The 230,686-nt window shown below is 62.3% G+C and carries 189 protein-coding genes, 5 pseudogenes and 1 riboswitch; of the genes and pseudogenes, 84 read left to right on the forward strand and 110 right to left on the reverse strand.

Annotated elements, in window-relative coordinates; all coding sequences use genetic code 11:
• Window positions 1-362: 362 nt before the first annotated feature.
• Both TZ03_RS31940 and TZ03_RS31945 read left to right on the forward strand, forming a co-directional pair.
• A pseudogene (locus tag TZ03_RS31940) lies at window positions 363-1,430 on the forward strand (HAMP domain-containing protein); the annotation flags it as partial.
• A 102-nt stretch (window positions 1,431-1,532) separates the two neighbouring features.
• The gene (locus TZ03_RS31945) at window positions 1,533-2,288 is read left to right on the forward strand and encodes a methyl-accepting chemotaxis protein (protein ID WP_370290277.1); all 756 of its coding nucleotides are present in this window, start codon (window positions 1,533-1,535) and stop codon (window positions 2,286-2,288) included.
• Between the two features lie 83 nt (window positions 2,289-2,371).
• Here TZ03_RS31945 and TZ03_RS10195 read toward each other — a convergent pair whose 3' ends face one another.
• Window positions 2,372-4,282 (reverse strand): S8 family serine peptidase, encoded by a 1,911-nt coding sequence (locus TZ03_RS10195; protein WP_236692798.1) that lies wholly within the window; start codon window positions 4,280-4,282, stop codon window positions 2,372-2,374.
• Between the two features lie 182 nt (window positions 4,283-4,464).
• Here TZ03_RS10195 and TZ03_RS10200 point away from each other — a divergent pair, with 182 nt between their 5' ends.
• The 4 genes from TZ03_RS10200 to TZ03_RS10215 all read left to right on the forward strand — a co-directional run bounded on the left by TZ03_RS10200 (window position 4,465) and on the right by TZ03_RS10215 (window position 7,825).
• Window positions 4,465-5,481 (forward strand): ABC transporter substrate-binding protein, encoded by a 1,017-nt coding sequence (locus tag TZ03_RS10200; protein WP_051097477.1) that lies wholly within the window; start codon window positions 4,465-4,467, stop codon window positions 5,479-5,481.
• The gene (locus TZ03_RS10205) at window positions 5,478-6,326 is read left to right on the forward strand and encodes an ABC transporter permease (RefSeq protein WP_051097478.1); all 849 of its coding nucleotides are present in this window, start codon (window positions 5,478-5,480) and stop codon (window positions 6,324-6,326) included. Before TZ03_RS10200 ends, TZ03_RS10205 begins: the two co-directional genes overlap by 4 nt.
• 157 nt (window positions 6,327-6,483) lie before the next feature.
• Window positions 6,484-7,347 carry a LysR family transcriptional regulator gene (locus TZ03_RS10210; RefSeq protein ID WP_051097479.1) on the forward strand — a complete coding sequence of 288 codons (864 nt, stop codon included), beginning with the start codon at window positions 6,484-6,486 and terminating at the stop codon, window positions 7,345-7,347.
• Between the two features lie 97 nt (window positions 7,348-7,444).
• A complete protein-coding gene (locus TZ03_RS10215; protein WP_051097480.1) occupies window positions 7,445-7,825 on the forward strand; it encodes a hypothetical protein in 381 nt (126 codons plus the stop codon).
• Between the two features lie 4 nt (window positions 7,826-7,829).
• Here TZ03_RS10215 and TZ03_RS28610 read toward each other — a convergent pair whose 3' ends face one another.
• Window positions 7,830-8,063: a hypothetical protein gene (locus tag TZ03_RS28610; RefSeq protein WP_082056595.1), complete on the reverse strand. Its 234-nt coding sequence runs from the start codon at window positions 8,061-8,063 to the stop codon at window positions 7,830-7,832.
• A 278-nt stretch (window positions 8,064-8,341) separates the two neighbouring features.
• Here TZ03_RS28610 and TZ03_RS10220 point away from each other — a divergent pair, with 278 nt between their 5' ends.
• Window positions 8,342-9,568, forward strand: a complete 1,227-nt coding sequence (locus tag TZ03_RS10220) for an MFS transporter (RefSeq protein ID WP_051097481.1) — start codon at window positions 8,342-8,344, stop codon at window positions 9,566-9,568.
• A gap of 266 nt (window positions 9,569-9,834) precedes the next feature.
• Here TZ03_RS10220 and TZ03_RS28620 read toward each other — a convergent pair whose 3' ends face one another.
• Window positions 9,835-10,170, reverse strand: a complete 336-nt coding sequence (locus TZ03_RS28620; protein ID WP_236692799.1) for a cysteine hydrolase family protein — start codon at window positions 10,168-10,170, stop codon at window positions 9,835-9,837.
• A gap of 225 nt (window positions 10,171-10,395) precedes the next feature.
• Here TZ03_RS28620 and TZ03_RS10230 point away from each other — a divergent pair, with 225 nt between their 5' ends.
• Window positions 10,396-11,406 (forward strand): L,D-transpeptidase, encoded by a 1,011-nt coding sequence (locus TZ03_RS10230; protein ID WP_051097483.1) that lies wholly within the window; start codon window positions 10,396-10,398, stop codon window positions 11,404-11,406.
• A gap of 187 nt (window positions 11,407-11,593) precedes the next feature.
• Window positions 11,594-12,310, forward strand: coding sequence for a murein L,D-transpeptidase catalytic domain family protein (locus tag TZ03_RS10235; protein WP_051097484.1), 717 nt, complete (start codon window positions 11,594-11,596; stop codon window positions 12,308-12,310).
• Between the two features lie 24 nt (window positions 12,311-12,334).
• On the opposite strand, the gene TZ03_RS10240 is transcribed toward TZ03_RS10235, so the two are convergent.
• From TZ03_RS10240 to TZ03_RS10250, 3 genes are read right to left on the reverse strand one after another with little or no spacing between them, the layout of a single operon-like run.
• Complete coding sequence (locus TZ03_RS10240; protein ID WP_201775717.1) at window positions 12,335-13,396, reverse strand: LysR family transcriptional regulator; 1,062 nt, start codon at window positions 13,394-13,396, stop codon at window positions 12,335-12,337.
• Window positions 13,397-13,418: 22 nt separating this feature from the next.
• Window positions 13,419-14,786, reverse strand: coding sequence for an FAD-dependent oxidoreductase (locus tag TZ03_RS10245; RefSeq protein ID WP_051097485.1), 1,368 nt, complete (start codon window positions 14,784-14,786; stop codon window positions 13,419-13,421).
• A gap of 36 nt (window positions 14,787-14,822) precedes the next feature.
• Entirely contained in the window at window positions 14,823-15,878 is a 1,056-nt protein-coding gene (locus tag TZ03_RS10250; RefSeq protein ID WP_051097486.1) for a Rieske 2Fe-2S domain-containing protein, read from the reverse strand.
• 384 nt (window positions 15,879-16,262) lie between these two features.
• Between TZ03_RS10250 and TZ03_RS10255 the strand changes: the two genes are divergently transcribed.
• The 3 genes and pseudogenes from TZ03_RS10255 to TZ03_RS30000 all read left to right on the forward strand — a co-directional run bounded on the left by TZ03_RS10255 (window position 16,263) and on the right by TZ03_RS30000 (window position 17,732).
• Window positions 16,263-16,727, forward strand: coding sequence for a bifunctional diaminohydroxyphosphoribosylaminopyrimidine deaminase/5-amino-6-(5-phosphoribosylamino)uracil reductase RibD (locus TZ03_RS10255; protein WP_051097487.1), 465 nt, complete (start codon window positions 16,263-16,265; stop codon window positions 16,725-16,727).
• A 109-nt stretch (window positions 16,728-16,836) separates the two neighbouring features.
• Window positions 16,837-17,033: pseudogene (locus TZ03_RS31950) on the forward strand (hypothetical protein); the annotation flags it as partial.
• A gap of 279 nt (window positions 17,034-17,312) precedes the next feature.
• The gene (locus tag TZ03_RS30000) at window positions 17,313-17,732 is read left to right on the forward strand and encodes a hypothetical protein (protein ID WP_152645409.1); all 420 of its coding nucleotides are present in this window, start codon (window positions 17,313-17,315) and stop codon (window positions 17,730-17,732) included.
• Window positions 17,733-17,869: 137 nt separating this feature from the next.
• On the opposite strand, the gene TZ03_RS10265 is transcribed toward TZ03_RS30000, so the two are convergent.
• From TZ03_RS10265 to TZ03_RS10295, 8 genes are all read right to left on the reverse strand, one after another.
• Window positions 17,870-18,409, reverse strand: a complete 540-nt coding sequence (locus tag TZ03_RS10265; RefSeq protein WP_051097489.1) for a hypothetical protein — start codon at window positions 18,407-18,409, stop codon at window positions 17,870-17,872.
• Window positions 18,410-18,745: 336 nt separating this feature from the next.
• Window positions 18,746-19,465 carry a DUF533 domain-containing protein gene (locus TZ03_RS10270; protein WP_051097490.1) on the reverse strand — a complete coding sequence of 240 codons (720 nt, stop codon included), beginning with the start codon at window positions 19,463-19,465 and terminating at the stop codon, window positions 18,746-18,748.
• Between the two features lie 379 nt (window positions 19,466-19,844).
• The gene (locus TZ03_RS10275) at window positions 19,845-20,978 is read right to left on the reverse strand and encodes an aminotransferase class V-fold PLP-dependent enzyme (RefSeq protein ID WP_051097491.1); all 1,134 of its coding nucleotides are present in this window, start codon (window positions 20,976-20,978) and stop codon (window positions 19,845-19,847) included.
• Between the two features lie 228 nt (window positions 20,979-21,206).
• Entirely contained in the window at window positions 21,207-22,367 is a 1,161-nt protein-coding gene (locus TZ03_RS10280; RefSeq protein ID WP_414860305.1) for a methyl-accepting chemotaxis protein, read from the reverse strand.
• A 61-nt stretch (window positions 22,368-22,428) separates the two neighbouring features.
• On the reverse strand, window positions 22,429-22,830 hold the full coding sequence (locus TZ03_RS31955; RefSeq protein WP_414860306.1) for a Tar ligand binding domain-containing protein: 402 nt from the start codon (window positions 22,828-22,830) through the stop codon (window positions 22,429-22,431).
• Between the two features lie 351 nt (window positions 22,831-23,181).
• Window positions 23,182-23,886, reverse strand: a complete 705-nt coding sequence (locus TZ03_RS10285; protein ID WP_051097492.1) for an SDR family oxidoreductase — start codon at window positions 23,884-23,886, stop codon at window positions 23,182-23,184.
• A gap of 89 nt (window positions 23,887-23,975) precedes the next feature.
• Window positions 23,976-24,881, reverse strand: coding sequence for a LysR substrate-binding domain-containing protein (locus TZ03_RS10290; RefSeq protein WP_051097493.1), 906 nt, complete (start codon window positions 24,879-24,881; stop codon window positions 23,976-23,978).
• Window positions 24,882-24,925: 44 nt separating this feature from the next.
• Complete coding sequence (locus TZ03_RS10295; protein ID WP_051097494.1) at window positions 24,926-25,822, reverse strand: alpha/beta fold hydrolase; 897 nt, start codon at window positions 25,820-25,822, stop codon at window positions 24,926-24,928.
• Window positions 25,823-26,049: 227 nt separating this feature from the next.
• Here TZ03_RS10295 and TZ03_RS10300 point away from each other — a divergent pair, with 227 nt between their 5' ends.
• On the forward strand, window positions 26,050-27,291 hold the full coding sequence (locus TZ03_RS10300; RefSeq protein ID WP_051097495.1) for a DUF1835 domain-containing protein: 1,242 nt from the start codon (window positions 26,050-26,052) through the stop codon (window positions 27,289-27,291).
• Window positions 27,292-27,554: 263 nt separating this feature from the next.
• On the opposite strand, the gene TZ03_RS10305 is transcribed toward TZ03_RS10300, so the two are convergent.
• A complete protein-coding gene (locus TZ03_RS10305) occupies window positions 27,555-29,066 on the reverse strand; it encodes a PLP-dependent aminotransferase family protein (protein ID WP_051097496.1) in 1,512 nt (503 codons plus the stop codon).
• Between TZ03_RS10305 and TZ03_RS10310 the strand changes: the two genes are divergently transcribed.
• Both TZ03_RS10310 and ppnN read left to right on the forward strand, forming a co-directional pair.
• On the forward strand, window positions 29,067-30,833 hold the full coding sequence (locus TZ03_RS10310; RefSeq protein ID WP_051097497.1) for an NAD(P)H dependent flavin oxidoreductase family protein: 1,767 nt from the start codon (window positions 29,067-29,069) through the stop codon (window positions 30,831-30,833).
• Window positions 30,834-30,954: 121 nt separating this feature from the next.
• The gene (gene ppnN / locus TZ03_RS10315; protein ID WP_051097498.1) at window positions 30,955-32,328 is read left to right on the forward strand and encodes a nucleotide 5'-monophosphate nucleosidase PpnN; all 1,374 of its coding nucleotides are present in this window, start codon (window positions 30,955-30,957) and stop codon (window positions 32,326-32,328) included.
• Here ppnN and TZ03_RS31735 read toward each other — a convergent pair.
• Window positions 32,310-32,435, reverse strand: a complete 126-nt coding sequence (locus TZ03_RS31735; RefSeq protein WP_269082546.1) for a hypothetical protein — start codon at window positions 32,433-32,435, stop codon at window positions 32,310-32,312. The two genes, ppnN and TZ03_RS31735, sit on opposite strands and share 19 nt — an antisense overlap.
• A 608-nt stretch (window positions 32,436-33,043) precedes the next feature.
• A complete protein-coding gene (locus TZ03_RS10320; protein WP_051097499.1) occupies window positions 33,044-33,748 on the reverse strand; it encodes an NUDIX domain-containing protein in 705 nt (234 codons plus the stop codon).
• A 138-nt stretch (window positions 33,749-33,886) separates the two neighbouring features.
• Here TZ03_RS10320 and TZ03_RS10325 point away from each other — a divergent pair, with 138 nt between their 5' ends.
• Together TZ03_RS10325 and pncB are read left to right on the forward strand one after the other, a co-directional pair.
• A complete protein-coding gene (locus tag TZ03_RS10325) occupies window positions 33,887-34,537 on the forward strand; it encodes an isochorismatase family protein (protein ID WP_051097500.1) in 651 nt (216 codons plus the stop codon).
• Window positions 34,534-35,733: a nicotinate phosphoribosyltransferase gene (gene pncB, locus TZ03_RS10330; protein WP_051097501.1), complete on the forward strand. Its 1,200-nt coding sequence runs from the start codon at window positions 34,534-34,536 to the stop codon at window positions 35,731-35,733. Before TZ03_RS10325 ends, pncB begins: the two co-directional genes overlap by 4 nt.
• Window positions 35,734-35,897: 164 nt before the next feature.
• Here pncB and TZ03_RS10335 read toward each other — a convergent pair whose 3' ends face one another.
• On the reverse strand, window positions 35,898-36,785 hold the full coding sequence (locus TZ03_RS10335) for a LysR family transcriptional regulator (RefSeq protein WP_051097502.1): 888 nt from the start codon (window positions 36,783-36,785) through the stop codon (window positions 35,898-35,900).
• Window positions 36,786-36,896: 111 nt separating this feature from the next.
• Between TZ03_RS10335 and TZ03_RS10340 the strand changes: the two genes are divergently transcribed.
• Window positions 36,897-37,958: a YeiH family protein gene (locus TZ03_RS10340; protein ID WP_051097503.1), complete on the forward strand. Its 1,062-nt coding sequence runs from the start codon at window positions 36,897-36,899 to the stop codon at window positions 37,956-37,958.
• A gap of 33 nt (window positions 37,959-37,991) precedes the next feature.
• Here the strand turns inward: TZ03_RS10340 and TZ03_RS10345 are convergent, their stop codons facing one another.
• From TZ03_RS10345 to bcsE, 14 genes are all read right to left on the reverse strand, one after another.
• Entirely contained in the window at window positions 37,992-38,504 is a 513-nt protein-coding gene (locus TZ03_RS10345; RefSeq protein ID WP_051097504.1) for an AmiS/UreI family transporter, read from the reverse strand.
• A 12-nt stretch (window positions 38,505-38,516) separates the two neighbouring features.
• The gene (locus tag TZ03_RS10350) at window positions 38,517-39,101 is read right to left on the reverse strand and encodes an ANTAR domain-containing response regulator (protein ID WP_051097505.1); all 585 of its coding nucleotides are present in this window, start codon (window positions 39,099-39,101) and stop codon (window positions 38,517-38,519) included.
• Window positions 39,098-40,255, reverse strand: coding sequence for a transporter substrate-binding domain-containing protein (locus TZ03_RS10355; protein WP_051097506.1), 1,158 nt, complete (start codon window positions 40,253-40,255; stop codon window positions 39,098-39,100). The genes TZ03_RS10350 and TZ03_RS10355 overlap by 4 nt, the downstream gene beginning before the upstream one ends.
• A gap of 21 nt (window positions 40,256-40,276) precedes the next feature.
• Entirely contained in the window at window positions 40,277-41,398 is a 1,122-nt protein-coding gene (locus TZ03_RS10360; RefSeq protein ID WP_051097507.1) for an AAA family ATPase, read from the reverse strand.
• Window positions 41,399-41,452: 54 nt separating this feature from the next.
• Entirely contained in the window at window positions 41,453-42,496 is a 1,044-nt protein-coding gene (locus TZ03_RS10365; protein ID WP_051097508.1) for an aliphatic amidase, read from the reverse strand.
• Between the two features lie 405 nt (window positions 42,497-42,901).
• Window positions 42,902-46,411: a cellulose synthase complex outer membrane protein BcsC gene (bcsC, locus tag TZ03_RS10370; protein WP_051097509.1), complete on the reverse strand. Its 3,510-nt coding sequence runs from the start codon at window positions 46,409-46,411 to the stop codon at window positions 42,902-42,904.
• Window positions 46,399-47,514: a cellulose synthase complex periplasmic endoglucanase BcsZ gene (bcsZ, locus tag TZ03_RS10375; protein ID WP_051097510.1), complete on the reverse strand. Its 1,116-nt coding sequence runs from the start codon at window positions 47,512-47,514 to the stop codon at window positions 46,399-46,401. The genes bcsC and bcsZ overlap by 13 nt, the downstream gene beginning before the upstream one ends.
• On the reverse strand, window positions 47,514-49,793 hold the full coding sequence (bcsB, locus tag TZ03_RS10380) for a cellulose biosynthesis cyclic di-GMP-binding regulatory protein BcsB (protein WP_082056596.1): 2,280 nt from the start codon (window positions 49,791-49,793) through the stop codon (window positions 47,514-47,516). Before bcsB ends, bcsZ begins: the two co-directional genes overlap by 1 nt.
• Window positions 49,790-52,399, reverse strand: coding sequence for a UDP-forming cellulose synthase catalytic subunit (bcsA, locus tag TZ03_RS10385; RefSeq protein ID WP_152645411.1), 2,610 nt, complete (start codon window positions 52,397-52,399; stop codon window positions 49,790-49,792). Before bcsA ends, bcsB begins: the two co-directional genes overlap by 4 nt.
• Window positions 52,396-53,094, reverse strand: coding sequence for a cellulose biosynthesis protein BcsQ (gene bcsQ, locus TZ03_RS10390; protein ID WP_051097513.1), 699 nt, complete (start codon window positions 53,092-53,094; stop codon window positions 52,396-52,398). Before bcsQ ends, bcsA begins: the two co-directional genes overlap by 4 nt.
• Window positions 53,091-53,309, reverse strand: a complete 219-nt coding sequence (bcsR, locus tag TZ03_RS10395; RefSeq protein WP_051097514.1) for a cellulose biosynthesis protein BcsR — start codon at window positions 53,307-53,309, stop codon at window positions 53,091-53,093. Before bcsR ends, bcsQ begins: the two co-directional genes overlap by 4 nt.
• Window positions 53,306-54,925 carry a cellulose biosynthesis protein BcsG gene (gene bcsG / locus TZ03_RS10400; RefSeq protein WP_051097515.1) on the reverse strand — a complete coding sequence of 540 codons (1,620 nt, stop codon included), beginning with the start codon at window positions 54,923-54,925 and terminating at the stop codon, window positions 53,306-53,308. The genes bcsR and bcsG overlap by 4 nt, the downstream gene beginning before the upstream one ends.
• Window positions 54,918-55,103: a cellulose biosynthesis protein BcsF gene (bcsF, locus tag TZ03_RS10405; RefSeq protein ID WP_051097516.1), complete on the reverse strand. Its 186-nt coding sequence runs from the start codon at window positions 55,101-55,103 to the stop codon at window positions 54,918-54,920. Before bcsF ends, bcsG begins: the two co-directional genes overlap by 8 nt.
• Window positions 55,100-56,590, reverse strand: coding sequence for a cellulose biosynthesis protein BcsE (gene bcsE, locus TZ03_RS10410; RefSeq protein ID WP_051097517.1), 1,491 nt, complete (start codon window positions 56,588-56,590; stop codon window positions 55,100-55,102). Before bcsE ends, bcsF begins: the two co-directional genes overlap by 4 nt.
• A 299-nt stretch (window positions 56,591-56,889) precedes the next feature.
• Between bcsE and TZ03_RS10415 the strand changes: the two genes are divergently transcribed.
• Window positions 56,890-58,743, forward strand: a complete 1,854-nt coding sequence (locus TZ03_RS10415) for an ABC transporter ATP-binding protein (protein WP_051097518.1) — start codon at window positions 56,890-56,892, stop codon at window positions 58,741-58,743.
• Window positions 58,744-59,002: 259 nt separating this feature from the next.
• On the opposite strand, the gene TZ03_RS10420 is transcribed toward TZ03_RS10415, so the two are convergent.
• Window positions 59,003-59,773: an IclR family transcriptional regulator gene (locus TZ03_RS10420; RefSeq protein WP_051097519.1), complete on the reverse strand. Its 771-nt coding sequence runs from the start codon at window positions 59,771-59,773 to the stop codon at window positions 59,003-59,005.
• Window positions 59,774-59,928: 155 nt separating this feature from the next.
• Between TZ03_RS10420 and TZ03_RS10425 the strand changes: the two genes are divergently transcribed.
• The 5 genes from TZ03_RS10425 to TZ03_RS10445 all read left to right on the forward strand — a co-directional run bounded on the left by TZ03_RS10425 (window position 59,929) and on the right by TZ03_RS10445 (window position 65,987).
• A complete protein-coding gene (locus tag TZ03_RS10425) occupies window positions 59,929-60,738 on the forward strand; it encodes a shikimate dehydrogenase family protein (RefSeq protein WP_051097520.1) in 810 nt (269 codons plus the stop codon).
• Between the two features lie 4 nt (window positions 60,739-60,742).
• A complete protein-coding gene (locus tag TZ03_RS10430; protein ID WP_051097521.1) occupies window positions 60,743-62,476 on the forward strand; it encodes an FAD-dependent oxidoreductase in 1,734 nt (577 codons plus the stop codon).
• Window positions 62,461-62,781, forward strand: a complete 321-nt coding sequence (locus TZ03_RS10435) for an NIPSNAP family protein (protein WP_051097522.1) — start codon at window positions 62,461-62,463, stop codon at window positions 62,779-62,781. The genes TZ03_RS10430 and TZ03_RS10435 overlap by 16 nt, the downstream gene beginning before the upstream one ends.
• A 41-nt stretch (window positions 62,782-62,822) precedes the next feature.
• Window positions 62,823-64,532, forward strand: a complete 1,710-nt coding sequence (locus TZ03_RS10440) for an FAD-dependent oxidoreductase (protein ID WP_051097523.1) — start codon at window positions 62,823-62,825, stop codon at window positions 64,530-64,532.
• Window positions 64,533-64,661: 129 nt separating this feature from the next.
• A complete protein-coding gene (locus tag TZ03_RS10445; RefSeq protein ID WP_051097524.1) occupies window positions 64,662-65,987 on the forward strand; it encodes an MFS transporter in 1,326 nt (441 codons plus the stop codon).
• Window positions 65,988-66,303: 316 nt separating this feature from the next.
• On the opposite strand, the gene TZ03_RS10450 is transcribed toward TZ03_RS10445, so the two are convergent.
• The 3 genes from TZ03_RS10450 to TZ03_RS10460 form a co-directional block, all read right to left on the reverse strand.
• Complete coding sequence (locus tag TZ03_RS10450; RefSeq protein WP_051097525.1) at window positions 66,304-67,119, reverse strand: sugar phosphate isomerase/epimerase family protein; 816 nt, start codon at window positions 67,117-67,119, stop codon at window positions 66,304-66,306.
• A 30-nt stretch (window positions 67,120-67,149) separates the two neighbouring features.
• Window positions 67,150-68,202 carry a Gfo/Idh/MocA family protein gene (locus TZ03_RS10455; protein ID WP_082056597.1) on the reverse strand — a complete coding sequence of 351 codons (1,053 nt, stop codon included), beginning with the start codon at window positions 68,200-68,202 and terminating at the stop codon, window positions 67,150-67,152.
• Window positions 68,203-68,342: 140 nt separating this feature from the next.
• Window positions 68,343-69,119, reverse strand: coding sequence for an IclR family transcriptional regulator (locus TZ03_RS10460; RefSeq protein WP_051097526.1), 777 nt, complete (start codon window positions 69,117-69,119; stop codon window positions 68,343-68,345).
• A gap of 196 nt (window positions 69,120-69,315) precedes the next feature.
• On the opposite strand from TZ03_RS10460, the gene TZ03_RS10465 reads away from it, so the two are divergent.
• A complete protein-coding gene (locus TZ03_RS10465) occupies window positions 69,316-71,028 on the forward strand; it encodes an FAD-dependent oxidoreductase (RefSeq protein WP_051097527.1) in 1,713 nt (570 codons plus the stop codon).
• A gap of 289 nt (window positions 71,029-71,317) precedes the next feature.
• Here the strand turns inward: TZ03_RS10465 and TZ03_RS10470 are convergent, their stop codons facing one another.
• From TZ03_RS10470 to TZ03_RS10485, 4 genes are all read right to left on the reverse strand, one after another.
• Complete coding sequence (locus TZ03_RS10470) at window positions 71,318-74,224, reverse strand: HD domain-containing phosphohydrolase (RefSeq protein WP_051097528.1); 2,907 nt, start codon at window positions 74,222-74,224, stop codon at window positions 71,318-71,320.
• Between the two features lie 287 nt (window positions 74,225-74,511).
• On the reverse strand, window positions 74,512-76,005 hold the full coding sequence (locus TZ03_RS10475; protein WP_051097529.1) for an aldehyde dehydrogenase: 1,494 nt from the start codon (window positions 76,003-76,005) through the stop codon (window positions 74,512-74,514).
• Window positions 76,006-76,191: 186 nt separating this feature from the next.
• Window positions 76,192-77,574 carry an aspartate aminotransferase family protein gene (locus tag TZ03_RS10480; protein WP_051097530.1) on the reverse strand — a complete coding sequence of 461 codons (1,383 nt, stop codon included), beginning with the start codon at window positions 77,572-77,574 and terminating at the stop codon, window positions 76,192-76,194.
• A gap of 42 nt (window positions 77,575-77,616) precedes the next feature.
• Complete coding sequence (locus tag TZ03_RS10485) at window positions 77,617-78,459, reverse strand: helix-turn-helix domain-containing protein (RefSeq protein WP_051097531.1); 843 nt, start codon at window positions 78,457-78,459, stop codon at window positions 77,617-77,619.
• 282 nt (window positions 78,460-78,741) lie between these two features.
• Here TZ03_RS10485 and TZ03_RS10490 point away from each other — a divergent pair, with 282 nt between their 5' ends.
• Together TZ03_RS10490 and TZ03_RS10495 are read left to right on the forward strand one after the other, a co-directional pair.
• Window positions 78,742-80,124 carry an APC family permease gene (locus tag TZ03_RS10490; RefSeq protein WP_051097532.1) on the forward strand — a complete coding sequence of 461 codons (1,383 nt, stop codon included), beginning with the start codon at window positions 78,742-78,744 and terminating at the stop codon, window positions 80,122-80,124.
• Window positions 80,125-80,291: 167 nt separating this feature from the next.
• Complete coding sequence (locus TZ03_RS10495; RefSeq protein ID WP_051097533.1) at window positions 80,292-81,650, forward strand: 8-oxoguanine deaminase; 1,359 nt, start codon at window positions 80,292-80,294, stop codon at window positions 81,648-81,650.
• A gap of 224 nt (window positions 81,651-81,874) precedes the next feature.
• Here TZ03_RS10495 and TZ03_RS10500 read toward each other — a convergent pair whose 3' ends face one another.
• A complete protein-coding gene (locus TZ03_RS10500; RefSeq protein WP_051097534.1) occupies window positions 81,875-82,606 on the reverse strand; it encodes an SDR family oxidoreductase in 732 nt (243 codons plus the stop codon).
• 122 nt (window positions 82,607-82,728) lie between these two features.
• Here TZ03_RS10500 and TZ03_RS10505 point away from each other — a divergent pair, with 122 nt between their 5' ends.
• Complete coding sequence (locus tag TZ03_RS10505) at window positions 82,729-83,502, forward strand: LysR family transcriptional regulator (protein WP_051097535.1); 774 nt, start codon at window positions 82,729-82,731, stop codon at window positions 83,500-83,502.
• Between the two features lie 149 nt (window positions 83,503-83,651).
• Here TZ03_RS10505 and TZ03_RS10510 read toward each other — a convergent pair whose 3' ends face one another.
• A complete protein-coding gene (locus TZ03_RS10510; RefSeq protein WP_051097536.1) occupies window positions 83,652-84,143 on the reverse strand; it encodes a GNAT family N-acetyltransferase in 492 nt (163 codons plus the stop codon).
• 75 nt (window positions 84,144-84,218) lie between these two features.
• A complete protein-coding gene (locus tag TZ03_RS10515) occupies window positions 84,219-85,454 on the reverse strand; it encodes an aromatic ring-hydroxylating oxygenase subunit alpha (protein ID WP_051097537.1) in 1,236 nt (411 codons plus the stop codon).
• A 366-nt stretch (window positions 85,455-85,820) separates the two neighbouring features.
• On the opposite strand from TZ03_RS10515, the gene TZ03_RS10520 reads away from it, so the two are divergent.
• On the forward strand, window positions 85,821-86,834 hold the full coding sequence (locus tag TZ03_RS10520) for a GlxA family transcriptional regulator (RefSeq protein WP_051097538.1): 1,014 nt from the start codon (window positions 85,821-85,823) through the stop codon (window positions 86,832-86,834).
• Between the two features lie 165 nt (window positions 86,835-86,999).
• Window positions 87,000-87,350: a hypothetical protein gene (locus TZ03_RS10525; protein WP_051097539.1), complete on the forward strand. Its 351-nt coding sequence runs from the start codon at window positions 87,000-87,002 to the stop codon at window positions 87,348-87,350.
• 128 nt (window positions 87,351-87,478) lie between these two features.
• On the opposite strand, the gene TZ03_RS28630 is transcribed toward TZ03_RS10525, so the two are convergent.
• The 3 genes from TZ03_RS28630 to TZ03_RS10535 all read right to left on the reverse strand — a co-directional run bounded on the left by TZ03_RS28630 (window position 87,479) and on the right by TZ03_RS10535 (window position 89,007).
• Complete coding sequence (locus TZ03_RS28630) at window positions 87,479-87,637, reverse strand: DUF2986 domain-containing protein (protein WP_082056598.1); 159 nt, start codon at window positions 87,635-87,637, stop codon at window positions 87,479-87,481.
• Between the two features lie 126 nt (window positions 87,638-87,763).
• Window positions 87,764-88,669, reverse strand: coding sequence for a LysR family transcriptional regulator (locus tag TZ03_RS10530; protein WP_051097540.1), 906 nt, complete (start codon window positions 88,667-88,669; stop codon window positions 87,764-87,766).
• Between the two features lie 152 nt (window positions 88,670-88,821).
• Window positions 88,822-89,007 (reverse strand): hypothetical protein, encoded by a 186-nt coding sequence (locus TZ03_RS10535; RefSeq protein ID WP_051097541.1) that lies wholly within the window; start codon window positions 89,005-89,007, stop codon window positions 88,822-88,824.
• A gap of 207 nt (window positions 89,008-89,214) precedes the next feature.
• Here TZ03_RS10535 and TZ03_RS10540 point away from each other — a divergent pair, with 207 nt between their 5' ends.
• Window positions 89,215-89,784: a hypothetical protein gene (locus TZ03_RS10540; protein ID WP_051097542.1), complete on the forward strand. Its 570-nt coding sequence runs from the start codon at window positions 89,215-89,217 to the stop codon at window positions 89,782-89,784.
• Window positions 89,785-89,912: 128 nt separating this feature from the next.
• On the opposite strand, the gene TZ03_RS10545 is transcribed toward TZ03_RS10540, so the two are convergent.
• The 4 genes from TZ03_RS10545 to TZ03_RS10560 form a co-directional block, all read right to left on the reverse strand.
• Window positions 89,913-91,592 carry an MFS transporter gene (locus TZ03_RS10545; protein WP_051097543.1) on the reverse strand — a complete coding sequence of 560 codons (1,680 nt, stop codon included), beginning with the start codon at window positions 91,590-91,592 and terminating at the stop codon, window positions 89,913-89,915.
• A 429-nt stretch (window positions 91,593-92,021) separates the two neighbouring features.
• Window positions 92,022-92,801: an alpha/beta fold hydrolase gene (locus tag TZ03_RS10550; protein ID WP_051097544.1), complete on the reverse strand. Its 780-nt coding sequence runs from the start codon at window positions 92,799-92,801 to the stop codon at window positions 92,022-92,024.
• Complete coding sequence (locus tag TZ03_RS10555) at window positions 92,798-93,223, reverse strand: VOC family protein (RefSeq protein ID WP_051097545.1); 426 nt, start codon at window positions 93,221-93,223, stop codon at window positions 92,798-92,800. The genes TZ03_RS10550 and TZ03_RS10555 overlap by 4 nt, the downstream gene beginning before the upstream one ends.
• Window positions 93,224-93,298: 75 nt before the next feature.
• Window positions 93,299-94,225, reverse strand: coding sequence for an alpha/beta fold hydrolase (locus TZ03_RS10560; protein ID WP_051097546.1), 927 nt, complete (start codon window positions 94,223-94,225; stop codon window positions 93,299-93,301).
• A 183-nt stretch (window positions 94,226-94,408) separates the two neighbouring features.
• Here TZ03_RS10560 and TZ03_RS10565 point away from each other — a divergent pair, with 183 nt between their 5' ends.
• Entirely contained in the window at window positions 94,409-99,295 is a 4,887-nt protein-coding gene (locus TZ03_RS10565) for an NEL-type E3 ubiquitin ligase domain-containing protein (protein WP_321163305.1), read from the forward strand.
• 7 nt (window positions 99,296-99,302) lie between these two features.
• Here the strand turns inward: TZ03_RS10565 and TZ03_RS10570 are convergent, their stop codons facing one another.
• Complete coding sequence (locus TZ03_RS10570; protein ID WP_051097548.1) at window positions 99,303-101,819, reverse strand: UvrD-helicase domain-containing protein; 2,517 nt, start codon at window positions 101,817-101,819, stop codon at window positions 99,303-99,305.
• Window positions 101,820-101,994: 175 nt separating this feature from the next.
• Here TZ03_RS10570 and TZ03_RS10575 point away from each other — a divergent pair, with 175 nt between their 5' ends.
• Window positions 101,995-102,693 carry a pirin family protein gene (locus tag TZ03_RS10575; protein WP_051097549.1) on the forward strand — a complete coding sequence of 233 codons (699 nt, stop codon included), beginning with the start codon at window positions 101,995-101,997 and terminating at the stop codon, window positions 102,691-102,693.
• Between the two features lie 170 nt (window positions 102,694-102,863).
• On the opposite strand, the gene TZ03_RS10580 is transcribed toward TZ03_RS10575, so the two are convergent.
• From TZ03_RS10580 to TZ03_RS10610, 7 genes are all read right to left on the reverse strand, one after another.
• Window positions 102,864-103,763, reverse strand: coding sequence for a transporter (locus tag TZ03_RS10580; protein WP_051097550.1), 900 nt, complete (start codon window positions 103,761-103,763; stop codon window positions 102,864-102,866).
• A 76-nt stretch (window positions 103,764-103,839) separates the two neighbouring features.
• Window positions 103,840-104,901 (reverse strand): NADH:ubiquinone reductase (Na(+)-transporting) subunit F, encoded by a 1,062-nt coding sequence (locus TZ03_RS10585; RefSeq protein WP_051097551.1) that lies wholly within the window; start codon window positions 104,899-104,901, stop codon window positions 103,840-103,842.
• Between the two features lie 11 nt (window positions 104,902-104,912).
• A complete protein-coding gene (locus TZ03_RS10590; RefSeq protein ID WP_051097552.1) occupies window positions 104,913-105,272 on the reverse strand; it encodes a phenol hydroxylase subunit P4 in 360 nt (119 codons plus the stop codon).
• 64 nt (window positions 105,273-105,336) lie between these two features.
• Entirely contained in the window at window positions 105,337-106,851 is a 1,515-nt protein-coding gene (locus TZ03_RS10595; protein ID WP_051097553.1) for an aromatic/alkene/methane monooxygenase hydroxylase/oxygenase subunit alpha, read from the reverse strand.
• Window positions 106,852-106,882: 31 nt separating this feature from the next.
• The gene (locus TZ03_RS10600; RefSeq protein WP_051097554.1) at window positions 106,883-107,152 is read right to left on the reverse strand and encodes an MmoB/DmpM family protein; all 270 of its coding nucleotides are present in this window, start codon (window positions 107,150-107,152) and stop codon (window positions 106,883-106,885) included.
• Entirely contained in the window at window positions 107,149-108,144 is a 996-nt protein-coding gene (locus tag TZ03_RS10605) for an aromatic/alkene monooxygenase hydroxylase subunit beta (RefSeq protein ID WP_051097555.1), read from the reverse strand. The genes TZ03_RS10600 and TZ03_RS10605 overlap by 4 nt, the downstream gene beginning before the upstream one ends.
• Before the next feature lie 55 nt (window positions 108,145-108,199).
• Window positions 108,200-108,457: a phenol hydroxylase subunit gene (locus tag TZ03_RS10610; RefSeq protein WP_051097556.1), complete on the reverse strand. Its 258-nt coding sequence runs from the start codon at window positions 108,455-108,457 to the stop codon at window positions 108,200-108,202.
• Window positions 108,458-108,830: 373 nt separating this feature from the next.
• Between TZ03_RS10610 and TZ03_RS10615 the strand changes: the two genes are divergently transcribed.
• Window positions 108,831-110,519 (forward strand): sigma-54-dependent Fis family transcriptional regulator, encoded by a 1,689-nt coding sequence (locus TZ03_RS10615; RefSeq protein ID WP_051097557.1) that lies wholly within the window; start codon window positions 108,831-108,833, stop codon window positions 110,517-110,519.
• A 167-nt stretch (window positions 110,520-110,686) separates the two neighbouring features.
• Complete coding sequence (gene catA / locus TZ03_RS10620; RefSeq protein ID WP_051097558.1) at window positions 110,687-111,586, forward strand: catechol 1,2-dioxygenase; 900 nt, start codon at window positions 110,687-110,689, stop codon at window positions 111,584-111,586.
• A 167-nt stretch (window positions 111,587-111,753) separates the two neighbouring features.
• On the opposite strand, the gene TZ03_RS10625 is transcribed toward catA, so the two are convergent.
• Window positions 111,754-112,239 carry an isochorismatase family cysteine hydrolase gene (locus TZ03_RS10625; protein WP_051097559.1) on the reverse strand — a complete coding sequence of 162 codons (486 nt, stop codon included), beginning with the start codon at window positions 112,237-112,239 and terminating at the stop codon, window positions 111,754-111,756.
• A 142-nt stretch (window positions 112,240-112,381) separates the two neighbouring features.
• On the opposite strand from TZ03_RS10625, the gene TZ03_RS10630 reads away from it, so the two are divergent.
• From TZ03_RS10630 to TZ03_RS10650, 5 genes are all read left to right on the forward strand, one after another.
• Window positions 112,382-112,900, forward strand: a complete 519-nt coding sequence (locus tag TZ03_RS10630) for a sigma-70 family RNA polymerase sigma factor (RefSeq protein WP_051097560.1) — start codon at window positions 112,382-112,384, stop codon at window positions 112,898-112,900.
• Entirely contained in the window at window positions 112,897-113,868 is a 972-nt protein-coding gene (locus TZ03_RS10635; RefSeq protein ID WP_236692800.1) for a FecR family protein, read from the forward strand. The genes TZ03_RS10630 and TZ03_RS10635 overlap by 4 nt, the downstream gene beginning before the upstream one ends.
• Before the next feature lie 170 nt (window positions 113,869-114,038).
• Window positions 114,039-116,429: a TonB-dependent siderophore receptor gene (locus TZ03_RS10640; RefSeq protein ID WP_051097561.1), complete on the forward strand. Its 2,391-nt coding sequence runs from the start codon at window positions 114,039-114,041 to the stop codon at window positions 116,427-116,429.
• Window positions 116,430-116,874: 445 nt separating this feature from the next.
• Complete coding sequence (locus TZ03_RS10645) at window positions 116,875-117,738, forward strand: sensor domain-containing diguanylate cyclase (RefSeq protein ID WP_051097562.1); 864 nt, start codon at window positions 116,875-116,877, stop codon at window positions 117,736-117,738.
• A 5-nt stretch (window positions 117,739-117,743) separates the two neighbouring features.
• The gene (locus TZ03_RS10650) at window positions 117,744-118,412 is read left to right on the forward strand and encodes a class I SAM-dependent methyltransferase (protein ID WP_051097563.1); all 669 of its coding nucleotides are present in this window, start codon (window positions 117,744-117,746) and stop codon (window positions 118,410-118,412) included.
• A gap of 122 nt (window positions 118,413-118,534) precedes the next feature.
• Here the strand turns inward: TZ03_RS10650 and quiC are convergent, their stop codons facing one another.
• Window positions 118,535-120,442 (reverse strand): 3-dehydroshikimate dehydratase QuiC, encoded by a 1,908-nt coding sequence (gene quiC / locus TZ03_RS10655; protein WP_051097564.1) that lies wholly within the window; start codon window positions 120,440-120,442, stop codon window positions 118,535-118,537.
• A gap of 288 nt (window positions 120,443-120,730) precedes the next feature.
• On the opposite strand from quiC, the gene TZ03_RS10660 reads away from it, so the two are divergent.
• Complete coding sequence (locus TZ03_RS10660; RefSeq protein WP_051097565.1) at window positions 120,731-122,104, forward strand: MFS transporter; 1,374 nt, start codon at window positions 120,731-120,733, stop codon at window positions 122,102-122,104.
• A 205-nt stretch (window positions 122,105-122,309) separates the two neighbouring features.
• On the opposite strand, the gene TZ03_RS10665 is transcribed toward TZ03_RS10660, so the two are convergent.
• From TZ03_RS10665 to TZ03_RS10685, 5 genes are all read right to left on the reverse strand, one after another.
• Complete coding sequence (locus tag TZ03_RS10665) at window positions 122,310-123,722, reverse strand: DOPA decarboxylase (protein WP_051097566.1); 1,413 nt, start codon at window positions 123,720-123,722, stop codon at window positions 122,310-122,312.
• 202 nt (window positions 123,723-123,924) lie between these two features.
• Window positions 123,925-124,869, reverse strand: coding sequence for a LysR family transcriptional regulator (locus tag TZ03_RS10670; RefSeq protein WP_051097567.1), 945 nt, complete (start codon window positions 124,867-124,869; stop codon window positions 123,925-123,927).
• Between the two features lie 138 nt (window positions 124,870-125,007).
• Window positions 125,008-125,718 (reverse strand): YebC/PmpR family DNA-binding transcriptional regulator, encoded by a 711-nt coding sequence (locus TZ03_RS10675; protein WP_051097568.1) that lies wholly within the window; start codon window positions 125,716-125,718, stop codon window positions 125,008-125,010.
• Between the two features lie 97 nt (window positions 125,719-125,815).
• Complete coding sequence (locus TZ03_RS10680; RefSeq protein ID WP_051097569.1) at window positions 125,816-127,207, reverse strand: FAD-dependent oxidoreductase; 1,392 nt, start codon at window positions 127,205-127,207, stop codon at window positions 125,816-125,818.
• A 15-nt stretch (window positions 127,208-127,222) separates the two neighbouring features.
• Window positions 127,223-128,539, reverse strand: a complete 1,317-nt coding sequence (locus TZ03_RS10685; RefSeq protein WP_051097570.1) for an MFS transporter — start codon at window positions 128,537-128,539, stop codon at window positions 127,223-127,225.
• Between the two features lie 243 nt (window positions 128,540-128,782).
• On the opposite strand from TZ03_RS10685, the gene TZ03_RS10690 reads away from it, so the two are divergent.
• Both TZ03_RS10690 and TZ03_RS10695 read left to right on the forward strand, forming a co-directional pair.
• The gene (locus TZ03_RS10690; RefSeq protein ID WP_051097571.1) at window positions 128,783-129,652 is read left to right on the forward strand and encodes a LysR substrate-binding domain-containing protein; all 870 of its coding nucleotides are present in this window, start codon (window positions 128,783-128,785) and stop codon (window positions 129,650-129,652) included.
• A gap of 158 nt (window positions 129,653-129,810) precedes the next feature.
• Window positions 129,811-130,182 carry a DUF2784 domain-containing protein gene (locus tag TZ03_RS10695; RefSeq protein WP_051097572.1) on the forward strand — a complete coding sequence of 124 codons (372 nt, stop codon included), beginning with the start codon at window positions 129,811-129,813 and terminating at the stop codon, window positions 130,180-130,182.
• On the opposite strand, the gene tam is transcribed toward TZ03_RS10695, so the two are convergent.
• Window positions 130,172-130,948, reverse strand: coding sequence for a trans-aconitate 2-methyltransferase (tam, locus tag TZ03_RS10700; RefSeq protein WP_051097573.1), 777 nt, complete (start codon window positions 130,946-130,948; stop codon window positions 130,172-130,174). The genes TZ03_RS10695 and tam overlap by 11 nt on opposite strands.
• Window positions 130,949-131,137: 189 nt before the next feature.
• On the opposite strand from tam, the gene TZ03_RS10705 reads away from it, so the two are divergent.
• Window positions 131,138-131,317: a hypothetical protein gene (locus tag TZ03_RS10705; RefSeq protein ID WP_051097574.1), complete on the forward strand. Its 180-nt coding sequence runs from the start codon at window positions 131,138-131,140 to the stop codon at window positions 131,315-131,317.
• A 3-nt stretch (window positions 131,318-131,320) separates the two neighbouring features.
• Here the strand turns inward: TZ03_RS10705 and TZ03_RS10710 are convergent, their stop codons facing one another.
• On the reverse strand, window positions 131,321-132,730 hold the full coding sequence (locus tag TZ03_RS10710; RefSeq protein WP_051097575.1) for an amino acid permease: 1,410 nt from the start codon (window positions 132,728-132,730) through the stop codon (window positions 131,321-131,323).
• 326 nt (window positions 132,731-133,056) lie between these two features.
• On the opposite strand from TZ03_RS10710, the gene TZ03_RS10715 reads away from it, so the two are divergent.
• Window positions 133,057-134,496, forward strand: coding sequence for a PLP-dependent aminotransferase family protein (locus TZ03_RS10715; RefSeq protein WP_051097576.1), 1,440 nt, complete (start codon window positions 133,057-133,059; stop codon window positions 134,494-134,496).
• Between the two features lie 85 nt (window positions 134,497-134,581).
• Here TZ03_RS10715 and TZ03_RS10720 read toward each other — a convergent pair whose 3' ends face one another.
• From TZ03_RS10720 to TZ03_RS10730, 3 genes are read right to left on the reverse strand one after another with little or no spacing between them, the layout of a single operon-like run.
• On the reverse strand, window positions 134,582-135,604 hold the full coding sequence (locus TZ03_RS10720; RefSeq protein WP_051097577.1) for a histone deacetylase family protein: 1,023 nt from the start codon (window positions 135,602-135,604) through the stop codon (window positions 134,582-134,584).
• Window positions 135,604-136,845 (reverse strand): Zn-dependent hydrolase, encoded by a 1,242-nt coding sequence (locus TZ03_RS10725; protein ID WP_051097578.1) that lies wholly within the window; start codon window positions 136,843-136,845, stop codon window positions 135,604-135,606. The genes TZ03_RS10720 and TZ03_RS10725 overlap by 1 nt, the downstream gene beginning before the upstream one ends.
• Before the next feature lie 30 nt (window positions 136,846-136,875).
• Window positions 136,876-138,180: an MFS transporter gene (locus TZ03_RS10730; RefSeq protein ID WP_051097579.1), complete on the reverse strand. Its 1,305-nt coding sequence runs from the start codon at window positions 138,178-138,180 to the stop codon at window positions 136,876-136,878.
• A gap of 290 nt (window positions 138,181-138,470) precedes the next feature.
• Between TZ03_RS10730 and TZ03_RS10735 the strand changes: the two genes are divergently transcribed.
• Both TZ03_RS10735 and TZ03_RS10740 read left to right on the forward strand, forming a co-directional pair.
• Window positions 138,471-139,391 (forward strand): LysR family transcriptional regulator, encoded by a 921-nt coding sequence (locus TZ03_RS10735; RefSeq protein ID WP_051097580.1) that lies wholly within the window; start codon window positions 138,471-138,473, stop codon window positions 139,389-139,391.
• Between the two features lie 132 nt (window positions 139,392-139,523).
• A complete protein-coding gene (locus TZ03_RS10740) occupies window positions 139,524-140,066 on the forward strand; it encodes a WYL domain-containing protein (RefSeq protein ID WP_051097581.1) in 543 nt (180 codons plus the stop codon).
• A 189-nt stretch (window positions 140,067-140,255) separates the two neighbouring features.
• On the opposite strand, the gene TZ03_RS10745 is transcribed toward TZ03_RS10740, so the two are convergent.
• Complete coding sequence (locus TZ03_RS10745; RefSeq protein WP_051097582.1) at window positions 140,256-140,978, reverse strand: hypothetical protein; 723 nt, start codon at window positions 140,976-140,978, stop codon at window positions 140,256-140,258.
• A gap of 79 nt (window positions 140,979-141,057) precedes the next feature.
• Window positions 141,058-141,156, reverse strand: a pseudogene (locus TZ03_RS30030) (DUF3077 domain-containing protein); the annotation flags it as partial.
• A gap of 74 nt (window positions 141,157-141,230) precedes the next feature.
• On the opposite strand from TZ03_RS30030, the gene TZ03_RS10750 reads away from it, so the two are divergent.
• From TZ03_RS10750 to TZ03_RS10760, 3 genes are all read left to right on the forward strand, one after another.
• Window positions 141,231-141,737: a sigma-70 family RNA polymerase sigma factor gene (locus TZ03_RS10750; RefSeq protein WP_051097583.1), complete on the forward strand. Its 507-nt coding sequence runs from the start codon at window positions 141,231-141,233 to the stop codon at window positions 141,735-141,737.
• On the forward strand, window positions 141,734-142,699 hold the full coding sequence (locus TZ03_RS10755) for a FecR domain-containing protein (protein ID WP_051097584.1): 966 nt from the start codon (window positions 141,734-141,736) through the stop codon (window positions 142,697-142,699). The genes TZ03_RS10750 and TZ03_RS10755 overlap by 4 nt, the downstream gene beginning before the upstream one ends.
• Before the next feature lie 94 nt (window positions 142,700-142,793).
• On the forward strand, window positions 142,794-145,280 hold the full coding sequence (locus tag TZ03_RS10760; RefSeq protein ID WP_051097585.1) for a TonB-dependent siderophore receptor: 2,487 nt from the start codon (window positions 142,794-142,796) through the stop codon (window positions 145,278-145,280).
• Between the two features lie 216 nt (window positions 145,281-145,496).
• On the opposite strand, the gene TZ03_RS10765 is transcribed toward TZ03_RS10760, so the two are convergent.
• The gene (locus TZ03_RS10765; protein ID WP_051097586.1) at window positions 145,497-146,672 is read right to left on the reverse strand and encodes an MFS transporter; all 1,176 of its coding nucleotides are present in this window, start codon (window positions 146,670-146,672) and stop codon (window positions 145,497-145,499) included.
• Between the two features lie 94 nt (window positions 146,673-146,766).
• On the opposite strand from TZ03_RS10765, the gene TZ03_RS10770 reads away from it, so the two are divergent.
• Window positions 146,767-147,678: a LysR substrate-binding domain-containing protein gene (locus TZ03_RS10770; protein ID WP_051097587.1), complete on the forward strand. Its 912-nt coding sequence runs from the start codon at window positions 146,767-146,769 to the stop codon at window positions 147,676-147,678.
• A gap of 336 nt (window positions 147,679-148,014) precedes the next feature.
• Here the strand turns inward: TZ03_RS10770 and TZ03_RS10775 are convergent, their stop codons facing one another.
• Window positions 148,015-148,893, reverse strand: a complete 879-nt coding sequence (locus TZ03_RS10775; protein WP_051097588.1) for a WYL domain-containing protein — start codon at window positions 148,891-148,893, stop codon at window positions 148,015-148,017.
• Between the two features lie 363 nt (window positions 148,894-149,256).
• Between TZ03_RS10775 and TZ03_RS10780 the strand changes: the two genes are divergently transcribed.
• On the forward strand, window positions 149,257-149,502 hold the full coding sequence (locus tag TZ03_RS10780) for a hypothetical protein (protein WP_051097589.1): 246 nt from the start codon (window positions 149,257-149,259) through the stop codon (window positions 149,500-149,502).
• A 59-nt stretch (window positions 149,503-149,561) separates the two neighbouring features.
• Entirely contained in the window at window positions 149,562-150,542 is a 981-nt protein-coding gene (locus TZ03_RS10785; protein WP_051097590.1) for a 5'-nucleotidase, read from the forward strand.
• A gap of 1 nt (window position 150,543) precedes the next feature.
• Here TZ03_RS10785 and TZ03_RS10790 read toward each other — a convergent pair whose 3' ends face one another.
• Entirely contained in the window at window positions 150,544-151,443 is a 900-nt protein-coding gene (locus TZ03_RS10790; protein WP_051097591.1) for a LysR family transcriptional regulator, read from the reverse strand.
• 95 nt (window positions 151,444-151,538) lie between these two features.
• On the opposite strand from TZ03_RS10790, the gene TZ03_RS10795 reads away from it, so the two are divergent.
• From TZ03_RS10795 to TZ03_RS10820, 6 genes are read left to right on the forward strand one after another with little or no spacing between them, the layout of a single operon-like run.
• On the forward strand, window positions 151,539-152,981 hold the full coding sequence (locus tag TZ03_RS10795) for an aldehyde dehydrogenase family protein (RefSeq protein WP_051097592.1): 1,443 nt from the start codon (window positions 151,539-151,541) through the stop codon (window positions 152,979-152,981).
• Window positions 152,982-152,994: 13 nt separating this feature from the next.
• Window positions 152,995-153,981 carry a dipeptidase gene (locus TZ03_RS10800; RefSeq protein WP_051097593.1) on the forward strand — a complete coding sequence of 329 codons (987 nt, stop codon included), beginning with the start codon at window positions 152,995-152,997 and terminating at the stop codon, window positions 153,979-153,981.
• 55 nt (window positions 153,982-154,036) lie between these two features.
• Window positions 154,037-155,587: a BCCT family transporter gene (locus tag TZ03_RS10805; RefSeq protein WP_051097594.1), complete on the forward strand. Its 1,551-nt coding sequence runs from the start codon at window positions 154,037-154,039 to the stop codon at window positions 155,585-155,587.
• Between the two features lie 26 nt (window positions 155,588-155,613).
• Window positions 155,614-157,308 (forward strand): hypothetical protein, encoded by a 1,695-nt coding sequence (locus tag TZ03_RS10810; RefSeq protein ID WP_051097595.1) that lies wholly within the window; start codon window positions 155,614-155,616, stop codon window positions 157,306-157,308.
• A 2-nt stretch (window positions 157,309-157,310) separates the two neighbouring features.
• Complete coding sequence (locus TZ03_RS10815) at window positions 157,311-158,006, forward strand: DUF3726 domain-containing protein (RefSeq protein ID WP_051097596.1); 696 nt, start codon at window positions 157,311-157,313, stop codon at window positions 158,004-158,006.
• Window positions 158,007-158,038: 32 nt separating this feature from the next.
• Window positions 158,039-158,422 (forward strand): RidA family protein, encoded by a 384-nt coding sequence (locus tag TZ03_RS10820; RefSeq protein ID WP_051097597.1) that lies wholly within the window; start codon window positions 158,039-158,041, stop codon window positions 158,420-158,422.
• Window positions 158,423-158,591: 169 nt separating this feature from the next.
• Here the strand turns inward: TZ03_RS10820 and TZ03_RS10825 are convergent, their stop codons facing one another.
• The 13 genes from TZ03_RS10825 to TZ03_RS28640 form a co-directional block, all read right to left on the reverse strand.
• The gene (locus TZ03_RS10825) at window positions 158,592-159,611 is read right to left on the reverse strand and encodes a FecCD family ABC transporter permease (RefSeq protein WP_051097598.1); all 1,020 of its coding nucleotides are present in this window, start codon (window positions 159,609-159,611) and stop codon (window positions 158,592-158,594) included.
• A complete protein-coding gene (locus TZ03_RS10830) occupies window positions 159,608-160,573 on the reverse strand; it encodes an ABC transporter substrate-binding protein (protein ID WP_051097599.1) in 966 nt (321 codons plus the stop codon). Before TZ03_RS10830 ends, TZ03_RS10825 begins: the two co-directional genes overlap by 4 nt.
• Window positions 160,570-161,355, reverse strand: coding sequence for an ABC transporter ATP-binding protein (locus TZ03_RS10835; protein WP_051097600.1), 786 nt, complete (start codon window positions 161,353-161,355; stop codon window positions 160,570-160,572). Before TZ03_RS10835 ends, TZ03_RS10830 begins: the two co-directional genes overlap by 4 nt.
• A 48-nt stretch (window positions 161,356-161,403) precedes the next feature.
• Window positions 161,404-163,542, reverse strand: coding sequence for a TonB-dependent receptor (locus tag TZ03_RS10840; protein WP_082056599.1), 2,139 nt, complete (start codon window positions 163,540-163,542; stop codon window positions 161,404-161,406).
• A gap of 107 nt (window positions 163,543-163,649) precedes the next feature.
• A riboswitch (cobalamin riboswitch) is annotated at window positions 163,650-163,857 on the reverse strand.
• Between the two features lie 72 nt (window positions 163,858-163,929).
• The gene (locus TZ03_RS10845; protein ID WP_051097601.1) at window positions 163,930-164,781 is read right to left on the reverse strand and encodes a metal ABC transporter permease; all 852 of its coding nucleotides are present in this window, start codon (window positions 164,779-164,781) and stop codon (window positions 163,930-163,932) included.
• Window positions 164,778-165,638 (reverse strand): metal ABC transporter permease, encoded by an 861-nt coding sequence (locus TZ03_RS10850; protein WP_051097602.1) that lies wholly within the window; start codon window positions 165,636-165,638, stop codon window positions 164,778-164,780. The genes TZ03_RS10845 and TZ03_RS10850 overlap by 4 nt, the downstream gene beginning before the upstream one ends.
• On the reverse strand, window positions 165,631-166,509 hold the full coding sequence (locus tag TZ03_RS10855; RefSeq protein WP_051097603.1) for a manganese/iron ABC transporter ATP-binding protein: 879 nt from the start codon (window positions 166,507-166,509) through the stop codon (window positions 165,631-165,633). Before TZ03_RS10855 ends, TZ03_RS10850 begins: the two co-directional genes overlap by 8 nt.
• Before the next feature lie 35 nt (window positions 166,510-166,544).
• Entirely contained in the window at window positions 166,545-167,468 is a 924-nt protein-coding gene (locus TZ03_RS10860) for a metal ABC transporter substrate-binding protein (protein WP_051097604.1), read from the reverse strand.
• Window positions 167,469-167,645: 177 nt separating this feature from the next.
• Window positions 167,646-168,146: a flavin reductase family protein gene (locus TZ03_RS10865; RefSeq protein WP_051097605.1), complete on the reverse strand. Its 501-nt coding sequence runs from the start codon at window positions 168,144-168,146 to the stop codon at window positions 167,646-167,648.
• 321 nt (window positions 168,147-168,467) lie between these two features.
• Window positions 168,468-169,496 carry a methionine synthase gene (locus TZ03_RS10870; protein ID WP_051097606.1) on the reverse strand — a complete coding sequence of 343 codons (1,029 nt, stop codon included), beginning with the start codon at window positions 169,494-169,496 and terminating at the stop codon, window positions 168,468-168,470.
• Between the two features lie 27 nt (window positions 169,497-169,523).
• Window positions 169,524-170,507, reverse strand: coding sequence for a DUF1852 domain-containing protein (locus tag TZ03_RS10875; RefSeq protein WP_051097607.1), 984 nt, complete (start codon window positions 170,505-170,507; stop codon window positions 169,524-169,526).
• 328 nt (window positions 170,508-170,835) lie between these two features.
• The gene (locus tag TZ03_RS10880) at window positions 170,836-171,342 is read right to left on the reverse strand and encodes a DUF3015 domain-containing protein (RefSeq protein ID WP_051097608.1); all 507 of its coding nucleotides are present in this window, start codon (window positions 171,340-171,342) and stop codon (window positions 170,836-170,838) included.
• 593 nt (window positions 171,343-171,935) lie between these two features.
• The gene (locus tag TZ03_RS28640; protein WP_177328453.1) at window positions 171,936-172,085 is read right to left on the reverse strand and encodes a hypothetical protein; all 150 of its coding nucleotides are present in this window, start codon (window positions 172,083-172,085) and stop codon (window positions 171,936-171,938) included.
• A gap of 930 nt (window positions 172,086-173,015) precedes the next feature.
• Between TZ03_RS28640 and TZ03_RS10890 the strand changes: the two genes are divergently transcribed.
• The 4 genes from TZ03_RS10890 (at window position 173,016) to TZ03_RS10905 (ending at window position 177,285) form a co-directional block, all read left to right on the forward strand.
• Entirely contained in the window at window positions 173,016-173,252 is a 237-nt protein-coding gene (locus TZ03_RS10890) for a hypothetical protein (RefSeq protein WP_051097610.1), read from the forward strand.
• Window positions 173,253-173,400: 148 nt separating this feature from the next.
• Complete coding sequence (locus TZ03_RS28645; RefSeq protein WP_082056603.1) at window positions 173,401-173,925, forward strand: RNA polymerase sigma factor; 525 nt, start codon at window positions 173,401-173,403, stop codon at window positions 173,923-173,925.
• Complete coding sequence (locus tag TZ03_RS10900; RefSeq protein ID WP_051097612.1) at window positions 173,922-174,758, forward strand: FecR family protein; 837 nt, start codon at window positions 173,922-173,924, stop codon at window positions 174,756-174,758. Before TZ03_RS28645 ends, TZ03_RS10900 begins: the two co-directional genes overlap by 4 nt.
• A 76-nt stretch (window positions 174,759-174,834) precedes the next feature.
• Entirely contained in the window at window positions 174,835-177,285 is a 2,451-nt protein-coding gene (locus TZ03_RS10905; RefSeq protein ID WP_051097613.1) for a TonB-dependent siderophore receptor, read from the forward strand.
• A 260-nt stretch (window positions 177,286-177,545) separates the two neighbouring features.
• Here the strand turns inward: TZ03_RS10905 and TZ03_RS10910 are convergent, their stop codons facing one another.
• The 4 genes from TZ03_RS10910 to TZ03_RS10925 all read right to left on the reverse strand — a co-directional run bounded on the left by TZ03_RS10910 (window position 177,546) and on the right by TZ03_RS10925 (window position 183,131).
• Complete coding sequence (locus tag TZ03_RS10910) at window positions 177,546-179,972, reverse strand: TonB-dependent receptor (RefSeq protein ID WP_152645415.1); 2,427 nt, start codon at window positions 179,970-179,972, stop codon at window positions 177,546-177,548.
• A 138-nt stretch (window positions 179,973-180,110) separates the two neighbouring features.
• On the reverse strand, window positions 180,111-181,043 hold the full coding sequence (locus TZ03_RS10915; RefSeq protein ID WP_051097615.1) for a FecR domain-containing protein: 933 nt from the start codon (window positions 181,041-181,043) through the stop codon (window positions 180,111-180,113).
• A complete protein-coding gene (locus TZ03_RS10920; protein ID WP_051097616.1) occupies window positions 181,040-181,567 on the reverse strand; it encodes a sigma-70 family RNA polymerase sigma factor in 528 nt (175 codons plus the stop codon). Before TZ03_RS10920 ends, TZ03_RS10915 begins: the two co-directional genes overlap by 4 nt.
• Before the next feature lie 181 nt (window positions 181,568-181,748).
• Window positions 181,749-183,131, reverse strand: a complete 1,383-nt coding sequence (locus tag TZ03_RS10925) for an NAD(P)/FAD-dependent oxidoreductase (RefSeq protein ID WP_051097617.1) — start codon at window positions 183,129-183,131, stop codon at window positions 181,749-181,751.
• A gap of 487 nt (window positions 183,132-183,618) precedes the next feature.
• Between TZ03_RS10925 and TZ03_RS10930 the strand changes: the two genes are divergently transcribed.
• Window positions 183,619-184,224, forward strand: coding sequence for a helix-turn-helix domain-containing protein (locus tag TZ03_RS10930; RefSeq protein WP_053388424.1), 606 nt, complete (start codon window positions 183,619-183,621; stop codon window positions 184,222-184,224).
• Between the two features lie 289 nt (window positions 184,225-184,513).
• Here the strand turns inward: TZ03_RS10930 and TZ03_RS10935 are convergent, their stop codons facing one another.
• On the reverse strand, window positions 184,514-185,335 hold the full coding sequence (locus TZ03_RS10935; RefSeq protein WP_051097618.1) for an oxidoreductase: 822 nt from the start codon (window positions 185,333-185,335) through the stop codon (window positions 184,514-184,516).
• Window positions 185,336-185,964: 629 nt separating this feature from the next.
• Here TZ03_RS10935 and TZ03_RS10945 point away from each other — a divergent pair.
• The 11 genes from TZ03_RS10945 to TZ03_RS10995 all read left to right on the forward strand — a co-directional run bounded on the left by TZ03_RS10945 (window position 185,965) and on the right by TZ03_RS10995 (window position 198,407).
• Window positions 185,965-186,597: a helix-turn-helix domain-containing protein gene (locus tag TZ03_RS10945; RefSeq protein ID WP_201775719.1), complete on the forward strand. Its 633-nt coding sequence runs from the start codon at window positions 185,965-185,967 to the stop codon at window positions 186,595-186,597.
• Window positions 186,598-186,817: 220 nt separating this feature from the next.
• Window positions 186,818-188,203 carry an NAD(P)/FAD-dependent oxidoreductase gene (locus tag TZ03_RS10950; protein WP_177328454.1) on the forward strand — a complete coding sequence of 462 codons (1,386 nt, stop codon included), beginning with the start codon at window positions 186,818-186,820 and terminating at the stop codon, window positions 188,201-188,203.
• 22 nt (window positions 188,204-188,225) lie between these two features.
• Entirely contained in the window at window positions 188,226-189,101 is an 876-nt protein-coding gene (locus tag TZ03_RS10955; protein ID WP_053388425.1) for a dihydrodipicolinate synthase family protein, read from the forward strand.
• 51 nt (window positions 189,102-189,152) lie between these two features.
• Entirely contained in the window at window positions 189,153-190,004 is an 852-nt protein-coding gene (locus TZ03_RS10960; RefSeq protein WP_051097622.1) for a glycine betaine ABC transporter substrate-binding protein, read from the forward strand.
• 72 nt (window positions 190,005-190,076) lie between these two features.
• On the forward strand, window positions 190,077-191,153 hold the full coding sequence (locus tag TZ03_RS10965; RefSeq protein WP_051097623.1) for a quaternary amine ABC transporter ATP-binding protein: 1,077 nt from the start codon (window positions 190,077-190,079) through the stop codon (window positions 191,151-191,153).
• 44 nt (window positions 191,154-191,197) lie between these two features.
• Window positions 191,198-192,046 (forward strand): ABC transporter permease, encoded by an 849-nt coding sequence (locus TZ03_RS10970; RefSeq protein WP_051097624.1) that lies wholly within the window; start codon window positions 191,198-191,200, stop codon window positions 192,044-192,046.
• A complete protein-coding gene (locus tag TZ03_RS10975) occupies window positions 192,033-192,872 on the forward strand; it encodes an ABC transporter permease (RefSeq protein WP_051097625.1) in 840 nt (279 codons plus the stop codon). The genes TZ03_RS10970 and TZ03_RS10975 overlap by 14 nt, the downstream gene beginning before the upstream one ends.
• A gap of 53 nt (window positions 192,873-192,925) precedes the next feature.
• Window positions 192,926-194,401 carry an aldehyde dehydrogenase family protein gene (locus TZ03_RS10980; RefSeq protein WP_051097626.1) on the forward strand — a complete coding sequence of 492 codons (1,476 nt, stop codon included), beginning with the start codon at window positions 192,926-192,928 and terminating at the stop codon, window positions 194,399-194,401.
• Window positions 194,402-194,489: 88 nt separating this feature from the next.
• Window positions 194,490-195,017 carry an NAD(P)H-dependent oxidoreductase gene (locus TZ03_RS10985; RefSeq protein ID WP_051097627.1) on the forward strand — a complete coding sequence of 176 codons (528 nt, stop codon included), beginning with the start codon at window positions 194,490-194,492 and terminating at the stop codon, window positions 195,015-195,017.
• Between the two features lie 243 nt (window positions 195,018-195,260).
• A complete protein-coding gene (locus TZ03_RS10990) occupies window positions 195,261-196,643 on the forward strand; it encodes an MFS transporter (protein WP_051097628.1) in 1,383 nt (460 codons plus the stop codon).
• Between the two features lie 318 nt (window positions 196,644-196,961).
• Window positions 196,962-198,407 carry a PucR family transcriptional regulator gene (locus TZ03_RS10995; protein ID WP_051097629.1) on the forward strand — a complete coding sequence of 482 codons (1,446 nt, stop codon included), beginning with the start codon at window positions 196,962-196,964 and terminating at the stop codon, window positions 198,405-198,407.
• A 63-nt stretch (window positions 198,408-198,470) separates the two neighbouring features.
• On the opposite strand, the gene TZ03_RS11000 is transcribed toward TZ03_RS10995, so the two are convergent.
• From TZ03_RS11000 to TZ03_RS11015, 4 genes are read right to left on the reverse strand one after another with little or no spacing between them, the layout of a single operon-like run.
• Window positions 198,471-199,982, reverse strand: a complete 1,512-nt coding sequence (locus TZ03_RS11000; RefSeq protein WP_051097630.1) for a CoA-acylating methylmalonate-semialdehyde dehydrogenase — start codon at window positions 199,980-199,982, stop codon at window positions 198,471-198,473.
• A 56-nt stretch (window positions 199,983-200,038) separates the two neighbouring features.
• Window positions 200,039-200,389, reverse strand: coding sequence for a cupin domain-containing protein (locus TZ03_RS11005; protein WP_051097631.1), 351 nt, complete (start codon window positions 200,387-200,389; stop codon window positions 200,039-200,041).
• A gap of 12 nt (window positions 200,390-200,401) precedes the next feature.
• Window positions 200,402-201,784 carry an NAD(P)/FAD-dependent oxidoreductase gene (locus tag TZ03_RS11010; protein ID WP_051097632.1) on the reverse strand — a complete coding sequence of 461 codons (1,383 nt, stop codon included), beginning with the start codon at window positions 201,782-201,784 and terminating at the stop codon, window positions 200,402-200,404.
• Between the two features lie 55 nt (window positions 201,785-201,839).
• Window positions 201,840-203,243: an amino acid permease gene (locus TZ03_RS11015; RefSeq protein ID WP_051097633.1), complete on the reverse strand. Its 1,404-nt coding sequence runs from the start codon at window positions 203,241-203,243 to the stop codon at window positions 201,840-201,842.
• 520 nt (window positions 203,244-203,763) lie between these two features.
• Here TZ03_RS11015 and TZ03_RS31960 point away from each other — a divergent pair.
• A pseudogene (locus TZ03_RS31960) lies at window positions 203,764-203,862 on the forward strand (hypothetical protein); the annotation flags it as partial.
• A gap of 57 nt (window positions 203,863-203,919) precedes the next feature.
• Here TZ03_RS31960 and TZ03_RS11020 read toward each other — a convergent pair.
• The 9 genes from TZ03_RS11020 to TZ03_RS11060 all read right to left on the reverse strand — a co-directional run bounded on the left by TZ03_RS11020 (window position 203,920) and on the right by TZ03_RS11060 (window position 217,744).
• Window positions 203,920-205,416, reverse strand: a complete 1,497-nt coding sequence (locus TZ03_RS11020; protein ID WP_051097634.1) for a PucR family transcriptional regulator — start codon at window positions 205,414-205,416, stop codon at window positions 203,920-203,922.
• A 60-nt stretch (window positions 205,417-205,476) separates the two neighbouring features.
• The gene (locus TZ03_RS11025; RefSeq protein WP_051097635.1) at window positions 205,477-206,709 is read right to left on the reverse strand and encodes an aromatic amino acid transport family protein; all 1,233 of its coding nucleotides are present in this window, start codon (window positions 206,707-206,709) and stop codon (window positions 205,477-205,479) included.
• Window positions 206,710-206,757: 48 nt separating this feature from the next.
• A complete protein-coding gene (locus TZ03_RS11030; RefSeq protein ID WP_051097636.1) occupies window positions 206,758-207,093 on the reverse strand; it encodes a cupin domain-containing protein in 336 nt (111 codons plus the stop codon).
• Between the two features lie 10 nt (window positions 207,094-207,103).
• Complete coding sequence (locus tag TZ03_RS11035) at window positions 207,104-208,510, reverse strand: NAD(P)/FAD-dependent oxidoreductase (RefSeq protein WP_051097637.1); 1,407 nt, start codon at window positions 208,508-208,510, stop codon at window positions 207,104-207,106.
• A 224-nt stretch (window positions 208,511-208,734) separates the two neighbouring features.
• Entirely contained in the window at window positions 208,735-210,402 is a 1,668-nt protein-coding gene (locus TZ03_RS11040) for an ABC transporter ATP-binding protein/permease (protein ID WP_051097638.1), read from the reverse strand.
• Complete coding sequence (locus tag TZ03_RS11045; RefSeq protein WP_051097639.1) at window positions 210,399-213,182, reverse strand: M16 family metallopeptidase; 2,784 nt, start codon at window positions 213,180-213,182, stop codon at window positions 210,399-210,401. The genes TZ03_RS11040 and TZ03_RS11045 overlap by 4 nt, the downstream gene beginning before the upstream one ends.
• 27 nt (window positions 213,183-213,209) lie before the next feature.
• Window positions 213,210-216,038 carry a TonB-dependent receptor gene (locus TZ03_RS11050; RefSeq protein WP_053388426.1) on the reverse strand — a complete coding sequence of 943 codons (2,829 nt, stop codon included), beginning with the start codon at window positions 216,036-216,038 and terminating at the stop codon, window positions 213,210-213,212.
• Between the two features lie 163 nt (window positions 216,039-216,201).
• A complete protein-coding gene (locus TZ03_RS11055) occupies window positions 216,202-217,155 on the reverse strand; it encodes a FecR family protein (RefSeq protein WP_051097640.1) in 954 nt (317 codons plus the stop codon).
• An 88-nt stretch (window positions 217,156-217,243) separates the two neighbouring features.
• Window positions 217,244-217,744 carry a sigma-70 family RNA polymerase sigma factor gene (locus tag TZ03_RS11060; protein ID WP_082056604.1) on the reverse strand — a complete coding sequence of 167 codons (501 nt, stop codon included), beginning with the start codon at window positions 217,742-217,744 and terminating at the stop codon, window positions 217,244-217,246.
• 212 nt (window positions 217,745-217,956) lie between these two features.
• On the opposite strand from TZ03_RS11060, the gene TZ03_RS11065 reads away from it, so the two are divergent.
• Both TZ03_RS11065 and TZ03_RS11070 read left to right on the forward strand, forming a co-directional pair.
• Window positions 217,957-219,234, forward strand: a complete 1,278-nt coding sequence (locus TZ03_RS11065) for a bifunctional O-acetylhomoserine aminocarboxypropyltransferase/cysteine synthase (protein ID WP_051097642.1) — start codon at window positions 217,957-217,959, stop codon at window positions 219,232-219,234.
• A 64-nt stretch (window positions 219,235-219,298) separates the two neighbouring features.
• A complete protein-coding gene (locus TZ03_RS11070; RefSeq protein ID WP_051097643.1) occupies window positions 219,299-220,063 on the forward strand; it encodes a hypothetical protein in 765 nt (254 codons plus the stop codon).
• A 288-nt stretch (window positions 220,064-220,351) separates the two neighbouring features.
• Here the strand turns inward: TZ03_RS11070 and TZ03_RS11075 are convergent, their stop codons facing one another.
• Both TZ03_RS11075 and TZ03_RS30055 read right to left on the reverse strand, forming a co-directional pair.
• On the reverse strand, window positions 220,352-221,545 hold the full coding sequence (locus TZ03_RS11075) for an ATP-binding protein (protein ID WP_051097644.1): 1,194 nt from the start codon (window positions 221,543-221,545) through the stop codon (window positions 220,352-220,354).
• An 81-nt stretch (window positions 221,546-221,626) separates the two neighbouring features.
• Window positions 221,627-221,710, reverse strand: a pseudogene (locus TZ03_RS30055) (phosphohydrolase); the annotation flags it as partial.
• Window positions 221,711-221,919: 209 nt separating this feature from the next.
• Between TZ03_RS30055 and TZ03_RS11080 the strand changes: the two are divergent.
• The 3 genes from TZ03_RS11080 (at window position 221,920) to TZ03_RS11090 (ending at window position 225,218) form a co-directional block, all read left to right on the forward strand.
• The gene (locus TZ03_RS11080) at window positions 221,920-223,620 is read left to right on the forward strand and encodes an FAD-dependent monooxygenase (RefSeq protein WP_051097645.1); all 1,701 of its coding nucleotides are present in this window, start codon (window positions 221,920-221,922) and stop codon (window positions 223,618-223,620) included.
• A gap of 11 nt (window positions 223,621-223,631) precedes the next feature.
• Window positions 223,632-223,814, forward strand: a complete 183-nt coding sequence (locus TZ03_RS11085; protein WP_051097646.1) for a hypothetical protein — start codon at window positions 223,632-223,634, stop codon at window positions 223,812-223,814.
• A gap of 63 nt (window positions 223,815-223,877) precedes the next feature.
• The gene (locus TZ03_RS11090; RefSeq protein WP_051097647.1) at window positions 223,878-225,218 is read left to right on the forward strand and encodes an MFS transporter; all 1,341 of its coding nucleotides are present in this window, start codon (window positions 223,878-223,880) and stop codon (window positions 225,216-225,218) included.
• 516 nt (window positions 225,219-225,734) lie between these two features.
• On the opposite strand, the gene TZ03_RS11095 is transcribed toward TZ03_RS11090, so the two are convergent.
• Both TZ03_RS11095 and TZ03_RS11100 read right to left on the reverse strand, forming a co-directional pair.
• Window positions 225,735-227,126 (reverse strand): amino acid permease, encoded by a 1,392-nt coding sequence (locus tag TZ03_RS11095; RefSeq protein ID WP_051097648.1) that lies wholly within the window; start codon window positions 227,124-227,126, stop codon window positions 225,735-225,737.
• An 80-nt stretch (window positions 227,127-227,206) separates the two neighbouring features.
• On the reverse strand, window positions 227,207-228,031 hold the full coding sequence (locus TZ03_RS11100; RefSeq protein WP_051097649.1) for a phytanoyl-CoA dioxygenase family protein: 825 nt from the start codon (window positions 228,029-228,031) through the stop codon (window positions 227,207-227,209).
• Between the two features lie 138 nt (window positions 228,032-228,169).
• On the opposite strand from TZ03_RS11100, the gene TZ03_RS11105 reads away from it, so the two are divergent.
• From TZ03_RS11105 to TZ03_RS11115, 3 genes are all read left to right on the forward strand, one after another.
• Complete coding sequence (locus tag TZ03_RS11105; protein ID WP_051097650.1) at window positions 228,170-229,078, forward strand: LysR family transcriptional regulator; 909 nt, start codon at window positions 228,170-228,172, stop codon at window positions 229,076-229,078.
• Between the two features lie 176 nt (window positions 229,079-229,254).
• Window positions 229,255-230,082 carry a helix-turn-helix transcriptional regulator gene (locus TZ03_RS11110; RefSeq protein WP_053388427.1) on the forward strand — a complete coding sequence of 276 codons (828 nt, stop codon included), beginning with the start codon at window positions 229,255-229,257 and terminating at the stop codon, window positions 230,080-230,082.
• A 201-nt stretch (window positions 230,083-230,283) separates the two neighbouring features.
• On the forward strand, window positions 230,284-230,463 hold the full coding sequence (locus tag TZ03_RS11115) for a hypothetical protein (RefSeq protein ID WP_051097651.1): 180 nt from the start codon (window positions 230,284-230,286) through the stop codon (window positions 230,461-230,463).
• Window positions 230,464-230,686: the final 223 nt, after the last annotated feature.

Raw genomic sequence — 230,686 nt, forward strand, 5'->3', positions numbered from 1 at the left:
AATGTGGGAGCTGGCTTGCCGGCGATGCGCCGCGCGGGCGGCGCTCGGTCTCACAGGCGACACACATCTCCAGCCAGGCACCTACCAGACACAGCGCAAGAAAAGCCATAACCCTTACTGCCCAAAAAAAGGGATCCGCCCCAATGCCTTTGCGACAACTTTCCATCCAATGGAAGATCACCCTGCTCGCCGGTCTCTGCCTGGCCGGCATCGTCACCCTGCTCGTCGGCCTGTCGCTGTACCGCATGGAGCACAGCTCTGACCTGGTCAAGGCCAACAGCATGCAGATGCTGACCGAGGCGGCGCAGTCACGCATCGAGTCGCAAGGCGAGGTACAAGCGCTGAACATCCGCCGCCAGTTCATGGACGCCTACCAGTACGGCGCAGGCTTTGCCCGCCAGGTGCTGTTCCTGCGTGAACAGGCAGAAAAGCGCTTTCTCGATGCCTACGATCTGCGCGAGGACCTGACCCGCCAGGTACGCACCGCACTGCAGGCCAACCCCGACCTGCTCGGCCTGTCGCTGGTGTTCGAGCCCAACGCCCTGGACAACAAGGACAGCCTGTTTGCCGACAAGGCGGAATTGGGCAGCAACGAAACCGGACGCTTTGCCCTGTACTGGTCGCAACCGCGCGCCGGCCAGCTGACCGCCATGGCCCTGCCCGAGCACGACATGGCCAACACCGAGATCGGCCCCAGCGGCCAGCCGACCAACACCTGGTGGATGTGCCCGCGTACCACCGGCAAGGTGTGCGTGGTGGAGCCCTACTTCTACGACATCGATGGCCAACAGGTGCTGATGACTAGCATCGTCTTCCCGCTGGCAGTCGACGGCAAGATCATCGCCACCCTGTCCATCGACATCAACCTCAACAGCCTGCAGACCCTGAGCCAGGAGGCCAGCCGCAGCCTGTACGAAGGCCGCACCACGGTCGGCATCCTCAGCCCGGTCGGCCTGCTGGCCGGCTATAGCGCCGATGCCAGCAAGCTGGCCACGCGCTTCGATCAGGTCGACCCGGCCAAGGGCGCCGAGCTGGTGCGCAAGCTGGCCGATGGCAAGCTGACCATCGTGCATGACCAGCAGCGCCTGAAGGTGCTGGCGGCGTTCCCGCCAATCCCCGACGCCCAACCCTGGGGCGTCCTGCTGGACGTGCCGGAAAACGCCCTGACCGGGCCGGCCGAAGCGCTGAAGCAGGAACTTGACGCGCTGAACACCAGCGGCACCCTGCTGGAGCTGGGCCTGGGCTTGGCTGCGGCGATTGCCGGCCTGCTGCTGATATGGCTGATGGCCCGCGGTGTTACCCGGCCGATCCTCGGCGTAGCGGCCATGCTCAGGGACATCGCCAGCGGCGAGGGTGACCTGACCCGCCGCCTGGCCTACCAGAAGCAGGACGAACTGGGCGAGCTGGCCGGCTGGTTCAACCGTTTCCTGGACAAGCTGCAGCCGACCATCGCCGAGGTCAAACGCTCGGTGCAGGCCGCCCGTGGCACCGCCGACCAGTCTTCGGCAATTGCCACTGAAACCAGCGCCGGCATGGAGCAGCAGTATCGCCAGGTCGACCAGGTGGCCACCGCCTCGCATGAAATGAGCGCTACCGCCCAGGACGTCGCCCGTAGCGCCGCACAGGCCGCGCAGGCCGCCCGCGACGCCGACCAGGCCACCCGCGAAGGCCTGGCAGTGATCGATCGCACCACTCACAGCATCGATGCCCTGGCCGCCGACATGAGCAATGCCATGGCCGAGGTCGAGGGCCTGGCGCAGAACAGCGAGAAGATCGGTTCGGTGCTGGAGGTGATCCGCTCGATCGCCGAGCAGACCAACCTGCTGGCACTCAACGCCGCCATCGAGGCGGCCCGCGCCGGTGAGGCCGGCCGTGGCTTTGCCGTGGTCGCCGACGAAGTGCGCAACCTGGCCCAGCGCACCCAGGAGTCGGTGGAAGAAACCCGCCAGGTGATCGAAGCCTTGCAGAACGGCACCCGCGAAGTGGTCGGCGCCATGGACAACAGCCACCGTCAGGCCCAGGGCGGCGTGCAACAGGTAGGCCAGGCCGTCACTGCGCTGCAGCGTATCGGCCAGGCGGTGACGGTGATCACCGACATGAACCTGCAGATCGCCTCGGCTGCCGAGGAGCAAAGCGCGGTGGCCGAGGAAATCAACAGCAACGTCGCAACCATCCGCGATGTCACCGAATCGCTGTCGGGGCAGGCCAACGAGTCGGCACGGGTCAGCCAGTCGTTGAACAGCCTGGCCAATCAGCAGCAGGCACTGATGGACCAGTTCCGCGTCTGAAGATCGGGGCCGCCATGCGGCCCCTTCCCTTTCCCCCAACAGGTTCATCGAACTCACTTGGTGTCATGATCGGAAACGGGCGATTACTGGCGAAAAAAACGCCCACCACCCAGAATGCGGTCCAGTAAATTCAGTGCACCCTCGACATTGGGCCTGGCGCCCATAGGCAGGGTTTCCCGGAACGGCAGCGTGGCGTCCTGATACCCCGACGCCATGACCAGCAGGTGCATCTGGTCACTGTTGAGATAGACATGATGCTGCTCCATGGCATAAGACTGGATCAGGCTTAGTGCACCACCGACGATCGGCGTAGCAGAAGAGGTCCCGTTGTAGAAGTCGGTATAGTCCCTGTTGGTACCAGGCCTTACCTGCAGGTCCTTGTCCTTGATCGCCCCCGTCGTCACCACCGAGTCACCCCAGGCATTGAGCATTCGGTACGGGTAGCCATAGTTGGAGAACACGGCAGGCTTGCCATCCCACGAGTCGCATGCCCCCACCACGATAGCCCCGGCGTCGCCATGGTTGTCGAAGTACTGCCAGCTCCCCATATCGAGCCCGTAACCTTGGACGGCGCCAACTTTGTGGTTGCTTTCACGGTGGCCGTTGCCCGCGGCGCACACCACCACCGCCCCTCGTGCCACAAGCGCATCCATTACATCCCACCATGACGGCGCATGCAGCGTGGGCAGGCGGGTACCGGGTACGCTCGGGTCTGCGATTTCCCGGTTGAACACAACCACATCCCCCGGGATTACCCGGCGCAGCAATGCGCTCTGTGTCGCCGCGCCTGCCCGGTTGTGATAGAGGTACAACTCCGCGGCGTGACAGATACCGGTCACACCAAAGCCATTGGCAGTAGCGACCATCACTCCTGACGACAGCGTGCCATGCAGCGGGTCGTCATTGCTGCCAGGCACGACCACACGGATCAGGGGGCTGTCGCGCAGGTCTTCATGGTCTGGATACAGCCCGCCATCGGTGAGGTGCACACGCACCCCCTGGCCTTTCACGTCCTTTTCCCAGGCTTTGCGGATGTTGAGGCCTTTGTGCGCGGGCCCTGGTTCATCCAGATAGGTTTGCAGCACTTCAAAATCCGGGGTGCGTTGAGCGTTGTCGTTTGCCCGTTGACCCAGATAGACGACACCACCGGTGAACAGCGTGGCCACGACGGCGGCAGCACCGGCAGCCAGCAGGTTGGGATCATCCTCGCTGGGGGGCTGGAAGTGGACCCCTTCGACATAATCCAGGGCAGCAAGGGTCTTGGCCAGTTCGATGAAGGTGTCGTTGAACATGCTGGCGGGTTGCTCGATCCGCCAGTACGGCGCAAGCACTTCCGGGCGATTGTCACCGGGGTCCTGAAGGTTTGGGTCGACAAATGGGTGCAGCGTGATGACATTGGCGATTACCGGCCATAGCGCTACCAGCCTGGAAGCCGAAGCGGGCAGCATGTCGGCGGCCAAGCGTTCGCGCCCACCTGGGCCGAACTTCACGATCAAGGGCCCTATTGGCGGACGGTCGTTAATTTCGGGGGAGCCTTGCAGCACGCCGTCATGGAGTGCGAAAGCAGCCGGCACCTTGCCCGCCGTGCGTGCCGGCTCGGCTTCACGCTTGCGTCGGCCTGCAGATTGGTCCACTGGCACCTTGTCCAGGATCGAGCGGGTCGACTCGCCCGGCTGGATCGTGAATACCAGGGGCGGGAACACTTGGTTACCGCCTCCGGCGCTGGCCAGCCACGTGACGGTCGGTGTTATCGAAAAGCTGCCAGAGGTGCCCTGGACCTGGAAGGTGATAGGGCAGCCGTAATCATCGAGATTCCGGCTATCGGCCTGGGACCTGACAATGCGGGAGTCCAGTTGCTGGCGGTGCCCGCCATCGGTCTGATGCAACGTATAGGTAATGCTCTTGACCTTGCCCAAGTCGATGCCCGTTACCCGTACGAACAAAAAACCATCGAAACGATAGTTGCGGTAATGCACAAAATTCAGATCAGCCATCATAGTTTTCCAAGATTCACGGATAAGAAATGGGAGGCAGGTCGCAACACAGCCACCCAGCGCATGGTCATGACTCAGCGGGCATGGATGCAGAGAGCAGCCATTCCCTGCGCTGACCAAAGCTCGCCCCTCGGTGGACTACACTTGCCCGGACCCGAATGACAGGCGACCCTGAGGCCCCGATGAAGAAAATTCCAACGCTGCTGGCCGGCCTGCTGCTCGCCGTGGGCCTGGCCAATACCGATAGTGCCGCCTCGGCAGAGCGCAGCGCGCCAATCCACTTTGGTGCCATCGGCTGGGAAAGCGGCGCGCTGACCACCGAGATCCTGCGGCTGATCGTGGAACGCGGCTACGGCTACCCCACCGACACCCTGCCCGGCAGCACGGTCAGCATGGAGGTGGCGCTGGCACGCAACGACCTGCAGGTGATCGCCGAGGAATGGGCCGGGCGCAGCCCTGCATGGGTCAAGGCCGAACAAGCGGGCCAGGTATATGCCTTGGGTGATACGGTGAAAAACGCCGAAGAAGGCTGGTGGGTGCCGGCCTATGTGGTCGAGGGGGACGCGGCTCGCCAGATCAAACCCATGGCGCCGGACCTGCGCAGCGTCGAAGACCTCAAGCGCTACCCGCAAGTATTCCGTGACCCCGAGGCTCCAGATAAAGGCCGCTTTCTGAACAGCCCCAGCGGCTGGACATCAGAAACGGTCAACAGCCAGAAACTCAAGGCCTATGGCCTGGATGACCTGTACACCAACTTCCGCAGCGGGTCGGGGGCGGCGATGGACGCCGAAATCGGCTCGGCCATCCGCCGCGGCCAACCCGTGTTGTTCTACTATTGGAACCCGACGCCATTGATGGGCCGCTACAAGCTCATACGCCTGCAAGAGCCGCCGTTCGACGCCGAGGCCTGGGCCACCCTGACAGATGCCAGCAACCCCGAGCCAAAGGGCAGTCGCTCACTGCCGGCGAAATTGTCGATTGGTGTCTCCAAGGCCTTCCGTGACGACTACCCGGACCTGGTGGCAGTGTTCGAGCAGGTTGACCTGCCCATCGATCGGCTCAACAAGGCGCTGGCCGAGATGAGCGAAAAACGCACGCCCCCCCGCGATGCCGCCCTCACCTTCCTGCGTGACAACCGCGAGGTGTGGAAAGCCTGGCTGCCCGCGGACGTTGCCGCCAAGGTCGAGGGCAGCCTGTGAGCAGCGGCTTCCCCCAAGCCCTGCAATTGTCCTTTGCCGATAGTGTCAACCGGCTGGTCGACTGGCTGGTACTGAATTACGGCGATCACTTGCGCAGCGTCTCCGACCAGTTGCTGCAATTGCTGGTCGGCCTGGAAAACCTGCTGCGCCTGCTGCCCTGGTGGCTGCTGTTACTGCTGGTCGGCCTGCTCGCCTGGCATGCCAGCCGCAGCCTGCTGCGCAGTGCGGTACTGGTGGCACTGCTGGCCCTGATCGGCATGCTCGGGCTGTGGGACAAGCTGCTGCAGACCTTGGCACTGGTGCTGGTCAGTACCGGCCTGTGCGTGCTGGTGGGTGTGCCGCTCGGTATCCTGCTGGCCTCTCGGCCGCTGGCAAAGCGGTTGCTGTTGCCAGTGCTGGATGTGATGCAGACCCTGCCGGCATTCGTTTACCTGATCCCAGTGCTGATGCTGTTCGGCCTGGGCAAAGTACCGGCAGTGTTCGCCACGCTGATCTACGCCCTGCCGCCACTGGTGCGGCTGACCGAACTGGGCCTGAGCCAGATCGACCCTTCCCTGCTGCAGGCCGCGCATGGCCTGGGCGCCAGCCGCTGGCAACGTTTGCGGCGCATCGCCCTGCCCCTGGCACTGCCGAGCATCATGGCCGGGCTCAACCAGTCGGTGATGATGGCCCTGTCGATGGTGGTGGTGGCATCGATGATTGGCGCCCGCGGGCTGGGCGAGGATGTGCTGGCGGGGATCCAGACCCTGAATGTCGGCCAAGGGGTCGAGGCCGGGCTGGCGATCGTCGCCCTGGCCATGGTGATCGACCGGATCAGCCAGGCCTATGGCCGTAGCGGGCGTTGAGCGGTACCCCCTGTTCCGGCCCTATCGCCGGCAAGCCGGCTCCCACAGGTACTGCACAGGTGGTGGGCATTGTGCTGACCATGTGGGAGCCGGCTTGCCGGCGATAGGGCCGGGCCTGACAATGCAGCACTGACAGCCCAGCCCCCGGACCGCCCGCATGTCCCTCAAAGCCCTGCGCACCCTGGTGACCATTGCCCGCCACGGCACCTTCGCCCGTGCCGCCGACCTGCTCAGCCTCACCCCTTCGGCGGTGAGCCTGCACATCAAGACCCTCGAAGACGAGCTACAGGTGACGTTGTTCGACCGCAGCCGCAGGCAGGTGGTGCTGACCGAAGCCGGCCAATTAGCGGTGGCCCGCGCCGAAACTATCCTGGGTGCCTATGACGAACTGGCCGATGCCCTGGCCAGCGGCCCTAGCCTGCGCGGTCGCCTGCGCCTGGGGGCGATCCACACGGTGCTGGCGCGCCGCTTGCCCAAGGCACTGGTGTGGATCAAGACCCACCATCCGCAACTGCACATCAGCGTGGCTTCGGGCATGTCGGCGGAACTGGCACGGCGTGTGGAAGACGGTGAGCTCGACGCGGCGATCACCACCGAGCCGGTCAGCCCGTACCCACAGAGCCTGGACTTCACCCCGTTGTTCGAAGACCGCTTCTGGGCCATCGCCAGCCCCGATCTGGCTGGGCAAAGCGTGCCACAGTTGCTGGCCAGCCAGCCCTTCCTGCGCTTCGACAAGCGCGCCTGGGCCGGGCGGCAAATCGAGCAAGAACTGCGTCGGCAGCATTTGCAGGTGAGCGAGCAGATGGAGCTGGACAGCCAGGAGGCCTTGGCGCGCATGGCGGTAATGGGCCTGGGTGTGGCGATCATCCCCATGGCTGACGACGACCTGCAACGCTTGCCACCCGCCACCTGCCTGCCATTTGGCGAACCGCAACTGACCCGGCGGGTGGTATTGCTGGAGCATGAAAAAAGCCAACGGCGGCATCTGAGTGCGGTGCTGAAAACAGCGCTTGAGGCTTGATTGTGCCTAGGCCAAAGGCGCCGCTCGTCCATTCATTGGCACTCTGGCTACCTGCATGCATTCAACCGGTCAGGCAAACCAAGCAGGAGTAGATACCATGCCACGCGGTGACAAGGACAAATACACAGACAAACAAAAGCGCAAGGCCGAGCACATCGAAGAGAGTTACGAGGAAAAAGGCGTGTCGAAAGACGAAGCGCAAGCGCGCGCCTGGGCCACCGTCAACAAGCAATCCGGTGGTGGCGAGAAAAAAAGCGGCTCAGGTAGCAAGACATCTTCCAGGGAGAAGAAAACTGCGCGTTCGGACTCGGCCAAGCGTGCGGCGAAATCACGCCAGGGCCATTCACGCACCTCAGGTTCGTCGCTGGAAACCCAAACCAAGGAAAGCCTGTTGAAAGAAGCACGCAGCAAGGACATCAAGGGGCGCTCCACCATGACCAAGGCTCAATTGGTGGAAGCGCTGCGTAAACACGGTTGATGCTTCAGCCATTCCCGGCGATATCGGTTTCATCGGCATTTCGGCACCGGTTGCGGCATGCGCATTCGTATTCAGCTTCAGCCCGTGTCGGAAAATTCAGGCTCAAGCGGATTTTTTCTTGTGTGTCGTAGAGGTCGTAGCCCTCCCCCAGTGCGACGGGAAAGCCAAGACGTCGAGGGTAAGTCTCTTTCCTGAGCGGCACAGCAGGAACCACAGCAAAGCGCGTCTGCATGATCATCCCTCTTCGGCAGTTCTTAAGTATTAGTACCACTATGTGAAAGCATCAAGATGATTCATGCAAAACAGCAGCGGCGATGCGTTGCGCCATGGGCCCGACCGATGCATGTCCAAGTTCCCTCTCGCGCATAGAAGCAGGGCGTCTTATTGATTGCACTGATGATTACTATCGAAAGGCCCGCCTGTCGGGCTGCCAAACCCAACGCCTATAATCGCCTCCCATCTCCCCCCGCTCCCCTTGCCTGCTTCAGGCAACATCCCACCTTGGAACCCAACCCCATGCCAAGCGCCAGCCAGGCCCCTCGCGGCCTCCCCGAACATAATCAACGAAGCGTCAGCCAGCAGTGGCTGGCGATTCTCTCGGTCGCCGTGGGTGCCTTCGCCCTGGTGACCAGCGAGTTCCTGCCGGTGGGCGTACTCAACGATGTGGCCAGCGACCTCGGCATCAGTGCCGGCCACGCCGGCCTGATGGTAACCCTGCCCGGCATCATGGCCGCCCTCGCCGCCCCGTTGCTGTCTGTGGGCATTGGCGCCCTGGACCGTCGCTACCTGCTGATCGGCCTGACGCTGATCATGATCATCGCCAACGCGGTCGTGGCCTACGCCAGCGACTTCAGCCTGCTGCTGTTCGGCCGTGTACTGCTGGGCATCAGTATCGGTGGCTTCTGGGCTACAGCCATCGCCCTCAGCGGCCGCCTGGCGCCCAAGGGCGTGGGCGTAGCCCAAGCCACCTCGATCATCATGGTCGGTGTGACGCTGGCCACCGTACTGGGTGTACCTGTAGGCACCTGGCTGAGTGGCCTGATGGGCTGGCGCATGACGTTCCTGGTAACCGCGCTGCTGGGGGTACCGGTGCTACTGGCGCAGATGCTCTTGCTACCACAGTTGAAGCCGGACAAGGCCATTCGCATCAGTGACCTGCCGGCCCTTTTCATCAACCCACAAGCGCGGGTTGGCTTGATCGCCGTCTTGCTGATTGGCCTGGCGCACTTTGCCGCATACACCTATGTCGCGCCCTTCTTCAAACAAAGCTCCGGCTTCGATGGGCCAACGATTGGCTCATTGCTGCTGCTCTATGGCGTTGCCGGGGTAATGGGGAACATTTTCGCGGGTTTCGCCGCCAACCGCAGCGTGCGTCATACCCTGTTGCTGGTGGCACTGATGATCGGCGTCAGCACCGCCCTGTTCCCCCATTTCGCCACCGGCATGACCGGCGCCGCGATGCTGATCGCGCTGTGGGGCTTCGCCTTCGGCGCCTTCCCGGCCTGCGCCAGTATCTGGATGTTCGTGGTCGCGCCCAGGGACGTCGAACGCGGCATGCCGCTGTTCGTCGCCATGTTCCAGGTGATCATTGCGCTGGGCTCGTTCTTCGGAGGGCGGATCGTCGACCAACTGGGCAGCGCGGTGCTGTTGAGCCTGGCCACGGCCCTGGTGGGCTGCGGTTTCGTCACGGTGCTGGTGCTGGGGCGTAACGTCAGCAATAGCCTGGCAGCCCAACCCTCCTGACAACCACCCGCTCGCCAATGGCCGCTATCGACCCGTAGCCGCCACTGAAAATAACTGGTTTCGTGAGCGCGATGCGCACTCTGTGGGAGCGGGCGTGCCCGCGAACACCGGCGCAGCCGGTGCCAGGCTCCGCGTTGGATTCTTCGCGGGCACGCCCGCTCCCACAAAGATTGCTGTTCGGCTCACCGGCAGCAAAGGGTCAAAAGCGGACCTCCATGGCCAGCAGCCGTCAGGTCTTAATGGGGTTGGCTGGCAAGGTCGCTCTCCTAACCATCAAGCCGTAGTAGCAACCTGCCGGAAATTCCCCACGTTGCTGAGCGGGTCAACATGCCAACCACCACCAGGCGAGTGATGCCACGACCTTTCAATGTCTGGGCAAAACGAGTGCCATGGAATGCGCTATAGCGTTGCTTGTCGATCACGACGTCACCGGCCTTTGGGGCCAAAGCGTCGATGACCTCGATAGCGGCAGTGTCCGCGCGGTAGGTAATTGGCCTGTCTTGGTTGTCGACCGGCTCACCGATTGCCAGATCACGGCCTTGGGCATCATTGACGTGTCGGGTGTCGCGGCCGTTTGACGCCACGCGCGTACATTTGCTCAATGACGAATGTTCCACTTAAGCTGGCCACAGGGTAATGCCTGTCAGTTAAGGGTATGGGGCTGCTGCGCAGCCCATCGCAGGCAAGCCAGCTCCCACAGGGCCACTCAGATCTGAAGAATTGCGCGGCCCTGTGGGAGCTGGCTTGCCTACGATGGGCCGCAAAGCGGCCCCAAAATGCTTAGCTGACTGGCATTAGGCCACAGGGCTCTATTAAGGATGGATTCGATGATGCATGTACCGCTCGGACTGGGTCTGTTACTTGCCGCCGCTCTGGTCGAAGCGGCTCCGCTGCAGGTGCCCACCCCGGCTGAACTCAGGAGCCAGCTCGAGAGTCTCAAGCCTGGCCAGTTTCTCTGGTACCCGCAGGTCTCGCCGGTGGGGCCCGTGACCGTAGTGGTCAGCCTCACCGAGCAACGTGCCTACGTCTATCGCAATGGCATCGCCATCGGCGTCAGTACCGTGAGTAGCGGCAAGGCCGGTCGGGAAACCCCCACCGGGGTATTCAGCATTCTGCAGAAGAAGGTCGAGCATAAATCCAGCCTCTACAACAGCGCTCCGATGCCCTACATGGAGCGGCTGACGTGGGACGGCATTGCCCTGCACGCAGGCCATCTACCGGGGTACCCCGCTTCGCATGGTTGCGTGCGCCTGCCGTTGGCATTCGCCAAGAAGCTGTATGAAATCACCGGTTTCAGCTCGACCACCGTCATCGTTTCCGATACCCACAGTGCACCGGTGGAGGTCTACCACCCCGGCGTGCTGGCGCCTACGGTCAGCGAAGGCAAAGCCCAAGGCCCGCTGGTATTGAATAACCAACAGTTCTGGAACGATCCAGACCCGACGGCGGGGCCACTGTCTATCCTGATCAGCCGCTCCGACCGGCGCGCCTATGTGTTTCGCGGTGGCCAGTTGATCGGCTCGGCGCCAGCACTGTCGATTGAAAGCGGTCAACATCGTAGTGGAATGGCGGTGTATTCCCTGCTGCAAAAGCCATCCGACTTGGCCCTCGATGCCGCGCTACCATTACGCTGGTCGGTGGTTGGTCTCAGCAACCCGGAATACGGGGATACGCCCTATGAACAATTGGGGCAATTGACCATGAACCCGGAATTCCGCCGTCATTTACGCGCGGCGATGGACATCGGCACGATGCTGGTGATAACCGATTGGGCGTCCACGCGGGATACTCGCAGCGAAGGAAAACTCACGGTGATCAGCACCGAAGGCAGTGAATAACTTAAACCATTGATCAAGAAATGATCGGCAATCCCGTAAAAATCAAGCAAAGTAGTGGCCTTTGGCTTCAGTCCAGCTGATTTTTCGCTTCAAAGCATGCCATGACGCAAGCGAGGAAAGCCGTCCAGATCAATGCCGAACGGCCAGCCTGCTTTCGATCGCAGACAGGTTTTTAACAGGATAATCCATGTCGATGTTCGAACCATTGGGGGGAGCCATGCGGCTCTCAGTGGCCAGTATTGGCCTGTTTTTCCTCAGCGCCTGGCACACCGCCTATGCGCAACCCCTGCCTAGCGCCGCCGAGCTGCAGCAATTGGCGCCCAGCGCCAGCCTTTCGACCTTGGCCCTGGCACTCACCGCCTACACGTGCGCCAGCCACAGCGACGCGGACAAGTTGCTGACGGTGATCGATTACTCCAAGGCCTCGCGTGACAAACGTCTGTGGGTGTTCGATTTGCGCGCCAGGAAGCTGCTGTTCGAGGAGTGGGTTGCCCATGGCAAGAACAGCGGTGCCGATTTGCCGACAACGTTCTCCAACGCCCCGAACAGCTACCAATCCTCCATCGGCCTGTATGAGACCGGCCAGACCTATAGCGGCAAGCACGGCCGTTCGCTGCGCCTGCAGGGGCTGGAGCCGGGGTTCAATGACAACAGCATGTCGCGGGCGATTGTCATGCATGCCGCCGCGTATGCCGACCCCAAGGTGGTTCCCGGCCTCGGTCGCTTGGGTCGCAGCCAGGGGTGTCCTGCCGTTCGGCCGGCAATTGCCGGCAAGCTGATCGATACGCTGCAACGCGGTAGCTATGTGTTCGCCTATTACCCGCAACAAGACTGGTTGAAAAAATCGCGCTTCCTTAACGCCCAGAGCTGCCCGCTGGCTAATCAAACGTTCGCCAGCAAGTAAGTCCTGCAATCAGGGCATAGCAATTCATTGCTGGGGGGTGGGTTCATGGTGGGGAGAAGCAATGGTCTTGGCCGCAGCCAGTACCAAGCTGCGTAGCCACTTCGATGCCTGTGACCGATGTTTGCGTGCATGCCACAGTTGGTAATACCGCAACGGCTGCAGCGGTACCGGAAAAGGCTCGATACGTAGCGGCAACAGTTCGGTGTAATGCTTGGCAAAGGATCGCGTGGTGGTGAACAGCAGATTTGACTTGACCAGCGCATAAGGTGCGAGACAGAAGTAAGGCAAGGTCGTGGTAACGCGCCTTACCAGGCTGCTTCTTGCCAGTTCGGTGCCGATCGTGCCTTGACCGGACGCATTGTGGGTCATGACATCAAGATGATCTGCGAGTGTATAGGCTTCGGCAGTCAGCTCTCCTGGCCCAATGGGATGCCCTTCACGCATCAGGCACACCAGGTCATCGTCACACAGCGGTTGCAGATGGAGATGATCGGCAGGTGCTCTCCAGTTACCTATCACCAGGTCCAGGTAACCCTCTTCCAGGCCGCGTGAATATCCGCCCTCGGCTTGAGGGTGCTTCAGTTCCAGTGTGGCGAAAGGTGCCTGCGCATGAAACCGCTCGATAATGGCTGGCACAAAGAAAACGCTTAGATAATCGGGTGTGCCGATACGAAATGTCTGTCTGGTCGTTGCCGGATCGAAAGAGTCGACTGGGTGCAGAACCTGTTCGATAGCGGCCAATGCCTGCGAAACAGGGTCAATCAATTCTTCGCCGTGAGTCGTCAGCACCATGTGGCTGCCGCTGCGCACGAGCAATGGGTCGCCAGTGATCTCACGCAGACGTCGCAAGGCGACACTGATGGCCGGCTGAGTTTGCCCAAGCAGTTCGGCGGTACGCGAAACGCTGCATTCCGTAAGCAAGGTATGGAGCGTCCGGATCAACTGGACATCGCAGCTTGGTATGGACTTGGACACGGCAGCCTCGAATGTCATGGAGCCATCCGCATGATGGTCCTTCGTCTCGATGTGGCATGGGGGGAGCACGCTATATAGTTGATCATATAGCGAGCCCCAGAGTGCGTCCATGCGAGCACATCCGTGCGGCCGGTTACCTCCAGTCCGGCAGGGCTTTCAGAAGTTCGGTCTTTTCCTGAGTTACCGCGCCCATCAGTACGAAGCCTTGCATCTGGTTTTGCTGATCGCGGTAGACGGACCGCACATTCGCGATGCCTTTGTCACACCGGCCTACCAACTCGGTCGACCACAAACCTTGATCGTCCATTGGCGAGGCGACGACCGTGGGCAACACGCTGGTTTTGATGGTCACCGGCATGGCGGGATAAGCGACTGCAGTGGGCTCGCCAGTGAGTGTCCGGGCCAACGCGCGCGCCTGTAGCATGATCGGCATCACATAAGGCAATACCAGGTCATGGACCTGAGCACAGTCACCCAAGGCATAGACATTGCTGACGCTTGCTCGCAGATACGCATCTGTTACGACGCCACTGGAAACCGCAATGCCTGCTGCACGAGCCAGCTCGACCCGTGGCATCAAGCCAATGGCGCAAAGCACATAGTCCACTTCCAGTTCATGACCATCGGCCAGCTGCAGCCACAGGCCTGTGTGACTACGCCGAACCGCCGTGGGGGCGTTACCGAGTTCCAGGTGCACGCCAATGGATCGAAGCGCATTCGCCATTTCTTCCGCGGCCTCTGAAGGCAACAGGCGACTCAGCAAGGACGTCGCGCGGTCGACAATGCTCACCTCGTGGCCAGCATGCCGTAGATCATTGGCGAACTCACAACCGATCAGTCCTCCACCGAGGATGGCGATTCGGCTGTTCATGCCGATCTGCTGACGAAGGTTGCGGTAGTCCTCCAGGTCATTCACGGTGATGATTGCATCCACCCCATCGCCGTCCAGGGTCGGGCGCCTTGCATCAGCGCCCAACGCCAGCACCAATGCGCTATAGCGCTGTGGATAGCCGTCGACGTAGACCTGCTGCGCTTCGACATCGATTCGCTCGATAGAGGTGTACGTACTGATTTGCGCTTGTAGTTGCGCCGCCATTTCCCCGGCGTTGGACGTCACGAGCTGATCCGGCAGACGCCCGCTCTGAAAAGCGTTGGACAGCGCCGGCTTGGAGTAGAACTCACCGCCATCACGGGTCACGATCATGATCGGGATGGCCCTGTCCAGCTTGCGTAGCTCACGCGCCACGGTATACCCGGCCAGCCCTGAGCCGAGGATGATCACTGGGTCCGGCTCTGCAAGTGGCTGCATCGCCACCTGGCTTGCCTCGGCACCTGTCGGGAGCCGGATCATCGCAAAATCGGCTTTGCCGACGCCGCAATCAGGGCAATACCAACTTTCCGGCACATCCTCCCAGCGGGTTCCCGCCGGGATATCGTGCTCAGGCATGCCCACGGCTTCGTCATAGATGAAGCCGCACACCACACATTCCCACTTATACATGATCGATACTCCTTCAATCGGGTTATGGCCAGGTCTTCAACTGATGAAGGCTCGACCCAGACCCAGCGCGCTCAGGGCACGACGATAGGCGGTGGAGGAGCGATCGGCAGGAATATGGATTTCCAGCGAAAGGTCCAGCGGCAAGTCCTCCGGACGACACAACTCGACGATGTCCCGGTCCTCTTCGAATACCTGTTGATTGAAGGCATACACGTCCTCCAACGGCATCTCCTTGTCGAAGTTGCGCGTGATGGCGCAGAACATGCGGGTCTTGCGAGCCGAGATCGGGCTGGCGGCGTTCAGAATCACCAGCCGGTGTTCAGGGCTAGGGAAATTGACCGTCAAACGGGCGGTGAACGGCGCGAATACATCGAAGGTCCGGGACCAGAGAAAATCGCTCGGGGCACGATGCTGCATCTGCTTGGGGAAGTTACTGACGCTGCTGACGTACTCGGCGTGTATTCCGTAGGGCGTGAGTTCGGCCTTGTAGGTCGGCACCACGGGGTTGTCGCGCTGGGCGAAAGCTTCATGGTGAATCCAGGCGAAGTGGGCGACATCGATGAAGCCTTCCACCTGGCGACCGGCGGAGGCGGCAATGTCGATGGAGGGCGGCAGGATGCGCTGGAAATCGTCGTCGTACCAGGAAGGCATCTCGGCAAACGGCGCGTTGGTGCCCGCCATCAACACCCAGATCAGGCCAAAATCTTCGCGTGTCGAGTACATCTGGATGCGGTGGCGTTCGGTCAGGTTGGCGTTCGGCTCCGAAGGAATGCGAGTACAGCGTCCATCAGTGCCGAAGTGCAGGCCGTGATAAGGGCAGATGATGTTTTCGCCGCGCACCCAGCCTTTGCTCAGCGGTGCGCCGCGATGGCTACAGATATCGCGGGCGGCATTCACTTTGCCACCAGCACGGTAGAGCACGAGCGGTTCATCCAGCAGCGTTGCGGCGTAGGGTTTGTCGGTGACGTCCGTAGAAAAAGCCACGGGGTGCCAATGCCGGCAGAGGATCTCTCGGTCATGTGCAGTAAATGTGCTGTTTCGGGTGATCGGATTCCAGGTAACGTCCTGGCAGGCTATGGCGGTAGTGGACATTTCGGTTCTCCTTATTATGGAAATGTCACCCGGTGATGCGTGCCCGCGAATTGCCAAGCTGCTTGCCAACCAGGCGGGCACCGGATGCCAAACCCATGCTAGAGAGCCGAACCGGCCCCGCCTATGTTGGCAAGTACATGTTGTTTATATGGAATGAACTATGTAGGTGGCCCGCACTGCCACCTGGACGCAGCGCTATGGACTTCACGCCAAGGGGCCGCTTTCGACCGAGGCGATGTGAAAACACCTGCGATTGTCTGATCTTCTGAAGTACCGACGCCGCTAACATCGCAGTCCAGCTGCTTTTCCGCCCGTAAACGGCTATTTGAGCCGCTGCCGCGGCCCGGTATTCTCACAGCTTGATTTCAAGCCAAGGATTCAGGTATGCCGTTTGCTATCACCCACAGCGAGTTTGATGACAGGGATAAGGTCTTCATGAGCCAGGCACTGGCCCAAGGCAGGCGGGCACTGCCGACGTGCCTGCCAAACCCTCCAGTGGGCTGTGTCATCGTCCGTGAAGGGAGCGTGGTAGCCAGCGGATTCACGCAAGCGCCTGGAGAGCATCACGCAGAGGCGATGGCCCTTTCACTGCTGGAACATGGTCTTGATGACCTGACGGCGTACGTGACTCTCGAACCTTGTTCATTCGCAGGCCGAACACCTTCATGTGCGTTGGCCTTGGTGAGCGCGAGAATTTCACGAGTACATGTTGCAATGCTCGATCCCGACCCACGAAACGCTGGAGCAGGTATCGAAATTCTCCGCCAGGCCGGGATCGAGGTAACGGTTGGCCTGCTTGGGGATGAGGCTCGGCGCGACCTGCAATACTATCTCTTGGAGAGCCTTTGAATGTCCGCTACGGGCCGAGGTTGTGTGGAAACCTCCCGACCGATGCACGATGCAACTGCTGAAAAAACAACCTGGAAATCGCGTTCCTACGTGAACTGAACAAACATTTGGCAGACGGTTGATGGAGGTCGTTCATACCAAAGCTGCCCGTTCGGGTTCTAGCTCATTGCGTGTACCGTCCTCAATTACCGCGGAGGGCTTCGACGCACGCTGGGTTACTTGGAAATCCATGATGAACTTCACGGGACTGAACTTACTATCGTCATGGAAATACAGCTAAGTACCAACCCGACTCATTCATCCTAGGCGATTATCTGCACAAGCATCTGCTCAAATCAAAGGCTCTACTCGCCAAAAAGCCGGCGCCAAAAACCATTTTAAATCTTCATCACAAGCCTTTAAATAGGAGCCAGTCGTAATGCAGCCTGCCCAGCTCAATAATTTTTCGTTATAGACGTAACTCTCTTTTGATAGAAGCATCCTCGTTCATATAGCTAGAATTCGGTTTCGAGGTAAAAATTTGCCTCGGGAGGCCCTCAGGGGCGATGAAACAACCGACCGAAGAACACTTGAAGGAGTCTAACAATGACAAACTTAACCATCGTACCCATGCAGTGGATGAATGCGCAGGATCTCCACGATTGTGAGCCGCTTAATGAAGCAGACTTCGCCTGCATGAATGACATTCGTGCGATTCTCGAAAAACATGGAAAACTTGATCGCTTCGCGCTTCATCTCATCCATAAGCATTTTGATATTGCAGAAGATGAAGTGTTGGTCGAGTACAGCGAGGCCAGCAGTCGCGAGCAGTTTTTCCGGGTTGAGAAGTCCAACAGCGAAACTGCTCGACATGCCATTCCAACGACTTGGACACTTGAGCACATTCAGCCAATGGCGCGATGCGTCTGCGCCTATCGGCAAGGTTCCGGCCACCTCGGTCGCCATGAGACAGGCATCCACGCCGACGGTGTTCTTGAACCGGTGATCGCAGAGAGCGCGACTTGACTCATTGCGCAAGCGGACGCGCAGCAGCAAGAACCCATAACGCTGCGCGCCGCAAAGCTCGAACGTAATGCAATGAAAAAATGACACCCAAGCATTTGCGTCGGCGACGTCTCATTTTTTGACCGAAAGGCACCCGGTTAGTTATCGTCGACGTAATCCTTTACGGTCTTTCCCGTTGACAATCTTTTCTGAGCTAACGTGCTGACTTCACTCAGGCGTGCTACCGGGCCAATAACTTCGTATACCATTGACGTAAAAAGCCTTCTGTACTTTTCACAGAGTTCAGAATCTATAGGGTCCTGATTGCACGCAGCATAGGCACCTATCAAGAACTCTAGCGTCAGATTTCTATAGCCCCTATAGGCCAAAGGCTTGCCAGCCCCAAAGCCATCCCCTTCAATAATGTTTGGAAACAAAAATCGCCCTTGCTCGATTGCAGCTGAAAGCAAACAAAGATCATGCTGCTTGTCGCGACGGTCAACGTAAACTCCATAGGTACCTAGGCGTACCAATAGCACCACGACTTCATTATGCCACGCCAATAAGTCCTTGATAAATGTTTCTTTCAGTTGATAACGGGCCTGCCGTCTATCCTTGATCAAAAAGTACGCTGTTCCGCTTGCCAGAATTAAAGACAAGATGGAAACGGTCGCCGTAATAATGTCCATGAGATCCATGATTGCCCGCCCTGCGCCCTTTGGGCTATTTCTTGTGGTTCATTTTAGATGAGAAAAATCATCTGCGACCGTCCGTTTCAGGTCCAGGCTATGTGAAAACACCGCGACCTTGGCTAACTTCCGTCGAGGACCTTTTTAACTGAGGTAGTTTGCAGCACTTGTGGCGGGCACCTACCGGCCCCAAATCGCTTAACTGCCTGGCATTAGCCAAATGGAAGCTCTTTTAGGTTTTGGCATCGACTGACGTGCACCCCATCAGAGATGAGAGTGCATGCGGTCTCCGGGGTCTTGCCTGCAGGCTCCAGTTTGATGGAGAGCTCAAGCATCTCAGCCTGGTCAGACGGCTCCCTTGGCCTGCTGCTCCAAGTGCACCTGCAATGTCGGATCGATTTGCAGGGCGCCGGCCAGTTCGTCAAGATAGGCCCGCTCTGCGTCCTGCTGGTCATCCACCAGCATCACGCTGGCCAGGTACATTTCCGCAGCCATGGCCGGGTCTTGGGCCGACTGAGCCACCTCGGCAGCATCAAGTGGCTTGCTGACTTCCTCATCCAGCCATTGCTGTAGTTGCGGGTCGCTGGCTTGACGTTTGATCTCAGCGTAGATCAACTGTTCTTCTTGCTTGTCGATGCGACCGTCAGCCTTGGCTGCCGCAATCAGCGCGCGCAAGATTGCATGGCTGTGATCCTCGGCCGCGGGGCCGGACAATTGATCGACCGTATGCAGCGCCTGTTGCGGGGCTGCCGCCTGGCTGCGCTGCCAGCTTTGATAGGCCTGGAACGCCATCATGCCCAACGCTGCCAGGGCTGCGTAATTGGTGCCACCAGTGGCGCGCCCCTGAGTAAAGCCGCCAGCACTGCCACCACCGCCACCTAACAGGCCGCCCAGTAAACCACCAAGGCCATTACCGCCACCTGTACTACCGCCGCCAAGCAGACCGCCCAGCAAGCCGCCCAAACCGCCCAGGCCGTCTTGCGACGACATACCGCCGCTCCTTTGTTGCGCTTGCGAGGCCTGCCCGGCCCGCAGCAACTGTTCGAGTAGATCACTGGTATTCATGGCATCGCCCTCGGTCGGTAGCCGTTGCCCAGACAAGCAACGATAGCCCCCTCAAGGCGATCCGCCATGACCGTCTGACCGACGGGAAACCCTGGACAGAATCAAGGTATCTCAGCCGTTTGGGCCGGTAGCTTTCGACCCAGGCTGTGTGAAAACCTCACCTGCTTTTTTCAAATCGTGTTCCTACGCGAATTCTGAAAAAGCTTGGCTACTCAACTAACCCAGAATTCACGTAGGAACGCGATTTTCAGGTTGTTTTTTGATCAGTTGCATCGGTCGGGAGGTTTTCACACCGCCTCGCTCGGAAGCGGCCGCTCGTGCCTGACCACTATCGACTGATCGCGGACAGCCGCAGCCGTGCAACAGTCCAGAGGACGGCTCAGTTCACCATCACCTCGTCCAGTGCCTGTTCAAGGGTGCTGACAGTACGCTCGATATTGTGCAGTTTCTCGAGCCCGAACAAACCGATGCGGAAGGTCTGGAAGTCGGCCGGCTCATCACATTGCAACGGCACGCCGGCGGCTATCTGCAGGCCGTGCTCGGCAAATTTCCTACCGTTCTTGATGTCGGCATCATCGGTATAGCTCACCACTACGCCCGGGGCCTGAAACCCCGCTGCGGCCACGCTTTTGATGCCCTTGCCGGTCAACATGGCGCGCACCTGATCGCCCAGTGTCTGCTGTTCGTCGCGAACCTTGTCGAAACCGTAGGCTTGCATCTCGTTCATCACATCGTTGAAGCGCGCGAGCGCATCACTGGGCATGGTCGCATGGTAGGCATGTCCGCCCTGTTCGTAGGCCTGCATGATCTGAAGCCACTTTTTCAGGTCGCAGGCAAAGCTGCTGCTCTGCGTATGCTCAATGCGCTCGAGGGCCAAGGCGCTGAGCATCACCAGGGCGCAGCAAGGGGAGGCGCTCCAGCCTTTCTGCGGTGCGCTGATCAGCAGGTCGACCGCGCACTTGTGCATGTCCACCCAAACCGTGCCTGAGGCAATGCAATCCAGCACGAACAGGCCACCCACCGCATGCACGGCGTCGCCGACGGCGCGCAGGTATTCGTCGGGCAGGATAATCCCGGATGAGGTTTCAACGTGGGGGGCGAACACAATCTTCGGCTTGTTCGCCGCAATGGCCGCCAGCACTTCGTCCAGAGGCGGGGGCGCGTAGGCTGCCTGGCGACCCGTTTCGACCGGTCGGGCTTTCAGCACCGTGGTGGCCGCCGGGATGTTGCCCATCTCCAGGATCTGGCTCCAGCGATAACTGAACCAGCCGTTGCGGATCACCAGGCATTGCTGGCCGGTGGCGAATTGTCGCGCAACCGCTTCCATGCCGAATGTACCGCTGCCCGGCACGACCGCTACGGCTTGGGCGTTGTAGACCTGTTTCAGGGTCCTGGAAATGTTCCTCATCACGCCCTGAAATGTCTGCGACATGTGATTGAGCGAGCGGTCGGTGTAGACCACCGAGTACTCGACCAGTCCCTGAGGATCGATACTGGGATATAGCTTTGACATGCGGTGACTCCTTTGGCAGAGATATCGTTGGTATGAACCCTGTCTCAAGTCTCTGAGCGCCGCCGCGCGGACTTGGCGTTCAACTTAGCAGATTCAAGTCGTCATGCAGTGTGCGATGCTGATCGCCACTAGCCCAGGTAAAGACCTGCTGTGGGGTGGTAGCAGCTAAAGGCATGGACCGTCTATATAGGGCCGTTAGCTGCCCTCCAGGGCAATCATTTGCAAAACCTAAACCCTGAACCGCCCCACCAATGCCGTCATCTCCCCTACCAGCCCCGACAACGCTTTGCTCGCCTCACTGGTCTGCTGCGCCCCCGCCGCCGAACAAGTCGACAGCTCGCGGATGTTCAGCAGGTTGCGGTCCACCTCCCGCGCCACTTGGGCCTGCTCTTCGGCTGCACTGGCTATCACCAGGTTGCGCTCGTTGATCTCGCCGATCGCGCTGTAGATGCCTTCCAGCACTTGCCCCGAGGCCAAGGTCACGTCCAGTGTCGACTGGGCCCTGCTGGTGCTGGCCTGCATCGACGCCACCGCCGCTTCGGTACCGGTCTGCACGCGCCCGATCATCTGCTCGATTTCCTGGGTCGATTGCTGTGTGCGGTAGGCAAGCGTACGCACCTCGTCGGCCACCACCGCGAACCCACGCCCGGCTTCGCCAGCACGGGCGGCCTCGATGGCGGCATTGAGCGCCAGCAGGTTGGTTTGTTCGGATACCGAGCGGATCACCTCCAGCACTTTGCCGATGTCGCGCACCTGCCCAACCAGCTGCTGCAGGTGTGCGCTACTGGTTTGAATCTCACGGGTCATGGCCTCGGTACCGTCAATGTTTTCGCTGACTTGCTGACGGCTTTGCGCTGCCAGCTGGTTGGATTCACTGGTGGTCTGCGATGTAGTGATGGCATTGCGCGCAACCTCTTCCACCGCCGTGGTCATTTCGGTGACGGCAGTGGCGGCCTGCTCCAGCTCCTGGCCTTGCTGGCGCAGGTTGTTGGCGCTTTCCTCGGTGACCGCGTTCAGCGCCGTGGCAGCTTCGCCCAGCTGCCTGGCACAACTGCTGATTTGCCCCAAGGTGTCGCGCTGGCTCTGCTGCATACGCTGCAGTTCATGGAACAGTTGGCCGATCTCGTTAGTGCCCTGCCCTTGCACCGGTACACTCAGATCGCCGCCAGCAATACGTTGGAAATGCCGACCGGCTTCGCGCAGCGGGTGCAACACGCGCTGCGCGATGAAGGCCCAGCACAGCGCCGCCAGCAACAGCGTCAGGCCCAGCAGCCCCAGGCTCAGCATTTGCGCATGGGCCAGGCGACGGTCGGATTCAAGCATGATCTGTTGGCCGCGCTCGCTCAATGCACCAACCAGTTGCTGACGCAATGCCTGCAGCCGGCCCATGGCGTTGCCGGCATCGGTATTGACCTTGAAATACTGCTCGAGCGAGCGTTGACGGGTTGCCTCACGCTGCCCGGCTACCGCCCTGGTACTCGCCGAAGGTGGCTTGCAGCTCAGTTGCCAGCGCGTGGAGTGCCGGTTCGCGGGCGTTTTCGACGAACTCGTCAACCAGCGTCTGGCTCTTGTCGTTCAGCTCGACCGACAGCGCCATGCGCTTGTTGGCACTCTGCTCGTGGCCGCCCAACTGTTCGATGAAGCCTGAAGACACGTTGGCGCTGGCGCGAATGGCCATCAGCAAGGCATTGTTCAAGCGGTCCGATTGGTGCGCGGTCTGGTCCAGTTCGGTGATCTGCTGGTCACTGCCCATCGCTGCCCACCAGGCACTGGCGGTGGAAAAGAGCAGGGTCAGGCTGAACAACGACAGCACCCAGAACATTCCGGTGCGGATCTTCAGGTTGGCAAGCATGCGGGCAGTCTCCTTGTTGGCACCTTCAGGTCGATGATTCGACGGCGGGTGTGCTGCTATCGGAGGTGCTGGCGCAGGCTTGAGGCGCAGGGATGCAGTTATGGGCGGTAACCGAACAAATGTTGCCGGCGAAAACAGAGTCCAAGACTGCCCCCCAGAGACCGCGCATTTTTTGAGGTCTGCGCTGTACCTGTGGGAGCAACTGTCTTGTATTGCCTGGGCGGGCCTCATCGCCGGCAAGCCAGCTCCCACAGGTACTGCGCAGGGCTTGAGGCCTATGCGGTCGAGGTGGGAGCTGGCTTGCCGGCGATGGGCTGCATAGCAGCCCCCTTGACGCTAACTGACGGTCAATCAGACGCTACGCGTCAGCCCCCCGTCGACCTTGATGTTCTGCCCGGTGATGTAGGCGGCGCCCTCGCTAGCCAGGAAAGCAATGGTGGCGGCGATTTCCTCGCTGGTGCCATAGCGCTTGAGCGGTACGCTGTCGCGACGCTGTTCGGTGGCCGGCAAGCTGTCGATCCAGCCTGGGAGCACATTGTTGATCCGCACGTTGTCAGCCGCATAGGTGTCGGCGAAAATCTTGCTGAACGCCGCCAGGCCGGAGCGGAACACCGCCGAAGTGGGGAACATCTCGTTGGGTTCGAACGCCCAGGCCGTGGAAATGTTGATGATCACCCCACCCTTTTGCCGTTGCATGATCGGCGTCACCAGGCGTGTTGGGCGGATGACATTGAGCAGGTAAGTGTCCATCCCCTTGTGCCAGTCTTCGTCGCTGATCTCCAGGATCGGAGCGCGCGGGCCATGGCCGGCGCTGTTGACCAGCACATCGACGCGCCCCCACTGCTCGAGCACGGCATCCACCAGACGCTGCAAGTCCTCGACCGACTGGTTGCTGCCGGTCACACCGATGCCGCCCAGTTCCTTGGCCAGCGCTTCGCCCTTGCCCGAAGACGAGAGGATAGCGACCTTGAAGCCGTCGGCGGCCAGGCGCCGTGCCGCCGCTGCGCCCATGCCGCTGCCACCGGCGGTGATGATTGCTACCTTTTCTACCGACATGCTACCTCCATTGAAGATCAAGCCAGGTGTTTGCAAGTTCATTCACACTAGCAGCCACGTTGGCCTGGAGGGAGGCAGCCGGGCTTCGCTTATCCAGTAGATTTTCTTTCGTCAGCTTGAGCCTTCAACCACGCCGTGACAGTTTGCAAGGTGGCAGGCGACTGCCCCTTGCGCGGCCACACCAGGTAGAACGCTTTGTCCAGCCGCAGTTGCTGGGGAAACACCTGCACCAGCCGACCTGCAGCGATGTCGTCGCTGACGAAGGCATGGCTGGCGAGGGTGATGCCCTGCCCGCCAATGGTGGCGTCGATTGCCAGCGAAGTCTGGTTGAAGCGCACGGTCCTGGCCGTGGGTGCCGAGTGGCCAGGGAACACCGTTGCGCAGAACTGCGGCCAGAAGTTGTGGGCATCGTGCAGTGCTACATAACGCTGCAGGGTCGCAAAGCCATCTGGCCAGCCCACTTCTGCCAACAACGCCGGGCTCGCCACTGCGACGACCTGTTGCTCCATCAGCAGTTCGACGTTCAGCCCGGCGCCGAACGGCGGCTGGCCATAACGCACGGCAAGATCGACGCCATCGGTATGAAAATGCGAAAGCCGGTCAGTGGCCAGCACCCGCAGGTCGATGTCGGGGTTGCACTCGGCAAAGTGCCCCAGCTTGGGGATCAGCCATTTCGAGGCGAAGGTTGGCGTCACGCTGACGGTGAGGTGAGATGGCGCCGGGCGTAGCAACCGGGTGGCTTCGTCGATCATCGCCAAGGCGCTGCGCACACTGCTGCTGTAGGCGTGCCCGGCGTCGGTCAGGCCAAGGCCACGCGGCAAGCGCTCGAACAGGCGAACCTGCAGGCCGGCTTCCAGCCCGCGAACCTGCTGGGCAACGGCCGCCTGGGTCACGCCGAGCTCCTCGGCCGCCAGGCGGAAGTTCAAGTGACGCGCCACCACTTCGAACACGCGCAGTGCATTGAGTGAGGGCAATCCGGGGAAACCTGCAGGCATGGCGATGATTTTTCTATTGGCTGATCAGCAGCATCGCGTCGAGGCTAACCTCCTTGGCCCAGGAAGTCGATGACAGTGCTGGCAAATGCCTGCGGCTGATCCAGCATGATGAAATGGAAGCTGCCATCGACGCGCTTGAAGCTGATGTCTGGCGTGGTGATATAGGCGTTACGGAAGGTCGCATCGACGCTGGACGCGGGGATACCGTACAGGGCGTCATAGGCATAAACCACCTGCACCGGCGCCTGAATGCGGGCGAGTTCCGGGCGCAGGTCGGTTGTCATCAGCTCATAGGTGGCATCGGTCACGGTCTTGCGGTCCGACCGGGCCGCCGCGTCGATCAGCGCAGGCCGGGCCGCTTCGGTTTTGGCCAACCGGGCAATGGCCGCGCGCTGCATCGCTTCGGCCTGCGCCAGCGGTGCTGTCATCGTCGCATCGCGCAATGCCGCAGCGTGCGGCGCGGCCGATTCGGCAGTGGCTGCGGGGTCAATCAACAAGGTGTAGAACGGCAGCGCGTCAACGACCATCAGCCGCCCTACCCGCTCGGGATGACGCGCACCGAGCATCAGCGCCACCTCGCCACCCAGGGAATGCCCAATGATCACCGGCGCTTCGATGTGCTGTTCGCGAATATAGTCCGCGATCGCCTCGGCCACCGGGGCGGCTACTCGCCCATCCGCCGTTGGTACGGCAGGCGAGTCGGCAAAGCCTGCGACCTGTACCAAATGCAGGCGGTAGTGCTGCCGCAGTTGCTCGGCGAGCCCCGCCCATACCTTGCGCGACGAGGCCAGCCCGGGAATCAGGATGATGTCCGAGCCTGCGCCCTCGACCTTCACCGAAATACGCTGGTTGACCACAGACGCCGGCTGGCTTGCTGCCGCCAATGCCGAGGTCAACGACAAGATGGCCCCGATTGCCGCGAGAAGGATTGGTACACGCATGACGGTCATTCCTTTGACTTCAACTGAGAAAAGTTCGCCACTATAAAGGTGCTCGGCGGCACATGGGAAAACTATCGTTTGCCACCCGCGGCTTTGCACCGTTAAAGTCAGCCCCAGGGCGCTGGCTGCGCCTGCGGTCCGCGCAAAGGGGTTGCCCACGCCGTGCGTCATCACCTGCTCATACCAGCTCCCGGCTTGTCGGCGGACCGAGCCCATAAGGAGTTGGCATGCCCGCCATCAATGCTTCCCGCCACCACGGCCTGCTCGACCTGCCCGCCTTGCGCAAACGCGCCAAGCGCTTGCTGACCGCCCTGAAAAACCACCAGGCCGACGACGCCCGTGAGCAGTTACGCCTGCTCGGCCTGCCCGGCCCCGAATACCGGCTTGCCGATACCCAATGGCTGGTCGCCCGTGAGGCCGGCTTTGCCAGTTGGCCCAAGCTCAAGGCCCATGCCGATGCGGTAGCCTTCGCGGCACGCCACCCCGGCTTCGCCGCCGATGACGAGGCTGCCGTGCAGCATTGGCGCTGCGGCAATGATATTGCCCACAGCCTGCGCACGGCCGGTTTTACCGGTGCCTTCCAGATGTTCGACGACCCCATGGTCATGGGCCCCGTACCCGCACTGCCCGAGGAACAGTATTGGCAGGTTCGTAGCGCCTACGTGCAACAGGCGTTCAACCTGAGCACCCAGGACATCGAGCAACGCCAGACGGCACAACGCGCCGCACTGGCCGGGTTGAGCGGCGACAGCAAGATCGTGCTGTGGTGCGAAGGCGACGCTTACGACCAGTTGTTCCTGATCCGCGTGCTCGCCAGCCTGCCCAGCCTGCCGCGCCGACTGGAGCTGATCGAAATCACCCAGGTGCCTGGTGTCGAGCGCTTCATCGGCATCGGGCAACTGGCCCCCGACCTGCTAGCCTGGTTGTGGCCGCGGCGGCGCGCCTTAGGTGAAGATGCGCTGGTTTTGGCCCGGCAGGCATGGGCCGCCTACACCGCAGCTGATCCACAGGCCTGGGCTACTCTGGCGAGCCGTCAGCATGCGGCCTTGCCGTTGCTGGGCCGGGCACTGGCGCGGCAACTACAGGAGCTGCCAGGGGCAAAAGACGGTTTGAGCCTCACGCAGCGCCTGCTGCTGCGCGTGCTGGCGGCGCGCGGCGAACTACCGGCCGGGCGCGTGTTCGCCCAGCTGATGATGCATGATGAACCCCTGCCCTACTTGGGCGACATGATGTTCCACGTCTTGTTGCAACCGTTGATCCATGCACCGCATCCGCTGCTGCTGGAAGGCCCGGCAGAGGCCTGGGCGCAACGGCCGCTACGGCTGACAGCGCTTGCCGAGCGGATTCTTACAGGGCAGGCACATTGGCTCGATCAGCGCCCTGCACAACGCTGGGTAGGCGGAGTGCTTGTGGATGCCACCGATAGGCCTTGGGTGGTCAGCGAGGATGGCGAAGTGTGGCGCCGTTAAAGCTTGGCCTATCTCTCGCAGGAAAAACTCTAAGCAATTGATTTTGGATGACACCGGCTTTGCCGGTGTTCCCGGGCATGCCTTGATGCCAGTCAGTTAAGATTTCTGCAGACTTTACTGGGGCTGCTCTGCAGCCCTTCGCGGGCACGCCCGCTCCCACAGGGACCGCGTATTTCCAAAGCTCAGCGCCAAACCTGTGGGAGCGGGCGTGCCCGCGAAGGGCCGCAAAGCGGCCCCAAATTGCTTAAGGGCTCGGTAATCCCCTACAGGGATTGCACCATACCTGCTGTCGCGATTGCCTGCGCCGCCTCGGCCAGGCGCTGGGTAGCTAGCCGGATTTCATCCAGATCCAGCGAGGCAAAGCCCAGGCGCAAGGCATTCTCGACCTGGCCAAACGGCGAAAACTGCCGGCCACTGCGCACCACCAGGCCCAACTCCAAGGCTTTGCCGACCAATTGGTCCACATCGATCGACTGATCGAACCTCACCCACAGCGCCAGCCCGCCTTCCGGCACCTGCACGGTCATCTGCTCGCCAAAAGCATCGCGCAGGCAGGCCAGCAAGCTTTCCCGGCGCCGGCGGTACTCCCGGTTAACCCGACGCAAGTGCTTCTTCAGTTCGCCATCATTGATCAGGTCCGCCAGCATCCGCTGCATCACCGCATCGCCCTGCCCCAGGGTCAGCGCCGCCCTTCGTGCGAGGAGCGCCGTCACCTCCACCGGTGCCACGATATAGCTGCAACGGAACGTACTGCCCAAGGCCTTGGACAGCGAGCCGATATAGATCACATGCCGCTGCTGTCGGTCGCTGGCCAGAGGCAGATAAGGGCGCCCGGCAAAGTGGTATTCATGATCGTAGTCTTCCTCGATCACGCAAAAGTCGTGCTGCCGCGCCAGTTCCAGCAGCCGCTGTCGGCGCCCGGCAGGCAAGCTGACTGTGGTCGGGAACTGGTGATGGGGTGTGATGTACAGCATCCGCACCTCATGCAGCCGGCACAGGGCATCGAGCTGATCGACCCGGCAGCCCTCATCGTCCAGGTCCACGGTGACCAGCCGAGCACCCAGTTGGCGGAAAATCTCCCAAGCGGGGGGATAGCTCAGGCGCTCGACCAGCACGACGTCACCGGGCTTGAGCAACACGCTGGCCACCAGGTACAGCGACATCTGCACACCTTGGGTCAGGCAGATATGTTCGGCGCCAACGCTCAGGCTGCGATTGTGCCGCAGCATGTCGGCCAGGGCGGCGCGCAGGTAGCGGCTGCTGCATTCGCTACCATGGCGCACGCTGTTACTGGCGAAGCTGCTGCGCAAGGCATTGCGGTAATAACGGTGCAGAACGGCCTGTGGCAGCAGGCGGTGGTCACAGGCGCCATTGTCGAAGAACAACGCACCTGGCTGCCCCTGCTGCGCTGCAGCCTGTTCGTTCGCCGTGAAGTAGGCAACGGCCGGTTCTTCTCGCAGTTCCAGGGCAAAGGGCTGCGCGGCATCGGGCTTGGTCAGTGTGCCAGCCGCCAACTGCTGGCTGACAAAGGTGCCCCGGCGTTGCACGCTTTGCAGCCAGCCTTTGGTTTCGGCTTCCTCGTAGGCGAGGATCACCGTCTTGCGATTGACGTTGAGCAGTTGCGCCATTTCTCGCGTGCCGGGCAGCGGTGCGCCGGGACGCAGGCGGCCCTCGGTGATCGCGGCCACCAGCCCCTCGACGATCTGCCTGTACGACGCCTGCGCCTGAGCCCCGTCGAGCTTGAGCAGCGGCTGCCATTTGCGAAGCTGGACCATGTGAATTACTCGAAACTGGAGGTTCTACTGGTCCTGGACTATAGCAACAATCAAACCTCCATTTGCCCCGAGGTGTTCATGCACAGCCACCACGTCATTGAATTGTCGCCCTCGGGCAAAACCTTCGAAGCCACGCAAGAACTGCTGCTCGATGCCATGCTCGCCAGCGGCCTGCCGGTGCCCTTCTCCTGTCGCCGCGGCGCCTGCGGATCATGCAAGGTCAGGGTGGTGTCGGGGCAATATCGGGACAAGCAGCGGGCTGCAGACACGCCCGCGCCCTCCTATCCCCTGGCCGCCGACGAGATGCTGCTGTGCCAGAGCCATGCCTGCAGCGACATGCGCCTGGAGATTCCCGGCTGGTCGCTGGACGCTCCAGCGCTGAAAACCAGCGCGCAAGTGGTCAGCAAACGCGCCCTGAGCACCGATATCATCGAGCTGGTGCTGCTGCCCGCGCAGCCGCTCGAAGTACGGGCGGGCCAGTACGTACGCTTTCGCCTGAACAACGGCGACAGTCGCTGTTTCTCCATCGCCAATCTGCCCGCCCAGGACCAGGGGCAATTGGTTTTTCATATCCGCAGGGTCAGCGGCGGCCTGTTTACCGAACACCTGCTGCCAATGTTGCAAACCGGCGATGCACTGCAGCTCGAAGGGCCGGTGGGCGCCTGCACCTGGCAACACGATGACCAACGCCCCTTGGTGCTGTTCGCCACCGGCACAGGTTACGCCGGCATCAAACCCTTGCTACTGACGGCCCTGGCCCGCGCTGCAGAGGTGACGCTGTACTGGGGCGGTTCCTCAGCGGCGGACTTCTATGATCGGGAGTTTCTCGACCAGGCCAGCCATGCACATCCGCACTTTCGCTGGCACCCGATATTCTCGCCCCAGGCGCGCGTGCAGCAAGTGGCACTGACCCAGGCGCATCGCTGGGCAGATACCCAGGTCTATGCCTGCGGCAATGCCGCGATGATCAGCCAGGCTCGTGAACAGTGCCTTGCTGCAGGCGTGCAAGCCCACCGTTTCGTCGCGGAGGCTTTCGTAGCCAGCGGTGCTGTGGCAGCCGAAGCTGGGTTACCCAGCGCATTACACCCGGAGCTGGAAAAAGTCGGCCCACGCTACTCGCTGGACGGCATGCTCGCTGCCCGTGAACAATCGGTACGGGCCGTGGCCGCGATCGCCAGCCAACTGCAGGTCGGCATGACCACTGCCCAGGCACTGGAGATGGCTGCGCAAACCTTGCAGGCGATGGGCGCGTCACACACCTGGCACCCGACCTACATCCGCTTTGGCGACGACACCGTGTGCACGCCTCGCCAAGGTATTGATTTGCAACGTGTATTACGTACCACGGACATCGTTGTGGTCGATGTCGGCCCGGTATGGGATGGCTATGAAGGCGACTACGGCGACACCTTCGTGTTTGGCGAGCACCCTCTGCATCAGGCCTGCGTCAAGGCACTGCATGAAGTGTTCGACGAGACTCGCCAGGCCTGGGGCCGCGGGCTGAGCGGACGCGAACTGTATGACGTAGCCGAACGCAGCGCCCAGGCGAAAGGCTGGCAGCTGGAGCGCAACCTGGCAGGGCATCGCATCGCCGACTTCCCCCATGTTCTGTATGGGCAGGACAAACTGGCCGAAGTGGAAATCGTACCGAGCGAGGTAGTCTGGGTGCTGGAGATACAGTTGTGCCACCCCACCGAGCCAGTTGGGGCGTTTTTCGAAGACATCCTGATCGCTGAAGCCAAGCCGATTGCGACCGCGGCGGCGTGATCCGCGGTCCATGTAGGCGCCACTGTCTCGAGGCTTTTTCAGCGCCCCTCTCGTTGCCGCCCGCATTTCTCGGTATGGTGTTGTCAAAGAAGGATGTTTTACCCGCACAGGAAAGACTTAGATGCCTCAACGCCATGTCATCAATGCATCCGTCAGCCCCAAAGGCAGCCTGGAGACGCTGTCACAACGTGAAGTGCAGCAACTGAGTGAAGTCGGTACCGGTAGCCTGTACACCCTGTTCCGCCAGTGCGCCCTGGCCATCCTCAACACCGGCGCCCATGTCGACAATGCCAAGACCATCCTCGAGGCCTACCAGGACTTCGAGGTGCGCATCCACCAACAAGACCGCGGCGTGCGCCTGGAGCTGCTGAATGCCCCCGCCGACGCCTTCGTCGATGGCGAGATGATCGCCAGCACCCGTGAAATGCTGTTCAGCGCCCTGCGCGACATCGTCTACACCGAAAGCGAGCTGGCCAGCCAGCGCATCGACCTGGAAAGCTCCCAGGGCATCACCGACTATGTTTTCCACCTGCTGCGCAACGCCCGCACCCTGCGCCCGGGCGTGGAGCCGAAGATGGTGGTGTGCTGGGGCGGCCACTCGATCAGCACCGAGGAATACCAGTACACCAAGAAGGTTGGTCACGAGCTGGGCCTGCGCAAGCTGGACGTCTGCACCGGCTGCGGCCCGGGCGTGATGAAGGGCCCGATGAAGGGCGCCACCATCGCCCATGCCAAGCAGCGCATGCATGGCAGCCGCTACCTGGGCCTGACCGAGCCGGGCATCATCGCCGCCGAAGCGCCCAACCCGATCGTCAACGAGCTGGTGATCCTGCCGGACATCGAGAAGCGCCTGGAAGCCTTCGTGCGTGTCGGCCACGGCATCATCATCTTCCCCGGGGGGGCCGGTACGGCCGAGGAGTTCCTCTACCTGCTGGGCATCCTCATGCACCCGGACAACCAGGACCTGCCGTTCCCGGTGGTGCTCACCGGCCCGCGCAGTGCCGAGCCCTACCTGCAACAGTTGCACGCCTTTGTCGGTGCCACCCTGGGTGAGGCGGCGCACCGCTTGTACGAAATCATCATCGACGACCCGGCGGAAGTCGCCCGGCACATGGTCGAAGGGCTCAAGGCGGTCAAGCAGTTCCGCCGCGAGCGCAACGATGCCTTCCACTTCAACTGGCTGCTGAAGATCGAGGAGAGCTTCCAGCGCCCATTCGACCCAACGCACCAGGCCATGGCCGACCTGGACCTACGCCGCGACCTGCCGGCCCATGAACTGGCCGCCAACCTGCGCCGGGCGTTTTCCGGCATTGTCGCGGGCAACGTCAAGGACAAGGGCATCCGCCTGATCGAAGAGCACGGGCCATATCAGATCCGTGGCGACAGTGCCGTGCTGGACCCGCTGGGCCGGCTGTTGCAGGCGTTCGTCGACCAGCACCGGATGAAATTGCCCGGCGGCGCGGCATATGTACCGTGCTACCAGGTGACGACCTGATAGCTTTTGATCTTGATCTTGATCTTGATCTTGATCTTGATCTTGATCTTGATCTTCGCGACTTCAGGAGGCCGAACGCAGGCCTTGCGGAGGGAGGTGACGGGCATGGATGCCCGTCAAGCGCTGAGGCCCCATGGATGGGGCCTGCAGCGCGTACTCCCGGGAGCAAGGCCGGAGTGAGGGAACCCCGGAGCGCAGCGCAGGGGCCGGATGATGGGAGCAGCGTTTTTTGGTTACTTTTTGTCGCGTTTGACAAAAAGTGACTCGCCGTAAGGCGAAAAGGTGAGTTAGCGTCGCCATCGCAAATGGACTATGCGCGAGATCGAAACCAGCACTTTGCCGCCTTTCGCCTTTCGCCTTCAGACATGGGCATCAACAACGAGGTCAACATTCATTGGCGATGGTGGCGCCAAGTCACCTTTCCGCCCTTCCGGCGGGTTACTTTGGTCTTGGCCAAAGTAACCAAAGCCGCCCGCTCCCATCATCCGGCCCCTACGCTGCGCTCCGGGGTCCCCTCGCTACGGGCATGCTCCCGGGAGTACGCGCTGCAGGCCCCATCCATGGGGCCTCAGCGCTTGACGGGCATCCATGCCCGTCACCTCCCTCCGCATGCCCTCCGCTCGGCCTCCTGAAGTCGCAATCTGCAGCGCCTGAACTATCGCGCGCTTAGAAGCAAAAGCCGAAGCAAGAGCACGGGCACGGGCACGACAGAAAACTACGCACCTTCAGGCAATAGACTGCGATCGAACATGAACACTCGCTCGCCCTGAGGGGTGTACTGATACAACTGCTGTGGCCTACCCAGCTTAGGCTGGTTCTTTTCTCCGGTGTCCCTCACCCACCCCAGCTCACGCAAGCGTTCCAGCCGTTTGCGCACCGACGTGCTGTTCACCCCCTGTCCCAGGCACGCCTGTAGCGCCCCGAGCGCATCCAGCACGGTGAATTTCTCCGCCAACAGGTACAGCGGCAGACTGCTGTATACCGTCTTTGCCGCCAGCCGCTCACGGGCGCGCTCCACCAGCAGGTTATGGTCGAACGGCAACAGCACCTTGCGCCCCAGCACGCTGTCCAAGTCGAAAAACGCCAACTGTTCGTCCTCCACCGCCTGTCCTGGCCCGAGCAAGGCCATGTAGTAAGTACTGAGCGACCAACCGCGCGGGTCGCGGAAGGCGTTGCCCTCGGTGCCCACCTGCTCCATGTAGCGAGGGACAATCTGCGCTTTCTCGCGCAAGGCGCGCTCGGCAGCACCTTCCAGGCTGGTATCGGGGATGCGGCCATTGACGATCACGCCGGGCAAAGCCCACTGGCCGACATGCGGCTCACGCTCACGGCGGTGCAACAACACCTGAAGATGCTGGGCATCAGGGGCCAGGCGCAGGGCGACGATATCGACACTGGCCAGGACTTCGACTGTACTCACCGGGCAACTCCTTTTTCAGTCAGCCAATAATCCACCAGAGCATCTAAGTAAGGCAACCACTAATCCAGCATCAAATGACACTTGACACACTTAATTTACCAAGTGAATTATATAGTCATTCCAGCAAGGAGAACCGCCATGAAGATCGCCAGTTTCGATGTCGACGCGCAGAACGGCTTCACCAATAACGCTCCGCAAGAGCTGCCCGTCCCCGAAGGCGACGAAATCGCGGTTGACCTGAATACCATGGCTCTACGCGCAGACTTGCGCCTGGGCAGCAAGGACGCCCACCCGGCCAACGCCGCCTGGGTAGTTGCCGACCCCGCGCACATGCTGCAACCCCTGCAACTGGCCAACGCCGACCTGACCTGGGTCAGCCACTGCGTCCCCGGCACCCCGGGCTTCGAGCTGCTACCCGGCCTACCCGCCCCGATCGACTACGACTATTTCGTCTGGAAAGGCGTCGAACCCGACCTGCACCCCTACGGCGCCTGTTACCACGACCTGGCCGAGCGGCGCTCCACCGGCGTGATCGAGTACCTCAAGGTGCAGCAGGTAGACACAGTGATCGTCGGCGGCCTGGCCCTGGACTACTGCGTCAAGACCACCGCCCGCCAATTGCGCCAGGCTGGTTTCCAGGTGCTGCTGTACCTGCCGGCCTGCCGCGCCCTCACTCAGGCAGGCGCCATCGAGGCGTGTGGTGCCTTGGCCGCCGAGGGCGTGATCCTCTGCGGCGACGAGGCCGCGCTTGACCACCAGCTTGCCTTGATCAAGGAAGACCGCCCATGAACGACAGCGTTTTCGGCCCACGCATCATCCAGAACCTGCTGGATACAGACTTCTACAAGATCACCATGATGCAGGCGGTGCTGCACAACTATCCCAACGCCGAAGTGGAATGGGAGTTTCGTTGCCGTAACGGCGAGAACCTCGCGCCCTACCTGGCGGAAATCCGTTACCAGATCGAGCAACTGGCCGACATCAGCGTCACCCACGACCAGTTGGCCTACCTGGAAAAGATCCCGTTCATCAAGCCGGACTTCATCCGCTTTCTCAGCCTGTTCCGCTTCAATCTGCGCTATGTGCAGGTAGGCCTGGACGATGCCGGGCAACTGGCAATCCGCGTGCACGGGCCATGGTTGCACGTGATCCTCTACGAAATCCCGCTGCTGGCGATCATCAGTGAGGTGCGCAACCGCTACCGCTACCGCGAGGTGGTGATCGAGCAGGTCGGCGAACGCCTGTACCAGAAGCTCGACTGGCTGAAGGCCGAGGCCAGTGCCGATGAGTTGGCCGGCTTTCAGCTGGCGGACTTTGGTACGCGGCGGCGCTTCTCCTATCGAGTTCAGGAAGAGGTTGTGCACATACTCAAGCACGACTTCCCGGGGCGCTTCGTCGGCACCAGCAATGTGCACCTGGCCCGCGAATACCAACTCAAGCCACTCGGCACCATGGCCCACGAATGGTTCATGGCCCACCAGCAGCTCGGCCCACGTCTGGTCGATAGCCAAGCCGCCGCGCTGGAATGCTGGGTGCGGGAGTATCGGGGGCTGCTGGGCATAGCCCTGACCGACTGCATCACCATGGACGCGTTTCTGGGCGATTTCGACTTGTACTTTGCCAAGCTGTTCGATGGCCTGCGGCACGACTCGGGCGACCCGCTGGCCTGGGCGGAAAAGGCTATCGCCCACTACGAGCGGCTGGGGCTCGACCCGAAAAGCAAGACCCTGATCTTTTCCGACGGGCTGGACGTCGCCAAGGCGCTGGGGCTGTACCGGGCGTTGCATGAGCGGATCAATGTGAGCTTTGGCATTGGTACCCGGCTGACCTGCGATATCCCAGGGGTGGAGCCGATGAACATCGTGATCAAGATGACCGCGTGCAATGGGGCGCCAGTGGCGAAGATCTCCGATAGCCCAGGCAAGACGCAATGCCGGGATGAGAACTTCGTTGCTTACCTGAAGCATGTCTTTCAGTTGAATTGATGTTGCCTGTACTGGCCCCTTCGCGGGTAAACCCGCTCCCACAGAGATATCATTGCCCTTGAAACCTGTACACATTCACCCAGCTCTTGCAGGCCAACACACAATGCCCTTGAACCTGTGCTGTACCTGTGGGAGCGGGTTCACCCGCGAAGGCGCCAGTACATTCACCCCATCTCTTGCAGGCCCACACACAACTCGAGAAACCGAGCCGCCGCCCGCGACGGTGTGGCCGCATGCGGCATCAGTATGGAAAACCGCCTGACCAAAGGTTCCGGGGCAACTTGCAACCGGTGCAACACCCCATCCTCATGCCGGATCGACATCGCCGACACAAAACCAATCCCCATCCCGGCCCGCACCGCCTCCTTCACCCCTTCCACTCCAGCGATCTCCAGCGCCACGCGCATCGCCACACCGCTACGGGCAAACGCCCGCTCGACGATCTGCCGCACGCCCGAGCCGCTCTCGCGCAGTACCAACGGGTAGGCCCCCAGCGATGCCAGTGTCTGCTGATCACTATCAGCCAAGGGGTGCCCACGCGACACGATGGCCACAATCTCGTCCTCGCGCCACGCCGTCACTCCCGTGCCCAATGGCAGTTCCTGCCCGGGCGGGCCTTCGATCAGGGCAATATCGACAGCGTCCAACGCGGCGACGATCTCCGCCGTGTTGCCATGTGAGGTGGTTACCAGCACGTCGGGATAGCGCCCGTGAAAATCGGCAATCAAGTAAGGCAGCAGGTAGCTGGCCGGCGTGGTGCTGGCGCCGATGCGCAAGGTACCACGCTCCAACCCGCGCATGGCCTCGCGCAGCGCCTGGGCCTGGCGGAAGGTTTCGCGCAGGCGCTCGGCATGGGCCAGCAACTGCTCGCCCGCCGCCGTCAGCCGCACACCACGGCCAGCGCGTTGATACAGAGGCTCGCCAAAGGCCTCTTGCAACAGTTTGAGCTGGCCGGACACCGCCGGCTGCGACAGGTGCAGGGCCTGCGCCGCATGGCTGATGTTGCCGTGCTCGGCGACGGTGGCGAAAGTTATCAGCTGTTCCGGGGTCATGATTAAAAAATATCAGCTAAACGGATATTTGCCATCCTAAATTACGATTTTTTATAAGCTTATAACCAGATTAGCTTAGGCCTTGTCGAAACACCTTTCCGGAGGACTCACATGGCCACGGTTCCGTCCAACCCTGCTTTTGCGCCCACCCTGTCCACCCGCGGGCGGCTCAATGGCATCCTGTTCGTTGCGCTGTTCGCGCTTGCGGTGACCCAGCTGGCCGCCTTGCCGGTCATTGCCAACCTGGGCATCAGCCCGCTGATCGTCGGTATTGTCGCGGGTGCGCTGTACGGTAATGCGCTACGCGACGGGGTGCCGGCGAGCTGGGCGGCTGGCATCAACTTTTCCGCCCGCGGCCTGCTGCGCATTGCCGTGGCCTTGTTTGGCCTGCGCGTAAGCCTGCAGGAAATCGCCGAAGTCGGCTGGTCTGGGCTCATCGTGTCGGTGCTGGTGGTGTCCAGCACGCTACTGATCGGCCTGTGGTGTGGCACGAAGCTGTTCAAGCTTGACCGTGATACCGCCTTGCTGACAGCCGCCGGCAGCGCCATCTGCGGCGCCGCCGCGGTGCTGGCCTTCGAATCGGCACTGCGCAGCGCCCCGCACAAAAGTGCCATGGCCGTCGGTAGCGTGGTGCTGTTCGGCACGCTGTCGATGTTCCTCTACCCGCTGGCGATCAACGCCGGCTGGTTGCAACTGGACACCTTGGGTGCCGGGTTGTTCCTCGGCGGCACCATTCACGAGGTAGCCCAGGTGGTGGGCGCGGCAAGTAACGTCAGCCCCGATGCCACGCATGTCGCCACCATCGTCAAGATGACCCGAGTGATGCTGCTGGTGCCGGTGCTATTGGTGGTGGGCCTGTGGATCAGCCGCTCGCGCCAGCCGGGCCAGGCGCAGGGCAACGGGCGTATCGCCATGCCCTGGTTCGCCTTCGGCTTCCTCGCGCTGGTGCTGGTGAATTCGTTGCAGGTGCTGCCCGGCAGCGTGACACAGGCGCTCAACAGCTTCGACACCTTTGCCCTGACCATGGCCATGACCGCGCTGGGCATGGAGACACGCTTCAGCCAGATTCGCCAGGCCGGGCCGCGGGCACTGGCCACCGGGGCGATTCTCAACCTGTGGCTGGTGGGGGGTGGCCTGGCCATTACCCTTGGCGTGCAAAAGCTGCTGGGATGACTTGAGGGCTAGGCGCCTGCTTCGCGCAGGGCCTCAGCCCATCTGCTGCCACAAGATCAGCAACCCTGGCACCCAGGCCGTGAATATCGCGCACGCCATGGTCATCACCGCCACCAGCCGCTGGATCTTCCTGGCCAGCGCCAGCAACAGGAAAAAGCTGAACCACAGCACCGTCCACGCCGCCCAGTTCAGTACATCCCACACCTTCATCAGGCCCTCGGCGCCGGGGATGGAGCTGACCGTCACCACCAGCGCCGTCACGCTGACAAACAGGCAGAACCAGCCCAGCCCGCGGCCATCGACCTGCAGCAGTTGGTTGGCCGCCACCCACAGGTAGGTGAAGGCGAACAGAATGGTCAAGGCCCCGGCCTTGACGCTCTCGGCCGTAGCCACCACGAAGATCAGGTACACCGCGACCAACAGGCTGAGCAAGCCGACAAATAAATTGATCACCGCCACTTCCCGGTCGGTGATACGCCCCATCAGCCAGATGCTGTTGATGAACAACACCGCACCGACGTACAGCAGAACCAGTCCGTACAACATGGCAACCTCTTCTCATTGGTATTGTTTTAGGGTTTTTCTCGCCATTTCCAGCATCGACACCCGCTGCTTCATCGCCTCTTTCGACAGGTAGGCATGCGCTTCGGGCTCCGCCCAGCCTTGGGCCGCCATCAGCAGCACCTTGGCCTTGTTGATGTCGGCCTGGTGCTCCAGGCGCTCCTGCAGTTGGGCGTGCTTCAGCATCAACCTGGCGTAGGCCTCACTGTTGCTTCTGGCGCATACCAGCGCCGGCAGCACCTTGTGGCTATCCAGCGGCAGCACCATCACGCCATGGCAGCCCAGCTCCAGTATCTGCGACAGGATGGTCGGGCTTTCGTACTCCACCAGCGCGATGGCGGTCAGGCGTACCCCGCCCTGGGCCAGCAGTTTGCCCAGTTCGGCATGGTGGCGCCCCTCGAACACGCCGCAGAAGACAAGGTCGGTTGGCGTGTCGAACGCCTTGGGTGGTGGCCAATGCTGCTTCACCGAACAACCGATACGCATGAGCTGCAACACCAAGGCATCGGTGATTTCACTGGGCGGGCAAACGATGCCCACATTCAGCTCACGCAGCGTGCTCAGGATGTTCGAGGTGCTCATGAGGGCCCTCCTCCGTCCATGCACGCGCTCCAGTCATCCAGATTGTGCACCACCACATAAGGGTCGGGACGGATGGCTGTCGGCGATTGCCATTTGATGCAGATCTGCCCGTGCGCATCGATCTCGCCGATGCGCGCGAACAGATGCGAATGGTTGTTCTGCTGCTCCACATGCACCCTGCCCTGAGGGCTGTCCAGGCTCATGCGGTATAAGTGACTGCGGATTACCTCCACCTCCAGGCTGCCGGTGGCATTCACCGCCTGGCACAGCATGCGCATCTGGCTATAGGCCGCCTCTGCCCAGGCGGTGATGCGCACGTCTGCGGGGAAGAACGCCCGGCACTGGCTGACGAACGCGCTGCTCTCGGCTGACTCGACGCTGGTGAAGTACGGCGCCACCACAATGTTGCCGCGGGCCACCTCGCTGCCCATTTCGGCAATTTCCGCCTCGCTGGTGGTCAGGCTGGCGATAGGCGGCCGCGCGCCGTTGCCATAGCGCTGCGCCAAGGCCTGGTAGAAACTTGCCGTGCCGGTGCCGACCACGGTCGAGAACACCACATCCGGGGCTGAGCGGACCACCCGCTCGACCACTTGGGCCAAGTCGTCAGCCGAGGGATACAGCGGGATGTAGGCTTCTTCCACCACCTCGCCACCATGCTGCTTGTACAGGTGGCGCATGACATGATTGCTTTCCCGCGGGTAGATGTAGTCCGAGCCAACGAAGGCGACCCTGGCGCCGTAATGGCGTGTCAGGTAGGCCGCCAGCGGCGCGCTGTTCTGGTTGGGTGCAGGCCCACCGTAGATGATGTTCGGCGAGTATTCGAAGCCCTCGTAGGGCGTGGGGTAGAACAGCAAGCCGTCCGCACGCTCCACCACCGGCATCACGGCTTTACGGGTATGCGACATGTAGCAACCGAGCATCAACCTGACGCCGTGGTTACGCACATAGTCGTCGCACAAGTTGCGATAGCGGTCCGGGTCGCCCCCGGGGTCTCCGAGCAGCGTCAGCACCGGCTGCCCCAGCACGCCACCCTCGCGGTTCACCTGCTCTACCGCCAGCAGCGCGCCACAGCGTTGCGAGCGCTCGATGGCCGCGGTAACGCCGGTTTCGGCGAACAGCAAACCCACCTTCAATTGCCTGTCTTGTCTACTCATCACACCGTCCCATGACAACGATCATGTAGGCATCGAAAAACGAATGCGCCCGCGCTCGAGGTGGCCGGCCACCGTGATGCAGGCCACCTCGGCCTGGCACGGGATGCGGTTGCCGAGCAGGTACTCCGCCAGCGGTACTTCCAGTTCATGGCGAATGAAGCGCTTGAGCGCACGTGCGCCGAATTCCTCATCGTGCCCTTCGCTGGCCAGCTTGCCGACCACCGCCGCATCCAGCGCCAGGCGGCAGTGGTGCTTGGCCAAGCGCCGGTTCAGACGCGACACCTCCAGTTCGACGATGCGCTCGCTCACCTGCTGTTCGATGGCATTGAACACGACGGTGCTGTCGATGCGGTTGACGAACTCGGCAGAAAAACGCTTCACCAGGCGCCGCCGCACCCGGCCCAGCAACTGCTCGCGGCGCCCTGGCGGCTGACCGAGCAAACGTCGCAGCGAGGCCAGCGGGCCCAGCCGGTGCTGGCGTATGTCGTCCGCAGCCAGGTTGCTGGTCATGAACACCAGGGTGTTGCGGAAATTGAAGCTCTTTTCCCCGGACGCCAGGCGCAACAGGCCATTGTCGAACACATTGAGCAGTGCCTGGGTCGCCTCCTTACTGGCCTTTTCCAGTTCATCAAACAACACGATCCCCGGGCGCCCCTGGCTGCCGTCGAGCAGAGTCTGGTCGAACAGCGTCCGGCCTTCCTTGGCGCCAGCATAGCCCGGTGGTGCGCCGGTCAGGGCGGCAGCGTAATGTTCCTGGGCCAGCGTGTTCATGTCGACGCGGCAGAAGGCATCGGCATCGCCGTGCAGGGCGCGGGCCAGGGCGCGCACGATCTCTGTCTTGCCGACCCCGGTCGGGCCGAGGAACAAGGCAGTGAACAGCGGCCGGCGCGGATCGAGGATGTCCGCCCGCACCACCGTGAGCACATCTTCGATGGCCTGCAGGGCTTCGTCCTGGCCCAGCACTTCGTTGCGCAGCACCTGCATGACAGCGGGCACATCGAAGCGGAACCGGGACTGCAGCGTGTCGTCGCTGCGCAGATGCGTTTCGACGATCGCCCGGGTGTGGCAGTTTTCTGCATTCAGTGCGGTGCTGGAGGACATGTCGCGGCGCGTCTGCTCCAGCAGATCATTCAAGAACGGCATGGTCTTCCCCTCACTCGTGAAACAGCGTGCCCGCGGGCACGCTGCGCAAGCCCCTCAACGGGCTTCCTTTTCCTGGGCTTCGTAGGGAAGATTGCCGACCGGGCACTGCGCCACGCCCGAGGTGCGCCGGGTGAGGGCCTCGACGTTCTCGCGCGCTTTTTCGGCGTCCAGTACCCAGGTGCGGTAGAACTCGAACGGGCATTCGGCGACGCCCCGGTCACCGTCCCCGGACAAGTGCATGCCGCTGTAGCCACGGTGCAGAATCTTGTACAGGTGATTTTGCGACTGATCGTTCTGGCGCGCATCGCGAATCTGCGAGATGGACAACTGGGCATACTGGATGCCCATTTCCTCTTCACCACACTCGCCCAGGGTGCGGCCATCGAAACCAATGATCGCCGAGTGTCCGAAGTAGGAATACACACCATCGAAGCCGGCGGCGTTGGCTACCGCCACGTAGCAGTTGTTGGCCCAGGCCATGGCCTTGGCCATCAGTACCTGCTGGTCCTTGGCCGGGTACATGTAACCCTGGCAACGCACGATCAGCTCGGCACCTTTCATGGCACAATCGCGCCAGATTTCCGGGTAGTTGCCGTCATCGCAGATGATCATGCTGATCTTCAGGCCCTTGGGGCCGTCGGCGACGTAGGTCTGGCCGCCCGGGTACCAGCCCTCGATCGGGCACCAGGGGATGATCTTGCGATACTTCTGTACGATCTCGCCGTTGTTGTCGATCAGCACCAGGGTGTTGTAGGGCGACTTGCGCGGGTGTTCTTCATGACGCTCGCCGGTCAGAGAGAACACGCCCCAGACATTGGCCTTGCGGCAGGCCTGGGCAAAAACCTCAGTTTCCACCCCGGGCACCGCCACGGCGGTCTCCATCATTTCCGCCGGGTCGTACATGATGCCCTGCAGGCTGTACTCCGGGAAAATCACCAGGTCCATGCCCGGCAGCCCCTGCTTCATGCCGACGATGATGTCGGCGATCTTGCGGGCGTTGTCGAGCACTTCATCGCGGGTATGCAGGCGCGGCATCTTGTAGTTGACGACGGCAACGCCGACGGTGTCGTTGCTGCTGGAAATATCACCATGACGCATGTTGAACACCTCTTGTTGTTATTTTTCAGGGACGACAAAAAGCCCTCTCCGCATGCGGAGAGAGCTCATTTGCTCTTTGGGGTTCGGGGTGGAGGCAGCGGCATCGCCATTGATGCGCGGCTCCTGACAACGAACGGTATATGCCGGGTATGGCGCCTTGTCAACCCGCGCTCAGCGGTTGTTGCTTTTCAAGCGCCGAGTGAGGCCCACATGTGCACAGACTTTACTGGGGCTGCTCTGCAGCCCTTCGCGGGCAAGCCCGCTCCCACAAGGACCGCACATTTCCAAAGCTCAGCGCCAAACCGGTGGGAGCGGGCGTGCCCGCGAAGGGCCGCAAAGCGGCCCCAGATTGCTTAACTGACTGGCATTAAGGTTTACCCGCGAATACCGGCGTAGCCGGTGCCGTCAACGCCACTCGCTGTAGGGTTCCAGCGGCGTAACCGGCAGCGCCAGGTTGCCTCGCCAAGGTTCGAACAGGTAGCGCAGGTAGAGCATGCCGTGGCTAGGCGCATAGTCATCGCTGTGCTGCCAGTCGAACCCACCGCCCAGCACCCAATGGTCGCTCAAACGCCGTTCGAACAGGCCACGCACGCGGTAGCCCAGCCCGCTGCTGTCGCTGGCGTCGTTCATGGCATCGATGTTCGAATCCACGCCATACTGCGCCAGCACCTTGCGCTTGATATGCGCGTCCGGGTACAGGCGGCTGCGGCCGCTATGGGCCTGCGACCAGCTGACCGCCCCCTCCAGCAACAACGACCAGTCGTAGTTGCGCCAGGCATAACTGACCGGCACGCCAACCGACGTGTAGCGCTGCGGGCTGTAATAGCCCCCCTGCCCCAGGCTGTAGCCGCCCAAGTCCTTGGCGTGGCGCCAGTGCATCAACGTCAGGCCAACGCGCACACGCTCGTCGGCTTTTTCCACCACGCGCCGGTAGTATCCGGCCATGGCGCGGGTGCGCTGGTTGTCGGCAACGTTCTCGCCATACAGCCAATGGTGCCCCAGGCTCGCCCAGACACCGTCGTCGCCCCCTTGGTCCCAGCTCAGGCCCAGCGTGGCACCATTGGCCGTGACCCCGCCCCAGCGCACCCCCGTCGGGCGGTCACGTGCCCCGGCAAAGGACAGCAGCGAATTGCTCATCGGCCGGCGGGAAGCGGTCAGCGACCAGCCAACCTGCCCGAAGTCGCCGTTGACCGTTGCTCCACCCAACCAGTTGTCGATCAGGTAACCCTGGGTAGTGCCCAGGTCGAACGCCCAGCGACTGCCCTGCCAGCCCAACGCCAGCACACTGCCGTCAGCGGTTTGTGAACCACCCTCGCAGGCATTCCCGTCATCAGTCCCGCCCACGAACTGGCAACTGCCGAAATCCGCAGTGTAGCGCCCCTGATCGTTCTGCTTGAACGACCCCGCATCCATGCCAATGCGCTCCACCCGCGCAAACGCGGTGCCGTCCTGCCAAGGGGTATCGATATGCAGCAAGGTCGACTGGGTGCTCAGTTCGGACGTGCCCGGTGTACCGTCGTCCTCGCGCCAGCCGTAGTCATGCATCAGGGTCACCTGGGTATTGCGCTGGCGGTACAGTGCATCGACATCGCTGCGCAGGCTGCGCGCCAGCCAGTCGTCGGCGTCCCGCGCTCGGCTGGCCAGCGTCAGCGCACGGTTGTCCCGTGGCGATACGGCGGCACGGTCGAGCAATTGCGCATCGGCCATCGCCGCGGCGTAGAGGTGCAGCGCCTGTTGCGGGTCAGCCTGCGCCACCAGGCGGGCGGCGTCGCGGCGCAACAACGGATCGGGACGAGCCTGCTGCGCGGCAATCCGGTCGAGCAGTCTGGCCGCCTGGTCGTGTTCGCCCAAGGCGACCCAGACAGCCGCCATGCGCCGCTGGGCGTTGCTGTCATCAGCGGCCAATTGTGGCACCTGCACGGCCAGCATGTGCCGGGCCTGCGCCAGGTTGCCTTCAGCCACCGCGCTTTCGATCACACCAAGGCGCGCTGTGGCTCGCCCGGGCTGTACGGCAAGCACGCGCTGGTAGTAGCCGCGCGCCTTGTCATGCTCATCGCGCGCCGCCGCCCAATCGGCCAACAGCATCAGGTCGTCCGGGCCACCATCGCCACGCGCCAGGCTGGCCTCGAGCAGCGCTGTCGCTTCGGCGCTGCGGCCTTGCGCCTGCAGTTGCTGCGCCGAGGCCAGGGTCATGCGCCGCCGAATTCGCTGCTGCAGCGCGTGCATGTCAGCGCTCCAAGCCCCCTGGGGCACCGCGCCCATGCTGTCCAAGGCCAAGGCATCCCGGTCGCTGGACTCCAGGAACAGGCCGTGGGCATAGCGGGTCGCCGGGTCGTCCGGCTGATGCTGCACCAGCTTGGCGAATGCCGCATCGGCCTCGGCTGTGCGCCCCAGGTGGCGCAGGCTGTTGGCCAGCTGATAGACCAACCAGGGTTCATCGGGGGCCAAGGCATAGGCCTGGCCCAGCGCCTGGCTGGCCGCCACCCAGTCTTCGCGCTGCTGGGCCTCGTCACCTTGTTGGCGCAGGCGCGCCAGTTCCAGGCTGCGGCGCAGGCTGGCGAACTGCACTTGCTGCCGGGCTGGCAGGCTGTCCAGGTACCCCCGCGCCTTGTCGGGCGATTGCACCTGGTACACACGCATCAGACCACGCACGGCACTTTCGTTATCCGGTGCCATGCGCCGCACCTGTAAGAATTGCCGCTCGGCGGCAGCCGTGTCACCCTCGGCCAGCGACACATCCGCCAGGCCCAGCACGGCGTATTCGTCCTGCGGGCGCTGCTGACGTGCCTGCAAGTACAGTGCGCGCGCACCGCGCAGGTCTTTCGCTTGCAATGCCCGCTCGCCTTTGTTGAGCAGGCTCCAGTACTGGCTGGAGGACTCCAGGTCCTTCCACTGGCTGATCCAGTAGGTGTCCTGCTCTTTGGCACTGGCCGCCCGGAACGCCGCATTGGCGCCCTCGTAGCGGCTCTGGCGCATCAGGGCATAGCCCAGGGCTCCGTGCAGGCTAGCGTCATCCGGGTAGTGGCGCAGCGCCCTACGCAACTGTACTTCGGCTTCGGCGTTGCGGCCCTTGTCGAGCAATGCCTTGCCCCGCTGGCCGGCCTGCCAGGACGGGTCGGCCAGCAGTTTGCGCTGCTGTTGCAGGGTCTCGCTGGCCTGCGCCAGAAGTGGGGAGGCCGGGTAGCGCTGGAGGAAGGCTTGCCAGGCCGCCGCGCTGGCGGCGCTAACCGTTTGCCCGGACAGGTAGTCGAACTCACGCTGGGCGGCGGCATCTCGTGCGCCAGGATCGCGCGCCAGTTGATCGAGCAAGGCCAGCGCCTCGCGGTCACGATTTTCGGCGAACAGCCAACCGGCCAGGGTCTGGCGCAGCCCGGCACTGCCCGGGTACTGCCGGTCCAACTGCTGCAACTGTCGGATCGCTTCAGGGCGTTGGCCTGGCAGGTTGCCGCGCACGCGCCAGTAGTCCAGGGCCAGCTCAAGGCTGGGCGGCTCACCTGCGAACAACTGCTCATACGCCGCCAGCGCCTCTTCACTGCGCCCGGTAACGGCTAACAACCGTGCCTGCTGCAAGCGCCGCGCGGCCTCTGGCTGCTGCAGTTCGAGCAGGCGCCTGGCCTGGCGTGCCTGACGGCTGGCAGGCGCCAGGGCACTGATCCTTGCCTGCAACTGCTCAGCCTCGGCGTTGTTCTTGTCACGCAAGGCCAGGCTCAAGGCCGCCAGCAGCACATCCAGGTTGCGCGGTTCCAGCAATTGCAGCCGGCCCAGCGCATCGCGCACCAGGTCGTCACGGTGCAATGCCTCGCCCCGGCGCACCTGGTCCAACAGCCATTGGCGCTGTTCATCGGCATCCCTGGGTTGCGCCACAGCCTGGCAAACCACCGTCGCCAGCATCAGCGCGCCTATCATTCGCTGCATGGCGCGCTCCAGGCTGGCAACAGGCGACCGTGCGAGTCAAACCGGTAGCGGTGTTCATCCCAGCCCTGGCCAAACAACGCCAGCACCTGGCTGTAATATGCCTTGGCCTCGACTGGTTGCTCGTGCAGCCGCTGACGCTGGGCCGCCAGGCCAGCAACGTGCTCGGGCGAAGCCGCCAGCAATGGCAGCAAGGCTGCGGAGAAACCCAGCGGCCCATGGCCACTGGCAATGCTGCTGTGCGCATCCACGCGCTCTGGCGGTAGCCCTTGACGCGTGGTCAATGCGGCCATCGGCGCATAGTGGGCAACCAGCTGGTTACGCTGTGCTGCGTCCTTGGCCAGCATGCCGACCCACAGGTACACCCGAATGGCGTCGTAGTCGCCGGCACTGCCCTGTTGCGGGTCCGTCGCCAGTTCACCAGCAGGCGTCCACAGCAGCCAGTCCGGAGCAAACCCTTTTGGCGACGAAGCCAGCCATAAACGCCGCGCGTTATCGGCCAGCTCGCCCCACAACGGGTCCACCAGACTGAAGCGGTCGAACAGCTGCAGCGGCAGGTAGCTGGGGTTCAAGCGGGTGCCGCGCGCATCCTCGAAGCCGTGGTCACCCGGCAGCAGCATCACGCCCAGGCCCGGCAGCTTGCGCACGGTCTGCGCGGCGATGCGCCACAGCAGGCGCTGGCCCAGTTGCGTGTAAGCCGGCGCATTCCACAGCCGCCCCGCCTCCAGCAGACTGTAGGCAATCCACAGGTCGGCGTCGCTGGCGTTGTTGGGGTCCAGCACCTGCCACTGGTTCTGGTCATTACGGCCCCACAGCCAGGCTGGCAGATGCCGGGCCAGGTCGCCCTCGGCAAGGTTGTTGCTGGTCCAGCGCAGCAACTGCGCGAAGGCCTGCCGATCATTGCCCACCAGGGCGAAGAACAGTGCATAGCTCTGCCCTTCCGAGGTAGTGATCAGGCGCTCGTCGCTCGGGTCGATGACCCGACCGTCCACGCTAACCAGTTCGGCCTTGAAACGGTCCCAGGCAGCCCACGGGCAAGCCGGCACGGCACTCGCGAAAACAGGCAGGCCCAAGGCGGCCAACCCCACCAGCAACTGACGCATCATCACCCTGCCTCACCCAGGCGGCGCCGGCCAGCCCAACGCAGTGCCCGCCACAGCAAGAAGGCGAACAACACCACGCAAATGGCTGCGAGCGCCGCCAACAACACCGGGTGCTCGGACAAGTGGAACCACAGCAGCAGCCACCACGGCAGCGCGCCAACAAAATAGTGCTCGCCGACGAACTGGCTGCTCACACCACTGCTGCGCACCAGCGTTACCGAGCCAGCCACGGCATCGAGCTTGCCCACATCGCCAAGCACGTCGCGCAGCAAGCTGTAGTCACTGTCGCTGTTGGCCAACAGGGCAACGACACTGCGCTGCTCGTGAAAGGGCGACTTCAGCCCGGTGATCGCCGCGATCGGCGCCTGCGCGCTGACCGCCACACGGCTACTCGCGGCCACCGGCGCGTTATCGAAGCGCTGGCTACCCGGCAACCCTGCGCTACGGCCTTGCAGCAGCCAGTCACGCTGGGCGCTGAGCAGCAGGCCAAGGTTAGGCGCATCGCGCAGGGCTTCGGGCAGGCTGCCGAGCAGCAGCAGGTCAGCATCTACCGCAGCGGCCTGTTGCCAGTCATCGACCAGCTTCAGGCCAAGCGCCGGGTAACCGATTTGCCCAGCCAGCCCAGCGATAGCATCGAGCAAGGTGCCAACCTGCATTGCCGTGGGTTTGGCCGGCATGATCACCAGCGTTTCGGAAAGGTCTGCCATGCGGCTGAACGGGAAGCCGCTGCGGGCGAATGCGCGCAGGTCGGGCATGGCGATGTAATGGTGGTAACCGGACAGGTCGATGGTCGAGTTTTCGTCGATCGCCGCACGCACGTCCACCGGCAGCGACGTCTGGCAGCGGTCGCGCTGGGCACTGCCCAGGGTGCTGGCAAAGCTGAAATCGAAACGCAGACGGTTGCGGTCGCCGATCTTCAACGCCGGCACCAGCGACTTCTCGGCCGATGCGCTGCCGTCACTGGACAACAGCGCCAGGCGCATTTCTTCGAGCGTGCCGCCACGCCGGTCATTGCCCACCAGCGGCATGCTGGTGATGTACTGGTCATTGACGCTGATGCTCAAGCGCGATTCGTCGGTCACTGCCGGTGCCGTGTAGCGATACAACGTGCGCAGCGCAATGCCCTGGTTGCGCCAGACGAACAAGTCGGGCGGCAGGTTCAGCTCCAGCGTCACCGGTCGCGGTTGCAGGCCAGTAACCTGCAGTTGCTCGGGGTAATCGAGCAACTCGGCGAAGCGTACCGGCCGGTCGGTACGCGTCCAGTTCGGTGCATCGTAGGGCTGGCGCGGTTGCAACGCGGTCATCTGCTCAACCTTCACCCGCGCACCGCGGAACAGGTTGTTGCCAACCGCCAGTGCCAAGGCCGCCTTGACCAGGTCGTCGTCGTTACGGCCCAGCACCAGCAGCACTTTGCTGAAACGGTCGTCCGGGTGGTCGATCATCTGCAGCACCGGGCCGTCGACCAACGGAAACTGCTGTAGGTCGGCGAGGAATGCCGGGCGGCGGTCGTTGCTGGCAAACACGATGCTCGGTGTGGGTTGCTCACCACGCTCCGGCAGGCTGTTGTACAGCACCGGGAAGGTTGCCTTGCGCCAACCGGCCTGGCTGCCGAAGTAAGACGCCAGAATCGCGGCTGCACGCTGCTCACCCAGGCTCGGCACGCCGCTGAACACCACTGGCAGCGCTACCTTGCCGGTGTCGCGCGCGTCGAAGAACGGCAGCGGGAAATATGCCAGGTCGTTGTCCAGTGCCAGCGCCTGCTCGTGCAACTGCACCTGGCTCTTGCGGTTCAGGTTCAGCCACAGGCCACTGTGCGCCGGGTCTTCGCAGATGTCGGTGTAATGCCCGACGAACTCCAGGCGTACCCGGTTGAAGTCACTGAGCAGTTTCGGCTCCAGTGGCAGTTGGCGGCGTACGCGCTGGCCAAGCTGTTCCTTCTCCACCGCCACCACGCCCATCAACTCGTCATTGAGGTAGACGCGCAGATGCGACAGGTTCGGCAACAGCGCTGGCGAAGGCGTGTAGTCCAACTGCAAGGTGGCATCGGTGGCGAGGCGGTCGCGACGCAGGCCGAATTCGATATGCTCGCTGTTGCGCACCCCCAGCAGCAGGCTGTCGGACGTATGCCCAAGCTGCTCGAAGGTTTTCGCAACCGGCCAGTTCGGTACCGTGGGTACGGCTGGCTCGGCAAGCGGGGCTACAGCGGCGGCAGCGCTCTGCGACAAGGCGGCGAACAGCGCCAGCGCCAGGCCCCAGGTACGCGCGGGATAACCAGTCATCATGCGTCTCGATCAACAAGGTTCAGGGAAGGAATAGGCCGCGGTGTGCGGGGGCGGTAGCTGGCCAACCAGAGCGCCAGCCTGCGCAGTGGGCGCCACCACGCCCGCAGCCATGGCGGCATGTGCTCGACCAGGCGCAGGTAACCGACACCGCCCAGTTTCAGCACATCGACCAGGCTGCGCAGCGGGCGGTCGACTGCATGTTGCTCGTGCCAGCCAAGCCAGGCATCGGCACGGGCAAAGGTGCAATGAACCAGGTCGATGCGCTGTTGCTGGCTAAGGTCGTGGAACACCAGGCCCACGTGTTGCCCGACGGTACGGGTGACACACGCTTGGAAGGCGAACTCACGCTGGCCACGGCTGAGCAGCAGACGCACCCGCTCCCCCGCTTCGAGCGCAAGGCCCGGGTGCAACTGCAGGCCGACACCACCATCGGAATAATCGACCAGCGTGCAGGGGTAGGCGTGACCGCTGGCCAGCACCAGCCCCGCCGACAAGCGCATCTGCACCCGGTGGGCGCGGCGCACCTGGCGCACCTCGGCAGCCACGGCAACAGCGGCGCCGATGATCAGCAGGTTGTAGATCACCCACAGCGAGCTGACGATCACCGTGCCGATTTCGGCCGCCGGGCCGGCGAACAGGCGCCAAACGGCAAAGCCCAATCCAGCCACGTTGAGTGCCGCAAGCCACAGGTAAGGCTGGGCGATACGCCAGTCGAACTGCTCCTGCTCCATCAGGCCGCCCTTGGCGGTGACGTTGAACTTGCCCTTCTTCGGCGCGAACAGCGCGACCGTGGTGGGGCGTGCGATGTACCAGGCCAACACGGTCTCGTAGACCTCGCCCCAGAAGGTCTGCCGGTACTTGCCCTGCATGCGCGAGTTGGTGAGGCTGGCGTGGATCATGTGCGGCAGCACGTAGAGCAGGATCATCAACGCGGGCGCATAGATGATGTAGGCATGCAGCAACAGGAACGCCAGCGGCGCGGTCAGGAACACCAGCCGCGGCAGGCCGGCCAGGAAGTGCAACATCGCGTTGGCATAACACACCCGCTGGAACAGGCTCAGCCCGCGGCCGAACAGCGGGTTGTCGGTACGGAAGATCTGCACCATGCCCCGAGCCCAGCGAATACGCTGGCCAATGTGCGCCGACAGGCTCTCGGTGGCCAAGCCGGCCGCCTGCGGGATGCTCAGGTAGGCCGAAGACCAGCCCTGGCGGTGCATACGCAAGGCGGTATGGGCATCTTCGGTCACGGTTTCGACGGCAAAGCCGCCGATGCTTTCCAACGCTGTACGGCGCAGCACGGCACACGAACCACAGAAGAAGGCGGCATTCCACATGTCGTTGCCGTCCTGGATCAGGCCGTAGAACAGCTCCCCTTCATTGGGGCGACGGCGGAACGAGCCCAGGTTGCGCTCGAACGGGTCGGGCGAGAAGAAATGGTGCGGCGTCTGCACCAGCGCAAGCTTCGGGTCCTTGAGGAACCAGCCCACCGTCAGTTGCAGGAAGGAGCGCACCGGCACGTGGTCGCAGTCGAAAATGGCGATCAGTTCGCTGTCGGTCTTGCCCAGCGCATGGTTGAGGTTGCCGGCCTTGGCGTGCTTGCTGTCCGGGCGCACGATGTAGCCCACCCCCACTTCGTCGGCGAACGCGCGAAACGCTTCGCGCCGGCCATCATCGAGGATATAGATGCGCAGGCACTCGCGTGGCCAGTCCAGGCCTAGGGCAGCCAGCACCGTTGTGCGCACCACCGACAAGTCTTCGTTGTAGGTGGGGATCATCAGGTCGACCGTCGGCCAGTGCCGCGGATTTGCTGGCAGGTTCGCCGGCTTGCGCTGCAACGGCCAGCTGGTCTGGATGTAACCCAGGATCAGCACGAACCACGAATAGGTCTCGGCTGCCAGCAGGATCACCCCACACACCAGGTCGGTGCTGTCGTTCCAGTTCAGGGTCGCTGTATAGCGCCACCACAGGTAGCGGCAAGAAATGATGGTCGACAGCACGATCAGCATCAATGTCGGGAAGCGGCCGGGCATGTGCCGTACCAGCATGGCAATGCCCAGCAGCAGGCAGATGAACACCAACTGCGCCAGATAGCCGAACGGTTCGGTCACGCACAGCACGGCCAGGCCAATGGCGCACAGCGTCAGCACGCTATAGAACACCCGCCGGGCGAACACGCTCAAGCCGCGCAGGCGTGTCGAGGCTGCATGCTTGAAAGCACTGGCGCGGTAGCGTGCGGGTACCTGCTGCAGGCTGTCGATCAGCAGGCTGCGGTAGTGGCGTACAAGCTGCCGCACGCCGCGCAGTTGCGCACGCACTGCACCCAATGCGTGCCGGGCGGGCCCCGGCTGGCGTGGCACCGGTTGGCGGCGCAGCAGCAACCACAGGCTCTGGATCAACAGACGCAGCGGGTCGCCCAAGCTCGGGCGCTTGCCCGCCAGTTGCGGGTACAGGCGCTGACGCTCGGCCAACAGGGCTTGCCAGGCGGGCGACTCCAGGCGCAAGAACAGGAAAACCAACCACACGCCCAGGGTAAATAGCCATGCGACCGGCAACCGCGCGCCGCGCGCGGTGAACCAGGCATAGGCCGACTGCGGCTTCAACATCACGGCTGGCGCCTCGTCAGGCAGCGCACCGCCAGGCTCTGCACGTCCCGACAGGCCAGGCTCTGCGGTGCGTGATGGCCGAGCGGTGCCTTGCATGCCAGGGCCTCGAGGAAGGCCTCGTCGCGGTGCACCACCTGAATGGGCAGACGATCACGGAACAGGTCGCGCCACACCATCAACAGGTCACTCTGCAAGCGGCTGGCCGGGTCGTAACGATTGACCAGCAGCAGGTCGTAGTGCTCGATCGGCCGGCGACCGAGCAGCAGGTGGCTGGCCATTTCAGCCTCGGCCACCAGTATCCGCACATCGGTTTCGATACTACGGCCCACGGCATCGGCCGGCGGCTGCGGCAGGTCGAACAGCACCCAGTCGAAGTGCTCGGCCAGTTCAACCTGGCGAGCGCCCCAAGCGTCTGCATCGGCCAGCGGGCCAGCTGGCGCATCGCCGAACGGCAGCAGGCACAGACCATCGAGCACCTGGTACACGGCATCGGTGAACGGCCGCCCTTCCCGCTCGGCAAGCGCCCAACCTTCGCGCGTGTCGAGTGGCAGATTGAAGTGCAGCCCCAGCAGGTTGTGTGGGCACAGGTCGATCAGCAGTACCCGCTCGCCCACCCCCTGCAGCGCATAGCCCAGCGCGGCCAGCAGGGCGCTGCGCCCCAGGCCACCGCGCACCCCGTGCAATGCCAGGCTGGTCATGGCGACACCACCTCGCGCCGTGGTGCAGCTGTATACAGCGCGCCCGCGGTGCTGGCCCGGCAGCTTTCACCCAGCAACGGCCAGCGCTGCAAGGCCTGCTGAACCCCCACCAGCATGGAGATGTCCTGGTAGGTCAGGTCCGGCATGTCCAGGTGCTGGCGCAGTTGGGCGATATCGTCGCTACGCTCGGAGGGGTCCGCTTTGCCAGTGTTCATGGGCGCTCCTTGGGGATGGGCTGCCAGTCGGGCTGGCCTTGCAGGCGCATGTAGGCACGCCCTTGGTAATTCACAACTTGCGCACCGGCGGTTTCCGCAACCTGTTCGGTGGTCGGCAGGTCGATCAGCAGGCTGGGCACATCGAGCACCTGCTGCTGGCCCAGGCCGGCGTACACGCGCGAGATAAGCTCGGACAAGGCCAGGTAGCTGGTGGGTGCCGAGACGCGCAGCGGCTCACTGCGGGCAGGCTGCCCCATGCCGATGAACTTGAGGCCTACCGGTACATGGGTAATCGATGGCGTGGGGATTTCACGCATGCCCGACAGCTGCATGCGGTCGCCATGCAGCGCGGCGCCATGCTCTGGGACGATTGCCACGACCACACGGCGGCCACTGCGCTCCAGTTCATCGAAGAAGCTGCCAAGCTCGCCAAACAGGCGGTTGGCGCGGGTGGCGTAATCAGCCACGCGGGTGCCACCATCTGCGGTCACGATGCGGTTGCCGTCATGCAGGCTGATGCTGTTGTAGAACAGCGACACATGCTCGGCCGGGGCACCTTTGCGCTGCCCCCACCAGCGCCGCAACACCTCCAGGTCGCTGGCAATCGGCGAGCCGTCGAAGCCGACCAGTGCCCGCGGGAAGTCGGTATTGCGCAAGCCGGGCTGCGGCATGTGCTGCTGGGTAATGTCACCGATGAAGTTGTCGAACCGGCCGCTGTGGTTGAGCAAGGTATTGCTCTGGAAGCCGAGCCTGGCCAGGTTCTGGAACAACAGGCACTGCTCCGGGGCGCTCTGGTACAGGCCCGCGTGGGACGACTGGCCACAGCTGGCACGCAGCACGCGGATGGCGGCCGGCCCGCTGTAGGAAGTGGCCGAGTTGAACTGGTCGAAGATCACGTCCAGGCGCGAGAACAGCGGGTTTTCACGCAGCCCGACGGCCGACAGATCGTCCCAGGCCAGCGAACAGATGTTGATCACCAGCAGGTCGAACGGCTGCTCATCGGCCTTCATGGCCGGGAACGCCGTCACCCGGTCACGCTCACTGGCGAAAAACCGCTCGAGCCAGTTGTCGAGCGTAGCGTTGTCGGCAACCGCAGCGGCCTGCACTGGCTCTGCCAGGCTGCCAACAGCGGCGCTGGACGCCTGGCCCGCGCCAGCCCCCAGCGACGGCAGGCCACCGACGGCCAGCCAGGCCAGCCCCAGCAGGCTCAAGGTACTCAGGCGCAGCCAATGGCGCAGGTACAGGTAGCCCACCAGCAACAGCGCCAACGCGCCCAACAGGTTCCAGTTGATGAAGCGCCCAAGCAGCTCGACCAGGTAGTCCCACGAGAAATCGAGCACCCCCGGCTGCGCCAGCAAGCGGCTGAAGGGTGGCAACCAGGTATCCTGGTAGAACAACGCGATGCCTATCGGCACTGCCGCCAACTGCCGCGCAATGCGCAGCCACTTGCCCGGCAACGGAATCAGCAGAAACGCGGCGAACAACAGGTTCGGCAGTGCCTGGAAGTCGAGCATGCCAAGGGCGACCAGCAGGAACTTAGCCAGGAAATAGAGGTTCCACCCTCCCAGTCCAGGCCATCGGGCCGGTACCGGGAGGGTGGTGGTTGCATTAGTCATTACGGGGTTCCTGGCGTGCAGCGCGGCGGCGTACGCCCAGTGGTTTCAGGTAACGGGGTGAAAGGCGACGGCGCAACCAGGCGCGCATCGCAGCGCGCAAACGCAGCACCAGCAGCGCCAGCCCCAAGGTGACCAGCGCGGTGATGGCAATCACTTGCAGCAGTTGCACGAAGTTCATGCTGCGCCCCGCTTGCCAAGGGCGACCCGACGCGGTGCCAAGGCCGGCCGCGGCTGTGTCGGCAGTTGCGCCGCAGCGTCGAACATGGGTGGCCGTGGCAGGCTGTCTTCGAGGAAGGCCGAGGTGGCCAGGCTGTCGACGCCGGTAAGCACCTCCTGGCTGATGAACAGCTCTTTCCACGACAACTGGAAGATGTGGTCGAGTGCCTGTTCGACGCCTTCGGCACGGCATGCGAACAGGAACAGGAACAGCACGTCGCCAACCACACAGGCTATGTCGCCGTCACGGCGGAACACCGTGCGCGAGCATGCCTGCAACGGCGTCAGGCCAGGGGCCGCGCGCAAAACCAGCAACTGGTGGACGATTTCGCCGTTGCGCACACCGTGCCACATGGTCTGCACCGCTTCGGCGAACGCGCGGGGCGCCACCATCCCGCAAATGGCCAGCGGCCGCAGGCGCGCGAGCAAGGCATCGAAGTCGCTTGGCAGATGGCGCCGCCAGACGTAACCCTGGATGCTCTCGACCATGGTCAAAAAGCGCGACAGGCTGGCACCGAACGGCACGATCTGGCTAGCGCCGCAGGCCAGCAACAGTTGTTCATCCTGGTAGCGCAGGGTAGGCGCCATCTCGCGTACCACCAGCTTCAGGGCATTGCCACGCAACTGGCGCAAGCGGTGCAGCTGGCGCGCCAGGCTATCCAGGCGCTGCCCACCGTCCATGGCAAAGACCACCGTGGCGGAAACCGCCAGGCTGGCTTTGGCACCCAGTTCATCGAGGCTTTCGCAGACCTGCCAATGCTCGGAGAAGGCTGGCGCCCCCTCCAGTACCGGGCGCTGGGCCAGGTACAACAACTCATCGCCACCGGTGTGGGAGTGCAGCTGCGGCGCCCCGGCAACGGCAAAGCCCGCATCGAGCCGTGCCAGTTCCACATCCCGTGTACCGATTTTGCCGAGCTGGTTGCTCCAGAAATGCTGCAGGTAGCGTACCCCGCCCTTGCCGCGATACAGCTGCGCCAGCCCGTCGATGCCTTGGTTGAAAGCGCGCAGGCGTTCCACCAGCCCGGTGCTCTGCCCGCTGCTGATGACCAGCAGTAGCGCAGCCTCGGCCAACAACACCGGGCGCATCGCATTGCACCAACGCTCGACGTTGCCGCCCGCCCAGACGTCAGCAGGTGCGAGCAGCACCAGCACACGCCCGGGAACATCGATACGGGGCAGATCATCGATCAGATGCAGGGTGGCTTTTGGGTTGGTTTCGTACAGCGCCAGTTCAGTCGGACCTTGCGCCGCATCGAGCATCCCCAGCACCTCAGCGCTTGCTGGCGCGTCGGCGATCAGGGCTGCGCGAACGTGGTCTGGCATACCTCCGACTACCTGGCGGCATAGCAAGGTGGCGTCTTCTGCGGTGTCACAGGCCAACCAATACAGTCCCTGTACATGAAACTGGCTACTCTCGGCGCCTAAGCCGGAAATAGCCAATAACGGCATTCCATTCGTCAAAACACTGGCTCTGAATTAAAAATTGAAACGGCTTGAAAGATGAATGTGGCACATGGGCGCTTGAGATTTCATGATCAATGTCAAAAAAACGACAAACAACATGCAGAACACACAATAGCGTCAATTATACAGCACGCAGGCAAAATAATGTCAACTTGATATGTAATGAATTGCAAACGCCCGCCATCGGGTGTTGGCTTGCTGAGAAAAGCCCATGCCCCCAGGCGAATGCCTGGATGTGCTGTATGGTTACCCGGTAAGCAAAAACTGACTTTCCGGAGACGAAGATGCTTCGTGTTTTTGAACGCTGGCTCGACCCATTCCCACCTGACGAAGCGCCACCCCCGCCTGTCGGCCTGCTGCGTTTCATGTGGGCCTGTACCCGCGGCGCCCGCGGCTACATTCTCGCGCTTGCGCTGCTCAGTGCCGCTGTCTCGGTCTACGAGGCCTGGCTATTTTCATTTCTGGGGCAGGTCGTGGACTTGCTCTCGGCCTGGCAGGCAGGTGACGCTGCAGGCACCTCGGAAAGCCAAGTGCTGTGGAGCATTGGCATCGTGCTGCTGACCAGCATCGGCTTGGTAGCGCTGCGCACCATGGTGCAGCACCAGGTACTGGCGATCAATTTGCCGCTGAGACTGCGTTGGGACTTCCACCGTCTGATGCTGCGGCAGAGCCTGTCGTTCTTTTCCGATGAGTTCTCCGGCCGGGTCACCACCAAGGTGATGCAGACGGCGCTGGCGGTGCGCGAAGTGCTGTTCACGGTCATCGAAATCCTGCCTGGGATCGGCGTGTACTTCATCGCCATCATCGCCCTGGCCGGCGGCTTCGCCCTGAAATTGATGCTGCCGTTCATTGCCTGGGTCGCACTGTTTGGGCTGGCCATGCTGTATTTCGTGCCGCGCCTGGGCAAGGTCGGGCAGGAACAGGCCCATGCGCGCTCATCCATGACCGGGCGGGTTTCAGACGCCTACACCAACATCACCACGGTGAAGCTGTTCTCGCATTCCAAACGCGAAGCGCATTTCGCCCGCGCGGCCATGGAGGATTTCAAGCAGACGGGCTTTCGCCAGATGCGCCTGGTCAGCCAGTTCGAGATCGTCAACCAGGCGCTGGTGGTGGGCTTGATCATTGGCGCAGGCGGCTATGCCCTGTGGCTTTGGCATCAGGGCCAGGTCGGCACTGGGGCCGTGGCGGCGATCACCGCCATGGCTTTGCGTATCAACGGCATGTCGCATTGGATCATGTGGCAGATGACCTCGCTGTTCGAAAACATCGGCACCGTGCAAGACGGCATGGCCACCCTCACCCGCGCCCCCAAGGTCCTGGATGCAGCGGACGCCGCTGAGCTGGTACCCCGCGGTGGCGCGGTGACTTTCGACAATGTCAGCTTCAACTACAACGGCGAGCGCCAGGTCCTTAACGACCTGAGCCTGCACATCCACCCGGGCGAGAAGGTCGGGCTGGTGGGCCGCTCCGGCGCCGGCAAGTCCACCTTGATCAACTTGCTGCTGCGCTTTTACGACGTGGACAGTGGCGAAATCCGCATCGACGGGCAGAACGTCGCCAAGGTCACGCAAGACAGCCTGCGCAGCGCCATCGGCATGGTCACCCAGGACACCTCGCTGTTGCACCGCTCAATCCGCGACAACATTGCCTATGGCCGCCCCGACGCGACCGAGGCGCAGATCCACGCTGCCGCCCGCGATGCCCAGGCCGATGGTTTCATCAGCCAGCTCAGCGACCGGCACGGCCATAGCGGTTACGACACCCTGGTGGGTGAACGTGGCATCAAGCTGTCTGGCGGCCAGCGCCAGCGCATCGCCATTGCCCGGGTAATGCTGAAGAATGCGCCGATCCTGCTGCTTGACGAAGCCACCAGTGCGCTGGACTCGGAAGTAGAAGTGGCCATCCAGGAAAGCCTGGACGAAATGATGCAGGGCAAGACCGTCATCGCCATCGCCCACCGGTTGTCCACGATCGCGGCCATGGACCGACTGATCGTAATGGATGAAGGGCGCATCATCGAACAAGGTACCCACGCGGCACTGCTGGCGAAAAACGGCACTTATGCACGGCTTTGGCAGCACCAGAGTGGCGGGTTCCTGGGTGAAGACCAGGGTGTGGTCGAGGCGGTGGAATAGGCCTGTATTGCGTAAGCTCTGAATGCTTGCGCAATCCCTTGCAGAAGCGGCCTTGCCGGGGCGCCGGACCGGTCGGAAAGGGCTGCAAAGCAGCCCCGGCAATCTATGCATCTGCGCTGAAATCCTGGGGCTGCTTCGCAGCCCATCGCAGGCAAGCCAGCTCCCACAGGTACCGAGCAGAATTCAGGAATTGTGCGGTCCCTGTGGGAGCGGGCTTGCCCGCGAAGAAGGCCACACGCTGCCGGGGGATATGGCAGTTTCAATCCAACACCGGCCGCAACAGCACCTGCGCCTCATACAGTGCCGGCAAATAGCGCAAGCGAATTTCATCAACGCTCAACCGCGAAGCATGGGTGGTGATGGTCAGCGTCGCCTTCAACCGCCCGGCACGATCCAGCAACGGCACACCCAGCACCCGCATGCCGATTTCATATTCCTGATCAACAATACAAAACCCCTGCTCCTTCACCCGCTGCAACTGCGCCTCCAACTGGGCCCGGTCAGTCTGCGTATAAGGCGTCAACGCACGCAGCGGATTGCGCGCAAAGTACTCATCCCGCTTCAGCTCATCCAGCCAGGCCAACCAGACCCGCCCACCAGCCGTGCAATACATCGGCACCCGCGAGCCCGGCCTGATCGACAACGAAGCCACATGGCTATAGCGGCTGCGCACCAGGTGGATGATCTCGTCACCATCTCGAGTGCCCACCGATACGTGCTCCTGGGTCTGCCGAGCCACCTGCTCGACGATCGGACGCAGCATGCGCGGCAGTTGCGCCGAGTCGACATACGCCTGACCGAGGCGCAAAGCCTTGGGCGTCAGCCAGTACTCGCGGTTGTCCGTCTCGGCAAATCCTTCGTGCACCAAGGTCAGCAGAAAGCGCCGCGCGGCACTGGGGGTAAGGCCAGACAGCCTGGCTGCCTGCGGCACGCTCAGACGCGGCTGCTCGGCGCTGAACAGCTGCATCAGCGCCAGGCCTTTCTGCAAACCGGCGATCAAGTCACGGGGATGGATGGCGGGTGTGTTCATGCATTCGGCTCACAACCTGGGAGAAAAAACCACCGATTAATGCGATAACCGGAACATTGCTGCGATTATCGCACTAAACGGCCGATCAGCGCATTGTTGCCCACGCCCCTCTGCCTCACCCTTGCCTCCATAACAACGCCAATAAGGAGGTCAGCATGATTCGTGGTTCCACTGAACTGGTCGCCATCGTCGGTTCGCCCATCGCCCAGGTGAAATCCCCGGAAAACTTCAACACCTGGTTCGCCAACAATAACTGCAATCTCGCCATGCTGCCCATCGACCTGAATGAGGCAGCGCTGGACAGCTTTGCCGGCGCCCTGCGCGGCTGGCAGAACCTGCGCGGTTGCGTGGTCACCGTGCCGTACAAGCAGGCCCTGGCCCAGCGCCTGGACAGCCTCAGCGAGCGCGCCGCGGCCCTGGGCTCGGTCAACGTGATTCGCCGCCAGCGCGACGGGCGCTTGCTGGGCGACAATGTAGACGGCGCCGGCTTCCTCGGCGCTGCACGCAAGCATGGCTTCGAACCGGCGGGCAAGCGAGCACTGGTAATCGGTTGCGGTGGTGTCGGCAGTGCTATCGCCTATGCGCTGGGCGAAGCCGGTATCGCCAGCATTACCCTCAGCGACCCCAGCACAGCGCGCATGGGCGCTGTGGGCGAACTGCTCGGCAATGCCTTTGCCGGGCTGGAGATCAACACACAATTCAATGGGCTGGAAGACTTCGACCTGGTGGCCAACGCCTCCCCGGTCGGCATGGGTACCAGCGCAGAACTGCCACTGTCCGCTGCCCTGTTGGCCACCTTGCAGCCCGACACCCTGGTCGCCGACGTGGTCACTTCGCCGGAAATCACTCCGCTGTTGAACCGGGCGCGGCAGGTCGGCTGCGCGATCCAGACCGGCCCGGAAATGGCCTTCGCCCAACTCGGCCACCTTGGCGCCTTCATGGGCGTCACGCCGCTGGAGATCTGAGACCATGGCGACTGTCGAACACACACAGCACAGCTTTGACCTGGTGGTACTTGGCAGCGGTGCCGGTGGCTTTGCCGCCGCTGCCACGGCCGCTTGCCAAGGGCTGAAGGTACTGGTGGTGGAGAAGGCCGCGCACTTTGGCGGCACCTCGGCGATTTCCGGCGGTGCGGTGTGGCTGTACGGCACCGACCAGGCCCGCGCCGCCGGCGCCAAGGACTCCCCCGAGGCCATGCGCACCTACCTCAAGCATGTCATCGGCGACGGCTACGACCCCGCCCTGGTAGACGCCTTCATCGAGCATGGTCACCAGGCCCTGCGCTGGCTGGAGCAGAACACCGAACTGCGCTATGCCCTGCGCCCGCACTCGCCGGACTACTACCCGGACGCGCCCGGCGCCACCCAATTTGGCCGGGCACTGGAAATGCTCGAATACGACGGCAAGCAGCTTGGCCCGCGTTTCAAGGACCTGCAGATGCCACCGCCCGGCATGCTGCTGTTCGGCGGCATGATGGTCAACCGCGTGGATATCCAGCATTTTCTCAGCATTCGCCAATCGCCCCGGTCGCTGTGGCATTGCCTGAAACTGATGGCGCGCTACGCACGGGACCGCCTGCGGCACCCGCGTGGCACCCGGCTTACCACCGGCAATGCATTGATCGCGCGCCTGGCCAGCAGCGCCTTCGCCCACGGTACACAGCTGTGGTTGCGCAGCGAAGCCGTGGAGCTGATCGTCGAGCGCGGCGTGGTCACCGGCGTGGTGGTACAGCGTGAAGGCCGCCGTGAGCGGATATTGGCCCGTGGCGGCGTGGTATGCGCAATGGGCGGGTTCGCAGCAGGTGCCCTGGCTGCCGGCTTCCGCCCGGCGCAGGACGTGCCGCACCTGAGCATGTCACCAGCAGCCAACGACGGTGCTGCCCTGCGCCTTGGCCAGGCGGTGTCGGCAGCCGAGGGCGAAGGCCTGGCGGCCAACTTCTTCTGGGCGCCGGTATCCGAACTACGCCATGCCGACGGTAAGCATGAGCGCTTCCCGCACCTGGTCACCGACCGCGCCAAACCGGGGGTGATTGCGCTGGCCCCGAGCGGGCGGCGCTTCGTCAACGAGTCCGACTCCTACCACCACTTCGTGCAGACCATGTTCGCCAATGGCATCGCCAGCTGCTGGCTGGTCTGCGATGCCGAGGCGATGAACCGCTACGGGCTTGGCCTGGCGCGGCCAAAGCCGGTCAACAACCAGGCGTTGATCGACGCCGGTTATCTGTATCGGGCAGCTACACCACAAGCCCTGGCCCGGGCCATCGGCGTCGACCCGCAAGTGTTTGCGCAAACCCTTGAGCAATTCAATGCCGATGCCCGCAATGGCATCGACCGCGCGTTCGGCAAAGGCGGCAACAGCTACAACCGCTACATGGGCGACCCCCAGCACACGCCCAACCCGTGCCTGGCGCCACTGACCAGCGGGCCGTTCTACGCCATCCGCATCCACACCGGCGACCTTGGTTCGGCCTACGGCCTGGTGACCAACGCCGATGCCAACGTGCTGAACCGTAGCGGCCAGCCGATTGCCGGGCTGTACGCGGTCGGCAACGACATGAACTCACTGATGAAAGGCACCTACCCCGGCCCCGGTATCACCCTGGGCCCTGCCCTCACCTTCGGCTGGCTCGCTGCCAACCACATCACCGCGCGCCTGCAGGCGCCGGCCCCCCACATGGAGACCCCAGCATGTACTACGAACTGAGAACCTACACCCTCGACCCACTGAAAATGGCCGACTGGCTAGCCCTGTACCAAAGCCACGCACTGGAGGTGCAAAGCGAACACCTGGGCAACCTGGTCGGCTTTTTCACCAGCGAGTTCGGCGAGGCCAACCAGGTGGTGCACATCTGGGGCTACGCCAGCCTCGACGAGCGTATGGCACGTCGCGCCGCCATGGCGGCGGACCCACGCTGGGCGGAGTTCTCACGGCGCAACCGCGAGTTGGGGGCGGTGCTGCGCCTGCAATCGCGGCTGCTGCGGCCCACTGGTTTTTCCCCGCTGCAATAAGTCGCACACCACCTCTTCCACTGCCTGAGCGGATCCCCTCCATGCAACCCCTCGAATGTGACGTACTCGTCATCGGCTCCGGCGCCTCGGGCCTGGCTGCCGCCGTTACCGCCGCGCATCACGGCCTGCACGTGATCGTCGCGGAAAAAGCCAGCCAGCTGGGCGGCACCAGTGCCTGGTCGGGGGGCTGGCTGTGGATACCGCGCAACCCGCTGGCCATCGCCGAAGGCATCGTCGAAGCCGACGATGCCCCGGAGCGCTACCTGCGCGCGCAAACCCACTGCAGCGAATTGGACCCACGCCAGCGCGCCTTCCTGCGCTATGGCCCGGAGATGGTGGCGTTCTTCCAGCAGCACACCGCCGTGCAGTTCCAGTCCGGCAGCCGCATGCCCGACATGCGCGAAGGCGAAGGCAGCGCACGCGGCGGTCGTTCGCTGTGTGCGCAACCGTTCGACGGGCGCCTGCTCGGGCATTGGCTGCACAAACTGCGCCCACCGCTGGACATCGTCAGCCTGGCCGGCATGGGCATCGCTGGCGGCGCCGACATGGCCGCCTTTTTCAACGCCACGCGCTCGCCAAAGGCGGCGCTGCATGTTGGCAAGCGCCTGCTGCGGCATGGGCGCGACCTGCTGCTACACCGTCGCGGCCTGCAATTGGTCAATGGCAACGCCCTGGTGGCACGCCTGCTACGCAGCGCCCTCGACCTTGGCGTGACGCTGCTGACCGACAAGCCGGCCAGCCGCCTGCTGGGCGAAGGGCGGGTCAGCGGCGCGCTGTTTGCCGATGGCCAGGTGATCCACGCACGTCGCGGTGTGGTGCTGGCCTGCGGTGGCTTTGCGCATGACCGCCAGCGCATTGCGCAACTGATACCGCATGCACCGGACGGCAACCAGCACTACTCCGCCGCGCCCCGGGAAAACAGCGGTGACGGCCTGCGCCTGGGCGAACAGGCCGGTGGCCTGGTGTCCACGGCTGCGGCCCATGGTGGTGCCTGGGCACCGGTATCGCGGGTGCCGCGCGCCGATGGCAGTTTCGGCCATTTTCCGCACCTGATCGACCGCGCCAAACCCGGCTTCATCGCGGTACGTCGCGATGGCCGACGCTTCGTCAACGAGGCCGATTGCTACCATGACTTCATGAACGCGCTATTCGCCGCCACGCCGCAAGGTGAACCGCCTGAAGCCTGGCTGATTTGCGACCATGCCGCGCAACGTCGCTATGGCATCGGTTGGGCCAAGCCCTTTCCCTTCCCTACCCGCCTCTATCAACGCTGTGGCTACTTGCACAGCGGCAACAGCCTGGCGCAACTGGCGCAGCGCTGCGGAATCGACGCCGCGCAGTTGCAGCGCACGGTCGATGGCTTCAACCAGTACGCGGCCCAAGGTGAAGACCCGGCCTTCCAGCGCGGGGTGTCGACCTACAACCGGGCCCAGGGCGAACCGTTGCAGGCCCCCAACCCGTCGCTGCGGCCGCTACAGCGTGGGCCGTTCCACGCAGTGAAACTATTGCCGGGCAGCCTGGGTACCTTCGCTGGCCTGTGTACGGACGCATCGGCGCGGGTGCTGGACAGCGCGGGGCAGCCGGTCCCTGGGCTGTTCGCGGTGGGCAACGACATGCACAGCGTGATGGGCGGGCACTACCCGAGTGGCGGTATTACGCTGGGGCCGGGGATGACCTTTGGTTATTTGGCTGGCAGGGCGTTGAGTAGCTGCCAAGCGCTGGCGCGCTATTGTTCGGTAACCGAACAATAGCCCCTCCCTTGAATTGACGCTGCCGCCTTCACTGCTCACCATGCACCGGCCTTGCGTGCCCCCTGCCTGGGAGCCGGTCACGTACCCGTAGCAGCGCAGCTGAATACAATTTCAAGAAACGAGCAGTTTATGAACCATTCCAAGATCACCCCCGCCGCCCCCCGGATGCCCCAGGGTTCGATCGGCGACAAGCTTCGTGGCGCCTTCGCCGTCGGCAAGACTCGCTGGGGCATGCTCGCCCTGGTGTTCTTCGCCACCACCCTGAACTACATCGACCGCGCCGCGCTCGGCATCATGCAACCCGTCCTGGCCAAGGAAATGAGCTGGACGGCAATGGACTACGCCAACATCAACTTCTGGTTCCAGGTCGGCTACGCGATCGGCTTCCTGCTGCAAGGCCGGCTGATCGACAAGGTCGGGGTAAAACGCGCCTTCTTCTTCGCCGTGCTGCTGTGGAGCCTGGCCACCGGCGCCCATGGCCTGGCCACCTCGGCCGCGGGCTTCATGGTCTGCCGCTTCATTCTCGGCCTGACCGAAGCGGCCAACTATCCGGCCTGCGTGAAGACCGTGCGCCTGTGGTTCCCGGCCGGCGAGCGGGCCATTGCCACTGGCCTGTTCAACGCCGGCACCAACGTCGGCGCCATGGTCACGCCAGCCCTGCTGCCGCTGGTCCTGGCCGTGTGGGGCTGGCAGGCCGCGTTCATCGCCATGGGCAGCCTGGGCCTGGTGTGGGTGGTGCTGTGGTTGCTGAAGTACTACAACCCTGAAGAGCACCCCAGCGTGCGCCAGAGCGAGGTGCAGTACATCCAGCAGGATGACGAGCCCGAGCCGACCCGCGTGCCGTTCAGCCGTATCCTGCGCTTGCGTGGCACTTGGGCCTTCGCGGTGGCCTATGCGATTACCGCGCCGGTGTTCTGGTTCTACCTGTACTGGCTGCCGCCGTTTCTCAACCAGCAATACAGCCTGGGTATCAACGTTACCCAGATGGGCATCCCGCTGATCATCATCTGGCTGACTGCGGATTTCGGCAGCATCGGCGGCGGCATCCTGTCCTCCTGGCTGATCGGCCGCGGCGTGCGCGCCACCACGGCCCGGCTGGTGTCGATGCTGATCTTCGCCTGCACCATGGTCAGCGTCACCTTTGCCGCCAACGCCAGCGGCTTGTGGGTTGCGGTATTGGCCATCTCGCTGGCGGTGGGTGCGCACCAGGCGTGGACGGCGAACATCTGGAGCCTGGTGATGGACTACACGCCCAAGCACCTGGTGAGCACGGTGTTCGGCTTCGGCAGCATGTGTGCGGCGGTTGGCGGGATGTTCATGACGCAGATCGTCGGCAGCGTGCTGACCGCTACCAACAACAACTATGCCGTGCTGTTCACCATGATCCCGACCATGTACTTCCTGGCCTTGGCGTGGATGTACTTCATGGCACCGCGCAAGGTCGAGAGCGCGTAGGCGCGCAGCAACTTACCTCTACGGGCCGCTTTGCGGCCCATCGCCGGCAAGCCGGGCTCCCACAGGAACAGTGCAGACCTCAAGCTTTGCGCGATCCCTGTGGGAGCTGGCTTGCCAGCGATGGGCTGCAAAGCAGCCCAATGGTTGCCAATAAGGCTTAACTGACTGGCATTAAGGCATGCCAGCGAACACCGGCAAAGCCGGTGCCATTCACCGCGCCGCCTATTTCGCGGGCACGCCCGCTCCCACATGGACCGCGCAAACAGTTTAGATTTGAGCAAGACAGTTGCCCACGCAACGACGGTGCATGGCCCTATTAGATCTTGCCCAGCACCAACTTGGCCTTCTCCAGCGCCATACGTGCGCGCTGTTCGCCACTGATACCCTGTTCCAGCAATTGCCGCGTGGGGATTTCCAGGCTCAACGGCACGCTCGGCGGCAAAGCACGCAGCAGGCCGACCAGGTCGGCATCGCCCTCGCCCGGGAAGCGTCGCTCATTACGTGCCTGGCGCAGAATCTCGTCCATGTCGGTCGGCACCGGCCCAGCCACATCGCACAACTGGGCGTAACGCATACGCTGCGGCGCCAGCTGTGCCAGGTCGTCCAGCGAAGAGCCAGAGCGGTTGAAGTGGAAAGCATCGACCAGTACGCAGCCGTTGCCACGGTCGGCATTGGCCACCACCCGCATGGCCTGGCGCAGGTCAGGCACATCGGTCCACGGCATGAACTCCAGATGCGGATGAATGCCGTACCCCGCCGCCAGCTCGCACAACGCGGCAAAGCGTTCGGTCAAGCGAGCTTCATCCGGGTCGTTGCCAGCCACTAGCAGCTCGGTGCCGCCCAACTCGGCACCCACCGCCAGGATCGGCTCGAAATCCGCCACGCAGGTTTCCGGCTTCAGGCGCAGGATCTCCAGGTCGAGCACCTTGATACCGGTGTCGCGCAGGCGCGCCTGGGTTTGCCGGCGCAGGTCGGCATCGGCCATCAACGGGAAGTGTTGCTCCTGCTCGGTGGCCGGCACCAGGCGCAGGCCAACATGGCTGTAACCGGCGCGGGCGGCTGCCTCGACCATGTCCGGCGGAGACAGTTCGAGCACCGTCAGGGCCGCCAGAGAGAAAATTCGATCGGTCATCAATCGTCACCAGAAAAAGTAAAGGTTGCGTTAGGCAATATGCTCGGGCGCACAGGCCCGGCCACTTTCGGCGGCCTGGCGGATCGCTTCGATCAGTGCCAGGGTGCGGCCACCGTCGGCAGCATCGATCAGCGGCGCCTGCTCACCACGGGCAACCCGCACGAAGTGCTGCAACTGCAAGGTCAAGGCCTCGCCAGCGGGGATGCTTTCCTCGCTCTGCAACAGCGGCGTATGCCAGCCCGACCCGGCCTCGGCGTAGTGCCAGCGCTTGAGCTGCGGAATACTCAGTGCCCCCTGGGTACCGGCCAGCAGGTAGCACGGCTGGCCGTCCTGGCGCGGGTATATTGGACTTTCGCCGGAGTCCAGCTCCCAGCTCCACGGCGCGGCCACCGCGTCAGAACCGGTCAGGCTGCCCAATGCGCCATTGGCGAACTGCAGCAACACCGCGGCGCTGTCTTCGTTGGCGAAACCGCGCACATCGTTGCGGGTGAACGCCTGCACCTGTACCACCTCGCCGCACAGGTGGCGCAACAGGTCGAGGTCATGGATCAGGTTGGTCAGCAAGAAACCGGCCCCCGGCTCGCGACGCCAGGGCGTTTCGAAGTAGCTGTCGGGCTTTTGCAACTGCCACAGCGCGGTGACGTTGATCAACCGGCCCAGCTTGCCCTCGGCAATCACTTGGTGGGCCTTGGCGATCAGCGGGTTGTGCCGGCGATGATGGCCGACCAGCACCGGTACACCGCGGCGGCGCGATGCCTCTACCAGCGCGCGGACTTCATCCAGATGCACGCCCACTGGCTTCTCGACCAGCACCGGCACGCCGGCCTCGACGCAGTCCAGGGCGGTGGCGACATGCAGGTTGTTCGGGTTGGCGACGATCACCGCCTCGGGCCGCACGCTTTCCAGCATGCGCCGGTGGTCGGCAAAACAGGGCACGCCGCATTCGGCGGCGAAGGCCTCGGCCTGTGGGCCCGGGTCGGCTACGGCGCATAACTGGGCTTGCGCTACATTGCGCAAGTGCTGGTAATGCTGGCGGCCCATGATGCCGGCGCCGATCAAGGCAATACGAAGGGGTGCGTTCAACAGCCTGTCCTCTTGTCATTGTTGTCGTGCAGATTCTGAAACATGGTTCCACAATCAACACTCGACAATTTAGAACCAAGTTCAGCTTTTCAGAAGAACTGGCGGAACAGACTGTGCGGTAATCGACCGGAAATGCGCCCTCAGGCGAACAGCTCGCTTGCCCGGCTGGCTGCCGACAGCTCCTGCGCGGCCGTCAACAAGAGCGGTGCCAGCTCGGCCAGGCGGGTTTGCGCCAGGCGGGCGCTGGGCCCGGCTATGCTCAGCACGCCAATCACCTCGTCGCTTTGCGGGCGCCGCACCACCGCAGCCAGGGCCGAGGTACCGATTGCCGAGGTTTCCTCGACCCAGGCATAGCCGCGCTCGCGGGCACGGTGCAGGTAGGCGAGCAGCTCGTCGGTGGAATGTGGCGCGTTCGGGCCGAACTGCGCCGGGTCGGCAATACCCTGGCGCAGCACCATCTGCAGCGCCTGTTCGTCGTCCAGGCTGGCCAGCCAGGCATGCCCGGAGGCGGTATAGAACAGCGGCGCGTCGCGGCCCATGTCCGGGTCGTAGCGCAGCCCCGAGCGGGCGCCCTGGGATTTGGCGATCCAGGTCTGGCGGGCGCCGTCGATCACGCCAAGGCGCACCAGTTCGCCGCTGTCCTGGGCCAGGCGGTCGAGAATCGGCTGGATGATATCGGCACCGCTGCTGGACAGGTAGCGAAAGCCCAGTGCCACCAGCTTGGCCGACAGCTGATAGCGGCTGTTGTCGCGGTTCTGCCGTACATAGCCCAGCCGCATCAGTTCGGCGAGCATGCGGTGGGCGGCGCTTTTGGGGATATCCAGGCGCTCGGCCAGGGTTTGCAACGGCAACCCCTGCGGTTCACCGGTAAGGCTTTCTACAAGACTGAAGGCGCGTTCGATCTGACTACCAGCCATGACACAGGTCCCTGAAATTTTTTGCGAATTCTAGAAGATGATTCCACATCACCGATAGCCAGCGCAGCCTGGGCCATATGAATTGTCCGGTTATCGCCCATTACTTACCTGGCATGACCGCCCTGCCCTTGCGGCCCGATCAGCCACCAATAAGAATGTGGAACATTGTTCCAATAACAACACAGGAATCAACGCGATGCCTTCCGCTCCCTTCGAAACCGAATGCGATGTACTGGTCATAGGTTCTGGTGCCGCCGGGCTGGCAGCGGCCGTGACAGCCGCCTGGCATGGGCAGAAGGTGATCGTGATCGAGAAGGAGCCGGTGTTCGGCGGCGCCACCGCCTGGTCCGGCGGCTGGGCCTGGGTGCCGCGCAACCCGTTGGCACAGCGGGCCGGCATCGAGGAAGACATCGAGCAGCCACGTACCTACCTGCGCAATGAACTGGGCACGTATTACAACGCCGAGCGCGTCGACGCCTTCCTCGAAGCTTGCCCGCACATGGTCGCCTTTTTCGAAAAGCATACGGCGCTGCAATTTGCCGAAGGCAACGGCATCCCGGACATGCATGGCGACACACCAGGCGCGGCCCAGGGTGGGCACCAGGTGATCGCCGCGCCCTACGACGCCCGCCAGGTCGGCGCGCTGTTGCCACGCCTGCGCAAGACCCTGCGCGAAACCTCGTTCATGGGCATGCCGATCATGGCCGGTGCCGACCTTGCCGCCTTCCTCAACATGACCCGTTCGCCCAAGGCGTTGCTGCACGTGTGCAAACGCTTTGGCCGCCACTTGTACCACCTGGCCCGGTATGGCCGGGCGATGCACCTGGTCAACGGCGTGGCGCTGGTGGCACGCCTGGCCAAGTCGGCCCAGGACCTGAACGTGCGCCTGCAGGAATCGGCGCCAGCCAAACGCCTGCTGGTCGAAGATGGCCAAGTGCGCGGGGCCTTGGTGGCAACATCGCAGGGCGAGCAACTGATCCGGGCCAAGGCCGTGGTGCTTGCGGCAGGCGGCTTCCCCAACGACAACGCCCGGCGCCGGCAGCTGTTCCCGCGTGATGCCAGCGGCCATGACAACCTGGCCCTGCCGCCTATGGGCTGTTCAGGGGACGGGCTGCGCCTGGGCGAGTCGGCCGGCGGCGTGGTCGCCACCGACCTGAAGTCGCCGGTGGCCTGGGCGCCAGTTTCGCAAGTGCCGCATCGTGATGGCAACGTTGGCCATTTCCCGCACATCATCGAGCGTGGCAAGCCCGGCATCATCGGTGTGCTTGCCAACGGCAAACGTTTCGTCAACGAAGCGCATGGCTATTACGACTATGTGTCGGCCATGGTCGCGGCGGTGCTGCAGGACGAAGAGGTCTGCTCATGGTTGGTCTGCGACCATCGGTTTCTGCGCCGTTATGGCCTGGGCCACGCCCGGCCGGCACCGCTGCCGGTGTGGCCGCACGTGCGCAGCGGCTACCTCAAGCGCGGCGCCACGCTCGAGCAACTGGCCCAGGCCTGCGGTATCGACCCCGCCGGGTTGCGCGCCACGGTCAGCGACTTCAACAGGCACGCCCGCAATGGCCAGGACCCGGCATTCGGCCGCGGCTCCACGCCGTTCAACCGCAAGCAAGGCGACCCTCAGCACCCCGGGCCCAACCCCTGCGTGGCACCCATCGAGCACGGGCCGTTCTATGCGGTGAAAGTGCAGCCCGGCTGCTTCGGTACCTTTGCCGGGCTGCGCACCGACGGCAGCGCCCGGGTGCTGGATGAGGCCGGGCAGCCGATACCTGGCCTATATGCGGCAGGTACCGACATGGCCAGCGTGTTTGGTGGCTGGTACCCGTCGGGTGGCATCAACCTGGGCCCGGCGCTGACCTTTGGCTACGTGGCCGGGCGGCATATTGCCGGGGTGCAGGGGTATGAATGAGGTGAACGGTTCGTAGCGGTCTTGCCCTGATTTGCCTTGGATATCGCATCCCCTGTGGGAGATTCTATGGTTTCTGGCAATGGCATCAGGGTTGCCAGGTGCTCGCCACGGCATCTTCAGCGCCTGTGGGAGCGGCCTTTGTGGGAGCGGCCTTGCGTCGCGAAAGGGCTGCAAAGCAGCCCCCAAGACTCGAGCCATGTCGCTGAAATCCTGGGGCCGCGTTGCGGCCCTTTCGCGACGCAAGGCCGCTCCCACAGGTACTGCACAGGCCTCGATATTTGTGCGCGGCTCAGATAGCAGGCGCGCCTGCGCACTGCCCCGGTATCTGCGCCAGCCAATACGCCACATCCACTTCGTCGATCTGCTCGACGCGCAGGAAGCGTTCGGCATACTGGCGGTACACCCCACTGCTCAAGAACAGTTGCAGCAATTGCCCGTCGATATGTCCGTCGCGGGCCATGAACACCAGGATCTTTATCGATTCGGACAAGGTCTTCGGCGGTTTGTACGGGCGGTCGGCCGCCGTGAGCGCCTCGAAGATGTCGGCAATCGCCATCACCCGTTCGGCGATGCCCAGGTCCTGCTCGCCCAGCCGCCGCGGGTAACCGCTGCCGTCCATCTTCTCGTGGTGGTTGCCGGCAATGGCCGGTACCTGCCTGAGCTGGCGCGGGAACGGCAGCGAACTGAGCATGATGATGGTCTGCACGATGTGTTCGTTGATCTTGAAGCGTTCTTCGTCATTCAACGTGCCACGCCGGATCGACAGGTTGTACAGCTCACCGTAGTTGCTGGCATAGGCCGGCAGGCGCATGTCGAAACCCCAGCGGTTGCGCGGGTCGTCCTTGGCTACCGGCGGCTTGCGTGCTCCCCAGGGCACGCGATGCTCAGGGCGGTCGGCCAGCAGTGGCTCGGCCACCGGCAATGCTGGCTGCGGCAGGCCGGCAAAGCGTTCCGCCTCATCACGGGAGATGCCCAGGCGGTCGTCGAAGTGGCGCTGCCAGCGCCGCTGGGCGATCTGCTGCAAGCGCTCGATGTCTGCATCCTGCATGGACTCACCGCCGATATTGGCCTGGGCGACGAAGGCGAAATCATCCTGCAGGCGGGCCTGGCTGCGCGCCAGGGCGGCTTGCAGTGCCTGCGGGTCGGCACCACCGGCCAGGCCTTGCCAGTATGCCAGCTCGGCATCGCGCCACAGCACTTCGAAGCGCATGCGCACTTCGTGAATGCGGTTGTACAGGGTTTCCAGCTTGGTCGCCTTGTCCACCACGTACTCGGGGCTGGTGACCTTGCCACAATCGTGCAGCCAGGCCGCCACGCGGAATTCGTAGCGCTCGGCTTCGCTCATGCTGAAGCTGGCATACGGGCCGCTGTCGGCAGCCACCACCTGGTCCAGCAGCATCTGCGCCAGCTGTGGCACCCGCTCGCAGTGGCCGCCAGTATAGGGGCTCTTGGCATCGATGGCGTCGGCCAGCAGCTTGATCATGGCATCCAACAGGCGTTGCTGGGCTTCAGCCATCTGGCGCGTCTCGATGGCCACGGCGGCAACACCGGACAGCTCGTCGACAAAACGCCGAAACGCCTGGCCCACTTGCTCGCGCGCGTGCTCGTCGTCCAGTTGCAGGACCAGGATGCCCAGCAGCGCCTGGCTACGGTCATTCAGTACCACGGCCAGGCTGTGCTCGTGCAAGCCGAGGGTTTGGGTCACCGTAGCAGCCAAGTTGTGCTGGGCATCTTCATCCACGGCCAACTCGCCTGGGTATTGCTCGCCACGACAGGAGGCGGCCAGGCGCAGCAGAGCGTGCTCGGCATCGAACAGGTACACCACACCGGCGTTGCCCCCGGCGGCTTCTACCAGGTGGGTCAGCACGCCATCGAGCATGCGCTCCAGGTCGCGCTCGCGGCTGAGTGTGAGGGTAATCGCCTGGAAGCTGCGGATGGTGCCGGACATACGGCTCAACACGTGACTCAGCTCACGTACTTCGGACACCCGTGAGCGCACCCCCACCTCACGGCTGAAATCAAAACCAGCCAGGCCTTGCACCTGTTCGGCCAAGTGCCGCAACGGGCGGCCGATACGCCGGCCAAGCACACCGCCGAGCACCAGCAGCACGGCCATCAGTGCCGCGGTCCAGAGCAACTGCTCGATCAGCACTTTGCGCGCCCCAGCCAACAACTCATGGGCCGGCACGGCAATCAGCACTTGCAGGCCCTGCCCGGCCAGGGTGGTGAGTTGCACGCGCATGCCAAACCAGGTCTGGCCGTCCACCTGATAAGGCTGCGGCTGGGTGCCTTGCGGCAGGTCAGCATACAGGTGCTGCAGGCTGGCAATGCCCAACTCGCCGATACGTGACAGGCGCACGCCCTGCCCTTCATGCACGATCACCCGTTGCAGGTCCGGGTAAGCCACCACGCTGCCCTGGTCGTCGACCACGGCGATCTCGGTGCCAGGGGTCATGCGCAGGCCCTGGGTCTCGCTGGCCAGGTCGTTGACCGAGACGTCCATGCCGATCACCGCCCCACCGTCGACGCTGCGCTGCGCCATGGTCATGCCGGTCTCGCGGGTGGTGAAGAACACATAGGGGCGGGTGAGCACGGTGGTGGGCTGTGCGCTGGCCTCAACGAACCACGGACGCGTGCGTGGATCGTAGCGGTATTCGGGTTTGGCTTGGGTCTGCAACAGGTTCAGCGCCCGGTCGTAGAAACGCCACTGGCCCTGCACCACGCCGCCCTCGCCACGGCTGACGCTCTGGACCAGGAACACAGTGCCCGGCGGTGCGGCGAAGCGCTGCAGCAACTGCGGCTCACGTAGCCGGCGCACCAGCAGGAACTCACCATTGGCGTAGCCCATGTAGGCGGCGCTGAGCATGCGGTTGGCGTCCAGCGTCTCGACCAGTTGCGGCAGCCTTTCCAGGCGCTGTGCCAGAGTGTCCGCGGTCGGGTTGTGGGCCAGCAGGCGGATGCTGCTTTGCGCCGGGTCGATCAGGCGCCGGGCGCGCTCGTCGATGGTCTTGCCGACTTGCTGGGCGGCATCCCCCGCAGCGGCCACCAAAGTCTGGCGAAGGCCGCGATAGCCTTGCCAGGCCAGGGCGGTACCGAGCAGCAACATGCCCAGCATGATGGCCAGCGCCACCAGCCATTGCAGTGAAATACCCCGTCTGGCGTTGCCAGAAGCACGACCCGTCGACACGCAGCCCATCCCAGGTACTCCATGTGTGGCACATTGCCTTGGCTGATATCCGCAGCAGTGTAGAGGGCGGGAGAGCGATTTGCCGGGTTAGTGGAAAAATTAACCAGAGGTTGGGGCTAATGCCGGTCAGTTAAGCCTTAGTGGCAGCCATTGGGGCTGCTTTGCAGCCCATCGCCGCGGTTCGTCGCCACGACAAGCCAGCTCCCACAGGGACCGCGCAAAGCTTGAGGTCTGCACTGTTCCCGTGGGGGGCCGGCTTGCCGGGGATGGGCCAGTGCAGCAAGGCAAGGTCTGGGTCAGGCACGCAACTGGTACCAGGTGGTCTTGAGCTGCGAATATTTGTCGAACGAATGCAGCGACAGGTCGCGGCCAAACCCGGACTGCTTGCCACCGCCGAACGGCACCGTCACATCCAGCGCATCGACCGTGTTCACCGACACGGTACCGGCCTTCAGCGCCCGCGCCACCCGGTGCACCTGGTTGAAGTCATCGCTCCACACCGAGGCCGCCAGGCCATAGATACTGTCGTTGGCCAAGCGTATCGCCTGCTCTTCGGTGTCGAAGGCGCTGACCGCCAGCACCGGCCCGAACACCTCCTCACGGGCCAGGCTCATCCGGCCATCGACACCGGCGAAAATGGTCGGCTCGATGTAGTTGTCGGAACCATCGATAGTCAAACGCCGACCACCGCACACCAGCCCTGCCCCTTCCTGCCCGGCACGGGTAATGGCTGCCTCGATGCGGCCGGCCTGTTCGGCATCGACGATGGCACCAGCACGGCTCGCCGGGTCCAGCGGGTTGCCAGGCAACCAGTGGCGGGCTTTGGCCTGCAGGCGCTCGATGAACTCATCGTGGATGGAGCGCTGCACATACAGCCGCGAGTTGGCCGAACACACTTCGCCCTGGTTGAAGAAGATGCCGAATGCCGCTTTTTCCGCAGCGAGGTCCAGGTCCTGGCAGTTCTCGAATACCAGGTTAGGGCTCTTGCCGCCACACTCCAGCCACACCTGCTTGAGGTTGGACTGCGCCGAGTACTGCATGAAGTACTTGCCCACCTGGGTGGAGCCGGTGAACACCAGGCAGTCCACATCCGGGTGCAGGCCCAGCGCCTGCCCGGCCTGCTCGCCCAGGCCCGGCACCACGTTCAACACGCCTTCCGGCAAACCGGCCTCCAGCGCCAGCCGGGCCAGGCGCAAGGCTGAGAACGGTGATTGCTCGGCGGGCTTGAGCACCACGCTGTTGCCGGCGGCCAGCGCGGGGGCGAGCTTCCAGGCAGCCATGTCGAGCGGGAAGTTCCACGGCACCACGGCGGCGACCACGCCAAGCGCTTCCCGGGTAATGGTGGCGAGCGCGTTGGGCGCGGTGGGTGCCACCTGGTCGTACAGTTTGTCCAGCGCCTCGCCGTACCAGGCGAACACATGCGCCGAACCCGGCACGTCGATGTTGTAGGCGTCCATCACCGGCTTGCCCATGTTCAGCGAGTCCAGCAGGGCCAGTTCTTCACGATGGGCCATGATCAGCTCGGCCAGGCGCAGCAGCACTTTCTTGCGCTCGGCCGGGGCCATGCACGGCCACGGGCCTTGCTCGAAGGCCCGACGGGCGCTGGCGACGGCCAGGTCGACCTCGGCCTGGCCGCAGGCGGTGACCTGCGCCAATACCTTGTTGGTGGCGGGGTTGATGGCAGCGAAAGTGGCGCCGCCCTGTGCGTTGACGGGTTTGCCGTCGATCAGCGCGTTGGCCGGCAGGTACAGGTCCGCGGCGCGTTGTTGCCAGAATTCGAGGGTGTACATTTGTACTCCTGATGACTGCCTTAGCAGTCTTTAATGCGGAAGTAGCAGGTACCACACAGCCCGCAAGCTCGCCGCACTCCCTCTGTGGGAGCGGGCGTGCCCGCGAAACAGGCGACACGGTGGATGGCACCGGCTTCGCCGGTGTTCGCGGGCGTGCCCGCTCCCACAGGGGCCCAGCGATGGGGCTTAGAGCTTGCCGACCAGGCGCGCCGTGCGGTCCACGGCAATCCGGGTCTTCTCCACCAGCTCATCCAGCTCGCTGTGATTGGCGATCAGCGCCGGCGCCATGATCATCCGCCCCAGGGTCGAACGAATGATCACCCCTTCCTCGAAACCAAAGGTGCGGCATTGCCAGGCCAGGTCGTTCTCGTTGGCGAAGCGTTTGCGGGTCGGCTTGTGCTCGGCGAACTGCAACGCCGCCACCAGTCCGGCGCCCTGTACCTGACCAATCAATGGGTGGTCGGCGAACACCTCGCGCAGGATGCGCTGCAGGTACGGCCCGGTGTCGTCCTTCACCTGGCGCACGATGCCTTCGTCGCGCAACGCCTTCAGGTTGGCGATGGCCACCGCCGCCGCCACCGGGTGGCCGGAATAGGTCAGGCCGTGGGCGAATACCCCGCCACGCTCGACCAAGGCCTCGGCAATGCGCTTGCTCAGCACCAGGCCGCCCATGGGCACGTAACCGCTGGTCAGGCCCTTGGCGATCGACAGGGTGTCGGGCTCGAAACCGAAGTACTCATGGGCGAACCATTCGCCGGTCCGGCCAAAGCCACCGATCACTTCATCGGCGCACAGCAGCACGTCGTACTGGCGGCAGATACGCTGGATTTCCGGCCAGTAGCTTTCCGGCGGGAAGATCATACCGCCCGCGCCCTGGAACGGTTCGGCAATGAAGCCGGCAACGTTCTCGGCGCCCAGTTCAAGGATCTTTTCCTCCAGTTGCAAGGCGCAGCGGCGGCCGAACTCGGCCGGGGTCAGGTCGCCGCCCTCGGCGTACCAGTACGGCTCGTCGATGTGCGCCACATCCGGGATCAACCCGCCCATCTCGTGCATGAACTTCATGCCGCCCAGCGCCGTGGCCGCCAGGGTCGAGCCGTGGTAGCCGTTCCAGCGGCCGATCATGATCTTCTTGTTCGGTTGGCCGACCACCTGCCAGTAGCGGCGCACGGTGCGGATCAGCACCTCGTTGGCCTCGGAGCCGGAGTTGGTGTAGATCGCGTGGCTGTAGTGCCCGGGCAGCAGGCTGAACAGCAGCTCGGACAGTTCGATCACCGCCGGGTGGGTGGTGTGGAAGAACATGTTGTAGTAGGCCAGCTGGTCCATCTGCGTGGCGGCGGCGGCGGTCAGGTCGCGGCGGCCATAGCCTAGCTGGGTGCACCACAGGCCAGACATGCCGTCCAGGTAGCGCTTGCCCTCGCTGTCCCACAGGTGCAGGCGCTCGCCACCGACGATCACCCGCGGCCCTTCGGCGTTCAGCGCCTTCTGGTCGAGGAAGGCATGGATGTGGTGTGCGGCATCGGCTGCCTGGTAGTCACGGGTCTGGCGTTGCGGGGCAAAAGGCGCATTCATTGTTGGTTTTCCTTTTCGGTGGGGTTGCAGGGTGGCTTGCGCTCAGCGCAGCTTGCCCATGTAGCTTTCCAGCGGGTCCTTGCCCAGCACGCCCTGGGCATTGGCCAGCGCGTCGATGAACAGGGAGAACAGCTCCGACTGGGTGCCGATGTCGAGCTTGGCGTAGACGTTCTTGCGGTGTGACTTGATGGTGTCTTCCGACACCCCCAGGCGCTCGGCCAGCGACTTGGTCGAGTGGCCGCGCAGGATCAGCTGGGCGATGCGGCACTCGCGCTCGGTCAGCAGCGAGCTGCCGAAGTTGTTGAGGGCCGCGTGGATGCGCTGTTCGAGGATGTTCTCGAAGCGCCCGGCGCGGCTATCAAGCCCGGCGAAGTGCCTGGCGAGCACTGCCAGTACCCAGGGCGTGATGCGCCCGAACAGCTCGCGGCTTTGCCCATCCAGCTTGTCGGTGAAGGCCAGCGACACCGCCAGGCTCTGCCCAGGCGCCACCTGCAGGATGTAGTTGAGCTCATCCTCCAAGTGCGAATGCCGGTAGAACGATTGGTAGTACTCACTCACCTCGAAATGGTCGGGCGCCACCTCGAACAGGCCGTAGCAACCGGACTCGACCTGTTCCACGCAAGCACCGTAGAACGGGTCGAGCAGGTAGAAGCCGGACAGATAGCGGCTGACGTTGCCCTCGGGCTGCCAGGGGGCCTTGTCGTCCTGCTCGAACAACGCGCAGGGCATGCCGTCGTGTGGGTAGAGGTACACCGTGGTCGCCTGGATTGGCCGGATCACGCCAAGCGCGGCAAACAGGTTGGCGGCAAAGCCCGGCCGGCCGATCGCTTCGGTGACCTTGGCCAGGTGCTCGAACCACTGTTCTGAAAGCAATTGATTAGTCACTGTGGGCCTGCCGTATCAAGAAAGGGCACCGCTGCCAGTGCGGTGCGTTGTTAGACCAGATACTCCCATGACGCCACGCGGGCCGAAATCACCCTTTGGGGTGAGCACCTGCGCCCCCTGCCCGGCTCACCCCAAAGGGTGATTCCGGGTGCCTGCAGGGTATGGGAGCATCGTCACGCCCCACCGCTGCGAGCCAACCGCTCGGCCTCCTTGCACAAACCCCACCGGTATCGAGCCCGCTCGCATACCGCGGCGTCCTGCATCCCTTTCCAGGAGTTAGCAATGCATACAACAACAAGTACAGCCCATACGCCCGCCCCGCATGCCCCATCGCACCCCGGCGCTACCACCGGTCGCTTCCGCAAGTCCATGGGGCTGACCGCCCTGGTGCTGTTCGGCCTGGCCTACATGGTGCCGCTGGCGGTATTCACCACCTACGGGCTGGTCACCCAGATGACCAAAGGGCACCTGCCCACCGCCTACCTGCTGACCCTCGCCGCCATGCTGCTGACCGCCTACAGCTACGGCCGCATGGTCCAGGCCCACCCTTACTCCGGTTCGGTCTACACCTACACGCGCAAGGCCTTCGGCAGCCACATCGGCTTCATCACCGGCTGGACGCTGCTGCTCGACTACATCTTCCTGCCACTGCTCAGCTACCTGCTGATCGGCATCTACATGTCGGAATACTTCCCGGCCATCCATGCCTGGGTGTGGGTGGCCGGCTCCATTGCCTTGGTCACCTTCCTCAACCTGATCGGCATCGAGTCGATCACCCGGGTCAACTGGATCCTGGTGGTGGCGCAACTGGTATTCATCGTTGTCTTCGTCGGCTTGTCCGTCCTCAAGCTCAACGGGCAGGTGCAGCCGGTGTCGCTGCTGGCACCTTTCCACCACGAAGGCTTCAGCGTGCCATTGATCATGACCGGCGCTGCCGTGCTGTGCTTGTCGTTCCTGGGCTTCGATGCGGTGTCGACCATGGCCGAGGAAACCACCAACCCCACTTATCGCATTCCAATGGCGATCCTGGCCGTGTCGCTGATCGGTGGCTTGCTGTTCCTGGTGGTGTCGTACTGCGCGCAGATGGTGTTCCCCGACTGGGGCAGCTTCGCCGACCCCGATTCGGCCTCGGTGGACGTGATGCGCCGGGTCGGCGGCGAGCTGCTGGTGACTGCCTTCACCGCCACCTACGTGGCCGGTTGCTTCGCCTCGGCCATGGTGTCCCAGGCCAGCGTATCGCGGGTGCTGTTCGCCATGGGCCGTGACGGTGCCTTGCCGCGGGCGTTCGGCCAGCTGGTGACGAAAAAACGCGTGCCGGCCACCGCCATCCTGGTGGTCAGCCTGCTGTCGCTGATCGCCCTGGTGATCACCCTCGACACCGTCGCCAACATGATCAGCTTTGGCGCGCTGTTCGCCTTCTCGGCGGTGAACCTGGCGGTGGTCAAGCACTACCTGGTCGACCAGAAGCTGCGTGGTGGCCGTAACATTGTGCTGTACGGCGCCATTCCCGGGCTGGGCTTCCTCAGCACGCTGTGGCTGTGGAGCAGCCTGACCAGCCTGTCGTTCACCATCGGCCTGTGCTGGATGGGCATGGGCCTGGTGGTGCTGCTGGGGCTGACCCGGGCGTTCCGGGTGAAGCTGCCGGACTTGCAGATGGCTGAGTAACCCAGGCGTCGCCTTGTTCAGAAACTGTGCAAGCTTGTGCAAATCTTTGTGGGAGCGGGGCTGCTGTGCAGCCCCAACACCTGTATACAATCAAGATCAACTCTGGTTACATTGTGCAGCGCCTACGACATCGGCACTCGCCGCTGCGTATTGCGCAGGCACATGCTATGCCCAAGACTTTACTGGTAAAAAACGCCGAACTCCTGGTGACCATGGACGGCGAGCGCCGTGAGATCAACAACGGCGGCCTGTTCATCGAAGACAACCTGATCAGGCAGGTCGGCCCCAGCGATACCCTGCCGCAGCATGCCGACGTGATCCTGGACATGACCGGCAAAGTGGTCATCCCAGGCCTGGTCAACACCCACCATCACATGTACCAGAGCCTCACCCGCGTGGTGCCGGCAGCCCAGGACGGCGAGCTGTTCAACTGGCTGACCAACCTGTACCCGATCTGGGCGCGCCTGACCCCCGAGATGATCGCGGTGTCGACCCAGACCGCCATGGCCGAGCTGATCCTGTCCGGCTGCACCACCTCCAGCGACCACCTGTACATCTACCCTAACGGCTGCAAACTCGACGACAGCATCCATGCCGCCGACGAAATCGGCATGCGCTTCCACGCCGCGCGCGGCAGCATGAGCGTGGGCCGCAGCCAGGGTGGCCTGCCGCCTGATTCGGTGGTGGAAAAGGAAGCCGACATCCTCAAGGAATCCCAGCGCCTGATCGAGGACTACCACGACGCCGGCCATGGCTCGATGCGCCGCGTGGTGGTGGCGCCGTGCTCGCCGTTCTCGGTCAGCCGCGACCTGATGCGCGAAGCCGCAGTGCTGGCGCGCCAGTACGGGGTGTCGCTACACACCCACCTGGCCGAGAACGTCAACGACATCGCCTACAGCCGCGAGAAGTTCGGCATGACCCCCGCCGAGTACGCCGAAGACCTCGGCTGGGTCGGCCACGATGTGTGGCACGCCCATTGTGTGCAGCTCGACCAGCATGGCATCGAGCTGTTCGCTCGCACCGGCACCGGTGTCGCCCACTGCCCCTGCTCGAACATGCGCCTGGCCTCGGGCATCGCCCCGGTGCGCAAGATGCGCGACCATGGGGTAGCGGTGGGCCTGGGTGTCGATGGTTCGGCATCCAACGACGGCGCCAGCATGATCGGTGAAGTACGCCAGGCCCTGCTGTTGCAACGGGTGGGTTTCGGCCCCGACGCGATGACCGCGCGCGAGGCGCTGGAAATCGCCACCCTGGGCGGCGCCAAGGTGCTCAACCGCAATGATATCGGCGCCCTGGCCCCGGGCATGGTCGCCGACTTCGTCGCCTTCGACCTGGGCCACGTGGCCTATGCCGGCGCCCATCACGACCCGCTGGCGGCGCTGGTGTTCTGTACGCCGACCCAGGTGCACACCAGCGTGATCAATGGCCGTGTGGTAGTGAAGGACGGCCAGCTGACCACCGTTGACCTGCCACGCGTGCTGGAGCGCCACAACCAGCTGGCGCGCCAGTTGGTCAGCGGCGAATAAGCTGCCATTGGGGCCGCCTTGCGGCCCATCGCCGGCAAGCCGGCTCCCACAGGTACTGCATAGGGCTTGAGGCCTATGCGGTCGAGGTGGAGCAACTGTCTTGTATTGCCTGGACTGGCCCCATCGCCGGCAAGCCGGCTCCCACAGGTACTGCATAGGGTTTGAGGCCTATGCGGTCGAGGTGGGAGCTGGCTTGCCGGCGATGGGCTGCAAAGCAGCCCCCGTCATGCCTGCTGACGAGTAGCGCAGACCACGATTTCACGGATGCACACCGACTGCGGTTGGCCGTAGGCGAAGTCGATGGTCTCGGCGATGGTTTCCGCGCTCAGAACCCCACCCATTTCCTGCTTCCAGTCGTTGTAGCCGGCCTTGATGGCATCATCGGTGGTGTGGCTGAGCAGCTCGGTGTCGACTGCACCCGGCTCGATGGTGATCACTCGGACGTTGCTTGGCGACAGCTCTTCACGCAGGTTTTCCGACAGGCCGCTGACCGCGAACTTGGTGCCGACGTAGGCCACATGGTTGGGGAAAGCCTTGCGCCCAGCCACGGAGCTGACGTTGATGATGGTGCCATGCTTGCGCGCGACCATGCCGCTGGCCACCGCATGAATACCGTTGAGCAGCCCACGCACGTTGACGTCGAGCATGCGGTCCCACTGGTCCGGGTCCTGCGTGGCAATGCTGCCCAGCAGCATCACACCGGCGTTGTTGATGATCGCATCCACCGGGCCGAAGCGTTCCTCTGCCTGGGCAACGGCCGCCGTCACTGCGGCGCGGTCGGTAATATCGACGGCAAGCGCCAGGCTATTGGGCAACTGCAGTTCAAGCATCGGCTCCAGGCGGCGGGCCAGCAACAACAGGGCGTGGCCGCGTGCAGACAGGCGCTTGGCAGTGGCCAGGCCTATGCCGGAACTGGCACCGGTGATTACCACCAGGGGTTTGTGGGTATGGGTCATCGCTATAATCCTGTTATCCGATTTGCCTATGAGTAGGAAGTAGAGCGAGTATAGAGGCCTGCTTTTTTGGCGAAAAATGGGAAATTCTTTTCGCAGCCATCAGCATCACTTATGGGTACTCCATGGATTATCGTCAGCTTCGGGCCTTCATCGCCGTGTTCGAACAACGCAACATCACCGCCGCCGCGCGTTCGATACACCTTAGCCAACCAGCGCTGTCCGGCAGCATCAAGGCGCTGGAAGAAGCCCTGGGCACCACCCTGTTCGTGCGCCAGGCTCGCGGGGTGGAGGTGACCGAGGATGCTCGCGCGCTGTACCCCGAGGCCCAGCGCATGGTCGCCGACGCCAGCCGCTTGCTGAGCCGCTTCAAGGGTGATCGTGAACGTGCGCCCTTGCAGATCGGCGTGGAGCAGGATGTGGGCGGCGCGGTGTTGAGCAAGGTGGTGCTGGCAGCGACAGCGATCCAGCCCCCGGTGCGCCTGCAGTTGGTGACGGGCTGCATGGGTGCGGTGCGGCTGGCCAGCGAAGAACTGCGCTGTGAGGATGAGCTGTTCCTGCCGCTGCACAGCGACCCGTTCGTGTTAGCGACTGCGGTCCAGACAACGCCTGGGGCGCACTGGATTACCTGCCCTGCGCAACCCAGCCATCAGCGCCTGCTGCCGTTCTACAGCGCCAGCCTGGCGGCGGAAGCAGAGACCTTTGCCCTGGCCCTGGAAATGGTCGCCGCAGGCCTGGGCAACGCGATCGTGCCGCAATCGCTGGCCGACGAGCATCGCGGCGTACGCAGCGAGCCGCTGCCACAGCTGGACCTGCGCCGGCGCATCGGCCTGTGCTACTCGGCCCAGGCGCTGGCGCTTGACGGGGTAATTCAGCTGCGCGATGCACTGCAGGATTGACTTGCCTGCAGCGGCCTCATCGCCGGCAAGCCGGCTCCCACAGGTACGGTGCAGCGCTCAAGAACAATGCGATACCTGTGGGAGCTGGCTTGCCGGCGATGGGCTGCGCAGCGGCCCCAGGTCTCGGGGCCTGCTGATAAGTCGAAGGGTCACAGGGCCATGACCATCTCATGCCAGGCCATGCCGCCATGCTCCGAGGGCGAAGGCTTCACGTACTGATAACCCAGCTTCTGGTACAGCGCCACATGCTGCTCCTTGCACATCAGGTGAATGCTCAGCTTGCCCGACGCCTTCATGCGCCTGATGAACTCTTCCATCAACCGCTTCGCGTAGCCTTTGCCCTGATGCGCCGGGTCCACCACCACCGACATGATCACCACGTTCGGTGCCGCCGGATCATGCCCGACCAGTTCCTTGAACGCCTCGTCGGACATCACCACGTCGTAAGCACAGCCGCTGTTGATGAAACCGACGATCTCGCCCGCGTTTTCCAGGGCCAGGAAGCCTTGCGGATACTGCGTGATGCGGGTGCGAATCTTCTCCAGCGTGGCCGCCTCATCCCCTTCATAAGCGCCAATTTCAATGGCGTAGCAGCGCTCGGCATCTGCGGCTGTGGGGGTGCGGAATTGCGCGGTACTCATGACTGACTCCTCGGAAACACGAAAGCGTTCGCCATGTTAAATCAGTACCGGGCCGCAGCGGCAGCAGCCTCGCAATCATCCCACCGATTTCAGCGGCACACGCCCGCTCAACCGCTCGAGCATGGTCGCGCAATACCAGTCATCGAACTGACACACCCCGTTCTCGGCATTTTCCGAGAATGGCCCCGGTTCATAGGCGGGCGAAGACACGCCGGCATGCGTGCCCTCCACCAACCGGCGATCCTGGTCGTTGGTCGCCAACCACACTTTGGTCAGGCGGTCGAGGTCATAGTCGACCCCTTCCACCGCCGCTTCCGGTACCAGCCACTTGGTGGTCACCAGTGTCTCCCCCGGCCCGATCGGCAACACGCGGAAGCTCAGCGCGTGGTCGCCCAGGAAGTGGTTCCAGGTAGAGGGGTAGTTGAAGTACAGCAGTGCGCCGATATCCGCCTCGCCACTGTTGTCCAGCCGACCGTTGACGGCGGGCTTGCCGTCCATGGTGTAACTTACGGCGCCGGCCGAGAGCGGGATACGAGTCATGCGGAAGCGTCCCAGCGGGTCCATGACTAGGCGGCTGGGCATGCCGGCAGCCTCGCAACGGCTCCAATGGGCCAGCAGTTCCGGGTCATCGTCACCGCCCACCCCGGCCACCGACAGGTTCTCGACGAACGAGTTGAGCAGCTCCGGGTGGGTGCCGTCGCAGTGGTAGCATTCGCGGTTGTTCTCGAACACCAGCTTCCAGTTGCCCTTCTCGATCAGGTTGGATTCGAAGGCGACCTTGCAGTTTTCCAGCAAGTGCGGGGCAATGAAGGGGCTGACCGCAGCGTGGAAGCTGCTGAAATCCGGCGCCTGCTGTGCCACGCACACGTAGATGTAACTGTGGACGATCTGCACATGCACCGCTTTGAGGTTGTACTGCGACTTGTCGAAGTCCGAACCCATGTTACCGGCATAGATGAGGTTGCCATCCAGCTCGAACGTCCACTTGTGGTACGGGCAAACCAGCTTGGCCACTTTGCCACTGGCATGCTCGCACACTTTGGCGCCGCGATGGCGGCAGGCGTTGTGGAAGGCACGCACTTCGCCATCCTTGCCACGGACGACGGCAACCGGGTAATCACCGATCTGCAGGGTAAAATACTGGCCTGCCTTGGGAATTTCGAAGGTATGGCCGGCGAAGATCCAGTCCTTGTGCCAGATTTGCTCAAGGTCCTGACGGTACACTTCAGGGTCCAGATACAGTTCACGAGGCAATACATGTCGCGGCTTGCGCTGCTTGATCAGACCAATGACGGATTCATTGCTATTCATTATCATTCTCCCGCCACCCGCTGCTCACCACAACGGATGACAATGACCGAACCATTATTCTTTTTAACTAACTACCTGAAACTTCCCGGCAAGTTAAGCCGCGCCTTTGGCCATGCCAACTTGGAGATGCTCATTGAATCGTACACAGGGGCCGAAAAAACACACCAGCACTTAAATTACTTTACGCATAACTCAGAGTTATGTGAGAAATCGCCTGTTTCACCGATAACATTGCGTTATCAATAAAACAGGAAAAATGTCGTTGGACTTTATTCTTGTCGCCCACTTACATTAACTGCCGACCTGGAAAGGCTTTCACACTCTAATTAGTCAGCCGAGCCGCAGGTTTCGGCGTCTGGGTGACCCATGACAATAACTACAAGAGCATTCAGCCACACCTTCAAGGAACGCAACCTCGGCTTCATGACGCAGCCAGTTGCGCGGCCCAAGCCGTCGCGGGTCGGCTTTCTACTGCTGGAAAACTTTTCCCTGCCAAGCTTCACCCAGGCCCTGGATGTGCTGGTCACCGCCAACCTGATCGCCCCCGGCTCGATCAGGGTACATACCTTCAGCCACAACCACGCCGAGGTGATGAGCGACCTGGCCATCCCCATCCGGCCAGACACGCCACTGACCGACATGCGCCTGGGCGACCTGGACATCATGGTGGTCTGCGGCGGCCTGCGTGCCGCCCGCATCGTACCCGGCTGGTTGACCTCCCTGTTGAAACGGCTGGCCAAGTGCCCCGTGGTTCTGGGCGGATTGTGGAACGGGGCCTGGTACCTCGGCAGCGCAGGCCTGCTCGACGGCTATCGCTGCGCCATCCACCCGGAGCAGCGCATCGCCCTCGCTGAGCGCGTGCCGCACGCCCTGGTCACCCACGATGCCCTGGTGCTCGACAGGGACCGCCTGACCGCGGCATCGCCAGCGGGTGCCTTCGACATGATGCTGCAGTGGCTCAACATCGGCTGCGATCAGGCGCTGGCCGATGCTGTACTCGACACCCTGGACCATGATCAAAGCAAGTTCCGCAGTTTTCAAAAGCCTCTGCAACCCAAGGTCAGCCGGCCCCTGCGCGAGATCATCAAGCTGATGGAGGCCAACCTCGAGGAACCACTGTCGCCCGGGCACCTGTCCCAGGCCGTCGGCTTGTCCGTGCGCCAGGTGCAGCGGCTGTTCAAGGACCAGCTCGATACCACCCCGCAGAAATACTACTTCCAGTTGCGCATTACCGAAGCGCGGCGCCTGATCCAGAACTCCAACGCGTCGATCTTCGATGTTTCCATCGCCTGCGGCTTTGTGTCGTGCACCCACTTCAGCAGGTCCTACAGTGCCTTCTTCGGCCACCCACCTTCCAAAGAACTGCGCTATGAAATCTGAGGCTTGCGCGGCGCTGCTGCGAACTTTTTCTTGTTTGCCGGTCTATGTGGGAGGCACAGGAAGGTAGCGGAGCGCGAGAGAAGGATCGCCCAACACCTGCTGGCCAGCTGGTTCAATTGTTATCAGAGGTTGGCTTCGCTCATGAAAATACGTGTCGCAAGGTTGATGCTGCTCGGCCTGTTCTCGTTCGCGGCGATGGGCTCGGTATCGGCCACGCAGATGAAAGGCCCCATAGCGGCTGCCCCAGCCGTTCAATCATCGGCGCAGCCTGCCGGTAACCCCTGGTCGAAGCTGGCCAGTGTGGTGGACGAGCACCCAGCCACGTTGCTCGCCCACGGCGACGACCGCTGGCATGACCACAGAAGCGACTGGCGCCGCGAGCAGTGGCGTCGCGAGCAAGCCCGACGTGACTGGGAGCGGCGGCGTGACTGGGAACGACGCCGCGACTGGGAGCGCCGCCATGAGCGGGCCATGCACCATCGCTATAATCATGACCACCGCTACTACCGCCGTTGAACGGTAAACTTCTTGATAGACGCGGTGTGGGAGCAACTGTCTTGTATTGCCTGGGCCGGCCTCATCGCCGGCAAGCCAGCTCCCACAGGTACTGCACAGGGCTTGAGGCCTTTGCGCTCCAGGGGGCGTCAGCCTTGCGGGGCGTTAGCGGCATCCCCAGCCGCCTCGGCTTCCATCTTCAAACGGTCGGCCTTGCAAATGTATTTGGGCTTGCGCGGCGCCAGTTTGGCACTGGCTTTCTTGGCATGCGCCTGCAACAGCTGCTTGATCTTCTTGCGACGATTCATGATCCACTGGGCCTGTCAGTACGGTTTCACCGACGACATCATACCCGCGCTCCCTGCCCAGGCACAGGCTCAGAAACTGGATTTGGTACTGAACATCACCTTACGCGGCTCGCCGTAGTACCCATTTCAGAACTTCGCCAGCTCTTCCCGGCAAAACTCCACGAACAACTGCGCCGGCTTGGTCAGTTGCACCCGCTTCAAGCGCGCCGCCGCCAGCCCCGACAGCGCCACCGGCTCGGCGATGTCCAGCATGGCCAGGCGCTGGCCGTCGTAGGTGCATTCCGAATGAGGGCGCGTCACCAGCAGCGAAAAACCGAAGCCCTGCCCGACCATGCCGCGCACCATTTCGATCGACGGTGAGCTGAAGACGATGTTCGGCGTCAGCCCCATTTCGTTGAACAGGCTGACGAAGTAGGTGCGGCTAGGGGCCACGTCCAGCAGGATCATCGGCTCCGGGCATAAGTCACGCAGCGATACCTGGGCCTGCCCGGCAAAGCGGTGCTTTTCGGGTAGCAGCACGTAGGGCTTCTGCGGCGGCATCAGCGGCTCGACCTCGATGGTACCGTCCAGGTCATGGTCGTAGAGAAACGCCAGGTCGAAGGTGCCAGCGGTCAGGCCCTGGATCAAGTCTTGCTGCTCGCCGTCGCGCAGGCGGATATCCACACCTGGGTAGCGCTGGCGAAAGCCGGCGATCAGGCGCGGCAGGTACAGCGGTGCCACGGTTTCGAAGCAACCGATGTCGATCTGCCCGGCCACGGTGTCGTTGTCGGCCAGGGCGTTCTGCTCGAATTCATGGGCCATCTGCAGCAGCGACTTGGTCTTGGCGTAGAAACGCTTGCCACTGGGCGTCAGCGACACGCCCTGGGCGTGGTGGCGGATGAACAACTGCACACCAAAGCTTTCCTCCAGGCTCTTGATGGCCGTGGAGATGGAAGGCTGGGCGATGTACAGCTGGCGCGAAGCCTCGGCAACGCTGCCGGCCTCCACGGTGGTGACGAAGTACTTGAGTTGTCGCAAGGTATAGGCAGCCACGGGCACCTCTCTGACGCCGGTCTGGGCGCGCTGGGATCATGCCTGACACTTTACCCTTGGCAGCGGCTGGGTGGGGGCTGGGTGATCAAGGATTTACCTATGGCTTGAACAGGTTTTTTGTCGGGGGGGGGCGCCTTGCCCCCCCCGACAAGTCACTCGAACTCTACATTAGCCTTTATACAGCTGTCGCCTATCAGCTTGTACCCTGCCTCGCATGGCATTCCGCAAACTGGGCCCGCACCGCGCTTGCGCCTGGACAGTTTCACCTGGGCCTCTGCCTGTTCCTGCGGGGCCTTTTCGTCGTTGACTGGCAGTTCGATCTTCGGCTCGTCTTGCATGTTCTTTACTCCTGGGTTGGGTTGACTTGCCCGATCAACGTTACCGCGCGCTTCTACACCACCCCACCTGGAAACACAGTCTCTGTGGGAGATCTACGAATCAGCGCTGCCACTGGTCAAATGTCCCCGAACGACTTTACTGATACTCAACGGCACCAGTATGCGTGGCCGTGTTCGATGACACTTGCGCACCAACAAGGAAAACAGATGCGCCACGAATTCAGCGAAGTGCTCAATGACCTGGTCGATTACTTTCTGCTTGGCGATATCCAGTTGCTCGAACGCTTCAAGCAGGACCATGAATTGCCCGACGACCTGGCCCACGAATTCACCCATAACGACAGCGGCGACCAGGCTGTACGCGAAGGTATCGTGCTACCCCTGGCCGGGGTCGACAATCTGCCCTACCGCATCCTGTTCACCCTCGATGGCTACACCCCGGCCCTGCGCGAACCCGGCAGCCGCCTCAAGCACCGCCGCAATGGCTACGTGCTGCAGGTCGAGTACGGCGTACTGATGCTATACACCTGGCGCATTCTGCAGCACTTCACGTCCAAGACAGTGGGCGACCAGCTAGCGCGTTACCAAGTGCCGGGGCGGCCGATCATCGAACTGGACAATGGCTGGTATGACGTGGAGGTGCTGGCCGGTGCGCTGGTGCGGGACGGGTTGTACGAACCGGCATTCGAGTTCGTGCTGAAGAAGCGCTGGAGCCGGGGTGAGGCCACTGATGTGGATACCGGGTATGCCTTTGGCCTGCGTGGCTATTTCGACTGAATGATCGCCTGTACTGGCCTCTTCGCGGGCAAGCCCGCTCCCACAGGTACATCACAGGCTTTGAAAACTGTGGTGGGCATGTGGGAGCGGGCTTGCCCGCGAAGAGGCCAGTAATGCCTACATCAAACTCATGTGTGATTGATATCCCGGTCCTTGGTTTCCGGCAGGAAGAAGATCCCCAGCACCGCCGTCATCACCGCAATCACGATCGGGTACCACAAGCCGTAATAGATATCCCCGGTCGCCGCCACCATGGCAAACGCCACGGTCGGCAGGAAGCCGCCGAACCAGCCGTTGCCGATATGGTAAGGCAGCGACATCGAGGTGTAGCGGATACGCGCCGGGAACAGCTCCACCAGCCAGGCGGCAATCGGTCCATAGACCATGGTCACGTAGATCACCAGGATGGTCAGCAGCAACAGTACCATTGGGTAGTGGATTTTCGCCGGGTCGGCCTTCTCCGGATAGCCCGCCTCTTTCAATGCACCACTCAAGGTCGCGGTAAAGGCGTCGTTCTGCACCTTGAAGTCCGCGGCTGCCAGGCTGCGGCCGTCAAAGCTGGGCAGTACCCGTTCGCCTATGCGGATCTGCGCCACGCTGCCAGGTTCGGCCGCTTCGTTGGTATAGGGGATGGCACGCTTGGCCAGCAGGCTCTTGGCGATGTCGCAGGAGCTGGTGAATTTGGCCTTGCCCACCGGGTCGAACTGGAACGCGCACTGGCCCGGGTCGGCCACCACCACCACCGGGTTCTGCTCCTGGGCGACGAACACGTCCGGGTTGCCGTACTCGGTCAGCGCCTTGAAGATCGGGAAATAGGTCAGTGCGGCGATGATGCAGCCGGCCATGATGATCTTCTTGCGGCCAATGCGGTCGGACAGGCTGCCGAAGAAGATGAAGAACGGCGTGCCGATCAGCAGCGAGCCGGCAATCAGCAGGTTGGCGGTCTGCGGCTCGATCTTGAGTGTCTGCAACAGGAAGAACAGTGCATAGAACTGCCCGGTGTACCACACCACGGCTTGGCCGGCGGTACCGCCCAGCAGCGACATGATCACCACCTTGAGGTTGTCCCAGCGGGCGAACGACTCGGTCAGCGGCGCCTTGGACGCCTTGCCTTCGGCCTTCATCTTCATGAACACCGGCGACTCGTTGAGCTGCATACGGATGTACACCGAAATCGCCAGCAGCAAGATCGACAGCAAGAACGGTACCCGCCAGCCCCAGGCCTCGAACGTCTCGTTACCCATGGTCGTGCGACAGGCCATGATCACCAACAGCGAGAGGAACAACCCCAAGGTGGCCGTGGTCTGGATCCAGGCAGTGAAGAAGCCGCGCCGGCCCTTGGGCGCATGCTCGGCCACGTAGGTGGCCGCACCGCCATATTCGCCCCCCAGGGCCAGACCCTGCAACAAACGCAGGGAGATCAGGATGATCGGCGCCGCTACGCCGATCGAGGCGTAGCTCGGTAGCAGCCCCACCAACGCAGTAGACACACCCATGATGACGATGGTGATGAGGAAGGTGTACTTGCGCCCGATCATGTCGCCCAGGCGGCCGAACACGATGGCGCCGAACGGCCGCACAGCAAAGCCGGCGGCAAAGGCCAGCAAGGCGAAGATGAACGAGGTGGTTTCATTGACCCCGGCAAAGAAGTGCTTGGCGATGATCGCGGCCAGTGAGCCGTACAGATAGAAGTCGTACCATTCGAACACCGTGCCCAGGGATGACGCGAAGATGACCTTGCGCTCCTCCCGGGTGATACCGCGTTGGGGCGCGCTATTGCCCGTGGATGCGCTGTCGATAACCGCCATGGGTTGCCTCCGTCTTGTCGTTATGCAGGCCGGAGTACTTCACAGGGAGTACTTCAAAAAATACTCACCCCCAATTTCACCGTCGCACCCAGGCCCTAGGGCTTGCTTTGGTTGCGCGAAGCACGACGAGGCAGGCCGCCTCGGATCGCAGCAAGGTCACTGAAGCATAATAGGCTTTGCCGGGATATCCACTCGCCCGGCCACGCGCAAGGGGGCGGCATGAACGACAAGGCAACGCAGGGTTGGCACCGGCTTCGCCGGTGTTCGCGGGCATGCCCGCTCCCACAGGGGTCGCATCAGGGCTGACAGGTGTTGGCCACAAGATATGCAGCGCCTGTGAGACCGAGCGCCGCGCGGGCGGCGCTCGGTCTCACAGGCGCTGAAGATGCCGTGGCGAGCACCTGGCAACCCTGATGCCATAGAAAACTTTCAGCGCAAGAACTGCACCACTTCCACCAACACCTCCTCCGCCCGCTCCCGGTGCGGCACATGCCCACAGCCCGGCAGCAGCCGCATTGTCCCAGGCCCCGCAGCCAACGCCAGCAGCCGCTGCGGGTGCGCGTGCGAACCAAACTCGTCGTCATCGCCATGTAGGCTCAACAGCGGGCAACGCACCTGCGGCAACACGGTATCCAGGCTCCAGGCGGCAAAGTCCTCGCCGAGCCAGTTGTCCACCCAGGCGCGCAATACCCACTCGGCCTTGCCCCCATGGTAGCGCTCCAGCCGTTGCAACTGCCCAGGCTCGGCAAACTGCAGCTCGGCAGCGCGAATGCCTTCAAGAGTGCGCGCTTCGACAAACGCCTGCGCCGACTCGGTGATCAACCCCACGCAGTGCTCAGCGAACAGCGCCGCACAGGCCACGGCCATTCCGCCGCCAACGCTGTGCCCGAAGACAATGAATTCGCCGATGCCGAAATACCCGCGCAGTGCCGTGAACCCCTGTCGCGCCTCGTCTTCGACAAAACCCAGGCGCAACCTGCCCGGGTGGGCATCGGAACGGCCAAAACCCAAGCGGTCGTAGGCGATCACCCGGTGCCCGGTGGCTTGCGCCAGCCGTGCCGGGAAGTCGCGCCACAAGGCGACACAGCCCAGCGAATCATGCAGCAGGACAATAGGCGCCCCCTGCACTTGCAGCGGCACCCACTCCTGGGCGAACAGCTTGCCCTGCGCGGTGTCGATCCAGTGCTCGCAGGTATTCAGGCTGATCATGGTGCCTTCGCTGCCGGTACCGGCCCCTTCAGCTCGACCTGGTTGCCATCCGGGTCGTAGCAATACAGCGACAGCCCCTCGCCTTCGGCGCCATAGCGCTTCTCGGCAGGCTCCACCGTTACCCCCGCCGCTTGCAGGTAGGCGGTCAATGCCGCCTCGTCGAACGGTTCGATACGCAGGCAAAAATGATGCAAGTTGCGCCCCTCAGCCCCCGGTGCCGCCCCACCTGGCTGTCCCAACGGGCCGTCCAGGCTCACCAGGTCGATCATCGCCGTACCCGTGGCCAGGTGGACCATGCCCAAGTCCTCGCGCACCCGGCTGACCGTGCAGCCGAGCAACTCGGTATAAAAGGCGACGCTACGTGGCAGGTCGCTGACCCGCAGGACGAGGTGGTCGATGTGCTTGATGGCGAACGGTCGCATGCCGGGCTCCTTGTGGCGTTTGCGCGAATACGTTCGCCACCATAGCCCAGGTCCGCATGGCGTGACCAGAATCACCTACTCGTTCACCAACCGTTGCAGCACGCCCCCTTCATGGCGCGCCAGGATACGCAGCAATTGATCGACCAGCGCCCGGTCCGGCGCATCCAGGTGGAAGTGATGCCCGCCCGGGTGCCAGAAAATCTTCGCCTGGCTGGGCAAGGCCGCCTGGCGCCGGGCAAAGGCCTCGCCACTGAATGCCCCCTGGCGACCGAACAGCAGGTACAACGGGCAGCGGATCTGCCTGAGCAGGTCGCAGGCTTCGCGTTCGGTCAGCGGCATGGGTTCGGGCAGCACCAGACGTGGGTCGTGGCGCCAGCAATAACCATCGTCCAGTTGCAGCAGGTCACGCAGCGCCAGCAGCCGTGCGGCACCTTCCGACAATTCGGTGTCCAGGCGCTCGCGGCGTTGTGCCAAGGCCGTGTCCAGGTCATCGAAACGGCCGACGTCCGGTTCGGCAAAGCCCTGCAACTGGCTGCGCTGCACCATGCGCTTGAGCCGGTAGGCCCGCGCCAGGTGCTGCACACGGTCATCCTCGGCCACCGTGAACGGTGCGCCCATGCCGTCGAGGAAGGTCATGCTGGCGATACCGCTGGTCATGGCCGCCAACAGCGACGCCACGCCAGTGCCCATGCCATGGGCCAGCACATGAAACTGCCCCAGGCCCAGGCTGTCGGTAACCGCCAGCATGTCCTCGGCATGTTCCCACAGGTAGTAGCCACTGTCGTGGCGGCGATGGTCCGAACGACCGTGGCCGACCAGGTCGGGGGCGACCACGAAGCAGCCGTCGAGCAGGGGTGCCAGGCGTTCGAACGAGGCGGCGTTGTCCAGCCAGCCATGCAGGGCCAGCACAGGGATACCGTCTTCGGCGCCCCAGGTGCGGACCGCTATTTCAATACCATCGAGGTCAAGCAGGTGATCTTTGGGACTACACAGCGAACGCATTGAAGTTCTCCTTGGCTGAAGCCTGCGCCATGGCCTGCTTCACCCTCTCGCAGATCCACCCTTGCTGCTGGCCCCTCACCGACCCGCGCATGCGCAAGACCGACCGTTGCCGACAACTATCTACCGCACTACGCGGCTTCGATGAAGGTGAACTAACGCCTCCCTCCGCAAGAGCGCATCAACATGACAAACCCCACGCCGTTACATCAAAGCCAGATAACCCGCACCTTGCCGCAATGGAGCAAAGCCCTGCATCCCACGCATGCACAAAAAGTGGTGCAGCACCTGCGCAAGGACTATCTGGATGCAGATGGCAACCCTTACACGTGGTATGCCACCGCCGATACGCAAGCGCGAGAACAGTTGCGCAGGGCTATCGGAACGCGCGACCAACTTATGGCGCAACTCAAACAGGCGCTTGCAGGGTTCAAGGGCATCATCGAGTTCTGCAAACCCCTGCTGACCGAGCGGTTGAAGGTGAACGTGCCCGTGGACAAGGCGCAATATGTTTTCCAGGCCTTCGAACCCATTGCCGACAGCTGGATCGGCGTTCCCGATGTAGAAGTCCCTTTGGTCCCAGACCGGGAGGTGGACGTTCTTGCCACCCGTCCCGTTGGAAAGCCGCAAACTCGCAGTTTGCTGGAAGCTGCCCTGCACAACTTCGAGGGCCTGGCCGAAGTAGGTGCCTACAGCACGCTCACCAGCGCTGTTGGCAGCGATACGCCCCTACCTGGCATGACGATGGAGGCCTTCGTCAAACATTGTCGGGCGCTGGACCTTGGCAAACGCTATCAAGACCATCTACTTGCAACCCACGAGGGCGTCAATCGCGCTGAAATCCGGCGTCTGTCGATAGCCGCGAATCGTGAGGCGCTGAGAGTCCAGGCACTGATTGCAAAGCTCAAAGGCCTGCTGAGCCACCATGGTTTCGCTGCGCTTGCGCAACTGTGCGACGGCACGCCTCATCCCACCTATGACACACAGACATTGCATTGCTGGAACTTCAGCCTGTTCGGTATCCCCATCCACGAAATACTGTTCATCGGGCCGAACAATCCTGATCGGCAGAACCCCTGCATTGTGTACCTACCTGGCGACAGCGAGCACCCGGTCAGGGAGTTTGCTTCTCGTCAGGAAGCGGGCAGGCACCTGCGCAGCCGGCTAGTGCAAAACGAGTTTCGCCGAACCCTGGTGAATTTCGCCTATACGGATCGCCAGAAAGAACTGGCCGAAAAGCTGGAAAACGCGCTGTTCGAAAAGGATAAAGAGGGCAGGCGCAAACCCCGAAACATGCCGCAGCTCCATTTCACCCCCTCGCTAATCAGAACCGACCCTTGGACGACCTTGTACAACGCACACCTTGCGCGCATGAAGGCCGACGCGAAAACCGTTGCGGTCCCTACTGCCGAAGTCGACGCCAAGGCCCGCAACGAGCGCCTGAAGCACTGGTTCGAATTGGGCATGAATGTGCTGAACGTCGCCGCGTTTTTCGTGCCCGGGTTGAACCCGATCATGCTCGGCGTTTTCGCTTACGACCTGATGAGCTCTGTTTTCACCGGGTTCGAGGCTTGGGAAGAAGGTGATACCCAGCAAGCACTGGCGCAACTGGAATCGTTAGCCATCAATGCAGCGGTAATTGCCGGTTTTGCAGTGGGCACCAAGATCGTCCAGGCGTCAGGCTTTGTAGATGCATTGAAAAGTGTGTGGCATGAAGATAAGGAAGTGCTCTGGCACCCCGACATGAAGCCATATGCAAGCACAGTGGCTATCCCTGAGGGGACTCAACCCGATGTGCTCGGTCATGTGCTCATCGACGGGAAGAGCTACCTGAAGCTGGATGGGACGCTGTACGAAGTCTTTCAGGACGCCGAGCAACAATGGCGCGTGCGCCACCCCGATGATGCGCAGGCCTATGCCCCAAGCTTGCTGCACCATGGTAACGCGCGCTGGCAACTGGCCCATGAACAACCTCTGGAATGGGACCGCGCACAACTCATGCGCCGCCTGGGCAACTACAGCGCGGACCTCGACGATACCGAACTGGACAGCGCCATGCGCTGTACCGATAGCGATGAAAGTGCGTTGCGTCGCGCCCAGGCAACGGGCCTGCGTCCACCCGCTTTGTTGCTCGACACGCTGGAGCGCCTGCAACTGGACAACCAGGCCCAACAGATCATCACTCACGTCCGCGATGGGCTACCACTGGCTGCGTACAAAAACTTCGCCTTGCCTGAATTGCTGCGCCTGCCGGGGTGGCGAGAGGAGAATGTGCTCAAGGTTTACCAAGGGCCAGAACCCTGGGGCGAAGCCGTGCGCTACGGCCCTGCTCCCACGACAGGCCAGGTAGAAATCGAAATTACCCGTAACGACCTGGACAATGGCCAGTTGAGCCAGACAGTGTTAGCTCAGTTGGATGAACAAGCCATTCTGCAGTTGCTCGGCGACACACCCATCGAGCACCGATCATCCACATTGAACAACAAGCTCGCGGAACACCTGGAACAAAATCGCGGGGCTTTGTTCAACAGCCTGCAACAACGTCGCCGCCCCACCCTACCCCCAGCCGCGCAACCGATCACCCGGCAGTTTCCCGGGCTGCCGGACAGCGCGCTAGAAGAGTTGCTGGTCAACATCAGCAACGCCGAGCGAAAACGCCTGGAAAACGGCCACGTGCCGCTTCGCATTGCCGAAGAAGCACGCCTTCTACAAGCCCGAGCGCGGCTCGACCGCGCCATCCTCGGCCTGTTCAGGCCCAGCCTGGCGAACGACGACAGCCAACAGCTGAAACAGGCCCTGCAGGCCGAACACCCACAGGCTGACTCGGCCAGCTTGCTGCAACTCGCCCTTGACGATCGGCAGCACTGCGCCTCATTGCTTGGCCAACAGCCCATCAAACCGGGGTTCCGCTCCCCTTTGCGATTGGCCAACGGCCGACTTGGCTATCCCCTGAGCGGCCGGGGTATGCAAGGACCCGCCTTGCCAGCCGCGCACCGACTCAGGGCGCTCTACCCCGACCTCAGCAACCAGCAAATCAGTGCGCTGCAAACTGAACTTGCCCAAAGGGGAGACCTGGGTAGCGCAATCAGGCAACTGGAAGTGGAGCGATGCACCCTTGGCAGCGATCTCAAGCGCTGGTTCAACACCTCACTTAACCTTGAAGAACGCCTTGATCGCCAAGAATGCATCGAGCGACTGATGGGCGCTGCCCGCCGTGAAGGCGGCACGCAACGCGCCGCACTCGTGCTGGACCGTATGCAATTGGACGAGCTGCCCGCTTTCACCGCAGGCATGCCACATATTCGGCGTCTCACACTTGAGGGGTTGCAAGTGCGGCGCCTGGAGGGCGGTTTCTTGTCAAACTTCCCTTACCTGGAGACCCTGCAAGTCATCGGCAACCCTGAGATAGATGCCGAAGCGTTGTTCGAGGCGCTCAAGGCAGTGCCACGGCTGCGCGAACTGGAGCTGACAAGCAATGGCTTGACTACCCTGTCGCCCACCGCCCAACAAGCCATCGAGGCAATGCCTGGCCTTAGGGTACTCGGCCTCAGCCGCAACCGGCTGCAACTCGATGACGCCAGCCTGAGTTTCCTGACGCGCTTACCCCTGGATGCACTGGACCTGGGCAACAATCGAATCACCCTCGATGAAGCCCTTGCCGCCCGTTTTCAGGACATGATTCACCCCATGGTGCTGAACATGCCAGCCAACCCCTTACAGCTGGCACCCGACCTACGTTTCATGGCCCGTCTCAGCCACCTGAGCCTCGAGCGCTGCGAGCTGCGACAATGGCCTGACAGCTTGACCAGCCTCATGAGCCAACCGCAGTACCGACTGCGTTATGTCAACCTTTCTTCCAACAGCATCCACAATCTGCCGGACCTGCCGGGCGTGCTGCGTACCCCATACGCCCGCGATGTCGCCGCGCGGCTGCCAGAGCGCCGCTGGCTGTTCAACTACAACAGGCTGGAAGCTCGAACGCGTACGCAGCTGCGCAGTATTCGTGTCAGCGTGTTCGAGCACACAGAGGACACATCGCCGTGGCGAGACTTTTTCCTTGACGACGCGAGCCTTGCCGATGCACAGCGGTGGAGCGATCTGTTCGACCAAGGTGAAAATGCCGCATTGCTAGGGGTACTGCAGCGTCTTGCTCGATCGGCAGAAGCGCAGCGCGATGCTCAGGCCCTACGAGCACGCACCTGGGCCCTGCTGGAGAAAGCTGCCCATGACACCGAGCTGCGCGAGCGCCTCGCCACAGTGGCCGGCGACTTCCCCATGAACTGTGAGGACGCCGGGACAGACGCTTTCAGCGCCTTGGAGGTAGAGGTGCTGGCCCACGAAGCTGCCAACCGTGCCGGTAACCGACCGGCTGACCTACTGGCCCTGTATCGCCAGCTGTACCGACGCCATCAGGTCAATCGACTGGCCGACCGCATCACTTGGAAAAGGACCTTGCGCCAAAAAGCGCTACAGGCTGAGGTGTTCGATGAAGACCTGCCATCATACGATGAGCTCGATGAGCCCTCGGCCTTCCCAGATATCGAACTGAAAACGGGGCTGGTGGACGATATCGAGGTGCGCCTGGCCTTGCGCCAATCGTTGGCCGCAGCGCTGGACTTTCCTGAGCCAAGCCGAGGCATGCTGTACCGTGACACCGCCCGCATCAACCAGGCCATCATCGACAAGGTGAAAGGCGCAGTGCTTGCTCACGACGCAGACGTCACCGCTCGGGAGCAGTGGTTGAACGAGCAACCAGCCTGGGTTGGGTACTTGAAACGAGAGCATGCAGCACAGTTCACCCTGATAACCGATTTTTGGCGGCCGGGCCTGGACTACCTGCATTACTGCCTGGATGAAACGGCAGACCCCGTAACGTCCCTGGACAACGCCGTGCTGCATGCCCTGGCCGGCATCCTGCCGGCAAGCCCATTGGATGAGCAAGGCGTTCTGCGCCGGGTCGCGATCAACGAGCAGCAGTATCGCCAGGGCATGGACGCGTTGACCGCCGAGCGGCAAAAGGTTGAAAACGGTCTGCTGACCAGTCTGGCTCGCCAAATACAAACAATCGGCTAAGCCGTTCTCACTGGCCGCGCAAGTCTTCGAAGAAGGCCTGCCGGCCATCCACATGCCCGGACGCCCGCGGCAGCGCCGCGGCTTCGCCGTTGGCAGCTTCCACATGCCAATAGCAATGCTGTACCGCACGGGTCACCGCCACGTAGGCCAGGCGCTGTACTTCTTCCTTCTGCGCGGTATCGAACGGCTGGGCATCACCGGCCTTGCCCAACCCGGCCAGGCGATACACCTGGTTCTTGTAGGGCGAGCTGGTCAGGTACTGGCAGTCACCCAACATGAACACCGCGTCGGCCTGCAAACCCTTGGCACTGTGGTAGGTCAGCTGGCGTAGCCGGCGCTGCTCGGCTGGCAGTACCGCTTCGGCCTGCAGCACGCTTTGCAGGTGCTCGTTCATCAATGCCCGGTCGCTGCCCTTGCGGTACAGCATCATCACCGTCTCGCCACGCTGGTAGTGCTCGATCAGCGTTTCACCCAAGGCCGCCTCGTCACGGTCGAACACCTTGACCGGCGTGCCCGGCAATGCTGCCGCCGGGCCACTGGCCCGGGCTTTCTTGCCAGCGATCGCCGGCGTGCCCTTGACCAGGTGCTCAGCCGCGTCGATGACCTGCTGCTGGCAACGGTAGTTGTCGACCAGCATCACCCGCGTATTGGCCGGCGATGGGAAAGCCTTGGTGAACTCCATGAAGTACTTGGGCGAACTGCCGCGCCAACCGTAGATCGATTGCCAGTCGTCGCCCACGCACAGCAGCGACGAATGCTGGGCATGGCGCCCGCTGTGCATCGCCGGGCCACGTCGACGGATTTCGGCGAGGCTGGCGCGCAACCAGCTGACGATCTGCGGCGACACGTCCTGGAATTCGTCGATCATCAGGTGCGCCAGCGGCCGCAACAGCGGGTCGGGCAGCAGTTGCAGGTTCTCCGGGTTGTTCTCGCCGAACAGGGCGAACATGCGGTTGTAGCTCATCACCGGCGGCGACTGGTCCAGCAGGTGCGCTTCCAAGGCTTTCCAGTACAGGGCCAGGGCCTCGAAGAACAAGGCATCGCTGTCGCCCGGGGGGAAGCTCATCGCCGCCACTGCGTTGTTCACGTCCAGGCCGAGGTTCTCGATGAAGTTGGCCGCACCGACAAAGGCATCCAGCAGCGGCGCCGGGGCCAGCTCGCCCTTGACCTTGCACTCGAAGCCGGGGCCGGCCACGGCATCACCGGCCAGCGACGCGGCCAGGCGCCGGGCCATGGCGTAGTTGTCCAGCCAGATCAGCGGCTGGTCGCAGAAGGCCTGCAACAGGGTGCGCTTGACCGCCCATTCGGCACGCACCGCCAGCTTGGCGCCGGGGCGCTGGTACTGGGCGCTTTCACCAGGGTCGAAGCCCAGAACCACCCAAGGCCCCCCGCCGGCCAAACGACCATGGACATGGAAGCGGCTGCCACGAATCTCGACGGTCTCGCGGCAGGGCTCGATGCCCTTTATCGGCCAGGCACCGGCAGCGAACCACAGGTCTTCGATCACGTCGCACAATTCTTCGTCGCGCTGGGCCGCCAGCTGGGTCACCTGCGCGCGCTTCTGCACGTCGGGGTTATTGGGGTCCAACGGCTTGAGCTGCAGTGCCTCGCTGCGCAGCAGGCCAACCAGCTCGGCGAAACGCGGGCTTGCGCCCAGCAAGCTGCTGTAGCACTGGTTCAGTTGCTGGCGCTGGGCATCGTTCAGACGCAGGTCGAACGGGTTGCTGTCGGCCTCGGCCTCGCGCCCGGCCGGCATCTCGTTGCCCAGCGTCTCGAATGCGCGCACCTGGTCGAAGCCTGGCAGGCTGCGCACCAGCGGCAGAATGCGCGAATGGAAGGTGCGCACCAGCTCGCGGGCCTGCACCGGCTGCAGGTCGATCTGCCACAAGGCAAACACCTGCAGCAGGCGCTTGATGAAGTCCTTGCGCGACTCACGGGTGAAGGTGACCACGGTCATCGCGTCCAGCTCGTAGCCCAGGTAGTGGCGCAGCAACAGGATGCGCAGCACCAGCGACGTGGACTTGCCCGCCCCGGCCCCGGCCACCACGCAGGTGGACGGCGTATCGCTGAAAATCAGCTTCCATTGCGCGGCACTGGGCTGGGCCTCGGCAGGCAGGCGCTGGGCTACATCGGCCTTGAAGCGCTTTTTCAACTCGGCGCTCAGCGGCAAGCGCCAATCGTCGAACAGCTTGTCGTCCTGGCTTGGCACGCCGGCGGTGTCGGGGCGGGTATCGCGGATCACCAGCACCTGGCGCCCGGCCTCGTAGCCCTCTACTCGCCCGCGTTCGAAACCTTCACGCATACCGTCGGCGTGGCCGCTGCGCTGGCCGGTGGCGTGGCCAAGGAACCAGGAGTCCCGGTGCTGGGCTTGCAGGCGGGTCAAGCCGCGCCCCAACAAGCGGGCGGCCAGGCGGCGAAACCAAGGCAGTTGGGCAGGAGGGGTAAGGTCGGCGGGGGCCTGGGGTTGCTCGTGGGCCACGGTCACTCCGTTGAAAAACAAAATCAGCGGGCATGTTCGCCGCATCGACAAAAAATCGCCAGCGAATGCTTGCAGATCAGTAGATTAGGCGATGAAGCGGAGAAAACATGGCACCGCTAAACATTCATTTAATAGATTGTTTTAAGCCGATATTTACGCTTATTTTCGATACTTTTTTAGCGCATCATGGCGTCATTCCACTGATTCAAGGAGCACGATCATGCTGCAACTGCGACCTTTCGAAAGCCTCGGCCATGCCAACCACGGCTGGCTCGACGCCCACCACCATTTCTCCTTTGCCGAGTACTACGACCCGGCACGCATGCACTGGGGCAACCTGCGCGTCTGGAACGATGACCTGATCGCCGCCGGTAGCGGATTTCCGCCACACCCGCACCGCGACATGGAAATCATCACCTATGTGCGTGAAGGCGCGATCACTCACCAGGACAGCCTGGGCAATAAGGGCCGGACTGAAGCCGGTGACGTGCAGGTGATGAGTGCCGGTACCGGCATCGTGCATAGCGAGTACAACCTGGAAGACATCGATACGCGCATCTTCCAGATCTGGATCGTACCGGAGCGCACCGGCGAAGCGCCGTCGTGGGGTAGCCGGCCGTTCCCCAAAGGTGAACGTGGCGAAGGCTTCGTGACCCTGGCCAGCGGCCGAGCCGGTGATGAAGACAGCTTGCAGATCCGCACCGATGCGCGCCTGGTGGCTGCCACCCTGCGTGCAGGGGAAAGCGCCGAATACCGCTTCGATGCCGCACGCCGCGGTTACCTGGTGCCGGCCAAGGGGCTGGTGGAGGTCAACGGGCTGCAAGCCAAGGCGCGCGATGGCGTGGCGATCGAGCAGGAACAGGTGCTGCGGGTGACCGCCATCGAGGACAGCGAGATCGTGCTGGTGGATGTGGCCTGAGGCATATCATTGTCGCCACAGTTGTAGGTGCTCTCCTGTGGGAGCGGCCTTGTGTCGCGAAAGGGCTGCGCAGCGGCCCCAGGATTTCTGCGTCACAGCGGAAATCGCCGGGGCCGCTTTGCGGCCCTTTCGCGACACAAGGCCGCTCCCACAATGGAGACCGCGCCAGTTCAGAACGGCAAGGTCAGCTTCAACCAGTAGGCATCGCCCTGGGCGCGGTTGCGTACTTCGGTTTCCTTCGACCATTTCGCCGTGACGAACCAACCACCCTCACCGCTGTACTTGATCGACGGACCAATGGCAAAGCTGCGCCCTTTGTTGTCTTCGATACGCTCGCCGTCCTGATGGTCGTCGGTCGTCTGCCGATAGTAATACCCCCCTACCCCCACCACCCAGCCATTCCCAAGCCCCCAACCAACGGCATAGTCCACATGAAATTCCTGCCCCGAGCGGTAATCGGTGGCCGGGTTGCGGCGGTTGAAGTCGTACATCACCTTGGCATCCAGGTTGAGCCCGGCCGGGTCGACGTAGCTCATTGCGTACACCGGCTCGAACACCCAGTAATTACGCCCGGGGTTGGCCAGGTCATCCTTGTCGTAGCGGCCTGTGGGGGCAATCATGTCGAAGGCCAGGATGCTGTGGAACTTGTCGCTGTGGTGAAAGCCCAGCGCCGGGCCGAAGATCACATCGCCCAGGCCGCTGTTGTGCTGCGACTGGCCATTGAGCGAAACCTTCAGGTCCACCAGCGGCACGATCGCATGCAGCGCCAGGCTGCCGCCGAGCACCGTGTAGTCACTCACCCAGATCAGCCGTGGCACGATGGCGTTGGCGCGCACGCGAAAGTCCACCGGCAGTTTGCGCCCGTCGTTGCCGCGCAGGTTGTCGGCTTCGTAGTGGTTGACGAACAACTGGCCATAGAAGCCCGGCGGCGGCATGGCGCCAGACATGTAGTTCTCGGCCCCCAGCGGGTAGGAGGTGCCGCCCCCTTCGGTGGCCTGGGACAGGTTGGCAGTACCGAACAGCGTGGCGCACACGGCAAGGCGAAGCAGGTTGGCAAGGGTCGGGTTCATCGGGTCAACCTTTGTTGTTGTTATCGGTCGGGTGCACGCTGGCCCCCGCTGGCCGGGAAGCCAGGCGTGAAGGGGCTCAGATACGCTTGAACAAGGCCGAGCGCTGGCCTTCGGCAGCGCCATCGGCGGCGCTGTAGAAACGCTCCATGAAGATGTCGCGCTCGAACAGGCGGCCCTGCATCAGGCAGGTGATGGCCGCATCGATCATCGGCGGCGGGCCGCACAGGTAGGCTTTGTGGCCGTTGAAGCGGCCGTCGAAATGTTGCCGGGCGGCGTCGTGCACGTAACCACGCACGCCCTGCCACTGCGGGTCTTCTGCGGCCTGGCTGAGGGCCGGCACGTAGCTGAAATTGGCATGGCGGGCGGCCAGCGCTTCGAACAGCTCGCGGTTGTACAGCTCGGCACGGGTGCGGGCGCCCTGGAATAGGGTGATGCGCCGGGTGTCGCCACGCGCCAGCAGGTCGAGGATCATCGACTGCGGGCTGGATAGCCCCGAGCCGCCGGCTATGAAGATCAGGTCGCCCGGCTGCGAACCACGCACGAAGAACTGCCCGTAAGGGCCGGACAGCTCCAGCGCATCACCCACCTTGAGCTGGTGGTGAATATGCCCGGTGGCCACGCCCCCTTCCACCAGGCGCACATGCAGTTCCACCTCGTCAGGCAGCTGTGGTGGGTTGGCCAGGGAGAACGCCCGGGTGCCTTCGATGCCCGGCAGTTGCAGGTTCACGTACTGCCCGGCCTGGAAGGCCATCGGCCGGTCGAGCTTGAGGTGCACGCCGCGAATGGTCGGCGACAGCTCCACCAACCGGGTAACCACCGCGCAGTAATCCTGCACTGGCAAGCCGGCGAAGTCCGGGTCGACATCGACGTCGGCCTCGATCACCAGGTCGCTCTGCGGGATGGCGCAACAGGCCAGCACCTTGCCCTCGTCGCGTTCCATGTCCATCAGGGCGAATGACGAGGCAGCGCCGAGGTCGACCTCGCCTTCGAGCACCTGGCACTTGCAAGTGGCGCAGGTGCCGTGGCCGCAGGCGAACGGCAACCACACGCCCTGACGCAGCGCGGCTTCGAGGATGGTCTGGCCCTCCTCCACGTCGATCTGTTCACCGGTAGGTTCGATGGTGACTTGATAGCTCATGGCGGCATTCCTCAGTTGTGGCTGCCGCCCAGGCCTTCGAGGCCGGGGGTGTGCAGGTGCAGCAGGCTTTTGTGGGCAACGCCGTTGGCAGCCAGGCCACGGGCCAGGTCGGGGGTGAAGGGCTGTTCGTCCAGGCGCCAGCGCGCGGCGGCGAAGTCGACCTGGTTGGCATCCGGGTGCAGGGCGATGGCTGGCTTGACCACCTGCTCGATGAAGGCAGCGAAGGGTTGCGCCGGGTCCACCGGCAGGGTGAACGGTGCGCAGAACAGCAGGTGGTTTTCCCAGCACAGGTACACCAGCTGGGCACCGTGGAAGTTGGCCTGGCGGTCCAGGGGCTGGGCGGTGTAGTTGCCGATGGCGGTCACGGGCATGATGATGATCCTCTTGTTCTTGTAGGGCCTGGGCGCGGCAAAGGCGCCCAGGCGGTTCAGCGGCTCAGCCGACCTTGCGCTCGGCGCCCTGCAGCGCCTGCCAGCGCTGCTGTTCCGGCGAGCCTTGGTATTCGAAGTTGTCCTGCCCGGGGGCGATGTTGTAGTAGTCGCGCACCACCGCCTCGACATCGCCGCCGCCACAGTTGCCCTGCAGGATCTGGTGCACCGGCAGCCAGGCCTGCACGTACTTTTCCGGTTCGAAGGCGAAGATTTCGCAGCAGCCATCGGAGCAGAAGTGGTAGCGCTCGCCCTCATGCACCAGGCTGCGATGGCTCAACTGCGTGGGCGCATCCGGCTCGGTGAAGGCCAGCGGGATCTGGCAGACCTGGCACAGCATCGGCAACGTCGGGTTGTAGAAGCGCTCACCACGCGCCTGCAGCTCGCGCCAATGCTCGTAGCGCGGGCGGTAGTAACGGTCGAAGGTTTCCGGGTACTTGGCCGAGAGCCAGTCCAGTTCCTCGTCGCTGGGGATCCAGGTGTGGAAGTTGGTGGCCTGGCTGTACTGGTAGAAGATCGACCAGGCCTGATGGCTGATGTGCTCCTTGCCGATGGTGGTCTGCTCGACGTACTTCGGCGGGCGAATGCCATAGCGTTCCAGGTCCTTGAACAACGCGCCGCCGGCCTGCTCGAAGTACACTTCCCACGCTTCGGCCCAGGACATCACCTTATTCGGCAGCATGTAGTCCATCATCATCCCGACCAGGGTTAGCAGCCGGTAGCCGCGCCAGAACCACTTGTCGATCCAGCGCTGCACGATGGGCACGTTGTCCTCGTGCTGCTCTAGCAGGAACTTGATCACCTCCAGGCCCAGGGTCATGTGCCGGGCCTCGTCGGACTGCGCCGAAAAACCGAAGGTGACCGTGGCCATGTCGCCGTTGAACGCGGCGCCAGACATGAACGGCACGAACAGCAGGTTGGTCAGCACGTACTCGAACGAGAACGAAATGGCGGTGAGGAACTCGAACGGGCCGGCCGTGCGCGCATCCTCGAAGAACGACTTGGGCACCGACAGGAACCACACACGGTCGTGCATGTGGGCAAAGTCATGCAGGCCGTTGAAGTGCTTGTTGTAGTGGCTCATGGCGTGCACCTGGGTCTGCACATGGCGCAGTTCGTCGATGGCCTGCATCTGGCAGGCCACCCGCGCCCCGGCACCGCCAAAATGCCGGCCAACCCGGGCAAAGCCCTGGTAGGCCTGGTACTCCAGCGGCGTGACGCCACTCAGGAACAGCTTCAGGGCATTGACATAGCGGGCGTCGGAAATGTTCTGGTGGCCGTTGTTCTGGGCAAAGGCGTCGAAGATGGCGTACAGCTTCTTCTCTTTCTCGGCCTGGTATTTCCAGTAGGCGTCCATGGTCAGGCGGAACGGGTCTTCCCACTTGTCCCAGTCGGTGATCTTGATGCCTTCGAACCGCTCGTAGGGGTAGATGGCGTCCTTGCTCTGGTAGCTCGGCTCCCAGCCCAGGTCACGGGTCAGGCAGCGGTACTTGTCTTTCTGGTTGAGGCGCTTGGCGGCCATGGTGGTCTCCGGATTCTTGTCGTTGTACGGATCAGTTCCAGTGCAGGGCGAAGCAGTCTTCGTCTTCCTCGACGTTGCCGCCGAGGGTGATCACGTCGATCAGCATTTCCTGCACGTCCCAGTCACGGCCGAGCTTTTCCTCCACCGTGGCGCGGTGGATTTCCAGGCGCCCTTCGGCCTGCACGCGGATCATCGCCGGCTGGTGCTGCACCTGGGCATGCGGGTTGTCCTGGGTGATGGCCTCGACGATGTAGCGGGCGCTGTCGTTGTCCTGGAAGGCGATGTAGACGAGGGAAGTCATGCGGCATCTCCACTGAGGCCAAGTTTTTTCAGGCGTGCGCCAAAGGCGCTGTCGATGGCATCCAGCGCGTCGCGGCCGGGGCCGGCCTCGGCCAGCGGCAGCAGCGCTTGCAAGGCGCGGCCGCGCCATTGGCTGGCCCAGCCCTCGATCAGTTGGCGGTTGTGCGCGCTTTCGGCGACGGCGGTCTTGACCAGGGCATCGACCCAGCGCTGGCTCTCGGCGAACCACAGGCGCATGAACTCGGTGAGCATGCCCACCTGCCCTGCCCCGGCGGCCACCAACTGCGCATCGAAGTGCTCGAACAGCAGCGGGTACAGCAGGCCGTCGCTGACCAGGTTCTGCGCCAGGCTCAGCTCGAACCAGTCGCGCACCACCAGGCTGTCCTCCACATAGCGGCGCAGCCCTTGCCAGGCGGGCTCGTCCAGCCAGCGCTGCTTGGCCTCGGCCAGCAGCGCCAGGCCGTCGTCCTCCAGCAGCAGGCCGATGCGCGACAGGTACTGGGCGATGGCCAGGCGGTCCATGGCCTGGAACATGTGCATCTGGGTGACACTGGTGCCGAAAGCGTCAGCGGCGATGCCGCTGTTGTTCATGTTGGCGCCCAGTTCGGCGTGGCGCAGGGGCAGCAGCAGGCGGGCGATCAGGGCGCGGGTTTCGGCCGGCAGGCTGGCCAGCAACTCGCGCTTTTCGCAGAAGGCAAAGCTGTGTTCGGCGTTTTCCTGCATGCGCGCCCGGGCCTGCACGTAGGTGCCGTAGTAGTACTGGCGCGGGTCGCTGACGGCGTACCAGTCGGCCATCTGCAGCGCGGTGCGGCTGGGGTCGTTGAGCAGCTTGTCGGGCTGCCACAACGGGCGGTAGTGGAAGTTGCTGGCGGCCTCGATGTCGAAGCTGGCTTCCTGGTAGCGGCTGGCCGGCTTGTCACCGAAACGGCGGCGGGTATGGCTGAAGGTCTGGCGGATCGGCTCGACCGTGGCCGTCTTGATCTCGATACTCATGCAAGGCGTCCTGTACTTGTTGTTGTGGGAATGCAACGCACCGGCAGGCGGCGCTTCAATCGTCCGCGTCGCGGCTTTCGCCATAGCGCCATTTCTGCATGTCGGCATCGACGGCAGCGGCCATCGCGGCATCCATGTGGCGTACCCGGTTAGTGGCACAGAAGCTGGCAAAAGCAGTGCGCGGCAGGACCAGCTCGACGAACAGGTCCGGGTAACCGATGGCAAAGTCGAACTCCACGAAGGCCGCGTCCGGCTCGCTGCGTACGCGGACATAGCGCGGCATCTGCTCGAAGGAAGTGGTGGCTTGGGTCATGCGCAGGTGCTCCGGTTGGACGTGCCAAGGGCTAGAGCAACGGCTGTGCCAGGCGCTTTGAAATCGCTGAAAATCACTATTAACTAGTTGTTTTTAAAAGTTTTTAATTTTTTGCAGCACTGACCAGGCGCAAGGCTATAGGCCTGCTGCAGCCTGCCCATTTGATCATTTACTCAATCGCCCCAGCGCAGTTCGAGCAAATGGCGAACGTGACCGGCGATTGACTTTTGCGCGGCTTTCAGGCGGTTTAGAAAAGAGAACGACCCGGGCCTTGCCTGCAACTCCGTGGTCGTTCCGGCGTGAGCAGAAACCCGCCTTGCCTGAGCGGGCGCACGCCAATTCCCCATACAACTACAAGCAAGGGGCGCAACGAATGATTACCCAGTACAGGGCGCCAGAACCGGCACCGGCGCTGAAGGACCTGACCGAACGGGTACGGTTTCTCGGCACCGAAGGCAAGATCTGGCTGGACGAGCAGCGCATGCTGCTGGTGCAGGCGGCGACCATGGCCAGCATGCGTCGCGAGCTGATCGAAATGCTCGGCGTGGAACGGGCCAAGGGCTTCTTCCTGCGCCTGGGCTACCAGTCGGGGCTCAAGGACGCCGAACTGGCGCGCAAGCTGCGCCCCAACGGCAACCCGGTGGAGATGTTCTTCATCGGCCCGCAGTTGCACTCGCTCAAGGGCATGGTCAAGGTGCGCCCGCTGCAGCTGGAAATCGACCTGGACAACGGCCACTTCTACGCCGACATCGAATGGCAGGACTCCTTCGAGGTGGAAAACTGCCAGTCCGAAGCCCTGCATTCCGAGCAGCCGGTGTGCTGGATGCTGCTGGGTTACGCCATCAGCTACAGCTCGTTCTTCCTCGGCCGTCAGGTGCTGTACAAGGAGGTCAGTTGCCGCGGCTGCGGTGGCAGCGAATGCCGCATCATCGGCAAGCCGGTGGAGCAATGGGACGATGCCGACACCTTCCTGCGCTACTTGCAGAGCGACCCGATGATCGACGAGTTGCAATCGCTGCAGGTGCAGGTGGCCAACCTGCGCCAGCGCCTGCAGTACGAGTCGGGGCAGTTCTACGGCATCGGCCAGTCGGCGGTGTACCGGCGCTGCTGTGCGCTCACCGACAAGGTTGCGCCGGGCAAGGCCTCGGTGCTGCTGCTGGGCGAAACCGGGGTCGGCAAAGAGGTGATCGCCCGCAGCCTGCACCTGCGCAGTGAGCGCGCCGGCGCGGCATTCGTGGCGCTGAACTGCGCGACCATCCCACCGGACCTGATCGAGGCCGAACTGTTCGGCGTCGAGAAAGGCGCCTACACCGGTGCCCAGCAGGCGCGCATGGGCCGCTTCGAACGGGCCAACGGCGGCACCCTGTTCCTCGACGAAATCGTCGAGCTTACCCCGCGTGCCCAGGCCAGCCTGTTGCGTGTGCTGCAGGAAGGCGAGCTGGAACGGGTGGGTGACAGCCGCACGCGGCCGGTGGATGTGCGGGTAATTGCCGCCACCCACGAAAACCTGGAACAGGCAGTCAAGGACGGGCGTTTTCGCGCCGACCTGTTCTACCGCCTGAACGTGTTCCCGGTGCACATACCGGCGCTGCGCGAGCGCCGCGAAGACATCCCGCTGCTGATCGAGCACTTCCTCGGGCGCCTGCACCAGAGCTACGGCAAGAAAACCCGCGGCCTCAGCGACCGGGCTCTGCAGGTATGCCTGCAGTACGACTGGCCGGGCAATATCCGCGAACTGGAAAACCTCATGGAGCGCGGCGTGATCATCACCGACGAGAACCAGAGCATCGGCCTCGACGCGCTGTTCCCGCATGCCCCGCCGGCCGACGACAGCATTGGCCTGGGCAGCGATGGCCGACTGGTGGCGGCCAGTGACCAGGTGGCGCCCGGCTGGGTGGCGCAGATTCTCGACAGCGGCACCGGCCTGGATGCCGTCGAGGACGCCCTGATGCAGGAGGCCATGCAGCGCTGCGGGCAGAACGTCTCTGAAGCCGCGCGCCTGCTCGGCATGACCCGCCCTGCCCTTGCCTACAGGCTGAAAAAGGCCCCCGACAAGCCTTGAGCATTTGCGCAATGGCGCTGGCGCAGGTTGATCAAATGATCGAACGCGCGCCAGCTACCAGCGCGGCCTGGAATACAAAAACCTTTGATATCAACAAGTTGATTAAATGGCATCACATTTGCTCGACGCCTTGCACCGCAATAACAACAACGACCGGTGAGGCAACCATGACTGTAGCGATTTCCCATTCCCCCGAAGTACAGGCCTTTTTCAAGAAGGCGGCAGGCGTTGGCAACGACCAGGGCAACCCGCGCCTGAAACAGATCGTACTGCGCATCCTGCAGGACAGCGCGAAGCTGATCGAAGACCTGGCCATCAGCGACGACGAATTCTGGCACGCGGTCGACTACCTCAATCGCCTGGGCAACCGCGGCGAGGCCGGCCTGCTGATGGCGGGCCTTGGCCTGGAGCACTTCCTCGACCTGCTCAGCGATGCCCGCGACAGCCAGGCCGGGCATACCGGCGGCACCCCACGTACCATCGAAGGCCCGCTGTATGTGGCCGGCGCGCCGCTGTGCGAAGGCGAGGCGCGGTTGGACGACGGGCGCGACCCGGGCATGCCGATGCTGCTGGAAGGCCAGGTGCTGGACCTGGACGGCAAGCCACTGGCCGGGGCCATTGTCGATGTGTGGCACGCCAATACCCAGGGCCTGTATTCCTATTTCGATTCGAGCCAATCGGACTACAACCTGCGCCGCCGTATCCGCACCGACGCCCAAGGCCGTTACCGCGCCCGCAGCATCGTCCCCAGCGGCTACGGTTGCCCGGCCGACGGCCCGACCCAGGCCTGCCTGGACCAGTTGGGCCGGCATGGCCAGCGGCCGGCGCATATCCACTTCTTCATCAGCGCGCCGGGGTATCGCCACCTGACCACGCAGATCAACCTGGCGGGGGATGAATACCTGTGGGATGACTTTGCCCATGCCACCCGCGACGGGCTGGTGGGTGAAGTGGACATGCTGGAGGGAGGTGTGGCACGGGTGGTGTTCGACTTCTGCCTGCAGCCGGCGGCCAGTGCCGATGATGAACAGCGCAGCCAACGGCCGAGGGCTTTGCAAACGGTTTGAGATTGTCGGGGCCGCTTTGCGGCCCTTTCGCGACACAAGGCCGCTCCCACAACGACAGCACTAGCCGCAAGCCAGCTCCCACAGGTATTGCACAGGGCTTGCGGCCTATGCGGTCGAGGTGGGAGCTGGCTTGCCGGCGATGGGCCGCAAAGCGGCCCCAACTTGCCCTAGCTTTGCCCGGCCAGCTCGGCAAGCACTTGCGCCGCGGTAGTGACCTGGCGGAAATGGTGCTGCCACAGCTCGATGCCCAGTTTGCCCGAGCGGTCCAGCGACGACCCTACCGTCATGTCGGTAACCAAGGTGGGCATCAGCCCCGCATCGAACAGGGCAAAGCCGGCAGCCAGTACGCAAGTTTCGGTCTGCAATCCACACACCAGCACCCGCTCCACACCCAGTTGCCGGATGTACTCGATAGCCTCGGCGCTCTGCCCGTAGCCATGCTTGACGAATACCTGGTCGGCTTCGACCAGGCTCTCGTCCTCGGCCGCGGGGTGCCAGCCGAGCTGCCGTTCGAACGGCGTGGCCTGTTCGTCATGCAACTCGACCGAGGCAATGGTGGGGATGTTGGCCGACAACCGGCGCAGGCCATCGACCAGCCACTCGGGCGGGCTGAAGGTGGACTGGACATCGACGATGAGCAAAACCTGGCGCATGGGCGGATTCCGGCACGGGGCAAAAGGTGCCGAGTATAACGTGGTGCGAGGGCTGGCAACCGTTGCCGTAGCGCTCATCCCTGGCCTACTATTGCGAAAAATTCTCATATGAGACCTTGTCGCACAGCGAAAGGATGCCCCCATGCCGCGCCTCGAACCCACCTACAGCCAGCAAGTCCACACCTACTACAACGCGCACCACGGCTGGATTCGCGGCTGGCTGCACAAGCGCCTGGGCAATGCCAGCGATGCCGCCGACCTCGCCCACGACGTGTTCGTGCGCCTGCTGAGCAAGCCACAGCAGTTCCAGACCGACCAGCATGCGCGGGCCTACCTGAGCACTGTCACCCGCCATCTGTGCATCGACTTCTGGCGCCGTCAGCATCTGCAGCAGGCCTGGCTCGACGCCCTGGCAGCCCTGCCCGAACCGCAGGCACCGAGTGAAGAAGAGCGCGCGCTGGTGTTCGAAGCGCTGGAGCAGGTGCAGCGGATGCTCGCACGGTTGCCCGACAAGGTCTGCCAGGCCTTTCTGCTGGCCCAGGTACAAGGGCTGGGCTACCGGGAAATCGCGCGCCAGTTGCAGGTGTCCGAGCGTAGCGTGACCAAGTACATGGCCCAGGCGATGTACCAGTGCCTGCTGCTGGAGCTGGACTTGCCATGAATGCCAGTGAGTGCCCTGACCACACCACCTTGCAGGCAGCCGCGAACTGGTATGCCCAGTTGCTCGCCGCCCCGCATGACCGGCAATTGCGTTTGCGCTGGCAACAATGGCTGGGGGCGGCAAGCACCAACCAGGTGGCGTGGGCCCATGTGGAACGCATCAGCCAGCGCTTTTCACCGCTGAAGCTGCAAGCCGACGCTTCACTGCAGGCGTTGGGCAGCGTGCGCCGTACCGACCTCGATCGCCGCCGCGCGGTTGGCCTGCTCGGCTTGCTGTGCGGCGGCAGCCTGCTGGCCTTGGCCGGCTGGCGAATACCCGCAGCCAGGCACCAACTGCTGGCACTCAGCGCCGACCAGCGCACGGCTACCGGCGAAGTACGCAGCCTGCGCCTGCCGGACGGCGGCCAGTTGTGGCTGAACAGCGCAACTGCCTTGAACATCGACTACCGCGCCAACCTGCGCCGCCTGGAGCTGCTGGCCGGCGAAGTGCTGGTGGAAACCGCCCACGACAGCCGGCCGTTCGTGATCGACACCCGCCAGGGCCGCCTGCAAGCGCTGGGTACCCGCTTCAGTGTATGGCAGCGCGACCATGCCGCACGCCTGAGCGTGTTCGACGGCGCAGTGCGCCTACACCCTGCAGAAGGCACCGAAAGCCTGGTGGTTGCCGCCGGCTGGCAAGCGGACTTCGACCGCCACGGCGCGCAGCCGCCGCGTGCGGTGGACGAGTCGCGCCAGGCCTGGCGCGATGGAAGGCTGCTTGCCAGCGACATCAGCCTTGGCGAGTTCGCCGAGCAATTGCGTGCCCACCTGCCCGGCCATCTGGGTGTCGCCCCGCAGGTGCAGGCTTTGCGAGTGATGGGTAGTTTCCCCGCCGACGACCCCGAGCGCACCCTGGCCATGCTCGAAAGTGCTTTGCCGATCAGGGTGCGCAGGACCTTGCCATGGTGGTACAGCATCGAGCCGCGCTGAATGCGCAGGTCAGCCTGCGCTGTTCTTGTGGTAGCAGGCTTGCCCGCGAAGAATCCAGCGCGCTGAATGGCTCCGGCATTTTTTTTTACCCAGAGGTGTTCCGGTTTCACCCCGCTCGTTCGGATTAGCAGATGAACACCTTGCTTCATCTGCCCCCACAAGGAACACCCATGCCTCAGCTCCCGTTCAACTTGCGCCCTCTGCTGCTGGCCCTGCCGTTGCTGGCCGCCAGTTCCGTCATGGCCGACGACAGCCTTCGCCACTATGACCTGCCTGCCGGCCCGCTAACCCAGCAGCTCAATCGCCTGGCCAGTGTGGCCGGTATCTACATCGTCGGTGACGGCGCGCTCAGCCAAGGCAAGGCCAGCTCCCCGCTCCACGGTGACTTCACCGCCGAACAGGCACTGCTGCGCATGTTGCTGGGCAGTGGCCTGGTTGCCGTGCCCAGTGGCGAACGCCAGTATCGGCTGCAGCCCGCAGCAGAAGACGCGAGCCTGCAACTGGCACCCACCAGCGTCGACGCCCGCCGCGACAGCGCCTACGGTGCCGTGGACGGTTACCTGGCCACCCGCGCCAGCAGCGCCAGCAAGACCGACAGCGCGCTGCTGGAAACCCCGGCCTCGGTATCGGTGGTGACCCGCGACCGCATCAAGGCCCAGGGGGCGCAAACCGTCACCGAAGCCTTGAGCTACACCGCCGGCGTGCATGCCAACGTCGCCGGCAACAACCCCACCGACAACACCTTGATGGTGCGCGGTTTCCAGCAGATCAACAGCGATGCCTACACCGACGGCTTGCGCAACAATAACATCGGCTATTACGCCCCCGAGCCGTTCGGCCTGGAACGCATCGAGGTGCTCAAGGGGCCGGCGTCGGTGATTTACGGCCAGGGCGAGCCCGGCGGCATGATCAACCTGGTCACGAAAAAACCGCTGTTTGCCGCCCACCATGAAGTCGGCCTGTCACTTGGCAATCACGACCGTCAGCAACTGAGCCTCGATGTCGGCGACCTGCTCGACAGCCAGGGCACCCTGGCCTATCGCCTGGTGATGCTCGGCCGCGATGCCGACAACGAGATCGACGGCATCAAGGACGACCGCCAATACGTCGCGCCCAGCCTGACCTGGGCACCGAACGAGGACACCAGCCTGACCCTGCTGGCCTCGTACCAGAAGAACACCAACCTGTTCACCTCGAACATGGCCTATTCATTGTTCGACGGCTCCAACCCCAACGGCCGCGTGCCACGCCACCGCTCGCTGAACGAGCCGGGCTTCGACCGCGAACAGTCGGAAATGAACAACCTTGGCTATGAGCTGAGCCACCGCTTCAACGACACGTTCAGCTTCCGCCAGAACTTCCGCTACAGCCACATGCACGGCTACCAGCACCAGCTGTTTCGCAACAGTGGCGTGATCAACAACGACACCCTGGCCCGCTATTACGAACTGCGTGACTACGACAGCGACAACTACACCCTGGACAACCAGCTGCTGGCCAACTTCAGCACCGGCCCCGTGCGCCATGACCTGCTGCTGGGCGCCGACTACCTGCGCGGCCACCGCAGCCAGGACGTGCAACACGGCGACGCGCCATCGATCAATATCTACAACCCGGTGCGCGGCGTGCCGATCGACACCTCGCGCTACACCTCGCTGCTGTCCAGTGCCCGCGACGACCGCCAGGTCGGGCTGTACCTGCAGGACCAGGTGCATTTCGACAACTGGGTCGCCACCCTGGGCGTGCGCCACGACTGGGCGCGCCAGGACAGCACCAACCGCATTGCCGGCAGCCACCAGGTGATCACCGATGAGGCCACCACCGCCCGCGCATCGTTCGGCTACAGCTTCGCCATGGGCCTGTTCCCCTACGTGAGCTACAGCGAATCGTTCAAGCTGGCCAGCGGCAACAGCTTCGACGGCTCCCCTTTCGAGCCGGAAACCGCCAAGCAGTACGAGGTGGGCATCAAGTACCAGCCGCCGGGCAGCGAACACTACGTCACCGTGGCCGCGTTCGACCTGCGCCGGCAGAATGTGGCAACCACGGATGTCGACCACCCAGGCTTCAGCGTCCAGCAGGGCGAAGTGACCTCGCGCGGGGTCGAAGTGGAAGGCGTGGCCAAGCCGCTGCCGGGGCTGAACCTGATCAGCGCATACACCTACAACGATGTCGAGGTAACCAAGGACAACCCGAATACGCTGGGCGTCAGCAACAAGGGCAATAGCCCGGTGCGGGTGCCTCGCCACCTGGCCTCGCTGTGGGTCGACTACACCCTGCAGGGCGGGCCACTGGCCGGACTGGGCGGCGGCCTTGGCGTGCGCTACACCGGCTCCACCTATGGTGACGCGCAGAATACCTTCGAAGTACCCGGCTACACCCTGGTCGATGCCATGCTGTCGTATGACTTCGGCCAGGCCAGCAACGGCCTGCAGGGGTTGTCGGCGCAGCTTAACGTGAAGAACCTGACCGACAAGTACTACGTCGCCGGCTGCTTCGCTACCGTGGGCTGCCTGCTGGGTACTGGGCGCACCGTCACGGCCGACCTGACCTATCGCTGGTAGTTGGGACCTGGGCAACTGCCTGGCTCAATATCTGCCACCTGGCAAATCCCCTGTGGGAGCGGGTATACCCGCGAAGCATTCAGCGCGGGGGATGGCACCGGCTTTGCCGGTGTTCGCGGGCATGCCCGCTCCCACAGGTATGACGCGAGCCCGAAACCTGCACAGCAACCTGTGGCAGCAGGCTCGCCCGCGAAGAAGCCAGCGCGGGGGATGGCACCGGCCTTGCCGGTGTTCGCGGCTAAAGCCGCTCCCACAGGTATATGGCGCGAGCCCGAAACCTGCACAGTACCTGTGGGAGCGGGCTCGCCCGCGAAGAAGCCTGCGCGGTGGAGGGCAGCGCATGGTTTTCTTCGCAGGTAAACCCGCACACAGGGTCCGCAGCACCTACCGCATTTTGTTCTGTTTCAGGCTATGATCGGTCACCCCGCAGCGGACGCCCTGAACCATGCCCGTAGACCTGCAAGCGTTATACCCCAGGCTGATCCACCTGATGCTGGACACGGTATTCGTGGTCGACAGGGACAACCAGATCGTCTTCGTCAGCGATGCCTGCGAGGCCCTGCTGGGCTACCGAGCCTGTGAGCTGGTCGGCACGCCGATCACCGACTACATGCACCCTGACGACCTGGCGATCACCCGTGCCTCGATCGTAAAGGTGATGAACGGCCAACCGCATTACGACTTCCGTAACCGCTATATCCGCAAGGATGGCGGTATCGTGCACATCCTGTGGGCAGCCTGCTGGTCCGACGAGGCCGAGGCCCGCATCGGGGTAGCGCGGGATGTGACCGCCCAGCGCGAGGCCGAAGAAGAACTGCGCTTCCTGGCCCATCACGACCCACTGACGCGGCTGGCCAACCGGGCGATGTTCAATGAACGGTTGGAGTCGGCCTTGCGCGAAGCCCACCGCCAGGGCACCCGGTTGGCGTTGCTGTTCGTAGATATCAACGATTTCAAGGGCATCAATGACGTTCACGGGCATGCCGTGGGGGACCAGGTGCTGTGCACGCTCGCCCGGCGCCTGGAAGCCTGCATGGAGGCAACGGACACGGTAGCCCGGATAGGCGGGGATGAGTTCACCGTGCTATTGAACGACATTGCTTCGCAGGATGCCGTTGCCGAGAAAGTGGCCTGTGCCCTGACGGCCATGGCCGCACCGCTTGGGGCGGAACTGTCTGGTGTAAAGATGCCATCCTGCAGCATCGGGGTAGCCTGCTACCCCGAAGATGGACGGGATGCCGATGCGCTGTTGCGTCATGCAGATGGCCACATGTACCGGATCAAGCAGCAGTATTCCGCGCAAAGGTGATACCCATGCCCACCCCCGAAAACGCCCTGCTGCACAGCTGGCAGCACAACGCCCAGGCCTGGATCGACGCCGTGCGCAGCGGTGCCATCGAGAGCCGTCGCCAGGTTACCGACCAGGCCATCCTGCTGGCCATCCTTGGTCGCCAGCCCGAGCGGGTGCTCGACCTGGGCTGTGGTGAGGGCTGGTTGCTGCGCGCGCTGGGCGACCGTGGGATCGAGGCCGTGGGCGTCGATGGTGAGCGAACGCTGGTGGATGCTGCACGCGCAGCGGGTTCCGCCGAGGTGCACCTGGCCAGCTATGCACAGCTGGCCGACGCGCAAGTGTATGTGGGTAAGGGCTATGACCTGATTTGCGCCAACTTTGCGCTGTTGCACCAGGACATCATTCCCTTGCTGGCGGCAATGAATGCGTTGCTGGTACCCAGTGGTGCGCTGGTAATCCAGACCCTGCACCCATGGAGCGTGGCGGACGGGAATTACCAGGATGGCTGGCGTGAGGAGTCGTTTGCCGGCTTTGCCGGGGACTGGCAGGCGATGCCGTGGTACTTCCGCACCCTGGCAAGCTGGCTGAACGCGCTGGACATGGCGGGGTTGCGGCTGGTCGGCTTGCAGGAACCGCAGCATCCGCAGAGCGCGGTGCCGCAGTCGTTGTTGATGGTGGCTGAGCGCTTTTGAATTGCGGGGGCTGGACCGGCCTCATCGCTGGCAAGCCAGCTCCCACAGGTACCGCATTGACCTGTCAGGCTGCAGTGAACCTGTGGGAGCTGGCTTGCCGGCGATGAGGCCGGTACAGGCGACTACAGCACTGGCTTGCGCGCAGCGCCGCTGCGGGCCTTGGCCATGGCTGCCAGGCGCACCGCGACGTTGGCCGCGCCATAACCGGCATAGCCACCCTTGCGCTGGATGATCTCGAAGAAGAAACGCTCCTCGAACGGCTCGGTGTACACGTGGAACAGCTCGCCGCCCTGGGCGTCGCGGTCGTACAGCACGTTGTAGTACGCCAGCTCGCTGAGGAACTCGTCGTCGAAATCGAAGCGCGCCGCCAGGTCGTCGTAGTAGTTCAGCGGGATTTCCAGCAGCGGCACCCCGGCCAGCTTGGCCCGCGCTACTTCACGGAAAATGTCGTCACAATCGAAGGCGATGTGATGCACACCCGAACCACGGTAACTGGACAACGCATGGGCGATGGCGGTGTTGCGGTTTTCCGAGATGTTCAGCGGCAGGCGCAAGGTGCCGCACTGGCTGCGCAGGGCGCGGCTCTTGACCAGGCCGTAAGGGTCGGGCAGGACCACTTCGTCGTCGGCGGCGAAGTCGAACAGGCTCTTGTAGAACAGCACCCAGCTGTCCAGCGACTCGGCCGGCAGGGCCAGGGCCATATGGTCGATGCGACGCAGGCCGCCGCTGGCGGTGGCGCTGTTGTCCAGGCTGAAGTCGGTGTCGTACAGGGTCTGCCCGGCAGTGCCCTGCTCCACCAGGTACAGCAGGCTGCCATCCGGTGCACGTACCGCCGGCACTTCGCACTCGTTGGGGCCGACCAGGCCACGGAACGGCTGGCCACGGAAGGCGGTGGCGCGCTTCAGCGCGGCCTGCTGGTCCTTGACCCGCAACGCAGTCGCGCACAGCGACGGGCCATGGGCCTCGAAGAAGTTGTGGCCGAAGGAATACGGTTCGGCGTTCAGGACAATGTTGATATCGCCCTGGCGCAGCAACTGCACCTCTTTGCTGCGGTGCTTGCCGGCTTCGGCAAAGCCCAGGCGCTTCAACCAGCTGGCCAGGCGCGCGCCGACGGCCTCGTCGACCGCGAATTCAAGAAACTCCACGCCGTCGTAGACGCTGGCCGCTGGCGGGGTAAACAGCACGCCAGGTTCGATCGGGGTGTTTTCCTGCTCCAGACGCAGGCGGGTCTGCTCTTCGAGGTACAGCAGCGAACGCAGGCCATCGGCGGCATTCTGCCGGGGTGGCGCGGCGCGGAAGCCGTCGTTGAAGATTTCCAGCGACAGCGGGCCGCGATAGCCAGTGGCGAGGATCGGCGCGAGGAACCCGGCCATGTCCATTTCGCCCTGCCCCGGGAAGCAGCGGAAGTGGCGGCTCCACTCCAGCACATCCATGGCCAGCAGCGGTGCGTCGGCCATCTGCACGAAGAAGATCTTGTCGCCGGGGATATCGCGGATCGCGCTGGGGTCGCCCTTGAGCGACAGGGTGTGGAAGCTGTCGAGAATCACCCCGAGGGCCGGGTGGTCGGCCTGGCGCACCAGGTTCCAGACTTGCTGGTAGGTGTTGACGTGGCGGCCCCAGGCCAGGGCCTCGTAGCCAATGCGCAGGCCGCGCTTGCCGGCGTGCTCGGCCAGCAGGCGCAGGTCGTCGACCAGCAGTTGTTCTTCGCCCAGGGCATCGGCCTGGACGTTGCTGCACACCAGCACCAGGTCGGTGCCCAGTTCCTGCATCAGGTCGAACTTGCGCTCGGCGCGGTCGAGGTTTTTCTGCAGGCGGTCGCGACGGCAGCCTTCAAAATCGCGAAATGGCTGGAACAGGGTGATGGCCAGCCCCAAATCGGCGCACATCTGGCGCACCTGGCGTGGGCTGCCGGCGTAATAGAGCAGGTCGTTTTCGAAGATCTCGACGCCGTCGAAACCGGCGGCGGCGATGGCTTCGAGCTTTTCCGGCAGGGTGCCGCTCAAGGACACGGTGGCGATCGAACGCTGCATGGCGGGAGTTCCTTGTTGTTGGAGGGTTACGGTGCCAGCCAGGTAAAAACCACTGTCACAGTTTCTGGCACGATCGATTATTCGCAGGTAAAGTCGTGGCTTCAATCGCTTTGTACGAAATGGTTAGTTTTGTGTTCGATTATCGCACAAAACCCGTTTTAGCGAATTGCTAGACCGCTGGCCCGTGGTCAACATGAACCACAGACGCAGGCAAACCGACCACTGCCTCCTGCCTTGGCATAACTTCTGGCGGAACCTGCGCAAACAACAATAACAACGGAGACAACGATGGCTCACTCCAGCTCGCAAGCCAAGAAAGCGACCGCCAGTGGATGGATAGGCTCGGCCCTCGAGTACTACGACTTTTTCATCTACGCCCAGGCCGCTGCGCTGATTTTCCCGCAGATATTCTTCCCCAACACCGACCCGAAGATGGCCATCATCGCCTCGCTGGCCACCTATGGCGTGGGCTACCTGGCGCGTCCGGTGGGTGCCTTCGTGCTTGGCCACTGGGGTGACACCCGCGGGCGCAAGAACGTACTGCTGCTGTGCATGTTCCTGATGGGTCTGTCGACCATGGCCGTGGGCCTGCTGCCTACCTACCACGACATCGGCTACCTCGCACCCGCCTTGCTGGTGGTACTGCGCCTGATCCAGGGCTTTGCCGTGGCCGGGGAAATCTCCGGGGCCAGCTCGATGATCATGGAACACGCGCCGTTCGGCCGCAGGGGCTACTACGCCAGCTTCACCCTGCAAGGCGTGCAGGCAGGCCAGGTACTGGCTGCAGCGGTGTTCCTGCCACTGGCCTACTTCATGCCCAGCGAAGCCTTCAATGACTGGGGCTGGCGCATTCCGTTCCTGATGAGCGCCATCGTGCTGATCGCCGGCTTCATCATCCGTAAGGAAGTGCACGAAACGCCGGCGTTCGTGAAGGAAGAGAAGCAGGACAAAGTCGCCAAATCGCCGATCAGCGAAGCCTTCCGCCACAGCTGGAAGCACATGGTGCTGGTGATGTTCATGGCCCTGATGAACGTGATCCCGGTGGTGGCCACCATCTTCGGTGCGGCCTACGCGGTGCAGCCGGCCTATGGCATCGGCTTCGACAAGAGCGTGTACCTGTGGATTCCGGTGGTCGGCAATATCGTCGCGGTGCTGGTGATCCCGTTTGTCGGCAACCTGTCCGACAAGATCGGCCGTCGCCCGACCATGATCGCTGGATGCCTGGGCTCGGGCCTGCTGGCCTTCGTCTACCTGTATGCAATCAGCATCCAGAACGTGCCGCTGGCGTTCACCGCCTCGATCGTGATGTGGGGCATGGTTTACCAGGGCTACAACGCGGTGTTTCCAAGCTTCTACCCAGAGCTGTTCCACACCCGCTACCGCGTTTCGGCCATGGCCATCGCACAGAACATCGGCACCATGCTGACCGCCATGCTGCCCGCGCTGTTCGCTCTGGTTGCACCGCCCGGCTCGGACAATATCCCGCTGGTGATCGGTGGGCTGGCGTTCTTCATCACCTGCGTGTGCGCCCTGGCGGCCTACATTGCCCCGGAAACCTACCGCCTGGCGATGGAAGACCTGGGTAACCCAGAGGCCAAGCCGATGGAAAAAGAAGCGTATGAGGCTAGCCGTAAAGGTAGCTTTCAGCCCGTAAGTCACTGATAGACCGCAGGGGGCTGCTTTGCAGCCCTTTCGCAGGCAAGCCAGCTCCCACCTCGACCGCATCCGCCTCAAGCCCTGTGCAGTACCTATGGGAGCTGGCTTGCCGGCGATGAGGCCAGTCCAGGTCCGCATAGCCCTTAAGCAATGTGCCGTCCTGTGGGAGCTGGCTTGCCTGCGAATGGGCCGCAACGCGGCCCCGGCGATCTCAGCCCTTAACCACTGCTTGCAGGCGCTGCCAAAGCCGCTCGACATCCCCCCGCTCGGTAGGCAAAGCCCCGATCGACACCCGCACCATCCACCGCCCATCCAGCGTAGCCGGTGTCACATAGGCATCCCCAGACGCATTCAGCCGCTCGGCCCAGCCCTTGGTATGCGCATCCAGCGCCTCCCCTTCCAGCCCCGCCGGCCGGTGGCGAATGCACAGGGTCTGCAATTGCACCGGTGCCAGCACTTCCCACTCCGCCGCCGCCCCAACCTGCCCCGCCAACCACTGGGCATTGTCCAGGTCACGCCGCAGCCGTGCCTGCAATGCATCAACGCCCTCGCTACGCAGCATGAACCACAGCTTCAATGCGCGGAACCGCCGGCCCAGCGGGATGCCCCAGTCACGCAGGTTCTTCACCTCGCCATCCACCGCCGATTGCAGGTAGCTGGGGTTGGTGCTCATCACCCGGATCAGGTGTTGCGGGTCGCGCACGTAGTAGATCGAGCAATCGAAGGCCACACCCAGCCACTTGTGCGCATTGACCACCACCGAATCGGCCAGCTCGATACCGTCCCACATCCAGCGGCATTCGGGGAGAATCATCGCCGAACCGGCCATGGCCGAGTCCACATGCAGCCACAAGCCATGGGCCTGGGCTATCTCGCCGATTGGGCGCAACGGGTCGAGGGCGGTGGTGGTCGTGGTGCCGGTGGTGGCCACCACGGCGCAGGGCTGGTTGCCGTCAGCCAGGTCCTGCTCGATTGCCGCCTGCAACGCCTCCGGGCGCAGAGCGTAACGTTCGTTGGTGGGGATCAGGCGAATGTTGTCGCGACCAAAACCAGCCAGCAAGGCAGCCTTGTCCACCGAGCTGTGGGCATGGGCGCTGACATACACGATCAACGGCTTGGCTTCGGCCTGCAGGCCGCCGCGTACCAATGCATAGTCAGTGGCGCGTTCACGGGCGCTGATCAGCGCCACCAGGGTACTGGTCGAGGCGGTGTCCTGGATCACCCCGCTCCATTGGCCAGACAAACCCAGCAGTTGGCGCAGCCAGTCCAGGGTGGTTTCTTCCAGTTCGCTCAGTGCCGGGCTGGACTGCCACGACAGGCCCAGCACGCCCAAACCGGTGCTGAGGAAGTCCCCCAGTACCGAGGACAGGGTGCCGTTGGAGGGGAAGTAACCGTAGAAGTCCGGGTGTTGCCAATGGGACAGGCCGGGCATCACCAACCGGTTGACGTCGTCGAGGATGGCTTCGAAGGGCTCGCCTTGCTGGGGGGCCTGTTCGGGCAAGGCGGCCTTGAGGTAGCCGGGCTCGACCTGGGCCATGACCGGACGCTCGCCGACGGTTTGGCGGTAGTCGGCGATCAGGTCGATCAGTTGGTGGCCGTACTGGCGGAATTGTTCGGGGGTCACTTGGGGCTCTCCTATGAATAATCCACTGCCTGTTCCGGCCTCTTCGCGGGTAAACCCGCTCCTACAACGGTTGCACCGCTGTCAGGCGCGGCGCAGTCCTTGTAGGAGCGGGTTTACCCGCGAAAAGGCCGGAACAGACAACACGATGCCCCCAGTCTAGGCACCTATGCCAAACCGAATAACCCCGCTTCGCGCATAGCTGCTATGGCAAACCCGCATGCCCACCCTGCACGCCGAACTGCGACTGGCGCCACAACTCGAACACCCGGTTGCGCAACCAGCGGTGCTCGGCCGAAGCCTGCAGGCGCTGGTGCCACACCACCCAGTAGCGCTGGCTGTGGTCGATGAAAGCCAACGGCCGCCAGGCCAGCTCATGCAGGCGGCACAGTTGCCGGGCGATATGTTCGGGGACAGTGGCCACCGCCTGGCTGTTGGCGATCACCTGCACGGTGGCGGAAAAGAACGGTACCTCCAGGCTGACCCGCCGCTGCAGGCCCTGGGTGCGCAGGTGGCGGTCGATGAAACTGTCCTTGTCGCCCCCGCCGGAAATGCGCACATGCTTGTACCCCAGGTAGTCGGCCTGGCTGAGCGCGGCATGTGCGGCCAGCGGGTGGTCGTGGCGCATCAGGCATACCGCGCGGTCCTCGCCCAGCAGACGCCCGTGCAGGTTGGGCGGCGACTCATCGAACAAGGTAGTGGCCAGGTCGATCTCGCCGCTGGCCAGCAAGGCGTACTGGCCGGCCTGCCAGGTGCGGTACTCCAACGATACGCCCGGCGCTTCGCGCTCCAGCGCTGCCACCAGCAGCGGCAGCATGTGTTCGGCCACGTAATCCGAAGCGGCCAGGCAGAAGCGCCGCTCGCAACGTGCCGGGTCGAAGACTGCGGGCTGGCGCAGGGCATGCAGTTCTTCGAGAACTTGCCGTAGGGGTTCGACCAGGGCTTCGGCGTGCTCGCTGAGCACGTAACCACGGCCTTGGCGCACCAGCAACGGGTCGTCGAAGGCTTCGCGCAGATGGGCCAGCTGGCGGCTCAGGGCAGACTGGCTGACGCCCAGGCGCTCGGCGGCATGGCTGAGGTTCTTCAGCTGCAGCAGGTGGTCGAGGGTGCGCAGGTGAGCGAGGCTGAGGGAGGCGAAGGTGGGGTTCATGCAGGCGGCCTTGGGTTAATGCAACTGGCCAATCGCCGGCAAGCCAGCTCCCACAAGGTACCCACATGCCTCAAGACTTGCACTGTACCTGTGGGAGCTGGCTTGCCGGCGATTGGGCCGCAAAGCGGCCCCGGCAATTTATGCGGTCAGACCAACATAAACGTTCTGCACATCATCGTTCTCGTCGATCGCCTCGAGGAACGCTTCAACCTCGGCCAGCGCCTCGGCACTCAGGCTGGCCGCGCTTACCGGGTTCTTCGGGGTGTAGCCGATCTTCGCCGAGGTCACGGTGAAGCCATGCTCCGGCAGGGCCTTCTGCACCGCGTCCAGGTCGGTGGTGTCGGTGATGAACAGGGTCGAGCCCTCTTCTTCACCTTCTTCGAAGTCCTGGGCACCGGCTTCGATGGCGGCCATTTCCGGGTCGGCGTCGCCTTCCGGGGTGGCTTCGATCAGGCCGACATGGTTGAAGTCCCAGGTCACCGAACCGCTGGCACCCAGCTGGCCCTTGCGGAACAGCACGCGGATTTGTGCAACGGTGCGGTTGACGTTGTCAGTCAGGCACTCGACGATCAACGGCACCTGGTGCGGCGCGAAGCCTTCATAGCTGACGGCATGGTACTGCACGGCCTCGCCGTCCAGGCCAGCGCCTTTCTTGATGGCACGTTCCAGGGTCTCACGGGTCATCGAGGCTTTCTTGGCCTGGACAATGGCCAGGCGCAGGCGCGGGTTCATGTCCGGGTCGGCGCCAGACTTGGCAGCAATCTGAATTTCCTTGGCCAGCTTGCCCATGATCTTGCCCTTGGCGTTGGCAGCTGTTTCTCTATGCTTGGCTTTCCACTGTGCGCCCATGTCGACTCTCTTGTTTCAGCGGCCGGTTCAGGAAGCGACCGGCCAAAAGTGGGTGCAGTTTATACGCCCTCAAGCATCGGATCGACAAGAAATCTCATCAGCCCTTATCGGCTTTGCCCGCCGCCGCGGCAAATCGCGCCAGGCGCACATCCAGCCGGCGCGGGCGCAAGCCGTGGTCCTCGGCGCGCTCCTTGCGGCGAATGGCATTGCGCACCATCAGCGAGCCCAGATAGCGAATCGGCTCGGGCGGGAACAGCCCCAGCGGGCCCTTGACCAGCGGCGAACGGGTCCATGGGTTGTCCAGCCCCAGGGCCAGCGACGAAAGAATCTGCCCGCCCATGTGGCACGGGCCGACGCCGCTGCCGGAGTAACCGAAGCCATAGAACACATTGCCCTGCCCGTCCAACTTGCCGAAGAACGGCAGGCCGGTCACCGAGCGGTCCGACGGGCCGTTCCAGCTGGCCGCCAGCGGCACCTCGGCCAAGGCCGGGAAGAACCCACCCAGGCTTTCGCGCAGCAATGGCCGGTACGGCGATGGCTGGTCGAACACCGGCAGCATGCGCCCACCATAGGCAAAGGTATTGCCGCCCTTGCCGAGCATCAACCGGCCATCGGAGGTGTTGTGGTAGTAATGCACGAAAATGCGCGAGTCGAGCACGCTGATGCCGCTATCCAGGCCGATCTGCTGCAGCAGCTCGGGGCATGGTTCGGTAATCACCATGTCGCTGGAGACAATCGTCACGCTGCGCTCGAACTGTGGGAAGGCCCGCGCCATCCAGGCGTTGAGGCCCAACACCACACGGTCGGCGCGCACCGTACCATTGGCCGTGCGCACCTGCACCGGGGCGCCGTGCTCCAGGCCGCTCATCGCGGTACCCTCGAAGATGCGCACGCCGCGCTGCAAGGCCACCCGGCGCAGGCCGCGCACCAGCTTGCCAGGCTGCACGGTGGCGGCCGCCGGCGAGAACCAGCCTTCCAGGTGCCGCACCGAACCCGCCAGGCGCTGCACCTGCTCCAGCGGCAGGCGGCGGAACGAATTGATGCCCTTGTGCTCCAGCGCGGCGATCACCGCGTCGGTGGCACCGACCTGGGCTGCGTTGGTGGCGGTGTACAGCGTGCCGTCCAGGCGGTAGTCGCAGTCGATGCCATTGGCGGTACAGAACGCGCCAATGGCCCCGATGCTGCGCTCCGACTCACGCACCAGGCGCACCGCCTCGGCCACCCCGAACAAGCGCTCGAGGGTGAAGTACTTGGCCGACCAGGACAACGCGCAACCACCATTGCGGCCGCTGGCCCCGGCGCCACAGATATCGGCCTCGATCAGCACGATATCCAGGGCCGGCACCGCCTCCTTGAGCATCAGCGCGGTCCACAGGCCGGTATAGCCGCCGCCGACGATGCACACCTCACAACGGATATCGCCTTGCAGCGGCGGGCATACCGCCTCCTGCGCCGAATCCAGGGCCTGTTGCAGCCAGAAGGGTCTCATTCGCTCGCTTTCCTTTCAGGTACGCAGTGGCTTGATTGCCATGCCGGTGTTCGGTGCCACGTCGCTGGTTTGCGCAGCGCTGGCCGGGCGGCTGTTCCAGTGCGGCAACAGCACCAAGGCCGAGAACAGCGCACAGCCAGCAAACACGATGAACACCGTGACGCCATCGAAGTAACCCGGCAGCAGCCCGCCCAGCACTGCGCCCACCGAGCCACAGCCGTTGACGAAACCGGCCGCGGTGGCACCGGCCTTGGCAGTGCCGAAGTCGATGGCCGCAGCGCCGCTGATCATCGAGTCCGGCCCGTACAGGGTCAGGCCCATGACGAACAGCAGGCCTACCACCAGAATGACGCTGCCGGTGTGCATGGCCGCCATGAACGCCGCCAGGGTCACGGTCAGCAGCACCAGGCTGATCACGCAGGCCGGCATGCGCCGCGCGCCGAACAGCTTGTCGGAAGCCAGGCCGATCATGATCGGCCCCAGCAGCCCGGCCAGTTCGAAGGCAGTGGGGATGATCGCCGCACCAACCTTGCCCACCGAGGGCATCTGCTCGAAGACGATCACCGGCCCCCACAGCAGGATGGCGTAGCGCGCCGGCTTCAGCAGGAAGTACGCCAGGCCCAGGGTCAGCACCGTGCGGTTGCGCAATATTTCCCGTAGCGGCGCCCACACACTGCACAGGTTGCCGGCCGGGGCCATGCTCTGCGGCTCGGGCTCTACCGCCGGCAGGCCGACGTCTTCAGGCTTGTTGCGCTGCAGGAAGAAGAACAGCACGGCCACCAGCGCCACCACCGCGGCACTGGAGAAGAACGCCGCGTGCCAGGTGCCAACCAGGGTATAGGCCCACCAGCCGGCGAACGGCGAGGCCACCAGGCCGCCGAAGGCATAGCAGGAACTCCACAGGCCCAGTACCCGCCCACGCTGCGAAGCCGGGAAGAAGCTGCCGATGTTCTTGCACAGTCCGGCCCAGCCGGTGGACTGCGCCAGGCCCTGCACCAGCATGCAGGTGGCGAAGATCGGGAAGGTGGCATAGCTGCCCATCACCACCGCCGCCACCGCGGAAATCAGCAACCCGCCAAGCACCACCACACGCGGGCCGAAGCGGTCGGCGAGCATGCCCCAGGTGAACTGGCCCACGGCATAGGCAGCCAGGTAGATGGCGTCGAGGTTGGCCATGGCGGCCTTGTCGAGCATGAAAGCTGGATCTTCGGCGATGCCCAGCTTGGCTACCGAGAAGGCTTTGCGGGTGAAGTAGAAGGCGGCGTAGGCCAGCCAGGTGATAGCGAAAATCTGCATGCGCCAGCGTTTGAGCGCGGCTAGTGATTGATTCATGTAAGTCTGACCTCTTGCTTGAGTGTGCCGGCAGAATGTGAAGAAACGCCTGTCTTGTTCTTGTGTTACGCACAGCGATGACGAGGCTGTCATCGGGTCAGTTGGCGCCGTGTAGGTGCCATGGCCCTGGCGGCATTCGTGGTGCCAGCGTCGGGCTGACATGCATGGAAACAGTTGCTGAAAAATAAATAAAATCGATTTATCGTATTTCACTCATAAGCTCAGCTTGTTACCGAGGTCGCCATGTCGGTTTCCCACGCACAACTCAAGGCCTTCCATGCCGTGGCGCTGCACGGCAGCTTTACCCGCGCAGCGGAAAAGCTGTTCCTGACCCAACCTGCGGTGTCCGACCAGGTGCGCAAACTGGAGGAGCGTTTCGGCGTATTGCTGTTCCACCGCAACAAGCGCTCGGTGCAGCTCACCGACCTGGGCGAGCGCCTGCTGGGCATCAGCAAGCGCCTGTTCGCCTGTGAAGCCGAGGCCCATGAACTGCTGCAGGATTCGCGCGCCCTGCACACTGGCAGCCTGGTACTGGCGGTGGATGCACCGGTGCACGTGCTGCCGCAGATCGCCCGTTTTTGCCAGCGCTACCCGGGTATCCAGGTGAAGATCGAGACCGGCAACACCGATGAGTCGCTGGCCCGGCTGTTCAGCTACCAGGCCGACCTGGCCCTGCTCGGCCGGGACGTCGACGATGAGCGCCTGCATTGCCTAACGCTGCGCCGCGATCCGATGGTGGCGTTCGTTTCGCACAACCACCCGTGGGCCAGCCGCGGCTCGATCAGCCTGGCCGACCTGGACGACATGCCGCTGGTGTTGCGCGAACCCGGCTCGGTAACCCGGCAAACCCTGGAAGAAGAGATGCAGCGGGCTGGGCTACGGATTCGCCCGGCGATCCAGGTGGAGGGCCGTGAGGCGGCCCGTGAAGCGGTGGTGGTGGGGATTGGCGTGGGGGTGGTGTCGGCGGCGGAGTTTGGTGCCGATGCGCGAGTGTGTGCGTTGCCGATCGTCGATTGCCAGCGGCACCTGACCGAGACCCTGGTGTGTTTGAGCGAGCAACGGACGCGGCGGGTGGTGGCGACCTTTCTGCAGGTGGTGGAGGAAGGGTTGTAAACCTGTTCTGGCCCTATCGCCGGCAAGCCAGCTCCCACAGGCACCCCACAAAACTGGGGTACTGTGAGATACCTGTGGGAGCCGGCTTGCCGGCGATGGGGCCGGTGCAGGCAATACAACTATGCTGGGATAATCTCAATCCACAAACCAATCACCCCATGCTCTACCGCCTAGCCGCCGACACCCTGGTCCTGCTGCACCTGGCGTTCATCCTGCTGGTGCTGTTCGGTGGCCTGCTGGTACTGCGCTGGCGCCCTGCCCTGCTGCTGCACCTGCCGGCCCTGGCCTGGGGCCTGGCAGTGGAGTGCCTGCACCTGGGTTGCCCGCTCACCAGCTGGGAAAACCGCATGCGCAGCGCCGCCGGTGAGGCGGGTTACCAGGGAAGCTTCGTCGAGCATTACATCTGGCCGCTGATCTACCCCACCGGGCTGACCCCGCACATTCAGCTGCTGCTGGGCAGTATCGTGTTGCTGCTCAACCTCGGCATCTACAGCTACGTAGCCTGGCGCTGGCGCCGCCCTAGCGGGTAGCGATCACGAACAACCGCGGGAACGGCAACAGCACCTTGCCATCGGTGGCCGGCGGGTAGTCGCGCTGCATCGCCTGCAGGTACATCTGCAGGAAGTCGGCCTGCTCCTGCTCATCAAGCCTGGCCAGATAAGGCCGCAACGCCGAGCCCTTGAACCATTCCACTACCGCTTCGGCACCACCGGCCAACGGGTGGTGGTAGGTGGTGCGCCAGACGTCCACCCGTGCGCACAGCGGGCTGAGCAGGTCATAGTAGAACGCCGCGCCGTGCCGCGGCGGCAGCTGGAAGTCGACGAATTTCGCCGCCCAGGGGCCCTGGCTGGCGATCTCGCGCAACTGCCGGTGGGCCGGCTCGTCGAGGTTGTCCGGGGTCTGCACGGCCAGGCTGGCGCCTTCGCTCAGCTGGCGCACCAGGTGCGGGTACAGCGAGGCATGGTCGGGTACCCATTGCAGTGAGGCATTGGCCAGGATCAAGTCCTGGGGTTCGGGGGCGGACCAGCCGGCAATGTCGGCGGTAACCATGCGAACCCGGGGCAAGCACAGCCGTTTGCGTTCGCGGGCCTTGTCGATCATGTCCGGGTCGCTGTCCAGGGCCGTCACCTGGGCATCGGGGCAACGTTGCAGCAGCACCTCGGTAGAGTTGCCGGGACCGCAGCCCAGGTCGGTGGCGTGACGCACCGGGCGCGGCGGCACGGCGGCGAGCAAGTCGCGCACAGCGCGGGTGCGTTCGTCTTCGAACAGGGAATACTGTGTGGCGGACCAGGCCATTTGAAGCTCCTTTGGGCGGGCGGTGTGTTCATCATATGCCATCTGTCGGCTACGCGGGCCCTATCGCCGGCAGGCCAGCTAGTTCCCACAAGGACCGCACCGATCTCCAGCCATGTGCAATACCTGTGGGAGCCGGCTTGCCGGCGACAGGGCCGGAACTGACCACCTACGCTTGAAGTCAGTCCATGTATGCGCATGCCCATGAAAACCTACATCGCCCTGGCAATCCTGGCCCTGATCGCCGCCGCCGCCCTGCTCGGTACACCGTGGATGAACCAGCGCTTCCACATGCCCGCAGAAAAATCCCAGGCCCAACAACGCGAAACGGCCGGGTCCCCGAGGGAGCCGACCGTTTCCAGAGGCGAGTGACGCTTAGTGTTGCTTGCCAGTGCGGATCTGGTGCACCACGCCCATCGCCACCACGATCGCCGCAGCGATACCGGTGGAGATCACCAGGATCTGGTAGTCAGGCATGAAGGCCATGGTCACCAGGGCTGCCACGATGAACGCGATCACCAGGTAGGTCAGCCACGGGAACAGCCACATCTTCAGGCGTACTTCCTTGCCCTCGGCGATCAGCTTGCGACGCATGCGCAGCTGCGAGAAGGCGATTACCAGGTACACCAGCAAGGCAATCATGCCAGTGGTGTTCATCAGGGTTTCCAGTACGTCTTTCGGGCGCAGGGTCTCGCTGAAGTTGATCAGCGCACACACCACGGCCACGGCGCACGAGCCCATGATCGCGTACACCGGTACACCGGTGCCGGCGCGGGTGATCTTGAACAACGACGGTGCATCGCCACGCTGGGCCAGGGAGAACAACATGCGCGATGCGGTGTAGTGGCCGGAGATCAGGCAGCTGCTCACCGAAGTCAGTACCACGAAGTTCATCAGCAGCTCGGCATAGGGCACGCCCAGCAGCTCCAGGGTACGGCGGTAGGCGCCATAGCCGGAAACGCCCAGGTGTGGGTCGTTCCACGGCACCAGGCAGACGATCAGGAAGATCGAGCCAACGTAGAACAGGCACACACGCCAGACCACCGAGTTGGTGGCCTTGACGATCTGCGCGGCCGGGTCCTTGGCTTCGGAGGCGGCGATAGTGACGATTTCGGCACCGAGGAAGGCGAACATCACCCCGAGCAAGGCACCGATCACAGTGGTGATGCCATTGGGCATGAAGCCTTCGGCGGTGAGGTGACTCATGCCACGCACTTCACCGAACTGCCAGATATTCATCACCGCAGCAGTACACACGATCAGGAAGCAGACGATCGCGATCACCTTGATCAAGGCGAACCAGAACTCGAACTCACCGTAGTGCTTGACGTTGAAGAAGTTGACGGTGATCAGCAACAGGGTCGTGGCCAGCACGAACACATTGACACTGACGTCGGGGAAGAAACCATGCAGGATCTTGCCCGCCACATAAGCTTCCCAGGCCATGAGGATGACCCAGTACCACCAGTACAGCCAGCCGATGGTGAAACCGGCCCAACGGCCGATGGCACGGTCAGCGTAGGTGGAGAACGAACCGGTGTCTGGCGAGGACGTCGCCATTTCACCCAGCATGCGCATGATCAGCACCACCAGGATGCCGCCTGCCAGGTAGGCCAGGACAGCGGCTGGGCCGGCGCTGTGGATCACGCTGCCGGAACCGACGAACAAGGCGCCGCCAATAACCCCGGCGATCGACATCATCGTCAGGTGGCGCGACTTGAGCGAGGCACTGAGCTTGCTCTCGTGCTCGCTTTTCGCGGTGGTGGTTGTGGATATTGCGTCCATCAGTTTGTGTACCCCGTGCTTCTTTTTATCCAAGGAAAACCGTGAAACCCCGATGGCTGGCGGTTTCACCTGTACATCAGTGCTAATGCGGGCAGGATGGTGTGAACGAACACACGCAGGCCTTCCATGGCGGCCTGCTGACGCGCCCCAGGGCTGGCGCCTGGGGCGAACTGAACATGCTTTAGGTGGCGATATCTGACACCTAATGTAAAAATGTCCGACGCAGAGAGCCATGCACACTGGCATGAAACTCGCACTGCACTGTACAGGTCGCCCATGCAATACACCGCGCGGGCGCCTGGCGATACGCACCCTGAAGGCCCCGAATGTTCGAATTACATCCCGACTCCTCAACCCCGTTGGTGAACCAGATCATCGACGGGCTGCGCGAGCTGATCGACAACCAGACCCTCAAGCCAGGCGCCAAGGTCCCATCCATCCGCGCCTTTGCCTCGACCTATTCGGTGAGTACCTTCACCGTGGTCGAGGCCTACGACCGGCTGGTGGCCCAAGGCCTGCTGGTCAGCCGTGGCAACGCGGGGTTTTTCGTCAACCGTGCGGTGGGCGAGTTGCTGGACCCGCACAATACCGAAGCCGATACCAGTCGACCAACGTTCAACTCCGAGTGGTACCTGCAGCAGATCTTCGAAATCCGCCAGTTGCCGTTCAAGCCGGGGTGCGGCTGGCTGCCCAATGACTGGATGTACGAAGACGGCCTGCGCCGCGGCCTGCGCCAGGTGGCCGGCAGCCCGCTGGAGCTGTCGGGCTACGGCGACCCCATGGGCCTGCCAGAGCTGCGTGCGCTGACTGCACAGAACCTGCAGCAGGAACTGTCGATCGTCGCCAACCCGGCGCAGCTGATGCTTACCCACGGCGCCAGCCAGGCCCTGGACCTGGCTGCACGCACCCTGGTGCGCCCAGGTGATGTGGTGCTGGTGGACGACCCGGGCTACCCGAACCTGATGAGCATCCTGCGCACCCAGGGCGCGACGTTGGTCGGCGTCCCGCGCACCCCGGCCGGCTACGACCTGAACCAGCTGGAGCAGTTGCTCACCCACCACCGCCCGACGGCGTTCTTCACCCAGCCACACCTGCACAGCCCGACCTGTTCGCGCACCCCGCTGCCGCAGTTGCACCGCCTGCTGCAGCTGGCCAGCCAGCATGGCTTCCGCCTGGTGGAGAACAACCTGTACGCCGACATGGTCGCCGAGCCGCAACCCTGCCTGGCCAGCCTCGACCACCTGCAACAGGTGGTGTATGTGGGCAGCTACTCGAAGAGTATTTCGCCTAACGTGCGGGTCGGCTACATGCTGGCCAACCCCGAGCTGATGCAGAAACTGCTGCACCTGAAGATGCGCTCGGGGCTGACCACCTCGCAGGTGATGGAGCGCGTGGTGTATGCCGCAATCATCGACGGGCGCTGGCGCAAGCACCTCAAGCGCCTGCGCCAGCGCTTGGCCGAGGCGCACCAGGAAGTTGGCCGGCATCTGCATCGATTGGGCTTCGAACTGTTCATCGAGTCGGATGAAGGCATGTACATCTGGACCCGCCACCCGGCGATTCCGGACAGTGCGGCATTGCTGGACGATGCGCTGGAGAAAGGCATCATGCTCGGGCCTGGGCAGTTGTTCATGGTCGACGCCAAGGCGACCGGGTGGATGCGCTTCAATGTGGCGTTCAGTACCGACCCTGCGATGTGGGAGTTGCTGGAGAAGGTGTTGGTGAAGCATGTGCGGAGGGGTTCGCCGCAAGACTTCAAGCGCTGAAGATGCAGTGAACGCGTTCAGCTGTAGGAGCGGGTTCACCCGCGAAGAGGCCGGCAGCTACACCACAGCAGCCGGCTCCTTGTACTTATCGCCAATCCATCTTATCGGCAAAAAACGCCTGAGCATTCTCCTCCAGGCTCTCCAGGTGATACCCCCCCTCCTGCACAATCAGGCACGGCAAGCGCAACGCCCGAATCCGCTCCCCCAACGCGGCAAACCCTTCAGTGGTCACCGCCACCTTGCTCTGCGGGTCCAGCTCGTAGATATCGAACCCCAAGGACAACACCAGCACCTCGGCGCCAAAGTCCTTCACCGCAGCCAGCGCGACCTCCAGTTGCCCCATGAAGTCCGCTTCGCTGGCGCCATGCGCCATCGGCAGGTTGAGGTTGTACCCTTCCCCCTCACCACTGCCGCGCTCGTCCTCGAACCCAGCCACGCCCGGATAGAAGTTGGTCGGGTCGCCATGCACCGACACATACAGCACATCGCGACGATCGTAGAAGATCTCCTGAATCCCCTGCCCATGGTGCATGTCGGTATCGAGGATCGCCACGCGGCTGTAGCGGCTGCGCAAGGCCTGTGCAGCTACAGCCGCGTTGTTGATGTAGCAGAACCCACCCGCCGCATCGAACCGCGCATGGTGCCCCGGCGGTCGGCACAGCGCGTAGGCCGCCGGCTCGCCATCGAGAATGGCCTTGGCCCCGGCTACCGCGCTCTGCGCTGACCAATAGGCCGAATGCCAGGTGCTCTCGCCTACCGGGCAGCTGCCATCGGCCAGGTAACGCCCGGCCTGGGCGAGGATGCCGCGCAGGGCATTGGGCTCGCGCACGAAGATGTTCGACATGACCTCGTCGCCCCAGTCCTCGGGCACTTCCTTCCAGCGCGCATGGGCCTCTTCGAGGAAAGCCAGATAGGCCTCACCGTGTACCGCCTTGAGCGGATCCAGGCCGGCATCCTCAGGCTGGCGGATGTCAAAGCCAATGTCCTTGGCCGCCTGCAACAGGCGCTGGGCACGCTCGGGCACTTCCTGCGGGGTGCGCATCGCGCCGCGCGAGTAGTAGCTGCGCGGGTGATGCAGCAATTGTTCGGGGTGGAAGTAGCAACGCATCAGGCTTCTCCTTGGTCGACGCGACCCGCACGGGCCAGCACGGCGTTCAACAGTACATCGGCGCCCTGGCGGGCATCCTCGGGCAATACGTCTTCGGCTTCGTTGTGGCTCAGGCCGCCAACGCAGGGGATGAACACCATCGCCGTCGGGCAGTAGCGCGCCAACAGGATGGCATCGTGACCGGCACCACTGACAATCGACTGCTGGGCATAACCAAGGCCGTCCACCGCCTGCTGCACGGCGGCCACACAGTCAGCGTCGAACGGAGTGGCCGGGCTGACCCAGTGCCGCTCCATGCGCACCTGCAGGCCACGCTGGCTGGCGATGGCTTGCAGCTTCAGGGCCAGGTCACGCTCCATCGCTTCGATGGCTTCATCACGGTGGTGGCGCAGGTCGACCGTGAACTGCAGCAGGCCGGGAATGGTATTGCGCGAAGACTTGGCGATGGACAGCTCGCCCACGGTGGTCAGCCCTTCGGGGGCGAAATCCGCCGCCAGTTGCTCGACCGCCTGGATCATCCGCGCCGCGCCGTACAGGGCATCCTTGCGCAGCGGCATCGGCGTGGTGCCGGCGTGCGCCGCCATGCCTTCGACCGTCACATCCAGCCAGCGGATGGCCTGGCCGCCGCTGACCACACCAATGGCCTTGGCATTGTCTTCAAGGATCGGGCCCTGCTCGATATGCGCTTCGAAATAGGCATCTACGGGGCCGCCCAGCGGGCGCTGGCCGGCGTAACCGGTACGGTGCAATTCGTCAGCGACGCTGATGCCCTCAGCATCGCGAATGGCCAGCGCTTCATCCAGGGCCAGGGTTCCGGTGAACACTGCCGAGCCGAACATGGCTGGGGTGAAGCGGGCGCCCTCCTCGTTGGTCCATACGGCGATTTCCAGCGGCTTGCGCGTCTGGATGTCCAGGTCATTGAGGCGGCGCACCACTTCAAGCCCCGCCAGCACGCCGTAGACGCCATCGAAACGGCCGCCTTCAGGTTGGGTGTCGAGATGGCTGCCCATCATCACCGGGGCGGCATTCGGGTCGCTGCCGGCGCGGCGGGCGAACAGGTTGCCGATGGCATCCACCGACAGGCTCAGGCCGGCTTCGCGGCACCAGTGGCTGAACAGTTCACGGCCGGCCTTGTCCTCGTCGCTCAGGGCCAGGCGGCAGCTGCCACCCCGGGCGGTGGCGCCGACTTCGGCCATGGCCATCAGGCTCGCCCACAGGCGTTCGCCATTGCTTTTCAACATGTGCGGGTACTCCAGAAAAAAGCGATTCGATCAAGCCAGTTCCAGGCGCTGGCTACGGGCGTACTGGCGCGCCAGGGCAAGCACGCAGACCAGCGAGATGGTGGCTATCAGGGTGTAGAACAGCGCCATCGGCCACCACTGGCCAGTGAAGGTGTGGGCCAGCCAGGTACCGATCAGCGGGGTCAGGCCGCCAGCGAGGGCGCCGCAGACCTGGTAGGCCAGGGAAATGGCGGTGTAGCGCACGCGGGTGTCGAACATGCCGCTGACATAGCCGGCGATTACCGCGTAGAACGAGGCCATGCAGGTTGCTGCCAGGGCGATGCCAAGCACGATCAAGGGGCCCTGGCCTGAACTGACCAACACGAACATCGGGTATGGAGAGGCCATCGCCAGCAACGCGACCAAGGCCAGGAAGCGGGTGGCGCCGATTTTTTCCGACAGCCAGGCGGCCAGCGGCTGCACACAGAACTGGATGATCGCCACGAAGAACAGGCATTCCAGGATCAACGAACGCTCCAGGTGCAGTTGCTGGGTGGTGTAGCTGATCATGAAGGTGTTGGTGAAGTAGACCCCGGCAATGCCCAGGGTGTTGGCACCGATGCACAACAACAGCGGGCGCCAGGCCGTGCGCAGCACTTCGAATACTGGGGCCTGCTCCTTGCGCCGGGCCTTTTCCGCCTGCTCGCGGCTGGCGATGAACTCGGGGGATTCGTTCACCCCCAGGCGGATCGCCAGGCCCACCAGCAGCAACAAAGCGCTGGCCAGGAACGGCACGCGCCAGCCCCAGCTCATCAGCTCTTCTTCCGGCAGGCGGGTGACCGCACCGAAGGCCAGCAGCGACAGGATCAGGCCCGCCGGGCTGCCCAGCTGGGCGAACGAGGCGAAGAAGTTGCGCCGCCCCTTGGGTGCATGTTCGCCGGCCATCAGCACCGCCCCGCCCCACTCGCCGCCCACGGCGATGCCCTGGACGATACGCAACAGGATCAACAGCACCGGCGCGGTGGCGCCAATTTGTGCGTAGGTTGGCAGCAGGCCGATACCCACGGTGACCACACCCATCATCAGCAGGGTGATGACCAGCGACTTTTTGCGGCCGATACGGTCGCCCACGTGGCCAAAGACGATGCCACCCAGTGGCCGGGCGAAAAAGCCCACGGCGAAGGTGCCGAACGCGGCCATGGTACTGAACAGGCTGTTGTCGGAAGGGAAGAACAAGGCGCCGAACACCAGGGCGGCGGCGGTGGCGTAGATGTAGAAATCGTACCATTCGATCATGGTGCCGATGAACGCGGCGGCGGCGGCACGGCGCGGCTGGGGGGAAGCGGTGGGCTTCATGGGGGCTCCTTTGCTTGTTGTTCTGGCAGGAGTTGCTGGGTCACGGTGGCGCTCTGCTGGCGCTTGGCCAGTTGATTCGGTGTCGGCCTCTTCGCGGGCTTGCCCGCTCCCACAGGTACTGCACCGATTGCAGACCTTGTGCAAATCCTGTGGGAGCGGGCAAGCCCGCGAAGAAGCCAACACCAAACCAACAGGTCTCGATACCTGCGATTTATCGGCCCGGGGCTATGATTAGTCAATTTTCTATTTATTATTTGAACTATTAACCACGCTTATTATCGAGCCCCGCCATGCCCGACCGCCTGCTCAACGACCGCCTCGACTGGAACCTGCTGCGCACCTTCCGGGTCATCGGCCAGGAGCTGTCCATCAGCCGCGCCGCCGCCCGCCTGCACCTCACCCAGCCAGCGGTGAGCCAGGCGCTCAAGCGCCTTGAAGAGCAGCTCGGCCGCCAGCTCATCGCCCGCCGCGGGCCGCGCTTCGTGCTGACGGAAATGGGCGAGCAGTTGTTCCAGCTGGCTGGCGAGGTGTATGGGCAGATGTCGCAGATCGGCGGCTTGCTGGAGCAACCGGCGGACGAACTGGTGGGCAAGGTGCGCCTGCTGATGATCAGCCGCATCGTCAGCGAACGCTTCGATGACTTCCTGGCGGACTTCCATCGCCAGCACCCGCGAGTAGACCTGGAGATCGACGTGATGCGCAGCTCCGACATCGTCGCTGCCCTGCAGGAAAAAACCGCCACGGCAGGGCTGAGCCTCAACCGGCGTGCGCAGCCACGGCTGGAGCAGCGCCTGTTCCTGCGCCAGCGCTATGCGTTTTTCTGCGGCAAGCACCATGCCCTGTTCGGCCAGGCCGAAGGCAACCTGCAGCGGGAGAATTTCGTCAGTTTCACCAGTGACCAGATTGGCGGCATGTTGTCGCCGCTGACCATCTTCCGCGACCAGCAGGGGTTTGCCGGGCGGATCGTGGCATCTTCACCAAGCCTTGAGGAAGTACGCCGGCTGGTGATTGCCGGGTTTGGCATCGGTTGCCTGCCTGAGCATGTGGTGGTGTCGGATGTGGCGGCGGGGTTGTTGTGGAAGCTACCGCCACCAGAAGGGATTGCCGATGTGGATATTCATTTGCTGTGGAACAGGGAGCAGCGGTTCAGCCGGGCGGAAGAGGTATTTATCGAGGCGCTGCAGCAATGTCTGGCTAGTGCAATTGCCTAATACCGCCGGATGCACCGGCAAGAACTGCGCCTCACGCGAAAACTTGGATCCATTCTTGTGACAGGGTATGCTCGGCGATAGCTAAAAGCCACTATTCAGGCGGCCTCCCGCCTGCCCTCAAGGACGAGCCCTTTGCCTAGCCACCCTACCCGCCACACCATTGCCCGCCAGTGGCAACTGCTCAAGCTGCTGCCCAGCCGCCACCCAGGGATGAGTTCCACCCAGTTACAGACCGCCCTCACAAACGTGGGCCATGCCACCAGCAAGCGCACCGTCGAGCGCGACCTGGTCGAGCTCGCTACGCTGTTCCCACTGCACTGCAACAGCAAAGGCACGCCCTACGGCTGGTACTGGCAACCGGGCCTGAATCTGGGCGAAGCGCAACAACTGCAACCTGACGTGCTCTGGCCCCCGAAGCAGGTGGAGCTGCATGCCTGGGTCGATGACGCACTGGCCCGACGCCTGGAAGAGCTGCCACTTTCCGCAGATATGCAGCTGACACTGCATGAGGGCGGCGGTACCATGCTGGTGGCGACCGTCGATGACAACCGGGCGCTGATGAGCTGGCTGCTGTCCCAGGCAGGCTCGATCCGCGTACAGGCACCGCAGGCGCTGCGCCACGCCTTGCTTGAACAGTTGCGCCAGAGCCTTGCGCTGCACGATGGCGGTTATTGACCGGCAGGCAAAAGCCATGTCCTCAAGGGCTAATGCCATTCAGTTAAGCCTATAAGGCACATTGGGGCTGCTGTGCAGCCCATCGCCGCGGTTCGTCGCCACGACAAGCCAGCTCCCACAAGTACCGCGCAGAATTCAGGAATTGCGCAATCCCTGTGGGAGCCAATCAGGTGTGGCGAGCGACAGCGGTTACGCCGCGCGGCGACGCGACAGGCAGGCATACGCCAGGCCCAGCACGCTGAACGCCAACACGCCCAGCAGCACCATCAGCTCACGGCTATAGCGCGCCACCCAGGCTGGAAAACCGATGAACTCGCGGTACACCTGCACATCGGCAACACCATCAGCGTGGCTGATGCTGACCCCGCCCTGGCGGATTTGCGAGTAGTCCGCATCGAAATATACCCACACCTTGCACACGCCGCCCGGTTCGATGGCGGGGACGTCCACCTGCGCAGTGGCGGTCTCCAGAATGGTGTCGTTGCCAGCAACATCGCGCACCTGCACCAGGCCCTTGGCCGGCAAGCGGATTTTCACCTGCCGTACCGCTGCATCACCCATATTGCGCAGCTCGATCAGCAAGCCGCTACGGTGGTCGACCAGCCCTGCCTCGAAGGGCTTGGCGAACAGCTGGGCATACGGCGCCTGGGTCATTTCGATCAGCCGGTCGACCTGGTCGTGGCTCAGCCTGCCTTGGCTGATGGTATCGATGCGCCCATGCAAGCGTTCGTACTTGAGCTGCTCGCTGGCCTTGCTGATGCGTTCGCTGAACTGGCTGGGGTAGGTAAGGTAGGCATAGGTCAGCGACGCCTCCAGGCGCGGGCTCTCTCTGAGCACCCCATAGACAGCCAACAGGACCAGCAGGCCAATCAGCACGGCTACGAGGAGTTTCCCCACCTTGTCCCAGCTCAATGCGAACTTCCTTCTGTGGTGATACAGGCGATTCAAGCGGTCCAAGGGTGCCAAGTTCACGTCCCCCAGGCAAGCTCGACTATGGCTCGCCCTCACCGGCCTGCGCCTGACGCAGCTGGTGCAACTGGCCGTCGACCAGTGCCTTGGCCATGCCTGCCAGGTAATACGTGGCTCCAATAGACTGGTTTCAGTGCCGGGCATTGAGTAATAATGCGAGTCATTACCATTAGTGCACGAATACGGAAGCGCGTCATGCCCGGCAGCAGACACCCCATCGAGCATCTCTACGTCGAACATCACGGCTGGCTGCAAGGCTGGCTGCGCCATCGGCTGAACAATGCGGCGGACGCTGCCGACCTCGCCCATGACACCTTCGTCCGCGTGCTGCAGCGGCGCCAGGCCAAGGCGCTGCTAGAGCCACGTGCGTATCTGCGGACCATCGCCCGCGGGTTGGTCATCGACCTGTGGCGTCATCGCGACATCGAACGGGCCTGGCTGGAAACCTTGGCACAACTGCCCGAGAGCGAGGTGCCCTCACCGGAAACCAGTGCCCTGGCCATCGAGGCGCTGCTGGCCATCGACCGCCTGCTCGATGCGTTGCCCACCCGCACGCGCACCATCTTCCTGCTGGCACAACTGGACGGCCTGCCCTGCCCGCGCATCGCCGAGCAGTTGGGGGTGTCGCTGTCCACCGTCGAACGCGACCTGAGCAAAGCCTTGCGCCACTGCTACCAGCTGGTATTCGAGGCCACGCCATGAGTGCCAGTGCGCTGCCCACCCTGCCCGGCGAAACAGTGGACCAGGCCATCGAATGGTCCATCCGCCTCACCTACAACCAACCCGACCCTGCCACCCGCGCGGCCTTCCAGGCCTGGCTGGCCGGTAGCGAAAACCACCGCCTGGCCTGGGCGCGCATCCAGAGCCTGAGCGGGCACTTTGCCGGCGTGCCGAGCGGGCTGGCCCGTCAGGCCCTGGAAAAACTGCCCGAAGCCCGTCTGCAACGTCGCCAGGCGCTGAAGCTGCTGGCCCTGTTCGCGGCAGTGGGCAGCACCGCCTGGAGTACCCGCGAAGCCGCGCCCTGGCAGCGCCTGGTGGCCGACTACAGCACCCGTGTCGGCGAACACCAACGCTGGACCCTGGCCGATGGCAGCCTGCTGGAGCTCAATACCGACAGTGCCGTGCGCCTGCATTTCGATGCCCAGCGCCGGGGCATCGAGCTGCTGCGTGGCGAGCTGTACCTGGCCAGCGGTACCGACAGCGCCAGCCCGCATTGGCGCCCATTGCAGGTAACCACCGCCTTTGCCACGTTTGCCGCCCAGGGCAGCCGCTGCAGCGTGCGTCAGTACGCCGACGCCTGCCGCCTGGGCGTTGCCGAAGGTACCGTGAACATACAGCCGCACTCAGGTACCGGCGCCGTTGCCCAGGCCGGGGAAGCCTGGCAGGTGACCCGCGACAGCGTGCTACGCCTGCCAGGCAGTGCCGACGATGCCGCCTGGCGTGACGGCCTGCTGACCGCAAGGGCGATGCCACTGGCCGACCTGCTCGCCGAGCTGAGCCGTTATCGCAACGGCTACCTGGGTTGTGACCCACAGGTTGCGCAGCGCCCCATCAGCGGCAATTTCAACCTCACCGACATCGACGCCACCCTGGCCTTCATCGCCCAGGCCCACGGTTTGCGCATGCAGGCGATGACCCGCTACTGGGTGCGCCTGAGCGCTTGAAGCCCCCCGGTAAAAAAGTTATCGGCAAGTGAAGGGGTTTGCGATCTCGCCCGGCATACACAGCAGAACACTCCATTTGCCAACGAGAACAAACGTGACCCGACCCACTCCCTTGCGCATTGCCATCCGCCAAGCCCTGCTCTGCACCAGCCTAGGGCTGGGCACCCTGCCCTTGGCCCACGCCGCCGACGACGCCAGCACCACCACTGCACGCTACGACCTGGCCATCCCTGCCGGGTCGCTGGACGCGGCCCTGACCACCCTCAGCCGCAGCACCGGCCTGAACATCGCCTTCACCCCCCGCGACCTGGCCGGCAAGTACAGCGCCGGGCTGCGCGGCAGCTTCAGCAGCCAGCAGGCCCTGCAACAGTTGCTGGTTGGCAGCGGTCTGCAGGCAATGCCACAAGATGGCGGCTACCGCCTGGTCCCGGCCAGCGAACCGCTACCACAGGGTGCAGTGGCCTTGGCCCCGACCAACGTGACCGGCGCTGCAAACCTCGGCGAGCAGACCGAAAACACCGGCTCCTACACTACCGGTACCATCACCACCGGCGGCAAGACCCCACGCAGCCTGCGCGAAACCCCGCAGTCGGTGACCGTGATGACCCGCCAGCGCATGGAAGACCAGAACCTCACCAGCCTGACCCAGGTCCTGGACCAGACCACCGGCATCACCGTGGTCGGTGGCAACGATTCGAAAAACCAGATCTACTCGCGCGGCTTCGTCATCCGCAGTATCCAGACCGACAGCGGAGCACCGATGCTGCGCAACGAAGCCTTCGACACCCTGCCTGACATGACCGCGTACGATCATGTCGAAGTGCTGCGCGGCTCTGACGGCCTGTTCGGCGGTACCGGTGACCCGGGTGGCAGCATCAACCTGGTGCGCAAGCGCGCCCTGCCCTTCAACCAGCTGAGCATCAGCCAGTCGGCCGGCAGCTGGGACAACTACCGCAGCGAAGTCGACCTGACCGGCCCACTTGGGTTCGACGGTGCGTTGCGCGGCCGGGTGGCGATGTCGTTCGAAGACAAAAAGTACTTCTACGACAATGCCGACAGCGAGAAGCACGTGATCTTCGGCACCCTGGAGGCCGACCTGAGCCCGGCCACCCTGCTCAGCATCGGTGGCACCTACGAGTGGCGTGACATGGACGGTTACTGGGACCGAGGCCTGGTACGCTACAAGGATGGCAGGGAAATCGGCACTTCTCGCAGCAGGTCGCTGGCTGCCGACTGGTCAGCGAACAACTACAAGCGCACCGAGTACTTTGCCAAGGCCGAGCACGCCCTGGACGACAACTGGAAGGTCAAGGCCAGCTACACCAAGAGCAAGTTCGACTCCACCCAGGACATTGGCGAAGTCAGCGACGCAGTCAACCAGATTACCAACCTGACCACCTTCAAGCGCTTCATCCGTGGTTACAGCAACGAGCAGGACCTGTTCGATGCCAACCTGTCCGGTACTTTCGAAGCCTTTGGCCTGACCCACGAACTGCTGGTCGGCGCCGACTACGAAGAAGTGATGCGTAGCTACTCCGACCACAGCGACCTGTCGCCAGTCAGCGACATCAACGTGCCGTTCGACATCACCACGGGGGACGCCGGCTCCATGCCCAAGCCGCCCACACCAGGCAGCTACTACTACAACCCCGACTGGAACCAGCGCAAATCAGGTGCCTATGCCACCTTCAAGGCACAACTGGCCGAACCGCTGCACCTGACCCTGGGCGCGCGCTACTCCGACTACCGTGACAACACCCGCACCGTGGTGCCCGCCTTCAACAATGCCGATAACCGGGTCAAGGAAAGCAACCGCGGCGAAATCACCCCGTTTGGCGCCCTGGTGCTCGACCTGAACCGGCAGTGGTCGCTGTACACCAGCTATGCCGAGATCTTCCAGCCGCAGACCGCCTACAAGTCCGCCAGCAGCCAGCCGCTGGACCCGATCGAGGGTGAAACCTACGAGTTCGGCACCAAAGGCGAACTGCTCGATGGTCGCCTCAACCTGTCCAGCGCGCTGTACTACACCAAGCGCCTGAACGAAGCAGTGAGCACCGGCCAAGGCTTCTATACCGCCTCGGGCGAGGTGATCAGCAAGGGCATCGACAGCGAGATTTCCGGCGAGTTGGCGCCGGGCTGGCAGGCCATGGTCGGCTATACCCTCAACATCAACAAGCAGCGCGTTGCGGGTAACGCCGACAACAACGGCACACCGATAAGCACGCAGACGCCCAAGCACCTGTTCAAGTTCTTCACTACCTACCAGCTACCCGGCGAGTTCGAGCGCTGGAAGGTCGGCCTGGGCGCGACCATCCAGAGCGACAGCTACAAGAGTGGCTTCATCCAGCACCGCCTGCCCGACGGCAGCCTCAGCCAGCAAGACCCTTACGCGTTCCGCCAGGCCGGTTATGCGGTGTGGAACGGGCTGGTCGAGTACCGCATCGATGAACACTGGACAGCCACGCTCAACGGCAACAACCTGTTCGACAAGACCTACTACCAAACAGTGGATGCCAGCGATACCGGCAACTGGTACGGGGCGCCGCGTAACTACATGCTGACCTTGCGTGGTAAGTTCTGAGGCTCTCGTGATGGATGGCACGGGCTCCGCCCGTGTTCGCGGGCGAGCCCGCTCCTACATGGACCGCATAGGCCTCAAGCCCTGTGCGATACCTGTGGGAGCTGGCTTGCCGGCAATGAGGCCAGTCCAGGCAATACAACACAGTTGCTCCCACAAGGTACCGAGACCGCCTGTAGCAGCGGCTTTGTCGCGAAAGCAGCGCAGGGTCTCAACGGCTTACACCACTGCCCGATCTGCCAACGCAACCGCCCTCCCACGCCGGGCAAACATCAACACCATCACCAAGCCCAGCGCCGCCATCGCCGCACCCGCCAGGGAAATCGCCGAATACCCCAATCCTGCATTGATCACCGCCCCACCCAGCGCCGCACCAATCGCATTACCCAGGTTGAATGCGCCAATGTTCACCGCCGACGCCAGGTTGGGCGCCTCCTTGGCCGCCTCCATCACCCGCATCTGCAGGGGCGGCACCAGGGCAAAGCTGGCAGCGCCCCAGACCAGAATCGCCAATGCAGTCGGCAGCGGCCAGTCCATCACCAACGGAAACACCAGCAGTACGGCAATCAGCACAGCCAGTGACACCACCAGCGTACGATCGACCGAACGGTCCGCCGCCTTGCCACCCCACACATTGCCCAAGGTCAGGCCAACACCGAACAACACCAGCATGGCCGTAACGAAGGTGGTAGACGCAGCCGCTTCGCTCTGCAGGATCGGCGCGATGTAGGTGAACACCGTGAACATGGCACTGGAGCCCACCACCGTCAGCAGCAGCGCCGCCAGCACCGGCCCGCGGGCCAGCACGCGGATCTCGGCCATGACCCCTTCACCCTTGGGCGATGGCACATTAGGCAGCGCGTACCAAAGCGTGGTCATTGCCACCAGGCCAAGCCCGGCGATACCCCAGAATGCCGTGCGCCAGCCCAGCATTTCACCGAACCAGGTCGCCAGCGGCACCCCGCCGATGGTGGCCAAGGTCAACCCCATGAACATGGCGGCCACGGCCCCGGCACGCTTTTCAGGCGGTACCACGCTGGCCGCAACGATCGAACCGATGCCAAAGAACGCGCCGTGGTTGAGCGAGGTCACCACGCGGGCGACCAGCAGGCTTGCGTAATCACTGGCCAAGGCCGACATCAGGTTACCCAGGGTGAAAATGGCCATCAGCCCGATCAGCAGGTAACGCCGCGGGATCTTCACGGTGGCCAGGGTCATCAGCGGTGCGCCGATCAGGACGCCGATCGCATAGGCACTGACCAGCAGCCCGGCAGCGGGGATGGAAACGCCAAGGTCTGTGGCGATACTGGGCAACATGCCCATGGGGGCGAACTCGGTGACACCGATGCCAAAGGCACCGATGGCGAGTGCGACAAGTGGTGGGTTGATACGCATGGCAAGCTCCTTATCTATGCCGAAAATGCTACGATCCGTTTTCAAGGCGCACTAGCCCGTTTTTTTGCGAACCACCTTTGCTGACGAGGCACAAATGGACTTCAGTGGAAGATCTGGAGAGATGGAAATTTTTGCCAGGGTGGCGCAAGAGGGCAGCCTGTCCGCTGCCGCGCGGGCGCTGGGCCTGACCCCGTCGGCGGTCAGCCGCATCATCGCGCGCACCGAGCAGCGCCTGGGTACCCGCCTGTTGTTGCGCACAACCCGGGCGATCACCCTCACCCCCGAGGGGGAGGCATACTTGCGCGGTGCGCGGCGGGTGCTGGCCGACATGCTCGAAGTGGAAGAGGCCATTACCGACCAGGGCGTGCCGCGCGGGCGCTTGCGGGTCAGCGCTGCGCTGGGCCATGGCCGGCTGACCGTGGTACCTCTGGTGGCGGCATTCAGCGCACGCTACCCGCAGGTGCTGGTCGATCTTACCCTCAGCGATGAGGTAGCCGACATTCTCGCTGGCCAGGCCGACGTGGCACTGCGCTTCGGCCACCTGCCGGACAGTTCATTGAGCGCCCGTGCCATTGGCGAAACCGGCCAGGTGATCGTCGCCTCGCCCGACTACCTGCAACGCTGTGGTACGCCGCTTGTGCCGGAGGACCTGGCGCGGCACAACTGCCTGCGTTTCAACTTCCGCCGCGCTGCACCTGACTGGCCGTTCCGCCGCGATGGGCAGGAATTTTCCCTGAAGGTGGCCGGCAATATCGAATGCAGCAGCGGCGAAGCCCTGGCGCAGCTGGCCAGGCTCGGCGCTGGCGTGGCGCGCATCGGTACCTTCACCGTGGCCGATGACCTAGCCAGTGGCCGCCTGGTACCGCTGCTGGAGGCATACAACCCCGGTGACCGGGAGCCGATCCATGCGGTGTTCGTCGGCGGCTCGGCAATGCCGGCACGGGTACGGGTGTTCGTGGATTTTCTGGTGGAGCAACTGCCTTGCACAAATGTATCTGGCCTGTAGGAGATCACACAGCCCTACGGGCTGCGCTGTCGCGCAGAGAACAATAGCGTGAACCCGAAACCTGCACAGCACCTGTGGGAGCGGCGGTGCGGCGATCCGATTCATCCGCGAAGAACCCAACGCGGTGGATGGCACCGGCTTTGCCGGTGTTCGCGGGCATGCCCGCTCCCACAGGTATGGCGTGAGCCCAAAACCTGCACAGTACCTGTGGGAGCGGGCGTGCCCGCGAAATAGGCGGCGCGGTGGATGGCACCGGCTTGCCGGTGTTCGCGGGGGTACAGGTAGCCTTTGGCGTGTGAGCCGTTAGTTGCCACATCCCCACCCCGCCTGTGCGCCTCAATCCAGGTTCAGCCAAGGCTTCAGCGCCGCCCGGTTCGCCAACACCAGCTGCTGCGCTTCGGGCCGTGCATCATGCATATTGGGATTCACCCCGAACCGCTTGACCACATACTTCGCCAACGCCTGCGAACTCCCTACCACCAACTGCCCGTCCGTCATGCCGAAGTCCACCTCGATGATCGCCCGCTGCGCTGGCGTCAGCCGCTCATCCGGCTTGAAGATCACATCGACCGGCGTGTTCCATTCCAGGTCATGATCGATGCCATTCTCGGTCTCCTCATCATGCACATCCGGTACACCGCGGAAACGGCTGAGCACGAAGTCCCGGTACATGCGGTTCTTCTCGCAATACGCCCGCACATGCCAGCGCATGCCGGTGTACACCAGCGTGTGCGGGGCGATGGTCCGCCCTTCCAGCTCGGGGCTGGTGAACGACACGTACTCGATGTCCAGGCGCCGCTTTTCACGGCAGGCCTTGAGCAGCGGGCGCAGTACCTCGGGCTTGATCGAGCGGTCCGGCAGCTTCAGCACTTCGGTATGGGCATAGGCCAGGGCCAGGCCCTCGATATGCGGGGCGCGTTCGTTGTTCTGGTTGAGCAGGTCGAGGTAGGCGCTGGCGCTATCGTCGATGAACAGCGGCTTGAACTGCCGGGTCGGCACGTAGCCCTTGATCTGCTTGTCGTACACCAGGTTCTTCGAGGCATAGTCGTTGATGTAGGTGTTGATGTCCTTCGACGCCTGCTGGCGGCTGATACCGAAGCTCTGGATCAGGTGGTTGGTGGTCAGCCGGCCTTCCCACCAGACCACCGTCTCGATCAACCGGTAGCGCAGGGCCAGGTCCCAGCGGGTTTGCGCCATGCGTTGCGTACGTTTCATGTCGGTTCCTGAAGGGCAACGGAATTTAATGCCATGCCAAATGACGTGTCATAAAATCGTACATGTCTGTTTGCCGGCAAATCAAGATGACCATGATATGTAAAGTAACCAGGCATATGCATGCCGCAAGTCCACCTGGCCTGCCAGCAGCGCTCAGACCACAGGCACCCCGCGTCAGCCACGGTATCGCGAGCAATGAATGATATCAAATGGCCTTCTCTGCAGATCGTCCTCTACGTGCCTCAGGCTTGATGAACCTGCACCATTTCTTTACCTGTACAAGTCACCAATATCGACATGTAGTTAAAGTAGACATATCGTTTCGCTTACCGGCAAACAGCCACTATCTCAAGGAAGCGTCACATGGAAGCCATCGAAATCTCGCTGCTGGGCATTTGCGGCATCACTCTGTTGCTACTGTGCCTGCAACACGCCCGCCAGGGCGAGATATGGGAGCTGTTGCAAGGCGACCGCGAACTGGAGCGCAACGCCCGCATTCACAAACAGGAAAACAACGAACTGCGCTCTGCCCTGCGCGCCGAACGCGAGCATGTGAGCCAGTTGCAGCGCCAGGTTCAGGTGCTGCTCGGGCTGCTGCCAGAGGCCTGAGGGCTATCGTCACGGCGCACGCGTACACTTGCCTTCAGCACACCCTCAGGAGTTGCCACATGCCCTACCCCATCGAACAGAAACTGGTCATCGGCGTTGCCTCGAGTGCGCTGTTCGACCTCACGGTTTCGGACGACATCTACCAGAACCAGGGTGTCGAGGCTTACCGCCAGCACCAGGAACAGAACCTGGACGAGCCGTTTCCCAAGGGCGTGGCGTTCCCCTTCATTCGCCGCTTCCTGAGCATCAACCAGGCCTTCCCCGAACAGTTGCCGGTGGAAGTGGTGCTGCTCTCGCGCAACTCGCCGGAAACCGGCCTGCGGGTATTTCGTTCGATCGACCACTACCAACTGGACATCACCCGCGCAGCGTTCATGTCCGGCCGCTCGCCCTATGAGTACATACCGGCGTTCAATGCCTCGCTGTTCCTCAGTGCCAACGAGGAGGACGTGCAGAAGGCCATCGACGCCGATTACCCGGCCGGGCGGGTGCTACCGACGCGCATCTATGATGACGAGATCGACACTGAGCTGCGGGTGGCCTTCGACTTCGATGGGGTGATTGCCGATGACGAAGCGGAGCGCGTGTACAAGCGCGGCGACAACCTGGATGAGTTTCAGGCGCATGAGCAGGTACACAAGGGCATTCCGCATTCGCCAGGGCCGTTGGCGGACCTGTACCGCAAGCTTTCGCTGATACGCATGCTTGAAGACCGCAAGCTGGCCGAGTGCCCGGAATACAAGCGGATTCTGCGGATTGCGATTGTGACGGCGCGCAATGCACCTTCGCATGAGCGGGTAGTGACGACGTTGAAGGATTGGGGGGTGTCGCCCGATGAGTGCTTTTTCCTGGGCGGGATGGAGAAGCCCAGGGTGCTGTCGATCTTGAAGCCGCACGTGTTTTTTGATGACCAGCGCAGCCATTTGCAGTCGCCGGCGGGGGATTTGCCGATGGTGCATGTGCCGTTTGGGGTGGCGAACAGGAAGCGTGAGGTGAGCGCCGTGGGTTCAACGGGCGGCGTAAGCGACGAGAGCCGGTAAATCAATCTGCCACGAGTCCGACCGCAGACGTATGCACCTGTAGAAACGTCATCAGTGCCTGCGCTGCCGGCGACAGGCTGCGCCCCTTGCGAGTAAGCACGCCAATCTGGCGCTCCACCACAGGTTCTGCCAACGGCAGGAACACCAGCCGTTCATTCTCCAGCGGAAACGCCAGGTAAGGCAGGGTACTCAGCCCTACCCCCTGCTCCAGCATCGCAATCAACGAAATCATGTTGGAGACGAACAGTCGGCTGTGCTCCAGCAGGCACTCGGCGTCGGTGCCTTCGAGCAGCCGCGAGGTACCGTTGCGAATCATCGGCATATCTTGCAATTGCGACCAGTGCAGTGCACCGCCAACCTGCGCCAAGGGGTGATCGGCTCGGCACACCACACCCACCTGATCGTTGATCACCGGTGCGAACGCGATCTGTTCATCGTCCATCCACAGGCTGCTGATGGCGAAGTCAACCTGCCCTTGCAGCAGCAGTTGCTGGACGGTTTCGGCAGTGCCGTCCTGGATGCTGACCTGCACATTCGGATGCTCGGCCACGAAGCGCGACAGCGGCCGGGGCAATAGCCGACTGGCCACCGAAGGCACAGTGGCGATAGCGACCTGGCCAATCTCATGCCGGGCCAACAAGATGGCCTCGCGGGCAATGCGGTCATGGTGCTCGAGCAAGCCGCGAAACAACGGCAGGCAATGCTCACCGAACGGTGTGAGCTCCACCCGGCCACCACCCTTTTCGACCAAGGCCTGGCCAAGCTTCTGTTCCAGCTCCCGCACCGCCAGCGAGATCGCCGGCTGGGTGCGGTAGGCCTGGCGGGCCGCAGCGTGGAAGCTCTTGAGTTCGGCGACCAGCACGAAGTAGCGCAGTTGGGCGATCTTCAACTCAGGCAACATGGTTAGAAATCCTTATCAATGAATTTTTTTTATTAATTTTTATTTGCCCCATATTGATCGCAAGATGAGAGCCATGCAAACGGAGGCGTTCATCCATGTCACTCAAGACCTACAAGAACTATATCAATGGCCAGTGGTGCGAAGGCCACGCCACCTTGGGCAACCACAGCCCCTCGGATACCAGCGACCTGATCGGCGAGTACCACCAGGCCAGTGCAGAGCAGACCCGACAGGCCATCCAGGCCGCCGCTGCCGCCCAACCGCTGTGGGCCGCTCGCGGCCTGGAAGCACGCCAGCAGATACTGATGGCCATCGGCGACGAACTGATCGCCCGCAAGGAGGAGCTCGGCCAGTTGCTTTCCCGTGAAGAAGGCAAACCCCTGGCCGAAGGCATTGGCGAAGTCGCCCGCAGCGGTCAGTTCTTCCATTACTACGCCGCCGAAGTGCTGCGCCAGATGGGCGAAACCGCGGCCTCCGTGCGCCCCGGCATCGATATCGAAGTGCACCGCGAACCGGTAGGGGTGGTCGGCATCATCACCCCTTGGAACTTCCCGATGGCGACGGCCGCCTGGAAGATCGCCCCAGCCCTGGCCTTCGGCAACGCGGTGGTGTTCAAGCCGGCCAACCTGGTACCGGCCAGCGCCTGGGCACTGACCGAGATCATCAGCCGCCAGGGCCTGCCCGACGGCACTTTCAACCTGGTCATGGGCAGTGGTGCCAGCGTCGGCGAAACCCTGGTGCAGTCGGCCGATATCGACGCCCTGACCTTCACCGGCTCGCTGCAAACCGGCCGCCGTGTCGCGATCGCCACCGCCGGCAACCTGGTGCGCTGCCAGCTGGAGATGGGTAGCAAGAACGCCCTGGTGGTGATGGACGACGCCGATCTCGACGTGGCGGTGGAGTGCGCACTCAATGGCGCCTTCTTCGGTACCGGGCAGAAGTGCACGGCCTCCTCGCGCCTGATCGTCTGCGCCGGCATCCATGACCGCTTCGTCGAAGCCCTGCGCCTGCGCATGCGCCAGCTCAAGGTTGGCCATGCCCTGCACGCCGGCGTGCAGATCGGCCCGGTGGCCGAGGCGCGCCAACTGGAGCAGAACCTGGAGTACCTGCGCCTGGCCCAGGCCGAAGGCGCCACCCTGGTCGAGGGCGGCGAACGCCTGCAACTGGACAGCGACGGCTACTACATGCGCCCGGCGCTGTTCATCGACAGCCGCAACGACATGCGCATCAACCGCGAAGAAGTGTTCGGCCCCATCGCCTGCGTGATCCGCGTGCACGACTTCGAGGAGGCCCTGGCGACACTCAACGACACCGAGTACGGCCTCACCGCCGGCATCATCACCCAGTCGCTGCGCCATGCCAGCGAGTTCAAGCGCCGTGCCCAGACCGGCTGCGTGATGGTCAACCTGCCCACCGCCGGCACCGACTACCACGTGCCGTTTGGCGGCCGCAAAGCCTCCAGCTTCGGCCCACGCGAACAGGGCCAGTACGCCCGCGACTTCTACACCGTGGTCAAGACCACCTACGTGCGGCCCTGAAGGAGTGCGCGCCATGCAGGACTTACTGATGATCGATGGCTTGCAGTATTCCAACTGGAGCCCGGAGATATTCCAGCAAATGCAGGCCGGTGGGCTGAGCGCGGTGCACGCCACCATCGCCTATCACGAGAACGCCCGCGAGACCCTGTCACGTCTGGGCGAGTGGAACCGTCGCTTCGAAACCTGGCCAGAGCTGATCCGCCCGGTGCGCACGGCCAACGATATCCGACTGGCCCACCAGGAAGGTCGGGTGGGGATCTTCTTCGGTTTCCAGAACTGCTCGCCGATCGAGGACGATATCGATCTGGTGGAGGTATTCCGCCAGCTCGGGGTGTTCGTCATGCAGCTCACCTACAACAACCAGAGCCTGCTGGCCAGTGGTTGTTACGAGCGCGAAGACAACGGCATAAGCCGCTTCGGGCGGCAAGTGATCGCTGAGATGAACCGGGTCGGCATGCTCATCGACATGTCGCACAGCGCCGAACGCAGCACCCTGGAGGCCATCGAGCTATCCAGCCGACCGGTGATCGTCTCGCACGCCAACCCGTCGAGCTTCCATGCGGCCAAACGCAACAAGTCCGATGCGGTACTGCGCGGTATCGCCGAGTCTGGCGGCCTGCTGGGCTTCAGTACCTACCCCTTCCACCTCAAGGGCGCGTCGGACTGCAGCCTGGAGAGTTTCTGCGACATGATCGCCCGCACCGCCGACCTGATGGGCGTCGAGCACATCGGCATCGGCACCGACCTGTGCCAGGCGCAACCACTGGCGGTGCTCGAATGGATGCGCAATGGCCGCTGGAGCAAGGAGAAGGACTACGGCGAAGGCTCCAAGGACAATGCCAACTGGCCTGCGCCGTTGCAGTGGTTCCGTGACAGCCGCGACTTCCCCAACATCGCCCTGGGCTTGCGTGCCCGTGGCTTCGCCGAGCAAGACGTACGCAAGATCATGGGGCTGAACTGGTTGCGCCTGTTGGACACCGCCACCACGGCGCAGGCTTGAGCCCCCCGCACGGACAGCATCGACAATAACAACAATCGCAGGTTCCGGAGGCTTCATGAAAAACCCAACCACCCTGCCGGCTGAAGGGCAGGCCATGCGCCTGCCTGTGGCGCGGGACATAGACTGGCCGCTGTTCCTGATCAGCGGCGGCTTCCTTGGCGCATTCCTGCTCGCGGCACTGATCGACATCGATGCGGTGTCGGCGCTGGTCAATACCATGTTCGCCTGGTCGACCAAGGCATTCGGCCTGTACTGGCAAGTGCTGATGCTGGTGACCTTCGTCGTCAGCCTGGCCATCGGCTTCTCCAAATGCGGGCGCGTGCGCCTGGGCGGGATTACCCAGCGCCCGGACATCAGCACCTTCAACTGGATCGCCGTGATCATGTGCGCCCTGCTCGCTGGCGGCGGCGCGTTCTGGGCCGCCGCCGAACCGCTGATGCACTTCGCCAGCCCACCGCCCTTGTTCGCTGGCCTGCAGCCACACAGCGAAGCGGCGGCCACCGCGGCGCTGGCGCAGTCCTTCGTGCACTGGGGCTTCCTGGCCTGGGCCGTGCTGGGCAGCCTGCTGGCGATCGTGCTGATGCACCTGCACTACGACAAGGGCTTGCCACTGGCGCCGCGTACCCTGCTCTACCCGCTGTTCGGCGAGCGTGCGCTCAAGGGCCCGATCGGTACCCTGGCCGACGCCGCCTCGATCATCGCCGTGGTCGCCGGGACAATCGGCCCGATCGGCTTCCTCGGCCTGCAGATCAGCAGCGCCCTGCACACCGTGTGGGGCCTGCCCAACGACCTGGTCAGCCAGTCGGTCACCATCGTGCTGGTCACCCTGATGTACACCACCTCCTGCCTGGTCGGGCTCAAGGGCATCCGCTTCGTCAGCGAGATCAACGTCTGGCTGATGCTGGGCCTTGCACTGTTCATGGTGGTATTCGGGCCGACGCTGTTCATCCTTGGCGGTTTCCCGGCGGCGTTCGCCCTGCATGTGGAGCACTTCATCCCGATGGCGATGTTCCGTGCCGACCCCAAGTGGCTGGACTGGTGGACGGTGTTCTACTGGGGGTGGTTCATCGGCTATGCCCCCATGGTGGCGCTTTACGTCGCGCGGATCTCGCGGGGCCGCACCATTCGCGAGATCATCATGACGCTGTCGATCATCGCCCCGCTGGTGACCATGTTCTGGTTCACCGTGGTCGGTGGCAGCGGCATCGGCCTGGAGCTGCAAACCCCGGGCATCGTCACCGCCCATGGTGCCCAGCCCGAGGACCTGCTGCTGGGCGTGACACAGAACCTGCCACTGGGCGGCCTGATCAGCGCGCTGTTCCTGTTCCTGAGTTTCATCTCGGTGGCCACCAATGGCGATGCCATGGCCTTCACCGTAGCGCTGGCGATGTCCAGCACGGATAAACCGAAGAAGTGGCTGTGCGGCTTCTGGGCCATCGGCATGGGCCTGGCGGCGGTGGTGCTGATCACCATCGGTGCGGGCGGCGTGACGGCCCTGCAGTCCTTCATCGTGATCACCGCGGTGCCGGTGTCGCTGGTGATCCTGCCAGCCTTGTGGGATGCGGTGCGCATCGCCCGGCACATGGCCCGCGAACAAGGCGTCTGAACATGATGCATCAAGGTATGACAACAATGCCCCACACCGTGCTTGCAACGCCCACGCTGCGCCCCGCCAGCCAGGTCATGAACCTGGCCCGGCTGGGCAGCCACTTCCAAAGCCCGTTGAGCTTCGTGCGCAGCAGCATGCGGCGGATGATGAACCAGCGCTGGCAGATCCAGCGCAGTTGCTTCGACCTCGATGGCGAGGGCTTCGGCACTGCCATCTACCGCATCGACACGCCGAATGCCCACTACCACTGCGTGATTTTCTCGGCATACCTGCCACCGGAAAAACGCAGCGACCGGGTCATCGCCGACCAATGGGACGTGACTTTCGTGCTGGTCGCCGGCGATGTCGACAACGCGCAACTGGCCGACCTGCAACGCAACGTGCCTTTGCAGGAGGCCGGCCGTTTCGATGCCCGGGTACTGGTGCTGTCCCGGGCCAACCGCAGCCTGCGCAATTTCGACCGTTTCCTGGCAGCACTGGCCGAAGGCAACCAGCCTGATCCACGCCAGTTGGCCGAGGTCGGCTACCTCTATCGCACCACTGCCGTGTACGGCAATGGCAAGTTCGGCATCGCCGACTTCGGCTGCCTGCAAGACAACGCCGACTTCAGCCAGCCGTTCGCCGCGCAGATGTTCACCGTCTACATGCTGCGCCACTTCAGCATTGAACAGATCGAGCACATGGCCCATGCGCTCGCCCCGCAACAGGCCGTGAAACTGGAACCGGCGCTGCAGCGATACCTGGGTGTCGGCAACGCCACCGGGCTGGGCATGGCCCCGTTCCTGATCAACCACCCGCAACTGGTCGAACAGTGGATCAACACGCGGGAAACGGCCCTGGCCCAGGTCTTGGCGCAAACGGCCGAGGCCAGCCGACTGACACGTTTGCAGACCCTGCTGGCGCGGGCTCGCCAGCACTTGAGCCAGACCCTGACCGAGGACCAACGTCAGCACGAACAGAACCAACAGACCCTGGCTGAACTGGTATCGCTGGCCGACTGGCTATGCCTTCAGGCCTGCGGCAGCGACCTCTGGTCGCGCCTGTTGGCCTGGAGCGAAGCGCACGCAGGCCTCGGCTGTCAGGAGTTGCTGGTCAGCCTGTTGCTGGAGCTGTACCCCGAGCTAGTCACGCCACTGGCCGACCAGATGGGCGTAGTCGAAGACTGGCGCCTGGACGCACAGATGCCCCTGGAGCAACTGCGTGAACTGATCGAGCGGCAGTATGGCTGGGCCCTGGCCTATGATTTCAGCGACGTGGACGCCGAACATTTCTTCTGGTACCGCTCCGCCGAAAAAGAGGAGCCTCGCCTGGGCATGCGCACCGAGGAGCCTGGCGCCGAGAAGGAAATGCAACTGGGCATCGCCCGTAATATCCAGCGTTGCCATGCTGCCGCGCTCGCGTACCTGGCTGCACAGCCCCAGGCGCTGACCGCGCACTTCCTGATCAGCCAACCGGCATTCAAGGGCACGGTTCGCCGCCTGCAGGGCATGGCACTGAGCACCTATGGTGAAATCCGCGCCAACCTGCTAGCCCGCGACATGCTGCCGATTCACTTGCTGCGCTGCAAACTGGCGTTCTTCGGCGCCGGCAAGTTCGATCCAAAGTCGAGTCGCTGGGTGCGCATCACGCTGTTCCAGGGCGCACCGCTGGTCAGCGAAATCGGCCAGCCGTTCGACGACGATTGGAACTTTGCGGTAATGCCGCACGGAGGCGTTTGACCATGCGTGTATCGCTCAATGAAATTCAGGTGATGTGCCGCAAGGCCTTCGAGGGCATGGGCTTTGCCGCAGGTGATTGTGAAGACGCCGCCGACCTGGTCGGCTGGCTGCAACTGCAGGGGCTAGACGGCGTCGGCACGCTGGAAAAGGCCCTGGACTACCTGCAGCGAGAAGCCGACCGACCGTTCGCCCTGTGCTACGAGGACAGCGCCCTGCTGGTGATCGATGCCCACAGCCAGAGTGTCCTGCGCTGCGCTGCGGCTGCCGTGGAACTGGCTGCGGGCAAAGCGCTGGCTAGCGGCCAGGCGCTGCTGCGGATTCATCGCTGCCACAACCGACTGCTATTGCTCGGCTACCTGCGCCGCGCCGCCGAACTGGGATTGCTGGTGCAGGCTCGCTGGGGCGACGTACGCCAGGTTCACTGTGCAACCTTCATGGCTGGCGGCCGTCGGCCTGAACTGCACAGCGAGGATCGGCATGCCAGCGACGCGCAGGTCGAGCAGAGCATCACCATCCTCTTCAGCCGCCCAGCGGCACCTGCCAGCCCCCAGCCCAGTCCGCCCACGGCGCTTGCGCAAGGTTTCAACGTCAGCGAGCGCACCTGGCAGCGGCTCAAACAGCTTGCCGAACACATCCTGGTGGAAAGCAGCGAAGCGTCACGCCGCCACGGCGCAGGTGGCGGCAGCGATAGCGACTGACAGGCCATCATCGTTCACTTAGGAATTCATCCATGAAATATGCAGTCAAAACCGACCTGTTCGCCTCCAAAGCGCCACTGGAGTGGGCCGTGGTCGGCAACGGCACGCTCTATACCGCGCAGATCCCCATCGATGCACAGGGCCAGGTGGTCGCTGGCGGTATCGAAGCACAGACGCACCAGACCCTGAGCAACCTGCGCCACACCCTGGAGGCTGCAGGCAGTTCGCTGGAAGCCGTGACCCAGGTACTGATCTACGTGACCGACCGCAGTTACCTGGCCACGGTCAACAGCGTGTACGCGCAATACTTCCAAGCGCCCTACCCCAACCGCGCGGCAGTGGTGGTAGCAGGCCTGGCGCGCGAGGAAATGTTGGTGGAGCTGGTGGTGTACGCCTGCTTGACGCCGGCGGTGTGAGCAGTTGTGGGTAGTGCCCGCCATCACAGTTTCAGTGCCTGTGAGATCGAGCGCCGCCCGCGCGGCGCATCGCGAGCTGGCGCTCGCTCCTACGTTTGTTTCGGGCCAGTTATTCCTGTGGGATTTTCGCGCGTACGCTTGTAGTTCCCGCACGCGGGAACCATCGTCATCAACGCTTCAGCAACAGCAGGAAAAACAAACCGCCCAACGCCGCAGTAGCGATACCGATAGGCATATCCTGCGGCGCAATCAAGGTCCGCGCCGCGACATCCACCCAGACCAGGAAGATCGCCCCGAGCAGCGCGCTCACGGGGATCAACCGCCGATTTTCTGCCCCCACCAGCGCTCGGGCCATGTGCGGAACCATCAAGCCGACAAAACCGATCGCACCGCTGAGCGACACCAGAACGCCCGTCAGCAACGATGTGCAGACGAACACTTGCAAGCGCAACCGCTTGGCGCTGAAGCCCAGGCTAACCGCCGTCTGCTCCCCGCTCATGAGCGCGTTCAGCCCGCGTCCCGCTATCCGCAGAACGACAATCCCCGACAGCACACAAAGCGCCGGCAGCCAGATGACATTCCAGCGCGCCGCCCCGAGGCCACCCAGCATCCAGAACACCACCGACGCTGCTGCGTGCTGATCGCCCGTGTACAGCAGCAGGTTGACCAGCGCCATCAACACGAACGACACCGCCACCCCGGCCAGCAGCAGGCGGTCGCTGTCCATGCGACCACTGCGCCTGGCCACTGCGATGACCAGCAACATGCTCCCTGCCGCCCCGGCGAACGCCGCCAGCGGCAGGCTGAATACGCCGATGAACTCACCCAGATAGAGAATCACCAGCACGGCGCCCAATGCCGCCCCGGAACTGACCCCAAGCAGATGCGGATCGGCCAGGGGGTTGCGGGTTACCGCTTGCAGCGCGGTGCCGACCAAGGCCAGGCCGGCCCCCACCAGCGCACCCAGCAACACACGTGGGGCGCGGAGCACCCAGACGATCTGCGCCTGGCTCTGGGTCCATTCGCCAGTGCTGGAAAAGCCCAGCTTCTGGCCGACGATGCCGGCCACATGGGCCAAAGATACCGAGGCCGGGCCAAACGCCAGGGCGCTCAGGCACGACACCAACAGCACAAGGGTCAACGTGACTATAAGGTACCGATAACCGATAACGCCCCACGTGCCACTCATGGCCGAGCGCCCTGCCACAGTTCTGGATGCAGCGCGCTGGCGAGCTTCTCGATGGCCAGTGCATTTTCCACGGAAGGCGTCACTTGCAGATAGGTGAGCACGATGAAACGCTGATCACGTATGGCGCGGACATCCTTCAGCGCTGCCTGGCGCAATAGAAAGTCGCGTTTCTCCTGCCAACTGCGCGGGCCGTAGTCGACGATCACAATCACTTCAGGGTCCCGCTCCACCACGCTTTCCCAGTTAACCTGGGTCCAGCTGGCAGTGACATCTGCCATCACGTTCTGGCCGCCAGCGGCATCGATCAACGCCTGCGGCATGCCCAGGCGCCCGGAGGTGGTGGGCCGCTCTTCACCGCTGTCGTAAAGGAACACCCGCGGTTGCCGTACCTGCGCCACAGCGCCGCGCACCTGGTCGATGCGAGCACGCATCTGCGCCACCAGCATTTGCGCCTGTGGCTCGACCGAGAAAATGCGCCCCAGGTTGGCCAGGTCGCGGTACACGTCATCGACACTGGCCCGTGGCTGGCTCATGACCCACGAGCAGGACTCGCTCAGTTCGTAGACGGGGATGTCGAACGGCGCGAGGGTGGCCGGCGTCACCGGCCCACCGACGTGCATGCCGTAGTTCCACCCCGCGAAGAACAGCTGGGTGTCGGCAGCCAGCAGGGTTTCGATGGAGGGATAACGGCTGGCCAGTTGCGGCACGCCCTCCAGGGCCTGGTCGATCCATGGGTCGCGGTGTTTGCTGCGGGTGAAGCCGGTATAGCCGATGATGCGTTCGCGCAAGCCCAGGTGCAGGAGCATGGCGGTCATGTTCACATCATGCACCACGACCCGCTGCGGGGCCTTGGTGAACGACACGTCACGGTCACAACTGCGCACGCTCAACGGGTAATCGCTGGCCATGGCTGGCAGGGCAAGGACGATCGACAGCAGGCCGATCAGGTGACGCAGTTTCATGGTCGGGTGATCCAGGTGATGCGTGGATAGGGATGCAACGGGTGCGGATCGACCAGCGCCTCGACGTCGAATACCTGCTTGAGCAACGAACTGGTCAGTACCTGTTGCGGGGTGCCGCTGGCGACGATGCGCCCGCCGTCGATGACGTACAGCCGGTCGCAGAAGGCGGCGGCCAGGTTCAGGTCGTGGAAGCTGGCGATGATGCCCAGGTCGAGGCCGCGCAGGTGCTTGAGCAACTCCAGCTGATAACGCGGGTCGAGGTGGTTGGTCGGCTCATCGAGGATCAGCAGCTCGGGCGCCTGCACCAGCGCGCGGGCCAGCAGCACACGTTGCTTTTCGCCTCCGGACAGCGTCGCGAAGGTTTGTCCCCCTTGGGCTGCAAGCCCCACTTGAGCGAGTGCCTGGGCAACCTGCTGCCGGTCTTCGGCCGTGTCGCTGTCGAACAACCCCTTATGGGGTGTGCGGCCCATGGCGACAACATCGCCAACGCTCAAGCCGAACTCCTCGGGAAACTCCTGCAACACCACCGCAATACGTTGCGCGCACCAGCGCGCCGGGCGTTGCCAGATATCATCGTCGCCCAGGCGAACGCGCCCCACCGTAGGTTCGGTCGAGCGATAGGCACAACGGAGCAGGCTGCTCTTGCCGCTGCCATTCGGACCGATCAGCCCGACGAATTCACCGTGCGCCACATTCAGCTCAACGCTGTGGAGCAGCGAACGAGGCGGCCTGCCCCGTTCGTGCAGCGTCCAGCCCAACGCTTCGATGTTCAGACTTGTCATGCTGTGCCCTCTTGCAGGTGGCATCGGCTGGCTGACCCGTGCACGGGGTCAGAAGCTGTAGTCGGCGGTGACGAAGAACGAACGCGGCTCGCCCAGGTACCACTGCCGGCCGTTGTTGCTGGTGGTGGTGGCGTACTGGCGATCGAACAGGTTGTTCAATTGCAGGCCAAGGGTCAGGTCCGGCTGGACGTGCCAGTCGAAGTTGGCGTCGACCACGGTGTAGCTCGGCACTTCGACAGTGTTGGCGTTGTCGGCATAGCGGCTGTCGACATAACGCGCCCCGGCACCGACGCTGAAGCGCTGGCCGAAGTCCTTGCTCAGCCACAGGTTGGCCGAGCGGCGCGGCACATTGATCGGCCGGTTGCCAGAGTAATCGTTGCCACCGCTGGCGAACTCGTCGTACTCCGCCCGCACCCAGGCGGCGTTGGCCGACAGTTGCACATCGTAGGGCAGGCGCAGCTCCAGGCTGGCCTCGATACCGTCCGAGGACTGCTGGCCGACTTGCTGCTGCAACGTCGGGTTTACCGGATCGGTGCTGAGCAGTTTCTTCTTGACGATGTGGTACGCCGCCAGGGTCCACTCCCCTCGCCCCTCGGGCAGCATCTGCTTGATGCCCACCTCGGTCTGCTTGGCCGTGCTCAGGTCCCACTGCTGCTGGGCAGCGTTGAGGGTCAGCAGATTGCTGACGCCTTCGGTGCTGGTAGCGTACTGGCCGTAGACCGACAGGTCTTCGCTCACGGCGAACACCAGCCCGGCTCGCCAGTTGTCGCCAGACAGGCTGCGGTCACTGCGGGTATCGGCATCCAGGTCATCACGGTTCAGGTGCACCTGGTCGCGGCGCACACCGGTGATCAGCGACAGGCGCTCGGTCAACTGCGTGCGGTTCTCGGCGAACAGGGAAAACTGCCTGGCCTGGTTGGCTTCGCGAGAGCGGTATGGGTCATTGCTGATGTACTCGCCGCCGCCTGAGCCCGACAGCGGCACGGTGTCGGTCAGGGTATTGCCGAAGTCGTGCTTGCGCACGAAGCGGATCGAGTTGTAGTCGGCGCCGACCACAGTCTGGCTGTCCAGGCCAAACAGCGAGTGCTGCAGGGTGAACGACTGGCGATCGCCGATCTGCTCCTGGGTCTGCTTGATGCTGATGAAGCTGCTGCGCCGCACCTGGTCGCCCGGCAGCCAGGTGTAGGTTTCTGCGTTGCGCCAACGGCGCTGGGCCTTGAGGAAATACAACTGATTGCTGGCGGTCAGGTTGTCGCTGATCACCCAATCCGTCACCAAGCGCGTGGACTGGTCGTTGTAATGCACTTCGGCATTGTCGACGTTGTAGTTGTGGTCACGCACGGACTCGCGCAAGTGCCCGTCCACCAACGGTGTACCGAAGTACTGCTGCGGGTCCTGATCGCCGTAGTCATGGCTGAGGGTGACACTCAGCTCGTCGCTGGGCTGCCAGCGCAGCGAACCGCTGATGGCAAGGCTTTGCGAGTCGCCGCGATCGACCCAGCCGTTGCTGGCCAGCTTGTTCAGGTTCAGGCGGTAGCTCAGGGTATCGGTCAATGAACCACCGCTATCCAGGGCCATCTGCCTGCGATCATCCGAGCCGTAGCCCAGGCGCACATGGTTGCGGATTTCCCCCTCGAATGGCTTCTTTGGCACCACGTTGATCACCGCCCCCGTAGCACCCTCGCCGTACAACACTGACGCTGGACCGCGCAGCACATCGATGCGTTCGACCGACCAGGTATCCACCGGGAAGGTGACCGTGCCGGCGCCAACATACAGCCGGGTGCCGTCATAGAGCTGCATGGTCGAACTATGACCGGTGAAACCACGTGCCGACAGCGCCGTGCCGCCGTTGCCTGGCGTGCCTATGAAGGTGATGCCGGGGGAGCGAGTGACGGCGTCCTGCACCGTGGCGTTATTGCGCTTCTGAATTTGCTCGGCGCTGATGCTGGTCACGCTGGCGGGGGTTTCCAGCGGCGTCAGGTTCAAGCGCGAGCCGCTGGTGCTCGGGGTATGCAAATCTGGCTGCGGATTCTGCTCGGCAATGCCGGTGATGTCGGTCGCCGGCAGTGCCAGGGCTTTGTCGGCCTCGGCGGCCTGAGCCGAAACGGAAAGGAAAACACAGGGAACCAGGCTTGCACGCAGCAAGGTGCCCGGCAGAGAACTGAACAGCGAATTACGGGACATGTCGTTCCACTTGAAACAGGAATGAAAGAATCCCGGAGGGAACAACGCATGGGCGATCGCAGGCGCACGCGCCCACGGAAACCGGCCTGCGCCCGCCCACCGCGGGTTTGCCAAACGATGCTTCAGGCCGGTCTCCGGGCTCGCGAGGGTCATGAAGCATTCACCTTCCCATGCCGGGGCACAGTGGTGTGTCGAATGCTTCGCTCGCATACCGTTGCGGGGGCAGCGCCGGACTGATCATCGCGCGATGACGAACCGGCTTCCCGTTTCACCCCATGCACGGCGGCAGGGGGCACCTGAAACAGGCGCGCAGATGACCATCAAAATGCTCTCAGGTCAACAGGCACATGCCATCTGGGCGAGCCGCGCGCCCCGCCCTGGTCGTTATCATGCGAGCGGGCCCGAGGTTTTCTTGGCGGCCATGCGCCCGGTCGAGTGATAACAGAGGGTAAGCATGAACAGCAGCGCGAACACCAACACGATCGTGGGCGCCGGGGCGCTGTCGAGGAAGAATGAGAGATAGACCCCCAGAAACGCACAGCCGATAGCGACGATCAACGAAACCCACAGCATGTGCCGCAACTGGCGGGCAACCAACGCTGCAATGGCACCGGGTGCAATCAGCAGCGCAATGGCCAGGATGACACCGGAAGCCTTCAAGGCTCCCACCACGGCCAGCGAGATCAGGCACAACAACCCATAGTGCAGCCAGCCAGTGCGCAGGCCCACCGCATGGGCCTGTATCGCATCGAAGGTATGCAACATCAGGTCCTTCCACTTGGTCGCGATGACAGCCGCCGTCAGCACAGCGATGGCTGCGCACAGCCACATGTCCTGGCTGTTGGCACCCAGGATGTCGCCGAACAGGATATGGTCCAGGTGCACGCTGGACTCGATCTTCAGGTAGAGCACCAGGCCCAGGCCGAACATCCCCGAATACACGATGCCCATCACCGTGTCTTGCTTGATACGGCTGTTCTCCTTGAGAAACCCCGTAGCGACAGCGCAGAACATGCCGGCCACGAACGCACCTATGGCATAAGGGATATGCACGATGTAGGCGATTACCACACCTGGGAACACCGCGTGGGCAATGGCATCGCCCAGCAACGCCCAGCCCTTGAGTACCAGGAAGCAGGACAACAGCGCCATGGGAACCGCGATGAGCACGGCGATGAGCATGGCATTGACCATGAAATCGAAGCGAAACGGCTCCAGCAACAGCTCCACCCCACTCATGAGCGCACCTCCAACGCCTGCCGCCCGCGGCGCCTGGCCGCCAGCAGCCCATGCTTGGGCGCACAGACGAAGACCAGCAGGAAGATCAAGGTCTGCAGCACGACGATGACGCCGCCAGTCGCGCCATCAAGGTAATAACTGAGGTAAGTGCCCGCCAGGCTGGTGAGCGCGCCAATGCTGACGGCGATCACCAACAGGCGCGGGAAGCGATCGCTCAGCAGGTACGCCGTGGCACCGGGGGTGATGACCATGCAGATGACCAGGAACGCCCCTACCGTCTGCAACGCGGCGACTGTCGAGGCCGACAACAGGGCAAAGAACAGCAGTTTCAGGCGCGTCGGCCGGATGCCGACCGCACGGGCCTGGTTCTCGTCGAAGAATGTCAGCATCAGGTCGCGCCATTTGGCCAGCAGCACGGCCAAGGTGACCAGGCCGATGATCGCCAGCTGCAGCGTGTCACCGGGCGTGATCGCCAGGATGTTGCCCAGCACGATGGTCTGGATGTTCACCGATGTGGGCGACAATGAAACCATGAACAAGCCGAGCCCGAAGAACGAAGTGAAGATCATGCCAATGACCACATCTTCCTTGAGCCGGGTGCGGCGCTGCAGGAACAGCAAGGCAGCCGACGCCAGCCCACCGGCGAAAAAGGCGCCCAGGGAAAACGGCAAGCCGATCATGTAGGCGCCGGCCACGCCAGGAACGATCGAGTGCGACAATGCATCACCGATCAGCGACCACCCCTTGAGCATCAGGTAGCAGGACAGGAACGCACAAACACCGCCTACCAATGCCGAAACCCACATGGCATTGCGCATATACCCGTAGGCGAAAGGCTCAAGCAGCAGTTCAATCACGGTGGGCCTCGTTATCGCTGTCGCTTTCCCGCCGGGCCGGCACACCGTCGCGCAGGATCAGCGGGCGCTCATCGTCACTGAACACGCTCACCGGCGGTTGCAGATGCTCGCTGCCCTGGATGAGCGCGAAATGCCGCAGTACGCCACCGAAGGCAAGCTCCAGGTTGTCGCGGGTATAGACCTCATCGGTGGGGCCATGGGCCAGGATGGTGCGCTTGATCAGCACCACACGGTCGCAGAACTCTGGCACCGAGCCAAGGTTGTGGGTCGACACCAGCATGATCCGGCCTTCCTCGCGCAATTCGCGCAGCAGCTGGATGATCTGATCCTCGGTCTTCACATCGACGCCGGTGAACGGCTCGTCGAGCAGGATGATCCTGCTGTCCTGTGCCAGCGAACGGGCAAGGAACACACGCTTGCGTTGCCCGCCGGACAACTCGCCGATCTGCCGTTTGCGCAGCGCGCGCATGTCGACCCGCTCCAGCGCGGCGTCCACGGCGTCATGATCGGCGCGACGCGGGATGCGCAGCGGGCCCATGTGTCCATAGCGGCCCATCATCACCACGTCCTCGACCAGCACCGGGAAGTCCCAGTCGACCTCTTCGGCTTGCGGCACATAGGCCGTGTGTTTTTTGCGCAGCGCACGTTCGGCGGGCATGCCCAGCACGCTGATCGATCCCGCCGCCAGGTGTACCAGGCCCATGATGGCCTTGAACAGGGTCGACTTGCCCGAGCCGTTGACGCCGACCAGCGCGGTGATAGTCCCCAGGGGCAGCTCGAAGCTGGCGTCCAGGAGCGCAGTATGGCCATTGCGATATGTCACCGTCGCCCCTTGGACGACAATGCCAGGCTCGAGCGTTGTGGCTTTCATGGCGCGAACCTCATGTACCGGCGGGCTTGGATGGTTCATGGGTTCTGCGCCTCGCCCAGGCCTTTGGCAAGTGTCTGCGTCGTTACCCGCAGTAGATCCAGGTACGTCGGTACCGGGCCATCGCTGGCGCTCAACGAGTCGACGTAGAGCACACCTGCGTACCGTGCGCCGGTCTCACGGGCAACCTGGCGCGCGGGCTTGTCGGAGACGGTGCTCTCACTGAATACGGCCGGTATGCCGTTCGCCCTCACTGTATCGATGACCTTGCGCACCTGGTTCGGGGTGCCCTGCTGGTCGGCGTTGATCGGCCACAGATAGAGTTCCTTCAAGTCGAAGTCACGGGCCAGGTACGAGAACGCGCCCTCGCTGCTGACCAGCCAGCGCTTCTCGGGCGGGATCTGCTGGATCCGTGCGCGAATCGGCGCGATGGTCGCCTCGATACGTGCTTTGTAGGCCTCGGCGTTGCGCTGGTAGATGTCGGCATTGCCAGGATCGTAGCGGACCAACGCATCACGGATGTTGTCGACGTAGATCAACGCGTTGCGCGGTGACATCCAGGCATGCGGATTGGGTTTTCCGGTGTAGGGACCGGCCGCGATACCCATGGGTTCGATACCCTCGGAGACCACCACCCCAGGCACTTGGTCCAAGCGTTGGAAGAACTTTTCGAACCATAATTCCAGGTCCAGGCCATTCCACAGGATCAACTGGGCCCCCTGGGCACGGCGCAGATCGCCTGGGGTCGGGGAATAGTTGTGGATTTCGGCGCCAGGCTTGGTGATCGACTCCACCACCGCCGCGTCACCCGCCACGTTCCTGGCCATATCGGCAATGATGGTGAAGGTGGTAACGACTTTGAACTGTTCCGCGGCGCCAGCTGGCGTGGCGAACAGAAACACACTGAGCATCACGCCACCCAGGCGCGATAACACTGAACGGGGCTTGGTTGTATCGAACATCCGCACACTTCCACTTCAAGTCAGAGGAAACGGCTAGGTTCACGGTGGGTACGCCAACTTTGTTCAAAAGCCCGACGCAAGCTGGGGTTCAGTTAGTTGGCTTGTTATGCCCGAGTATGGAGAGCTGCCGCACGGATGGCAAACCCAATGACGTTCACTTGAATGACCGCTGTATCCCTATTCATCAGCGAGGTTGCAGTATTGTCCCTTGAAATACAGCAAGGGCTGCGAGGCAGCAGTTGCCTGCAGGTTCAACGCTTTCACTTCACCGATGACGATCAGATGATCGCCCGCAACATGCTCGGCGTGAATTTCGCAATCGAGCCAATGCAGGCTGCCAGCAATGATCGGATTGCCCAGCGGCGATTGCTGCCACTCGACCTCGCGCCACTTGTCCGTGCCTCGCCGAGCGAACTGGTTGGAAATGCTGACCTGCGCACCCGACAGGATGTTAACCGCGAAACGACCCGCCTGACGAATTTTAGGATAGCTAGCCGAACTGGACATTACGCTGAATGACACCAGCGGCGGGCTCATCGACACGCTATAGAACGACTGGCAAGTGAAGCCAATCGGCTCGTCGTCCGTGTGCGAGGTAATTACTGTGATGCCAGAGGCATAGTGCCCAAGCGCTTCGCGGAAGCTCGACGGCTCGATAGCAGTACTAGGGAGTGACATAGTAGATCCTGGGAATAAGGTACTGCTCGAACGTGCTGGAAAAGGCCCGAGTCAGCCCGTAATGCTGTTCACTTAAGTGTGATGTCACACTGATTGGGGCTGCTGCGCAGCCCATCGCAGGCAAGCCAGCTCCCACAGGACCGTGCAATTCTTGAGTTCTGTGCTGTACCTGTGGGAGCTGGCTTGTCGTGGCGACGAACCGCTGCGATGGGCCGCAGAGCGGCCCCAATTGCTTAAGTGAACAGCATTACGAGTCAGCCCGAGTATTCGGGCTGACCTCAAGCTGAGCCTGCGCTTGCTACCTTCGAGTCAGGGTCAGCACTAGTTCGAGAGCTCTCTACGGACAATTTCCGCGCCTGCACTCAGGGCACTGAGCTTGCCTCTTGCCACGTGACGAGGCAACGGAGCCATGCCGCAGTTGGTGCAAGGGTAGAGCTTGTCGGCGTCGACGAACTGAAGGGCCTTGCGCAGGGTGTTGGCCACTTCCTCTGGGGTTTCGATGGCATGGTTGGCCACGTCGATGGCGCCCACCATCACTTTCTTGCCGCGGATAAGCTCGATCAGGTCCATCGGCACGTGGGAGTTATGGCACTCCAGCGAGACGATATCGATGCTCGATTTTTGCAGCTTGGGGAAGGCTTCTTCATATTGCCGCCATTCCGAGCCCAAGGTCTTTTTCCAGTCGGTATTGGCTTTGATGCCGTAGCCGTAGCAGATGTGCACGGCGGTTTCACACTTGAGGCCTTCGATGGCCCGCTCCAGGGTGGCGACGCCCCACTCGTTCACCTCGTCGAAGAAGACGTTGAATGCGGGTTCGTCGAACTGGATGATGTCCACGCCGGCAGCCTCGAGCTCCCGGGCTTCCTGGTTGAGGATCTTGGCGAACTCCCAGGCCAGTTTTTCGCGGCTTTTGTAATGCGCGTCATACAGCGTGTCGATCATGGTCATGGGGCCTGGCAGCGCCCATTTGATCGGTTGCGAGGTTTGCTGACGCAGGAACTTGGCATCTTCGACGAATACAGGCTGGCGACGAGCGACCGCACCGACCACCGTTGGCACGCTCGCATCGTAGCGATCGCGAATTCTGACAGTTTCACGCTTTTCGAAATCCACGCCGTCGAGGTGCTCGATGAAGGTCGTGACGAAGTGCTGACGTGTCTGTTCACCATCGCTGACGATGTCGATCCCGGCATGTTGCTGCTCTTGCAAAGACAAACGCAGTGCGTCCTGCTTGCCCTCGATCAGTTCATCGCCGTGCAATTTCCACGGTGACCAAAGTTTCTCAGGTTCTGCGAGCCAGGAAGGTTTAGGCAAGCTGCCAGCGGTTGAAGTGGGTAGCAATTTTTTCATTATGGAAGACCTTGTATTCTGGATTATTCAGGCAGCGTAACTGGCGGACCACTGTTCAAGAACAGCGTGGTAGGGTTTGATGAAGTACTCTTCGGCAAACTTCCCCTGTTCGATAGCGAGTCGGCTACGCTCTGCTCGATCGTAAACAATACGAGTCAATGAATAGTCCTGATGTTGCAAGCTGGGCTGATAGGATTTTCCGGCTGCAGAGTTGGCATTGTAGATCTCAGGCCGGTAAATCTTCTGGAAGGTGTCCATCGTGCTGATGGTGCTGATCAGTTCAAGGTTGGTGTAGTCACCGAGCAGATCACCGGCAAAATAGAAGGCCAGTGGTGCAACACTGTTTGGCGGCATGAAGTAACGCACCTTCAAGCCCATTTTCTTGAAGTACTCATCGGTCAGGGAGTATTCATCCTGCTGGTACTCGACGCCGAGCACCGGATGCTGATTCTCCGTGCGCTGGTAGGTCTTGCTGCTGGATACACTCAGGCAGATTACCGGCGGCTTGTTGAAGTGTTCCTTGTAAGCGTCCGAGTTGACAAAAGCCTTGAAGAGCTTGCCGTGGAGGTCGCCAAAATGCTCGGGTGTACTGAACTCGGTCTGGCCCTTGTTGTGGCCGAGCAACAACACACTGAAATCATAATCCCGCACATACGACGAGAAGTTATTCCCGACCATGCCGTCAATGCGTTCGTTGGTGTGCCGATCGACAACCGTCGTTTTCAATATTTCAATCAATGGCAGGGCATGAGCGCTGCGCTCAGCACCAATATTCATTTCGACGGAAATGATCTCAAGCTCGACCGTGTAACGATCAGCGTTGGGGTTATCCCAGTGCGCCAGGGCATTGAAGCGATTGTCGATCATCTTCAAGGTGTTGCGCAGGTTCTCTTGGCGGCTGGCGCCTCGCGCCAGGTTGGCGAAGTTGGTGGTTATCCGAGTATTGTCCGAAGGCTGGTAGTCCTCATCGAAACAAATGCTCTTGATGGCAAATGCAAATTCCCTGCTCATTTAACCTGACACCCTAATCTGGTAACGATTTCAGCGCACCCTGATAAAACTTACGCTGCCTGTAATTGAGGGGCATCTTAAAGGGCGTCATTGAGCGAGGGCTAATGAATTGATTTCAAAGGATCTTTAGCCATGCTCATGATGGCTCGAGCGCAGATGAAAAAACTCATCCAGATCAGCCATGGCTCGTCATCAGCATCAGGCCTTCCCAGCGACCGGGATGATGGCCTGGCCTGCCCTTGGCCCGCGCAAACCAGTTATCGGTGTCGTAATGGGCCTCGCCGAACGGCACGTTGTGCTGCTCGGCGAGCGTCGCGTTGGCGGGTATTCAGCTCGGTGACTTGGCGTAACGGGCCAACTGCTGATCGCGCCCCATGACGTCCAAGGTAGCCTGAAGCACTTGTTCACCGGTCACTTCAGGTCCCGAGAAAATGGTAGTGAAGTTTTCATGAGTCACTTGGGCGAAGTGGGCGCGGTCTGCCTGTTCAATACCCAACAAGGTGGCATAAGCATTCAAGGCTTCGCCCTGCCCCTGCGCCATGTCCTCGGCAATATTCTCGAGCATGCCGTTCATGGCCAGCATCGAGCGGCCGCCATAACCCAGGCGCGCATTGGAATCACAACCGTTGGTGCCGGAGGTCAGGCCGAAGGTGGCGTTGCCAGAGGTTCCATTCGTTGTGGTAGCAAGCAAATGCGAAGCCAAACCTCGCTTCCCCTCAAACAGCATGTTACCCCAGCCGCAACCATTGCCTCCTGCCTGGTCCGCCTGCACCATCGTACCGGCAGTGCTCAAAAGACCAATTACAAACGCTTTCTGGATGAGTTTGTGTGTCATGAGCGCGCTCCTGTAATTATGGATATTGTCTGAAGCCTGGATGCCATTGACCTGAAGTAAAATTCTCCTCGCGTTAAAATATGTAGGTGGTTTGACCAGGACTGTCCAGCCTGGCCGTGGTGAATAGCCCCCCTGCTGCTGGGCCAGAGAAACTTTTCCTGCGTTGATGCGGTTTCAAAGCGTTAGACCCGGCTCGCGAGACGATGGGCTTCTGGGGATGACCGTGCACTTCGCCCTCGTTAAAGGTCCCCCTGGAGGCTGAACGAGTCGTCGTCTCGGTAATTTCCGTGGGTAAGCGCGAAAGAAGTGAGGCGTACGGATCAGCCAAGAAGCGCTCTGAGTAGTATGCATGGCAAATTGCTAATCGGCCCCTGGAATGGCGCATTTTGATTTTGTGGCGCGGCCTAATATGCTAACGGTTTGATGTGGCTGCCCGGACGCAGCTACCGCTGAAATACAGGGAATGGCGTGCAATTCTTGAGGCCTGTGCTGTACCTGTGGGAGCTGGCTTGCCTGCGATGGGCCGCAGAGCGGCCCAAATTGCTTAAGTGAACAGCATTACGCATCTTGGCGGGCCTGCTGTGCAGCGTGGTCTATTCCTTGGGCGGATCTTCGTCCAAGGCGGGGTTCTCATCGTCCAAAGGACGGCCACCGCCCTTCTCTTCGTTCATGAGCGGGTCATCATCAGGGTCAGGAACGGTAGGCCGGTCAGGGTTTACTTCCGGGTCTGGTGAAGTAGGCATGTCTGGATTAGTGCCACCTTGCGCATTCGGATCGCTGCTCATTGCTGTGTACCTCGTTCGGATGCCGCCCCTTATGACGGCCTCACCAGGAAAATGACGAGCTTATCGAGGTTCTGGATGTTCACTGGATACCGAGTTGTTGGCATCTACATCTCTCATCTCTTCCTCGATCGGAGCATCGTCGTCCGGTGGCAGCGGGACCTCACCACTGGTCTCTGTCGGGTCCGGTGCTTTGTTGCCCTCAGTACGAGCAGTGCCGTTATCTCGCTGGACTTGTGAGTCCTGATCGGAACCAGGGTTGCCAGGAGGAGGATTCCAGTCCTCGGGCCGCTTTTCTGACCATGCCTCACCAACGCCCTGCTTTGGCTCGGAAGCCGTTTTCTCAAGTCCAGATCCGTGACCGTGCCCTGAATCTGGCCTTCCTTCAGCTGGCCCTGGGTACGCAGCGTCTGGGCCATTGTGGTCAATCGCCATAACAGTTCTCCCATCTCTGGCGCAGGATGTCTGCGCATACGATTGGGAAAGTTGGCTTGGGTTGAAGTGCCAAGGGCTCGACGGGCGGGCACAAATGCCAGTCAGTTAAGCCTATGAAGGCGCATTGGGGCTGCTGTGCAGCCCATCGCCGGCAAGCCGGCTCCCACAGGTACCTCGCAGATCTCAAGCTTTGCGCAGTCCCTGTGGGAGCTGGCTTGCCGGCGATGGGCCGCGCAGCGGCCCCAAATGGCTTAACTGACTGGCATTAGGGCTGAGGCACTACTGATTCTGGAACGGAAAGGGCTGCGTCCAACTCGGCTACCGCGGCTTCGCTGGGCGCCAGCTCATGGCGAATAGCAGTGACACGGCACGCCATTGAATCGTCCCGATGAGTCATATTGTTGCCTTCCAACTCTCAGGCTAATACTTAACTATCTGCCTGGGGAGGCTCCAGAGATGCAACCAAGATTCGTTATCGTTCCTGCTGTACCGATAGAGGGAGAATGCTTCCAAATCGGCAACCGGTTCTACGCCGCCACCACGTCGGGCGGTTTTGACATCTATGACAACCAGGAGAAGGAACGGCTCAAGCGTGGCTTCATCAACAGATCGGAGGCCTGCGCGGCGTGCGACAAGATGAACGCAGAGGCACGCAACCCAGAGGAACTGTTCCCCTTACTGCGTACGGAATGACGCGCCTCAAATAGCCCCTGTCGAATTTGTGGCCTCATCAGTTAGCGACTCACCGCGAGCCGTGATAGATGGTATTTATTCGCAATTATTTCTCATTTACACTAACGCCCATTCTCTTCGGAGCCAAGCTCCTTTTCCTGGGTGCATCGTGTCGTTCGATCCCGCCAAACCGACGCTGCTGTCCACATTGGTACGTCACTACGACGAGCTTGTGGACCACATTCGCCGTCGCTTCGGCGACAGGGGCATGGCGCGCGAGGTGGTGCATGACGTGTGCGTGCAACTGCTTGAGCGCGGCGAGAAAGAAGACGTCCGGACACCCCTGGCACTGCTGCGAAAAATCTCCAACGACACCGCCGTGAGCCGCTATCGTAGCGATCGCCGCCGCGCCACCTGGGTGGCGGCAGTCGCCGAATTGCCAGAGGTTGCCTGTACAGCAGCCACCCCCGTGGGCAGATACGACGCCGAGCGCGAGTTTCAACTGCTCGTCGATGCCATCGCAGGTCTCCCCCCTCGCTGCCAGGCCGTTTTTGTCATGCACAAAATTCACGAAATTCCTCAGGCGGAAGTCGCCGAGCGCCTCGGGATATCCATCAAGACAGTGGAAAAGCATCTACGCCTGGGGCTGGCAGCATGCAGAGAACGGCTCGGACGTGACGAGGTCCACGCATGACGAGGAAGACCGAGCAAGCGTCACTGGACGATGCTATGGAGCGACATCGTGAAGCGTTGAAGAGGCAGTTTCCCATCCCTGCGTCCAAGCCAAGACCGCGCAAATCGCCAATGCCAGCGGGTATCACGCTGTTGGTTGCGATAGCCCTTGGCGCCCTGGCCTGGCTGAACCCTGCTTACAAGAGCGAGCGCTTCGCTACCGCCATCGGTGAGCGGCGTGCTGTCGTGCTGGCGGATGGAAGCACGTTGCTGCTCGACAGTGACAGCCAGGTCGATATCAGCTGGCGTTTACTCAGTCGCGATGTCGACCTGCGCTCCGGACAAGTCCTGTTCGATGTGTCCTCGGCCGTGTACCGCCCCTTCGTGGTGTCGGCTGGCTTGGCGAAAGTCCAGGTGCTCGGTACGTTGTTCAATGTTCGTCGTCTGGATAACGATGACATTCGTGTGACATTGGCTCGTGGGCGCGTGGAAGTTGACACAACGGCTGCATCACAAACACCTGTCATCCTCATGCCCGGGCAACAGGTCGACTCGATTCGCGGGCAACTGATGCCGGTAGCGAAGGTTGACGCCGCCAAGGCGATGGCCTGGAAAGATGATCGCATCGTGTTCGAGCAGACGCCGTTGGACGAAGCGGTCTCTCTGCTGCGCCGCTATCGAAAGGCGCCGATTCACCTGGGCGATCCAAGCCTGGCCGCGCTCAAGGTGACAGGGGTTTTCGAGGCGCACAATGTCGATCTGCTGCTGGACCTGCTCCCGAGTATCCTGCCCGTTTCGGTGGCACGACAAGAGGACGGCAGCGTCCAGATCCAACGCAAACCGACAAGAAAATAATTCTCAGGCGCAGGTAGGGTTTCTCGATTCCCGTGGCGGCTATTGAAAACAAGCCACCTACATAGGAATTCGAGCAGTGCATCTTCCCCTTCGCAGTCGCCCCCTACGCCTGTCATTGCTTGCCAGCAGCCTGCTCATCGCAGTGTCGGCCCACGGCCAGGAAAAGGTGAACGTGGATCTACCTGCCGCCCCGCTGGGTGAGGCCATCAACGCCCTCGCCCAGCAATCTTCGGTACAGATCATCTTTGCCGGCAACCTCGGTGCCGGCCAGGAAACACCTGCGGTAAAGGGCCGCTTCACGCCACAGGAAGCCCTGCAAAAGCTACTCAAAGACAGCGGCCTGCAAGCACGGGCCAAGGATGAACGCACATTCATCATCGTCCCGTCCAACCAAGCCCAGAGGGCCCCCACGCCCACTCCCGAAACCCCAGCCGCGCCCGTGGAAATGGCACAGATGGAAATCACCGCCTCACGCACCAGCAGCAGCCTGGTCTCCGCGACGCGGCAGTCCACCCTTATCGAACATGAACAACTGCAAGAGCTGCGCCAGGGGTCGGAGAGCTTGGCCACGGTACTGGCCAAGGCGATTCCGGGCATGTCCGATTCCAGCCGCACCGTCACCGAGTACGGGCAAACCCTGCGTGGGCGCAGCCTGTTGGTCATGGTCGACGGGGTGCCGCTGAATACCAACCGTGACTCCTCGCGCAACCTGGCCAATATCGATCCGGCACTGATCGAACGGGTCGAAGTCATCCGTGGCAGCAGCGCCATCTACGGCAGCGGCGCCACGGGGGGCATCATCGCCATCACCACACGACCTGCCGGGGGCGAAAAGCGTGCCGAAACCAGCCTGAGTGCCACCTCACCGCTTACCCGCCTGGGCAGCGATGGCCTGGGTGGCCAGTTCCAGCAGTATTTCGCAGGCTCCCAGGGAGCGGTGGACTACTCGTTCGACTTCGGTACCCGCCACATCGGCGCCTCGTCTGATGCGCACGGCGACCGGATCGCCCCAGAACCCAGCCAGGGCGACCTGTTCGATTCGAACATCTACAACATAGGTGGAAAGCTCGGGCTGCACATCGACGAGAACCAGCGTGTCCAACTCGCGGTCAGCCACTACGATGCACGCCAGGACACCGACTACGCCACGGACCCAGGCGTCGCCAGACTCCCTGCGGGCTCAGTGCCGGCCAACGCGATCAAGGGCCTGGATCTCGACGAGCAGAACCGCATTCGCAACACATTGGTGAACCTGGAGTACGAAAACCTCGACATTCTCGGAAGCCGGCTTTCTGCCCAAATGTATTACCGAGACTACTTCACCCGCTTCACGCCGTTCGATGCCCGCGCCGTTGCCACGCGTGGCGGCAACGTGGACCAGATCATGCAAAACAGCGAAGTGTTCGGCGGCCGCCTGACCGTGCGCACGCCGCTGGGCGGCAGCGGCAACACCGAATTGGTGTGGGGTGGCGACTATAACCAGGAACGCAGCGACATGCCGATCGATGTGTTCGACCCGGCAGCGTACGACACCAGTGGCGGCCTGGTCTTCGACAAGACCGGTAAACTCACCTATATGCCACCGCTCAAAACCCGTAGCGCAGGTGCGTTCGCCCAGCTACAGCATCGCTTCGATGAGCATTGGTCGGTCGACGGCGGCCTGCGTTACGAATACTCCACCGCCGAATACGATGACTTCGTTCCGTTGTCCGAATCCAGGGCGGCCTCCCCCGTGGCGGTGAAGGGAGGAGAGATCCATTACGACGCGGTGCTGTCGAACCTTGGCATTGTCTATTCGCCAGTGCTCGGCCAGGAAATCTACGCTTCCTTCAGCCAAGGGTTCCAATTACCCGACGTGGGCATTCAGCTGCGAAATGCGCGCCGTGGCTTCGACCTCGGTGCCTCGGACCTGGAGCCGGTCAAAACCAACAATTATGAGCTTGGCTGGCGAGGCGAGCTGGGTAGCAACACGCTGAGCACCCTGGCGCTGTTCTACACCACCTCCAAACTGGGCGACGTGCAAAGTTTCAATAATGGCCTGATCCTCACGCGAACCAAGGAACGTATCTACGGTGCTGAAGCCAGTGCCGACTGGCTTTCGGACGATGCGGTGTGGGGCGCGGGTGGTAGTGCGACCTGGATGCGCGGACGAGAAAAGCCGGACGACAAAGGCTGGCAAGACATGACAGGCTATCGCGTCCCGCCCCTGAAGCTGTCCGCGTATATTCAGTACAAGCCGACGCTGGATTGGAGCAACCGCCTGCAAGCGACGTTCTTTGACTCCAAGGATTATCGACTCGATGGCGTCGACAGCTTTGGCCGCCACAAGGTAAGTACCTATACCACGGTAGACCTGATCAGCCAGTACCAGGTCTCCCCTGACGACAAGCTGAGCGTCGGCATCCAGAACCTGTTCAACCGCGACTACTACCCGCTTTACAGCCAATTGCTGCGCAATAACAACAACACCAGCCACCTGCCAGCACCGGGCACTGTGCTGACTGTCAGTTATACGCACAACTGGTGAAGTGCTGGACAGCCCCTGAAACCTGGCTGAACCTGCCAACTAAAAATCAACGCCCGGTGAACCCCACCGGGCGTTTTTCATTTTATGCCAGTGAATACGCGCTGCACGGGAAAGCATTGGGCGAGCAGTGATGCCGTGGTTGGTGTCATTCCAGATCCAGTTCAGGTGACATCAGCTCAGTTTTTATGACGGCCATGCGGCCTGTCGGATAACGGCGCATGAACTCGTCGCCTTCTGCGGTGATCGTCAGGCCGATAAGTTTAGAACAAGTACTTCACCGACAGCATCAGGTTGCGCGGGTCACCATACACGCTGCTCGGTACTGCCACCGTGTTGCTGAAGGAGTTGTAATAGGACTTGTCGAACGCGTTATGCAGGTTCAACTGTGCGTCGATGTGCTTGGTCGGCTTGAAACCGACCATGAAATCGACCAAGGCATAGCCCTCCTGCTCGATGATGTACGTCTTCGCGGCGTTGGTGTTGTAGATGCGGTTCTGGGCATACAGCGAGCTGCCCACGCGCCACTTGTTCCATTGCCCTGGCAGATGGTAGGTGGTGCTCATCTTGAACTGGTGACGCGGGATGTCGGTGTCGAACAGTCGTCCTTCGTTGGCCGCAGTGCTGTCCTTGACGTATTTCGCCTCGGTGAAGGTATACCCCGCCCCCAATTCCCAGTTGGGGGTCAACTGGCCTTGGATTTCCAGCTCGATGCCCTTGCTACGGACCTTGCCCGCCGCTTCATAACAGGCGGTGGTCGGATAGGTCGGGCACCGGTCCAGATCGGTCACGGACTTGGCGCGGTTTTCCTGGTCGATCTGGAAGATCGCCGCCGAGGCGTTCAAGGCGCCATCGAAGTACTCACCTTTTATGCCCAGTTCATAGTTCTTGCCGGTGATGGGCGCGATGATCCCGCCACTGGCATCGACGTAACTCTGTGGCTTGAAGATATCGGTGTAGCTCACGTACACCGAATGATGAGCGTCCAGGTCATAGATCAGTCCAGCGTACTTGGTCACGTGGCGAGTGACCTTCAGGTGCGACTCAGTGTTCCGGTAAGGGTTCGTGGTGTCGTTTTCGTACCAATCCAGGCGGCTGCCCACGATCAGTTTCAAGGGGTCGGCCAGGCTCAGGCGGGTGGCCGCGTAGGCGCTGTTCAGCTTGGCGTTGGTGTTCTGCCAGCCGTACTTGGTCTGGCTGGGCACCTTCGGCGTGACGCCCGAGTCCCAGTTGTAGATATCGATGTTGCCCTTGAGCAGGATGTTGTTCGGCACATCGCCATTGAGTACTACGCGACGATGACTGGCGCCGAGCACCAGTTCATGTTCGCGGCCTGCGAAGTTGAATGGACCGCTGGCATAGGCATCGAAACTGTTCTGGCTTTCGCGGTAGTGGCCGGCGCCAACGAACTGGTTGTAGATCCCGGTGGCAGGGACGGCGACCAGGTAAGTGCCAAGCATGTCCAGGTCTGCCCAGGTCTTGGTCGCGGCGAAGTTGAGTTTCCAGCCGTTATCCAGCACGTGTTCCAGGGCTGCATAGCTGGTGGTGGTGACTTTGTTCCAGTATTCCCAGTCGTTGCTCAGGGTGGTGGAGCGAGAAAGCCCCAGATCTTCGCCGTTAAAGCCCGTGGGCAAGCCGGTCCAGCCGTTGCCGTTGTAGTTGTCTTGCTGGCGCGAAGCACTCAAGGTCAGGGTGGTGCTGTCGTTGAGGTCGGCCTCGAGGATGCCATAGAACAGGTTGCGTTCGTTTTCGAGGTCGTCGCGGAAGCTGTTCTCGTTGCGGTAGGCAGCGACCATGCGGCCACGCAGGCTACCGGTATCGTTAAGCGGGCCGGAGATGTCTGTCTGAGCGCGGTAGCGGTCCCAACTGCCGGCGCTGCCTTCGATACTGGCCTGGAACTCGCGGGTCGGCCGCTTGCGAATCAGGTTGAGCGCGGCCGATGGGTTGCCAGCCCCTTGCGTCAGGCCGGTGGCGCCGCGCACCACTTCGACACGGTCGTACATAGCCATATCGGCCGACAGCAGGTCCTGGGACACCTGCGAGCTGTCCAGGCTAGTGGGCAGGCCGTCGTACATGATGTTGTCCAGGGCGAAACCGCGGGCGTAGTACGAAGAGCGGTTCGGCCCGGTGCGGCGCAGGGTCAGGCCGGGCGTGTTCTGTACCACATCGTTGATGTCGTCTATGCCCTGGTCATCGAGACGCTGGCGTGTCATCACCGTGACCGACTGCGGCGTCTCGCGCAGGGACAACGGTAGCTTGGTGGCTGTCTGCGCCGACCCCGTGGTGTAGGAACCGGTCCCTTCCGTAGCTCCCCCCAGCCCATTGGCATTGACGTTGGTCGCATCCAATTGCAGCGCGGAATCAGCACCGACTTTTTTCGTCAATAGATAGTTGTCGCCAGATTTCAGTACTTCGAGCCCTGTTCCCTGGAGCAGCACGGCAAAACCTTGTTCCACACTGTAGCGCCCCTGCAAGCCTGACGTCTGGCTGCCATCGGTCAACGCGGTCTCGAACGACAGCACGACCCCGGCGGCGCGTGCGAACTGGTTCAATGCAGCGCCCAGAGGGCCGGGGGCAATATGGTAGGTGTGAGACGGTTGTTCGGCATGCGCCTGGCTGGCGCTAACGACAAGCGGCTGGATAAACCCTGCTTGGACTACTACTGCAACCCCGAGCACTAAACTGGGCATTGATCGTTTTTGGGGGTTAGCGGCTTGGGTGGGACGTTGCATGACTACTCCTTCAAGTGCCATTGGCAGGCGGTTTGAAGAGAGAGCACGGACGAGTTGCGAAAACCGACAATGACAATGTAATTATTTTTGGGCGGCCTACGAAAAACGAACCCAAAAACGGGTGCGCGTCTCCATTTTCAGCTTCAGCGCCTGGGCGATGACCAGCAAGGTCCGATCCATATCGTCCAGCGGGAAGACACCGGAAACCCTTACCCCTGCCACCGCCTCAGTGCACCGAATGAAGCCGGGTCGATAACGCTCCAGCTCCCGCAAGGTGCGGTCAAGTCGCCACCCGTCTACCACCAAGCGGCCTTGGCTCCATTCACTTTGGCTGATGTCGGCAGGCTGTGGCGCGCCCAGCGGCCCGTCATCGAAGTCCATCCCCAGGCCGGCGTCGACGATGATCGGGCCGGTGAAGCTCGCGTTCCGTACAGCCACGGCGTGTTCCAGCACTGTCAGCCGGGTGTGCTGCGCAAACAGGCGGACATTGAAGCGGGTGCCCAAGGCGCGCATCTCCCCATGCGGGCTGCGTACCAGCAGAGGACGCGAGTCGGCTGCGGTTTCGACCAGGATTTCGCCGGCGTGCAACACAATCAGGCGTTGCTGGGTGTCGTAGCGGATGTCTACGGCGGTAGCCGTATTGAGAGACAGCCGGGTGCCGTCCGCCAGGGTCAGATTGCGACGTTCGCCTACGCGAGTGCTAAGGTCGGCAAACCACTCGTTTGACTGCAGATATGCGCCACCGATCAGGGGCGCCGTGCACAGGCCAAGCAGCATCCCCTTGAGGATTGCGCGTCGCCCCATGATGCTCGGGTCACTACTCAATGTTTGCCGGGCCAGCGCCCCGGGCACGTCACTCAAACTGACCTGTAACCGTTCAACCCTCGCCCATGCCCACTGATGCAGCGGGTCGAGCCGAAGCCAGTCCTGTTGTTGCCTTCGTGTCTCCAGACACTCCGGCGCGGCACCTAGCCTGGCATACCATTGAGCTGCCGCACGCAGTGCCAGATGGCGATCCGACAAACTCACGCTTCAGAATCCAGTTCGAAGAACAGGCAGTGCTCGGTAGCCTTTGCCATGTATTTGGTCACGGAGCTGACTGATACGTGAAGGCGTGCCGCCACTTCGGCGTAGCTCAGGCCGTCGAGCTGAACGTAGAAGAACGCCTGCCGTACCTTGCTCCCCAGGCCGTCGAGCATCGCATCCAGTTGCATCAGCGTCTCCAGGATGATCAGGCGGTGCTCCGGGGAGCACGCCTGTATTTCCGGCTCATTGGCCAAGTACTCTTGATACTCTTGCTCAAGCTGGTGACGTCGCAACTGATCGATCATCAGTCGCTTGGCAACCGTCGCGAGATAGCTACGCGGCTCTCGTGGTACACGGATCATCGCGCTGCTGATCAAACGTACGAAGGTATCCTGGGTGATGTCGGCTGCACGTTCCCTATCGCCCAGCCGCCTGCGCACCCAGCCCAGCAACCACTGGCTGTGATCACGGTAGAGGCCATGCATGTCATCGCCAAGCGAAGCTGGCGGCAGCGATACATCAGACATCCATGGACTCCTCGATATGGCTCAATGCGGATAAGAATTGATATCGATTGTAACCACCAATGAAAAAATGCGGAAGAACTCGGCAACACGGTAATTTTCTATCGCCCCGGGGTCGACTCAGGCCCTGAAGAGCTTTGAACTCCCGGCATCCGACCTAGTGCCCTGTCGCGGGCGCCTGCTTTCAGTGGGCGCCGGTGAGCTTCTCCAACAGCATCGCGGTGCGTGAAGGTTTATTGGTGTAACGCTCCTCGATATCGCTGAGCGAGGCTGCGGCCAGGCCGCTGTTGATTCCGAACCAGCGCAGCGGTTCAGGCTCCCAGGACGGCGAGCAGTGGTTGACCACTGGCAACGTGTTGATGTCTTCATCACGCTCAAGGATGAGGTTGCACAGAATGCGCCCCGCAAGGTTGCTGGTAGCCACGCCGTCCCCGACGTAGTTGCCGGCCCAGGCCATGCGGTTGTTGCGATCGATGCTTACAGTTGGGCACCAGTCGCGAGAAACGCCCAGCGCACCGCCCCAGCGATGCGTGACAGTGGCATCGCGAAGGGCCGGGAAGAATTCGAGCATAGTGTCGTAAATCTTGCTGTGAATGCTGTCCACGAGGTCGGCCTGGTCAGGCATCACCGAGCCCCACTTGTAAGGCGCACCACGGCCGCCAAACACCAGACGCCCTTCTGCGGTGACTTGGCCGTACACGCGAAGATGGCGCATGTCGTTGAAGGCCATGCGGTGGTCCAAGTTGAGACTGGCCAGCAAATCACGAGACAAGGGCTCAGTGGCAAGCACGAGTGAGTACAGTGGAATGACAAATCGTGACTTACCCGGCTGCTGCGAGGTAAATGCTTCGGTAGCACGGACGGTCATCTCGGCGCGTACCGAACCACGCTCGGTATGAACCACTCCTGGAGCCATCTGGGTAACAGCCGATTGCTCATAGATCTTTGCACCCATGCTCTCAACAAGCCGCGCGAGTCCGCGCACCAGCTTGCCTGGATGGATCAGTGCACAGTGCTCTGTGTAGAGTCCACCGAGGGTGCCTTGGGCGCCGGTTTTAGCGCGCGCCTCGGAGCTTTCCAGCACACGCCACTGATCAGGCAAACCAAACTGTGCTGAGGACTCAACTGCGGCACGCGCCCTTGCCATCTGCGGACCACTGCGAGCCAGCGAGAGGAAGCCTTGCTTAGCGTAATCCGCCTCGATGCCTTCAAGTGCCAATATTCGCCCAATCTCGTCGACTGTCTCGTTCATCGCTGCCTGCAATTGCAGTGCTGCATGGCGCGAGTACAGCTGCTCAACGCGGTGCAACGAGATAGGGAAAATAGCCGAGGCCCAACCACCGTTGCGGCCCGATGCGCCGAATCCGACCTCGCGCTTCTCCAGCAATACAATGCGCAACGACGGATCGCTCTTCAACAGATAGTAGGCAGTCCACAGCCCTGTATACCCAGCCCCAACAATGACGACGTCTGCCTGGGTCATCCCGTCGAGACGCGCACGCGGCTCGCTCGGCGCGAACCACAGGGGCTTGTTTGGTAAATGAGACAAATCGAATTTCGCTGACATGCTGTTGGTTTCCGAATGACTGCCCGGCAACCCGGGTGGTGTGAGATGACTTGACTGAACGGTGGGCAAGCACAGGCCGCTTATGGCCATCACGCCGAAACGATTTGGAAAAACAGCGTGGTTTTATCGATGGAATGCGCGCTGTGCGCGCAATTGGCCCAGAGGTTGAATCGACTGCTACAGGGTGCGAGTCAGTCCTCATGATCGGGTGCCGACCAGTGCGTTGTAAGCCAGAGCGTATGCGGCCTGAAGACCTTTTTACATCGCAAAATTCCAAGGATCTGTGCCTCGAATTTGTACGTATGTATGATCCGCACACAACGAGACATAGGGTAAAGTGGCTCCCGATACCGCTTACCCCCGGAAATACGGCACTACAACCGCTCAGCCCCACACGAAAAAATTTGCAGATTTTTCTTTGTTGACGACGAATCTTTAGTTATTTTTCGTACCTAGATAATCGCTGACTGGCTGGCCAGGAGAAAAAATGCAAGGCGAAAACGAGATTGGCGGCTTCCCGAGTGAAAGCGATGCCTTAACGGACCGCGTTACGCTAGGTAAAGAAATTCGCAAATTGCGAAAAGCACGCTCCAAAACGCTCGCCGATATCGCAGCCGCAACCGGTCGCTCCATCAATTTCATCAGCCAGCTCGAACGAGGCCGTGCGGAAGCCCCAATCTCAGACCTCAAGCGCATCGCCTTGACGTTGGGCGTACCGTTGACATGGTTCTTCGTATCGGATGCTCAACCGGCCCACGAGATAAACCGTGTAGTCAGAAAGGGCGGACGCCGCCATTTGGGCTCCGTTGCGAGTGGACTTTCTGAGGAGCTGCTTTCTCCCAGCATCGGCGGAAAATTCGACATGTTCCTCAGCACCGTCAGACCAGGTGCATCGCATGGCCCCGTCAAGGCTAAGAACACTGAAGAAGAAGGCTACGTGGTGGCCGGTCAATTGGATATGTGGATCGACAACAACCATATCTGCCTGAATCCAGGAGACAGCTTCCGCATCGCAAATGAGCCTTACCGCTGGGAAAACAAAGGCGATGTAGATGTAGTGGTCATCTGGGTGATTGCACCACCATCGGCTTGACGCCCGAAAGCAGCACTCATGCTCATAGCCTCAAATCATGCACATAATGAATTGTCGCGTGCGAGGGATTAACAGCTCGTCCGATTCTACGCGCGGATTGAATGGGTCGGTGAAACCACGAGCAGTTAAATCTCGCAGTTAGCCGACCCATGCCTCTGGCGGGAACCTTGGACCCCGCCTCCCCTTTGCAATCCACCGCCTCTACGACAGTTGCTCGGTCGCGTACCATCTGTGACGCAGCCAGCACCTCCGCCCCGACTCAATGGGTCCGCTTCAAATAGGCGCTACATCAGTCTTTGAAATCAGTACCCACCGTCACGTCCTCCCAGGCAGCCATCTCCTTCATCAAGACTGCGAGTTTTCCGCGAGCGCGCTGCAATGCGTCACTGCCCAAGAGCAGGTGCAATGGTGGGTTGGCGGAGTGAGCTGTATTCACAATGGCCTGCGCAGCCAGTTTTGGGTCACCAAGCTGGTGATGGTTCAATTCCGACATGGCCGCAAGCGCTGCGGTGACGGCGGGCGAATAGTCGACCTCGGCACTGCTCTTACGAACAGACTTTTCAGCAAGAAAATCTGTACGGAATTGACCTGGGGCCACCGCGGTTACACGAATGCCCAACGACTCAACCTCTTGAGCAAGCGAGGCGGAGAATCCTTCAAGCGCGAATTTAGTAGCGGCATAGATGGCCGCCCCCACACCAGGAGCACGTCCAGCGATGGAAGTGATATTCATGATGTGCCCACGACCTTGCGCACGGAGATAAGGCAGTGCAGTGCGCACGATACGAATCGGAGTGAAGACATTGACATCGAATAGGCGCTGGACATCCTCATCCGAGGAGGCCTCTACCGCCCCGAGCAGGCCGAAGCCAGCGTTATTTACGATAACGTCAATTCCCCCAAAGACTTTGAAGGCTTCATGAACCGCAGAGACAACGCCTTGCTCGTCGCTCATGTCCACCTTGAGCAAGACCAGATTTTCGCCGGCCCCGTCCAGCTCGGGCGCCTCTGATCTAACTGTACCCACTACCCTGTCACCTTTTGCCAAAGCAGCTTGCGCTATAGCCAACCCCAATCCGCGGGACACGCCAGTGATGAACCAGTTCTTCATATCAATACTCCTTTTCTCCGTCAGAACAATGCCAGCCCCAGAAGGAAACTCAACTAGGATCGCGTGACCCTCTCAGTAGAAATGCGCACCGCCAAAAAGCGTATCGATGTCTTCGAGCCACCTCCTTGCCAACGAGTCAAGCAATCGAGCGAGCCCGCTCCCCTCAATGGGAATGCGTACTCAGTCCAACAGACGCTCAACGTTTTGTGCAGCCAGTTCGATCTCGCCTCGGGCGAGCAGAGAATTTCCGGAAGCCGTTACGAATCCGTCCCCAGCAGCGAACAGGCTGCGAGTAATGAGGCGAATGAGATGTAGAAAGGTGCGTCCGTGACCCAGCCATTCCTGGGCTCGTGATCCCGAGGAGCGACTGGCAACCCCCGCCCGAGGATGGACTGAGTGAGTGGAGAGCTTTTGCTTAGGGCTCATAGATTCGGCTCCAATTTTTATTTTTATTTCATTGGGTTAAGCCATCTGCCCTGCCTCGCGCACTGGGCGCAGAGGGGGCTGTGATCCGAAGCAAGCGGCTGCCTGCCTATGAGCCATAGATTACCCCATAGAAAAAAATACGTGCAATTTTTAATTGAACGGTGATAATTTGCTAATGGATTAATCTGAGCGGGTAATTTACGATGGCAACCAACAATGACCATGCGATGCAGCTTGGTGAGGTTAGCCTTCCTATAGAAGGTGTTGGCAGCGATAGCTCGATCGAACGCGCAGCACTAGGCGCGGAGATCCGCCGACTGCGCAAAGCGCGCTCCAAGACATTGACAGAACTTGCGCTCGCGACCGGACGCTCGATCAGCTTCATCAGTCAGCTGGAACGAGGCCGTACCGAAATTTCGATTTCGGACATGAAACGGGTCGCACATGCACTCAGTGTCCCGCTCGGTTGGTTTTTCGTGTCGACTAACCAGCCAGCCGTCGAAGTCGGAAGGGTCGTGCGGGCAGATGGTCGCCGCCGACTGGGCTCCGTCACCGACGGTCTTACTGAAGAGCTGCTCTCGCCACACATCGGCGGAAAATTCGAGATGTTTCTTAGTACGTTTGGCCCCGGTGCGACTCTTGAGCACCCGACAATCAGGCATACGGAAGAAGAGGGTTATTTGATCTCCGGAGAGCTGGATATCTGGATAGACAACAACCACTTCCAGCTCACCGCTGGGGATAGTTTTCGAATCGTGGATGAGCCGTTTCGTTGGGAGAACCGAAGTGAAGCGGACGCGATAGTCAGCTGGGTAATCGCTCCTCCAACTTACTGAGAGCTTATAGAAGCACAGCAGACAATAGATGGGCACCTGGACATCCAGGTGCGATTCAGACTTCGGTCTGATGCATACAAGAAAAACAATAGCAGCGCTTCTGATAATCCTGAGAAGAGCGCTGGTGGGTGAACTCACACATAAAAACTATGGGCGGCGACTGTTTTTAAACATAGCAACGTCCTGATTTTTGCCTACTGACAAACGAGCCCCGGCTCGAATGACATCGACAAAAGCGGCTTCCTTGTTATCGGGAGATACTAAATTGGCTTCAGGCATTTTCAACAAACGCTTCGACGTGGCACCACCACAAACGGAGCCCACCGATTCCGGATGGTATTTGGCATCCGGCCCCGAGTTGCCGCTGAATCCTCTCAAAGGCGACGTTACCTGCGACTGCCTGGTTATTGGTGCTGGCTGGATGGGCCTGCATGCAGCCCGACGCTACGCTGAAATCAACCAGAACGCTAAGGTTCTGCTGGTAGATGCCGGTCGAATCGGTAACAACGCCTCAGGTCGCTGCATGGGCTTTGCCATCGACTTGGCCCACAACCCGCGCAAGCAAGACTTCGTAGAAGACGTACAAGGCAACCGCGAAGAGTTTTTGGTCAACGTTGAAGGTAACGAATACCTCAAGTCCGCCGTCGACATGGGTGTCGAGTGTGACTGGGATCCACAGGGCAAATACCACAGCGCCGCTACTCCGGAAGGCGTCAAGGACCTGGAGCACTTCTCCAAGGCCCTGGACAAAATGGGCCAGAAATACCGCTGGGTAGAGAAAGGCGAAGTACAGGAACTGACGGGCAGCAAGCACTACATCCGTGCCCTCCACCACCCCGGCACCATCCTGCTGCAACCAGCCAAGTACCTGAAGAACGCCACCAAGCTGCTGCCAAAAAACGTTCAGGTTCACGAAAACACTGTCGTGAAATCTGCGCAGTTCGGTAAACCGCTGCACGTCTTCGAGACCACCAATGGTGTGATTCGGACGAAGAAGGTCATCATCTGTGCGTCCGGCTACCTGACCAATTTCGGCTTCTACCAGAACAGCGCCATTCCGGTTTACACGTTTGCCAGCATGACCCGGCAGCTGACCGAAAAGGAAATTGCACAAGCCGGCACCGGTTCATACGGCCTGATTCCGGCCAACAGCTTTGGCACTACCGTACGCCGCACCAATGACAACCGGCTGTTCTTCCGCAACGTGTACTCGTATGCGAAGAAATTCAAGACCACCAACCAGGACGTCATGGACGCAAAAGTCCATCAACAGATCTCGTTTGATCGTCGCTTCCCCCACCTGTCCTCGATGGGCTTTGAAGCTAGCTGGGGGGGACTCCTCACCCTCGCTCAGAACGGCGGCATGGTCTGGGGCGAGCTGGCAGAAAACGTCTACGGTGCTGCCTTCTGCAACGGTACCGGTGTCTCCCGCGGCACTGCGTTTGGTAAAGCAATCGCGGAACTGGCGAGTGGTATGAATTCGCCGGCGATCGAAATTCTGAAACGTCGCACTCCTCCGAGCCGCGCCTATCCAGAAATCATCACGTCCTTCGGCGTCAATTTCGTCACGGGTCGTCGATTCAAAAAAGCTGGTCAAGAAGTCTGATAAAACAACTAGGAGAACCGCTGTGGCAAATCTGACTGGAGTTAACCTCGCAATGCAAACGCCGTTTGATGCAAACGGCGCAGTAGACTATGCAGCGTGGGAAGAACTGATCGAGCAATACATCGACGCAGGTGTACATGGTCTGGTACTGGGCGCAGGCACCGGCCAACACCCCTACCTGACCGAAGCTGAATGCAACAAGCTGTACGAAATCGGCATCAAACGCATCAATGGTCGTTGCAACGTCATCTGCCAAAGCTCGGCCTTGAATGTCGATGAAGTCGTGCGTCGCTCGAAGCACGCTGAAGCCCATGGCGCTGACGCGCTGATGATCCTGCCGCCTTATTTCGAAGGTCCTTCCGATGATGACGGCCTGTTCGAGTTCTACAAGGAAATCGACGCAGCAATCGGCATCGACATCGTCGGCTACAACATCCCTCAAGCGACCCAGCTCTCGGTGTCGGTGGAGTTGCTGGCCCGTCTTAGCGAGCTGAAAAACTTCAATTACATCAAAGACAGCGGCGGTGACTTCACCACTCACCAGCAATACCTGCAAACCCCGACCGCTGTACTCAATGGCTGCGACACCATCGCCCTCTATGCCTTCTTGGCCGGTGCTAAAGGTGCAATCTGGGGTGCCGCCAACTACATGCCTCATGAGTCGGTGAAACTGTTCAACCTGGTGCAAGAGAAGAACTACACCGAGGCATTCGCCTTGTGGGAGCGCATGTTGCCATCCCAGCTGCTGATCTGGAAAAACCGCTATCTGCCACTGGTGGTACATGCAGCTCACCAACGCGGTTACGGCACCGGCAACCTGCGTAAGCCAATCCGTCCACTGTCCGCCGCTGAGCGCAGCGCGATGGATGCAGCGATCGCTCCTCTGCTCAACGTTTGAGTACAGGCTATCCCTAATTAGAAGTATCGAAGCAGTAGTCAGGAGAGCGCCATGCGTGTCGTCTACAGATTGTTTGCGATGATAGTTCTTGCCTGCTTGGCCGCGGTTAGCCAGGCAGAAGAGAAGACCAGCCTCAAAGTGGGAACGATGAGCTGGGAAGACCTTACGCCAATCACTGCAATCGGGAAAAGATTCCTCGAAAGCGAAAAGTATTCGGTCGAGGTAACTAAGTTCTCGGAATGGGGTATTGCCTACAGCGCGTTGGCCCGCGGCGATGTCGATATATTGGTATCTCAGATCAACTACGTAGCATCGGATTACTGGCAGAAAAACAAGCAACGGCTTGAAAAGGTTTCTGTGGTATCCCATGGCTTGCGTCAGGGGATCGTCGTGCCGACATCAATGCCAATCAATTCGATTGAAGAGCTGAACTCGGTCAAGGACCAGGTCGGCGAGAAGATCATTGGCATCGAACCCGGCTCGGGCCTAATGCGTGAACTCAACACTGCCGTCAAGGACTATGGCCTTCAGTATAAGGTCATCGATGGTAGTACTGCGGCGATGGCAGCACAGGTGCAATCGAGTCTGGAGCGGAAACAGCCAATCGTGGCCGTACTATGGACCCCGTCCTGGATGTCGATGAAATACGACATGAAGTTCCTCGACGACCCGAAACATGTTTTCGCACCTTCACAGACTTATTATTGGATCGCAAAGAAGGGGTTCTCAGCAGAGAATCCGCATCTTCGTGAAGTATTAGCGAGCATGTACGTACCCATCGAGACTATCAATGCCATCAATGGCGCGGTCAAAGACGGCGCTACTGAAGAGCAGGCAATTGACCAGTGGTGGAAAGATAACAGCGACATCACCGGACGATGGGCGCAGATGTCTTCTAAGTAACAGCCCGCCGGCCTCGGCTCAATAGAGGCCGGCAACTCTTCATCAAAGTTTCCGGACAGGCGAAAGAATATAATGAACAAGAATAGCCCTGCATCGTCTACTGTGGTCGAGTGTCGTGACGTATGGAAGATATTTGGCAACCAGAGCCCGGCAGCCATTGATGCTGCCAAGAGCTTGGTGCATAGCAAGGACGAACTGCTGGAAAAATTCGGTTCGGTTGTCGCCGTCGCTGGTGCAACGTTTAAGGTTCATGAAGGCGAGACTTTCTGCATTATCGGCCTTTCGGGCAGTGGCAAATCCACCCTCATTCGCCATTTTAATCGATTGATCGACCCTACCTGCGGCGAAGTTCTGGTGCACGGCAAAGATATCTGCAAGATGTCGCCTACCGAACTGCGCGGTCTACGGTCCAACAAGATCGGTATGGTCTTCCAACATGTGGCCCTCCTCCCCTACAGGACGGTAATCCAGAATGTGATGCTCCCGTTGGAGGTCCAAGGTGTCTCTAAACAAGAGGCGCTTCAGAAGAGCCAAGCGTCCCTGGACAAAGTCGGATTGGGTAACTGGGCCAATCGTTTCCCCCAGGAGCTATCCGGCGGTATGCAACAACGTGTAGGTATCGCCCGCGCTTTGGCGGCGGATCCGGACGTTTTGCTGATGGATGAGCCCTTCAGCGCGCTCGATCCACTGATCCGTAAACAGCTTCAGGTCGAGTTCAAGAAGCTGTCCACTGATTTACGCAAGACCACCATTTTCATTACTCATGACATCGACGAGGCGATCAGGATCGGGGATCGCATTGCAATCATGAAAGAAGGCCGCCTCATCCAAGTTGGCACTCCCGAAGAAGTCGTGCTCAACCCCGCAGATGCCTATGTCGCCAGTTTTATGGAGGGCATTTCTCGACTGAAGCTGCTGCGGGCGCGCTCGATGCTCAAGCGGCTTGATCAGCAACCTACGTTGGAGTTTGGCGGACGCGCGCTCGACGCGCTGGTCAGCGTCAACATTGATGCAGATTTGGAAACGCTGATCGACATCTCCCTCGGCGAAGCTGAAGAAGTCGTAGCGATCAAAGACGGGAGCCAAATCGTCGGCACTGTCAGCCGCGAGACGCTCCTAAAAGCCGTGCGGGGCCTAGATCTGGCTTGATGTTCAGCGAACGATAGAGCGCCTTATTCCGGAGTTATCGAAGAATGACAATTACAGAAAATTTCGATTTCCTCGTTGAAGACATGCTCGCTTGGCTTACCGATAACGCCGGCGTTTTCTTCAACACGATCAGCAGTGCAATGAATGCTGTATTCAACCTCATAAACGCCCTTCTGTTCTGGGCACCTTGGTGGGCTATTTGCTTGGTCGTCGCGCTGGCAGGCTGGCGTACTGTAGGCAAAGGATTTGCCGTTCTCTGCGTGCTCGGTCTGTGGTTATGCCAACAGATGGGACTGTGGAATGAAACCATGGCCACCCTCACCCTAGTGTTTACCTCAACACTGATAGCCCTGCTCCTGGCGATACCTGTCGGTGTCCTGGTGGGGCTTTCAGCCAAATGGAAACACGGTGCTGAATTGGTCATGGACTTCTTCCAGACCATGCCGCCCTACATCTTCCTCCTGCCCGGTATCGCACTGCTCGGTTATGGGCCAGCCACTGCGATTTGGGCGACCTGCCTTGTGGCAATTCCACCCGCACTGAGGCTGACAGCTCACGGAGTATTCACCACCCCCGTGCAGTTCTGCGAGCTGGGTGCAGCTGTCGGCATGACCACCTCCAACCAGGTGATGAAGATCCGGGTACCGTTTGCCGTGCCATCGATCTTGGCCGGCATCAACCAGAGCCTGATGCTGAGCTTCGGCATGGTGGTGATTGCTGGCATCGCCGGTTCCGGCGGGTTAGGTCAAGCCATTTATGAAGCCGTACGCACCTTGAAAATCGATGAAGCCGTAAACGCAGGCATTGCCATCGTAGTGCTGACCATCATCCTCGATCGTATCTCTCAAGCGCTGTGCAAGCCAGAAAAGGAGAACAACCATGGCCACGCCTAACATCTCGCCAGGTTCAGCCGTTTCCCCTTTTCTGACGTACCTGAACAACAACTTCCATGATTTCTTCAATGCCACGTCGGGCTTCTTCGACAATCTCATTGGAGGGATAGCGGCGCTGTTATCCATGGCACCTGCGCCTTACGTAATCGTCGCATTGGCCGGTGTTTGCACGCTGGTGGCGGGCTGGCGAACTGGGTTGCTGTGCCTGTTAGGTTTGTGGCTATGCGTGAGCATGGACATGTGGGAGCCGGCTGTCCAAACGCTGGCATTGATCACAATCGCTGTGGCGTTCTCGCTCTCGATTGGCATGGTGATCGGCGTATTTCTGTCCAGAAGCGAAAAACTGATCGCCGCAGCCCGCCCCGTCCTGGACGTGATGCAGACAATGCCGCCATGGGTTTACTTGGTACCCGCTGTTGTCTTATTCGGACTGGGAGCGGTACCTGCACTTCTGGCGACCATCATCTTCGGCATCCCTCCGATGATCCGCCTGACCATTTTGGCGATGAACCAGATCCCGCATAACCGTATAGAACTGGGTATCGCTGTAGGTGCGAAGCCGAAAGAAATCTTCTGGAAGATCGAGCTGCCATCAGCCCTGCCAACCCTGCTGATCGGAGTAAACCAGTGCGTCCTGCTCTCGCTCGGCATGGTCGTACTCGCTGGCCTGGTAGGTGCTGGCGGCCTCGGCTCTGAGGTAACTCGCGGGTTGACCCGCATGGAGTTTGGTCTGGGCATTCGCGCCAGTCTGGCAATTGTAATCCTTGCTCTGATCCTTGATCGGGTGTGCAGGGGCAGCATTCCCGCCAAGTACCTGAATCGCTGATTCAGCACTGCTGCGGGCCGTTTGTGGCAACACTGATAAAAACTGGAGAGACCATGCGTACACAGCTCTATATCGATGGTAAGTGGGCAGAACCCGTTGATGGCGGCAGCATTGAGGTGATCAACCCTGCCACTGAAGAAGCATTCGCCACGCTGGCTATCGGCAATGAGAAGGATGCTGATCTTGCTGTCAAAGCTGCCCGTCGCGCCTTCGACAAAGACGGCTGGCCTCAAACCACAGGCAAGCAGCGTGCGGTCTATTTGCGTCGAATCGCGACACTGATTCGCGAGCGCCTCGAAGATATCGCGAAGCTGGAGGTGCTCGACAACGGCAAACCTCTGCCGGAAGCTCGCTGGGATATCGGTGATGCAGCAGGCTGCTTCGATTATTACGCGGATCTGGCTGAGCAGCTGGATGACAGTAACAACCAAGAACTCGCCGTCTCGGATGACCGCTTCCGTTGCAAGGTTCGTCGTGAACCTCTGGGCGTAGTCGGTGCAATCATTCCATGGAACTATCCACTGCTGATGTCCGCGTGGAAAGTAGCCCCTGCCCTTGCAGCCGGCTGCACCGTGGTACTGAAGCCCGCCGAAATCACATCGCTGACAGCGGTCGAGCTGGCTGCGATCGCCCAACAGGCTGAGCTGCCGGCCGGCGTTCTGAACATCGTGACCGGCTCTGGCTCTCGCGCAGGTCAAGCCATCATTACCCACCCGCAAGTGGACAAGCTCGCGTTCACCGGATCTGGTCGTATTGGCTCGCACATCATGGCCGAAGCCGCCAAGGACATTAAGCGCGTCAGCCTTGAGCTGGGCGGCAAAAGCCCGATGGTTATCTTTGAAGATGCAGACATCGAAGCCGCAGTCGAGTGGATCATGTTTGGCATCTTCTGGAACCAGGGCCAGGTCTGCTCCGCGACTTCCCGCGTTCTGGTTCAACGCCCAATCTACGACAAACTGCTGGAGCGTCTGGCCGCGGAGACTCGCAAGATCACCATCGGAAACGGTATGGACGAAGGCGTCCTGCTGGGCCCACTGGTATCTCGCGCTCAGCACGAAACTGTGCAAGCTGCTGTCGAGCGTGCACGTGAAGAAGGTGCCACTGTGCTAGTCGGCGGTGGACGTCCAGCATCGTTCGACAAAGGTTACTACTTCGAGCCGACTGTCATCACTGACATGAGCCTGGATAGCACTGTTTGGAACGAAGAAATCTTCGGTCCCGTGGTGTGCGTTCGTCCTTTCGACACTGAAGAAGAAGCGGTCGAGGTTGCCAATGACAGCCGCTTCGGCTTGGCGGCCGCAGTGATGACGAAAGATCAGCCTCGTGCTGATCGCGTCTCGAACGCACTACGGGCGGGGATTGTTTGGGTCAACTGTTCCCAACCTACCTTCACTGAGGCTCCCTGGGGTGGTTACAAACAATCTGGCCTCGGCCGAGAACTTGGCAAATGGGGCTTGGAAAACTACCTCGAAATCAAACAAGTGACCTCGTTCGTATCCTCGGATCCGTGGGGCTGGTACATCAAGTAATGCTTGCTCAGCCAGCTGAGCGATAGACCGATTTACGCGTTGTAATGAGTACGTGCAGTCCGCTGCACGCACTCAAGGAGAAAGAGTTTTGACTAAGACACTGGTCATCGTCGCACACCCCGATCTCGAAAACTCGCGGATCAATGCTGCGTGGATCGACGCCCTATCGGGCTTACCAGGGGTCACGGTACACGACCTCTACGAGAAATATCCCAGCCGTGTTTTCGATGTTGAGTTTGAGCAAGGCTTGGTCGACGAGCATGACCGCATCGTTTTGCAATTTCCTTTCCAATGGTACAGCTGCCCTCCACTTCTGAAACAGTGGTTGGATGAAGTGTTCACGAGTGGCTGGGCGTACGGGCCAAACGGCCATGCACTGGAAGGGAGAACACTTGCTATCGCGGTATCGACTTGGTCTCGCGAAGCTGACTACCAACGGGACAGCCGATACGGCCGTAGCATCGAAGACTTGACCAGTCCCTTCGAGGTGACGGCTCTCAGAGTGGGCATGCGCTACCAACCGGGTTTCTTCCTGCATAGCAGCGGAGACTATAGCGATTCGGAACTATCTGAAAATGCCCGCCAGTATCAGCAATTCATCCTGGAACCGTACTGAATTCACATAATTTCGCAACCCACCTGGCGACCTCCTGCCTATTGGTAGGAGGCCCTATTTTAATTTTGGCGAGCCGTGCGTGCCGCATGCATCTTCAAATTTAGCGTGCTCAGGGAGTAGTAATCAAAAATCGGTAATCATCAAAGTAATTTCATTTCGCTCCCTGAATTCTAGATCGTCAGTTCTAGATCCGTTCATGCGGACTGCTGGTCATTCACTAATATTGATAAAAACAGGTGTACCATGTCCAACAACATATCCATTGAGGATATTTCGCCCAATCGATTTCATCGACTTCTGACCCTGCGCTCCAGCGGTGGCTCTTTCGTTGATGGATACGTACTCAGCATCATTGGCATCGCATTGCCTTCGATCGTTCCGGCCCTAATGCTTTCCGGGCTTTGGGAAGGATTGATTGCTGTCTCCGCATTGATGGGCATATTTTTCGGCGGTTTTCTCGGGGGTACCCTGACGGATCGCTTCGGCCGAAAAATGATTTACTTCATTGGCCCCATTCTTTTCACCGTGTGCTCAGTACTCCAGCTTTGGGTTGAATCCGGGGTAATGCTGTTCATTCTCCGGTTCTTCATCGGTATCGGAGTCGGTATTGAGTACCCCGTAGCAACAGCATTTCTTGTCGAGTTCCTACCCAAGAAGCAGCGCGGGCCATGCCTGGCTGGCTTGACTATCTTCTTCTTCGCTGGAGCGGCTGCCGCTTACATTTCGGGCCAGCTCTTCATCGAAATGGGTGGGCCAGAGGCGTGGCGATTCGCTCTGGCGAGCACAGCAATCTTTAGCTTCGGCCTGCTGCTGCTTCGCCTGGGAACGCCAGAGTCACCTCGTTGGCTGCTGAGCAAGGGCCGTCGTGACGAAGCCACTGCGGTAATCAAGAAAGTATTCGGCAATAACTTCAGCCTGAAGAATCTGCCAGAGCAACCGAAGCCTCGTAAGCTAGCCTTCCGAGACCTGGTCTGCTCCGGATACGGCAAACGTACCTTCTTCGTTTGCATGTTCTGGACCTGTGCCGTGATCCCGGTCTTTGCCGTCTATGCGTTTGCACCCAAAGTCTTGGAGGCTCTCCACTTGACTGGCAAGTGGGCCAGCTACGGCTCGATCGTCGTCACTATGATGTTCGTTGTCGGATGTGCACTCGCGTCTTGGCTGGTCAACGTCATGGGTAGGCGCAGTCTGTTGCTCAACAGTCTCCTGTGGTCGGGGATGGCACTGCTGCTGCTCGGCTGCTTCTCCGAAGCATCCTCCTGGCTAATCATTACCTTGTTTGGTGCCTATGCAGTGCTGGTAGGTGGCGCGCAGGTATTGCAATTCGTCTATCCCAATGAAATCTTCCCGACCGAGATACGCGCGGCGGCAGTGGGCCTGGGAACATCGGTTTCCCGTATTGGTGCAATCATCGGCACCTATCTGGTTCCGATCTCGATCACTACATACGGCATCGGTTACACGATGTATTTCGCCGCCGGTATCACATTCGCGGGCTTGATTGTGTCGTGGTTCTTGGCGCCCGAAACCCGCGGCATCGACTTGAGCGCAGCGTCCTCTTTGGAGAACGCTCAGCCGCTGGCCAAAAAAGGGAGTGGTAAATCCCCCGCTCGGCAAATGATCTGAATCCGCACGCTGGTAGCCCAGTCCAGGACTACCAGTGAAAAGTCAGTCAGCAAAGATAAAGACGCTGCAATTGCAATGGCGGGTGCCAGGTTTGTGAACTCATCACTGCCCGCCAAAGTCTAAAATACAGGTTGAATCTCGCTCTTTCCGCAGTAGGTAAATGGCCTGCCTAAACAGCATGACGCTCAAGATCGCCGCCATGAAAGCGGCGAGCGCAACTTTATTTAACATCCTGCTGCACTGTCTCTGTACCGTTCTGCGATCATGTACCGATGCTGAGCTGCCCCAAATTTCAGACCACTTGAAACGAGAGATCTCATGCTGACGGTGCACGACCTGATTGCCATCGATCCGTTGAAACTCCAGGTATTGGCCGGTTTGGCAGGTACCAGCAGAATCATTACATGGGCACACACTGTGGACCTGCCCGACCCCTGGCGCTGGGTGTCACCGGGGGACTTGGTCATGACCACGGGGGTGGGAATGCCGATTGGCGATTCAGCACAGGTCGAGTGGCTTGAGAAGCTGGCGCAGAGTAATGCAAGCGCTGTGGTCATCGCCCCTCGCGAGGATGCTCCGGCGTTGTCGCCGGGATTGCTGGAAGCGGCCGAGCGCCTGTTGTTCCCGCTGCTGCATGCCAGTTTCGAACTGGAATTCGTCAAGCTCTCGCACTATGTGATCGAAAGCGTACTACAAGCGCAACGCGAGCGTTTCAATGCCAGTGAGCGGTTGTTCCAGACCTATGCGCAAGCGTTGCGGATGGCACCTGACATGCCTGGGCGGCTATCGATTCTGGCCAAGAACCTTGGCGGCCACCTGGCAATTGAAGACGCTGTCACTGGTATCAGAATCGTTGAAAGCCAACCCAGCGGGGATCAGGCCCTGGTGAACATCGAGCGCATTCCGATTGCCGGCAGGACACAGGCCAACCTGATCATCAGCCGGCGCCCTCACGTGTCGATGGACGATTCGATTCTGCTGCGCTCACTGGTCGGCCTTCTGGGTGTGGAGCTGGAGCGGCAGATGATTCACCGAGACCAGCAGCGTGAAGAAGGCGCTGCACTGCTGCGCAGTCTGCTCGACAGTGAAGTCGAGCCGGCACTTACCCGGCCCATGCTGGAGCGCCGCGGCCTCAAGGGCACCCTCATCGCCCTGGCAATCCGACCAGGTAGTGGCAGCGTGCGCACCCCTGATGACATCCATCATGCACCGGCATTGCACGTGGCCACCCCGTTACTGCTGGCAGAACGCAATTTGCTGCTGGCCATCGGCTGCGACGATTCAGCCCTGTTCCAAGCGTTGCTGGAGGGCTTGGGCCAAGGTACGCAGATTGGCATCAGTGGGCCTATCACCACGGCAAGCGGCTATAGGGAGGCCGCCCGGCAGTCACGCCTGGCGCTGACTCAGGCGGCAGAGCTGGCCGTGCCGACGTTGCGCTACGGTGAAGCCGAAACCGGCTTGATCATGGCACCCAAATCCTTGCCCGAGGCGCGGGCCCTGGTGGCGCGCTACCTGGGGCCACTCATCGAACATGACCGGTTACAGGGCGCAACATTGCTGCACACGCTGACCACTTTTCTGAAAAACGACGGCAACTGGAAAGCCAGTGCATTGGACCTGGGCATCCATCGCCAAACCCTTGTGTATCGCATAAAGCTCGTAGAGCAACTGACCGGTTTCAACCCAACGACTACCCAGGGCATTGCGCGTTTCTGGATCGCCATTCAGGCGGCAATCAATTCTGACCTGCTGGGACTTGGCTGATGGTTGAAAGCAAACGGCCCCGCTGCGTGGGCGGGGCCGCTGAAAATCAATCAGCCTTGCCGATCAGTGGCTGGTCGGCATGGCAAACTCCGCACCTTTGGCGATGGCCTGCGGCCAGCGCTGCATGATGCTCTTCTGCTTGGTGTAAAAGCGCACGCCTTCTTCGCCATAGGCATGCATGTCGCCGAACAAGCTCTTCTTCCAGCCGCCGAAACCATGCCAGGCCATCGGTACCGGAATCGGCACGTTGATACCGACCATGCCGACCTGAATGCGGCGGCCGAACTCGCGGGCGATATGGCCGTCGCGGGTGTACAGACTCACGCCATTGCCGAATTCGTGGGCGTTGATCAAGTCAACCGCCTCAGCGAAATCCTTGACCCGCAAACAAGCCAGCACCGGGCCGAAGATCTCTTCCTTATAGATGCGCATGTCCGGAGTGACGTTGTCGAACAGTGTACCGCCCATCCAGAAACCGTCGGCACACCCCTCGCCTGCCTTCTGACCGTTGAACTCGCGGCCGTCCACCAGCAGCGTCGCACCTTCTTTCACGCCCTGCTCGATGTAGCCGGTGATTCGCTCGTGAGCGGCACGGGTCACGATGGGGCCCATTTCGGCCTCGAGGTTGGTGCCATTGAGCACCTTGAGTTCAAGAGTGCGCTCGATCAGTTTCGGCATGATTTTTTCTGCCGTTTCCTCGCCCACGAACACCGCCACGCTGATCGCCATGCAGCGCTCACCGGCGGAACCGTATGCGGCACCGATCAGGGCATCGACAACCTGGTCGATGTCGGCGTCAGGCATCACTACCAGATGGTTCTTGGCACCACCCAGTGCCTGGACACGCTTGCCATGGCGGGCACCCGTTTCATAGATGTGATTGGCAATCGGAGTGGACCCGACGAACGAAACAGCGTGAACGTCCGGGTGCTCGATCAACGCATTGACCGCGTCCTTGTCACCCTGCACGACGTTGAACACGCCATCTGGCAGGCCCGCCTGCTTGAGCAGCTCGGCGATGAACAAGCTCGGGCTCGGATCCAGCGGGCTCGGCTTGAGCACGAAGGTATTGCCGGTGGCCAGGGCCACCGGGAACATCCACATCGGCACCATCACCGGGAAGTTGAACGGGGTGATGCCAGTGACCACACCCAACGGTTGGCGCAGGGTCCAGTTGTCGATGTTGGTGCTGACCTGGTCGGTGAAGTCGGTTTTCAGCAGCTGCGGCGCGCCGCAGGCGAACTCGACGATCTCGATGCCGCGCATCACTTCGCCTTGCGCATCGGTGAAAACCTTGCCGTGCTCAGCGGTGATCATGCGAGCCAGGTCGTCACGGTGCTCGTTGAGCAGCGCCAGGAACTTGTTCAGCACTCGCGAACGGCGCAGTGGCGACAGGTTGCTCCACGCTGGGAAAGCAGCCTTGGCGGAGGCGACAGCAGCATTCACGTCAGCCTGCGCAGACAGTTGCACCTGGCCGGTTACTGCACCGGTAGCCGGGTTGTAGACCGGCTGCTGCAGGCCACTGGTAACATCGGCACGGGCGCCGGAGATCCAGTTGGTGATGGTGGTGGTCATGGTTGTCCTCAAATCTTCAAAGGGAAACGGCGCGAGGCCTGGGCCTCACACGTAAATCAATAAATGGCGTAGACCTTGCGAACGGTCTCGATCACGTCCCAGCGGCCGGTCCATCCCGGAGGCAGGATGATCAGGTCACCACTGCTCACTTCGACGGTTTCCTTGCTGTGGTCGTCAGTCAACAAGGCGCGACCGGAAATGATGTAGGTGAACTCGGTGTCGGGGCGGTCGATCACAGGCCAGCCACCTGGTTGGCACTCCCAGACGCCCAGGTTGCCGACAGCCTCGGGTGCCAGGGTCTGGATGGCGATCTGCGGGTCACCCTTGTCGGCGCCAGCGCGCTGACCAGCGGGGTTCAGTGGCAACGATTGAATCGCTGCGGACTTGATGATCGTGAAAGTAGTCAAGGTTGCTTCCTCTTAATGTGCACCAGTCAGCTTTTCCAGCAACATCGCAGTGCGAGATGGACGATGGGTAAAGCGCTCTTCGACATCGCTCAGCGAGGCGGCGGTCAGCCCGCTGTTGATACCGAGCCAGCGTAGGGGTTCGCGCTCCCAGGACGGGGACCGATGGTTGACCACCGGTAAGGTGTTGATCTCTTCCTCACGCTCAAGAATGAGATTGCGCAGAATGCGGCCAGCCAGGTTGCTGGTGGCCACGCCGTCGCCGACGTAATTTCCGGCCCAGGCCATACGGCTATTGCGATCGATGCTTACCGTCGGGCACCAATCGCGGGACACGCCCAATGCACCGCCCCATCTATGGGTGACGCGGGTATCACGCAGGGCCGGGAAGAACTCGAGCATCGTGTCGTAGATCTTGCCGTGGATGCTGTCTACCAGGTCAGCCTGATCGGACATGCTGGAGCCCCATTTGTAGGGCGCGCCTCGGCCACCAAACACCAGCCGTCCCTCAGCCGTGACCTGCCCGTACACACGCAAGTGACGCATGTCGTTGAAGGCCATGCGGTGATCAAGGTTGAGCTTGGCCAGCAACTCGCGCGGCAGTGGCTCGGTGGCCAGCACCAGCGAGTACAACGGAATGACGAAGCGCGACTTGCCCGGCTGCTGCGACGTGAAGGCCTCAGTGGCGCGCACGGTCATCTCGGCGCGCACCGAGCCGCACTCGGTGTGCACCACGCCCGGCGCCATCCGTTCCACCGCGGACTGTTCGTAGATTTTCGCGCCCAGGCTTTCGACCAGGCGCGCCAGGCCTCGTACCAGCTTGCCGGGATGAATCAGCGCGCAGTGCTCGGTGTACAGGCCACCCAGGATGCCTTCGGCGCCAATACGCTCGCTCGCCGCGCCAGCCTCCAGCACCCGCCACTGCTCCGGCAGGCCAAAGCTCGCGGAGCTCTCCACCGCCGCACGCGCCCGGGCCATCTGCGGTGCACTGCGGGCCAGCGAGAGGAAACCCTGCTTGGCGTAATCGGCGTCGATACCCTCCAACGCCAGCACCCGGCCGATCTCATCGACGGTTTCGTTCATAGCCGTTTGCAGTTGCAAGGCGGCGTAGTGAGAGTACAGCTGCTCGACTCGGTGCAGCGAGATCGGGAATATCGCCGACGCCCAACCACCATTGCGCCCGGAAGCGCCGAAGCCGACTTCACGCTTCTCCAGCAACACCACGCGCAGGCCTGGATCGCTTTTGAGCAGGTAGTAAGCCGTCCACAACCCGGTGTAGCCGGCACCGACGATCACCACATCCGCCTGGATATCAGCCTCCAGGCGCGCACGCGGCTGGGCATGTTCGAACCACAAGGGTCGGTTGGGTAACTGGGACAAATCTGTTTTAGCTGACATGCTTTGGGCTTCCCATTGATGCGTGGAGCAAGGGTGATACGGACACGGCGAAGGGTCAGGTCCTGTTGATTGCCGGCTGGATATCCTTCAGCGATCGATGACGGCGCTTATGCGACAGCTGCAGGCATACATAGGAAGCCGCGATGGCAAAGATTGCGACGATGCATTGCAACAGGCTCACCTGCATGGACGGGTCGAAAGCCATACTCAGCAGCACCGCGACAATCGAAGCGGTGACCAGCAGCGGGAGCCAAGGGTGGCCCCACATGGCGAACTTCAGCGCCCCCTCGGCCACCCACTTACGGCGCAGCTTGATCTGCGACAGGCAGATCATCAGGTAGACGAACAGGAATACCGTGCCGGACGAGTTGATCAGGAACTGGAACACGGTGTCTGGCCAAAGGGCGGCAATGACCACGCAGCCATAGCCCACCAGGGTCGAGGCGATGACACCGCGCACCGGCACCCCTTTACGGTTCACCCCAGCGATCCAGCGAGGTGCTTCATCATTGGAGGCCAGCACGTAGAGCAGGCGCGAAGAGGTATACAGCCCTGCATTGAGCACGGAGAGCACGGCGACCAGAATGACCACGGTCAGCATGTCGCCGGCACCCGGGATACCGATGTGTTCCAGTGTGGTGACGAAGGGCGATTTGCCGGGAGTGAGCGAGGTCCAGGGTTGAGCTACGACGATGAAGAAAGTCGCCAGTACGAAGAACACCAGGATGCGCACCATCACGGTGTTCACCGCCTTGCGGATATTGCGCGATGGGTCCTCTGATTCGGCAGCCGCCAACGTAGCGACTTCGACACCGGTCATGGAGAAAATCACCACCACTACACCCGTGAACAACGAACCTACGCCATGCGGGAGAAAACCACCGTGCTGGGTAAGGTTGGCGAAGCTGGCATCGGAGCCTGGCCATAGGTGGAACACGAAAGCCCCGGCCACCACCAGAAACACCACGATTGCCGCCACCTTCACCCCTGCGAACCAGTACTCTGCTTCACCGAACGAATGCACAGACATCAGGTTGAGCAGCGTCATGGTAACCATCAATCCAAGGGAGATGACCCAGACCGGGATTGATGGCAACCAGGCATTGATGATTTGCCCGCCGACGACCGCCTCGAACCCGACCACGATGACCCAGAAGTACCAATACAGCCATCCCGTCATGTAACCGGCCGGGCGACCGAAAGCCATGCGGGCATAATCTACGAATGAACCTTTGGCAGGATGCGCTGCGGCCATTTCACCGAGCATGCGCATTACGAGAGCGACGATGAGGCCAGTGATGGCATATGTAATGAATGCGCCTGGCCCGGTGGAGGCGATCACTGCACTGGAGCCTACAAACAACCCGGCACCAATCACCCCGCCTAGCGCGAGCATACTGATGTGTCGAGTCTTGAGCGCACGCTTGAGACGAGGGTCATGCTCTGACTGAATAGGCACTGGTTGTCTCCTTCTAATTATTAATGGTCAACACGGCCTGAGAAGGAGATTAAGCAGGCGCTCGGATGATGGAAATCGACAAATTACAGAGTTCAACGAGCATGCTTGTACATTTGTATGAATGCATATCCCGTAAAAATGCGTCAATACTTCTCTGCAAATGACAGAAATTCTGCCTGGCGCCTATTGGAGAAGCGGCCAGTTAATGCCAGTCAGTTAAGCAATTTGGGGCCGTTTTGCGGCGCATCGCCAGCAAGCCAGCTCCCACAGGTACTGTGCAGGTTTCGGGCGCGCTATACCTGTGGGAGCGGCTTTAGCCGCGAACACCGGCAAAGCCGGTGCCATCCACCGCGCTAGACTCTTCGCGGGTGAATCGGACCGCCTCACCGCCGCTCTCACACGTTGCGGGTGGAAGTCGCCACAGTGCGAGCCCCAGCTCATGGCGAATAGCAGTGACACGGCACGCCATTGAATCGTCCCGATGAGTCATATTGTCGAATTTGTGGCGCGCCGATGGCGATACCCGCTTTACAGCCAATTGCTGCGCAATAACAACAACACCAGCCACCTGCCAGCACCGGGCACGGTGTTGACTGCCAGTTATACGCACAGCTGGTGAAGTGCTGAACAGCCCCTGAAACCCGACATATCAGCATGAAACGAACGGTCGGTTACGCTAACGCGGTTGAAAAGATACCCCGAGTATCTGGGCGCTCTGCAGAGAGAACCAAAAGGTAGCGACGTCGGCGGTACTGTCCAAGGAGCGGCCACTGATCGCTTCGATACGGCGAACCCGGTACACCAGGGTCTGTTTGTGCACATGTAGGCGCTGGGCAGCATTGACCCAGGAGCGGTTCTCTTCGAGAAATACCTGCAAGGTATGCAGCAGGTAGGTTCCATGGGCCTGGTCGTAATCGTACAGAGCGCCCAGGACGGCGCGGAACGCACGGTCTGCCTCATCGGGGGTGCGCGGCAACCAGGGTGTGTCGGTTTTCAGCTGGGCGTAGCAGCACACACGGCGTTGGGCATGGGTATGCGCCAGGGCCAGGAGGGCTTCGCGCAGGGCATCCGGCCCGCGCTGGGCGTTGTCCAGTGCCGCACTGGAGCCCAGTTGCAGGTCGAGCTGGGCACTGTAGCCTTCCTGCAGCCCATCGAGGTGCAGCAGGATGAGCGCCTGCCCTTGTGCCCTGACCAGGGCGGACTCATCCAGATGGCGCAGCCGGTCTTCCCAGGCGCTGCCGTCATCCGGCAGATGCGCCGCCGAAATGACTGCGTTGGCCAACGTCAGGCCTGGCAGGTGGGTCCCGAGGCGCTCCAACAAGGGCGCCGTGTGCAGGCGTTGTTGCAGAAGGTCATCGAGCAGCTCCGAGCCCAGCCGCAGGCGCCTCTCCCGCTCAGCCTGGAGGCGTTGCACCTCCAGGCCGAGCACCGCTGTCAGGTGGTGGAGCATGCCGTAGTCGGGCAGTTGCGTGCCGGTGACCACCAGCAGGCAATCCGGTTCACTGGGCAACTCGATGCTCAATGCTTCGCCGGTTGCCAGCGCGTGACGACGTACCATCGGTTGATGGCCACCTTGGCGTTGGCGGCTCGCGCCGAGGCTGGCCGCGAGTGCCGGCGGCAGCGCCGGCAGGCTAGGAGCCCAGGGTGTGAATTTGGCCAACGACACCAGGTACAGGTGGCATTGGATATCCGCCTGCAGGCGCGCCAGCAGAGCCGGCAGGCCAAGCCCCTGAATGCTCAATCGGGCGCTTTCGTAGACCTTGGCCAGGGCCCCACGCCGGGCGAATTCATCTTGTTGGTTGGCATCGATGATGGCCCGGGTCACCGCGGCGAAAGGCACCCCGTACTCGGTGAGGATCACCGGAAAGCCCAACGCCTCGGCCTCCTGGGCCAGGGCGCTGATGTCTTCGGGGGCCTGCATGTGTTCGCCGATCATCATGCCGGCGATCCCCGCCTGGGCCAGCCGCGCCACATAGGCCTGTTGGTCGGCGGGCGCCCTGGGGATGCCAAGCCCGGTGGTCATCAGCACATCGCCCTCGCCCAACCACTCGGTGGGGTCCGGCAGCTCGCAGACGTGGGCCCAGCGTACCTTGTGGTCCAACCCCTGGGCACCGCTGAGCAGGCGCGAACGCAGTTCCGGTATCGCAATCAGGTCAAGAACACGTTGCAACATGCGCAGGCTGCTCCGACGGTGGCCCGGGGTGAGGTCCCATACTGCCTCAAGCGTGCGGCGTCACCAACTGGCAGGCAACATGCCCAGGGCCGAGCACACCGCGTACACACCGCTGGATAGGAAGATCAGCACGATGAGTACCTGCATCAGCGGGTGTGCATACCAGCCACAGATGAACGCCGGCTGCTGGTCGCCCGCCTTGCGCGCCGCATTGAGCAGCAGGATCGGGATGATGCCCATCAGCACGCCGCCGAAGGTACCGGCGAAATACAGCGCATTGACGAAACCGCTGAAACCGGAATAGGCCACGAGGATTGGCGGTAGCGTCACCACCGCCAATACGATCAAGCGCTTGCGGCGATTGCTCTCATCGCCCAGGCGCATCTGGTCGAAGATGTTGGTGAACAGGCAGCCGCCAAGGCCCCAGTAGGACGTCAGCATGGCCAGCAAGGCAAACACGTTGGCCACGTAGTAAGCCCACTGCCCGAGCGACTTGCCCCAACTCAAGGTCGCTACCTCGCTCAGGTGCTCGGTGCCCACCAGCGCGATCACCGAGGCCGGGATGGCCGCCACCAGCACCAGCGTCAGCACCATGCCGGTGATGATCAGCCCCGGGATGCGCTTGGCGGTTTCCAGGTTGCCACGGACGATCTCCGGTACCAGAAACTGCGCACCGAACACGAAGACGGCCAGGTTGAAGATCGGCACCACATACTGCCATTGGCTCTGCCACAGGTTTACCAGGGTCGAGTCCTCATGCAGCACGGTGGCGCCGATCAGCAGGCAGACGATCAGCACCATCCCCGTGCTGATGAGCTTTTCCGCCACGCCCAGGGCCTTGAGCCCCAAGTACAGCACCAGCGCGGCGGGCACGAAGAACAGCAAGCTGCCTTGCTCCCGGCTCAAGCCATAGTGGCCGAAGAAGTCGGCGAGGATGTTGCCACTGCCACTGATGTAGGCGATGAGCGCGCCGTAGCTGTTGGCGGCCACGGCAAAAAATATCAGCCAGCCGCCGAACGTACCCAGGTACTTGCGTGAGAGGCCGCTCAGTTGCAGGTTCTGGCGAGTCCTCAGGCAGGTTTCCGCCACATAGAGCATCGTCACGACACAGAACAGGCACGTCACTATCAGGCAGACCAGCAATGGAATGTAGCCGACCTTGCGGGCGGCGAAGGCCATGCTGAGCACGCCCGCGCCGATGTTTGTACCGATGATGATGCCGAGCGTTTCAAAGCGCCCCAGGGCATGGGCCTTGAGGCCGGAGTCCTGGGCAATCTGTTGTTGTACACCCACTTCTTGTTCCTCGTTTTGTCTGTGGGAAATTCAGCGTTGGGGCAAGCGTTATTCAAGAATCAGGTAGGTCTTGCGCACGGTCTTGCGGATCACCCAGGTGCCCTGGGTGTTGGCCGGAAAGTACAGCGCATCGCCGGCCTGGAACTCGACAGGCAGGCCCTGTTCGGGCGTGAAACTGCCTTCGCCGGCCACGATGTAGCTGTATTCGGCCTGGGCGACCTGGCGACGGAAGCTGCCGGACGTGCACTCCCACACACCGGTAGTGCCTTTACCGTCAGGCAGGGTTCGATGGGCCGCGGTACGCGCCTGGGCGCCTGCGTCGCCAAGCACGGTGGGTTCGCTGAAGCCCGGCGAGTCATCCAGGCAGATACGGATCAGGGACATGAAAGATTCCTCAGGATTTATCTTCGAGACCGGCCGGTGCGAACCGGGCCAGATAACGGTCCAGGACGGCCGGCTGCTGCCCGGCCAGTTCCGAGCGCTCCTTGCGCAAGACGGCATTGCGTACCAGCGAGCCGCCCAGGTAGCGGATCGGCTCCGGCGGGAAGGTGCGGCATGTGCGCTCCACCAGAGGGCACTGGCTCCATGGGTCCTTGCGGCCAAGCGCCAGGCTGGCGAGGATGCGCCCGCCCAGGCGGCTGGGGCCTACGCCGTTGCCGCTCCAGCCGATGCCATAGTGGATGTTGTCGTGGCCATCGAGGCGGCCGAACACCGGTAGGCTGTCGTAGGTGCGATCGATCGGCCCAGACCAGCGTGCCTCCACGGGTACGCCCTGGAGCATCGGGTAGGTCCGGCGCAGGTCGGCTTCGGTCAGCGCCAGGCTGGCCTCGTCCTCGCTGAACACCTTGCCGATGCGCGAGCCGTAGCTGATGGCGCCGGTTCCTTTGCCAAAGGCAATGCGCCCGTCATCGGTGGTGCGGTAGTAATCGACCATCAGTTGCGAGTCAGTAATCGATTCTCCGCCCGTCCAGCCGATATCGCGCAGGCGTCCAGGTATCACCTGGGTCGCCACGATCGAACTGTTGACCGGTACGATCAGCCTGGACAGCGAAGGCAGGGTCGCGGCCCAGGCATTGACTGCCAGCACGACCGAACGGGCGCGCACGCACCCCAGCGTCGTCTTCACGCGCGCCGGTTGGCCCGGCTGGATGTGCTGCACGGCGGTGCCTTCGTGGATTTCGATACCGCTGGCCAATGCCACGCGGCGCATGCCTTCGACTAGCAGGGCCGGTTGCACGGTGGCATTGCTGCGCTCGAACACACCCGCCAGATGTACCGACGAGCCGGTGCGACGGGCCACCTCACGTGCGTCGAGGCGCTCGAACGGCTGCACGCCCAACCGCTCGCACGCAGCCAGGGTGGCGTTCCAGGTGTCGACATGCTGGCGGGTGGTGGCGGTCCACAACCAGCCGCTCTGGCGAAAATGCGCGTCGATGCCGTGGCGCTCGCAGAAAATGCCCAGCTCGGTGATGGCGTGTTCTGCGGCCTCGCCCAGCAGGCGCGCCTGAGCTTCGTCGCAGAAGCTGCGCAGGGTGCCGATCTTCGGCCACCAGGACATCACGAACCCGCCGTTACGACCAGAGGCGCCGCCGCCGCAGACATGCTGCTCGAGCACCATCACGCGAGCGTCTGGCTCCTGTTCCTTGAGGGTCAGGGCGGTCCACAGGCCGACGAAGCCGCCGCCAACGATCACTACGTCGGTGTCATGGTTGCCTTGCAGCGGCTGCGTGGCCTGTTGCAGCAACGAGGTCGCCGACATCCAGTGGCTGGGTTTCAAAGGCGGGGTGGGTGTCAGTTTCATTGTTGGCCCCTGGCGGTTGTTAGAGAGCTGTAGTGTTTCCACTCTCCGCCAGGGCGACAATTAGACGCACATAAGAATTCGTATTATCCATTCATACATTCGTATGGCACCACACACAAACCAACATCTCCCCCACTCTCGGGTCAGACGCTGGCCCTGCCCTGTTCTTGCTTGCCGATTGAATTGGCGTCCAACTTCCTGGGGACAGTAGAACGGGCACTGTCCTACACAGATTCGGAGAGCTTCTCCAGTTCGAAAGTCCGGTGGAACAGTCCGGCCAACCCTTCCTGGTGTGTTACCCCGACCACCGTGCACCGGGGCAACTCCATCCTGAGCATTTCCAACAGCCCCCGAGCACTGCCCATATCCAGGTGACTGGTCGCCTCATCCAGGTACAACGTGTCTGGTCGGTACAGCAATGCCCGCGCCAGGCTCAGTCGCTGCTGCTCACCCCCGGAAAGCACGCGCTCCCACTCTGCTTGCTTGTCCAACTGCCCAATCAGGCCACCCAGACCCACCTTGCCCAGCACATCGACCAACTGCACATCGTCGATCGACCGCACCTGTGGGTAAGCCAGCAACCCGCGCAGACTCATGTGCGGCATGTAGGGCTTCTGTGGCAACAACAGGCTACGCCCAGTCGGTAGTTGCCAGTCACCCAGGCAGTAAGGCCACAATCCCTGCAACGTGCGCAGCAAGGTCGACTTGCCCAGCCCGCTGCGTCCGTTCAGGCGTACCCACTGGCCCTGCTCTGCCTGCAGCTCCAGGTCGCGCAGCATGGCACTGCCATCTGGCCGACAAAGCGTCAGCCCACGCGTGAATAGACAGTCACCGTGCGCAGCGGTGGTGACCTGTTCGTGGCTGGCGGCTATCGCCTGCTCGAATTGCTCAAGCCGCTGCAGGGCAGCACTCCAGCGCACCAGCTTGTGATAGAGCTTGATGAACCAGCTGAGCGAGCCGTGCACGGCGTTGAACGCACTGCGAATCTGCATCAGCCCACCCAGGGTGATGGTCTTGGCCATGAACGCCGGTAACGCGGCGAACACTGGAATGATCAGGCTCAGGCGCTCATAGGACACGGTGAACAAGCTGAGATTGCGCTCACGCCCCATCAACTGCCGCCAGTTCTCGGCAATGGCGCGAAAGCGCTGTGCCAGGTGCTCGCGCTCCACAGCCTCGCCCCCGTACAAGGCGATCTGCTCGGCGTGGTCGCGCTTGCGCAGCAGGCTGGCGCGAAAGTCCGCTTCACGGTGCTCGCGCTCGTAGTTCAACGCATGCAGCGGCTTGCCAATCAGGTGAGTCAACAGGCTGCCGGCCAGGGTGTAGACCAGCACGATCCACACCAGGTAGCCATGCACCGTGAACGTCTCACCGAACAGGCCGAAGGTCTGTACGCCCGACAGGTTCCACAGGATCACCACGAACGCGCCAACCTGCGCCAGGTTGATCACCAGGGAGGCCACCAACTCGATGCTCAGGCCGACCATCAGGTCGATGTCCTGGGCAATGCGCTGGTCGGGGTTGTCGGGCTCGCCGGTCAGGCCCAGGCGGTAGAAGGCCTGGTCGGCCAGCCAGGCGTCGGTCAGGCGCCCGGTCATCGACTGGCGCCAGCGCAGCTCCAGCCCTTTGCGAATGTAGTCCATGACCACGATGATCAGCACATAGCTGCCCAGGTACAGCGCGTACTCACCAACCAGGCCATACAGACCCGCAGTGTCGAACACCGCCAGGGTGTCGTAGAAGGTCTTGCTCCAGCTGTTGATCAGCACATTGATCTGCACCACCAGCAGGCCCAGGCCGATCACCGCCGCCAGCATCAGCCAGGCTGGCCATTGCTGGCGGCTGGCCCAGAACGGGCGGCTGAGACGGTAGAACGTTCGCAAGGTCGTCACAGCGCCTGCTCCAGCGCCGTCGGCGATGGCAACAGGCGCAACTGCACCTGGTTGGCGCGTGGGAACAGCTGCTTGGCCTGCTGCTGCAGTTCAGGCAGGGTCAGGGCCTCGGGCAGCTGTGCCTGGATGTGCAGATAGCGCGGGTCATGCCAGTGGCGGTCGCTGAGGATCAGGCGCCTGAACTGGGTCTGTGGATCTTCGCGGCGCTTGCTTTCCTGACGCAGGAACTCGGCTCGCTCGGCGACCAGCCACTGGGCATCCGGTTGCAGGTTGGCCAGGGTCTGCTGGGCCATGGCCCATAGCTCGTCGACTCGCGCAGGGTCGCAGGTAAAGCTCAGGCTGCTCTCGATGCGCTGGGTGTCGGCATTGAGCTCGCTGTCGAAGCGCAGGCGGTAGACGCCGGAGGCCTCGCCACGAAGCTGGGCTTTCAGACGCTGGTTGGCCAGGTCGCGCAATAGCGCGACGCGCGCCGCCGCTTCCGGGCTCCAAGCGTGTGGCAGGAAGCTGCTGGCTTGCAGCACCGCGCGGGGTTCCAGGGCGATGGCCAAGTCCTCACGACGCTGGCCAGGTTGCTGCAGCGCCGGCCGGCTTGCCAACGGGGCTTTGCGCGGGATGCTCGCGAGCTGCTCGCGCACCATTGGCTCAAGCGTGTCCGCAGCCACATCGGCCATCAGGTAATAGGTCACCGGCGCAGCAACCTGGCGCCGCCAGTCAGTTGTCAGTTGGTCTGCCGTCAGCCCTTCGAGGCTGGCGATGTCCGGCGACTGCCAGTGATCGGCGCCGTACTTGAGCTTGCGTTGCGCGCTCTCCTGGCGCCCGCGAACATCGTCGGGGCGGCTGTGCAGACGTTGCAGCAGTTCGTCACGCGACTCGTCGAACAGCACGGGGTCGACACTGGCCTGTTGACTGATCCGATAACTCTGCAGCAGCACCAACAACTGCCCAGCGGCAGCGCCCAGGCTGAGCTGCAAGCGTTGAGGCTGATGATCGAGGCTGAGCGTGGCACGCTGCGCCTGACGCCAGTCGGCCAGTGCCTGAGGTTCCATGCCCGGCTGGCCACTGCGCAGCGCCAACTGCGTGGCCATCTGCAGGCGCCAGGCCGGTACACCATCGAGACGGTAACCCGCAGAGGAATCGGCCTGTAGCAACCACTTGCCTTCGGGGCCGTTGCGCTTGAGCCAGACCAGGCGGTCGCCATTGCTCAATTGCCAGTGTTCGACCTGCTGTTCAGGGAACGCCTTGCGCTCGACGATAGCGCCCGCGGCTGCCGGCGATGGCATCTTCAGTTGTGCAGGTGCCGCGACAACCGGCGCCTGCTGTACCGGCGCCGCCAACGCGCGCCCGGCCAGCGCGCTCTGCTGCGCCTGCACTTGTGCAACGCTCGGCAGGGTAACTTGCGAAGCCCCCGCAGCACTGACTTGCAACACCCGGTCCGGGCTGGCCAGCCAGCGACGCAGGCGTGCATCCAGGTCACTGCGGCCGATGCTGCCCAACACCTCGAGATAACGTTCGGCGGTGGCCCGGCGCTCGGTCACCGCATTGCCCTGCACAGCGGCGTTGTTGAGCTGCTCGACCCATTGCTCGAAGGTCCGTGGCGCCTTGTTGGCCAAAGTCTTGTCGCCCAGTTTGCGAATGTGCTCTCGTTCCCGCTGCAGGTCCGCCTCGGTGAAACCATGCTGGCGCAGCCGCTCGATTTCGGTCAGCAACTGCTGCAACGCCTGAGCGTGGGCCTGGCCTTCGACACCGGCAGCGATGCCCAGCACGGCGGAATGCTCGCCGATCAGGGTCTTCTGCGCGAGCAGGCTACGCACGCCCGGCTCGCGGGGTTGGCGGCGCAGGCTGTCGAGCATCGCGGCCAGGGTCATGCGGTCGATCAGCCGCTCGCGCAGCGCCGCGCGGCTGGTGCCACGGCTGTCCGGCTCATGGAAGCGGAACAGCATCGCCACCTGGTTGCTGCCCGATTGCGGGTCCTGCAGGCGGAACACCTTCAGCTTGTCGTCCAGCGGCAGTTCACGCTGCTCGCGGCCTGGCAGCTCGCCGGCCTTGGCCGTACCGAAGGCCTGTTCGATCTGCACCAGCATTACCTTCGGATCGAAATCGCCGACGGCCGACAACACCATGTTGTTGGGCAGGTACCAGCGGTCCTGGAAAGCCTTGAGGCTTGCCAGGCTGGCCGAGCGAATCGCTGCCTCGTTACCGATGGTACGGTGTTCGGGATAGCGCGAGCCAACCCGCTGCGACGCCGTGCGTTGCTCGTTCATACGCTGTGCCACACCCAGGCCGCCGCGCCATTCCTCGATCACGATCGGTCGCTCACGCTCCAGGTCCTGGGCGTTATAGTCGCGGGCAAAGACTAGGTCGGCCAGCGCCTGCAAGGCCTGCGGGGCCTGGCGCACACCGGCGGGCGGACCGATCAGGTACTGGGTGCGCTCGTAGTTGGTCACCGCATTGAAGTGGCGGCCCTGCGCCCAGCCCAGGTCGGTCATGCGCTGGCGCAGGTTCTGCTCGCCACCGGCGCGGCTATGGAAGGTCAGGTGTTCGACCATGTGGGCCACACCGACCTGGTCGTCGGCTTCGTCCACCGAGCCGGCCTTGACGGTCAGGCGCAGGTCCAGACGCCCAGGTTGTGAAGTTTCCCGCACCAGGCGGTAAGCCAGGCCGTTGGCCAGCTGGCCATGCACCACCTGGCCGTCCCAGGGCAACGGCGCGTCGAGTTCGGGTAGCGCCGCACAGGCGCCGAGCAGCAGTGGGCCGAGCAGGCCCGCGATGAGCTTGTTCATCAGGTTATCCACGGTTTTCTTATGGGGTCAGAAGCGGTAGCCGACTTCCAGCCAGTACTGGCGGCCGACTTCGTAGGTGGTGCGGGCGGTGCTGCTGTTGCTGACGATGGGGTTGACCTTGTCGGTGACGTTGGTCACGTCAACCGCCACGAACAGCGCCTGCTCACGGGCCGTGGGGATCTCCCACTTGACGCGCATGTCCCAGGTCGGCGCGGCGGCCACCGAGGCGGTGTCGTAGACGCGCAGGGATTCGCCGTCGACGTCCTGGTAGCGGCCGGTGTCAATGATCTGTTCGTAGGCGCCGCGGTAGCGGAAGAAGTTGCTGACGCTCAGGTGCCAGGCAGGGATCTCGGTGATGGTGGTCAGGCGTGCGGTCCACGGCCGGTTGAAGTCGCTGGCCGGCAGCTGGCTGTAGGCCAGGCGCTTGCCATCATAGATCACGTCGTCGTCGGCGTACTCAGCCTGGTTGAAGCCGCTTTCGTAGGTGCTGTAGGCGTTCTTGCTGCGCGACCAGTCCAACGCCAGTTGCAGGCTGGTGACACTGCCAAGCAGGCGCAACGACTGGTTCGGGGTGATGGTCAGGGAGACGTTGTCGCTCTCGCTGGAGCCGGCATTGACGTAGGTGTAGTAGATGCTCTGGTAGCCAGCGAGCGGATCGAGCCCCAGTACCCGCGACGAGGTGCGCACCACTTGGTCGTTGCCCTTGCGGTGCACGTATTTCAGGCGGAAATCGGTGTTCAGCCAGCGTTGTTCCAGGCCGAGCATAAGCTCGTCGTCGTAGGGGATGTTCATGTCCGAGAAACGGTTGGTGTTGAGCACCTGGCGCCCCACCCATTCACCGTCCTGGCTGGTGCGGGTGTAGGTAGTGTTCATCGCCTGGCGGCCGTCGGCGAGGCGGTACTTGAACAGGTTGCGCCCGTAGTAGCGGTTGGCACCGAACACCAGCACGGTGCTGCGGTCGCCGAAGAAGTCGTAGTCACCGGCAAAGCGTGGCGACACGGTCTTCTGCTTCATGTAATCGTCGCCCTCGAAGCGCAGGCCGGGGCGCAGGCTGAGCTTGCCGATCTGCATCTGGTCGTCGATGTAGAAGGCGTAGGCGTTTTCAGTGAGGTCGATCTTGCCGGCGTTGTACTGGGTGCGGGTGCTGCCCCACTGGCGGGTATTGCCGTTGAGCAGCGGGCTGACCGAGCACCAGGGGTCGCTGCCGGCGCAGCTGGTGCCGTTGTCGCGCTTGAACGTGGTGACACCCTGCCCGGTTTCTTCACGCTCCCACACGGCGCGCTGCTGCGACAGCTCAAGGCCGGTGGTGAAGCCATGGCTGATACCGGCAAAGTCGAAGGTCTGCCACTCGCCCTTGAGGGTGTAGTCGATGCCGCGCTGGGTCTGGTCGAGGTTGCCGAACGCGCCTTCGCCGCTTTTCGCAGTGTTGCTGCTGGGGTTGCCCCAGTTCTTGGCGTCGGAGTACCACCACAGCACGGTGTCGGTTTCATCAGACTCGCGCGAGCTGTAAAGGTTGGTCAGCGCCAGCGTATGGGTCCAGCGCGCCTGGTCACCTTCCCAGATCGCCTTCAGCGAGCCTTGCCAGCCGCCATTGGTGTTGGTGAATTCGGAGTTGAGGAAATTCTGCCGGAAGAACACATTCTCCTGAGGCGCCTGGATGAATGAGCCTTCCACGGTCAGCCGGTCGTTGACGTCCCAGTAGGTCTTGAGCATGTAGTTGTCGAGCTGCCGGGTCTGGTCTTCGCGGCTGTCGGCATTGGGGCTGATGTAGCCATTTTCATAACGGTTGAGCGGGATCACCGAGCGACGCTGGGAAAAGCTCAGGATCGCGCCGAAGTCGTCGGTCAGGTGACCTTCGAGCATGCCGCGCAAGGTGGTCTTCTCGAATTCGGGCTGGTACTGCTCGGAGGACGAGTTGTCGAAGCTTTCCTGGTCCTGCTCGGTAATGTGGTAGCGGGTCCATTCCGAGCGGCTGATCCCGTATGAGAACTTGCCATGAAAGTCCCTGCTCGGGCGGCGGGTGATGGCATCGATTACACCGCCGTTGAAGCCGCCGTACTCGGCCGGCACGTTGCTGTCATAGACCTTCACTTCCTGCAGCAGGTCGGCGTCCAGGGCAATGCCGTGAGGGTTGCTGGGCGCGGCGTCGAACTGGCGGTTCTCGCTGTACCCGTGGGCGCCGGGGTCGAGGTCGTTATTGATCGAGATGCCATCGATCATGAAGTTGTTCTGGTAGAACTTGGCGCCGTTGATGCTGATGTCGGCGGGGTCGATCTCGCCCGGGGTATTGGAGCTTTTCTGCGAACCGGAAAACTGCACGCTGGGGTGCATCTGCAGTAGCGTGGTGATGTCACCGTTGGCACCGGGGAAGGCATGGATGGCCTTGCCGCTGATGACCGTGGCGCCCATGTAACCATTGCTTTCGGTGTCGCCGAGCACGAGGGTGTCGTGCAACTCCAGCGGGCCGGCATCGGCTTCACTGTGCAGCAGGCGCAGGCTGAGCACGTCGCCGTCCGCGTCCCAGGTCAGACCGCTGCCGGAGAGCAGGCGCGACAACGCCGCTTCACTGCTGAAGTGGCCCTGCACCGCGTTACTCTGGGCGCCTTCGAGCAATTGCGCATCGACGCTGACCTGCAATCCGCTCTGCTGGCCGAAGGCGATCAGCGCAGCGGCCAGGCTTTGCGCCGGGATGGCGAAAGCGTGCACCTGGGCCAACTGCGCGGGTGCCTCGCCTGCCCACAGCAGTGGCGCTGGCAGCACGCAGCCCAGCCCCAGCAGACCACTACCCAACACACATTTCAGGCGCAACGACCAACCCCGCGCGCTGCGCGGCTTCCGGCTTGTTGTTTGAGTCATGTCACATCCCCGCCCCGGGCAGTCGCCGGGAAGAAAAATTGAATACGAATCGATATCAGTTGTTGCGCGCGGGGGAGAAGACGGGACAGTTCGGGGAATTTTCAGAAAATCGTGAAATTATTTTTGCAGCAGGACTTTTGGGGCCGCTGCACGGCCCCGAAGATCAAGGTTTGCTCAGCACCAGCAACCAGGGCCCATAGCTGCGCACCTCGCCACCATGGGGCCGGATCACCGCCCGCAGGGCCGCCTCAGGTTTATGTAGGTCATAAACGCCAGTGACACGCTTGTCACCCAACGCATCATCGCGCAGCACCACCTTGCCCGGCAGATACCGCGCCAGCTCTTGCACCAGTTCGGCCACACGCTGGTCATTGGCAATCAACTGCCCCTGGCGCCAGGGCGCCGCCTGCGACGGCACGAAGGTCTTCATCTGGACGATGCCATCGACATAACGCAGCCGTTCCCCGGCCGTGAGGGCATCCGAGAGCACGTGCGCATCAGCAGTGTCCTCGACCCGCACCGAACCATGCTGCACATCTACGCCCACCCTGCCCGGCCGCAGTTCAACGTTGAAGGCCGTACCGGTCACCGTCACTTTGACCGCCTCGGCACGCACGTGAAACGGCTTGGTCTTGTCGGGCTTCACCTCAAAGAACGCCTGCCCGGCCAACAGCTTCACGTCCCGGTAATTGCCGGAGTAGTCCACGGCGATGGCGGTGTCGCTGTCCATCTGCACCACGCTGCCGTCGGCGAGCGTAACGTCGCGGGTCTCGCCCTGAGCAGTACGGTAGTCGGCCTGCAAGCGCAGGTTCAGGGATGGCGCCACGGCCACCAGCAAGCAGGCCGCCACGGCGCCGCCCAGCCACCAACGACGGCGGCGGACAGGCAACTGCATCACCGTAGCCTTGGGCCAGTGCTCGGTCGTAGTCGGTGCCAATTGCCCGGTCAGTTGCCAGACCTTCTCGGCCTTGCGATAGGCCTCGGCATTGGCCGCATCGCTAATGCACCATTGCTCGAACTCGCCACGCAGCTGCGTATCATGCGGCGCCTGCTGCAGGCGCAGGAGCCAGTCCAGAGCCTGCTCGCGGAGGCTGGAGGTGAGGTCTGCTGACGTCATGTCGGGCATGGCTCCTGGGGGCTCGGGGACACGAAGGGTCGCACAAAGCCACCCCGTTGAGCAAAAGACGCAGCAACCGAACGTTTTTTCACAGGTCATCCTCCAGGCGTGCCATGCAGTGGCTGAGGGCGTCGCGCACCAGCTGATGCACCAGGCTGACGGAAACGTTCAGGTGCGTGGCCACCTCCTGCAGGGTATGCCCACCCAGGCGGTGCATCTCGAAGGCCACACGAGTGCGCTGGGGCAATTCCTCGAGGGCGCGGCTGATGGCACTGAGTTCATTCTGCTGGGTGACAGCTTGCTCGGGCGAGGCACTGGTGGAAGGCAGCTCGGCGAGGATCTCGTCGCCGCCGGGCTGGGCCTTTTCGGTGGCACTGCGGCGGGTCTGGTCGAGGGCCAGGTTGCGCACGATGCGGTACAGGTAGCTGGCCGGGTGGCGGATATCGGCATCCTCCTGCTGGCGGCTGAAGCGCAGCCAGGCTTCCTGCACCACATCCTCGGCGCGGGCGCGACAACCGACGATCGGCGCGGCATAGTCAAGCAATGCCGCCCTGTGGGCCAGATAGAGCTGGAGTTTTTCGTCTGCCACAAGATGGATTGCCAGAATAATCGAGGCAGCGATATTATTCGCAGTCGAGAATCATTATCAACTGTTAATTTATTTTGCCTCTTCTGTCTCCTGGCATTCAGATTGCTACGGCAGGCTGAATACGCTTCAAAGGTACCACCACGACATCCTTGACCCGCTTCAATCCACCGCCGCATGCTTATCGCTTCCACCCACGCTCAAGGAACGATTGCATGAAGCTGGAAACTCTCGCCATCCATGCGGGCTTCAGCCCCGACCCGACCACCCGCGCGGTGGCCGTACCGATCTACCAGACCACCTCCTTCGCCTTCGACGATACCCAGCACGGTGCCGACCTGTTCGACCTGAAGGTGGCCGGCAACATCTACTCGCGCATCATGAACCCCACCAACGACGTGCTCGAGCAGCGCATGGCTGCCCTGGAGGGCGGGGTTGGCGCGCTGGCGGTGGCCTCGGGCATGGCGGCCATCACCTACGCCATCCAGACCGTCGCCGAGGCTGGCGACAACATTGTCTCGGTGGCCAAGCTGTACGGCGGCACCTACAACCTGCTGGCCCACACCCTGCCGCGCATGGGTATTCACACCCGCTTCGCCGCCCATGACGACATCGCCGCCCTCGAAGCGCTGATCGATTCGCGTACCAAGGCGGTGTTCTGCGAGTCCATCGGCAACCCTGCCGGCAATATCGTCGATATCGCCGCACTGGCCGAGGCCGCCCACCGCCACGGTGTGCCGCTGATCGTCGACAACACCGTGGCCACCCCGGTACTGTGCCGACCGTTCGAGCATGGCGCCGATATCGTCGTGCACTCGCTGACCAAATACATCGGCGGCCACGGTACCAGCATCGGCGGTATCGTCATCGACTCCGGCAAGTTCCCCTGGGCCGACAACAAAGAACGCTTCGCCCTGCTCAACACCCCCGACCCGTCCTACCACGGCGTCACTTACACCGAAGCCTTCGGCCCCGCCGCCTTCATCGGCCGCTGCCGCGTGGTGCCATTGCGCAACACCGGTGCCGCGCTGTCGCCGTTCAACGCCTTCCTGATCCTGCAAGGCCTGGAAACGTTGGCCCTGCGCATGGAGCGCCACACCGAGAACGCGCTGAAGGTCGCCCGCTACCTGCAAGCCCACGAGCAGGTGGCGTGGGTGAAGTATGCAGGGCTGCCCGACCACCCCGAGCATGAGCTGGCCCGGCGCTACACCGGCGGCAAGCCGGCGTCGATCCTGTCGTTCGGCATCAAGGGCGGGCAGGCGGCTGGCGCGCGCTTCATCGATGCGTTGCAGTTGGTAGTGCGCCTGGTCAACATCGGCGACGCCAAGTCGCTGGCCTGCCACCCCGCCTCCACCACCCACCGCCAACTCAACGACGAGGAACTGGAGAAGGCCGGTGTGCCACGGGACATGGTGCGCCTGTCGATTGGTATCGAGCACAGCGACGATATCATCGCCGACCTGGCCCAGGCCCTGGCGGCCAGCCGCGGTTGATTCACCCGCGCCCCACCCAATGCCGACGGCGGGCGCATCTTCATCCAGCCTGGGTACACTCGCAATGACCCTGTTCTACCTGAAACTGATTGTCACGCCCCTGCTGATGTGGGCAATCTCCCTGGCCGCGCGGCGTTGGGGCGGCCTGTTGGGAGGGCTGCTGTCCGGCATGCCGATCACCTCGGGTCTGGTGATGACCTTCCTGTGCCTGGAGCAAGGCACGGCCTTCGCCTTGGGCGCATTGCCTGGAGCCTTGGGCGGCCTGGCGGCGGTGCAGGCCACCTACACCTTCTATCTGTTGGCCACGCGCAGGCTCGGTGTCGCCTCGGCCGTGCTGCTGGCGTTGCTGTTCTACGGTCTGGCCGCCTATGTGTTTACCCACTGGGGTAACCTGTACCTGTCAATTGCCGTGGCGCTGCTGCTGATCGGTGTACTGATACGCGCCAGCGGCCGCGAGCCCAGGCCGGACACCCTGGCCCGCCCCCGGCATCGGTTTTGGGAGATTCCACTGCGCATGGTGTCTGCCACTTGCCTGCTGATGGTCATCACCAGCCTGGCTAGCTGGTTGGGCCCGGCGACCAGCGGGATGCTCGCGCCGATACCGGTGATAGCCTGGCCTCTGGTGGTGTTCGCCCATGTACAAAGCGGGCGGTTCGGGATGGCGGCGATGGTGCGGGGTAATGCGATTGGTGCGGTGGGGGTGATCGCGTTCTACCTGGTGTTGGCGGGGCTGCTTGAAGCGTGGGGCGTGGCTATTACCGTCAGCTTGGCCATGATTTGCGCCGTGGTGCTGACTGTTGGGCTGGCCACTGTGTTGCGGCGGCGTTGATACGCCAATGGGGCTGCTGCGCAGCCCAATATCGATAGTCTAGCGAGGGCCCTGTGGGCGGGCTTGCCCACGAAGCAAACGCTGCGATGGATGGCACGGGCTCCGCCCGTGTTCGCGGGCGAGCCCGCTCCCACATGGACCGCGCAAGCTGTTTAGATTTGAGGAAGTCAGTTGCTCCCACAAAGCACTGCCAGATCACTGGATTGAGGACGACATGGACCATCAGATTCAGATTCGCAGGGCATACCAGTAAAAAACTTCCCCACCACACGCTTTGCGGATATTCCGCTAAACAACCCGCCAATCCTCGCCCGGCATGATACGCCGCATGAACTCATCAAACAGCGGCACCGTGAATGCCGTATCACCGTGATTCGGGCTGTAGATCATCCCCTTGTCAATCAATGCACTGCGAAGCGGCGCGAGTGTGGAAACCTTTCGCGCCAGGCTGGCCGCGATATCACCAGAACGATGGGGGCCGGGGCCCAGATCGGCCATACCGCGCAGGTATCTCTTTTCCGCAAGCGTCAGTCGATCAAAACGAACCCGAAAGAAGCTTTCATCCAGCGTGGCGATCGCTTGTTCGGATGCAGTTTCCACATCAGCTCTGGTGATGGGGCTCTGCATGGCTACATCCCAGGAATGCTTACCCCACTCCTGCAAGAAATAGGGATAGCCCTGCGAGTGCGCCAGCACACTTTCGAGCGCAGCTTCTTCGAATGCCACACCTTCTTCTTCTGCAGGCTGCACTATCGCGAACCTTGCCGCGTCAGGGGTAAGCGGGCCGATTTCAGGGAAGTCGAACAGCCGCTCCGCATAGGATTTCGCGTTGCCGCACCGCCCCCGCAACTGAGGCAAGCCAGCCCCCACCAACGTGACAGGTAACTGGCCTTGGGCGCAGCGATGCAAGGCGGTGATCAACGCGGCCAACTGGTCCTCAGCGACGTACTGCAACTCATCGATGAACATCACAAGCGCAGTGTCTGCACGTTGGGCTGCCTTGCCGGCCTCTTCCAGCAACGTCGCCAAGTCGCCTTCTAGGTCGCCGTTATCAGCCAAGCCAGGCTCCGGGTCGAGGTCCAGGCCCACCTCGATGTCTGCGTAGGTAACCTTTAACGATTTTGCAAACCCCGAAAGGGCTCGCAACCCCCGCTGGGCAAGGTCCCGCGCGGCGTCCACGCGGCTCAGGCGTAGCAGCGCCAGGCGCAGTTGAGGTGCCAGCAGAGCGGGAAGCGAGCGACTTTCCGGCGCTTCCATACGAACGGCATGCACGCCTTCAGCCTCGGCTTCGATACGCATCTTTTCGAGCAGGACCGTCTTGCCTACGCCGCGCAGGCCAACCATCAGCACGCTCTTCGCCGCCCGACCACGGCGAATGCGGGCAATGGCGATGCTCACCTGCTTGAGCAATGCGTCGCGACCGGCCAATGCCGGGGGCGGCGCTCCCGCGCCTGGGGAATAGGGGTTGGCGACTGGATCCATAGGTTTATACCGAGGTTACCAAGGTTATGAATTTTTCATAACTTAGCTAATCTTGATTGAATCGGCAATCATCCCGTGCGCACAGTTATGCAGCACAGTCGCCGCAAGCAGCACTTCCAGATCGCCCCCTTCTACCCGCTGGATCCGCTGCGCATTGACCCGAACGCTTCGCTGGTCATCTTCGGTACGTTCCATTTCCGTTGGGTGCGACAGCACAAAGGCGCATCGAGATGCTCGATGCTAAGCCACCCGTCTACCGGGAGGCAAAACTGTGAGCGATGCAATTGTCCCCTGCAGGGGACATCACGCGCAGCGGCCTCGAGTACAGTCATTCGCACACCTGAATACCTACAAGAATAAGGATGTGCATAGCCATGCATCAGCCTCACAGCGAGCCACGCCGCTCCCTCTATTTCAACTACCAGGTCTTCCCTGCCCACACTGCCAGCGTCGGTGCCGCCTGCCCGGAACGCAAACCAGTCGTGGTGGTTGGCGCCGGCCCGATCGGCCTGACCACAGCGCTGGACCTCGCCCGCCATGGCATCGCCTGTGTGGTGCTGGCGGCGGAACGACAGGTGAGCGAAGGCAGCCGGGCGATCGTGTTTACCCGGCGATCGATGGAAATCTTGCAGCAGGTCGGTGTCGCCGACCGAGTCTGTGAAATTGGCTTGCCATGGAGCTGTGGCAATTCGTACTACCGCAACCAGCGGGTGTTCCGCATGGAGAACCCGCACGATCCAGACGACCGCTACGCGCCCATGACCAACCTGCAGCAGCCCTGTCTGGAGCAGTTTCTGGCCGAGGCCGCCGAGGCCAACCCGTTGGTGGAGCTGCGCTGGGGCAACCGCGTGACCGGTTTGGCGCAGCATGACGACTTCGCCCGCCTGAGCATCGATACCCCCGTCGGCAGCTATGAGCTGGACGCTGACTGGGTAGTTGCGGCTGACGGCGCACGTTCGACATTGCGCACGCTGCTGGACCTGAAACTCGAGGGTACCGCCTACGAAGGCCGCTTCGTCATCGCCGACATCAAGATCGACCTGGGCCTGCCCACCGAACGCCTGGCCTATTTCGATCCGGCCTGGAACCCGGGCAACACCGTATTGATGCATCGCGAACCAGGCGATATCTGGCGCATCGACTACCAACTGCCGCCAGATGAAACCCCGGAACAGGCGCTGCAGCCCGAGTCCCTGCGCGAACGCATCAATGCCCAGTTGCAGATGCTTGGCGTGGAAAACCCAGAGTGGGAAATGGACTGGAGTTCGGTGTATTCAGCCCGCGCCCTGACCCTGCCGGACTACATTCACCAGCGCGTGATATTCGCCGGGGACGCGGCCCACCTGTTGCCGATTTTTGGCGTGCGTGGCGCCAACACCGGGTTCCAGGATTGCCATGGCCTGGTGTGGAAACTGGCCCTCACCCTCAAGGGCCTGGCCGGCCCCAGGTTGCTACAGTCGTACTCCCGCGAGCGCGTGAGTGCCGCGCGGGAAATCATCAGCGAGGCCGGCAAGAGCACCCGCTTCATGGCGCCACCCACGGCGGGTTACCGCCTGGTACGTGATGCGGTGCTGTCCCTGTCGCTGACCCAGGCGTTCGTTCGCCCGCTGTACCACTGGCGTACCTCGCGGCCACACGATTACGCGGACTCTGTGCTCAATTGCCAGGCGGACGACAACCAGCGCTTCACGGCCGGGCCGCGCAACGGCGCACCACTGCTGAATATCCGCCTGGCTGAAGACGACTACCTGTTCGACCGCCTGGGTGCCAGTTTCTACCTGCTGTACTTCACCGACAGGGACTGCATCCCCAGCGACGTAGTCGAGCAGGCGAACGTTATACGCAGCAGTGGCCTGCCCTTGCAGATCATCGCGGTTGCGCAAAACGGCCAAGCCACCATCAGCGGCGCAGATCAACAGCTCGACGACGCCAGCGGCCACATCGCCGCCAAGTATGGCATCACCCGCACTGGCGCCTATCTGGTGCGCCCGGACCAGCACATCAGCGCCCGCTGGCTGCAGCTATCTGCTGCACAACTGCAAAGCGCCATCGACACCGCCCTGGGCAAGCACTGAGAGGAAGCGCCATGAATACCCTTACCGCAACAGACCTGGAAGTGGTTTACGACGTACTGGCAGACGCCCTGGACCAGGCCACACCGGCCAAGGCCGAGCTGTTCCTGGCCAAGCTGGCGCTGCTCAGCGCGCATGCACTGGGCGATGCCCAGGCCTTTACCGAACTGACCCGGTCGGCGCTGCAAGACCTGTAGCAACTGCCGTTGCCAAAGCACCGGAGCCGGTGCCGCTGAAACCAATAATAATCAGGCGCCCACATGCACCAGAACACTGCCCCCATTACCACGCTAAAAACCGCCAGCAGCGCTGAGCAAGCCGTGATGCGCAAAGTCTCCAGGCGCCTGCTGGGCTTTCTGTTCCTGTGCTTTGTGCTGTCGTTTCTCGACCGCATCAACATCGGCTTTGCCGGCCTGACCATGATGGGCGACCTGGGCCTGAGCAGCACCCAGTTCGGCATGGCCACCACGCTGTTCTACATCGCCTATATCGCCTGCGGCATCCCCAGCAACATGGCCTTGGCCAGGGTTGGCGCGCGCAAATGGATTGGCAGCCTGATGATTGCCTGGGGGCTGGCCTCGACCGCGACCCTGTTCGCCACCGATGCCGGCAGCCTGTATGTGTTGCGGATTCTGGTCGGGATTACGGAAGCTGGTTTTCTGCCTGGCGTGCTGCTGTACCTGACGTTCTGGTTCCCGGCGGCGTACCGGGCACGTGCCAATGCGCTGTTCATGATCGCCATGCCGTTTACCGCAGGCTTCGGCTCGGCACTCTCGGGGCTGATACTGAGCCTGGATGGCGTATGGGGCTTGCACGGCTGGCAATGGCTGTTCCTGCTTGAAGGCATGCCTTCGGTGGTCATGGGCTTCGTGGTTTTCGGCTACCTGAACGACACGCCCGGCCAGGCTCACTGGTTGAGCCCGGAAGACAAGCAACAACTGCAGCAGGCCCTGGCCGCTGATAAGCCACTGGCGACCCAAACCGTAGCGGCGGAACACGGCAGCCTGCTGCGCGAAATGCTTTCGCCCACCGTGCTGCTGTTCAGCCTTGTTTACTTCTGCCTGGTTAATACGTTGGCGATGATCGCCGTGTGGACGCCGTTGATCATCAAGAGCATCAGTGCCGCCGACAGCAGCAACAGCACCATCGGCTTTCTGGCAATGATTCCACAGGTGTGCACCATCATCGGTATGGTGCTGTGGGGGCTGCATTCCGACCGCAGCCAGGAACGCAAATGGCACCTGGTGCTGCCCATGCTGATGGCTGCTGCCGGCTGGCTGTTTGCTGCATATGCCGGTAACCCGTTGGTTCAGTTGTGCGGTATCTGCATGGCCGCCACCGGCTCGTACACTGCCATGTCGATCTTCTGGACTACGCCGGACCAAGCGCTGTCGTTCGAGGCGCGGGCAATCGGGATTGCGGTGATCAATGCGTTCGGCAATATCGGCTCGGCGCTGAACCCGCTGGTGGTTGGCTGGTTGAAGGACCTTACCCAGAGTTTTACCGCCGGGATTGTCTATACCACGGTGTTGCTGGCGTTGGGAGCGCTGTTGACCTTGCTGCTGCCCCTGCCAACCTCAAGGCATGCACAGGTCCTGTAGGATCAGGTTTACCTGCGAACACCGGCGCAGCCGGTGCCAAACACCGCGCTGGATTCTTCGCGGGTGAACCCGCTCCCACAGGGACTGCGCCTGCCTGAAGGCTGTGGTGATCCTGTGGGAGCGGGCGTGCCCGCGAACACCGGCGCAGCCGGTGCCAGACACTGCGCTGTATTCTTCGCGGGCTTGCCCGCTCCCACAGGGACTGCATCTGCCTGAAAGGCTGTGGTGATCCTGTGGGCGTGCCCGCGAACACCGGCGCAGCCGGTGCCAGACACTGCGCTGTATTCTTCGCGGGCTTGCCCGCTCCCACAGGGACTGCGCCTGCCTGAAGGCTGTGGTGATCCTGTGGGAGCGGGCGTGCCCGCGAACACCGGCGCAGCCGGTGCCAGACACCGCGCTGGATTCTTCGCGGGCTTGCCCGCTTCCACAGGGACTGCATCTGCCTGAAAGGCTGTGGTGATCCTGTGGGAGCGGGTTCACCCGCGAACACTGCCGGACGGCTATTAGTTCGAGGCCTCAAGCGCTGGCAGACACTTGCCGTGGCGCACGCACACCCCACAACCAGTACCCCAGGGACAACAGGACCAGCCAGCCAACCCCGACATACATGGCTGTGCGGCTGGCCGGGAACCAACCAAGCACACCAAAAATGAATACCATGAACGCAATCGCGCAGGCCGGCCCTACCGGCCACAGTGGCATACGATAATCCAGTGCCGCCGCCTCTTCCTTGCTCATGCCCCGGCGCATGGCCACTTGTGACAGCAGGATCATCAACCAGACCCAGACAATGGAGAACGTGACCACCGCAGCAAGAACCAGGAACAAGTCTTCCGGCACCAGGTAGTTCAACACCACGCCCAAAAGCAGCGCCACGCCCATTACAGCAACCGTCATCCACGGCACACCGAAACGCGACAGTGATGCGAAGCCGGCAGGCGCCTGACCGTTCTGCGCCATGCCGTACATCATGCGCCCGGCACTGAAGATATCGCTGTTGATCGCCGAAACAGCAGCGGAAATCACCACGATGTTCAACACGGTTGCCGCAGAGCTAATGCCCAGGCCACTGAAGATCTGCACGAACGGGCTACCGTGGCTGCCAATGCTGGTCCATGGATAAATGGCCATAAGTACGAACAGGGTAAGGATGTAGAACAGCAGAATACGCAGCGGCACCGAGTTGATTGCTTTCGGCAGCACGCGCTTTGGGTCCCTCGCCTCGCCTGCGGTAATACCGATCATCTCGACCCCACCAAAAGCGAACATCACCACAGTGAAAGAGGCAATCATTCCGCCAATACCATTGGGGAAGAATCCGCCGTGGCTCCAGAGGTTCGAGACGGCGGCAACAGTGCCCGCATCGTTGTCCAACTGGATACCCAATAACAGCACAGCCGCCCCTGCCACGATCATGGCAACGATAGCGGTCACCTTGAGCAGCGACAGCCAGAACTCCATCTCGCCGAACACTTTCACGCTGCACAGGTTCAGTGCCCCGATAAACAACACGATCCCAAGCACCCAGATCCAGGCGGGCGTATCGGGGAACCACAGCCCCATGTAAACGCCAAACGCCGTCACGTCTGCCAGGCACACCACCAACATCGAGAAGGCATAGCTCCAACCTGTCAGAAAGCCGAAGTAGCGCCCCAGGTACTGGCTGGCATAGTGGCCGAACGACCCTGACACCGGGTTATGCACCGCCATTTCGCCAAGGGCGCGCATCATCATGTAAATGGCTGCGCCACCTATCAGATAGGCAAGCAACACCGAAGGCCCGGCCAGTTTAATGGCCGATGCCGAGCCATAGAACAGCCCTGTACCGATAGCAGAACCCAATGCCATGAAACGAATATGCCGGGTAGACAAACCCCGCTTGAGCTGGTGTGAGGATTGAGCGTTCATAGATACCTTCTTGGTTTTATTATCAGGTCCGCACAACGTAGATGCCGTGCGGTTTCATCAGGCACGCACTCTTTCAATCATCAAGCCCTTGGCCACAGCACCGGGAACAGTTCATGGTTCATCGGGGCACCGCTGGCCAGTTGTGTTTCAAGCCCGGGGAACTGAGGTGAAGTTTTCCACTGGCGCGGTGCGTGAGTAACGTCGTCGCCCAGGAACCGCACCGAGAAGGCACGCCGCCGACGATTGCCGCCGACACCACCGGAGGCATGCAAGGTCAGCATGTGGAAGAACACCGCGTCGCCAGGGGAAAGTTCCCAGCCGAGGATGTTCCAGGCACTGCGGTCGGCCTCGATATCCGGCAAGTCCGCCAGGCTGCCTTCCGGGAACCATCTGGCCTGGCTATCAAGGAAACTGCGCGGCATCAGCCACGGCCCAAGGTGCGAGCCGCCGACAAATTCAAGGGTGGATTCCCGCGCAACAGGGTCGATGGGCATCCACATGCTGCAGTTCTGGCGCCCATCGATGTTGTAATAGGGTTGATCCTGATGCCAGGGCGTTCGCTGGCGGGTGTTGGGTTCCTTGACCAGCAGGTGATCGTGATAAAGCCGGGCGGTTTCGCTGTTCATCAATTGAGCGGCAACGCTACCTACGCGGCTTTCGAAGATGAACTGGCGATAGGCTGAAATATCGCCCCAGTTGCAGAAATCTTCGAAGAACCAACCTGGGTCATCCGGGCGACTGGCCACCTTGGCGCGCTCACTGGGGGCTTTCAGATTCTGTTCGATACCGGTTTCGAGCAGTGCAACTTCTTGCGGCGTGAACAAGTTACGCACGCAAACGGCACCGTCACGCTGGAACGCCTCGATGGTTTCATCGCTTAGTTGAAATTCGGCGGACTGTTTCATTTAGCACCCTTTAGTCTTTTTATTGGGCAACAGCACCACTGCCAGGTGTTAAGCGGAGCAAGCAAGGTGCGCAGCGAGTATTGCGTTTTGGCACCAATAGGAAAAGAATATATTTCCTAATTCCGAGTATAGGAAAACATGATAGGTTTCTCGTTCAGGCAATTGGAGTACTTCGTCGCCGTGGCCGAACATGGCAGCATCAGTGCTGCAGCGAGGGCCCGGCATGTTTCACAGCCCTCGGTATCGGTGGCGATTGCACAGCTTGAAGAGGCGCTGAACGAGCGGCTGTTCCGGCGCCAGGTCAGCCGCGGGCTGGAGCTGACGTCAGCGGGCACCCGTTTACTGGCCCAGGCACGCGACATCATTGGGCTGGCCATCGCCATGAATCAGCAGGCGGACACCCCACGAGGTTCACTACGCGGCAACCTGTCGCTTATCTGCTTCCAGGACTTGGGCCCTTATTACGCGCCACGGCTGTTGTCGGGCTTTCGCAAGCAGTACCCCGAGGTCGAGGTAACGCTGTTCGAGACTGACCTGGCAGACGTACACCGCCACCTCAGCGCCGGTAAAGCCGAGCTTGCACTGACTTACGACATAGGCCTTGAGCCCTCGCTGCCGCGCCAGGTACTGGCTGAGTTGAAACCCTACGCGTTGATTGCCACAGACCATCGGCTGGCCCACCTGGCAGCGATACCGCTGCATGAACTGGCGCAAGAATGTTTGATTCTTGAGGACATCGCACAAACACGTGAGTATTTTCTTTCACTGTTCTGGGCGCATAACCTGCAACCGCGTACCCAGCAGTTTACCCAGACCTTCGAGATGCAAAGGGGGCTGGTTGCGCATGGCTATGGGGTTGCCTTGTCGTGCACCCGGCCTGCTGGTGACCACTGCTATGACGGTACCCCGCTGTTGTGCCTGCCCTTGCTGGAAGAGGTGTCGCCACAGAAGGTGGTGCTGGCGCAGTCAGGTGCGATGCACCCGTCGCCGGTAGCCGAGGCGTTCAAGGATTGGGTGGCTCGGGAGATAGCAGACGGGGTGAGCTGAATTTGCCCACATTGTCACAGGCTTTCGCGAACACCGGCGAAGCCGGTGCCACCCATCGCGTCGCCTGTTTCGCGGGCGCGCCCGCACCCACAGGCTACACCCCTCACTGACAAATTGGTTATCCTGCCCAACAGTCCAAAACAATAAGTCCTGCCTTGCCCCCAGGGAGTAACAGCATGGAATTCTGGCCATTACGCCCAACCACTACCGACTTCCGCCTGAGCATCGAGCAAACCGCTACCCTGCTCTCCCGCACCCGCGAAAGCCACGGCAAGCTGCTGGCCGCCGACATGCTGAAACTGGTCAGCGCCCAGGTTCCCTTGGCCCAATGCACCATTTTCGCCTACAGCCCCAACCGCAGCCCGCAAGTCATTTCCTTCGCCGACAGGGCGCGAATGATCGAGCTACCCAGAATCTCCAGCAACTACGCCGAACGCTTCTACAGCATGGATGGCAACCAACAGGCCATGACCGCGCGCCCCACCCTGCCGACCGTCGACCGCATCATGGTGCAACGTCAAGGCATCGAAGACATCACCCATCGCGACTACCGCCGCATCTGCTACGAGCTGCCGCAAATCTCCGAACGCGTCGCCCTACTTACCCACTGCGATGGCAACCGCTGGCTGTCGGTGAACCTCTACCGCGGCCGAGAACACGGCCGCTTCTCACCCAACGAGATAAATGTCATCGAAACAGCCGCCCCACTGATCGTACAAATCTCGCGCCTGCACTACCGGGCTTATCTGGAAGCCAACGAAATGCCGGTCCTGCTCAGTGAGCGGGTTATCAGCCTGTTCCCGGAGCTGACCCGGCGTGACCGGGAGTTGCTGCAGTTAATGCTGGCCGGCTGTGAGGCCGAGGCCATCAGCGCGAGCATGGGCATTCAGCTGTCGAGTGCGGCCACTTACATCAAGCGGCTGTACCGCAAGCTGGGCATTTCCGGGCAGCGCGAGTTGTTGGCGCTGGCTACCCAGCGCAAGTGGTCGAGCCAGGTTCACTGACGGCCTTCTATTTCAAGGCTGCCATCGAGTGGTCAACGGCCGCATTTGCGGCTCAGCCCCTATCCAGGCCGGGCCTTCAACTGCGTTGGTCTGGAGGATGCAGCCACAATGCCAAAAATGAATTTGCTATGATCCCCCGTCATTTCCACTGGGTGAGCTGCCTGCTCATGCCAGCCATTTGCAGCCTGCCGGAAGCCCCCGATGAACAAAATGATCCTGCCCTTCGCCATCTTCTTCACCGTGCTCATCACCGGGACGATCGCCGACCATTACGGCCTGGAGGGCAGCTGGAAAATCGGTCTGCTTTGCCTCGTGGCTGCCGTGGTGCAAATCGCTATTACCCGTTTCCAACGCGCACAGCGGCAGAAAACCCAGCAGTAAATACCGTTGGCTGACCCGGCAAGTGCAGCCGGCTTGGTGATCACATTACGGGGACTTTTCTTTCACTTAATTTTCACGACCCAGTGGGCAGTATCCAAGCTATCCCTACGTGATAGTTCTTGCCCGCTTCGGCGGGCTTTCTTTTGCCTGCATGGCGGAATCTCTACCTTACTGCGCGAAGAAGACGCTGAAGACAGACTTACTTGCTCGCCTAATGCAGGAT

Origin of the sequence: Pseudomonas sp. 10-1B (assembly GCF_000935045.1) — a bacterium.
GTDB lineage: Bacteria > Pseudomonadota > Gammaproteobacteria > Pseudomonadales > Pseudomonadaceae > Aquipseudomonas.

Excerpts from the sequence above, each read along its gene's own strand:
- TZ03_RS10535 (WP_051097541.1), bottom strand. The coding sequence starts at position 89,007 with ATGCAAGACGAGCCGAAGATCGAACTGCCAGTCAACGACGAAAAGGCC.
- bcsC (WP_051097509.1), bottom strand. The coding sequence starts at position 46,411 with ATGCAGCGAATGATAGGCGCGCTGATGCTGGCGACGGTGGTTTGCCAG.
- TZ03_RS10220 (WP_051097481.1), top strand. The coding sequence starts at position 8,342 with ATGCCAAGCGCCAGCCAGGCCCCTCGCGGCCTCCCCGAACATAATCAA.
- bcsR (WP_051097514.1), bottom strand. The coding sequence starts at position 53,309 with ATGAACACTGGCAAAGCGGACCCCTCCGAGCGTAGCGACGATATCGCC.
- TZ03_RS30000 (WP_152645409.1), top strand. The coding sequence starts at position 17,313 with ATGACAAACTTAACCATCGTACCCATGCAGTGGATGAATGCGCAGGAT.
- TZ03_RS10635 (WP_236692800.1), top strand. The coding sequence starts at position 112,897 with ATGAATGCCAGTGAGTGCCCTGACCACACCACCTTGCAGGCAGCCGCG.
- TZ03_RS10450 (WP_051097525.1), bottom strand. The coding sequence starts at position 67,119 with ATGACCGATCGAATTTTCTCTCTGGCGGCCCTGACGGTGCTCGAACTG.
- TZ03_RS11055 (WP_051097640.1), bottom strand. The coding sequence starts at position 217,155 with ATGACGTCAGCAGACCTCACCTCCAGCCTCCGCGAGCAGGCTCTGGAC.
- TZ03_RS10420 (WP_051097519.1), bottom strand. The coding sequence starts at position 59,773 with ATGAACACACCCGCCATCCATCCCCGTGACTTGATCGCCGGTTTGCAG.
- TZ03_RS10490 (WP_051097532.1), top strand. The coding sequence starts at position 78,742 with ATGCATACAACAACAAGTACAGCCCATACGCCCGCCCCGCATGCCCCA.
- bcsF (WP_051097516.1), bottom strand. The coding sequence starts at position 55,103 with ATGAACTTCGTGCAACTGCTGCAAGTGATTGCCATCACCGCGCTGGTC.
- bcsG (WP_051097515.1), bottom strand. The coding sequence starts at position 54,925 with ATGACTAATGCAACCACCACCCTCCCGGTACCGGCCCGATGGCCTGGA.
- TZ03_RS10630 (WP_051097560.1), top strand. The coding sequence starts at position 112,382 with ATGCCGCGCCTCGAACCCACCTACAGCCAGCAAGTCCACACCTACTAC.
- TZ03_RS10730 (WP_051097579.1), bottom strand. The coding sequence starts at position 138,180 with ATGAAGCCCACCGCTTCCCCCCAGCCGCGCCGTGCCGCCGCCGCCGCG.
- TZ03_RS10890 (WP_051097610.1), top strand. The coding sequence starts at position 173,016 with ATGCAACCAAGATTCGTTATCGTTCCTGCTGTACCGATAGAGGGAGAA.
- TZ03_RS10615 (WP_051097557.1), top strand. The coding sequence starts at position 108,831 with ATGATTACCCAGTACAGGGCGCCAGAACCGGCACCGGCGCTGAAGGAC.
- TZ03_RS10600 (WP_051097554.1), bottom strand. The coding sequence starts at position 107,152 with ATGACTTCCCTCGTCTACATCGCCTTCCAGGACAACGACAGCGCCCGC.
- TZ03_RS11110 (WP_053388427.1), top strand. The coding sequence starts at position 229,255 with ATGGAATTCTGGCCATTACGCCCAACCACTACCGACTTCCGCCTGAGC.
- TZ03_RS10910 (WP_152645415.1), bottom strand. The coding sequence starts at position 179,972 with ATGCCCAGTTTAGTGCTCGGGGTTGCAGTAGTAGTCCAAGCAGGGTTT.
- TZ03_RS10465 (WP_051097527.1), top strand. The coding sequence starts at position 69,316 with ATGCCTTCCGCTCCCTTCGAAACCGAATGCGATGTACTGGTCATAGGT.
- TZ03_RS10935 (WP_051097618.1), bottom strand. The coding sequence starts at position 185,335 with ATGAAGAACTGGTTCATCACTGGCGTGTCCCGCGGATTGGGGTTGGCT.
- TZ03_RS11105 (WP_051097650.1), top strand. The coding sequence starts at position 228,170 with ATGATAGGTTTCTCGTTCAGGCAATTGGAGTACTTCGTCGCCGTGGCC.
- TZ03_RS10565 (WP_321163305.1), top strand. The coding sequence starts at position 94,409 with ATGACAAACCCCACGCCGTTACATCAAAGCCAGATAACCCGCACCTTG.
- TZ03_RS10720 (WP_051097577.1), bottom strand. The coding sequence starts at position 135,604 with ATGCGTTGCTACTTCCACCCCGAACAATTGCTGCATCACCCGCGCAGC.
- TZ03_RS10515 (WP_051097537.1), bottom strand. The coding sequence starts at position 85,454 with ATGAATAGCAATGAATCCGTCATTGGTCTGATCAAGCAGCGCAAGCCG.
- TZ03_RS10505 (WP_051097535.1), top strand. The coding sequence starts at position 82,729 with ATGGATTATCGTCAGCTTCGGGCCTTCATCGCCGTGTTCGAACAACGC.
- TZ03_RS10810 (WP_051097595.1), top strand. The coding sequence starts at position 155,614 with ATGCCCCACACCGTGCTTGCAACGCCCACGCTGCGCCCCGCCAGCCAG.
- bcsQ (WP_051097513.1), bottom strand. The coding sequence starts at position 53,094 with ATGACCAGCCTGGCATTGCACGGGGTGCGCGGTGGCCTGGGGCGCAGC.
- bcsE (WP_051097517.1), bottom strand. The coding sequence starts at position 56,590 with ATGCCGTTATTGGCTATTTCCGGCTTAGGCGCCGAGAGTAGCCAGTTT.
- TZ03_RS10970 (WP_051097624.1), top strand. The coding sequence starts at position 191,198 with ATGACAATTACAGAAAATTTCGATTTCCTCGTTGAAGACATGCTCGCT.
- TZ03_RS10695 (WP_051097572.1), top strand. The coding sequence starts at position 129,811 with ATGCTCTACCGCCTAGCCGCCGACACCCTGGTCCTGCTGCACCTGGCG.
- TZ03_RS10210 (WP_051097479.1), top strand. The coding sequence starts at position 6,484 with ATGTCCCTCAAAGCCCTGCGCACCCTGGTGACCATTGCCCGCCACGGC.
- TZ03_RS11045 (WP_051097639.1), bottom strand. The coding sequence starts at position 213,182 with ATGAACAAGCTCATCGCGGGCCTGCTCGGCCCACTGCTGCTCGGCGCC.
- TZ03_RS10845 (WP_051097601.1), bottom strand. The coding sequence starts at position 164,781 with ATGAGTGGGGTGGAGCTGTTGCTGGAGCCGTTTCGCTTCGATTTCATG.
- TZ03_RS10360 (WP_051097507.1), bottom strand. The coding sequence starts at position 41,398 with ATGCCGTTCTTGAATGATCTGCTGGAGCAGACGCGCCGCGACATGTCC.
- TZ03_RS10815 (WP_051097596.1), top strand. The coding sequence starts at position 157,311 with ATGCGTGTATCGCTCAATGAAATTCAGGTGATGTGCCGCAAGGCCTTC.
- TZ03_RS10945 (WP_201775719.1), top strand. The coding sequence starts at position 185,965 with ATGGCAACCAACAATGACCATGCGATGCAGCTTGGTGAGGTTAGCCTT.
- TZ03_RS10675 (WP_051097568.1), bottom strand. The coding sequence starts at position 125,718 with ATGGGCGCACAGTGGAAAGCCAAGCATAGAGAAACAGCTGCCAACGCC.
- bcsB (WP_082056596.1), bottom strand. The coding sequence starts at position 49,793 with ATGATGACTGGTTATCCCGCGCGTACCTGGGGCCTGGCGCTGGCGCTG.
- TZ03_RS10645 (WP_051097562.1), top strand. The coding sequence starts at position 116,875 with ATGCCCGTAGACCTGCAAGCGTTATACCCCAGGCTGATCCACCTGATG.
- TZ03_RS10550 (WP_051097544.1), bottom strand. The coding sequence starts at position 92,801 with ATGATCAGCCTGAATACCTGCGAGCACTGGATCGACACCGCGCAGGGC.
- TZ03_RS10950 (WP_177328454.1), top strand. The coding sequence starts at position 186,818 with ATGACATCGACAAAAGCGGCTTCCTTGTTATCGGGAGATACTAAATTG.
- TZ03_RS10290 (WP_051097493.1), bottom strand. The coding sequence starts at position 24,881 with ATGCCTGCAGGTTTCCCCGGATTGCCCTCACTCAATGCACTGCGCGTG.
- TZ03_RS10215 (WP_051097480.1), top strand. The coding sequence starts at position 7,445 with ATGCCACGCGGTGACAAGGACAAATACACAGACAAACAAAAGCGCAAG.
- TZ03_RS10270 (WP_051097490.1), bottom strand. The coding sequence starts at position 19,465 with ATGAATACCAGTGATCTACTCGAACAGTTGCTGCGGGCCGGGCAGGCC.
- TZ03_RS11085 (WP_051097646.1), top strand. The coding sequence starts at position 223,632 with ATGAATACCCTTACCGCAACAGACCTGGAAGTGGTTTACGACGTACTG.
- TZ03_RS10710 (WP_051097575.1), bottom strand. The coding sequence starts at position 132,730 with ATGGACGCAATATCCACAACCACCACCGCGAAAAGCGAGCACGAGAGC.
- TZ03_RS10685 (WP_051097570.1), bottom strand. The coding sequence starts at position 128,539 with ATGAATCAATCACTAGCCGCGCTCAAACGCTGGCGCATGCAGATTTTC.
- TZ03_RS10875 (WP_051097607.1), bottom strand. The coding sequence starts at position 170,507 with ATGAGCAGGGAATTTGCATTTGCCATCAAGAGCATTTGTTTCGATGAG.
- bcsZ (WP_051097510.1), bottom strand. The coding sequence starts at position 47,514 with ATGATGCGTCAGTTGCTGGTGGGGTTGGCCGCCTTGGGCCTGCCTGTT.
- TZ03_RS10305 (WP_051097496.1), bottom strand. The coding sequence starts at position 29,066 with ATGGTCCAGCTTCGCAAATGGCAGCCGCTGCTCAAGCTCGACGGGGCT.
- TZ03_RS11065 (WP_051097642.1), top strand. The coding sequence starts at position 217,957 with ATGAAGCTGGAAACTCTCGCCATCCATGCGGGCTTCAGCCCCGACCCG.
- TZ03_RS10355 (WP_051097506.1), bottom strand. The coding sequence starts at position 40,255 with ATGAGTAGACAAGACAGGCAATTGAAGGTGGGTTTGCTGTTCGCCGAA.
- TZ03_RS10265 (WP_051097489.1), bottom strand. The coding sequence starts at position 18,409 with ATGGATCTCATGGACATTATTACGGCGACCGTTTCCATCTTGTCTTTA.
- TZ03_RS10800 (WP_051097593.1), top strand. The coding sequence starts at position 152,995 with ATGCAGGACTTACTGATGATCGATGGCTTGCAGTATTCCAACTGGAGC.
- TZ03_RS10725 (WP_051097578.1), bottom strand. The coding sequence starts at position 136,845 with ATGTTGAAAAGCAATGGCGAACGCCTGTGGGCGAGCCTGATGGCCATG.
- TZ03_RS10480 (WP_051097530.1), bottom strand. The coding sequence starts at position 77,574 with ATGAATGCGCCTTTTGCCCCGCAACGCCAGACCCGTGACTACCAGGCA.
- TZ03_RS28610 (WP_082056595.1), bottom strand. The coding sequence starts at position 8,063 with ATGATCATGCAGACGCGCTTTGCTGTGGTTCCTGCTGTGCCGCTCAGG.
- TZ03_RS10790 (WP_051097591.1), bottom strand. The coding sequence starts at position 151,443 with ATGTTGCCTGAGTTGAAGATCGCCCAACTGCGCTACTTCGTGCTGGTC.
- TZ03_RS11075 (WP_051097644.1), bottom strand. The coding sequence starts at position 221,545 with ATGGATCCAGTCGCCAACCCCTATTCCCCAGGCGCGGGAGCGCCGCCC.
- TZ03_RS11000 (WP_051097630.1), bottom strand. The coding sequence starts at position 199,982 with ATGACCACCACCATCACCAACTGGATCTCCGGCGCCCGTGCCGATGTT.
- TZ03_RS10900 (WP_051097612.1), top strand. The coding sequence starts at position 173,922 with ATGACGAGGAAGACCGAGCAAGCGTCACTGGACGATGCTATGGAGCGA.
- TZ03_RS10335 (WP_051097502.1), bottom strand. The coding sequence starts at position 36,785 with ATGACCCCGGAACAGCTGATAACTTTCGCCACCGTCGCCGAGCACGGC.
- TZ03_RS10495 (WP_051097533.1), top strand. The coding sequence starts at position 80,292 with ATGCCCAAGACTTTACTGGTAAAAAACGCCGAACTCCTGGTGACCATG.
- TZ03_RS10595 (WP_051097553.1), bottom strand. The coding sequence starts at position 106,851 with ATGGCCGCCAAGCGCCTCAACCAGAAAGACAAGTACCGCTGCCTGACC.
- TZ03_RS11010 (WP_051097632.1), bottom strand. The coding sequence starts at position 201,784 with ATGTCAGCTAAAACAGATTTGTCCCAGTTACCCAACCGACCCTTGTGG.
- TZ03_RS10500 (WP_051097534.1), bottom strand. The coding sequence starts at position 82,606 with ATGACCCATACCCACAAACCCCTGGTGGTAATCACCGGTGCCAGTTCC.
- TZ03_RS10525 (WP_051097539.1), top strand. The coding sequence starts at position 87,000 with ATGCTGCTCGGCCTGTTCTCGTTCGCGGCGATGGGCTCGGTATCGGCC.
- TZ03_RS10560 (WP_051097546.1), bottom strand. The coding sequence starts at position 94,225 with ATGCGTTCGCTGTGTAGTCCCAAAGATCACCTGCTTGACCTCGATGGT.
- TZ03_RS10580 (WP_051097550.1), bottom strand. The coding sequence starts at position 103,763 with ATGAACCCGACCCTTGCCAACCTGCTTCGCCTTGCCGTGTGCGCCACG.
- TZ03_RS10995 (WP_051097629.1), top strand. The coding sequence starts at position 196,962 with ATGCTGACGGTGCACGACCTGATTGCCATCGATCCGTTGAAACTCCAG.
- TZ03_RS11035 (WP_051097637.1), bottom strand. The coding sequence starts at position 208,510 with ATGAAACTGACACCCACCCCGCCTTTGAAACCCAGCCACTGGATGTCG.
- TZ03_RS10735 (WP_051097580.1), top strand. The coding sequence starts at position 138,471 with ATGCCCGACCGCCTGCTCAACGACCGCCTCGACTGGAACCTGCTGCGC.
- TZ03_RS10590 (WP_051097552.1), bottom strand. The coding sequence starts at position 105,272 with ATGCCCGTGACCGCCATCGGCAACTACACCGCCCAGCCCCTGGACCGC.
- quiC (WP_051097564.1), bottom strand. The coding sequence starts at position 120,442 with ATGCAGCGTTCGATCGCCACCGTGTCCTTGAGCGGCACCCTGCCGGAA.
- tam (WP_051097573.1), bottom strand. The coding sequence starts at position 130,948 with ATGGCCTGGTCCGCCACACAGTATTCCCTGTTCGAAGACGAACGCACC.
- TZ03_RS10835 (WP_051097600.1), bottom strand. The coding sequence starts at position 161,355 with ATGACAAGTCTGAACATCGAAGCGTTGGGCTGGACGCTGCACGAACGG.
- TZ03_RS11100 (WP_051097649.1), bottom strand. The coding sequence starts at position 228,031 with ATGAAACAGTCCGCCGAATTTCAACTAAGCGATGAAACCATCGAGGCG.
- TZ03_RS10340 (WP_051097503.1), top strand. The coding sequence starts at position 36,897 with ATGGCCACGGTTCCGTCCAACCCTGCTTTTGCGCCCACCCTGTCCACC.
- TZ03_RS10350 (WP_051097505.1), bottom strand. The coding sequence starts at position 39,101 with ATGAGCACCTCGAACATCCTGAGCACGCTGCGTGAGCTGAATGTGGGC.
- TZ03_RS10880 (WP_051097608.1), bottom strand. The coding sequence starts at position 171,342 with ATGACACACAAACTCATCCAGAAAGCGTTTGTAATTGGTCTTTTGAGC.
- catA (WP_051097558.1), top strand. The coding sequence starts at position 110,687 with ATGACTGTAGCGATTTCCCATTCCCCCGAAGTACAGGCCTTTTTCAAG.
- TZ03_RS10280 (WP_414860305.1), bottom strand. The coding sequence starts at position 22,367 with ATGGGCCGGCTGCAGGCATTGCGTCAGCAACTGGTTGGTGCATTGAGC.
- TZ03_RS10285 (WP_051097492.1), bottom strand. The coding sequence starts at position 23,886 with ATGTCGGTAGAAAAGGTAGCAATCATCACCGCCGGTGGCAGCGGCATG.
- TZ03_RS10705 (WP_051097574.1), top strand. The coding sequence starts at position 131,138 with ATGCGCATGCCCATGAAAACCTACATCGCCCTGGCAATCCTGGCCCTG.
- TZ03_RS10780 (WP_051097589.1), top strand. The coding sequence starts at position 149,257 with ATGGAAGCCATCGAAATCTCGCTGCTGGGCATTTGCGGCATCACTCTG.
- TZ03_RS11080 (WP_051097645.1), top strand. The coding sequence starts at position 221,920 with ATGCATCAGCCTCACAGCGAGCCACGCCGCTCCCTCTATTTCAACTAC.
- TZ03_RS10425 (WP_051097520.1), top strand. The coding sequence starts at position 59,929 with ATGATTCGTGGTTCCACTGAACTGGTCGCCATCGTCGGTTCGCCCATC.
- TZ03_RS10230 (WP_051097483.1), top strand. The coding sequence starts at position 10,396 with ATGATGCATGTACCGCTCGGACTGGGTCTGTTACTTGCCGCCGCTCTG.
- TZ03_RS10795 (WP_051097592.1), top strand. The coding sequence starts at position 151,539 with ATGTCACTCAAGACCTACAAGAACTATATCAATGGCCAGTGGTGCGAA.
- TZ03_RS10365 (WP_051097508.1), bottom strand. The coding sequence starts at position 42,496 with ATGCGTCATGGTGATATTTCCAGCAGCAACGACACCGTCGGCGTTGCC.
- TZ03_RS10435 (WP_051097522.1), top strand. The coding sequence starts at position 62,461 with ATGTACTACGAACTGAGAACCTACACCCTCGACCCACTGAAAATGGCC.
- TZ03_RS10820 (WP_051097597.1), top strand. The coding sequence starts at position 158,039 with ATGAAATATGCAGTCAAAACCGACCTGTTCGCCTCCAAAGCGCCACTG.
- TZ03_RS10610 (WP_051097556.1), bottom strand. The coding sequence starts at position 108,457 with ATGACCCAAGCCACCACTTCCTTCGAGCAGATGCCGCGCTATGTCCGC.
- TZ03_RS10920 (WP_051097616.1), bottom strand. The coding sequence starts at position 181,567 with ATGTCTGATGTATCGCTGCCGCCAGCTTCGCTTGGCGATGACATGCAT.
- TZ03_RS10925 (WP_051097617.1), bottom strand. The coding sequence starts at position 183,131 with ATGTCAGCGAAATTCGATTTGTCTCATTTACCAAACAAGCCCCTGTGG.
- TZ03_RS10250 (WP_051097486.1), bottom strand. The coding sequence starts at position 15,878 with ATGTCCACTACCGCCATAGCCTGCCAGGACGTTACCTGGAATCCGATC.
- TZ03_RS10235 (WP_051097484.1), top strand. The coding sequence starts at position 11,594 with ATGTCGATGTTCGAACCATTGGGGGGAGCCATGCGGCTCTCAGTGGCC.
- TZ03_RS10865 (WP_051097605.1), bottom strand. The coding sequence starts at position 168,146 with ATGTCACTCCCTAGTACTGCTATCGAGCCGTCGAGCTTCCGCGAAGCG.
- TZ03_RS10295 (WP_051097494.1), bottom strand. The coding sequence starts at position 25,822 with ATGCGTGTACCAATCCTTCTCGCGGCAATCGGGGCCATCTTGTCGTTG.
- TZ03_RS10460 (WP_051097526.1), bottom strand. The coding sequence starts at position 69,119 with ATGGCTGGTAGTCAGATCGAACGCGCCTTCAGTCTTGTAGAAAGCCTT.
- TZ03_RS11090 (WP_051097647.1), top strand. The coding sequence starts at position 223,878 with ATGCACCAGAACACTGCCCCCATTACCACGCTAAAAACCGCCAGCAGC.
- TZ03_RS10770 (WP_051097587.1), top strand. The coding sequence starts at position 146,767 with ATGGACTTCAGTGGAAGATCTGGAGAGATGGAAATTTTTGCCAGGGTG.
- TZ03_RS10195 (WP_236692798.1), bottom strand. The coding sequence starts at position 4,282 with ATGGCTGATCTGAATTTTGTGCATTACCGCAACTATCGTTTCGATGGT.
- TZ03_RS10975 (WP_051097625.1), top strand. The coding sequence starts at position 192,033 with ATGGCCACGCCTAACATCTCGCCAGGTTCAGCCGTTTCCCCTTTTCTG.
- TZ03_RS10855 (WP_051097603.1), bottom strand. The coding sequence starts at position 166,509 with ATGAAAGCCACAACGCTCGAGCCTGGCATTGTCGTCCAAGGGGCGACG.
- TZ03_RS11070 (WP_051097643.1), top strand. The coding sequence starts at position 219,299 with ATGACCCTGTTCTACCTGAAACTGATTGTCACGCCCCTGCTGATGTGG.
- TZ03_RS10275 (WP_051097491.1), bottom strand. The coding sequence starts at position 20,978 with ATGTCAAAGCTATATCCCAGTATCGATCCTCAGGGACTGGTCGAGTAC.
- TZ03_RS11020 (WP_051097634.1), bottom strand. The coding sequence starts at position 205,416 with ATGTTGCAACGTGTTCTTGACCTGATTGCGATACCGGAACTGCGTTCG.
- TZ03_RS10650 (WP_051097563.1), top strand. The coding sequence starts at position 117,744 with ATGCCCACCCCCGAAAACGCCCTGCTGCACAGCTGGCAGCACAACGCC.
- TZ03_RS10640 (WP_051097561.1), top strand. The coding sequence starts at position 114,039 with ATGCCTCAGCTCCCGTTCAACTTGCGCCCTCTGCTGCTGGCCCTGCCG.
- TZ03_RS10575 (WP_051097549.1), top strand. The coding sequence starts at position 101,995 with ATGCTGCAACTGCGACCTTTCGAAAGCCTCGGCCATGCCAACCACGGC.
- TZ03_RS10240 (WP_201775717.1), bottom strand. The coding sequence starts at position 13,396 with ATGGACGCACTCTGGGGCTCGCTATATGATCAACTATATAGCGTGCTC.
- TZ03_RS10470 (WP_051097528.1), bottom strand. The coding sequence starts at position 74,224 with ATGGGCTGCGTGTCGACGGGTCGTGCTTCTGGCAACGCCAGACGGGGT.
- TZ03_RS31735 (WP_269082546.1), bottom strand. The coding sequence starts at position 32,435 with ATGCCCGTCACCTCCCTCCGCAAGGCCTGCGTTCGGCCTCCTGAAGTC.
- TZ03_RS10445 (WP_051097524.1), top strand. The coding sequence starts at position 64,662 with ATGAACCATTCCAAGATCACCCCCGCCGCCCCCCGGATGCCCCAGGGT.
- TZ03_RS10670 (WP_051097567.1), bottom strand. The coding sequence starts at position 124,869 with ATGAACCCCACCTTCGCCTCCCTCAGCCTCGCTCACCTGCGCACCCTC.
- TZ03_RS10430 (WP_051097521.1), top strand. The coding sequence starts at position 60,743 with ATGGCGACTGTCGAACACACACAGCACAGCTTTGACCTGGTGGTACTT.
- TZ03_RS10415 (WP_051097518.1), top strand. The coding sequence starts at position 56,890 with ATGCTTCGTGTTTTTGAACGCTGGCTCGACCCATTCCCACCTGACGAA.
- TZ03_RS31955 (WP_414860306.1), bottom strand. The coding sequence starts at position 22,830 with ATGCTTGCCAACCTGAAGATCCGCACCGGAATGTTCTGGGTGCTGTCG.
- pncB (WP_051097501.1), top strand. The coding sequence starts at position 34,534 with ATGAACGACAGCGTTTTCGGCCCACGCATCATCCAGAACCTGCTGGAT.
- TZ03_RS10605 (WP_051097555.1), bottom strand. The coding sequence starts at position 108,144 with ATGAGTATCGAGATCAAGACGGCCACGGTCGAGCCGATCCGCCAGACC.
- TZ03_RS10960 (WP_051097622.1), top strand. The coding sequence starts at position 189,153 with ATGCGTGTCGTCTACAGATTGTTTGCGATGATAGTTCTTGCCTGCTTG.
- TZ03_RS10245 (WP_051097485.1), bottom strand. The coding sequence starts at position 14,786 with ATGTATAAGTGGGAATGTGTGGTGTGCGGCTTCATCTATGACGAAGCC.
- TZ03_RS31945 (WP_370290277.1), top strand. The coding sequence starts at position 1,533 with ATGGAGCAGCAGTATCGCCAGGTCGACCAGGTGGCCACCGCCTCGCAT.
- TZ03_RS10540 (WP_051097542.1), top strand. The coding sequence starts at position 89,215 with ATGCGCCACGAATTCAGCGAAGTGCTCAATGACCTGGTCGATTACTTT.
- TZ03_RS10345 (WP_051097504.1), bottom strand. The coding sequence starts at position 38,504 with ATGTTGTACGGACTGGTTCTGCTGTACGTCGGTGCGGTGTTGTTCATC.
- TZ03_RS10990 (WP_051097628.1), top strand. The coding sequence starts at position 195,261 with ATGTCCAACAACATATCCATTGAGGATATTTCGCCCAATCGATTTCAT.
- TZ03_RS10870 (WP_051097606.1), bottom strand. The coding sequence starts at position 169,496 with ATGAAAAAATTGCTACCCACTTCAACCGCTGGCAGCTTGCCTAAACCT.
- TZ03_RS10440 (WP_051097523.1), top strand. The coding sequence starts at position 62,823 with ATGCAACCCCTCGAATGTGACGTACTCGTCATCGGCTCCGGCGCCTCG.
- TZ03_RS10775 (WP_051097588.1), bottom strand. The coding sequence starts at position 148,893 with ATGAAACGTACGCAACGCATGGCGCAAACCCGCTGGGACCTGGCCCTG.
- TZ03_RS10680 (WP_051097569.1), bottom strand. The coding sequence starts at position 127,207 with ATGAGACCCTTCTGGCTGCAACAGGCCCTGGATTCGGCGCAGGAGGCG.
- TZ03_RS10930 (WP_053388424.1), top strand. The coding sequence starts at position 183,619 with ATGCAAGGCGAAAACGAGATTGGCGGCTTCCCGAGTGAAAGCGATGCC.
- TZ03_RS10570 (WP_051097548.1), bottom strand. The coding sequence starts at position 101,819 with ATGCGGCGAACATGCCCGCTGATTTTGTTTTTCAACGGAGTGACCGTG.
- TZ03_RS10980 (WP_051097626.1), top strand. The coding sequence starts at position 192,926 with ATGCGTACACAGCTCTATATCGATGGTAAGTGGGCAGAACCCGTTGAT.
- ppnN (WP_051097498.1), top strand. The coding sequence starts at position 30,955 with ATGCCTCAACGCCATGTCATCAATGCATCCGTCAGCCCCAAAGGCAGC.
- TZ03_RS10510 (WP_051097536.1), bottom strand. The coding sequence starts at position 84,143 with ATGAGTACCGCGCAATTCCGCACCCCCACAGCCGCAGATGCCGAGCGC.
- TZ03_RS10840 (WP_082056599.1), bottom strand. The coding sequence starts at position 163,542 with ATGTCCCGTAATTCGCTGTTCAGTTCTCTGCCGGGCACCTTGCTGCGT.
- TZ03_RS10255 (WP_051097487.1), top strand. The coding sequence starts at position 16,263 with ATGCCGTTTGCTATCACCCACAGCGAGTTTGATGACAGGGATAAGGTC.
- TZ03_RS10715 (WP_051097576.1), top strand. The coding sequence starts at position 133,057 with ATGTTCGAATTACATCCCGACTCCTCAACCCCGTTGGTGAACCAGATC.
- TZ03_RS10585 (WP_051097551.1), bottom strand. The coding sequence starts at position 104,901 with ATGAGCTATCAAGTCACCATCGAACCTACCGGTGAACAGATCGACGTG.
- TZ03_RS28630 (WP_082056598.1), bottom strand. The coding sequence starts at position 87,637 with ATGAATCGTCGCAAGAAGATCAAGCAGCTGTTGCAGGCGCATGCCAAG.
- TZ03_RS10545 (WP_051097543.1), bottom strand. The coding sequence starts at position 91,592 with ATGGCGGTTATCGACAGCGCATCCACGGGCAATAGCGCGCCCCAACGC.
- TZ03_RS10785 (WP_051097590.1), top strand. The coding sequence starts at position 149,562 with ATGCCCTACCCCATCGAACAGAAACTGGTCATCGGCGTTGCCTCGAGT.
- TZ03_RS10325 (WP_051097500.1), top strand. The coding sequence starts at position 33,887 with ATGAAGATCGCCAGTTTCGATGTCGACGCGCAGAACGGCTTCACCAAT.
- TZ03_RS10625 (WP_051097559.1), bottom strand. The coding sequence starts at position 112,239 with ATGCGCCAGGTTTTGCTCATCGTCGATGTCCAGTCCACCTTCAGCCCG.
- TZ03_RS10200 (WP_051097477.1), top strand. The coding sequence starts at position 4,465 with ATGAAGAAAATTCCAACGCTGCTGGCCGGCCTGCTGCTCGCCGTGGGC.
- TZ03_RS11095 (WP_051097648.1), bottom strand. The coding sequence starts at position 227,126 with ATGAACGCTCAATCCTCACACCAGCTCAAGCGGGGTTTGTCTACCCGG.
- TZ03_RS10520 (WP_051097538.1), top strand. The coding sequence starts at position 85,821 with ATGACAATAACTACAAGAGCATTCAGCCACACCTTCAAGGAACGCAAC.
- TZ03_RS11030 (WP_051097636.1), bottom strand. The coding sequence starts at position 207,093 with ATGTCCCTGATCCGTATCTGCCTGGATGACTCGCCGGGCTTCAGCGAA.
- TZ03_RS28640 (WP_177328453.1), bottom strand. The coding sequence starts at position 172,085 with ATGCCTACTTCACCAGACCCGGAAGTAAACCCTGACCGGCCTACCGTT.
- TZ03_RS10765 (WP_051097586.1), bottom strand. The coding sequence starts at position 146,672 with ATGCGTATCAACCCACCACTTGTCGCACTCGCCATCGGTGCCTTTGGC.
- TZ03_RS10690 (WP_051097571.1), top strand. The coding sequence starts at position 128,783 with ATGTCGGTTTCCCACGCACAACTCAAGGCCTTCCATGCCGTGGCGCTG.
- TZ03_RS10555 (WP_051097545.1), bottom strand. The coding sequence starts at position 93,223 with ATGCGACCGTTCGCCATCAAGCACATCGACCACCTCGTCCTGCGGGTC.
- TZ03_RS10965 (WP_051097623.1), top strand. The coding sequence starts at position 190,077 with ATGAACAAGAATAGCCCTGCATCGTCTACTGTGGTCGAGTGTCGTGAC.
- TZ03_RS10750 (WP_051097583.1), top strand. The coding sequence starts at position 141,231 with ATGCCCGGCAGCAGACACCCCATCGAGCATCTCTACGTCGAACATCAC.
- TZ03_RS10475 (WP_051097529.1), bottom strand. The coding sequence starts at position 76,005 with ATGTACACCCTCGAATTCTGGCAACAACGCGCCGCGGACCTGTACCTG.
- TZ03_RS11050 (WP_053388426.1), bottom strand. The coding sequence starts at position 216,038 with ATGACTCAAACAACAAGCCGGAAGCCGCGCAGCGCGCGGGGTTGGTCG.
- TZ03_RS10860 (WP_051097604.1), bottom strand. The coding sequence starts at position 167,468 with ATGTTCGATACAACCAAGCCCCGTTCAGTGTTATCGCGCCTGGGTGGC.
- TZ03_RS11115 (WP_051097651.1), top strand. The coding sequence starts at position 230,284 with ATGAACAAAATGATCCTGCCCTTCGCCATCTTCTTCACCGTGCTCATC.
- TZ03_RS10660 (WP_051097565.1), top strand. The coding sequence starts at position 120,731 with ATGGCTCACTCCAGCTCGCAAGCCAAGAAAGCGACCGCCAGTGGATGG.
- TZ03_RS10830 (WP_051097599.1), bottom strand. The coding sequence starts at position 160,573 with ATGAAACTGCGTCACCTGATCGGCCTGCTGTCGATCGTCCTTGCCCTG.
- TZ03_RS10825 (WP_051097598.1), bottom strand. The coding sequence starts at position 159,611 with ATGAGTGGCACGTGGGGCGTTATCGGTTATCGGTACCTTATAGTCACG.
- TZ03_RS10805 (WP_051097594.1), top strand. The coding sequence starts at position 154,037 with ATGAAAAACCCAACCACCCTGCCGGCTGAAGGGCAGGCCATGCGCCTG.
- TZ03_RS10300 (WP_051097495.1), top strand. The coding sequence starts at position 26,050 with ATGCCCGCCATCAATGCTTCCCGCCACCACGGCCTGCTCGACCTGCCC.
- TZ03_RS10755 (WP_051097584.1), top strand. The coding sequence starts at position 141,734 with ATGAGTGCCAGTGCGCTGCCCACCCTGCCCGGCGAAACAGTGGACCAG.